This is a genomic window from Pseudomonas sp. ES4 (assembly GCF_050586665.1).
Taxonomy (GTDB): domain Bacteria; phylum Pseudomonadota; class Gammaproteobacteria; order Pseudomonadales; family Pseudomonadaceae; genus Aquipseudomonas; species Aquipseudomonas frederiksbergensis.
The window spans coordinates 1-230,686 of record NZ_JBOBDO010000004.1; the positions used below are offsets into that span (position 1 = coordinate 1).

Below are 230,686 nucleotides of genomic sequence, written 5' to 3' on the forward strand. Positions count from 1 at the left end.
GGGTCGCGGTGTCACCGGCTTGGTACTGGGTACCACCGACGGTGAAATTGAGCACGCTGACCGGGCCATCAACGCTCGAGGTACCGGTAAGCACGCTGCCGGTCACCGGGGCATCTTCCAGACCGGAGACCGTTTCGCTGGCATCGGTGAAACTGTCATCGACCGGGGTGACGCTGATGTTCAGGGTCGAGGTGACGTCAGTGCCGGAACCGTCGGTGACGGTGTAGCTGACCGTCGGTACTGGGCCGTTGTAGTTGGCTGCCGGAGTAAAGGTGTAAGCGCCATTGGCGGCAAGCACCAGGGTGCCGACGTTAGTGATGGTCGCGGTGTCACCGGCCTGGTACTGGGTACCGCCAACCGTGAAGTTGACCACGCTGACGTCGCCATCGACGCTGCTGGTGCCGGTGAGGACGCTGCCGGTCACCGGGGCGTCTTCGCTGGTGGTCACGGTTTCGCTGATGTCGGTGAAGCTGTCGTCGACCGGGGTGACGCTGATGTTCAGGGTCGAGGTGACGTCAGTGCCGGAACCGTCGGTGACGGTGTAGCTGACCGTCGGCACCGTGCCGTTGTAATTGGCGGCCGGGGTGAAGGTATAAGCCCCGTTCGTTCCGATGACCAGGGTGCCGACGTTGGCGATAGTCGCGGTGTCACCGGCCTGGTACTGGGTACCGCCAACCGTGAAGTTGACCACGCTGACCGGGCCATCAACGCTCGAGGTAGCGGTAAGCAGGCTGCCGGTCACCGGAACGTCTTCGGAGGTGGTCACGGTTTCGCTGATGTCGGTGAAGCTGTCGTCGACCGGGGTCACGCTGATGTTCAGGGTCGAGGTAACGTCAGAACCGGAGCCGTCGGTGACGGTGTAGCTCACGCTAGGCACCGCGCCGTTGTAATTGGCGGCCGGGGTGAAGGTGTAAGCGCCGTTCGTTCCGATGACCAGGGTGCCGACGTTGGTGATAGTCGCGGTGTCACCGGCCTGGTACTGGGTACCGCCAACCGTGAAGTTGACCACGCTGACCGGGCCATCAACGCTCGAGGTACCGGTAAGCACGCTGCCGGTCACCGGAACGTCTTCGGAGGTGGTCACGGTTTCGCTGATGTCGGTGAAGCTGTCGTCGACCGGGGTGACGCTGATGTTCAGGGTCGAGGTGACGTCAGTGCCGGAACCGTCAGTGACGGTGTAGCTGACCGTCGGTACTGGGCCGTTGTAGTTGGCCGCCGGGGTGAAGGTGTAAGCGCCGTTCGTTCCGATGACCAGGGTGCCGACGTTGGCGATAGTCGCGGTGTCACCGGCCTGGTACTGGGTACCGCCGACCGTGAAATTAACTACGCTGACCGGGCCATCAACGCTCGACGTATCGGTAAGCACGCTGCCGACCACTGGGGCGTCTTCGCTGGTGGTCACGGTTTCGCTGGCGTCGATGAAGCTGTCATCGACCGGGGTCACGCTGATGTTCAGGGTCGACGTGACGTCAGTACCGGAGCCGTCGGTGACGGTATAGCTGACCGTCGGCACCGTGCCGTTGTAGTTGGCCGCCGGGGTGAAGGTGTAGGCGCCGTTGGCGGCGAGCACCAGGGTGCCGACATTGGCGATGGTCGCGGTGCTGCCGGCGGCGTAAGTGGTCTCACCAACCGTGAAATTGACCACGCTGACCGGACCGTCGACGCTGGAAGTACCCGCCAGCACACTGCCACTGACTGGAGCGTCTTCGGACGTGGTCACCGTTTCGCTGACGTCGATGAAGCTGTCATCAACCGGGGTCACATCAATGTCCAAGGTCGACGAGACCCCAGAACCAGAGCCGTCAATGACGGTATAGCTGACCGTCGGCACCGTGCCGTTGTAGTTGGCCACCGGGGTAAAGGTGTAGGCGCCATCGGCCGCAATGACCAGGGTGCCAACGTTGGCAATGGAGGCGGTCTGGCCAGCTGTGAAAGTGCCATTGACACCGGCGATGCTGAAGGTGGACACGCTCAGGACGTTGTCGATGTCGCTGTCGTTACTCAGCACATTACCGATCGCAGGGGTGTCTTCTGCGATGGTTTGGGTGTCTGCAGTCAAAACGCTCGGATCATCGACCGCTGTCACGGTGAGATCCAGCGTGCTGGTCAAGCCGGTGTTGGTGGTGTACGTGACTTGCGGTACGGCGCCGTTGTAGTTGGCGTCTGGAGTAAAGGTGTAGTTGCCATTGGTGCCGATGGTCAATGTGCCGACGCCGACGATGGTCGCCGTCTGGCCTGCGGTGAAACTGCCGGCCATGCCGGCGACGGTGAAGCTGGAGACGCTGAGAGGCGTATCGGCATCGCTATCGTTGGTCAGGACATTGCCGGTCGCGACGCTGTCTTCGGCCTGTGTGCCAGTATCAGCGGTCAGTACGCTCGGAGCGTTGGTGGCCGTGGTGTTCTGATTGCCGATATCGAGCGTGGTGGCTGCGGCAGTGGTGTCAGGGCCGTCGGTTGGGAAACCAATGGTCGGGTCGACCCGGCCAGCGGTTGCATCCAGCATCACGAAGCTGTGGCCGCCACCTGCTGCGCCGCCTGTGCCTGCAGCTGTCGGGCCGGCTGCGGTGGCTTCAAGATCGGTGGTCGGGTCGGCGCCGGCAACGATGGCTTGCTGCAGCTCTTCAACCGATGGCGCAGCTTGTGCAGTGGCTTGGGCAAGGTCAGCGCTGGAATCCGGCGCGCTGCCGCTCCACTGAGTGTCGCGGCCCAGGTCCAGGGTCCGGCCGTCAGCCAGCTCAAGCGTAACGGCGCCCGCTGCGCCGGTGTCTACCTGATCGCCGACAAACAACCGATCGCCTTCAACGAGTAAGCGGCGCACGCCCTCTGGGGACACCGCGAAAACCTGACCGACAATGCTTTTGACGATGGCCACAACACTGCTCATAAGACTCTCCGGGTGTCGCATTCAGTTGACTTCCATGAATCTGGCGGCGTGTTTGCCAAACAGTCTGGACGTTCATTCAAGATATAAGAGGCACAACTTTGACGCGGGTATTAGTCAATAAATTGGCTATATTTTTTCGATATAAACTTTATGCCAAACTATTGACCTCTTGCCCGCCATCCTAAACACTCGCTTCCGTAATGTCACATTGATATTTAAGTGCTGGCACGTGCCAGAGAGTGTGATGCAGTTCCAAAATGCAACTTTCCGACATACGGTCATTCCGGATGTCATCATCCGATGCAGCGGCACGATCTGCAGTGACTCAAGACAAGTAAATCCTGGAAATTCCAACCATGCGTTTGCACCTGCTCAAGGCTTTACCCTTCGCCCTTGCCGCCAGTTTCGTTCAGGCGCAGTCCCTACCGGAAGCCATGCAACAGGCATTGGATGTCCATCCGGAGATCCAGGCAGGCGTTAACAGTCGATTGGCCGCGGATTATCAATTAAAGGCAGCAAAAGGGGGATACCTCCCAAAGGTCGATCTGCTTGGCGGATATGGTCGCGAAGGCACTGACAACGTCACCACCCGTGGCGCCGGCAACAACAATCACTGGGAAACCCTGACTCGCAGTGAATCGAGCGTGCGGTTGTCGCAAATGGTTTTTGACGGTTTTGCGACGTCGAGTGAAGTGGGGCGTCAACAAGCCACCGTTAATTCCCGCGCTTACTCCTTGCTGGGCACCTCCGAACGCACCGCGCTCACCGTCGCCCAGGTGTATCTCGACGTGCTGACCCGCCGTGAGTTCGTGCGTCTGGCGACCGACAACCTGAAGAACCACGAACGGACTTTCGACCAGATCAAGTTGCGCACCCAGCGTGGCGTGGGCAGTGGCGCCGACCTCGATCAAGCCGAAGCGCGTATGGCCCAGGCTCGCAACAACCTGATCACCGAACAGACCAACCTGGCTGACGCCGAGACCAACTTCCTCAGCGCCGTCGGCCAGATGCCCGATCAGCTGGAGCGTCCTTCCGATTTCATGGCGCTGTTGCCGGCCAACCTGAATGAAGCCCGGGCGCAGATGCTGGAAAACAGCCCTATCCTGCGTTCCGCCGAGTCGGACATCGCCGCTGCCGAGAAGCAGTACGCAGCCGCCAAGTCGACCTTCTACCCGCGTTTCGATGCTGAATTGGGTCGCTCTGCCGACAACGATATCGACGGCCAGAACGGTCACAGCAATGAATGGCAGGCCATGTTGCGCATGCGCTTCAACCTGTATTCCGGCGGCAGCAACAAGGCTGATCTGGAAGCCAAGTCTTACCTGTCCAACCAGGCACTGGACATTCGCAACAACGCCCTGCGTGTGTTGAACGAAGAACTGGGCCTGGCCTGGAATGCCTTGAACAACGCTAACGCCCAAGTACCGATCGCTCAGCAATATGTCGATCGCAGCACCAGCGTGCGTACCGCCTATCAGAAGCAGTTCAGTCTGGGTGAACGCACCTTGCTCGACCTGCTCGACAGTGAAAACGAGCTATTCTCGGCTTCTCGCCGTCTGGCGGAGATCAAGAACATTCAGTTATTTACTCAGTACCGAATCAAGGCGACCATGGGCGAGTTGCTCAAAAGCCAGGGAGTGGTGGCACCGTTGGCATCCGTTGTGCAGAACGACGTGAAGCCCAAGGTTCAACTGCCCGGTATGAACTGAGCAGAACCTTCATTGTTCAATTGTTAGCCAAGAGTGCCGAGCGTGGAATCAGAAGTCAGTCGAGTTCAACTCATTCATGATCCACGCGCGCTGCACGACGATCCATTACTGGACGGCTTGCTGGCTCTTTGCGTCCTGCATCAGAAACCGGCCAGCGCCGCGATGTTGACCACCGGCCTGCCGTTGCCCAAGCAGCGCCTGAGTGTTGAGCTGCTGCCCCGCGCGGCCGCTCGCGCCGGCCTGCAAGGGCGGGTGCTGGTGCGCAAACTGGAGCAGATCCCGGCGATTGCCATGCCGGCGCTGTTGCTGCTCAAGGACGGTCGCAGTGCCGTCCTGCTTGGTTGGCACGGTGACGACCAGGCGCGCCTGCTGCTCAGCGAAAGCGATGGCGGCGAAAGTGTCGTCAGCCGCGAACTGCTGGCCGATGACTACATCGGCAAAGTGTTCTTTGCTCAACCCCAGCACAAATTCGACGTCAATCACGGCACGCTGATCCCGCGCGCGCGCTCGTGGTTCCGCGACACCCTCAAGCGTTCGCGCTGGCTGTACGCCGACGCCATCGCCGCCAGTTTCCTGATCAACATCATTGCCATGGCCGCGCCGCTGTTCGTGATGAACGTCTACGACCGCGTCGTGCCGAACCAGGCCGAATCGACCCTGTGGGTGTTGGCCATCGGCATCACCGGGGCGTATCTGTTCGACCTGATCCTCAAAAGCCTGCGCAGCCTCTGCCTCGACCTGGCCGGGAAGAAAACCGACCTGATCATCTCGGCCACGTTGTTCGAGCGCATCGTCGGCATGGCCATGAAGTACCGCCCGGCGCGGGTCGGCAGCTTTGCCCAGAACATCCATGAGTTTCAGAGCCTGCGCGACTTCCTCGCCTCGCTGACCCTCACCAGCCTGATCGACCTGCCGTTTACATTGCTGATCTTCATGGTCATCGCCATTCTCGGCGGGCATCTGGTGTGGATTCCGGTGCTGGCGTTCCCGATTGCCCTGCTGATCGGCTATGCCTTGCAGAAGCCGCTGGTGGCGACCATGGAGCGAACCATGGCGCTGGGCGCCGAGCGGCAGTCGAGCCTGATCGAAACCCTCGCCGGCCTGGACGCTGTGAAGGTCAACAACGCCGAAAGCGAACGTCAATATCAGTGGGAGCAAACCATCGGCACCCTCAGCCGACTCGAGCTGCGGGTGAAAATGCTTTCCGGTCTGGCGATGAACATCACCTTGCTGATCCAGCAACTGGCCGGGGTGATCATGATCGTCTTCGGCGTGTACCAGATCATCGACGGTCACCTGAGCATGGGCGGTTTGATCGCTTGCTACATGCTCAGCGGCCGCGCGCTCAGCCCGCTGGCCTCGTTGTCCGGCCTGTTGACGCGTTACCAGCAAGCGCGGGTGACCATGGTCTCGGTCGATCAGATGATGGAGCTGCCGCAAGAGCGCAACTTCGATGAACGTCCATTGAGCCGCAATGTGCTGCAAGGCGCCATCGAATGCCGGCAGATGAACTTCACCTACCCGAACCAACAGAACGCGGCGCTGAAGAACATCAACCTGACCATCAAGCCTGGCGAGAAAATCGGCATCATCGGGCGCAGCGGCTCGGGGAAAAGTTCCCTGGCCAAACTGCTCGTAGGCCTCTACCAGCCGGACGATGGCGCCCTGTTGGTGGATGGCGTCGATATCCGTCAGATCGACGTCAGCGAATTGCGCCACAACATTGGCTACGTGGCCCAGGACATCCAGCTACTGGCCGGCACCCTGCGCGACAACCTGGTGTCGGGCGCGCGCTATGTCGAAGACGAAATGGTGCTGCAAGCGGCCGAACTGGCCGGCGTCCACGAATTCGCCCGCCTGCACCCACAGGGTTATGAGCTGCAAGTGGGCGAGCGTGGGCAGAACCTGTCTGGCGGTCAGCGCCAGAACGTCGCCCTGGCCCGTGCGCTACTGCTCAACCCGCCGATCCTGCTGCTCGACGAGCCGACCAGCGCCATGGACAACACCGGCGAAGAACGCCTCAAGCAACGCCTCGCGGTGGTGGTTGAAAACAAAACCGTGGTGCTGGTAACGCACCGGGCTTCGCTGTTGTCGCTGGTGGATCGTCTGATCGTCATCGACCGCGGGCAAATTCTCGCCGACGGCCCGAAAGCCGCGGTGATGGAAGCGTTGAAGAAGGGGCAGATCAGTGTTGCTTAAGTCGGGTTTAAAGAATTCGATCGGCCGTTATTTCAAAGGCTCCGATTCGCTGCATGGCCAGCCACTTCCCGAGGTCAACAAAGCGCTGATCGAAGACGCCCCGCGTGTAGTGCGGCTGACCATCTGGGCGATCATTGGCTTCTTCGTGTTCCTGTTGCTCTGGGCCAACTTCGCCGTGGTCGACGAAGTCACCAAGGGCGATGGCAAGGCGATTCCCTCGTCCAAGATCCAGAAAATCCAGAACCTGGAGGGCGGTATCGTCTCCGAGTTGTTCGTGACCGAAGGGCAGATCGTTGAAGCCGGCGCGCCGCTGATTCGCCTGGACGACACGCGATTCGCCTCCAACGTCGGCGAAACCGAGGCCGATCGATTGTCCATGCTGCTGCGAGTCGAACGCTTGAGCGCGGAAGTCGATGACCGCCCGCTGAACTTCCCGGCGGATGTACTCAAGGCCGTCCCCGGTCAGGCAGCCAGCGAGGAGTCGCTGTACATCAGTCGCCGCCAGCAGTTGCACGATGAAATTGGCGGTTTGGAGGAGCAGTTGATCCAGCGTCAGCAAGAGCTGCGCGAGTTCACTTCCAAGCAGTCGCAGTACCGCAACGGTCTTGCGCTGCAGCGTCAGGAAATCAACATGTCCGAGCCGTTGGTGGCCCAGGGCGCGGTATCGCCGGTTGAAGTGCTGCGACTCAAGCGCGCCGAGGTTGAAACCCGCGGGCAACTCGACGCGACCACCCTGGCCATTCCTCGTGCCCAATCGGCGATCAAGGAAGTGCAGCGCAAAATCGACGAGACTCGTGGCAAATTCCGCAGCGAAGCACTGACTCAACTCAATGAAGCACGCACGGATCTGAACAAGGCCCAAGCCACCGGCAAGGCGCTGGAAGACCGGGTCAGCCGGACGCTGGTCACCTCGCCGGTGCGCGGCATCGTCAACAAATTGCTGGTCAACACCATCGGCGGCGTGATCCAGCCGGGCAGCGACCTGGTGGAAATCGTGCCGCTGGACGACACCTTGCTGGTGGAAGCGAAAGTACGTCCGCAAGACATCGCCTTCCTGCATCCGGGGCAGGAAGCGACGGTGAAGTTCACGGCGTATGACTACACCATTTACGGTGGGCTGAAGGCCAGGCTTGAGCAGATCGGTGCTGACACCATCACCGACGAAGACAAGAAAAACACCTACTACATCATCAAGCTGCGCACTGACCGCAGCCATTTGGGCACGGATGAAAAGCCGCTGCTGATCATCCCGGGGATGGTGGCTTCGGTGGACATCATTACTGGCAAGAAGACTGTGCTCAGCTACCTGCTCAAGCCGATCATTCGCGCGCGGGCCGAAGCGTTGCACGAGCGTTAGATGTCGGCTGGGGCTGATGGCCCTCATCGCGAGCAGGCTCGCTCCCACATTGGTTCTGTGTCGATCACATAACCCCTGTGGGAGCGAGCCTGCTCGCGATGAGGGCCTCAAGAACAACACATCCAAAAAACATATCGTTATTCGCTAACGGTATTTAAATTTCAGTTCTTATATCTATAAAGTCATTCTCCTGCGTACCTTCCGACCAATCGGCGCGCCGCACGACACGAACCAACACGGGCCCTCCGTGAGTTTCTTGATCGACGCGCGCGCCCTTGAGCGTGCCGTGCGTGGGAGTGATTTATGTCTGCAGCAACGGCTTTCCCAAGCGCCGCGAACATCGCGCCGCAAACCTTCGACATCCGCCCGTTCAGTGGCGCCGTCGGTGCCGAAATCATCGGCCTCGACCTGTCCCGCCCGATCAATGATCAGGACTTCGCCCGCATCCACCGCGCGCACCTGGATCATCACGTCGTGGTGTTCCGCGACCAGCGCATTACCCCCGAGCAACACATTGCCTTTAGCCGCCGTTTCGGTGTGTTGCAGATCCACGTGCTCAAGCAATTCCTGCTGGCCGGGCACCCGGAAATCCTCATCGTTTCCAACATCATCGAGAACGGCCAATCCATCGGCCTCGGTGACGCCGGCAAGTTCTGGCATTCCGACCTGTCCTATAAAGAACTGCCAAGCCTGGGTTCGATGCTGCATGCCCAGGAGCTGCCGTCCGAGGGCGGCGACACGCTGTTCGCCGACATGCACAAAGCCTGGGACAACCTGCCCGAAGCGTTGCGCAAAGCTGTCGAAGGTCGCTCGGCCGCGCACTCCTACACGGCGCGTTACAGCGAGACCAAATTCGAAGGCAACTGGCGCCCGACGCTGACGCCCGAGCAACTGGCTCAGGTGGCTGAAGTGGTCCACCCGATTGTTCGCACTCACCCGGAAAACGGTCGCAAGGCGTTGTTCGTCAGCGAGGGTTTCACCACGCGCATCGTTGGTTTGCCGGAAGACGAGAGCAAGCAATTGCTTGATGAGCTCTACGCCCACAGCGTGCTGCCGCAAAACATCTACCGCCATCAATGGCAGGCCCACGACCTGGTGTTCTGGGACAACCGTTCGCTGATTCATCTCGCCGCCGGATGCCCAAGCTACCTGCGCCGCAAGTTGTATCGCACCACCATCCAGGGCGACGCGCCTTTCTGATTTGTCGGAGAAACTCTCATGTCCAAACGTCTTCCATTTGCACCGTTGGCTGCGGCCATCGGCCTGGGTTTCAGCCTGATCACCGGCAGCCTGGTGGCGCCGACCGTGGCCCATGCTGAAGGTGAAATCCGCATCGCCGAGCAGTTCGGCATTGTTTATCTGTTGCTCAATGTGGTGCGCGACCAGAACCTGATCGAGAAGTACGGGAAGCAGGAAGGCATCGACATCAAGGTCGACTGGACCCAACTCTCCGGCGGTGCGGCGGTCAACGATGCGTTGCTCTCCGGTTCCATTGATATCGCCGGTGCGGGCGTCGGTCCGCTGCTGACCATCTGGGACCGCACCCACGGCAAGCAAAACGTCAAAGCCGTCGCCTCCCTCGGCAACTTCCCGTACTACCTGGTGAGCAACAACCCCAAGGTCAAAACCATCGCTGACTTCACCGAGAAGGACCGCATCGCGGTGCCGGCGGTCGGCGTGTCGGTGCAGTCGCGCATCCTGCAATACGCGGCCGCCAAGCAGTGGGGCGACAAGGAATTCAATCGCCTCGACAAGTACACCATCGCCGTTCCGCACCCCGACGCCACGGCGGCGCTGATTGCCGGCGGCACCGAGTTGACCGGGCACTTTTCCAACCCGCCGTTCCAGGATCAAGAGCTGGCCAACCCTAACGTCCACGTTGTGCTGAATTCCAATGACGTGCTCGGCCCGAACTCGCCGACGGTGCTGTTCGCTACCGAGAAATTCCGCGACGAGAACCCGAAAACCTATAAGGCGTTCGTCCAGGCACTGACCGAGGCGGCCGAGTTCGCCCAGAACGATAAAGGCGCGGCGGCGGACACGTACATCCGCGTCACCAAGGCGAAAATCGACCGCGCTGCGCTGCTGAAAATCATCGATAACCCGCAGTTCGAATTCAGCGTCACGCCGAAAAATACTTACCCGCTGGCCGAATTCCTCTACCGCGTTGGCGCGATCAAAAACAAACCGGATTCGTGGAAGGACTACTTCTTCCAGGACGCCAAACCGCTGCAAGGGAGCTGACCGAGATGAACGCCCCTTTGCAAGGCCACACGGTCAGCAAACCGATCGCGCCAGCCCAAGCGCTGCTGTCGGTCGACAACGTCAGCCTCGAATACCGCACGCCTCAGCGGGTGGTTCGTGCGACCCATCAGGTCAGCTTTGAAATCGATCCGGCGGACCGCTTTGTGCTGCTCGGTCCGTCCGGTTGCGGCAAATCAACGTTGCTCAAGGCAGTCGCCGGGTTCATCCAGCCGTGTGAAGGCGAGATTCGTCTTCAGGGGCAAACCGTTCATGCCCCGGGGCCGGACCGGATCGTGGTGTTCCAGGAGTTCGATCAACTGCCGCCGTGGAAAACCGTCAAACAGAACGTGATGTTTCCGCTGCTTGCCTCGAAAACCCTCAAGCGCAAAGAGGCCGAGGAGCGGGCGCTGCACTATCTGGACAAGGTCGGTCTGGCGGCGTTTGCCGATGCCTATCCGCATACCTTGTCCGGCGGCATGAAAGCGCGGGTGGCGATTGCTCGTGCACTGGCCATGCAGCCGAAAATCCTCTTGATGGACGAACCCTTTGCCGCCCTCGATGCACTGACCCGCCGCAAGATGCAGGAAGAATTGCTGCTGCTCTGGGAAGAAGTGCGCTTCACGCTGCTGTTCGTCACGCACTCCATCGAAGAAGCGTTGGTGGTGGGCAATCGAATCCTGCTGCTGTCGCCGCATCCGGGGCGGGTGCGGGCGGAAGTCCACAGCCATCAATACGACTTGCACAGCCTTGGCGGCGTGGCCTTTCAGGAGTCGGCGCGACGTATTCATCGGTTGTTGTTCGATGAAGGTCAGTCCCCGCAAACCGAGCGTGAGCTGGATTTCTCCGACATCCGCATCGCTTATTGAGCCATTGAGAGGAGTGCCCGATGAGCCTTTTATCATCCCCGCGTGAAGAATTTGAAACGGTGTTGCAGCCGCTGACGAGCGTGCCGCTGGAGCGTGAATTGCCGCTCGCTCAGCGTCTGTGGCAACAAGGCTGGTTACGCAAAAGCCTGATCCTGATTTTGCTCGCGGTCCTGTGGGAGGTGGTTGCCCGCGTTCAGGACAACGACCTGCTGCTGCCAAGTTTTCTGCAAACCGCGAGCGCGCTGTACGACGGTTTGCTCAGCGGCGAGTTGCTGGGCAAGGTGTGGATTTCGCTGGTGGTGTTGCTCAAGGGTTACCTGATCGGCATTGTCCTGGCATTTGCCCTGACTACCCTGGCGGTGTCGACGCAGTTCGGCCGCGACCTGTTGAGTACGTTGACCTCGATGTTCAACCCGCTGCCGGCGATTGCTCTGTTGCCGCTGGCGTTGCTGTGGTTCGGCCTGGGGCAGAACAGTCTGATTTTTGTGTTGGTGCATTCGGTGCTCTGGGCGCTGGCGTTGAACACTTATGCCGGGTTCCTCGGTGTCTCGGAAACCCTGCGCATGGCCGGACGCAATTACGGCCTCAAAGGCATGCGTTTCGTGCTGTTCATCCTGATCCCGGCAGCGTTGCCATCGATTCTAGCCGGGCTGAAGATCGGCTGGGCCTTCGCCTGGCGTACGCTGATCGCCGCTGAATTGGTGTTCGGCGCCACCAGCGGCAAGGGCGGCTTGGGCTGGTACATCTTCCAGAACCGTAATGAGCTGTACACCGACAAGGTGTTTGCCGGGTTGGCGGTGGTGATCCTGATCGGCTTGTTGGTGGAAAATCTGGTGTTCAGCACTCTGGAACGGGTGACGGTGAAGCGGTGGGGGATGCAGCGGTAAGATTTGTGGTGACAGGTCTGACGCCATCGCGAGCAGGCTCACTCCCACAGTGATCTTCAGTGGATGCAGACCCTGTATTCGACACATAACCCTGTGGGAGTGAGCCTGCTCGCGATGGGGCCAGGCCAGCTAACACATCAGCCGGGGGATGTTTGCTAGCATTGCGTCTGGATCAATCCAGATCAGCCATGAGTGCTCAGCATGCAACTCCCGGACATGAATTTGTTGGTCGCCCTCGACGCCTTGCTCGACGAGGGCAGTGTGGTAGGCGCCGCGCGGCGGATGAACCTCAGCCCGGCGGCGATGAGCCGGACGCTGACGCGGATTCGCGAGGCCATCGGCGATCCGATCCTGGTGCGCGCCGGGCGTGGCCTGGTGCCAACGCCCAAGGCGCTGGCGTTGCGCGAGCAGGTGCGTGACGTGGTGGAGCAGGCCGCGCTGTTGTTTCGCTCGGCCGATGCGGTGGAGCTGGGCACGTTGCGCCGTCGGTTCAACATTCGCGCCAACGACTTTTTCGTCGGCGTTTACGGTGGAAAACTCTTCGACACCCTGGATCGCCAGGCGCCGCACTGCGAGCTGCGTTTTGTGCCGGAAGGCGATGGCGATGACGAAGCGTTGCGCGAAGGGCGGATCGACCTGAGCATCAGCAATACCCGACCGCTGACTCCGGAAGTGAAGATTCAGAACCTGTTCTCTACTCATTTCGTCGGCCTGGTTCGCGAAGACCACCCGCTGTTCGATGAGGAGATCACCGCCGAGCGTTACGCCGGGTTTTCCCATATCAGCATGTCCCGTCGCGGCATCGCCCGAGGCCCGATCGATACCGCGCTCAATGCCTTGGGGCTGGAACGGCGGGTGGCGGTGATTGCGCCGAGTTTCCATGCGGCGATGTTTGCCTTGCCTGATTCCGATTTGATTCTGCCGGTGCCCAAGGAGGCATTGCTGAGCGTCCAGCGCCTGGGCCTGAAGCTGCGCTCGTTTACCCTGCCGATTCCCTTGCCCACCCTAATGCTGACCCAAGCCTGGCACCCGCGTTTCGACAAGGATCCGGCCCATCGCTGGCTGCGCGAAACCCTGAAAGCCTGTTGCGACGAAACGTGGCTGGCGGCACAACCCATTTGAAATTGAACGCTGTCCCCCTGTGGGAGTGAGCCTGCTCGCGATAGCGTTGGATCAGTCAGCATAAATGTTGAATGTTATGGCCCTGTCGCGAGCAGGCTCGCTCCCACAGGGGTTGACTGATCGTTCCCACGCTCTGCGTGGGAATGCTTCTAGGGACGCTCCGCGTTCCAGCTCGCGAAAGGGACGCGGAGCGTCCCGGGCTGCATTCCCACGCAGAGCGTGAGGAACGATCAAATTGCTGCATGAGGCGCACTTATAAACTGCCAATAAGTCAATTTTCGTAAGGTCTCGCGCTTCTTAAAATGCTTCGGTATTCAAACCCCGGAGCTTGCAGTCATGACTTCCCTCACGGTCACGGCACCTCTCGCCGCGGCCAGCCCGGCTGCCGTCACGCCACCGGTTTTTGGTCCGCGGATCATCATCGGCCTGGTGGGCGTGTTGTTGGCGGTGCTGGTGTCGGGCCTGAACGAGGTGGTGACCAAGGTTGCCCTCGCCGACATCCGCGGCGCATTGGCCATCGGCTACGACGAAGGCACCTGGCTGGTCGCCAGTTACACCGCGACCTCGGTGGCCGCCATGGCCTTCGCACCTTGGTGCTCGGTGACGTTTTCGCTGCGGCGGTTCACCCTCTGCGCCATCAGCGCATTCACCCTGTTGGGCGTGTTGTGCCCGTTCGCTCCGAACTATGAAAGCCTGCTGGTCATGCGCACCTTGCAAGGCCTGGCAGGCGGTGCATTGCCGCCGATGCTGATGACCGTCGCCCTGCGCTTCTTGCCGGCCAACGTGAAGCTCTACGGCCTGGCCGGTTACGCCCTGACCGCGACGTTCGGCCCGGGGCTTGGCACTCCGCTGGCCGGGTTGTGGACCGAACACGTCGGATGGCAATGGACCTTCTGGCAAATCATCGCACCGTGTCTGATCGCCATGGTCGCGGTGGCGTATGGCTTGCCCCAGGACCCGTTGCGCCTGGAGCGCTTCAAACAATTCAACTGGCGCGGCGTGCTGCTGGGTTTTCCGGCGATCTGCATGCTGGTGATCGGCATTTTGCAAGGCAATCGACTGGACTGGTTCGAGTCGAGCCTGATCTGCGGATTGCTCGGCGGTGGGTTGCTGCTGCTGGTGCTGTTTCTGGTCAACGAATGGTCGCAACCGCTGCCGTTTTTCAAGCTGCAGATGCTCGGCATCCGCAACCTGTCGTTCGCCTTGCTGACCTTGGCCGGGGTGTTGGTGGTGCTGCTGGCGGTGATCATCATTCCGTCCAGTTACCTGGCGCAAGTACAGGGTTATCGCCCGGTTCAGACCGCACCCATCATGTTGCTGGCAGCGCTGCCGCAGTTGATTGCGCTGCCGTTGGTGGCGGCGTTATGCAACCTGCGCTGGGTCGATTGCCGCTGGGTGCTGGGGATCGGCCTGAGCATGCTGGCGCTGTCCTGCATCGGTGGGTCGCAGTTGACGTCGGTGTGGATTCGCGACGACTTCTATGCGCTGCAACTGCTGCAAATCTTCGGTCAGCCGATGGCGGTGCTGCCGCTGTTGATGCTCTCCACCGGCAGCATCAGCCCGATGGAAGGCCCGTTCGCTTCGGCCTGGTTCAACACCGTAAAAGGCCTGGCGGCGGTGATCGCCACCGGCGTGCTGGAGGCATTGACCACCTCAAGGCTGCATTGGCACTCGATGATGCTGGTGGACAGCCTCGGCAACTCACCCCTGGTCGACAGCGACAGCGCGGGCCTTGCCCATCGGCTGCATGAGCAGGCCGTGGTGCTGACGGCCTCGGATCTTTATCTGTGCATGGCCGGCGTCGCACTGGCGCTGATCCTGCTGATTTTCTGGCTGCCGACGCGGATCTATCCGCCGCGCGCGCCGACTTGAATGCTTCACTGAAACAGAAGGTTTTCATGACGACTCAATCAAAGCAAAAAGTGGCCGTTGGCATCGCCGCGGTAATGGTGCTCGGGGTGCTGGTGTATTGGCTGGCGCCCGGCCTGTTCGGCAAACGCACGCAACAGAACACCAATGACGCCTTTGTCTCGGCGGACTTCACCCTGGTGGTGCCGCGCGTGGCCGGGTTCATCAAGGAAGTGCTGGTGGAGGACAATCAGCAGGTCAAGGCCGGGCAGTTGCTGGCGTTGATTGATGACCGGGATTTGCGTGCCGCCGCTCAAGCGGCAGACGCCGAAACCCTGGTGGCCAGGGCGCAACTGCAAAATGCCCGTGCGACCCTTGAACGCCAGGCTTCGGTGATCGCCCAGGCCCAGGCCTCCGTTGTGTCGGCCAAGGCAGAAATGGCCTTCGCCGAGCATGAATTGAACCGCTACAACCATCTCGCCGGGGTGGGCGCCGGTACGGTGCAGAACGCCCAACAAGCGCGGACCCGCATCGATCAGGCCACCGCGCGGCTGGCTAACGTGACGGCGGTGCTGGCGGCGGAACGCAAACAGGTGGAGATCCTCACCGCCCAGCGTGACGCGGCGGAAGGTGGGCTGAAACGGGCGCAAGCGGCGCTGGAAATGGCCAGCTACGAGCTGTCCTACACACGCATCGTTGCACCTCAGGACGGTATGGTCGGCGAGCGCGCCGTTCGGGTCGGCGCCTATGTCACGCCGGGGAGCAAAATCCTCGCGGTGGTGCCGCTTGCGCAGGCCTATGTGGTCGCCAATTTTCAGGAGACTCAACTGACCGACGTGCAGCCGGGGCAGGACGTGCAAGTGCGTGTCGACAGCCTCGGCGGCCAGGCCCTGAGCGGTCGCGTCGAGAGCATCGCACCGGCCACGGGTGTGACGTTCGCCTCGGTCAAGCCGGACAACGCCACCGGCAATTTCACCAAGGTGGTGCAGCGGATTCCGGTGAAAATCGTCCTTGATCCGGGTCAGCCATTGGCGGAGCGGTTGCGGGTCGGGATGTCGGTGGAGGCGAGGATTGATACTGCCAGTGCCGATAAGCGTGAGGTTGTTCAACGGTGATTATTTTCGGTAGACATCCATCCCTGTGGCGAGGGGGCTTGCCCCCGTTGGGCCGCGAAGCGGCCCCAAAAGCTGCGAGCGCTTCGCACTCGAACGGGGGCAAGCCCCCTCGCCACAAGAGCCGCTTTCCTTCAGTAGCTATTGTGTTGAGTCTGTTTTCACTGAACGCCTGCACCGTCGGCCCGGACTTTCAAAAGCCTCAACCCCAGCAAATCACCGAGTGGTCGAAACCGTCAAAGTCCGCCCCCAGCCAAGCCATCGCCGACACCATGGACGAACGCTGGTGGGACGTCTTCCACGATCCAAAACTCTCGGCCCTGACCCAACGTGCCCTGACCGACAACCTCGACCTGAAACTCGCCAGCAGCCGCTTGCAGCAAAGCCGCGCTGTGCGTCAGGTGATTACCGCCAACCGTTACCCGAACACCGCCGCCACTGGCAGCTACGGGCGTAAACGCAACAGCGGCGAAGGCTTGAGCGATCCGTCGGGACACAACGGCGACTCGGCGTATAACTTGTGGGATGGAGGTTTCTCCGCGTCCTGGGAACTGGATTTCTGGGGTCGTGTGCGCCGCGAAACCGAAGCGGCTGACGCGACCCTGGAAGTCGCAGAAAACGACCGGCGCGGCGTGCTGTTGTCGGTGCTCGCAGAAACCGTCCAGGACTACATTCAGCTGCGTGGTGTGCAAAGTACCCGCGCCGTCACTGAGGAGAACCTCGACGTCGCCCGCCACAGCCTGAAACTCTCGCAGCTACGCCTGGCCGACGGTGTCGCCACCGACCTGGATGTCGCCGAAGCCGCCGCCCAGGTAGCGGCCATCGAATCGCGCCTGCCCGCGCTGGAACAGCGCCAGTCGCAACTGATCAACGCCTTGAGCCTGTTGATGGGCGAGCCGCCGCAAGCGCTGTCTGCCGAGTTATCCACAGACGCCCCGGTGCCGCAAACCCCGCGTCAGGTCGCTATCGGTCTGCCGTCGCAACTGGCCGAGCGCCGCCCCGACATCCGCCAGGCCGAAGCCCGCCTGCATGCCGCGACCGCGAACATCGGTGTGGCCAAGGGTGATTTCTATCCGCGGATCACCCTGTCGGGCAACCTCGGTTCGCAAGCTATGCAACTCAGCGATTTCGGCTCCTGGGGCTCGCGCTCTTTCGGTATCGGCCCGCAATTCAGCTTGCCGTTGTTTGACGGCGGTCGCCTGCGCGGCGTGCTGCACTTGCGCGAAGCCCAACAACAGGAAGCCGCCATCGCCTACCAGCAAACCGTGCTGCGCGCCTGGCATGAAATCGATGATCAACTGACCGCCTACAACGCCAGCCAACTGCGCCGCGACAGCCTTGCCGAAGCCGTGCGCCAGAACCAGATCGCCCTGCGCACCGCGCAACAGCAATATGTGGAAGGGGTGGTGGATTTCGTTAACGTGCTGACGGTGCAAGGCGCGCTGTTGGCGACTCAGGAGCAGTTTGTGGAGAGCTCGACCGGGGTGTCGCTGGCGATGGTCGGGTTGTACAAGGCGTTGGGTGGGGGATGGGAGTCGGTGTATCCGTTGGCGGATATTGTTACCAATAATCCGGTTTGATCGCCGGAGTCTTACGGGTAGGTACCTTGTCTGGAAACTGGTGTGACCGCAGCTCTTCTGCCGAGATGACTCTGCGCATCCAGTGGGAATGTTCTTTTAGCGAGCCTGGTGGGGTTCGTTTGAACCCTGTTCTGTAAGGAAGAACGACACCCACTGTCATTTGGGGAAAGTCTTCTCGGATAGCTCTCAGCGCGGGGGCCATGTCTGTATCCCCGGAAACTAAAACCAGTTGTTGGATGCCTTCAGCACCATTGACCTTGGCTTGTCTGGCTGCTGCGCGATACATGCTTATTGCAATATGGACGTCGGTTTCCTTTTCCTCGAGCTTCCATATGGCAGTTGTATCTTGGCGTGAGGCGCCGATCTTCTTGTTGATAAATCGGGGTGCGCGCGCAGGTTCAAGTTGGTGGCGACCATAATGAACGGCAACATTGTGAGCCCTCAGGGCACGGACGTAAGTGTCTTGTGCCTCTTTGGAAACGATGCCGCGAGTAGCCAGCTCTGGTTTAACCGAGGATGTGAAGTAGTCAATTGAGGCTAGCGAGCTCTGAGGATTTTCAATATGGGCGATATGCGCCAGTAACTGCGGCAGATTTAGCCATTTGTAAGGTGTGTCTGCCAGCAACCCGTAGAACACGTTGTAACCATCAACAAAGAATGCAGTGCGCACAAATCCAATCCTCAGAAACGAAAAAACCGGCCGAAGCCGGTTTTTTCACCCCAACTGCCAGAGAACTGAATCTCTGCGTACGGGGTTGAGTAGTGCGCTGATCCTAAATTGAGTGCATTACGCACGTCAACCATCGAGTCATCAAGGCTCCGCTCAACTGGATCTTTTCCAGCTCCGGCGAGCCAGTTTTGTGCAGTTGCCGGGGCGAGGGTCAAGGCGTGAATTGCCTCATCTGTTAATGATTGTTACGACAGAAGGTAAGACGTGATGCAGGGCTAGCAACAGCGCAAAACGTCTATCACTCTCTTCAATTTTGACTGAGCGATGGTTCCCAATTTCGTGTGGGATTTGGTACCCAGCCCTCATGGCGGAAAGATTAATTTCAGCACTCTGAAAATTTTGTCCTTTTTGAAACATTACATTTCTATCCAATGACGCCCATCCGCTTGACGCCCACCCACGCTGTCATAGACTCCGCTCATCCGTCAGGGAGTTACGGTTATGCGGCGTGTTCGTGTGTGGGTTATTGGATTGACCTTGGTAACGTGCGCAGTCCAGGCGCAAACGCCTGCGCCCGACGATCCGCTGCTGGACAGCAGCGCCAGTGCAAACGTCAGCAGTGAGGCCCGTGGCGTGCTGCGTGCCCGGGATCAGGCGGTGCTCGCCAGTGAGTTGTCCGGACGTATTGTCGAGTTGCCGTTCAGTGAGGGCGAGTCGTTCAAGAAGGGCGACACCCTGGCGCGTTTCGATTGTTCGGCTTATCAAGCCCAACTCAATGCGGCCCAGGCTGCCAGCCGTGGCGCCGGTGAAGAGCTGTCCCACAACAAGCAGTTGGCGGCGTTGAATTCGGTCGGGCGTTTTGAAGTGGCGCGGGCCGCGGCCAAGGTCAGTGAGACTCAGGCGCAATCCCAGGTTTATCAGGTTCAGGTCAAACGCTGCAGCGTGCTGGCGCCGTTCGATGGCCAGGTTGTCGAGCGCAAGGTCAAGCGTTATGAAAGCGTCGCTGCCGGCACGCCGTTACTGGACGTGGTCGACAACCGTACCCTGGAAATTCATCTGCTGGTGCCGTCGCGCTGGATGTCCCGGCTCAAGCCTGGCCAGACCTTCAGCTTTGTTCCCGATGAAACCGGTCAGCCACTGAATGCCACGGTTAAACGCCTCGGCGCGCGGATTGACGAAGGCAGTCAGACTTTGCTGTTGGTGGCGACGCTTCCCAGCGCCAACGGTTTGCTGGCCGGCATGAGTGGCACCGCACGTTTCGCGGAGCTTAAATGAACGCGCCCGTTGCGGGCGGCCCAGAGCAAGTATTCGCAAGGTTTCTGGATCTTGAACGCCTGACTCGCGCCGCTCGCACGCCTGCGCAATTGGCCTACAGCCTGGTCAATGACGGTCAGGCGCTGTTCGGCTTTCGTCACGCGGCGCTGGTGATTGCCGGCAAGGTGCAGGCTGTGACGGGCGTCAGTGCGGTGGAGCCGAATGCGCCATTCGTGGCGTTTGTCGAGCAGGCCGTGGCGCAGTTGTTCAAGCGCGAGATGCTGAAACAGGCGCGGGTGATTCCGCCGAATGTTCTGGGCGAATCTATTCAGGCGGATTGGCAAAGTCTTTCGGCGGCACAGGTGTTCTGGCTGCCACTGATCGATCACCAAGGTGAGGTGTTTGGCGGTCTGTGGTTGGCGCGGGATCTGCCGTGGAATCCTTCCGAACAAGTGTTGCTGTCGCAATTGGGTGACACCCACAGCCATGCCTGGCTGGCATTGCAACCGCGCAAACCGTGGCGACTGCGCTGGACGCGAAAACGTCAGGTAGCGCTGGTCGCGGTGGTGTTGCTCGGGCTGCTGATTCCGGTGCGGCAATCGGTGCTGGCGCCGGCCGAAGTTGTTCCGCTGGGCGGCCGAGTCGTTGCCGCGCCGCTGGACGGGGTGATCGCCGAATTCCTGGTCAAACCCAATCAGACGGTGAAAGCCGGCGACCTGTTGTTGCGCTTTGAAAGCACCACGCTCAGGGCCCAGGCCGATGTGGCCGCGCGCGCCTTGGGCGTTGCTGAAGCTGAGTTGAAGGCCAATTCCCAACGCTCGTTCGCCGATGCTGAATCGAGCTCGAAAATCGATCTGCTGGCCGCACGCGTCGAGCAAAAACGTGCTGAACGGGATTACGCCCGTGAACTGCTCAAACGCAGCGAAGTGCGCGCCGAACGGGCCGGTATTGCGGTGTTCGCCGACGCGGAACGCTGGACCGGTAAACCGGTGCAGACCGGCGAGCGGCTGATGGAAATCGCCGACCCGACCCAGGCTGAGTTGCGCATCGAACTGGCGGTGGGCGATGCGATTTCGCTGGAGCCAGGCGCGCAAGTTGCGCTGTTTCTCGACAGTGACCCATTGCAACGGCATTTGGCCCGACTTGAACGCGCAGCTTACGAAGCACAACCCACGGCCGGCGGGCAGCTGGCTTATCGTCTCGACGCCAGTTTCCAGCAGACGCCACCGCGTATCGGGCTGCGCGGCACGGCGAAAGTCTTCGGTGACCGTGCGCCGCTGGCGCTGTACCTGTTACGTAAACCCCTGGCCGGTTTGCGCCAGAGCGTAGGGCTTTAGATGAGCCTGCCGAACCTGCGCGCAGATTTGCAGCTGACGCCTGCATCACCAGCGCTCGATGGCTCGCCACGCTGGACCCTGGCCGATCCGGTGCGCGGTCGCTATTTCAAACTCGGCGTGGCGGCGATGCGCCTGCTGCGCCATTGGTCCTTGGGTGATCCCGAGCAAGTACTGCGTGCCGCCAACCGTGAGCCAGGCTTGCCGCTGGATAGCGCGGAGCTAGAGCAATTGCTGGCCTTTTTGCGCAGCCACGACCTGATCACCGCCCTGGATCCGCAACAGCGCGCCAGTTACAGCCTCAAAGCGGCCGCTCAACGCCAGTCGCTGTGGCAGATCTTGCTGCACCAATACCTGTTTTTCCGTATTCCGCTGTGGCGCCCGGACGCTTTTCTCAATCGCGCCTGGCCATGGCTGCAGCGCTTCGGTCCGCGCGCGTTGCGCTACGGCTTGCCAGTGACGCTGGGGCTCGGCGTGTTTCTGGTGTCCCGGGACTGGCAGCGCTTTATCGCGACCTTCCCACATCTATTCAGCCTCGGCGGCGCGCTGGCGTTCGGCGTGGCGTTGTTCTTTGCCAAGCTCTGCCACGAGTTCGGTCACGCCTTCATGGCCAAGCGCGCCGGTTGTCGGGTGCAGAGCATGGGCGTGGCGTTCATGGTGTTGTTGCCGATGTTTTACACCGATGTCAGCGATGCCTGGCGGGTCAATGATCGTCGTGCGCGGCTGCTGATTGGCGCCGGTGGCGTGCTGGCGGAATTGCTGTTGGCGAGCCTTGCGCTGCTCGCCTGGTCGCTGCTGCCAGACGGTCCCGGACGCACGGCGGCGTTCATGCTCGCCAGCGCTACCTGGATGACCACGCTGGTGATCAACCTCAACCCGTTCATGCGCTTTGATGGCTATTTTTTGCTCAGTGACTATTGGCAAGTCGACAACCTTCAAGCGCGAGCCTTTGCCCTTTGTCGTTGGCGCTTGCGCGAGTTTTTATTCGGTTACGGCGCGCCGGCACCAGAGCCTTGGTCGCCGAAGATGCAACGGCGTTTGCTGATCTGGGGTTACGGCGCGTGGCTGTGGCGTGCGGCGTTGTTTTTCGGGATTGCGCTGGCGGTCTATCACTTGTTCTTCAAGGTATTGGGGATTTTCCTGATGCTGGTGGAACTGGTGTGGTTCATCTTCCTGCCGATCATGAGTGAGTGGCGGCAATGGTGGGCTCGTCGCGAACAGGCGTATGCGCCTCGGGTGCTGCTCACTGGCCTGGCCCTGTTTGGGCTGTTGCTGATGCTGGTCGTGCCGTGGCGCAGCGCCGTGGAGTTGCCGACGATGCTGGAGGCTGGCCGCGCCAGTGCCTTGCACGCGCCCGTCGCGGCGCGGGTCAAAACGGTAAATGTTCACGATGGTGAAGCGGTTGTCCAAGGCCAGGTGTTGATTGAGCTGGAATCCCCGGATCTGGATTCGCGCCAGGCCATCGTCCGTCGTGAAATCCAGATCCAGCAGTTGCAGATGCGCCGTCAGGCCAGCCGCAGTGAAACCGCCGCCGACGCCGGTATCGTCGAACAGCGCCTGGCCGAAGCGGTCGCCGAATACCGAGGCCTGGCCGCCCAGCGTGAGCGCCTGCTGCTGCGGGCGCCCCATGCCGGCAAGGTGCGTGATCTGTTGCCGCAGTTGGCGGTCGGTCGCTGGTTGTCGAGCAAAGATCCGCTGGCGCGGGTGGTCGAAGACGGCGCGCGGTTACGCGGGTATCTGGCCGAAGTCGAGCTCTGGCGTGTCGCCACGGGCGCCAGCGGGCGCTTCATCGCCGACGATCCGATGCACCCGGCGATTGCCGTGCAATTGAGTGAAATCGACACCAACGGCGCGGAATTTGTCGATCAGGAAGCGTTGACCTCTGATCACCATGGACCGATTGCCGTGCGCCGGGATCAGCATCAAAGAGCGGAGCCGGTACAGGCGCAATATGGGGCGCGGTTGAGCGTCCTCAAGAACGTACCGACCCCGATGCAACCCTTGCGCGGCATTGTGGTGTTGCAGGGGCGCGGCGAGTCGTTGCTGGGTGTCGCCTGGCGGCGGTTGGCGGCGCTGGGCGTAAGGGAAAGCGGTTTTTAGGGAGCGCAACGAAACCGTGTTACCCGCAGGCTGGCAGTGTTGCATTGAACCTGTAACCAAAATCGCGTTTTTCAGACGATTTAGCTTCGATTTGATATCAAAACACCATTACCCGTAAGGCTGTTCATGGTCTACGCTCCCTCATACATAAAGGACTGACCAGGGTGAAGGGATTGCCACAGTTCCATTTTATTTCCGGCTTGCCGCGCTCAGGCTCGACCCTGCTTTCTGCGATCCTTTTGCAGAACCCGCGTTTTCATGCCGGCATGACCAGCCCCGTTGGCGCCCTGTTTTCCGGGGTTCTGGAACAGTGCAGCGCCGGCAGCGAGTTCGGTGCGGTGATCGATACCGATTTGCGCCGCCGTTTGCTTCGCGGTCTGTTCGACTCCTTCTACGCCGACAAGGCCGACAAACCGGTGGTGTTCGACACCAATCGGTTATGGAGCTCGCGCCTGCCGGCCATCCGCGATCTGTTCCCGCAAGCCAAGGTCATTGCCTGCGTGCGCAATGTCGCCTGGGTCATGGACAGCATCGAGCGTTTGTATCGCGCCAACCCCTATGAAAACACCAAGCTGTTCGGCGATGCGATCGAGCGCAACACGGTCTACAGCCGTTGCGAAACCCTGGCGCAGCGCAATCGTCTGGTGGGGTTTGCCTGGGCAGCGCTCAAGGAAGCCTATTACGGCGAACAGGCCGACTCATTGCTGATTGTCGATTACGACCTGTTGAGCCAGGCACCGGAACGGGTGATGCGGCTGGTCTACGACTTTATCGGCGAACCCTGGTTCGAACATGATTTCGACCATTTGGCCTACGACGCACCGGAGTTCGACCAGGCCCTTGGCCTCTCAGGGCTGCATAAGGTGAAGGCCAAGGTCCAATTGCAATCCAGGCGAACGATCCTGCCGCCGGATTTGTTCAAACAGTACGCCGAGTTGTCTTTTTGGCTTGATGGCTCAGCCAGCGCCGCCAATGTCATTCGTATGAAGGCCGACGCCGCGATCAGTTGATCGCGGCGTTTTCATTGATGCCTCAGAAAGTTCGAGTCCGGGTGAGCAGCATGTGGTGGAGCAACGGCAAGTCGCGAGTTACCGAAGGCGCACGGGCGCTGGCCTCACCCATGATCATGTCCCTGGAGCCGCGCATGCTGTTCGACGGCGCGGTGGCGGCCACGGTGGCCGATACCGCTCAGGCAGACAGCCAAAGCACGGCTGATGCCGCCAAGGCACCAACGACCGATCAACCGGCTGCCAGCCAGGACACCCCCGACCAGACCGATGCCACACCTGCACCCGTGGCCGTTGCCGTGCCGGGCCAGACCGTGGTGTTCGTCGATTCGCGGGTCAAGGACGCTGGCAGTCTTCTTCAGGGTATCGCTCCCGGTACCCAGGTGGTTCAGCTGGATGCCAGCCAGGATGGCCTGCAGCAAATCGCCGATTATCTGGACGGCCATCAGGGCATCAGTTCGGTACAGATCATTGCCCATGGCAACGCGGGCGATCTGTGGCTGGGCAATAGCTACTTGTCTGCCGACAACGTCGCGGCCCGCAGCGCGGTACTGACGGAAATCGGCAAGGACATGAACGTTGGCGGCGACATCCTGATCTACGGCTGCTACACCGCCGAAGGTGAGCGCGGCTTGAGTTTTGTCGACTCGCTGGCGCAACTGACCGGCCGTGATGTGGCCGCCTCCAGCGATCGCACCGGGCTCGCTGGCGACTGGGATCTGGAAATTGCCACGGGCACCATCGAAAGCGCCAACGTCCTCTCGGCCACGGCCATGAGCGACTATCAATGGGGCCTGGCGACCTGGACGGCCACCAACAATGCCAATACCGGCGTCGGTTCGTTGCGTGCGGCGATCGCCTCGGCGCAGAACGGCGATATCGTTACCTTCAACGGCAACATGACGGTACAGCTGACGTCCGAGCTGCTGATCAACAAAAACATTACCGTTGATGGCGACTTGAACAACGACGGCGCGGCTGACGTGATTCTCGATGGTCAGTACAGGACCCGAGTGATTGAAGTGTCGTCTGGCAGCATCGTGACGCTCGATGGCCTGGTGATCACCCGCGGCCTGGTGTCGGGCACGGGCGGCAACGGTGGCTACGGTGCCGCGGGCGCGATGGCCGGGGGTGTTTTCAACGCAGGGATTCTGACCCTGAATAACGTCAGCGTAACCTCCAACGGCGCTTCCGGTGGCGGTGGCGGCGGCGGTGTGACGGGCGCTTTTTACGGCGGTGGCGGTGGCGGTGGCGGCGGTTTGGGCGGCCAGGGCGGCGGGCATGGCGGTTCGGCAGGGCCGGGCACCGGCACATTGGGCGGCCAGGCGGGCGGCGGTGGTGTCGGCGGTTACGGCGGCGGTTATGACGCCACCCACATGGGCGGTCGCGGCGGTACCACCACTGGCGGGGCTGGCGGCGTAGGCGTTTCCTATTACAGCAACGGCGGTAACGGTGCGACGGCCACCAATGGCACGATTTCCATTGGCGGCGGTGGCGGCGGGGCCGGTTGGGACAAGGTCGGTGGCGCCGGCGGCAACGCGGTGGGCGGGATCTACAACGCCAGCAGCGGCACCCTGACCATCGTCGGCACCTCGACCATCAGCAACAACATCGGTGCTGGTGGCGGTGGCGGCGGTGGTGGTGGCCAAGGCAGTAATGCCAGCAATGGCGGCATTGGTGGCCGGGGCGTCGGTGCGATCTGGAACAAAGGCACGCTGCTGATGACGGCCGCCAACTTCGCCGCCCTGGCCGGTAATGCCGCGGCCAGTGGTGCAGGCGGTACCGCGCAGGGCGGTGGCAGCACCGGCACCTCACCAACCGCAGTCGCGACAATCTATAACGACGGCGGCCTACTCAACACCGCGTATTCGCCACCGCCGACCGCGACCATTGTGGTCGCTGACACCACGCTGAGCATCGGCGAAACGTCCCTGGTGACCATTACCTTCTCCGAGGTGGTGACTGGTCTCACCAATGCGGACCTGACCATCGCCAACGGCACCTTGACCGCGGTAAGCAGCGGCGATGGGGGCCTTACGTGGACCGCAACGTTCACGCCGTCCGCCAGCATTTCCGATACGAGCAATGTCATCACTCTGGACAATACCGGTGTGATCAACATCCTGGGCACCGCTGGCGTCGGCACCACCAATTCCAATAACTACACGGTCGACACCGTACGCCCGACTGCCCTCATCGCGTTTACCGACACGGCCCTCAAGGTCGGCGAAACCTCCTTGGTGACTATCACCTTCAACGAAGCGGTCACCGGTCTCACCAATGCTGACCTGACGATTGCCAACGGCACCCTGACCGCGGTGAGCAGCGGCGATGGCGGGCTCACCTGGACGGGGACCTTCACGCCGAGCGCGAGCATCACCGACACAAGCAACCTGATCACCCTGGACAACACCGGCGTCAGCGACCTGGCGGGCAACGCCGGCAGCGGCACCACCGATTCCAACAACTACGCCATCGACACCGTGCGGCCAACAGCGACCATCGTGGTGACGGACACCGCGCTGAGAATCGGTGAAACCTCACTGGTGACGATCACCTTCAGCGAAGCCGTCAGCGGTTTCACCAACGCCGACCTGACCCTCGCCAACGGCGTGTTGACGGCGGTGAGCAGCAGCGACGGCGGCATCACCTGGACCGCCACGTTCACCCCGAACGCGAGCGTCAACGACACGACCAACCTGATCACCCTGAACAACACCGGCATCGCGGATCTGGCGGGCAACACCGGCAGCGGCACCACTGATTCGAACAACTATGCGATCGATACGCTTCGTCCAACCGCAACCATTGTGGTGGCGGACAATGCGCTGAGAATCGGCGAAACCTCGCTGGTGACCATCACCTTCAATGAAGCCGTCAGCGGTTTCACCAACGCCGACCTGACCATCGCCAATGGCACCTTGAGCGCGGTGAGCAGCAGCGATGGCGGTATCACCTGGACGGCGACGTTTACCCCGACCGCCAGCATCACCGACACGACCAACCTGATCACCCTGGACAACACCGGCGTGGCGGATCTGGAGGGCAACGCCGGCAGCGGCACTACCGATTCCAACAACTTTGCGGTCGATACGGTGCGCCCGACGGCCACCATCGTGGTGACGGACACGGCGCTGAGAATCGGCGAAACCTCACTGGTGACCATCACCTTCAGTGAGGCGGTCAGCGGTTTCACCAACGCCGACCTGACCATTACCAACGGCACGTTGACCGCGGTGAGCAGCAGCGATGGCGGTATCACCTGGACCGCGACCTTCACGCCTTCCGCGAGTATCAACGACAGCACCAACCTGATCACCCTGAACAACACCGGCATCGCGGATCTGTCGGGCAACACCGGCAGCGGCACTACCGATTCCAACAACTACGCCATCGACACCGTGCGTCCGACCGCCACGATTGTGCTGGCCGATCCCACACTGATCGCGGGCGAAACCTCGCTGGTGACCATCACCTTCAGCGAAGCGGTCAGTGGTTTCACCAACGCCGACCTGACCATCGCCAACGGCACCCTGACCGCCGTGAGCAGCAGCGACGGCGGCATTACCTGGACCGCGACCTTCACACCAACCGTCGGCATAAGTGACCCGAGCAACGTCATCACCCTGAACAATACCGGTGTGGCCGACATTTCCGGCAACACCGGCAGCGGCACCACCAACTCCGGCAACTACACCATCGATACGGTGCTGCCGACCGCCACTATCGTTGTTGCCGACAACGCGCTGAGAATCGGCGAAACCTCACTGGTGACCATCACCTTCAACCAGGCCGTGACCGGTTTCACCAACGCCGATTTGACCCTCGCCAACGGCACGTTGACCGCGGTGAGCAGCAGCGACGGCGGCATCACCTGGACCGCGACTCTCACGCCGAGCGCGAGCATCACCGACACGACCAACCTGATCACCCTCGACAACACCGGCGTGCAGGCTGTCGGCACCGGTAATGTGGGCAGCGGCACCACCGACTCCAATAACTATGCTGTCGATACGGTGCGGCCAACGGCAACCATCGTGGTGACGGACACGGCGCTGAGAATCGGCGAAACCTCGCTGGTGACCATCACCTTCAGTGAGGCAGTCAGCGGTTTCACCAACGCGGGCCTGACCATTACCAACGGCACCTTGAGCGCGGTGAGCAGCAGCGACGGCGGTATCACCTGGACCGCGACCTTCACGCCGAGCGCGAGCATCAACGACACCACCAACCTGATCACCTTGAACAACACCGGCATCGCGGATCTGGCGGGCAACACTGGCAGCGGCACCACCGATTCCAATAACTATGCGATCGACACGGTTCGCCCTACGGCGACCATCGTTCTGGCTGACCCGACCCTGAGTGCCGGGGAAACCTCCCTGGTGACCATCACCTTCAGCGAATCGGTCAGCGGGTTCACCAACGCTGACCTGTCCATCGCCAACGGTACATTGACGGCGGTGAGCAGCAGCGACGGCGGCATCACCTGGACCGCGACCTTCACACCAACCGTCGGCATAAGTGACCCGAGCAACGTCATCACCCTGAACAATACCGGTGTGGCCGACATTTCCGGCAACACCGGCAGCGGCACCACCAACTCCGGCAACTACACCATCGACACGGTGCTGCCGACCGCCACCATCGTCGTGGCCGACAATGCGCTGAGCGTCGGTGAAACGTCGCTGGTCACCATCACGTTCAGCGAAGCCGTCAGCGGTTTCAGCAACGCCGACCTGACCATCGCCAATGGCACGTTGACCGCGGTGAGCAGCAGCGATGGCGGCATCACCTGGACCGCGACGTTCACGCCGACGGCCAGCATTACCGACGCGACCAACCTGATCAGCCTGAACAACAGCGGTGTACAAAATGCCTCGGGCAACGCAGGCAGCGGCACCACCGATTCCAACAACTACGCCATCGACACCGTGCGGCCAACCGCGACCATCGTCGTGGCGGATACCGCATTGGCGCTGGGTCAAACCACGGTGGTCACCATCACCTTCTCCGAGGCGGTGACCGGTTTCACCACCGCCGACCTCACGGCCGCCAACGGCACCCTGAGCGGCCTGAGCACCAGCGATAACATCACCTACACCGCGACCTTCACGCCGAGTGTGAGCATCAACGATGCAACCAATATCATCACGCTGAACAACACCGGCATTGTGGACGGAGCCGGCAACACTGGCGTGGGGACTACCGATTCCAACAACTACGCGATCGACAGTCTGCGTCCGACCGCCACGATTGTGTTGGCCGATACGACACTGGCAGCGGGCGAAACCTCGCTGGTGACCATCACCTTCAGCGAAGCGGTCAGCGGTTTCACCAACGCCGACCTGACGATTGCCAACGGCACCCTGACGGCGGTGAGCAGCAGCGACGGCGGCATCACCTGGACTGCGACCTTCACGCCAACCGTCGGCGTGAGTGACCCGAGCAACGTCATCACCCTGAACAATACCGGTGTGACCGACATCGCCGGCAACACCGGCAGCGGCACCACCAGTTCCGGCAACTACACCATCGATACGGTCCTGCCGACCGCCACCATCGTGCTCGCCGATAACGCGCTGAAAATCGGCGAAACATCGCTGGTGACCATTACGTTCTCGGAAGCGGTGAGCGGTTTCAGCAATGCCGACCTGACGATTGCCAACGGCACGTTGACGGCGGTGAGTAGCAGCGATGGCGGCGTCACCTGGACGGCAACATTCACCCCGACCGGCGCGATCACCGACACCAGCAACCTGATCACCCTGGACAACACGGGCGTGCAAAACGTCTCGGGCAACACCGGCAGCGGCACGACCGACTCCAACAATTACGCCATCGACACCCAGCGCCCGACGGCCACTATCGTGGTCGCTGATGCAGCGCTGGCGGTGGGTCAAACCTCGGTGGTGACCATCACCTTCTCCGAGGCGGTAACCGGTTTTACTACAGCCGACCTGACGGTGAGCAACGGTACCCTGAGCAATCTGAGCACCAGCGATAACATCACCTGGACCGCCACCCTGACGCCGACCGCGAGCGTCACCGATTCGACCAACCTGATTACCCTGGACAACACCGGAGTGATCGATGGGGCGGGTAACACCGGCAGCGGCACAACGGACTCCAACAATTACGCCATCGACAGCCAGCGCCCGACCGCGACCATTGTGTTGAGCGATACAACCCTGAAACCGGGAGAAACTGCGCTGGTGACCATCACCTTCAGCGAAGCGGTGAGCGGTTTCGACAACAGCGATTTGAGCGTCGCCAACGGCACGTTGAGCAATGTCAGCAGCAGCGACGGCGGCATCACCTGGACCGCAACGTTCACGCCTGCCATCGGCGTGACTGACACCAGCAACCTCATCACCCTGAACAATACCGGCGTCACGGACCAGGCCGGCAACGCGGGCTCGGGCACGACCAACTCCGCCAACTATGTGGTGGAAACCCAGGTGCCGACCGCCACCATCGTGGTGGCCGACAACGCCCTCAAGGCGGGTGAAACCTCAGGGGTGACCATCACCTTCAGCGAAGCGGTCAGCGGTTTCACCAACGCGGACCTGAGCATTGCCAACGGCACGCTGAGCAACGTGTCGTCCAGCGATGGCGGTGTTACCTGGACCGCGACGTTCACGCCGACCGTCGATGTGACGGACACCACCAACCTGATCAGCCTCGACAACAGCGGTGTAATCAACGCGTCGGGCAACAGTGGCGTGGGCGTGACCGATTCCAACAACTACGCCATCGACACGGCGCGGCCGACGGCAACCATCGTGGTGGCGGATAACCGCTTGGGCATCGGCGAGACGACCACGGTCACCATCACCTTCACCGAGACTGTTTCAGGTTTCGACCTGTCGGACCTCAGCGTCGCCAATGGCACCTTGTCCAACCTGCTCAGCAGCGATGGCGGCAAGACCTGGACCGCCACCCTGACCCCGACCGCCAGCATCAGCGACACCACCAACCTGATCCTGCTCGACAGCAGCCTTGTGGCAGACGCCGCGGGCAACGCCGGTGCCGGGATCGCGATCTCCAACAACTACGCGCTCGATGCCACCCGGCCGACGGCAACCATCGTGGTCGCCAACCCGAACCTGGGCGTCGGTCAAACCACGCTGGTGACCATCACCTTCAGCGAAGTGGTGAGCGATTTCGACCTGTCGGACCTCAGCGTCACCAACGGCGAGCTCACCAACCTGGCCAGCAGCGACGGCGGCAAGACCTGGACCGCGACCTTCACGCCGACGGCGAGCATCACTGACCCGAGCAACTTCATTGCGCTGGACAGCAGCAACGTCAGCGACGGTTCGGGCAATACCGGCACGGGTGTGGCGGTGTCCAACAACTACACCATCGACACCGTGCCGGTGCAGACGCCTGCCGTGGTCGTGACGCCTGACCCGCTGGCCCGGATCCCACCGCCGGTCACCGTTGCCGATCAGCCCAACGTGCCACTGCAACCGATCATTTTCACGCCCCCGACCGGCGATCTCGGCTCACCGCTGACCTTTACCCCGTTGTTCGAAAGCCGCGTGATCGGCAATGGCATCCGGCCGCTGGGCGACATCTTCATGAACCACGGTGCGCTGGCCCCCAGCTTCATCGCCCAGGTGTTCAGCAGCAGTGACAGCGGCGGCGATGGCTCGGGCAATGGCTTCCTCGGCTTCGGCGGTGGCGATGGCGGGGTGTTCGGCACCAGCACGCTGTCGAGCCTGTTCAATCAGGACGCCGGCAGCGAACGAGACTCGCTGAACTCATTCGGCAGCCAGTCGATCAAGGCCGGGGATGTTTCACAGGGGCTGCGCGGCGTGTTTGGTGCGCCGAGTCTCGTCCAGCAATTGCAACAGCTCAAAGACACCGAGCAACGGCAGGTCGACAGCCTGGCCGCGGCTTTGCGACAGGTCGGCGTCAGCGAAATGCAGGCCTGAAAAAACACCTAAAAACAATGCTGTGTCCAGGGGCAGTCAAGGATGAATAGAAGTTCTAAGTTGTTTGGTGCCAGCCTGCTGGCGCTTGCAGTCAGCGGATGTGCAGTCACCAGTGAACCGATCGAACGCAGCGTCAGCCAACAGCGCGCCAGGAGCGACCTGCAAAACATGTACAAGGATCAGGAACCCCTCAGCGGTCCGCTGACCCTGCATCAAGCCATGGCCCGCGCAGTGAAGTACAACCTCGAAGGCCGGCTCAAAATCATGGAAGAGGCCCTGGCCAAGCGCCAACTCGACCTCGCCAGTTTCGACATGCTGCCGCGCATGGCGCTGGACGCCGGGTACGTCGGCCGCAACAACGTCAACGCCTCCAGCAGCCAGAGCGTACGGACCGGCACCCAGTCTCTGGAGCCATCGACCTCGCAAGACCGCGACCGTGAAGTCGCCGACCTGACCATGGTCTGGAACGTGCTCGATTTTGGCGTCAGCTACATCAGCGCCAAGCAACAGGGCGACCAGCGACTGATCGTTCAGGAGCGCCGGCGCAAGGTGATCAACACCATCGTTCAGGACGTGCGTTCGGCCTACTGGCGAGCCATGGCCGCCGAGCGCTTGCTCAAGCAGATCGACAGCCTCATGGCCCGGGTCGACACCGCGCGCGGCAACAGCCAAAGCATGAGCCAGCAGCGAATCGGCGATCCGATTCAGGCCCTGGGGTATCAACGCTCGCTGATCGAAGCCACCCGCCAACTGGAAGAACAGCGGCGTGCGCTGTCGCTGGCGAAAACCGAACTGGCGACCCTGATCAATCTGCCGCTGGGCACCGACCTGACCCTGGCGACCCAGGACGACTATGTCATTCCGGAGTTGAAAGTTGACCTCGCCAGCCTGGAACAGGAAGCCCTGACCAGTCGTCCCGAGCTGCGTGAGCAGGATTACCAAAGCCGCATCAGCGCGGCGGAAACCCGCAAAGCCATGTTGCGGCTGCTGCCGGGGCTGGAGTTCTCGGCGGGCGGGCATTACGACAGCAACTCGTTCCTGGTGGAGCAGGGCTGGGCCGACTACGGCGTGAAAGTGACCTGGAACCTGTTCAACGTGATCTCCGCTCCGGCGGCGATCAACGTCGCCAAGGCCGGCGAAGAAGTCGCTGCGGCGCGCCGCCAGGCCATGTCGATTGCGGTGCTGGCGCAGCTTTATGTGGCCAACGCCAACTACCGCGAGGCGTTGCGGCAGTTCAAGACCAATCAGCAACTGTCGGACATCGACGGGCAGATCGTTGGCCAGCTGCGCAACCGTCATCAGGCGGCCGGTCTGGGTGAACTGGACTTGATCCAGGGCGAATTGAACACTTTGCAGGCCGATTTGCGTCGCGACCTGTCGTACGCCGATCTGCGTAACGCTTACGGCCAGATCTTTGCCAGTGCGGGGCTCGATCCGCTGCCGGATCAGGTGCAATCCACCCAAGTGCAATCCATTGCCAGCGCGCTGGCCAACCGCGAAGCGGCGTGGGCGGACGGGAACATCACGACACCGGTGGCCCATGCCCCGGTCCAATAATCTGCTGGCGCCGACGGCGAGCATCAGCCGCGCACAACGGGAGGCGCGCAACGGCCATCGCGGCACGGCGATTTTACTCACCGGTTTGCCAGCGGCAGGCAAATCGACCCTGGCCCAGGCGCTGCACGCCGAGCTGTTCGGGCGCGGTGTGCAGAGCATCGTGCTCGATGGCGACGGGCTGCGGGTCGGGCTCAATCGGGATCTGGGTTTTACCGACAATGACCGTCTGCAGAACATCCGCCGCGCCAGCGAAGTCGCGGCGCTGCTGGTGGAGAACGGGCAAATCGTCATCCTGGCGATGATCGCGCCGTTGAAGGAATTGCGTGAGGTGTTCGCCCGGCGACTGGGCGAGGATTACCGCGAAGTCTGGTGCAGCGCTTCCCTCGCCGTGTGCGAGCAGCGCGACCCGAAAGGGCATTACGCCCGTGCACGACGGGGGGATTTGCCTGGGTTTACCGGCGTGTCTGCGCCCTATGAACCGCCGCGGTCCGCTTCCTTGGTGCTTGATACGGGCGTGCAATCGGTTGAGGCCTGTCTCGATCACTTGCTGACCTGGCTTGGCGGTGAGGTGTTGGGCTAGGTGCCGAGTCATGTATTGACGGCACTGAAGCAATCGCGAGCAGGCTCACTCCCACAGTGGATCTTCGGTGAACACAAGATATGTGTACGACTGAGATTCAATGTAGGAGTGAGCCTGCTCCGGGCGGCGTTCCGACGATAGCGGTGGTCAATTCACCATAAATCTACCGGCTAAACCTTGACCCGAGCCTGCATGACCTCCGACTCATCCCAATGATCCTGCACTCGCTCTACGAGCAACTGCACGCCATCGGCCATGCGGCTGAGCGCCAGGGCTACGGAGCGCCGTGTCCCGTCCACTTCGTCTGCCAGATTGGCCGCGATGGCGCTGATGGACAGCAGGTCTTCGGCGGCGTTGGCCAGCAGGGTTTCGGTGTTGACCTCGGGGGCGACGGTGAAGAGGTGGCCTTTGCGGTGCCTGGGCGGCTTTTCGGTGGTCGGGGGGAAGTAGTGGGCGAAGGCGCGGTCGGCGGCTTCTTTGAGTTTTTCGGCTTCGAGTGGATCTTCGGAGGGGGTGCCAGAGTTGTCTGGCGGATTTGGCGATACCTTGAACATATAAAACTCCCTAAACAGTAAGTTGGAACCGCCACCGTTCGTTTGCACGCGAATGGGGTGGCGGCTGAGCGCAGGTGTGCAAGACCGGGACTGTTTAGGACACCCAGCAGATCCGAGGATCTCCTGCGCGCAGCCGCCATAAAACAGCGAGCTTATAAAGGCTCATTGAGATATATGGCAATTGCGACCTAAACAGTTTCGTCGGACTTGCACGTCCGTGTCACCGTTTATTCAGTGACAAAGCCAGACTAGACCCGGCTTCGGACCGGAACAAGTTCACCAACGCCGCTACAACTTGAAGGAAATCTCCGACGCGGTTACCGGACGTTGGCGCCTGTAGGAAAGGTCAGGATTTGGACGACAAATCCGCCATGCCCTTGAGCAACTCGATCGGCAGCGGAAAGACAATCGTCGAACTCTTGTCCCCGGCAATCGAACTCAACGTCTGCATGTACCGCAGCTGCATGGCCCCCGGCTGGCGCCCGAGCATTTCGGCGGCCTGCATGAGTTTTTCCGAGGCCTGCAATTCGCCTTCGGCGTGGATCACCTTGGCCCGGCGTTCCCGTTCGGCTTCGGCCTGTTTGGCGATGGCGCGGATCATCGATTCGTTGAGGTCCACGTGCTTGATCTCGACGTTGGCAACCTTGATGCCCCACGCATCGGTCTGGGCGTCGAGCACTTGCTGGATGTCGATGTTCAACCGCTCACGCTCGGCCAGCAGCTCATCGAGTTCATGTTTACCGAGCACTGCCCGCAACGTGGTCTGGGCCAATTGGCTGGTGGCCATGAGAAAGTCTTCGACCTGAATAATCGCCTTCTGCGGATCGAGGACGCGGAAATACAACACTGCGTTGACCTTGACCGAGACGTTGTCGCGGGTGATCACGTCTTGTGGCGGCACGTCGAGGACCACCGTGCGCAAGTCGACGCGAACCATTTGCTGCACCACCGGAATCAGCAGGATCAAGCCAGGGCCTTTGACCTGCCAGAAGCGCCCGAGCTGGAAGACCACCCCGCGTTCGTATTCGCGCAGGATGCGGAAGGTCGACCCCGCCAGTGCAATCACCAATAACAGCAGCGCGACAAAACCCAGTTGCAAACCCATGGTTATTCTCCAGCCGGCGCCGCGTCAGCCGCGGCCACTTCCAGCAGTAATCCCTTGCGTGCCACCACCCGGACTTTCTGCCCCGGTTGCAGCGGCGTGGCGCTGAGCACTTGCCACTTTTCTCCTTGCAGGTGCACCCAGCCGTTATAGGCATTGCCGGCCAGCGACATCACTTGTGTCACGCTGCCCACCAGCCCTGCATCGCCACTGACGTTTTCCCGCGGTCGTGTCTTGAGGGCGCGGATCAGCAGGAAAATCAACAGCAGCGCGCTGATCAGTCCCAAACCGATCATCAACGGAACCGGCACCTCGGTGTTGGTCAGAATCACTGCCCCGATCACGAACATCACAATGCCGCCCAGGCCGATCACGCCGTAATTGGGCAGGGCCGCCTCGGCGATCAGAAACGCGATGCCGAACGTGATCAGCCAGATCCCGATGGGATTGGGTACCAGCACGACGACGGTGTCCGCTGCGAAAGCCGATCCGCATAGAGCCCACAGCAGCGCAACCGTAAAACAACGAGTGTTCACGTGACCCTCCGGGAGAGTCATTGATGGTTCTTTATACAGTCTAGCTGAGCGCTCAATTGTACGAATTTTGATCAATTGTTGACCGTGTTCCGGCGGGCAGATTTCCCGCGCGCTGGCGTCAGCGGGCCTAGACTTTTAGTGGTGAGAAAGGTTTAACCATCGTCCGCGAAACGTTGTTGCGGACACCGAGGTGCATCATGCGTATGGCAAGAACAGTGCAGGACAGCCTGGACAAGGCTCAATGCGAATTTGACGTCGTCACCCATCCGCACTCGGCCAGCAGCCTTGAAACGGCGCGGGTCGCAGGCATTCCTGCCGAGCGGGTGGCCAAATCGGTGATCCTCGACGACCACCACGGCCATTACCTGATGGCTGTGCTGCCAGCGAGCCGTCACCTGGACCTGAGCAAAGTACGCGGCAGTGGCGAATGGCAGATCACCCGGGAAAGCACCCTGGCGCATCTGTTCCAGGATTGCGAACGCGGCGCCGTGCCGGCGTTGGGCGAATCCTATGGCCTGGACATGGTCATCGACCCACTGCTGACCCGGCAAAAAGACATCTACCTGGAGGCGGGTAACCACAACAACCTGGTGCACATGAGCGTGCCGGAATTCCTGAAAATGGTGCCGCATGCTGAAGTGTGTGAGTTGAGTCAGTAGTTTTTGCGGCGTCAGTGATGACGCCTTCGCGGGCAAGCCACGCTCCCACAGGGTTCTCGCCGTTCCTGTGGGAGCGTGGCTTGCCCGCGATTGACTGCGCAGCAGTCACCCAATCATTTGCCATGAAAAAGGAGCCCACCATGGAATCCCCAATCCACAGCCTTCCCAACCTGTTCAAACAACTCGGCCTGCCCGACGACGCCGAAAGCATCGACAAATTCATCGCCACCCATTCCCCGCTCAAACCCGAATTGCACCTGGCGGATGCGTTTTTCTGGACTCAGAGCCAGGCGGAATTCCTGCGCGACGACATTCTGGATGACGCCGATTGGGCGGAGGTGGTGGATCAATTGGATGTGCTGCTGAGGAAGGGGCGGGGGGTGTAAAAACGGGTGAGCGGTAAATAATTCGAATGCAAATACAGTTTTAGAGTTTCTTCCAGGTTGCTCATAAAGCATGAATGGACCAGAATCGTGACCTGAATTGAGGTCTTAATTATGCAATATGTTCTGGCCGACCTGGCTGTCAGTGTGTCTGAGTTGAAGAAAAACCCATCTGCGGTTTTCAGCGGCGCCCATGGTGGGCCCGTTGCAGTGCTGAATCACAATCGAGTAATGGGCTACATGGTCCCGGCCGATGTTTTCGAGGCCATGATGGAACGCCTCGATGACCTTGAATTGGCAGAAATCGTTCGCTCGCGCAGGCATGAAACGCCGATCCCGGTAAATCTGGATGACCTATAAGCTCGAATTCCTGCCGTCTGCACGCAAGGAGTGGGACAAACTGGGTCATACATTGCGCGAGCAATTCAAAAAGAAACTGGCAGAGTGACTTGAACTCCCGCGAGTGCCCTCAGATTCACTCCATGGAATGCCTGACTGCTACAAAATCAAGCTGCGGTCATCGGGGTACAGGTTGGTGTATGAGGTTATTGATGAGCGTGTAGTCGTTTCCGTGGTGGCGGTAGGTAAGCGTGAGCGCAGCGCTGTTTATGATCGAGCCAAGAAACGTGGCAGCTGGGAAAGCGGACGAACGCAAGGCCCGAACGAGGGCAAACCCTGAGGCCGTTGCTATGCTTTGACTTGATGAGGTTGCGCGTTGACCTCATCAATCAAGGCTCGTGTTGGTCATGGGGATTCCAATAATGAAAAACCCTTATGCTCCCGGCTTCTGGTGCGCTATAGCGGCATTGGTGTTGCTGTCGGCCACCTATTTCTACGGCATCATGCTGGCTCACCAGATCGACACGGCGCTGGTGTTCCTCGACAGCGCCGCGGCATTGATTGCCGTGATGGCAATCGTGGTGGTGGCCTGGGCGTCGGTCCAGGGTCAGCGCATCAAGAAAAGACAGCTCGAACAAGGCAAGACCCTGGTGCTGATCTGGGACACCAAGGTTGCGCTGCGCCGTGTTGAAACGGTGTTCGATCGGTATTTCTGGGGCAGTTACTGGCAACCGGGCCGTACGTTCCAGGAAGTCATGGGCGAACTGACCGGCACACCGCTGGAAAAAAGCCTCGAAAACCTGAAAAAACAATGCCAGGCGCTGGACAAGCAAGTGGCCGAGGAGGGCTGGCACTGGCTCAATAACGCCCGTGAACTCTCCGATGTCGCCACCGCCATGGCCCGCGAACGCTATCAACTGGACTTCTGCGACCCGCGCTCGGAATCCCCCAGCGGCACGGCGGTGATCAATCGCGACTTCGAAGTGCTGGTCTATACATGGACCGCACGGCTCAAGAGTTTTGATCATCAGCTTGATGAGATTGAAACGCAGTATTCCTGATCGGTGTTGGCAGGACTGGCGCCATCGCGAGCAGGCTCGCTCCCACATGGGTTATGTGTCGATCACGACACCCTGTAGGCGCGAGCCTGCTCGCGATGGCGATTTCATATCCGCCGAAACTCTCAACCCCTGTGTACGGTCCATAGACACTCTTTCACCTTTAATCATTGGGTCGCCCGGTGCGCCTGATGCTAATCTGCACCGCACTTTTACGCAGTCGTGACCGTAACCCGTCAGGGTTCAGGGAAGACGACCACACCTCCAAACAACGGACATTGATCGGGTCATTCATGAATAAATCAGCAGGCGTGCTTCTTGGAATCGTCGTTGCCATCGGCGCAATCAGCGCCGGCGGTGCCTGGTACACCGGCACCAAACTCGAAGGTGTGCTGAACACCTCCATCGCCGACGCCAACAAAGAGCTGCAAGCTGCGCTGGTCGGTTCCAACGGCACGGCGTCGCTGGAGCTGGTGTCGCTGGAGCGCCATGTGTTCAGCAGCACCGCGCATTACCGCCTCAAGGGCGAAGGCGAGATGTTCGGTGAAGCACCGGTGGAGTTGCTGTTCGTCGATCGCATCGAACACGGCCCGCTGCCGTTTTCGCGCCTGGTGTCGCTGAAGTGGCTGCCGGTCCTGGCCACCAGTCACTACGAACTGGAAAGAACTCCGACCACCGAGAAGTGGTTCGTCGCCGCCAAGGACAAATCGCCACTCACGGGCGTGGTCAACATCGGTTACGACAATGCCACCAACGGCACCCTGCAATTGCTGCCGCTGGACGTGGCGCTTGACGACAAGTCCAACCTGAAGTTCTCCGGGCTGAACCTCGATGTCGCCGCCAGCGCTCAAGCGCAGAAGGTCAAGGCCAACGGTTACATGGACAGCCTGACACTGAGCACGGTGGCTGAAGATCAGACGCCGGTGAAGGTCGAACTGCATGGTCTGACCGTGGCCAGCAACCTGACAAAAAGCACCTACGGCTACTACACCGGCGAAAACACCGTCGAGCTGACCGACAGCAAGACCACCTTCGGCGCCAAGCAGTCGGTCTTGGGCTTCAAGAAATTTGAAATGAAAAACCAGACCGAGGAATCCGGCACCAGCGCTTCGGGCCGTGCCGATTACAAGGTCGGTGAGGTGTCCCTGAACGGCAAGGTTGTCGGGTCTGCGCAGATGGCCATGAGCCTGAAGAACCTCGACATCCCGGCAACCATGTCGCTGATGCAGATTTACCAGACCAAACTGCAACCGTACGAGAGGGCCGCCGCCGAGGCCGTGGCTGCGGGTGAACCGGCGCCAGAGCTGGTCCTGACCCCGGCCGAAGAGGCGCAGGTCAAAACCGACCTGGAGAAACTGCTGGCCGCCGGTCCGCAGGTCGCCCTGGAGAATCTGTCGTTCAACACTGCCAATGGCGAAAGCCGCGCCAATCTGGTGCTCAACCTGACCAAGCCACAATCCATGGACCTGCCGCCGGACCAGTTGACCCAACAACTGATCGCGCTGCTGGACGTCAACGTGAAAGTGTCCAAGCCAATGCTCGTTGACCTGCTGAGCGTGCAGTCACAAATCGACGGTCAGACCGACGCCAAGCTCATCGCCGATCAGGCCACCGCCACCGCCGACATGTTTGGCAGCATGGCCGTCGGTACGCAGTTGGCAAAACTGGATGGCAACAACATCGTTTCCACACTGCATTACGCCAATAATCAGGTGGAATTCAACGGCCAGAAGATGACCGTCGAAGAGTTTGTCGGGTTTGTCATGAGCAAATTCGGCGGGAATGTCGCCGTCGAGTAAACCCAGGGCTTACACACCGACGCCCGGCCTCTGCGCAACGCAGAGCCGGGCGTTTTGCTGTCTGGCTTGTGGCGAGGGAGCTTGCTCCGCTGGAGGCCGAAGGACTCCCACATCCCGTTAATTCAAGTCCCGAACCAACCGCCACGCCTCATCCACCGACAACGGCTGTTTCATCCGTTCGGCGAGCAGCGCTATTGCGCGTTCTTCATCGCATGCCACTGCGGCGACCACCAATCCGTCCTTGCCGAACAGACCGATAAAAGGGGGATGGTCAGGGTCGCCTTTGAACTCGACCTCGTCCCAGGTCGCGGCGTGCCCAAGGTAGTCGTAGTTTTTACCGAAGTGCCAGGTCCAGAAATAGGGCACGTCGAGGTAATGCTCGTCGCCGCCGAGCATGTTCATCGCCGCGATCCGTGCCTGTTGCTGTGCCAGGCGCCAATGTTCGATCCGTTGGGGCTGGCCGTTGAGCGGGAAGGTGGCGATATCGCCGGCGGCCCAAAGCCCATCGGTCACGCGCATCCCGCCGTCGACCTTCAGCGACTGGTCTTTTTCCAGAGGAAGGCCGGTAAATGCAGCGGTTGCCGGGCTGACGCCAATGCCGACCAACACCAGATCCGCCGGTAAACGTTGACCGTTGTCCAGGCGCACCGCTTCGACCCTGGCGGTGCCTTCGATGTGCGTTGCATTGCCATCCGTATGAAACACCACGCCATTGGCTTCGTGCAGGGCACGAATCGCCTTGCCGACGGCCTCGCCAAACTGTTTGGCAAAAGGCACGGCGTGGCGGGCCAGAACGGTGACGTCCAGGCCGAGTTGACGCAAGGAGGACGCGGATTCCATGGCGATGAAACTGTCGCCGATGATCACCGCTCGTTGGCCTGGTTTTGCCGAACCCAGAATCCGCTGCGCCTGATCCTTCGAACGCAGCACGAACACCTGCGGCAGCTCGGCGCCAGGCAGCGTAAGCGGGTTGGGTGTGCCACCGGTGGCGAGCAGGGCCGCGTCGTAGCTCAGGGATTGACCATCAGCCAGGCGCAACGTTTTGTTCGCCGCGTCCAGGCTCGCCACTTCGGCGTTTATTCGTTCAATACGCTGTTCGCGGTAAAAGTCTTCATCACGCAACGGCGGGACTTCTTCTGGCGGCATCTGCCCGGCAATCACGAATTTGCTCAAGACCGTACGGTCGTAACCGGCGCCGGTTTCACGGTCGATCAACAGCACCCGGCCACCGAAGCCCTTTTCGCGCAACGCCGCCGCGCACGCCGTGCCTGCTGCGCCGGCACCGATGATCACAAACGTTCGCTCGTCGTCCGCCGGAGGGGTATGAGCGTCGGACATGGGTTGATCGTCGACCCAGACCTCGTCATCGAGTATTTCCAGCCGATAGCGCTTGAGGCTGTCCAGAGACGGCGGTTCGCACAGCGCACCGTCCTCGATCCGATACGCAGCCTTGTGCCACGGGCAGATCAACCGTCCGTGGCACAGAGCGCCTTCGGCCAGCGGTGCCCCGGCATGGGGGCATTCGCCCTGAAAGGCGCGCAGATGATCGCCCACCCGCAGCAGGACAATTTTCGTGTCCGCGCTCTGGACTTCAAGGCCCCGGTTTTCGGGCACATCGGCGAAACGGGCGACGCGGTGCAGTGCCATGATCGCTCTCCAGGCAAGCGTTTCACTTAAGAGTTTGGCGCTTATCTTGAGGTTCAGCCAATTGCCGCTGCCACCGAATGAACGGTCCGGCTATAGTTTGCCCGCCGACGACGGCCCCACCCGCACAAGGTGCTCCGGTATGACCCGATTGACCTCTCTGAACCCTTGGCTGGCGGCCATTGCAGTCGCCCTTTGCGTGCAGTTTCCGGCGCAGGCCCAGGAACGTTTTACCCTGAACATCCCAGGTGTTTCCGATGACCGACTGTTCACTGTCGCCGCCGCCAGCGATGCCCCGGGTTGTGGCGGGCACAACGCGTCACCGGCACTGAATTGGAACGCCGGGCCGGCGGGCACGTTGAGTTATGCCATCGTCATGCACGATCCTGACGGCCAAAAAGGCCAAGGCGTCGATCACTGGGTGCATTACGGTATCAAAGCCACGACTCATCAGATTGTCGCTGGTGTTGGCGCAAAATCCGCCCTTGAAGGCGTCGGTGGTACCAACAGCAAAGGCACCACCGGTTATGTCGGCCCTTGCCCGCCGGTCGGCGACAGCGCGCACCACTACATCATCCAGCTCTACGCCCTGGACCTGGCGCCGCAAGCCCTGCCCGCCGGCCTGACGCGCGCGCAGCTACTGGAAAAAATCAAAGGCCATGTGCTGAAAAACAGCAGTGTGGTGCGGCGTTATCACCGCTGAAATTAATTTTCGGCCGGTTTAACCCGAACCTGAAAAGGGGCTCGTCTCAGAGGATGAATGGATCAATTTCCACCTGAGGTCAGCCCCCATGTCCCTCCCTCTGCATTTCCTCCGACCCGCCGCCCAGGGTTTCGCCGCCGGGTTGCTGCTGGCCATCGCCGGTTGCGGCGTTTCATCCAAGCCTGATTCCGCCTCGGCTGCGCCGCCGGCTAAGGGCGCGCTATCGGCTGAAACACTGGTGCGCAGCGAGGCTGTCATGGCCGACACCTCGATGGCCAAACGCAGCGTTCGCCCGGCACCAAGCTATGCGCCGCTGCCCGCGAGCGAGGCGTATCCGCAGGGCTATCAGGATGAGCAGCGGGAGCAGTATCAAACGCTGGCGGATAACCCGATTCACAGCGTGGCCGAAGCGCCCGTCTCGACCTTCAGCGCCGACGTCGACACTGGCGCCTACGCCAACGTCCGCCGCTTGCTCAATCAGGGGCGCCTGCCACCGGAGGGTGCGGTGCGACTGGAGGAGATGGTCAATTACTTTCCCTACGATTACGCATTGCCCAGCGATGGCTCGCCCTTCGGCGTGACCACAGAGCTGGCGCCGTCACGGTGGAACCCGCATACCCGATTGCTGCGCATCGGCATCAAGGCCTCGGACCGTGCGGTTGCGCAACTGGTCCCGGCGAACCTGGTGTTTCTGGTGGACGTGTCCGGCTCGATGGACCGACGCGAGGGTTTACCGCTGGTCAAAAGCACCCTGAAATTGCTGGTCGATCAATTGCGCGAGCAGGACCGGGTTTCATTGGTCGTCTATGCCGGCGATTCGCGTGTAGTGCTGGAGCCAACGTCTGGACGCGAAAAAGCGAAAATTCGTACAGCCATCGAGCAATTAACCGCGGGTGGATCAACTGCCGGGGCGTCAGGCATCGAACTGGCCTATCAGATGGCGCAGCAGGCGTTTATTCCCAAGGGCATCAACCGCATCCTGCTGGCCACTGACGGTGACTTTAACGTCGGCATCAGCGACTTCGACAGCCTCAAGCAAATGGCTGTGGATAAACGCAAGACCGGCGTTTCCCTGACCACATTGGGTTTTGGTGTGGATAACTACAATGAACACCTGATGGAGCAGTTGGCCGATGCCGGCGACGGTAACTATGCCTACATCGACAACCTGCGCGAGGCACGCAAGGTGCTGGTGGATCAACTCGGCTCGACCCTCGCGGTCGTGGCGAAAAACGTGAAGCTGCAAGTGGAGTTCAACCCGGCGCAGGTCAGTGAATATCGGCTGTTGGGGTATGAGAATCGCGCATTGAAGCGTGAGGATTTCAGCAACGACAAGGTCGATGCCGGTGAAATCGGCGCAGGACATACGGTGACCGCGTTGTATGAAATTGTGCCCAAGGGCGAGAAGGGCTGGCTGGAGCCGCTGCGCTATGGCAAGCCTGGGGCCGCTGTTTCTGAAACGACTGGGGAATTGGCGATGTTGCGCGTGCGATATCAGTTGCCCGAAGGTGGGAACAGTCGCTTGATCGAGCGGCCGATCACTGACAGTGCTGCGCCAACCAGTGAGGACCTGCGATTTGCCGCGGCCGTGGCGGCGTTTTCCCAGCAGCTCAAGGACGGGCGTTATACCGGTGATTTCAGCCTGAAGGACACCGAGGCGTTGGCGCGTGGTGCGCGGGGCGAGGATCGATTCGGTCTGCGCGCTGAGTTCGTGCAATTGGTGGAGTTGGCGCAAAGTCTGCGAACCACGACCGCATCGAACAGTGAGCCGCTTAAAGGAGGCTACAACTGAAATGTCAGCGCCTGAATCGAGCGACGAATCGCTGCTGGCCCGCTATCGCGCAGGCGACGGGCCGGCGTTCGAGATTTTGTACGCCCGCCACCGCCAAGGACTCTACCGATTCCTGCTCGGCCTGAGCGGCAAGTCCGAACTGGCGGAAGAGGTTTACCAGGACACCTGGCTTAGCCTGATCCGCAGCACCAGTCAGCCACAAGGCCGGGCGAATTTTCGTACCTGGCTTTACCAGATTGCCCGCAATCGACTGATCGATCACTGGCGCAAACACGGAATCCACAACCCCTTGCACGACAGCTATGACGAACAGATCCACGCCCTGAGCGATGACGCTGCCGATCCCGAACAACTGCTGAGCCTGAGCCGCGACAGCCAGCGCCTCGAAGCGGCCCTGCAAAACCTGCCCGCTGACCAGCGCGAAGTGTTCCTGCTGCGCGCCCACGGCGATCTCGACCTGCCGCAGATCGCGACCCTCACCGAAACACCGCTGGAAACCGTCAAAAGCCGCTTGCGCTACGCCCAGCAAAAACTGCGTCGGCTGCTGGCCGAGGAGGTACTGACATGACTGACGCCCGTCCTACGCCAGAAGATCAAGTGTTGAAGCACTATCGTGAACACACGACCGGCGAACCGCCGGCCCATCTCGACGCGTTCCTCCTGGCTACCGCACAGCGCGAAGTCCCGGTGCAGAAACCAGGCCTGTGGAAACGCTGGGTCCAGGCCTGCCAGAAACCCCGTTGGCAAGTTGCATTTGCCAGCCTTGTCGGTGTGGCCCTGATGCTTGCACTGGTGCAACGCACGGAGGAGCAACTGCCGAGTTACGACTTCGCGCCTGCACCTAAGGCGCCTGCACCGGCCGCCAAAAAAGAAGCATCGTCATCGGTTGCGCGTTCCATGGCTGCCCCGACCGGCGCCTTGTCCGCCCCCGCGCCTGCGGCGCCAATGGCCGATCTTGCCGCCCCAGCGCAGAGCGAATCGATCAACGCTGAAATGGCCGATGAAGCGAAGGTCAGCAAACGCTCGGCGATAGCTCCGGCCACGTTTATCGACGATCAATTAAGGGAAGTGATCCGCCTGCAAAAGGCTGGTCAGGCTCAAGCGGCCGCTGACCTGATGGCGACCTTGCACAAACGCTTTCCCAAGGAAAATCTCACCGCCAGACTCAAGGAATTGCAGAAGGAATGAGGGGAACAGCGGTCGGCAAATTTGGCATCGACACCCGAAAGCGCGCACTATCGGCCCATAGCCGATGCGTTGGAGGAAGCCATGGCAAAAAAAATCGACCGCATCGCCCAAATGCTCAACTGCCCGGAGAAGGGTGAGGAATTACGGCGCGCGGTGACTGAGAGTCGTAAGGAGTTTCTGCTGGCGAAGCAGGCAGAAGAAGCGTTTGAGGAAGACGTTCTTGATGATGAAGTGGTCGAGGATGAAGAAGACGATGATGAGTACGACGAGTTCGACTGGACGACTGAATGAAAAAACCGCTTCGGCGGTTTTTTTCAGACGCAGTTGTTCGGTTAAACCGAACAACTGCATCCAGCGCCCGTCCAGAGGCTTTAACGACGCCCACAAAAAAGCCCCAGACCCTGCGGTCTGAGGCTTTCTCGTTTCTACGTATGGTGCACCAGGCGGGATTCGAACCCACGACCACTGCCTTCGGAGGGCAGTACTCTATCCAGCTGAGCTACTGGTGCAATGCGGGCGCCATGATACTCATATGCACTGCGGGCGTCCATGCTGCTGAATCGCCTGCGGTTTTCCAAAGCGTAACCTGTGTTTGCTACGTTGATCAGAAAAATTAGGCAAATGCGGCGTTTTCGTTCTTTTTTTCGAACGCCCTATTGTCCTTTCCCAGCATTGATCCTAGGATTCGTTCGAGATATCAAACGCTCTTGTCTGGGTGCTGAACCGCACGAGTTTCAATCAGTGCGCTATTTATGTGCTTCAGCCCGGTGAATGATTTCCCTGACGGCAGCCTTTAAGGCGCCTTTCTACAATCATAATTCGCTCCGCGCTTGCCGCGGTGCTGTTAAGGAAAGCCGACATGCAGCTTAAAGACACCCAGTTGTTCCGCCAGCAAGCCTTTATCGATGGCGCTTGGGTTGATGCGGACAATGGTCAGACGATCAAGGTCAACAACCCGGCAACGGGCGAAATTCTGGGCACCGTGCCGAAAATGGGCGCTGCCGAAACCCGCCGTGCAATCGAAGCCGCTGACAAAGCGCTGCCGGCCTGGCGTGCACTGACCGCCAAGGACCGCGCCAACAAGCTGCGTCGCTGGTTCGAACTGATCATCGAGAACCAGGACGACCTGGCTCGCCTGATGACCCATGAACAAGGCAAGCCATTGGCCGAAGCCAAGGGCGAAATCGTTTACGCCGCTTCCTTTATCGAGTGGTTCGCCGAAGAAGCCAAGCGCATCTACGGGGATGTGATTCCGGGTCACCAGCCTGACAAGCGCCTGATCGTGATCAAGCAGCCAATCGGCGTGACCGCTGCAATCACCCCGTGGAACTTCCCCGCCGCGATGATCACCCGTAAAGCCGGCCCGGCCCTGGCCGCCGGTTGCACCATGGTGCTCAAACCTGCTTCGCAAACCCCGTTTTCCGCATTCGCCCTGGCCGAACTGGCCCAACGTGCCGGCATTCCTGCCGGTGTGTTCAGCGTGGTGACTGGCAGTGCCGGCGACATCGGCAGCGAGCTGACCAGCAACCCGATCGTGCGCAAACTGTCCTTCACCGGCTCGACCGAAATCGGTCGTCAGCTGATGGCTGAATGCGCCAAGGACATCAAGAAAGTGTCCCTGGAACTGGGCGGCAATGCGCCGTTCATCGTGTTCGACGACGCAGACCTGGATAAGGCCGTCGAAGGCGCGATCATTTCCAAGTACCGCAACAACGGCCAGACCTGCGTCTGCGCCAACCGTCTGTACATTCAGGATTCGGTCTACGACGCGTTCGCCGAAAAACTGAAAGTGGCCGTGGCCAAACTCAAGATCGGTAACGGTCTGGATGACGGCACCACCACTGGCCCGCTGATCGACGGAAAAGCCGTGGCCAAGGTTCAAGAGCACATTGCTGACGCGATCAGCAAAGGCGCAACCGTTCTGGCCGGTGGCAAGGTCATGGAAGGCAACTTCTTCGAGCCGACCATCCTGACCAACGTGCCGAACAACGCTGCCGTGGCCAAGGAAGAAACCTTCGGTCCATTGGCGCCACTGTTCCGCTTCAAAGACGAAGCCGACGTGATCGCGATGTCCAACGATACCGAGTTCGGTCTGGCTTCGTACTTCTATGCTCGCGACCTGGGTCGTGTGTTCCGTGTGGCTGAAGCCCTGGAATACGGCATGGTCGGCGTCAACACCGGGTTGATCTCCAACGAAGTCGCGCCGTTCGGCGGCATCAAGGCGTCGGGCCTGGGTCGTGAAGGCTCCAAGTACGGCATCGAAGATTACCTGGAAATCAAATACCTCTGCCTGGGCATCTAAGCTCGAAGGGATAAGCCCGGCAAGGCATTGCTTCAAACGCAAAGGGCACGAGAGCGCTGTCCCTTTGCGTGCTTCAAACGGAATTTTCTCTGTGGTGGGGAAAGCTGTGGCAGTCGATCATCGCATGCTGCCGTAGTTGCCTCCCCGCCGCATTTTCCTTGAACCACGCCGCCCGATGAGCGGTGAATGAGGACTTTATGAGCAAGACTAACGCATCCCTGATGAAACGCCGCGAAGCCGCTGTACCACGCGGTGTTGGCCAGATTCACCCGATCTTCGCCGACCATGCGAAGAACGCCACCGTGACCGACGTTGAAGGTCGCGAGTTCATCGACTTCGCCGGCGGTATCGCTGTGCTGAACACCGGTCACGTGCACCCGAAAATCATCGCCGCCGTGACCGAACAGCTGAACAAGCTGACCCACACCTGCTTCCAGGTACTGGCCTACGAGCCGTACGTGGAAGTGTGCGAAAAGATCAACGCCAAGGTGCCGGGTGATTTCGCCAAGAAAACCCTGCTGGTGACCACCGGCTCCGAAGCCGTGGAAAACTCCATCAAGATCGCCCGCGCCGCCACTGGCCGTGCCGGTGTGATTGCGTTCACCGGCGCTTACCACGGTCGCACCATGATGACCTTGGGCCTGACCGGTAAAGTCGTGCCTTACTCGGCCGGCATGGGCCTGATGCCAGGCGGCATCTTCCGCGCGCTGTACCCGAACGAATTGCACGGTGTGAGCATCGACGATTCGATCGCCAGCATCGAACGCATCTTCAAGAACGACGCCGAGCCGCGTGACATCGCTGCAATCATCATCGAGCCGGTTCAGGGCGAAGGCGGTTTCTACGTCGCGCCTAAAGAGTTCATGAAGCGTCTGCGCGCGCTGTGCGACCAGCACGGCATCCTGCTGATCGCTGATGAAGTACAAACCGGCGCTGGTCGTACCGGCACGTTCTTCGCCATGGAGCAGATGGGCGTTGCTGCCGACCTGACCACCTTCGCCAAGTCCATCGCTGGCGGCTTCCCGTTGGCCGGTGTTTGCGGCAAGGCCGAATACATGGACGCCATTGCTCCAGGCGGCCTGGGCGGCACTTACGCCGGTAGCCCGATCGCTTGCGCCGCGGCCCTGGCCGTGATGGAAGTGTTCGAAGAAGAGCACCTGCTGGATCGCTGCAAAGCTGTCGGCGAGCGTCTGGTGACTGGCCTGAAAGCCATTCAGGCCAAGTACCCGGTGATCGGCGAAGTCCGTGCCCTGGGCGCGATGATCGCGGTCGAGCTGTTCGTTGATGGCGACAGCCACAAGCCGAACGCTGCTGCTGTGGCATCGGTTGTGGCCAAGGCGCGTGACAAGGGTCTGATCCTGCTGTCCTGCGGCACTTACGGCAACGTTCTGCGCGTGCTGGTACCACTGACTTCGCCGGACGAGCAACTGGACAAAGGTCTGGCAATCATCGAAGAGTGCTTCTCTGAGCTTTGATTTAAAGTGCTCCGATGAATGTGTGAACTGATCGACAAAAAAACCCGCTTCGGCGGGTTTTTTTGTGTCCATGGAGCCCATTGATGGCAAATGCGCTGTATCGAATGGCCATCATTGACTAAGGTGCAAGCACGACTTTGGAGTGTGTAAATGACTGCTGTGGTGTTACCCGCTGCGCCGCGTGTGCTGATTGCCGAGGCCGATCCCTGGTCCCGCGATCTGCTCAAGCAGGTTTTGTTGAATGTGCGCTGTGACGCGCGGCTGGATCTGTGTGCCGATGGTCAGGAAGCGCTGCACCTGTTGGCGGAAAATCCTTACGACCTGGTGATCGTCGATTGGGAGCTGCCCGGCGTCGATGGTTTGAATATCTTGCGCAATGTCCGTCAGCGCAAACGCAACCCGCCGCTGCCGTTCATTCTAATGAGCAACCGTAACGACAGCGCCAGCGTTCGCGAAGCTCTGCCGCTGGCGCCTGCGGCGTACCTGACCAAACCCCTGAACATGGAAAGCCTGACCCAGCGCCTGCAGGATTTGCTGTTGAATGCCGGTGAAGAGGTGTCTTGCGAAACGCCTTCGCTGTCGCCAGGCATGACGTTGGCGGTTTACCTGGAGCGTCGTCGTGAGCTGGCCGACGGTGCGCCGCTGATGACTGACGTGCAGTTGGCGGTCAAGCGCAGCCTCAATCCCAATGGCCTCGACCTGACACTGCTGCATGACGAGATTCGTACCGATCCGCAAGTGACCGCTGTGCTGATCGCCGCTGCCAACAGCGCGGCCCAGCACCATGGCGCCGCCGTACAAACCCTGTCCCAGGCGCTGCACCGCCTCGGCACCGGGCAAAGCATGAACCTGATTCTGGGGCTGGCCCTCAAGCGCAGTGCCCGACTCAGCGATCCGTTTCTGGCCGACTATGCCGAGCGCTATTGGGAGCTGTCGCTGCGCACTGCCGAGTATGGCCGGACCCTGGCGCGCTTGCTGGATCTGGATCAGGAGCGCTGCTATTGCGCCGGCATGCTGCATCGCCTCGGCGACCTTGCGCTGTTGCGGTGTTTGCAGGAGTGGAAGCAGGCCGGGGGCGAGCTGGATGAATGGGAGGAGGTTGGCGAGGCGCTGGCTGAGTTCGGCGCGGCTTATGGTTCGGCGCTTCGCACTCGCTGGCGTCTGCCGCTGGAGCTGCGAGAGCTGATTGCGGCGGTCTACCAGTTCGGTGGCGGGGTTTACTCCCGCGAAGCGCTGGTGATGAACATGGCTGCGCAACTGGCGCGCCTGACCGAGCATGAGGGCATTGAAGACCTGGCGAAGAGCCGGACGGCGCGGTTGCTCAAGATCGGATTGCCGGAGCTGATGCGCTTACGCAAGAAATAACGCAGGGAGATCGTTCCCACGCTCTGCGTGGGAATGCCGCCCCGGACGCTCCGCGTCCCTTCGCAAGTCGCGACGCAGAGCGTCACAGGATGCATTCCCACGCAGAGCGTGGGAACGATCATGGGCTCAGGATGAGACGATGCGGTTCTTGCCCTGGTGTTTGGCTTGATACATTGCCGCATCTGCGCGGGCAAACAGGTTGTCCACGCTTTCGTCCTCGGCGGTGAGGCTGGTCAGGCCCTGGCTGACGGTGATGCCGAACGTCTGGTCGCCATGGCTGAAACGCAATCGCTGAATCTCCCGTTGCAGGCGCTCGGCCACTTGCATGGCCATGTCTGGCGCACAGCCGGGAAACACCGCGGCGAATTCCTCGCCACCAATTCGCCCGAACACATCACCTCGCCGCAACGTCGCGCGACCGCACTCGGCGATTCGTTGCAGCACGTTGTCGCCTTCCTGGTGGCCGTAGGTATCGTTGATCACTTTGAAGTCATCGATGTCCAGCAGCAGGAAGGCCAGCGGCGTGCGTTGGTGCAGTGCCTGTTCGAATTCACGGTGGGCGCAGTCGAAGAAGTGTCGGCGGTTGCTGCTTTGGGTCAGCACGTCGGTGGTGGCCAGGCGTTGCAGCTCGGTTTCCATCTGCTTCTTGTCAGTAATGTCTTCGGCAATGCCGACAATGATCACCGGTTGCCCTGGTTCGGCCTGGCGGTTGATGAAGCACTTGTCACTGAGCCAGCGGACCTGGCCGTCGGCGGTAATGATTCGGTACTCACGGTCTTCAACGGCGCCTTTGACCAATACTTCGGCCAGGCTGCGTTCGGCATAGTCCAGATCGTCGGGGTAAATGCTGTCGCGCCATTGGTTGTAGTCGGACAGTAACAAGCCTGCGGAGCGGCCGAAAATCCGTTCATACGCCGGGCTGACATAGAGCACGCGACGAGATTCCCAGTCGAAAGCCCAAAGCACCGCGTTGACGCTCACCAGCAGAGTGCTGAACAGTTGTTCTCGTTCACTCAGGCGTGCCACTTCACCTTGTGCATGCATCAGCGCCAGCAGGGTTTGCGCAGCCTCGGGCCACTGCGGGAGGGATGAGTCTTGTAGGCTTTTATTGACCATAGACACAAAATCTCAAAGGGCGTGTGCCGCTCGAGGGTCGAAAGCGGCCAATACCAGAGCCCGCCTGAATGGCGAAGTGTCTTTGAGATAGGGGATTTTGAGCGAAGTTCCCGCCTTATGTGGTGAGGGAGCTTGCTCCCGCCGGGCGGTACTGGCGACGCGTTTTTCAATGAAAGAACGCCTCGCCAGGTTTTGCGACTGCTGCGCAGTTACGCGGGAGCAAGCTCCCTCGCCACAGTCAGACTGTAGCGGCAGGGCGCAGGGAGTAGGTTTTCAACTGATCGGCGAAGTCGCGCAGGGATTGAATCCCGCTGGCTTCGGCTTCGTGTACCCAGTCCTTGATGGCGGCCAGCATGTCGTGACCATTTGAGCTGGTCTTGACCCAGATCTGCTGCAAGGCCAGGCGTTTCTCGTAAATTACCTTCAGCGCCTGACTGTGCTCGAGCATGGTCTGAATGCGAACGTGATGTTTGTCATCCAGCAGGCTGGTTTCCCGCGAGAGCAGGCGCTTGGCGCGGTGGAACTGGTGGCGGACCGAGTGATCGACTTTTTCCAGCTCTTGCTTGACCAGCGGTGCGATTACCAATTTGCGGTACTGGGCCATGATCTGGAAGCGGTTGTTGAGGATCGCCATGGCGGTGTCCATGTCCAGGTTGCCTTTGCCTTCGACCCGATGGGCGATGGGTGCAACACGCTGAACCTTGGCCAGGCGCAGGAAGCTGAAGACCTGGATCCAGGCCCAGCCGAGATCGAATTCCCACTTCTTCACCGACAGTTTTGCCGAAGTAGGGTAGGTGTGATGGTTGTTATGCAGTTCTTCGCCGCCGATCAGGATGCCCCACGGCACCAGATTGGTCGCCGCATCGCGGCATTCGAAGTTGCGGTAGCCGATGGCATGGCCCAGGCCATTGACCACGCCGGCGGCCCAGACCGGGATCCACATCATCTGGATTGCCCAGATGGTGATGCCGATGGTGCCGAACAGCAGCAGGTCGATGACGCCCATGATCGCCACGCCCAGCAGCGGGAAACGGCTGTACAGGTTGCGTTCGATCCAGTCTTCGGGACAGTTCTTGCCGTAGATGCGCAGGGTCTCGGGGTTTTCCGCCTCGGCGCGGTACAGCTCGGCGCCTTTGCGCAGAACGGTGGACAGGCCCTTGATGACCGGGCTGTGCGGGTCATCGACGGTTTCGCATTTGGCGTGGTGCTTGCGATGGATAGCGGTCCACTCGCGGGTGTTCTGTGCCGTGGTCAGCCACAGCCAGAAGCGGAAGAAATGTTTCAGGCCAGCATTGAGCTCAAGCGAGCGATGGGCTGAATAACGATGCAGATAGACCGTGACGCCGATGATCGTCACGTGGGTCATCAGCAGGGTGACTGCCACCAGTGACCAGGGCGACAAGCCGAGAAAACCTTCGTACCACATAGGCTATTGGGCCCTCGATAAAGAAAAAAACAGCCGTTGCATTATCACTGAGCCCACAGATAAAACCAGTCGCCCTTTCAGATAAGAGTGGCCGGATGTTTCTTTAAACTATAATTCCATCCACTTTTAAGGGACATGGACGACCTAATGGCTGCTACCTACCGCGATGCTCTGCGTGCAGCGCTGCTTTATCTTCTGGTTTCTGTCGGTTGGCTGCAGTTCAGTGGCCATTTATTGAACAGTTTCTTCGATAGCTCTGCCGAGCTAATGCGTTGGCAACTGATCAACGGTTATGCCTGGGTGGTGTTCAGTGCCGGTTTGATTTTTCTCGCTCGGGCGCGATTGTTCCGTTGCCTGGGAATCGGCGCCAAGTTGCGTGAGCGCACTGAAGACCGTGAGCGCTTGCGTCAGGCAGCGGCGGTCTTCGATTGCACCCGTGAAGGGGTGCTGGTCACTGATAGTCAGGGCCTGATCGTTCATGTGAACCGGGCCTTCATGCAAATCACCGGTTATCAGAGTGAGGAAGTGCTGGGTCATCGACCCAGTCTGTTCAAGTCCGGCCATCACCCGCCGGCTTTCTATCAAGCGATGTTCGCGACACTCAACAGCACGGGCGAGTGGAGCGGAGAAATCTGGAACCGCCGCAAAAGCGGCGAGATTTACCCGCAATGGCAGACTATCCGCATCATTCACGATGACCGACGGCGGCCTAGTCATTACGTTGCAGTGTTTTCCGACATCAGCGCCATCAAGAACTCCGAACATGAACTGACACGTCTGGCTCACTACGATCCGCTGACCGATCTCCCCAACCGCTTGCTGTTTACCGACCGCACCGAGCAGGCCCTGGCTTCGGCGCAGACCCACAAGCGCGGCTGCGCGTTGCTGATGATCGATCTTGATCACTTCAAGATGATCAACGACAGCCTCGGGCATAGCATTGGGGACCAGCTGCTCAAGGGCGTGGCCGAGCGTTTGAGCGCGATGGTCGGTCCGGGAATCACCCTGGCGCGCCTTGGCGGTGACGAGTTCGCCGTGCTGGCTGAAAGCTGTCCGCAAATGGTGCAGGCGGCGGCGCTGGCTCAGCGGATCATCGATGGTCTCAGAGAGCCGTTCCAGATCGACGGGCATCAGTTGTTCGTCAATATCAGCGTCGGCATCAGCCTGTTCCCCGGTGACGCCCTGAGTGCCGAGCAGTTGTTGCGCAACTCAGACTCGGCGCTGTTCAAGGCCAAGAGTGCCGGCCGCAACGGCTACGCCCTCTATACCGAAGAATTGACCGCCCATGCCCAGCAACGGGTCGAGACAGCATTCCAATTGCGCCGTGCGCTGGAACAGCAGGAGTTGCGGGTTTATTACCAGCCGGTTCACGACCTCAAGACCAGCCGCCTGATCGGCGTCGAGGCATTGGTGCGCTGGGAGCATCCGCAGCGAGGGTTGGTGTCGCCGGCAGAATTCATTCCCATTGCCGAGCGCACTGGTCTGATCGCCGAAATTGATGCCTGGGTGATGCGCCAGGCGTGTGAGCAGATGTGCCGGTGGCAGCAGGCCGGGGTGGTGGTGTCGTTTGTCGCGGTGAATGTTTCTTCCCGGCTGTTCGCCCGCCGAGAGCTGTTTGGGCAGGTGGCGAAGGTGCTGCACGAAACCGGGCTGGACCCTGCCTGTCTGGAGCTGGAAGTCACTGAGAGCGCTGTGATGGATGATCCGGAAGTCGCGCTGGAGCAGATGCACAGGTTGCGTGAACTAGGCGTTCGGCTGGCCATCGATGACTTTGGTACAGGCTATTCCTCATTGCTGCGCCTCAAGCGGATGCCGGTTCAGAAACTCAAGATCGATCAGGGCTTCGTGGCGGGGCTGCCGTGGGATGAGGATGACGCGGCGATTGTGCGGGTGATCATTGCGCTGGCCCAGAGCATGGGGATGCAGGTTCATGCCGAGGGGATCGAGCAGGTCGAGCAGGCGAGCTTTTTGCTCGAACACGGCTGCGACCTGGGGCAGGGGTACTGGTTTGGGCGGCCGGTGCCGGCCGGGCAGCTGGATTGGTACCTGACTCCACAGATTCTGCAGCACTGATCGCGCGTTCCTTCTCAAGCCTGACGCAGAGCGTCACAGGATGCATTCCCACGCAGAGCGTGGGAACGATCAGTCTTCGGGCATTCTTTTGGTTATATTAAAATTCTTAAATAGTCTTTTTAAGAATATCTGCGCTTATCTACTATTGGCCTCACGCCGCAAGCAGTCCCGCCACTGCCAGGCAACCTCTAGTTGAAGGAGCAGCACCATGAGCGCATCCCTACGCAGCGTTGACGGCCAGGACGAAGCAACCATTTTGCGTGAGATCCAGAGCGCCTTGCGCGATCTGCGTTTTGGCGCAGTGGAAATCACCGTGCATAACGCCCAAGTGGTCCAGATCGAACGCAAAGAGAAATTCCGGTTGCAGAACCCGGGCAACAAACCGAGTTAAAAACCGGCAAGCCGATACCAGCACACCATAAGAAAAAGCCAACACAATCAGAATTCCAGGAGCTTTCACCATGTCGTCGATTCGTCATTTCGCTTTGGCCGCCCTGGCCAGTGCCCTCTTTGCTGGTTCGGCGGTTGCCAAGGATTACGAACTGCTCAACGTGTCGTACGACCCGACTCGCGAGCTGTATCAAGACTACAACGCCGAATTCGTCAAGTTCTGGCAGAAAGAACACGCCGGCGACAAGGTGAAAATCCAGCAGTCCCACGGTGGTTCGGGCAAGCAGGGGCGAGCTGTGATCGACGGTCTGCGTGCCGACGTGGTGACCCTGGCCCTGGCCGGTGACATCGATGAAATCGCCAAGCTCGGCAAAACCTTGCCGGCGGATTGGCAGCAGCGCCTGCCGCAAGCGAGCACGCCTTACACCTCGACCATCGTGTTCCTGGTGCGCAAGGGCAACCCCAAGGGCATCAAGGATTGGGGCGACCTGATCAAGAACGGCGTGGAAGTCATCACCCCGAACCCGAAAACCTCCGGTGGCGCACGCTGGAACTTCCTCGCGGCGTGGGCCTATGGCCTGAAAGCCAATGGCGGTGACGAAGCGAAAGCCAAGGAATACGTGCAAGCCCTGTTCAAACACGTTCCTGTGCTGGACACCGGTGCTCGCGGTTCGACCATTACCTTCGTCAACAACGGTCAGGGAGACGTGTTGCTGGCCTGGGAAAACGAAGCCTTCCTGGCGCTGAAAGAAGACGGCGGCGCCGACAAGTTCGACATTGTCGTGCCTTCGTTGTCGATCCTCGCCGAACCTCCGGTCGCCGTGGTCGACAAGAATGCCGAGAAAAAGGGCAACACCGAGATCGCCGAAGCGTACCTCAAGCACCTTTACAGCCCGGCCGGCCAGGAAATTGCGGCAAAAAACTTCTATCGTCCACGTGACAAGGATGTCGCCGCCAAGTACGCCAAACAGTTCCCGACACTGGACCTGGTGACCATCGACAAGGACTTCGGCGGCTGGAAAACCGCACAGCCGAAATTCTTTAACGACGGTGGTGTGTTCGACCAGATTTACCAGGCGCAATAACCTGTAAATAGATCTGCCAACGGTAAGTCAGGGGTGGGCAACTTGTGGGAGCGAGCCTGCTCGCGATGACGGCGGTACATTCAACATCAATGTTGGCTGACCAGGCGCTATCGCGAGCAGGCTCGCTCCCACAGGGATTGCAGTGTTCAGTCCTTGACTGCCGGGCATTGGCTAAACAGGCCCCGATTTCACCGTCGGGGCTTAGCGCGTTATCAACCAAGGACTTTTATGTCGCGTCGTATCTCCCCCGTCATACCCGGCTTCGGGCTGACGCTGGGTTACACCTTGGTGTACCTCAGCCTGATTGTGCTCATTCCACTGGCGGCGATGTTCGTGCATGCCGCTCAACTCACCTGGGACCAGTTCTGGGCAATTATCTCGGCGCCACGGGTGCTGGCGGCGTTGAAGCTCAGCTTCGGCACCGCGCTCTATGCCGCGATCATCAACGGCATCATCGGCACGCTGCTGGCCTGGGTGCTGGTGCGCTATACCTTCCCTGGACGCAAAGTCATCGATGCGATGATCGACTTACCCTTCGCATTGCCCACCGCCGTGGCCGGTATCGCGCTGACTGCGCTCTACGCGCCCAATGGTTGGGTGGGTCAGTTTGCAGCGGATCTGGGTTTCAAGATCGCCTATACCCCCCTCGGCATCACCCTTGCCCTCACTTTTGTGACACTTCCATTCGTAGTACGTACCGTACAGCCAGTATTGGCCGATATCCCTCGTGAGGTGGAAGAAGCGGCGGCGTGCCTGGGTGCAAAACCACTACAGGTTTTCCGCCATATTCTGGTACCTGCACTGTTGCCAGCCTGGCTGACCGGTTTCGCGCTGGCCTTTGCCCGCGGGGTCGGCGAGTACGGTTCAGTGATTTTCATTGCCGGTAACATGCCGATGAAAACCGAGATCCTGCCGCTGCTGATCATGGTCAAGCTCGACCAGTACGATTACACCGGCGCCACGTCCATTGGTGTACTGATGCTGGTGGTTTCCTTCGTCCTGTTGCTGCTGATCAACTTGCTGCAGCGGCGCATCGAAACCCCATAAGGAGGCGCAGAAATGTCCCAATCGTCTATTGCTGCTGCTTCCTCGAACGCCGCCCGCCGTGGCAGTGCTTCATCGCGGCGAATCTTGATCGGCCTCGGCTGGCTGGTGTTCGCCCTGTTCCTGTTACTGCCGCTGGTGATCGTGGTGTCTCAGGGCCTGAAGCTCGGAATCGGTGCGTTCTTCACCGCGATCTTCGAGCCCGACGCGTTGTCGGCCCTGAAACTCACGGTGATCGCCGTGCTGATTTCGGTGCCGCTGAACCTGGTGTTCGGCGTCAGCGCTGCATGGTGCGTGAGCAAGTACTCGTTCCGTGGCAAAAGTATGCTGGTCACGCTGATCGACCTGCCGTTCTCGGTGTCGCCGGTCATCGCCGGCCTGGTCTACGTGCTGATGTTCGGCGCCCAAGGCCTGTTCGGGCCGTGGCTGCAGGACCACGATATCCAGATCGTCTTTGCCTTGCCGGGCATCGTGCTGGCGACGATCTTCGTCACCGTGCCGTTCGTGGCGCGCGAGCTGATCCCGCTGATGCAGGAACAAGGCACGCAGGAAGAAGAGGCCGCGCGCCTGCTCGGCGCCAATGGCTGGCAGATGTTCTGGCACGTTACCGTTCCCAACATCAAATGGGGCCTGATCTACGGCGTGGTGCTATGTACGGCGCGGGCGATGGGTGAGTTCGGTGCGGTGTCGGTGGTTTCCGGGCACATTCGCGGGGTGACCAACACCCTGCCGCTGCACGTCGAGATCCTCTACAACGAATACAACCACGTGGCCGCGTTCGCCGTGGCGAGCCTGTTGCTGATCCTGGCGCTCTTCATCCTGCTGCTCAAGCAGTGGAGCGAAAACCGTATTAACCGCCTGCGCGCCAGCGCCGCGGAGGAATAAGTCATGTCGATCGAAGTGCGTAACGTCAGCAAGAACTTTCACGCGTTCAAGGCGCTGGACAACATCAGCCTGGACATTCAAAGCGGCGAACTCGTGGCGCTGCTGGGCCCCTCGGGTTGCGGTAAAACCACATTGCTGCGGATCATCGCCGGTCTGGAAACCCCGGATCAGGGCAACATCGTGTTCCACGGAGAAGACGTCTCCGGCCACGATGTGCGTGATCGCAACGTCGGTTTCGTGTTCCAGCATTACGCGCTGTTCCGCCACATGACCGTGTTCGACAACGTCGCGTTCGGCCTGCGCATGAAGCCGAAAAACCAACGCCCGAGCGAAAGCCAGATCGCGGTGAAAGTCCACGAGCTGCTGAACATGGTGCAACTGGATTGGCTGTCGGATCGCTACCCGGAACAACTTTCCGGCGGTCAGCGTCAACGTATTGCCTTGGCTCGCGCCTTGGCGGTGGAGCCGAAGGTCCTGCTGCTCGACGAACCCTTCGGCGCCCTCGATGCCAAGGTCCGTAAAGAACTGCGTCGCTGGTTGGCGCGGCTACACGAAGACATCAACCTGACCTCGGTGTTCGTGACTCACGACCAGGAAGAAGCGATGGAAGTCGCCGACCGCATCGTGGTGATGAACAAGGGCGTGATCGAGCAGATCGGCTCACCGGGCGACGTCTACGAAAACCCGGCCAGCGATTTCGTTTATCACTTCCTGGGTGACTCGAACCGGCTGCATCTGGGTGATGACAACCATGTGCTGTTCCGTCCACACGAAGTGTCGCTGTCGCGTCACGAGCTGGAGGATCACCACGCGGCCGAGGTGCGGGATATTCGTCCGTTGGGCGCGACGACACGGGTGACACTGAAGGTCGAAGGCCAGAGCGAATTGATCGAAGCGGAAGTGGTGAAAGATCACGACAGCCTGATCGGGCTGGCGAAGGGCGAGACGCTGTTCTTCAAGCCAAAGGTCTGGCAGAAACTCGCCAACATCTAAAGCAAAAAGCATCGCCAGCAGGCTGGCTCCCACATTGGATCTGTGATCGACACAAATACCCTGTGGGAGCCAGCCTGCTGGCGATTGCGGTCTAAACCGCCGCGCGATTCGGATTGACCCGCACGCCCCCAACCCGCGCCTCGATCTGCTCTTTGAGCTCCCGCCGCAACCCCAGCAAAAACGCCAGCTCAACCACTACAAACAACGGCCCGACAATCAACCCTGTCACATCATCGACAAACGCCGGTTTGCGTCCTTCGTAGTGATGACCGACAAACTGAATCGCCCACCCCAGCACAAACATCCCGATGCCGCTCGCCAGCCAGACCAGCGTGCTGTGCTGCGCAAGAACCTGACCCGCCCAAATGCACAGGCCGAGTAATACGGTCATCAACAGCCCGAGACGAATCTCCAGGCGCAGGTAAAACCACGCCGATGCCATCGCGACCAGCACCGCCGGCGAAACCCAGCCTGCGCCCCATTGCGGCCGAGACAGCAATACCGCGACCGCCACTACAATCAGCGGAATCCCGATAAAGTGGCTGGCAATATTGCGTGGGTCACGGTGGTAGGCGGCGTATTGACTGAGGTGGTCAACGAGGCTTTTCATTGTTATTCCTCCTGTAGGGTGATGGATGATGCCCCGGGTTTCATCTTTCGCTCTGTCAGCCAGACGACAATTTCCAGGAGTTTTCATGGGCATGCAGGTTTGGCGTTCGCGCCTGGAGACGGGGCAGTGGTTCAGCCATTTACCTGTTCCCTTAAAGGATAGTCTGCTGGCTGTGGCCCGGGTTCGGCGCCTGGCGTCGGGGCAATTGCTCTTCAAACGCGGTGATCCGCCGTGCGGGCTGTATGCAGTCCTTGAAGGGGCGGTACGCATTGGCGCGGTGAGCGAGCAGGGCAAGGAGGCGTTGCTGAGCCTGGTGGAGTCGCCGCACTGGTTCGGCGAAATCTGCCTGTTCGATGGCCAGCCGCGAACCCACGATGCTTATGCCGTTGGCCAGTGCAGCCTGTTGCACATCCCGCAGGCGACGCTGCTGAAGTTGCTCGACCAACAACCGGTTTACTGGCGGCAACTGGCGTTGCTGATGAGCCACAAACTGCGCCTGACCTTCATCAACCTCGAACAGCTCAGCCTGATGCCAGCCCAAGCGCGCCTGGCTCATCGCTTGCTGATGATCGCCGAGGGTTACGGCGAAATAGATCCGCCGCGCCGTGTTCTGCAATTGCCTCAGGAGCAACTGGCGTCGATGTTGTCGTTGTCGCGCCAGACCACCAACCAGCTCCTCAAGGATTTGCAGGGGCAAGGAATACTGAATCTCAAGTACGGCGAGATCGAGATTCTGGATGCGCAACGATTGCGAATGTTGGCGATTATCTGAAACCAGTGGTGGGCTTTGGACGCGAAGGCGCCTAGCCTGTGATGACGACAATCGAGGTGTGCCATGCGTGTGCTGTTAGTGGAAGACGAACCGGAGACCGCCAAACTCCTGGCTAAAGGTCTGAACGAGGCAAGTTACTCAGTCGATGTGGCCGTCAACGGCATGGACGGCCGTCGTTTCATCGAGTCTGGCGAATACGAGCTGATCATCCTCGACGTGATGCTGCCCGGGCTCAATGGCTGGCAGCTGCTGCAGCAGATCCGCAAGCTCGGTGATACCCCGGTGCTGCTCCTCACCACCAAGGACGGCATCGAAGACCGGCTGCGCGGGCTGGAGTTGCATGAAGATGATTACCTGCTCAAGCCGTTTGCCGTGAGTGAGCTGGTGAAGCGGGTGCGCAAGTTGTTGCGGCGGGATCGGGGGCGCTGAGACCGGGCCCGATCAATCCATGAGCTAGACTTCGACTTGTTTATGCATTAAATACAATGCATATAGATTATTTCAGTGAATATGCACTGTATACGATGCAGGTGAGCGGGATGGAAAACCTCGGTGAATTGATCAGGTTGCTGCGCAAAGAACGAAAGTTGTCTCAACAAGACCTGGCCAAGCAGTACGGCATGAGCCGTTCCACGATTTCGGGTATCGAGAACAACACCATTTCCGAAATTGGCCTGCGCAAGGTTGAAGCGATCCTCAATGGCTTCGGGTACGAACTGACGGCCGTGCCGCGGCGGTCGACGCGTCCTACACTGGACACCCTCAAAAAGGTGAACTTCCATGGGTGAGCAGCAGGCAAAGGACAGGCTGCACATCAGTGTTTCCGGCACAACGGTCGGAACCCTGGGCCGTGGTCAGTCTCGCATTGATTCAGTGTTTGCCTACGCCGAAGACGCGCTGGAAGAAAACGCGGTCTCGTTGACCATGCCCGCTCGCCTCGAGAGCTACACGTGGGAGCGAGGTGTACCGCCGGTTTTTGAAATGAATCTACCGGAAGGTTCTCTGCGCGATGAATTGACTCGTCGCTTCAGCAAAGCGATTCGAGGGTTTGACGATTTCGCGATGCTGGCGATCGTTGGCCCGCACCAGCTTGGGCGAGTGGGGATTAAAAACGCGCAAGAGGCAAGTGACCGGCTACCTGAAACCAGTCTCGCCGATCTGCTGGTTCATGACGGTGCGCAAGGTTTGTTCGAAGATTTGCTGCACACCTATGGCCAGTATTCGGGCGTTTCCGGTGTGCAGCCGAAGGTGCTTATCCGTGACAGTGCAACCACTGTCGACCGATTGACCCATCGAGGGGCAACGCATCTGGTCAAATCGTTTCGGCCAGAGGAGTACCCAGAGCTCGCTGCCAACGAATACTTCTGCATGAGGGCTGCACTGCATTCGGGTCTTGAAGTGCCGGTTTTCGAACTGAGCGATCACGGTAAGTTTCTGGTCGTCGAACGTTTCGATCTGAATGAAAGAGGTTATCTGGGCTTTGAGGATTTCTGCGTGCTCAATGCCTGGCCTTCGAAGGCTAAATACGATGGTTCGTACGAAGGTGCTGCGAGGCAGATCAAGGAGTTTGTCTCCCCGCCATTGCTCAATGACGCCCTGGAGTCTTTTTTCAAAATAGTGGCGTTGTCGTCCGCTCTGAAGAATGGCGATGCTCACCTCAAGAACTTCGGTGTGCTGTACGAACATTGCGGGGCTGATGCGCAAATCAGACTGGCTCCGGCCTATGACATCGTCACGACTTCGGTCTACATCAAGGCAGACAGTATGGCGTTGCTGTTAGGCGGTTCAAAGGCGTGGCCCAAATACAAAATGTTGATGCGTTTTGGTCGGTCGGCTTGCAACCTGACCGAGGGACGGTGCAATGAACTGCTGCAGCAAGTCGCTCATGGAATTGATGTCGCGAAGGCGGAAATGGTTGATTACATCAGGGGAAATGGCGCCTTTGCCATGGTTGGCGAAGCGATGATCGAGCAGTGGGAATCAGGTGTAGTCCGCAGCTTGGTCAAAAGCTGATCACCGCAACCCATCCCGAAACTGCCCCGGTGTCATCCCGGTCCAGCGCTTGAATGCGCGGCTGAAGCTGCTCGTGTCGGCAAATCCCAGCAGATAGCTGATCTCGCTCAATGAGCATTGCGGGTCGCGCAGATGCAGCAGCGCCAGGTTCTCGCGACTCTCGTTGAGCAGCGTATCGAACCGACAACCCTCGTCCGCCAGATGCCGTTGCAGGCTGCGCAAACTCAGGTGCAAAGCCTGGGCGATGTGTTCGGCGCTGGGCTCGCCTTCCGGCAATTGCTCCTCGATGGCGTCGCGAACCTTGCGTTCCCAGGTCAGGGGTTTGAGTTGCGCGAGGGTGCGTTTGAGCACCGTTTCGTTGTGCTCGGCCAGTTCCGGGTTGGCGTCGTCCAGGTGGCTGTCGAAATCCAGCAGAGCGAACTCCAATCGATCTTCATCGGCGGCGAAGTACACCGGCGAGCGGAAGACTTTGTGCCATTGATGCGGGTCCGCCGGCTCCGGGCGACGCAGGTACACCGCCAACGGGGCGTAATCGCGGCCCAGGCGATTGCGGCAGGTGCGTACATAAATCGCCGTGAAGGCGTCGATGGCTTCGAAGGCCGGAGCCGGATTACCTGGCGGGATTTTCAGGCGGAAGCGGTAGCGGTCCTCGGTGCGAGTCAGTTCCAGGTCCAGGGCATCGCTGACCACCTGGTGATAACGCACGATGCGCTCGAACACTTCTCGCAGGCTGCCGCTGGCCACCAGCGCATAGCCGAGTGCGTGAAACGTGGTGGGGCTGACGAAGCGCGATACCCGCAAACCAATCGCCGGGTCGCCGCTGACCTGCACTGCGATTTCCCACAGCCGCGTGGTGCCCGACAACGGGTAACGGGCGTTCGGGTCGTCCATCAGTTGCGGGTCGAGCCCCGCCTGTTGGCACAGGGCGGTGCTGTCGAGGCCCAACGCATCGAGTTGCTTGCGCAGGGCGCGGGTCCAGCTGGCGAGGGAGGTCGGTTCAGTCATGCTGATTGGCGCTTCCGGTCAACAGGTTGGCGTCCACGGCTACCGCTTTGCGAGGGTTCACAAGGCAGGATGCGAACATCAATAACCAGAGGATGGAAGCATGGACGGTACTTCTGCAAGTCCCCAGCGACTGAATGCAGCGCAGCGATCAGCGCATATTCGCCAAGTGGTGCTGGCCAAGGGGTTCGAACTGCGTCAGCGCTACCCGATTCTCAATCATCAGGACGCTATCGGCGCGACTATTCTGACGTTAGCCCTGGCCGGCATGATCGGCTCGGCGACGCTCTACATGACCGGGCAGATGGCGTGGTGGGCGTGCCTGTTGCTCAACGCGTTTTTTGCGTCGCTGACTCACGAGCTGGAACACGACCTGATTCATAGCATGTACTTTCGCAAACAGCGCGTACCGCACAACCTGATGATGGGCCTGGTGTGGCTGGCGCGGCCGAGCACGATCAATCCGTGGATTCGCCGGCATCTGCACCTCAATCACCATAAGGTCTCCGGCACCGAAGCCGACATGGAAGAACGGGCGATCACCAACGGCGAACCCTGGGGGTTTGCGCGGCTGTTGATGGTTGGCGACAACGTGATGTCGGCCTTCATCCGTATGCTGCGGGCCAGGACCTGGGCGCATAAATTCAGCATCATCAAACGCTTTCTGAAGGTTTACGCACCGCTGGCGTTGGCGCATTGGGGAGCCTGGTACGTGTTCCTCGGTTTTCACACCGCCAACGGCATTGCGCATCTGCTCGGGGCGCCCATCGAATGGTCGGCGACTACTTTGGCGGTGATGCAGGTGATCGACATTGCGGCCGTGGTGATCATCGGCCCGAATGTGTTGCGTACCTTTTGCCTGCATTTCGTCAGCTCGAACATGCACTACTACGGTGACGTGGAGCCGGGCAATGTCATCCAGCAGACCCAGGTGCTGAACCCTTGGTGGATGTGGCCGTTGCAGGCGTTCTGCTTCAACTTCGGCAGCAGCCACGGGATTCATCATTTTGTGGTGAAGGAACCGTTTTACATCCGTCAGATGACGGTGCCGGTGGCGCATGAAGTGATGCGTGAGATGGGTGTGCGGTTCAATGATTTCGGGACGTTTGGGCGGGCGAACCGATTTGTACGCAAGCAAGCAGCAGAGGCACAGGAGGTGCGTGCCGCTCAGGCTTGATCGATGTGTCCGGAAACTCAAAACGGCAAAGGCGTCCGTCATCAATCTGACCCAAAAGGGCGATAGGTTATGACGCAAGCAGGGTTGTTTGGTGCTGATGGGTATATGTGTTTTGGATCTAACAAAGGAATTAAATATTCCTTTATCGGATAAGCCTTTCGGGCCAATCATCGCGCTATCAAATGTTGAGTTTCCGGGGCCGTCTCCTTGGCAGGGTGCGGTCCTTTTTTTTGCCCTCAGTAAAGTGATCGTTCCCACGCTCCTGCGTGGGAATGCAACCCGGGACGCTCTGCGTCCCATCAAGAGCCGAACGCGGAGCGTCCGTTGAGGCATTCCCACGCGGAGCATGGGAACGATCAGTGGAGAGTTAATATTCCATATGGATCTTAATAAATAGCTTCTTATTCCTTAACGAAAATAACTCGCCTCCCTATACTCGCTCAGGAACAGACACGCAGCAGGAGAGTTCCCCCATGCGCAACGAATCAATTCGCTACCTGATTGTGCCGGGCTGGCAAGGATCGCCAGAAGATCATTGGCAAAGCCATTGGCAGAACAGCCTGCCGAACAGCGCGCGGGTGGAACAGGCCAATTGGCTGACACCGCGCCGTGAAGACTGGGTCGCGGCATTGGCTGAGGCGATTGCCGCCGACAGCACGCCGGTAATCCTGATCGCCCATAGCCTGGGTTGCATCACTGTCGCGCATTGGGCGGCCACGGCGCCCGCGCAGTTTTTGCGTCAGGTACGCGGCGCCTTGCTGGTCGCCCCGGCGGACGTCGAGCGTCCGGCCTGCGCACCGGCTCTGCGCAATTTCGCACCGATTCCAACCCACCTTCTGCCATTCCCGAGCCAGGTTGTCAGCTCCGACAACGACAGCGCCGTCAGCGCGCCGCGTGCGATGGAACTGGCGCGCAACTGGGGTGCCGAAGCGGGGATTTTGTCGGGTGCCGGGCACATCAACGTGAAGTCCGGTCACCAACGCTGGGAGCAGGGTTTTGCTTATCTCTACCGCCTGCAAAACCGAATGGAACACCACGCCCTGCGCCGCGCTTGAACCTTTTCTTTTTTGCTTTTGTTTTTTAAACAACGCCCCCGTCTCCCGGCGGTTTTGGGCGGGAGTCTGCCATGAGTTTTGAAGCCTTCGGTCAGCCGCTGCTGACCTTCCCCGATGCAGAAAAAAGCCCCCTGAGCATTCGTGCCAAGGCGCTGGTGTTTGTCGATCCGCGTTCGCGTCAGTTACGCCAGGAGCTGGAGCTGTTGGCGCCGCGCTCGATTTCGGTGTTGATCCGTGGCGAAACCGGCAGCGGCAAGGAGTTGCTTGCGCGGCACATCCATCGTGCGAGTGATCGTGGTGGCTTGTTTGTTTCGGTCAACTGCGGCGCGATCAGCCCGACTTACGCCGATGCGGAATTGTTCGGGTATGCCGCTGGCAGTTACAGCGGTTCGGCCAGCAGCCGCGCCGGCTGGTTCGGTTCTGCCAATGGCGGGACGCTCTATCTGGATGAGATCGGCGACTTGCCCCTACCGATCCAGACAAAATTGCTCGCGGCGCTGGAAAACCACGAAGTCACCCGTGTCGGCGCTCACCAACCAAGCCCGGTGGACGTGCGTCTGGTCGCCGCGACCAGCATCGACCTGGCCCAAGCGGTGGCCGCCGGCAAATTTCATGAGCGGCTCTACCACTACCTCAGCGAGGGCCAGCTCGAACTGCCGGCCTTGCGGGAACGGGTGGGGGATATTCTTTCGCTGTCCGAATATTTCCTCGGCATCTATAGCCAGCGTCTGGGCCTGCCGGTGCCGCTGATCAGCGAAGCCGCGCAGCATTTGTTAGAGCAACACAGTTGGCCGGGTAATACCCGGGAGTTGGAAAACGTCATTCACTTTGCGTTGCTGGTCAGCACCGGCGATGAGATTTTGCCGGAGCATTTGAATTTGCCTGAGGCGCCGGCGTCATTGGTACAGATTGAGCAACAAGCGGCTCAGCTGATTAAAAACGGCACGGCCTCAGAGCGATCTGCACTCAAGCATTTGCTTGAAAGCCTGACGCAGACTCTGTAGCAGCTGCCGAAGGCTGCGTCCGACGCGAAGCGGTCGCACCCAAACAACGCGGTCCTCAAAAGAAACCCGTTAAGCCATTTTGCGGCTGCTGCGCAGCCGAACGCAGCCTTCGGCAGCTGCTACAAAGCTATCGGCAGCTGTATGAACAAAATGGAATATGAAAGTGAATAAAAGATATTGTTCGGGAATAAAAAATCCCGGTATTGTCCGCGTCACGCCAGCGATAGCACTTCACTGGCACCTGTACTAAACAAGCTATCGTCGATGACGACCGTGATTTTCGATAAGGACACTGCATGAAAAAGGTTCTGTTGTTCACCGCATTGGCGGCTGCCCTGACCGCGGGCCTGGCCCAGGCTGGCGAGAAACTGGTGGTGGCGGCGACCCCGGTTCCACACGCCGAGATTCTAGAGCTGATCAAGCCAACCCTCGCCAAAGAAGGCGTGGACCTGGAAATCAAAGTCTTCACCGACTACGTTCAGCCGAACGTACAGGTCGACCAGAAGCGTCTGGACGCCAACTACTTCCAGACCTTGCCGTACCTGAAAAGCTTCAACGAAGGCAAAGGCACTAACCTGGTGACCGTGATCGGCGTTCACGTCGAACCCTTCGGCGGCTACTCGAAGAAAGTCAAAACCCTGGCTGAGCTGAAAGACGGCGCAACCATCGCAATCCCGAACGAAGGCAGCAACAGCGGCCGTGCTCTGATCCTGCTGCAGAAGGCTGGCCTGATCGAGTTGAAAGACCCGAAAAACGCTCTGGCCACCCCGAAAGACATCGCCAAGAACCCGCACAATTTCAAGTTCAAGGAACTGGAGTCGGCCATGCTGCCGCGTGTTCTGGACCAGGTCGATCTGGACATGATCAATACCAACTACGCGCTGGAAGCAGGTCTGAACCCGGCTAAAGACGCGCTGATAATCGAAGGCGCAGATTCGCCTTACGTGAACTTCCTGGTGGCTCGTCCGGACAACAAGGACAGCGTAGCCATCCAGAAACTGGCCAAGGCGTTGACCAGTCCTGAAGTGAAAGCATTCATCGAGAAGAAGTACAGCGGCGCGGTATTGCCGGCGTTCTGATTCGCGAGGCAAACCCCTTCAAGGTTTCAAACGCCGACGGCTGATACAGCGTCGGCGTGATCGTTCCCACGCAGAGCATGGGAACATCGTCTTAGGCCTCCCGCGCCTTCAACGCCCTGCGCAACGCCATCAACAACTTCACGATGTCCTGCGGATCCAGCCGCTGTGGCACTTTCACGTCAGCCATTTTCTCTTCCTTGTGATGGTTCGGCCAGGGAGTCTGACCAAAAGCTGTGCATCCTTGGAGGGGGACTCTGAAAAAAAGACCCTTCCTACAGCGCAAAGAAAAATAGTCGTCTTCCGTTGCCCCGGCAAATGCGCAGGACAGTTTTTTGGCCGAGACAACCCGGTCAACTGTGGAAGCGTGTCAGACGCTGATCATGATCGTTCCCACGCTCCGCGTGGGAATGCCTCTAGGGACGCTCCGCGTCCAGTGACGCGGAGCGTCACGGGCTGCATTACCACGCAGAGCGTGGGAACGATCTGCGTACCTCAGTCCGCCCAATACCACACCGGCTCATCCAGCATCCGCTGCCCGACAATCCCGGTCTGGCCCAGGTTCTTCTCCAGCACAATGCAATTGCATTCCGGGTCCTCCTGCAACGCCGAAATCAACCGCCGTGCATGAGAAACCACCCACACCTGACACTGCTCGGACGCGCGAATAATCAACCGCGCCAACGCTGGCAACAGGTCGGGATGCAAACTGGTCTCCGGCTCGTTCAGCACCATCAGCGTCGGCGGCCGAGGCGTCAGCAGCGCCGCCACCAGCAGCAAATAGCGGAGAGTCCCGTCCGACAACTCGGCCGCGGACAAGGGCCTCAACAAGCCTTCCTGATAAAACTCGATGGCAAAGCGTCCACCCTGAAGCGTCGCGATGTTCAATCGCGCGCCAGGGAAGGCGTCACTGACGGCAGCCTGCAAGGCTTCGGGATCGCCGATTTCGCGGATTGTCTGCAACGCAGCCGCCAGATCTCGACCGTCGTGATGCAGCACCGGTGTGCGGGTGCCCAATTGCGGTTGACGCACCGGCGCGTCGGCGTCGCTGCGAAAGTGATCATAGAATCGCCAGCGGCGGATGAATTCACGCAACTGCATGACTTCCGGCGACGTGCGAAAGCTGCCGACCTGATCGAACAGGCTGTCGAAATTCGGCGTGTGTTGGGCCAGCACCTCCCAGCCGCGACCGGTCCGGGCTCGGATCATTGGGCCGTTGCGATCCACCAGCAGGCTGGCCGGGCGGTAAAACGGGCCGGACCAGATGCATTCCTTCTTGATTTCCGGGTCCAGAGAAAACGCGGAAAGGCTCGGCTCCGGCAGACCCAGCGCGATCGAGTAGCTGAAATCTTCCCCGGCAAACCCCAGGCGCAGGCGTTTGGCGCCGTGCCGTACGCTCGCCTCGATCGGAACGTCGCCATTACGCATCCGTCGGCTGATGTTTTCCGGGCCGGCCCAGAATGTCGAATCCAGCCCACCCTCGCGGGCCAACGCATTGACCACGCCGCCCTGAGCGGTTTCCGCCAGCAGGCGCAACGCGCGGTAGAGGTTGGATTTGCCGCTGCCATTCGGACCGGTGATCAGGTTCAACCGACCCAGAGGAATCACCAATTTATTGATCGAGCGGTAATTGGCCACCGCTAGGGTTTTGAGCATGGGAAGCTTCCTGCTGCGTGGTGCGCGATTCTGCCTTATTGTCGACGTCATCGTGCGCCAGGCTTTATTTCAAACCGTGAGGCGCACCCTTGGAACCCTGTTCTAAGCTCACAGTCGTATCGCCATCTGCACGTTCGTACAACGCAAAGGAGTCTGCATAGTGGGTCCCGGATTGAAAACAGTGGTTGGCCTGAGCCTCCTTGTTCTGCTGAGCGCCTGTGGCGATGAAAAACCGGTCGAAAAGGACCGTCCGCGGGTATTCGTTCAAGAAGTAAAACCTGCGGATTACGCAGCGACAGTGACCCTGACCGGTGATGTTCAGGCGCGGGTCCAGACCGATCTGTCGTTCCGCGTGGGCGGCAAGATCATCCAGCGTACAGTCGATGTCGGTGACCGGGTTTCGGCCAAACAGGTTCTGGCCAGGCTCGATCCCAAGGACCTGCAAACCAGCGTCGACTCGGCCCAGGCGCAAGTTGTTGCCGAGCAGGCCCGAGTCAAACAGACCGCCGCCGCCTTCGTTCGCCAGCAAAAACTCCTGCCCAAGGGCTATACCAGCCAAAGTGAATACGATTCCGCCCAAGCCGCCTTGCGCAGCAGCCAAAGCGCCTTGACGGCGGCCCAGGCGCAACTGGCCAACGCCCGGGAACAACTGGGCTACACCGCGTTGGTCGCCGACGCGCCGGGGGTGATTACCGCGCGGCAGGCCGAAGTCGGCCAAGTGGTGCAGGCCACCGTGCCGATTTTCAGCCTGGCCAGGGACGGTGAGCGCGACGCCGTGTTCAACGTCTACGAATCGCTGCTGACAGAGCCACCAGAGGGGAAAACGGTGGTCGTCAGCCTGATCGACAAACCTGAGGTGAAAACCACCGGCACTGTTCGGGAAATCACCCCGGCCGTCTCTGCGCAGACTGGCACGGTGCAGGTCAAAGTCACGCTCAAAGGACTACCGGAAGGCATGCAGCTCGGTTCGGTGGTGAGTGCCACGGCCCAGACGCCAGGCAAGTCGGCGGTCGAACTGCCCTGGTCGGCACTGACCAAAAATCTCAGCGAGCCGGCGGTGTGGCTGGTGGACGGCGAGGGCAAGGCACAGCTGCACAACGTCACGGTCGGCCGCTACTTGACGGGCAAAGTGATCATCAGCGCCGGCCTGAAGGGCGGTGAAAAAGTGGTCATTGCCGGCGGCCAGTTGCTGCACCCTGGCGTGAAGGTGGAAATCGCCGAAGACACCTCTAAGGATTTAGCCGCAGGAGCCCAGCCATGAAGCGTCTGTTACTGGTATGCGCCGGTGTGATGCTGGTGGCCTGCTCGGAAAAGGAATCGCCGCCGGAGCCTGTGCGTCCGGTGCTGTCCATCAAGGTCCAGTCTCTGGACGAAGAAAGCCTGGGCCGCTTCGCCGGCAGCATCCAGGCCCGGTATGAAAGCAATGTCGGCTTCCGGGTGTCAGGGCGTATCGCCAGCCGTCATGTGGATGTCGGTGCCGAAGTCGATCAGGGGGCGTTACTCGCAACCCTCGACCCCACCGATCAGCAGAACCAGTTGCGCTCCGCCCAGGGTGATCTGGCCAATGTCCAGGCGCAACTCATCAACGCCCAGGCCAACGCCCGGCGTCAGCAAGAGTTGTTCGATCGCGGCGTAGGCGCCCAGGCGCAACTCGACATCGCACAGACCGACCTCAAAACCACCCAGGCCTCCCTCGATCAAGCGAAGGCTGCGGTCGATCAGGCCAAGGACCAGCTCAACTACGTCGAACTGCGCGCCGATCACCAAGCCATCGTCACCGCGTGGAACGCCGAAGCCGGGCAAGTCGTCAGCGCCGGCCAGCAAGTGGTGACCCTGGCGCAGCCGAACATCAAGGAAGCGGTGATCGACTTGCCGGACACCCTGGTCGACCAGTTGCCGAATGACGTGGTGTTTCAGGTGGCCGCCCAACTTGACCCGAGCATCACCAGCACCGCGATCATTCGCGAAATCGAACCCCAGGCGCAAAGCGCGACTCGCACCCGTCGCGCCCGCCTGACATTGACCGACACCCCACCGGGTTTTCGCCTGGGCACAGCCATCAGCGTGACCCTCAGCTCCGCGATCAAACCGCGTATCGAACTGCCCCTGACCGCGCTCCAGGAAGTCGATGGAAAACCGCGGATCTGGGTCGTCGACCCGCAGACCCAAACTGTTTCCCCGCGAGACGTCAGCCTGATCAGCCGCACTGGCTCAACGATGGTGCTGGCCAACGGCGTGAAGTCCGGCGAGCGAGTGGTCAGTGCCGGCGTGAACAGCCTGAAACCGGGGCAGAAAGTAAAAATCGATGAGGACAGCCCGCAATGAAAGGGAGTTTCAACTTATCCGAATGGGCCCTCAAGCATCAGTCGTTTGTCTGGTATTTGATGTTCGTCGCGCTGCTGATGGGCGTGTTCTCGTACCTGAACCTCGGACGCGAGGAAGACCCGTCATTCACCATCAAAACCATGGTGATCCAGACTCGCTGGCCGGGCGCGACCCAGGAAGAAACCCTCAAGCAGGTCACTGACCGGATCGAGAAAAAACTCGAAGAGCTCGACTCGCTCGACTACGTGAAAAGCTACACCCGCCCCGGCGAGTCGACGGTCTTCGTTAATTTGCGTGATACCACCAGCGCCAAGGACATCCCGGAAATCTGGTACCAGGTGCGCAAGAAGATCAATGACATTCGCGGTGACTTCCCCCAAGGCCTGCAAGGGCCGGGATTCAACGATGAATTCGGTGACGTGTTCGGCTCGGTGTACGCCTTTACCGCCGACGGCTTGTCGATGCGCCAATTGCGCGATTACGTCGAGCAGGTCCGCGCCGAGATCCGCGAAGTACCGGGGCTGGGCAAGGTCGAGATGGTCGGCGAGCAGGATGAAGTCCTCTATCTGAACTTCTCCACCCGCAAACTGGCGGCTTTGGGTATCGATCAGCGTCAGGTGGTGCAGAGCCTGCAATCGCAAAACGCGGTGACCCCGGCGGGTGTGATCGAGGCCGGTCCCGAGCGGATTTCCGTGCGCACGACCGGGCAGTTCGCCTCCGAGAAAGACCTGGAAAACGTCAACCTGCGGCTCAACGATCGTTTCTACCGCTTGGCCGACATCGCCGAGATCAGCCGTGGTTACGTCGATCCGTCAACGCCGGAATTCCGCTTCAACGGCCACCCTGCCATCGGCCTCGCCATTGCGATGAAGAAGGGCGGCAACATCCAGGTGTTCGGCAGCGCGCTGCACCAGCGCATGAACGACCTGACCGCCGACCTGCCGGTGGGCGTCGGCGTGCACAACGTTTCCGACCAGGCCGAAGTGGTGGAAAAAGCCGTCGGCGGCTTTACCAGCGCGTTGTTCGAAGCGGTGGTGATCGTGCTGATCGTCAGCTTCATCAGCCTCGGCGTCCGCGCCGGGCTGGTGGTGGCGTGCTCGATTCCGCTGGTGCTGGCGATGGTCTTCGTCTTCATGGAGTACAGCGGCATCACCATGCAGCGGATTTCCCTCGGCGCGTTGATCATCGCCCTCGGCCTGCTGGTGGATGACGCGATGATCACCGTCGAGATGATGGTCACGCGCCTGGAAATGGGCGATACCAAGGAGCAGGCCGCTACGTTCGCCTACACCTCGACCGCGTTCCCGATGCTCACCGGTACGTTGGTGACGGTGGCCGGTTTCGTGCCCATCGGCTTGAACGCCAGCTCGGCCGGCGAGTACACCTTCACCCTGTTCGCGGTGATCGCGGTGGCCATGATCGTGTCGTGGGTTGTCGCGGTGCTGTTCGCCCCGGTGATCGGCGTGCACATCCTCAGCGCCAATGTGAAACCTCACGACGCGGAACCGGGGCGCATCGGTCGGGCGTTCAATTACGGCATGCTCTGGGCCATGCGCAATCGTTGGTGGGCGATCGGCATCACCGTTGCACTGTTTGTGGCGTCGGTGTTTTCCATGCAGTTCGTGCAGAACCAGTTCTTCCCGTCCTCGGATCGCCCGGAAATCCTCGTCGACCTGAACCTGCCGCAAAACGCCTCGATTGCCGAAACCCGCAAGGCTGTGGACAAACTCGAAGCGACGCTCAAGGACGACCCGGACATCGTGCGCTGGAGCACCTACATCGGCGAAGGTGCGATCCGTTTTTACCTGCCCCTTGACCAGCAATTGCAGAACCCGTACTACGCGCAATTGGTGATCGTCAGCAAAGGGCTGGAATCGCGTAACGCGCTGAGCCAACGCTTGCGCGAGCGCCTGCGCAAGGATTTTGTCGGTGTCGGCAGCTACGTCCAGGCGCTGGAAATGGGCCCGCCGGTAGGTCGGCCGATTCAGTACCGGGTCAGCGGCAAGGACATCGATCAGGTGCGCAAACACGCCATCGCCCTGGCCACCGAGCTGGATAAAAACACCCACATCGGCGAGATCATTTACGACTGGAACGAACCGGGCAAAGTCCTGCGCATCGACATCGCGCAGGACAAGGCGCGGCAATTGGGGCTGTCGTCGGAAGACGTGGCCAACCTGATGAACAGCATTGTGGTCGGTGCGCCGGTGACTCAGGTCGATGACGATATCTACCTGATCAACGTGGTGGGGCGTGCGGTAGACGCCGAGCGCGGCACTCCGGAAACCCTGCAGAACCTGCAGATCGTCACGCCGGGCGGCACGTCGATTCCGCTGCTGGCGTTCGCTTCCGTGCGTTATGAACTCGAGCAGCCGCTGGTCTGGCGCCGCGACCGCAAACCGACCATCACCATCAAGGCGGCGGTGCGCGACGAAATTCAGCCGACCGACCTGGTGAAACAACTCCAACCCGACATCGATAAATTCGCCGCCAGTTTGCCGGTGGGCTACAAGGTCGCCACGGGCGGCACCGTCGAGGAAAGCGCCAAGGCCCAGGGCCCGATTGCCAAGGTCGTGCCGTTGATGCTGTTTTTGATGGCGACCTTCCTGATGATCCAGTTGCACAGCGTGCAGAAGTTGTTCCTGGTGGCCAGCGTCGCACCACTCGGCTTGATTGGCGTGGTGCTGGCGCTGATCCCGACGGGCACGCCGATGGGCTTTGTGGCGATCCTGGGGATTCTGGCGCTGATCGGCATCATCATCCGCAACTCGGTGATTCTGGTGACGCAGATCGAAGCCCTGGAGAAGGAAGGCCATGCACCGTGGGATGCGGTGGTGCAAGCCACGGAGCATCGTCGCCGGCCGATTCTATTGACGGCAGCGGCGGCGAGCCTGGGGATGATTCCGATCGCCCGGGAAGTGTTCTGGGGGCCGATGGCCTACGCGATGATTGGCGGGATTGTTATTGCGACGCTGCTGACATTGCTGTTTTTGCCGGCGCTGTATGTGGCCTGGTACAAAATCCGCGAACCGAAAAAGCAAGCGCAGTAATTGGTGGGTTGATCGTTCCCGAGTGACGTTTGGGAACGGTCCTACTTACATGGCCGGTGCGTTGCTGTACGGTCCCTTTCCTGATGGAGGAGGGATTTCGATGTCACCGATGACTCATTGTCTGCGCTATGTGCTGTTGCTCGGCGCTCTGTTGTGTTCACCCCCGACGCTGGCTGGCAATGTGCTGGAAAATTCGCAGTGGCGCGTCGAACTCGATCCCGCCACGCTGGCGATCCTTGTCACTCCCGCACAACATTTGCCAGTGCAAGCCTCGTCGGGCGTTACCGGGTATAAGGTCAGCAACCTCAAGCAAAGCGCCAATCGCATGGACTGGCAGTGGGATGGCGGCGCCTGGACGCTCAGTGCCGCCCTCGATCAGCGTGACCTGTCCCTGTCCATCACGGCCCGTGATCCCGGTGAACTGAGCTTTCTGAAACAGCCTGGCAGTTCCATGGGAAAAGGGCTGATCTGGCCGCTGGCCGAGGGGCGTTACGTGCCTGCCGGTGATCCGCTGTGGCAAACCTTTCTGCTCGATCAGGGGGCGTTCAATACCACCCAAGACCTGAGTCTGCCGCTGTGGGGCGTTGATCACGGTGGCTTCACGCTGAACTGGCTGATGACCAACCCTTACAACAATCGCCTGATCTTCAGCGCCGAAAACAACAACACCCTTGCTCTGACTGTTCATCATCAATTCACCTCCCTCGAGCCCAATGCACCGCTGACTTTCAAGCTGTCGTTGGGTGATGTCGATCTGTTGGCGGGTGCCAGGCGCTATCGGAAATGGTTGATCGACAGCGGGCAATACGAAACCTTGAGCGACAAACTGCTGAAGACTCCCGAAGCCAAAAAGCTCCTGGGCGCCAGTCATGCTTATCTGTGGGGTAATGACCTGCTCGGACCGGAGGATGTTCGAAGCTGGCCAGCCTTGCTGAAAAGGTTGCGCGGTAATGGGCTGCTGGCCAGCGAGTTACGTTCCAGTTTTGACACTGAAAGCTCGCAGTTACTGGCCCGGGCTGAGCCACCGCTTGATCGTTACCAGCAAGCCACGTTGCTACGCAGCCTCAATGCTGCACTCAACAAGAAGGCACGCAGCGGCTGGCAGTCTGTGGTCGAACCGGACATGCAAAAACTGGCTGACGGCTACGGCGTGTTACGTGCTGAGCTGGCAGTGGCGTTTTCCGATGCTTTGACGGCAACCCCGGAACGCTGGGGCAATACCTTGTCACCCACCACAATCGAACAACTGAAAGCTGCAGGCCTGACGCGATTATGGCTTGGCCTTGGCGAGGGTTGGGAAGGGGGGCTCTGGCATCCTGAAACGGTGCGCCAAGGCGTTGCCGCAGGTTATCTGGTGGCGCCTTATGATTCCTATGAAACGGCGCTGACCATCACTGAAAACCCGGACTGGACCACCGCGCATCTGGGCTCCAGAGCCAACCAGGAATGTGCGGTCGTGCTGGAAACCGGGACGTTCAAAAGCGGGTTTCAGCAATCGGGGCATTACACCGATCCGCGTTGTGTTCGGCCATTGCTTGAAGCGCGCATCAGGGCTGTGCTTGGCAAGGCCGGATTCAATAGCTGGTTTCTGGACGCCTACGCCACTGGCATGCTGTTCGACAGCTACCGTGTGGGAGCGACCATGACTCAGGTGCAAAATGCCGAAGGCAACATCGATGCTTCGCGTTGGGTCAACGAGACATTGAAGCTACCGACCGGCTCCGAGGATGGCAACGCCACCACGGCCCAAGGTGTGTTGTTTGCCCATGGGATGCAGACACCGGTGATCGGCTGGGGGGATTCGGATATGAGCAAGAATCCGAAGTCGCCCTATTACCTGGGCCGCTGGTTTCCTGATGAACAGCCGCAGGTTTTCTTCAAGCCCGTGCCGCTCAAGGAACCCTATCGCACGGTTCACTTTGCGCCGCAAACGCGCTTGCCGCTTTATCAGGCGGTGTTCCATGGCTCGGTGATCACCACCCATCATTGGTTGTTCGACAGCCTTAAGTTGAGCAATGTGCGCGCCGATAATGAGCTGACGCAATTGCTCTACAACGTGCCGCCGCTGTATCACCTGAGTGCGGCGACGCTGAAGCAGCGGTTACCGGTGATTGCGCGTCAGGATGTGTTCTTCCGCCCGCTGCATGAGCGTCTGGCGACTCAGGCAATGACAGGTTTCCGTTGGCTGACTGAAGACCGTCAGGTACAGCAGACAACGTTCGCCGATGGCACCAGGCTGGTGGCGAACTTTGATGTACGCGAACGTGAGATGGATGGGCGACCGCTGGCCGATCGAAGCATTACCGCGTTTGACGCGAGCGGGGGAGTGACGACCTATCAAGTCGCTGTGCAACGTTAGAAAACCGTCGCGAACCTGATCGCGATTTGCGTCCTGACAGGCTACGCCGGTTTACGCCAGACACTCGCCAGCCAAGGCTGCTGCTCCCGCGGCAGCCCTGCCGGCCGGTAGTAATGCTCCAGCTCCACAAACCCCGCCGCCGTCAGCAATTGCTGCCACGTCTCAAGATCGTGGTACGCCCCATAACGCGGCCCGTTCCAGCCTTCCTGATTCTCGCCACGCGGGTTGGAACTGAACAGCACGCCACCCGGCTTCAAGGCCCCGCGCAACTCCTTCAATACCCGAGGCAGTTCCTGGCGCGGAATATGAAACAGCACCGCATTGGCGAAGATCCCGTCAAAACGTTCGGCCGGTAAATCCAGCTTCAGGAAATCCTGCTGCCAGACTTCACAACCGCTGTCCTGTCGGGCCATCTGCGCAAACTTCTCCGAACCATCAAGCCCTACGGCGGTGTGGCCCATGCGCGTGAAGGTTTGCAAATCACGACCCGGCCCGCAGCCAAAATCGAGGATGTCGAACGGCGCCTCACCCTGAATATGCCGCAACAGCGCATCGATGTTCTGGCTGACATCATGATCGCGCGTCCCTTCGCGAAAACTTTCAGCCACCGAGTTGTAATGGCCCAGGGTGGTGGAGGTGATCTGCTCGAGGTCGGTGGGGGTCTGTTTCATGGTCGGCTGCGCAGGCAATTGGGATTTGCCGAATATACGCCATCAAACCAGTGGCTGCTTCGCAGCCAATCGCGAGCAGGCTCGCTCCCACAGTTGATCGCGTCCGTCTGGACATCTCGGTCGAATGTGGGAGCGAGCCTGCTCGCGAAAGCGGTATCACTGACAACCAATAACTTCAGCCAGACTCAGCGCTTGTTGAGCCCCCGAGCCAACCGATCCCCGCCCAACTGAATCACCGCCACCAACACCACCAGCAACACAATCACCGTCAACATGATCTGGCTATCAAAGCGTTGATACCCGTATCGATAGGCGATATCGCCCAACCCACCGGCACCAATCGCCCCGGCCATGGCCGACGAGTTGATCATCGTCACCAGCGTAATCGTGAAACCGCCGACAATTCCCGGCAGCGCCTCGGGCAACAACACATGCCAAACGATATGCCCGCGTCGGCAACCCATCGCCTGCGCCGCCTCGATCAACCCGTGATCCACCTCACGCAAACTGACTTCGGCAATGCGCGCAAAGAACGGCGTGGCGGCAATGGTCAGCGGCACCACGGCGGCCCAAACGCCGTACGTGGTGCCGACGATCAACCGGGTAAACGGAATCAGCGCCACCATCAAAATCAGAAACGGAATCGAGCGGAACAGGTTCACGAACGCGCCCAACGCGCGGTTCAGCGCCGGTGCTTCATAGATTCCGCCCTTGGAACTGGTGACCAGAATCACCGCCAGCGGAATGCCCGCCAGCAGTGCGATCAATGACGACACGCCGACCATCAGGAAGGTGTCGATGAAGCCTTGCAGCAAGCGATCAAACCACATAACCCAGCACCTCCACCTGTTGTGCCCAGTTGCCGGCGCGTTGACGCAATTCCTCTGCGCTGAGAGACGAACCGGTCACCGCCAGCAGCAGTTGCCCGAGGGCATGGCCCTGAATCCGTTCCACGCCACCTTGCAGCAAGCGCACGCGACCGCCGAGGGCACTGAACAACGCGGCCAGGTCGGGCTCGTCGCTGGCGCTGCCGGTGAACTGCAAACGCAGCACAACAGCAGCGTCCGAGGACTGTGGCTGTGCCTGCAAGCGGCTTTGCAGTTCTTCCGGCAAACCGTGCTGTAACGGTGCCAGCAAGGTTTTGCTGACCTCGTGCTGCGGGTTGCCGAAGACTTCCCAGACCGGCCCTTGTTCGACGATTCGTCCGTGTTCCAGCACCACGACCCGATCACAGATATCGCGGATCACCGCCATCTCGTGGGTGATCAGCACGATGGTCAGGCCCAGGCGCTGGTTGATCTCGCGCAGCAGGCCGAGGATCGATTGCGTGGTTTCCGGGTCCAGCGCCGAAGTGGCTTCGTCGCACAGCAGAATCGCCGGGTCATGCACCAGGGCGCGGGCGATGCCGACGCGTTGTTTCTGCCCGCCGGACAGCTGCGCCGGGTAGGCCTTGTGTTTCTCTTGCAGGCCCACCAGTTCCAGCAATTGGCGGACTTTCTGCTGGCGTTTTTCCTTCGGCACCCCGGCGACTTTCAGCGGCAATTCGACGTTCTGCCAAACCGTCTTGGCCGACATCAGGTTGAAGTGCTGGAAGATCATGCCGATGCGCCGACGCAGCGCCACCAGGCGGTCTTCATCGAACTCGCCGATGTCGATCTGATCGATCAGCACGCGCCCCGTACTCGGTTGTTCCAGGCGGTTGATGGTGCGGATCAGCGACGACTTGCCGGCGCCGCTGCGGCCGATGATGCCAAACACCTCACCGCGCTGGATCGCCAGGTCGATGCCGTGCAGCGCGGCGACCGGTCCTTGCTGACCGTTGTAGGTTTTGCCCAGGCCGATGAAGCGCACATGAGCACGGTTCAGGTTCGGGTGCAGTTCCGTTTGTTCAGCGTTTTTGAGCTCTGGAATCTCCAGTCGCAGTTGCGTGGCTGCCGTCATATTCAGCTTTCCCACCCGGCTTGATAGAGCTTGCCGTGGGCTTTATCCAACGCTGCACGCACGGCCGGCGAATGCTGGTAGATGTCTACGAATTTGATCAGGCGCGGGTCGGTTTTGCTTTTCGGCTGGATCACGAACTGAATCACGTATTCCTTGTGGTCGAGGCCGTCGAACAGCAGGGCGGAGCCGGCATCGAAGGTCTTCGACAAGCGGATGTAGGCCGGGTAGCCCTGAACCAGATCGGCGTCGTCATAGGCGCGTACCAGTTGCACGGCTTCGACCTGAAGGATTTTGATCTTCTTCGGATTGGCGATGATGTCTTCTTCGGTGGCCTTGTAGCCGACACCCGGTTTTAGGGTGATCAGCCCGGCCTTGGCCAACAGTTGCAAGCCACGACCGCTGTTGATCGGGTCGTTGGCGATCGCCACGCTGGCGCCTTCCGGCAGTTCGTCGAAGCTTTTGTATTGCTTCGAGTAGAGGCCGACGTTGTTGATGATCCCCGGTGCGAACGGCACCAGGTCAAAACCGGCGGCGGCCTTGGCGTTTTCCAGGAACGGGACGTGCTGGAAGTAGTTCACGTCGATGTCGCCGGCCGCGAGGCTGACGTTGGGCGCGATCCAGTCGCTGAATTCCACCAGGTCGACTTGCAGGCCTTGTTTCCTGGCTTCTTCGACGGCGGCTTCCAGGGGAATGGCGAAGGCGGCGGTGGTGCCGACCTTCAGCGGCGCGTCGGCGGCGAAGGTGATGGAGCTGAAAAGGCCGAGGGCCAAGGCCAGTGCTTTGACTGGGTGGCTGAATAGTTTTTTGGTCATGATGATTTTCCAGTCAGTGCATTGGATTGGCGATCGTTCCCACGCTCCGCGTGGGAATGCAGCCAGTGACGCTCTGCGTCACCGCCGCAGGGACGCGGAGCGTCCCGGGAGGCATTACCACGCAGAGCGTGGGAACGATCAGTTACAGGGGTTAGTGTCGGTAATGGGATCCGGTATGTTGCTCAGGCAAATGCGCCTCTGCGTGAAACAGTTTTTCCCGCAGGCTGCCGCTGTCATAAGCGGTCTTGTACGACCCGCGCCGTTGCAACTCCGGAATCACCAGGTCGATGAAATCCACATAACTCTCCGGCGTGACGATTCGCGTCAGGTTGAAGCCATCCAGCCCGGTTTCGGCGATCCACGATTCCAGCTCATCCGCCACCTGCTGCGGCGAACCCACCACGGTGATGTAGCGACCACCGAGGGCGTGTTGCTCGAGTAATTTGCGGCGGGTCCAGTCGTTGTTTTGCAGGTTTTTGGTAGCGGACTGGATCGCGTTGCTCTTCACGTACTGGATCGGTTCGTCGATGTCGTACTCGGAAAAATCGATCCCGGTGGAAGCCGAGAAATGCGCCACGCCGGCCTCGGCACTGGCGTAGCTCAAGTACTCGGCGTGCTTGGCCCAGGCTGCCTCTTCGGTTTCGCCGACAATCACGTTCAACCCCATGAACACCTTGATGTCCTCGGGGTTGCGCCCGGCCTCGACGGCGCTGGCGCGCACCTTGTCCACTTGAACCTTGGTCGACGGTTTGTTCTGGCCGCTGATGAACACACACTCGGCATGCCGCCCGGCGAACAGCAAACCGCGATCCGAACTGCCGGCCTGGAACAGCACCGGTGTGCGCTGCGGCGAGGGTTCGCAGAGGTGATAACCCTCGACCTGATAGAACTCGCCCTTGTGCTCGACCTTGTGCACTTTCTCGGGCTGCGCGTAGATCCGCTGTTGCGGATCGTTAAGCACCGCGCCGTTTTCCCAGCTGCCTTCCCAGAGTTTGTAGAGCACTTGCAGGTATTCGTCGGCCTGGTCGTAACGACGGTCGTGTTCGACCTGTTCGCTCAGCCCCATGGCTTTGGCGGCGCTGTCGAGGTAGCCGGTGACGATGTTCCAGCCGACCCGGCCACGGCTCAGGTGATCGAGCGTGGACATGCGTCGGGCGAACAGATACGGCGGTTCGTACGTCAGGTTGGCGGTGAGGCCGAAGCCAAGGTTTTTGGTGACCGCAGCCATGGCCGAGACCAGCAGCAGCGGGTCGTTGACCGGAAGTTGGATCGACTCTTTGAGCGGGACGTCCACCGAGTTTTGGTAGACGTCGTAAACCCCGACGATGTCGGCGATGAACAAGCCGTCGAACAGGCCACGCTCTAGCAATTGCGCCAGTTCGGTCCAGTATTCGATGGTTTTGTACTGGGTTGACGTGTCCCGTGGGTGCGTCCACAGACCATGATTGATGTGCCCGATGCAGTTCATGTTGAACGCGTTAAGCAAAATCTTTTTCTTCGCCATCAGATGGTCCCCCGCAGTGGCGGGTTTTCATCGTTGAGGTAGTAGTTGCCCACCGCGTGGTACTTCCAGCGCACCGGGTCGTGCAGTGTGTGCACCCGAGCGTTGCGCCAGTGACGATCCAGGCCGTGTTCAATCAAGGTTGCCTGGCTGCCGGCCAGTTCAAACAGCGTGCTGCCAGCGGCGAGGGAAATCTCGGTGCTGATGGCGCGGGCTTCGGCGACCGCAATCGACGCGGCGGCGACGGTCTCGGCGTTGGTGTCGGCCTGGGCCTTGTCGAGGAATTCGCCGGAGCGTTCCAGCAAGGCTTCGGCGGCGTGCAGGCGAATGCTCAAGTGGCCAAAGCTCTTGATGGTCAGCGGGTCCTCGATAGCTTTTCCGTTGCCGGAATCGATCCACGGCCGGGTTTTGGTGCGCACGAAATGCAGCGCATCTTCATAGGCGGCGCGAGCAATGCCGGTGTCGATGGCGGCGTGAAGAATCTGCGCCAACGGGCCGGCGGTGGTCGGGCGCTCGAACGCACTTTGAAACGGAATCACGTCTTCGGCGGCGACGTAAACATCTTCAAACACCACCGAACCGCTGCCGGTGGTGCGCTGGCCGAAGCCGCTCCAGTCGTCGATGACCGTCAGGCCCTTGGCATGACGAGGGACGAAAGCGAGTTGCTGAACGCCGTTTTCGTCCACGACCGAGGTCGGAATGCGCTGGGCATAAATCGCGCCCGTGGCGTAAAACTTGCGGCCGTTGATGCGGTAGCCGTCGCCGTCGCGAGTCAGGCTGGTAACGCGGTCATGGGCGGTTTTGGTGCCCAGTTCCGCGAGGGCATTGCCGAAGCGTTGCCCTGCCAGCACTTCGGCGTAGAGGCGTTTTTTCTGCTCTTCGCTGCCATTCACCCGCAGCACTTCGAGCGCGTAGAAATGGTTCTGCGGGATCTGGCCGAGGGAACCGTCAGCCTGGGCGATCAGCGCGATCACCTTGGCCAGGGTGACGTTGGAAACCCCGGCGCCGCCGTATTCTTTTGGCACGCTGATGCCCCAAAGGCCCGAGCGGGAAAACACTTCCAGTTCCGGGTGTGGCAAACGGCGTTCGCGGTCGCGCAGGGCGCTGTCGCGTTTGAAATCTTCGGCCAGGTCACTGGCGACGATCAGGGCTTGCTCATCGCTGGTGATGACCGCGACGTGGTGAGAAAGGGTCATGTGTTTCTCCAGAGATCTGGTCAAAAGTGTTCTGGTCGTTAGATCCAGGAGTGGCGAGCGGGCAGCGTGCCGTTCAGGTGATAGGTGCCGACGGCGTGATATTTCCAGCGCACCGGGTCGTGCAACGTGTGCACGCGGGCGTTGCGCCAATGGCGGTCGAGGTTGAATTCGGCGAGGGTGGCGCGGCTGCCGGCCAGTTCGAAAAGCTTTTCGCTGGCCAGCAGCGAGATCTCGGTGGTCAGCACTTTGGCTTCGGCCACGGCAATCGAGGCGCGGGCGGCGGACTCGGCGGTGAGCGGCGCAGCGTTGACCTGATCGAGCACTTGCCCGGCCTTGCGCAACAACGCTTCGGCGGCGTGCAGTTCGATTTTCAGTTTGCCGATGTCGGCGATCACATAAAGGTCGTCGCTGGCCCGTTCGACCTTGGCGTCGATCCACGGCCGTGCACGGGTTTTCACGAACTCGATGGCGTCGTCGATGGCGCCCCGGGCGATGCCGGCGTCAATGGCGGCTTGAATCAGCTGCGACACGGCACCCTGAATGTTCGGGCTGTCGTTGATCTTCCAGTTATCCACCACCAGCTCGGCGTCGACCTGCACGTTGTTGAGCAAAATAGTGCCGCTGGCGGTGGTGCGTTGGCCGAAGCCCGACCAGTCATCAACGATGCGCAGCCCGGGAGTGCCGCGACGGACGAAGGCCAGAACCTGCTTGCCATCGTCGTTCAGCGCCTTGATGGCGACCCAGTGGGCGAACAGGGCGCCGGTGGAATAGAACTTCTGCCCGTTGAGGACGAAGCCGTCGCCGCTGGCGGTGATTCGCGCCTTGAGTTCAAGGGTGTTTTTGGTGCCGCGCTCAGGTCCCCCGTTACCGATCCGCCAGCCGCCGAGCACGCTTTTGAACAGCTGCTTTTTTTGCGATTCAGTGGCGCTGCCGAGTAACAGGTTGAGAATGCCGAACTGGTTTTGCGGGATCTGTCCCAGTGCCGGGTCGGCCGCGGAAATGATCGCGAAGACTTCGGCCAGCGTGACGAACGAAACCTGCGGGCCACCGTACTCACGCGGGATAGAAATGCTGCCCAGGCCGCTGCGGGTGAACTGTTCGATTTCCGACCACGGCAGCTTGCGCTGCTGGTCGCGTTTGGCTGCTTGCAGACGGGCGACTTGCGCCAGCTCATGGGCGGCCTTGATGGCTTGTGCGTCGTTACGCAAGACCTGCGCGGGCAACAACAACGGGGCGATGTCCAGATCACTCTGGACGATTGCATCTGCCAGACTGGACATCAGTGCCGCTCCTTGGCTGCACGCAATGCCCTGGCGATCTGCACTGGGGTGATTGTGTTCCGGACCATACCTACCTCACATCTCATGGAAACGCCGCGATGGTTGCGACGAACGAAAACAAGAATGTCCGGTGGTCCGGTGCATATACCCTAAGCGTGTATAAAAAATTAATAAACTAACTTTTAGGAATATGCATAGAAGGCGGTGCCACAGATTCATGTAGCAGCTGGCGAAGCCTGCGTTCGGCTGCGCAGCAGTCGTTAAAACAGGCGCCGCGGTTATTCAGGTTAATCGCGGATTCAGGATTTACGACTGCTGCGCAGCCGAACGCAGGCTTCGCCAGCTGCTACAAGGGATCTCAGTTTTTGCGGGGTTCGGCGGCCATGAGCATTTCTTTCGGCCGGGCCTTCAAGTACGGATTGGCGCAACCGATCTTCAGCCAGCGCGGCGGTGCCCAACGGGAGTTGTTGCCCGCCCGGTCGAGGATGCAATAAGTCACTTCCAGCCGCAGGTCTTCGCCGGCTTCGAGAATGATCGCCGGCGGCACCCAGACCTGAATCGGTTGACCGACATCGCAAGCCTTGAGCTTGGGCAGGTCCATGCGCACATCGCCCCAGCGCAAGGTGATTTCGTCGTCGGCGGCCATGTTCAGGTAAGGCTCGATGGTCAACGGAACACCGCGCTTGATCTGGTTCGGATTGACGCCCTGGCGGCGAATGGTCTCGGGAATGTTCACCGGCTCCAGACTCTGGTTTTCATCGCCGCACAGCGCTGACGGTTGGCCGCCGGGGCAGTCGAGTTTGATCTGCACCCGTCTGGTGGCTGAAAGGGTGGGGCCTTGCCCGATCTGCATGATCCGGTAGTGCACACGCGAGGTGCCATTGGCGATGAAGCTCTCGGGCACACGCAATTGGACCGGTTGGCCGACATCGTCAGCCGTCAGTACTCTGGAGGCCACGTAGCAGTTATCCCAGAACAGTTCGATCAGGTCGCCTTCGTCCATGCCGGAGTAGGGCGCCACATCGATCAGCAGGTGCGCCGCCGAGGTGATGTTGATGCAGGTCTTGTGAGATTGCGCCAGAGTTGGGGCCGCAAGTTCGGGTTTGTTCGAAGTGCTTGTCATGGGATTCTCCTTGAAGCCTTGCAGCGAAAGTCCGTTTCTGAAAGTTCGAAAGGCGTGAATTACCGGGCAACAAAACTGTTCACTGTGTGTGAAATTAAATAGTGAATGAGTGCGAGGTTAATTGCCTGTTGGAGACTAGATAAGAGTGCGCTTGTATAAGTGTCAATAGAGTTTGTTAGTTAAGTATTGGATCGTGTGTTATTCAGAAAGATCCTACGCAGTGGAGTTAATAAACTGCACCGCTCTGTCGAACTTGACCTTGTTCTATGGGCTTTTGGCGGCGGTGTCGACGGCGAAGCCCGGCACGGCGAGGGTGCGGGTCTTGGCTGGATTTTAAGCGAGGTTATTCTGTTGCAGGAGATATATATGTACCGCCTGCGGCTATAAGAATTTATCTATTGTTCAAAGAGGTGAACAAGCGAAGAGCCTATATCGAGGGTTTTGTTGGTGGGAGTGGTTGTCACTTCCATCCATGGAAGTTAACAAGTAGTGAGGCGATGTTTCAGTGCTGGGTGTTAGTCAGGAACTTGCTGAGAAACTGCTTCGTCCGTTCTTCTTTTGGATTGGCAAACAGGGCCTTGGCTTCGCCTTGTTCGACGATCACACCTTTGTCGAAAAACACCACGCGGTTCGCCACGTCCCGGGCAAAGCCCATTTCGTGGGTGACAATGACCATGGTGCGCCGCTCTTCGGCGAGGCTGCGGATGGTCGCCAGCACTTCACCTACCAGCTCCGGGTCGAGGGCTGAGGTCGGTTCGTCGAACAGAATCACTTCCGGCTCCATCGCCAGCGCGCGGGCAATCGCCACACGCTGTTGCTGACCACCGGAAAGGCGACGCGGGTACGCATCTTCCTTGCCCGCCAGGCCGACCCGGGCCATCAGCTTTTTACCCAGGGCAACGGCTTCGGCGTGCGGGATCTTCTTTACGATGATCGGGCCTTCGATAACGTTTTCCAGGGCAGTGCGATGAGGGAACAGGTTGAAGTTCTGGAACACGAAACCCACGTGCTGGCGCAAGCGTCGCACCAGGCCTTGCTGCTGGTTCAGCGGACGGCTGCCATCGATCTCGATGTCACCGACCTTGATCCGGCCGCTGGTGGGTTCTTCAAGAAAATTCAGGCAACGCAGGAACGTGGTTTTACCCGAGCCGCTAGGCCCGATGATCGCCACCACCTCACCTTCCTTCACTTGCAGATCGATGCCGTTGAGCACCACTTGACCCTTGAACTGCTTTGTCAGTTTTTCCACGACAATCATTGGGTCAGGACTCCAGATCGTGCCGATTGACCCGTGCTTCCAACTGGTTCTGCAGGTGCGAAAGCACCGTGGCCAGAACCCAGTAGATCAGCGCGGCGGCAAGGTACATGGTGAAAATTTCAAAGGTACGGGCGGTAATCAGCTGCGCCTGACGGAACAGTTCCGGCACCTGGATCGTGGCTGCCAGCGCGGTGTCCTTCACCAGCGAAATGAAGCTGTTGCCCAATGGTGGCAGGGCCGTGCGCATCGCTTGCGGCAGGATGGCCCGGCGCAGGGTCTGCGCGCGGGTCATGCCGATACTCGCGGCGGCTTCCCACTGGCCGCGCTCGATGGAGCTGATCGCGGCACGGAGGATTTCGCAGGCATAGGCCGCCATGTTCAGCGAGAAGCCGATCAGGGCCGCCGGCAGCGGATCAAGTTCGATGCCCAATTGCGGCAAGCCGTAATAGATCACGAACAGTTGCACCAGCAACGGCGTGCCGCGAAAGAACGACACGTAGATGCGGGCGATCCAGCTCACCAGTTTGAAGCGCGACAGGCGCATCAATGCCAGGCCGAAGCCCATCACCAGGCCGAAGAACATCCCGCCTAGGCTCAAGATCACCGTGTAGTACGCGCCCTTCAGCAGGAAAGGCGCGGAATCCAGCGCAAGTTGGAAAGCTTCTCCCATTATTGAGTGACGTCAGCGCTGAAGTATTTTTCCGACAGCTTTTTCAACGTACCGTCGGCACGCAGCTTGTCGATGGCTTTGTTCACTGCAGCAAGCAACTCAGGCTCGCCTTTGCGCAGGGCAATACCGGCTTCCTGGCGGGAGAACGCTTCGCCGGCGGCGGAAGTGTCCTTGGCCTTCCTGGCGTATTCCAGGGCGGCGAGGCGGTCGATCAGAATGGCGTCGATGCGGCCAACGCGCAGGTCCTGGAACTTGGTCGGATCATCTTCGTAGGTGCGGATGTCAGCCTTGGGCACATTCTCTTTCACCCATTGCTCGTAGTTGGTGCCCAGGCCTACGCCGACTTTCTTGCCGGCCAGATCGGCGGCGGTCTTGATGGTGTCTTTGTTTTTGGTCAGGGTCAGCGCCTGAATCCCGGAAACGGTGTACGGCGTGGAGAAGTCGTACTTCTTCTTGCGTTCTTCGGTGATGGTCACCTGGTTGATCACCGCGTCCAGACGCTTGGATTCCAACGCAGCGAGGATGCCTTCCCATTTGGTCGGCTGCAATTTGACTTTCACGCCCAGCTCTTTGGCCAGGGCTTCGGAAAACTCGACTTCGAAGCCGGCCAGTTTGCCGTCGGCGTCGACGAAACTGAACGGTGGGTAAGTGCCTTCCAGACCCACGTTGATCACGCCGGCGTCTTTGATTTTTTGCAGTTGCTCACCGGCAACCGCTTGCCCCAGCAGACCGGCGCTCAGCGCCAGGCCCAGCGAACCCACCAGCAGGTTTCGACGTAGTGCGGAAAAATTCATGACAAGCCCCTGTGTTTTCTTATGAAGACGCTTTTAGGAATGTTGGCAAAATCGGGATTTGGACGACTGCGATATCCTGCCCTAAAGCAGCGTATGCGTCTCGCTGCAAATTCGCCTGCGGCGTGACTATATGATGGCGGCTTTAGATTCGAAAATAATTAATAATAAGTTTGTTATTCACTATTGGAATATACAGTTGACGCGATCCATTGTGGCGAGGGGGCTTGTCGGAACGCCGCATCGCCCCGTTCGGCTGCGAAGCAGTCGCAATGACTGCTGACTCGGTATGACTGCCGAACACAAGGGCCGCTACGCGACCCAACGGGGGCAAGCCCCCTCGCCACAGGCTACCGCCTACAGGAAGTCTTTGTAGGCAAACAATGCCGGCGCCCCGCCGGTGTGCAGGAAGATGATCGGACCGTCATCGAAGCGCTGGCGCCCGATGCCATCGAGCAAACCCGCCATGGCCTTGCCGGTGTAAACCGGGTCCAGCAGCAAGCCTTCCTGACCCGCCACCAGCTTCACGGCGGCCAACGTCCCGGCATTCGGTTCGCCGTAGCGCGGGCCGAAATATTCGTCCCACAATTCCACCTTGAAACTCGCCGGCAGGCTCACGCCCAGCAGCTCGGCAGTGCGTTCGGCGAGGCCCTGGACTTTCGGGCGCTGGTCTTCGTCGCTGCGGGAAACCGTGACACCAATCACTGGCAAATCCGGCAGTGCTTCACTCAACGCCAGCGCCAGACCGCTATGGGTCCCGGCGCTGCCCGAAGCCAGCACCACGGCCGCGAATGTCAGCCCGGTGTCCTTGATCTGCTCGGCCAATTCCAGCCCGGCACGCACATAACCCAAAGCGCCCAATGCGTTGGAGCCACCAATCGGCACCAGATACGGCTTCTTGCCGTTGTTGCGCAGGCGATCGGCCAGGGCCTGCAATTGTTCGTCGGCATTGTCGAGGTTTTCCACCAGCTCGACCTTGGCGTCGAACAGGTCCAGCAACAGTCGATTGCCGTTACCGACATAGTTGGCGTCGTCGGTACCGAGAGGGTTTTCCAGCAGGGCCACGCAGCCCAGGCCAAGCTTGGCCGCAATGGCGGCGGTCTGGCGCACGTGGTTGGACTGAAGCGCACCAGCGGTGATCAAGGTGTCGGCGCCTTGTGCCAGTGCATCGGCCGCCAGGTATTCGAGCTTGCGCAGCTTGTTGCCGCCCATCGCCAGCGGCGTCAGGTCATCACGCTTGACGTACACATCGCGGCCCAGCCAGGCCGACAGGCGTTCGAGTTTTTCCAGGGCGGTAGGATGACCGAGCAAGTCGAGACGGTTAAAGCGGGCAAGCTGTTGTTTGATCATGGGGTCCGTACTGGGGGAGGGAGATGACAGGACTATAGGCACGCCTATTTAGCGGGGCAACTGCCAATCGGCCTTATGCCAAAAAGTGCTGAGCACAGCACAATCGGTTCTTAATTCGGCTTCCAGGCCATGCCGTAAAGTAATCGCGGTTAACGCGGCCAGACAGTCCGGCCGCCCGTGAGGAGTTTTTACCGTGAGCGAGCGTTCCAGTCATTGGCAACTGCAGACCATCGTCAGTCAACTGCGCACGGCGCGTGACCAGTGGCGGCTACAAAATGGCCGCGCCAGCACCGAACAGGGCGGTCGCGAGTTGCCTTCCCGAGCGGCCATGGCAGAGATTCTCGAAGCCCTCTGCGGCGCGTTGTTCCCGATGCGCCTGGGACCGGTGGATTTGCGCGAGGAGAGTGAAGACTTCTACGTCGGCCACACGCTGGACGTTGCGTTGAACGCGTTGCTGGCTCAGGCGCGACTCGAACTGCGCTACGCCGCTCGCCACAGTGCCCAGGCCGACACCGAAGTCGAGGCCAAGACGATTCAGATCATTCAGGACTTCGCCCTCGCATTGCCGGGGCTGCGCAGTCTGCTCGACACCGACGTGCTGGCGGCCTATCACGGCGATCCGGCGGCTCGCAGCGTCGATGAAGTGTTGCTGTGCTATCCGGGGATTCTGGCGGTGATTCACCATCGCCTGGCCCATCATTTGTACCGCGCCGGATTGCCGCTGCTGGCACGGATCAGCGCGGAAATCGCCCACTCGGCCACCGGCATCGACATTCACCCTGGCGCGCAGATTGGTCGCAGCTTCTTCATCGATCACGGGACGGGTGTGGTGATCGGCGAGACCGCCATCATCGGCGAGCGTGTGCGGATTTATCAGGCCGTGACGTTGGGCGCCAAGCGTTTCCCGGCAGATGAAGACGGTCAGTTGCAGAAGGGGCAGCCGCGACATCCGATTGTCGAGGATGACGTGGTGATCTATGCCGGTGCGACGATTCTGGGGCGGATCACCATCGGCAAGGGCTCGACCATTGGCGGCAATGTCTGGCTGACCCGCAGCGTGCCGGCGGGTAGCAACCTGACTCAGGCGAATCTGCAGCATGATGACGGGACGCAGAAGTAAGCCCGTAAATCTTCGCTGACTGACCCGGCCTCTTCGCGAGCAGGCTCGCTCCCACAGTGGATTGATGTTGGACACGGATCTGTGAACGACACTTCTCCCTGTGGGAGTGAGCCTGCTCGCGATTGGATTTCAAACCGAACCCGGATAATGGCATTTAGCTAATTCTCGACTGAACGAATCCTCTAAATCCCCCGTCATACCCATCCTTGAGCTAGCGTCAGATACTTACCGCCGAGCCTTGCGATTAGTCCTTAGCACCCTATTCATGTTTAACTTGAACGCTCATTCAAGTTAAACCGCCGGTTTGCTGCCCGCTCACAACAGGAGGCTTGCCTTTGCCGAGTCCGTTATTGATTGCCCTGTTTCACCCCCTTGAGGTGCACCTTTCATGAGTGCATCGCCCACCCCCGCCAGCGGTCAGGTCCGCATGAATCCGCCGGTTTTTTATTTCGCGGCGACCTTTATCTTGTTGTTCGCCGTGGTGGTCATGGCGATACCCGAACAGGCCGGTGCCTGGCTTCTGGAAGCGCAAAACTGGGCGGCCAACACGGTCGGCTGGTACTACATGCTCGCGATGACCCTGTATCTGGTCTTCGTGGTGGTCACCGCCTTGTCCGGCTACGGCAAGATCAAGCTCGGTGCCGACCACGACGAACCCGAATTCAGTTACCTGTCCTGGGCCGGCATGCTGTTCGCCGCCGGGATCAGCATCACGCTGTTCTTCTTTTGCGTATCTGAACCGCTGACCCATTTGGCGCAACCGCCGCAAGGCGAGGCCGGCACGGCGGATGCGGCGCGTCAGGCGATGCAGATTCTGTTCCTGCACTGGGGCCTGCATGGCTGGGGCGTGTTTGCCTTTGTCGGCATGGCGCTGGCGTACTTTGCGTATCGCCATAATCTGCCGCTGGCCCTGCGTTCGGCGCTTTATCCGCTGATCGGCAAGCGCATCAATGGCCCGATCGGTTACGCGGTGGACGGCTTCGGCATCATTGCCACGGTGTTCGGCCTTGGTGCCGACATGGGCTTTGGCGTGTTGCACCTCAACTCAGGTCTGGACTACCTGTTCGGCATCGCTCACACCCAGTGGATTCAGGTCGGCCTGATCACGCTGATGATGGGCGCGGCGATCATCGTCGCGGTGTCTGGCGTCGATAAAGGCGTGCGCGTGATGTCCGACATCAACATGCTGCTGGCCTGTGCGCTGCTGCTGTTCGTGTTGTTCGCCGGCCCGACCCAGCATTTGCTCAACACCTTGATCCAGAACATCGGCGACTACCTCGGCGCCTTGCCGATGAAGAGTTTCGACCTCTACGCCTACGACAAACCCAGTGACTGGCTGGGCGGCTGGACGGTGTTCTACTGGGCCTGGTGGATCGCATGGTCGCCGTTCGTGGGCCTGTTCATCGCACGGATTTCCCGTGGCCGGACCATCCGCGAATTCGTCTTCGGTGTGCTGCTGATTCCGCTCGGCTTCACCCTGGCGTGGATGTCGATCTTCGGCAACAGCGCCATCGATCAAGTCCTCAACCACGGCATGAGCGCGCTTGGCATGTCGGCCATCGATAACCCGTCGATGACCCTCTACCTGCTGCTGGAAACCTACCCGTGGAGCAAAACCGTGATCGCGGTCACGGTGTTCATCAGCTTCGTGTTCTTCGTCACCTCTGCCGATTCCGGCACCGTCGTGCTGTCGACACTGTCCGCCAAGGGCGGCAATCCCGACGAAGACGGGCCGAAATGGCTGCGAGTGTTCTGGGGCGCGATGACCGCGTTGGTGACCAGTGCGCTGCTGTTCTCCGGCAGTATCGATGCGCTGAAGTCAGCGGTGGTGCTGACTTCATTGCCGTTCTCGATGATCTTGCTGCTGATGATGTGGGGGCTGCACAAGGCGTTCTACCTGGAGTCGCAGAAGCAGATCGCGCAACTGCATTCGCTGGCGCCGGTGTCCGGATCGCGGCGAGGCGGCTGGCGTCAACGCCTGAGTCAGGCGGTGCATTTCCCGTCACGGGATGAGGTCTATCGCTTCCTCGATACGGCGGTGCGCCCGGCGATTGAAGAAGTCTCGGCAGTGTTCGTCGAAAAGGGTTTGAAGGTGGTCACACAACCGGACCCGACCAACGACAACGTCAGCCTGGAAATCGGTCACGGCGAGGAGCGTCCGTTCATTTATCAGGTGCAGATGCGCGGCTACTTCACGCCGTCCTTCGCCCGTGGCGGCATGGGTTCCAAGGAACTCAACAACCGTCGTTACTACCGGGCCGAAGTGCATTTGAGCGAGGGCAGTCAGGATTACGATCTGGTGGGTTACACCAAGGAGCAGATCATCAACGACATCCTCGATCAGTACGAACGACATCTGCAATTCCTGCATCTGGTGCGTTGATCGAGAACCGGTGGCGCCGAGCCTTTTTCAGGTCTCGGCGCTCAACACCATGAACAGCACCAGCGCCGCCACCGGCACACTGAACACCACCGTGCCGATCATCAGTTCCGTACTCAATGACTGGCCGGCGGTGACCATGCCAACGGCACCATTGATCAACGTCAACGCCAGCCACAGGACCACGAAGCTGTAGGTCAATGTCTGTTGGCTGAAGCCGATTTTCTCGCCGATGAACAGCATCAGCGCCAGCAGGATCAGGCCGAAAGTGATGATGATCGTGGTGTGCATGGTGGGTTCCGCCCTTCAGATGTGTGTCGCTTTTGCGGCCGCCTTCGCAAGCAGGCTCGCTCCCACAGGATTGCGACGACCTTGTGGGTGCGAGCCTGCTCGCGATAGGGGCGCTGCGGTGTCAAGTGAGCATAGTTAAACCAGCCCACCGTTGACGCGCAGGATTTGCCCGTTGACCCACGCCGAGTCCGGGCCGACCAGAAAAGACACAACGCGAGCGATGTCTTCTGGCTGAGCCAGACGTTCCAGCGGGGCCATCTTGGCGAAAGTCTGGATCTGCTCTTCGCTCTTGCCGTGCAGGAACAGGTCGGTCGCCACCGGACCGGGGGCCACGGCGTTGACGGTGATATTGCGACCGCGCATTTCCTTGGCGAACACCTGGGTCAGGGATTCCACTGCCGCTTTGCTCGCGATGTACACCGCGTAGCCCGGCAGGTTCAGGCCGACGGTGCTGCTGGAGAAGTTGATGATCCGCCCCCCAGCGTTCAGGCGGGTGGCGGCTTCACGCAGGGTGTTGAACGTGCCGCGAGCGTGGATGTTGAAGGTCTGGTCGAACAGTTCGTCAGTGTGTTGCGCCAGCGGCAGCACTTTGAGAATGCCGGCGTTGTTGACCAGCACATCGACCTTGCCCAGTTGCATTTCGGTCTCGTCGAACAGCCGGCGTACGTCGTCGGCGTTCGCTACATCCGCCTTGATCGCTATGGCCTGATGCCCGGCCTGACGCAATTCCACCACCAGTCTTGAAGCTTCGGTGGCACTGCTGGCGTAGTTGATGGCGACGGCGAAACCTTGTTTGGCCAGATGTTTGGCGATCACCGCGCCGATGCCACGGGAGGCGCCGGTCACGATGGCAACTTTCGAAGTTTGGTTTGTCATGGCGGTGATTCCTTTGAAGTTGATGGCTTGGGGTGAAGCCAGATTCACATGTTTACTCAGGCCAATAAATGCACGAGAGTTGCCTTCACTGTTCAATAATCGCCAACAATCAATCGCCAGGAGACTCGCGTGGATCAAGTCAAAGCGATGAAGGTTTTCGTACGGATCTACGAGCGCAGCAGCTTCACGCTGGCTGCCGACGACCTGAACCTGCCGCGGGCGACGCTGACCCACACGCTGAATCAATTCGAAGCCTGGATCGGTACGCGTTTATTGGAGCGAAGCACCCGCAAGGTACGTCCTACACTGGATGGCGAGGCGTACTACCTGCGTTGCGTGCAGCTGCTGGCGGAGCTGGAAGAAGCCGAACTGGCATTCCGAAGCGTCGCCCCGAAGGGCCGATTGCGCGTGGATTTGCATGGCACGCTGGCCAGGCACTTCGTCATCCCGGCGTTGCCGCAGTTCATGGCGCGCTACCCGGACATCGAACTGTCCATCAGCGAGGCCGACCGCTTTGTCGACCTGATCGCTGAAGGCGTCGACTGCGTGCTGCGCGCCGGCACCTTGGGCGACTCCGCGCTGATCGGCCGCCGCGTTGCCAACCTGCGCCAAATCACCTGCGCCAGCCCCGCGTATTTGCGCAAATACGGCGAACCGACAAGCCTCGACGACCTGAAGCATCATCGTGCCGTGAACTACGTCTCGCGCACGACTGCCAAGTTATTTCCCTTCGAATTCATGGTTGACGGCGAGCTGAAGGAAGTCGCCATCGATGGCGCGCTTTCCGTGTTCGGCGCAGAAATTTATGCGGCGTCGGCGATCGCCGGGCTAGGCCTGATCCAGTGCCCGCATTACCGAATGGAGACGCAGATTTCCCAGGGTCTGGTGCAGGAAGTCCTGATCGACACGCCACCACCGCCGATGCCGGTTTCGGTGTTGTATCCGCACAACCGACACATGTCGCCACGGGTTCGGGTGTTTGTGGATTGGTTGGGGGAAGTGTTTGCGGGGGCTGTTTGACCTTGCTCGCTGCTCTTGATCGTTCCCACAGAGCGTGGGAACGATCATATGAAACGTTTCAGCATTTTCTCGAGTCCGAGGTTTATCGGCGTTTGTCTGGGCGTATGCTGGGCAACTTGCGAAGCAGTCGATACCAACTTCAAGACAGACAAGAGAGGATTCGATGACCTACACCGCTGCCGAAAACCGCTACGACTCCATCCCTTACCGCCGCGTGGGGCGCAGCGGGCTGGTGCTGCCGGCACTGTCTCTGGGCCTGTGGCACAACTTCGGCGACAGCACGCCGATCGACACCCAGCGATCGTTGCTGCGTACTGCGTTTGATTTGGGCATCAACCATTTCGACCTGGCCAACAACTACGGCCCGCCATATGGCAGTGCCGAGATCAATTTCGGTCGTTTGCTGCGTGAAGACTTCAAGCAGTATCGCGACGAGCTGATCATCTCCAGCAAGGCCGGTTGGGACATGTGGGCCGGCCCTTATGGTCAGGGCGGCGGTTCGCGCAAATACGTGCTGGCCAGCCTTGATCAGAGCCTGCAGCGCCTGGGCCTGGACTACGTGGACATCTTCTATTCCCACCGCTTCGACCCGGACACGCCGCTGGAAGAAACCGCCAGCGCACTGGCCACCGCGGTGCAACAGGGCAAGGCGTTGTACATCGGTATCTCCTCGTACTCGGGGGTTAAAACCCGTGAAATGGCCGCACTGCTGAAAGAGTGGAAAGTCCCGTTGCTGATTCATCAGCCGGCTTACAACCTGCTCAACCGTTGGGTGGAAAAAGACCTGCTGGATACGACGGACGAACTCGGTACCGGCGTGATTGCGTTTACGCCGTTGGCTCAGGGGTTGTTGACCGACAAGTACCTCAACGGTGTGCCAGCGGACGCGCGGGTCAATCGTCCCGGAGGTGGTTCGTTGCAGGCGGCGCACCTGTCCGAAGCCAACATCGCCCATGTGCGTGCACTGAATGAGATCGCCAAGCGCCGCGGTCAGAGCCTGGCGCAGCTGGCATTGGCCTGGACGTTACGCGATCCGCGCGTGACGTCGGCGTTGATCGGTGCGAGTCGGCCGGAGCAGATTATCGAGAACGTCGGGGCGTTGAAGAATCTGAGTTTTAGCGCAGAGGAATTGGCGGAGATTGACCGGTTTGCCCAAGAGGGCGGGGTCAATCTTTGGGAGAAGCCTTCGACGGCTGAATGACCTCTAACTGATCGTTCCCACGCTCTGCGTGGGAATGCCTCAACGGACGCTCCGCGTTCGGCTCTTGATGGGACGCGGAGCGTCCCGGGCTGCATTCCCACGCGGAGCGTGGGAACGATCGGGTGATCGGATTACCGGAAAAACGGCACATCCCCCAACACCGTCGCCCGTTGCATCACCCGCCGCGCCGGCCGGTAGTCATCCACGGCGTAATGCTGTGTCACGCGGTTATCCCAGAACGCCACGTCGTCCTTCTGCCAACGCCAGCGGATGGTAAATTCCGGCCGTGTCGCGTGGGCAAACAGGAACTTCAGCATCACCTCGCTTTCGGTTTCCGACAGCTCATTGATCTTCGACGTGAAGCCTTCATTGACGAACAACGACCGGCGTCCGCTCACCGGATGAGTGCGAATCACCGGGTGGGACAGCGGCGGGTTTTTCCTGCGCGCTTCTTCCCACTGGGCCAAGGCTTCGGGTGTGGTGCCATAGCGCTCCAGCGGGAACGAACGAGTGAAATCGTGGGTGGCCGTCAGCCCTTCGAGCAGGGTTTTCATCGGCGCCGAAAGCGCTTCATACGCCGCGATACCGCTGGCCCACAACGTGTCGCCACCAAACTCCGGCAGCAACTTGGCACTGAGTACCGCGCCCAGGGCCGGGGTCGGCAGGAAGGTGACGTCGGTGTGCCAGATCGCGTTGTCGCGCACGTCAGTGACGGCGGTATCGAGGATCAGCACTTCGGGCTGTTCCGGCACATTCGGGTAGATCGGGTGAATGTGCAGGTCGCCGAAATTGGCGGCGAAACGCGCCTGTTGCTGGGGCGTGATCGGCTGATCGCGGAAGAACAACACTTGATGTTCGAGCAGCGCCTGCTCGATCGCGTCGCGCTGTTCCAGGTTCAGCGGTTGGCTGATGTCGACGCCACTGATGTGTGCGCCGAGGGCATAGCTTAAGGGGACGATGGTCAGGTGGCTCATGGTCTTTCTCTTCAATTCGGGGCGCCGGGCTTTTGTAGGAGTGAGCCTGCTCGCGATAGCGCAGTGTCAGGCGACATGCCTGTGTCCGATACACCGCCATCGCGAGCAGGCTCACTCCCACAGGGTTATTCACATGATGATTTTTCAGTGAGCCTGGCCATGCCAAGGCACCAGTTTGCGTTGCAGGGCGCGCAAGCCCATTTCCATGGCGAAGGCGATCAGCGCGATCACCAGAATCCCCAGCACCACCACATCGGTGACCAGGAACTGCGCGGCCGACTGCACCATGAAACCCAGACCGCTGGTGGCGGCGATCAATTCGGCGGCGACCAGCGTCGACCAACCCACACCCAAGCCAATCCGCACACCGGTCAAAATATCCGGCAGCGCACTCGGCAGAATCACATGGCGAATCAACTGCGCCCGGGTCGCGCCCAACGACTGCGCGGCGCGCAATTTTGCCGGGTCGACGGTACGCACGCCGGTCGCCGTAGCGATGGCGATCGGGGCGAAGATCGCGAGGTAGATCAGCAAGACTTTCGACAGCTCACCGATGCCGCACCAGATCACGATCAGCGGCAGATAAGCCAGCGGTGGAATAGGGCGGTAGAACTCGATCAGCGGATCGAGAATGCCGCGAGCAATGCGGTTGTGGCCGATGGCGATTCCAACGGGCACGGCGGTCAGCACCGCGAAGCCCAGGCCCAGACCGATTCGGCTGAGGCTCGCGCCAAGGTGCTGCCACAACGTTGAATCCATGTAGCCGGTGGTCACCAGCAGCCAGCCTTTTTGCAGCACCGCGGACGGTGGCGGCAGGAACAGCGGCTCGATCATTCCAGTGGCGGTGACGGCCCACCAAATGGCAACGAGAGCGACCAGTGTCAGCATGCTGATCCAGCGCGTGTTCAAACTGCGACGCAGCGGGATTACCATCGAGCCCGGTTTCACCGTCGCGGCGGGAATTTCATAGCTGCTCATGCGCGCTCCTGCCGCTGGGCGGCGCTGCGTTGGGAGAACACTTTGGCGAGCACGTGTTCGCGGGTTTCGATAAAGCGCGGGTCGGACTTGATTGCCCGAGCGGACTCACCGGCGGCGTAACGCTGACCGAAATCCAGGCTCAGGCGTTCGACGATTTGCCCTGGATTCGGCGCCAGCAGAATCAGGTCCGTGGCGAGAAACACCGCTTCTTCGATGTCGTGAGTAATCAGAAAAACCGGTTTTGTGGTGCGCTGCCAGACTTGCAGCAACAGCTCCTGCATCTGTTCGCGGGTGAAGGCATCGAGGGCGCCGAAGGGTTCGTCCATCAGCAAAACCCGCGGATCAGCCGCCAGGGCACGGGCCAGGCCGACACGTTGCTTCTGCCCGCCTGAAAGCTGCCAGATCCGGCGGTTTTCGAAGCCGGAAAGGTCCACCAACGCGAGCATTTCCCGGGCGCGGAATTCACGTTTGTCTCGGGAAATGCCGGCCAGTTCCAGACCGAAACCGACGTTGGCCAGCACGTCCTGCCAGGGCAGCAGGGCATCGTCCTGGAACACCACGCCGCGTTCGGCGCTCGGGCCTTTGACCGGCACGCCATCGAGGGTGATGCGCCCGGCGCTGGGCTCGACGAAACCGGCAATCAGGTTCAACAGCGAAGTCTTGCCACTGCCGGACGGGCCGAGGGCGACCAGCAATTGCCGGGGCCCAAGGCTCAGGGAAATATCCGCCAGTACCGGTTCGGCGGCGCCGGGGTACTGTGCGCTGATGCGCTCCAGCTGAAGCAAAGCCATCGCGGTTAACTCCGATCAGTGGGTGATGTATTTGGCGCTGACGTATGGCGCGTAGTCCGGCAGCACGGCTTCAACCTTGCCTTGTTCTTTCAGGAACGCGGCGGTGTCAGTGATGGCCTTGGTGGTCGGCGCGCCGAGGGTGATCACCTGATCAGCCGCCAGCGGGAAGACGTTGCCTTGCAGCAGCAGTGGAATGTCGCTGGCCTTGGCGCCGGAGAGTTTCACCAGCTTGTCGACGTTGGATTGATTGGCGAGCCAGGCTCCTGGATCTTTGCGGTAGTCGGCGTAGGCATCGAGGGTCACTTTGGCGAACGCGGTGACGATTTCCGGGTGCTTCTCGGCGAAGTCTTTACGCACGATCCACGCATCGAAGGTCGGCGCGCCGAACTTGGCCAGTTCGCCGGAGGTGATCAGCACTTTGCCGTTTTCCTTGGCCACTCCGAGGGCTGGGTCCCACACGTAAGTGGCGTCGATGTCACCGCGTTTCCACGCGGCAATGATGGCTGGCGGGGCAAGGTTGAGGACGGTGACCTTCGAGGGGTCGATGTTCCAGTGCTTCAGTGCGGCCAACAGGCTGTAGTGGCCGGTGGAAACGAACGGCACAGCGATTTTCTTGCCGATCAGGTCCTGCGGGGTTTTGATCCCGGAACCGTCGCGGGCCACCAGGGCTTCAGCTGCGCCGATCTGCGTGGCGATGAGGAAGGTTTCTACCGGGACTTTGCGAGTGATTGCCGCCGTCAGGGGGCTGGAGCCGAGGTAGCCGATCTGCACGTCGCCGGAAGCGATGGCGGCGATGATGTCGGCGCCGTTGTCGAATTTGCGCCAGTCGATTTTGGCGTTGGTGGCTTTCTCGTACGCGCCGTCGGCCTGGGCGACTTTCGCCGGGTCTACGGTGGTCTGGTAGGCGACGGTGACGTCAGCCGCCTGGGCAAAGAAACTCACCGCAGCCAGAGACGCGGCGGCCAGGAGGCGAAGGGGGAAAGTCAGTTTCATTGAGAAGCTCCTTTTCAGACGACCGAGAGGCGGCGTGAAAAGAAGACTAAATGATCTAAGAATCCGAAAATAAATAACTTTTTCGAATGAGCTTATGAGCGGAAAATTCTAAGCAGGTACCCTGTGGCGAGGGGGCTTGCCCCCGTTGGACTGCGTAGCAGTCCCAAAACCGACACCCCCAATATTTCGGAAAAACCGAGTCGCCTGCATTACGACTGCTTCGCAGCCGGACGGGGGCAAGCCCCCTCGCCACAGGGGACTTGCACTGGGAGATTAGTTGCTGATCGCCAGAATGCTCGCCTGATACGACCCGACAAACACATCGAAATCGCCGACTTCGTTCTGCTCCAGCTCAATCTGCTCGGCCAGCGACGAACGCGCCCGCTCTTCAAATTTCGCCTGGTCCTCGCTTGAAAGCGGCTCGCTGCGGAAAAACTCCGCATGCACCTGGCTCTGACGCAGGGAGAACTGAGCAAAGCTCTCCTTGTGCTCAGCCATCGCCGCCAGCACCTGGGCCGATGGCGTCAGCGATGGATCCCTGACCTTGGCCAGTTGGGCATCCAGCGCCTTGCTATGCGCGTCGCCGCCATGACTCTGATCCAGCATCGCCGCCAGGGGTGCAATCTTCTCCAGCAACTCGCTGGCCCATTCTTTCAGGTCCACCGGGTGGCCGTCGCGTTGCAGTTGCAGGCCCGGACGGCGACCTTCCTTGACCACGCTGAGGAAGTTCGAGGTTGCGTTGCTGCACGAGGTATTGGTCAGCAGCGGGCTGTCGTTCAGCGCGCAATACAGCAGGAATGCGTCGAGGAACCGCGCCTCCGGCAGGTCGATGCCCATCGGCAGGAACGGGTTGATGTCCAGGCAACGCACTTCGACGTACTGAATGCCGCGAGCCACCAGCGCCTGGATCGGCCGTTCGCCGGTGTAAGTCACGCGTTTCGGGCGGATGTTGGAGTAGTACTCGTTTTCGATCTGCAGGATGTTGGTGTTGAGCTGAACCCACTCACCGTCCTGGTGCGTGCCGATTTCGACGTACGGCGCGTAAGGCGTGGCGACCGCTTTGCGCAGGCTGTCGGTGTAGCTCGCCAGATCGTTGTAGCAAGGGGTCAAGCCGGCCTGGGCGTTGCTCTGGTAACCCAGGTCACTCATGCGCAGGCTGGTGGCGTACGGCAGGTACAAAGTGTCCGGGTCCAGTTGTTCCAACTGGTGCGAACGACCACGCAGAAAACCGGCGTCCAGCGCAGGCGAAGCACCGAACAGGTACATCAACAGCCAGCTGTAGCGGCGGAAGTTGCGGATCAGCGCGATGTAGGCCGACGACTGATAGTCGCGGTCGGTGCCGACAAAACCTTCAGCCTCTTTAAGCAGCGGCCAGAGCTTTTCCGGCAAGGAAAAGTTGTAGTGAATCCCGGCAATGCACTGCATGGTCTTGCCGTAGCGCAGGGCCAGGCCCTTGCGGTAGACGTACTTGAGCTGACCGATGTTGGAGGTGCCGTAATAGGCAATCGGGATGTCTTCCTCGGCCGGCAATGGGCACGGCATCGATGGACTCCACAGGTACTCGTTGCCGAGCTTGCTGTAGGCAAAACGGTGAATGCTGTCGAGGCTCGCCAGGGTGTCCGCCGGGTCGGGCAGGGCGGGCGTGATGAACTCCAGCAGCGACTCGGAATAGTCGGTGGTGATTTGTTCATTGGTCAGCGCGGAACCCAATGCTTCCGGGTGCGGCGTTTGCGCCAGGCGACCTTCACTGGTCACGCGCAGGCATTCACGTTCGATGCCGTGAAGGCACTGTTCGAGCAGAGAGAGGTTAGCGCGCTCGCCGAGCAGAGCCAGGCGGCGGTTGAGAAGTTCGCTCAAGTTGGATTCCTTCACGCGTCAGTCGCCCCAATATGGGGGTGGGCAAGACGGTCTACAAGGGTGAAGTTGAAACTGGCGTTTTCGCCTGGTTTTTGAGCAGCACAGACCTCATGCCATTCGGTAAGAACCGCGCAATTCCCTGTGGAAGCGACTTGTGGCGAGGGGGCTTGCCCCCGTTTGAGTGCGCAGCACTCACAAAATCTTGAAAATCCAGAGATTTTGGGTCTGCTTCGCAGCCCAACGGGGGCAAGCCCCCTCGCCACAGGATTCATTGCGCCGAAATTAACTCAAATTGATGGCATTCATCTACAGGACAGCGAACGTGCCTTGTGCTTTTGCGACGAGTTTGTCGCCTTGCATCACATCGGCTTCGACCACCAGCGTGCGGCGGCCCGGGTGGATCACCCGCGCCGTGCACATCACTTCACCGTCGGCGACGGCGCGAATGTAGTTGATCTTGCACTCGATGGTCGCGCTCTGCTGGTCAAAACCATGGGTGCTGGAACAGGCCAGCCCCATGGCAATGTCCACCAGGCTGAACAAGGCCCCGCCGTGCAGTTTGCCGCCGCGATTGCGCAGTTCTGGCGCAAGCCCCAGGGCGACTTGCGCCACCCCGGTTTCCAGGCTGTGCAAGCGACATCCCAGCAACTTGAAAAAAGCGCTTTCGGTCAGCCCGGCCGGGATCTCCATCAGCGTTTCTTCAACTGCTTGGCGTTGGCGAACAGCGAAGCCATGGCGTTGTTGGCCGGGGCCGCCGCCGTGGTTTCTTTACGCGGCGCGGTGTTCTGGGACTGGCGTGGCGCCGAACCCGGACGTGCACCACGGGCACCGTCGATTTTCTCGCCCGGTGTGTCGCTCATGCGCATCGACAGGCCAACGCGTTTGCGCGGGATGTCGACTTCCATGACCTTCACTTTCACCACGTCGCCGGCCTTCACCGCTTCACGCGGATCCTTGATGAACTTCTCCGAAAGCGCAGAGATATGCACCAAACCGTCCTGATGCACGCCGATGTCGACGAAAGCACCGAAGTTGGTCACGTTGGTCACCACGCCTTCGAGGATCATCCCCAGCTCCAGGTCCTTGAGGTCTTCGACGCCTTCCTGGAACTCGGCGGTCTTGAACTCGGGACGCGGGTCGCGGCCAGGTTTTTCCAGCTCTTGCAGGATGTCGGTGACCGTTGGCAGACCGAAGGTTTCGTCGGTGTACTTTTTCGGATCAAGACGCTTGAGGAAGCTGGCGTCGCCGATCAGCGAGCGAATATCGCGGTCGGTCTCAGCGGCGATGCGCTGGACCAGCGGATAGGCTTCCGGGTGAACCGCAGACGAATCCAGCGGGTTGTCACCGTTCATGACGCGCAGGAAGCCAGCGGCCTGTTCGAAGGTTTTCTCGCCCAGACGCGCGACTTTCTTCAACGCCGCACGGGTTTTGAACGCGCCGTGTTCGTCGCGGTGGCTGACAATGTTCTGCGCCAGAGTCGCGTTGAGGCCGGAGATACGGGCCAGCAGCGCCACGGAGGCAGTGTTGACGTCGACGCCCACGGCGTTTACGCAGTCTTCGACCACCGCGTCCAGGCCGCGTGCCAGTTTCAGCTGCGACACGTCGTGCTGGTACTGGCCGACGCCGATGGATTTCGGATCGATCTTCACCAGCTCAGCCAGTGGATCCTGCAGGCGACGGGCAATCGACACCGCGCCACGGATCGACACGTCGAGGTCCGGGAATTCCTTGGAGGCCAGTTCCGACGCCGAGTAAACCGATGCGCCGGCTTCGGAGACCATGACTTTGGTCATCTTCATGGCGGGGTATTTTTTGATCAGCTCAGCGGCCAGCTTGTCGGTTTCACGGCTGGCGGTGCCGTTGCCGATGGCGATCAGGTCCACGGCATGCTTGGCGCACAGGGCCGCCAGAATCGCGATGGTCTGGTCCCACTTGTTGTGCGGCACGTGCGGGTAAACCGTGGCGTGATCCAGCAGCTTGCCGGTGGAATCGACCACGGCCACCTTGCAACCGGTACGCAGGCCCGGGTCGAGACCCAATGTGGCGCGAGGACCCGCCGGCGCCGACAGCAGCAAGTCGTGCAGGTTATGGGCGAACACGTTGATCGCTTCGGTTTCTGCGCCGTCGCGCAGTTCGCCCAGCAGGTCGGTTTCGAGGTGGGTGTAGAGCTTGACCTTCCAGGTCCAGCGCACCACTTCGCCCAGCCATTTGTCGGCGGCGCGGTTCTGGTTCTGGATGCCGAATTGCTGGCCGATCATGCCTTCGCACGGGTGCATGGCGCCCGGCAGTTCGTCGCCGACTTTCAGCGCCGAACTCAGAATGCCTTCGTTGCGGCCACGGAAAATCGCCAGCGCGCGGTGCGACGGCATGCTTTTGAGCGGTTCATCGTGTTCGAAGTAGTCGCGGAACTTGGCGCCTTCCTCTTCTTTGCCGGCGATGACGCGGGCGCTGAGGATGGCTTCCTGCTTGAGGTAGCTGCGCAGCTTGTCCAGCAGGCCGGCGTCTTCGGCGAAGCGTTCCATCAGGATGTACTTGGCGCCTTCGAGGGCGGCCTTGACATCGGCGACGCCTTTTTCGGCATCGACGAAGCGCGCGGCTTCGGCGTCTGGCGTCAGGGTCGGGTCGTTGAACAGGCCGTCGGCCAGCTCGCCGAGGCCGGCTTCCAGGGCGATCTGGCCCTTGGTGCGGCGCTTCTGCTTGTACGGCAGGTACAAGTCTTCGAGGCGGGTCTTGGTGTCGGCGAGTTTGATGTCGCGTTCGAGTTGCGGGGTCAGTTTGCCCTGCTCTTGAATGCTGGCGAGGATGCTGATGCGCCGTTCGTCGAGTTCTCGCAGGTAGCGCAGACGCTCTTCCAGATGACGCAACTGAATGTCATCGAGGCTGCCGGTCACTTCTTTCCGGTAGCGGGCGATGAAAGGCACCGTGGAGCCTTCATCGAGTAGCGCGACGGCCGCTTCGACCTGTTGTGGGCGGACGCCGAGTTCCTCGGCGATGCGGCTGTTGATGCTGTCCATAAAACCACCTGACAAATTGTGAAAGCAGGCTCGCAGGCGCAGAGATAAGGCCTCGGCGAGTCTGGTTGAGCGGCCTGGCCTGCGCCGCTACCTGGATCAACAGGCATCCCGTTGACCCGTGAAATCGAACAATTACTGCCTGCGCCATGAGAATAAAAAACGGCCACCTACAGTAATGATCAGACGTTGCCTGACACAAAAGGCCGCGCATTATAACCAGCGTTCTGTCATTCGGGGGCATCGCAGGCTGTAGGCATAAGGGCCGGATTTGTGGCGATGAAGGAAAAATCTGCTAACAATGCACACGGTGCGTATAACGGCAGCTACGCCATAATGCGCGCCGAGATCAAAGGAGCATCTAATGAGCAGCACTGCAAACATTGCTGAAGGCGAAAAAATTCTTATTGTTGACGACGATCCTGGGCTGAGCAGCCTGCTGGAACGTTTTTTCGTCAGCAAGGGCTACCGCGCCCGCGCCGTCCCGAACACGGAACAAATGGATCGCCTGCTGGCGCGTGAAGTGTTCAACCTGGTCGTCCTCGACCTGATGCTGCCCGGCGAAGACGGCTTGACCGCTTGCCGCCGCCTGCGCACCGCGAACAATCAGATTCCGATCATCATGCTGACCGCCAAGGGCGATGAGCTGAGCCGCATCAAGGGCCTGGAACTGGGCGCTGACGATTACCTGGCCAAGCCGTTCAACCCGGACGAGCTGATGGCTCGCGTCAAAGCGGTCCTGCGTCGCCAGTCGGCTCCGGTACCGGGCGCTCCGGGCAGCGAAGACGAAAGCGTGACCTTCGGTGACTACGAACTGTCCCTGGCGACCCGCGAGCTCAAGCGCGGCGACGAAGTGCACATGCTCACCACCGGTGAATTTGCGGTGCTCAAGGCGTTGGTCATGAACGCCCGTCAGCCACTGACCCGCGACAAGCTGATGAACCTGGCCCGTGGCCGCGAGTGGGACGCCCTGGAGCGCTCCATCGACGTACAGATTTCCCGCCTGCGCCGGATGATCGAGCCCGATCCGTCCAAGCCGCGTTACATCCAGACAGTCTGGGGCGTGGGTTACGTGTTCGTTCCGGATGGCGCCGCCACCAAGTGATCGGCGATTTGTAGGAGCGGGTCTTGCGGGCAACGGGTCAGATGACTTTGCTCGCAGACTCGCGATCCGCAATATGCGAGCATCGCTCGCTCCTGCAAGTGTGTAGCGGTTATCCATGAAAACCCCCGTTTGGTTCCCCCAGAGTTTCTTCTCCCGCACCCTTTGGCTGGTGCTGATCGTCGTGCTGTTCTCCAAGGCGCTGACCCTGGTTTATCTGTTGATGAACGAAGACGTGCTGGTGGACCGCCAATACAGCCACGGCGTCGCCCTGACGCTACGCGCCTATTGGGCGGCCGATGAAGAAAACCGCACGAAGATTGCCGATGCCGCGACCCTGATCCGGGTAGTCGGTGCTGGCGTGCCGGAAGGTGAGCAACACTGGCCTTACAGCGAGATCTATCAGCGGCAGATGCAGGCAGAGCTCGGTGCCGACACTGAAGTCCGATTGCGCATGCATTCGCCGCCGGCCCTGTGGGTTCGGGCGCCAAGCCTGGGTGATGGCTGGTTGAAAGTGCCGCTTTATCCGCATCCGTTGCGCGGCCAGAAAATCTGGAACGTACTCGGCTGGTTCCTCGCTATCGGCCTGCTGTCCACTGCCTCGGCGTGGATCTTCGTCAGCCAGCTCAATCAACCTTTGAAACGTCTGGTCTATGCCGCGAGGCAACTCGGCCAGGGCCGCAGTGTGCGTCTGCCGATCAGCGACACGCCAAGTGAAATGACCGAGGTTTACCGCGCCTTCAACCAGATGGCGGAAGACGTCGAGCAGGCCGGCCGCGAGCGCGAACTGATGCTCGCCGGGGTGTCGCACGACTTGCGCACGCCACTGACCCGTTTGCGGCTGTCCCTGGAGCTGATGGGCGACCACAGCGACCTGACGGACGACATGATCCGCGACATCGAAGACATGGACGCGATTCTCGACCAGTTCCTGGCGTTCATTCGCGATGGTCGTGACGAGTCGGTGGAAGAGGTGGACCTGAGTGATCTGGTGCGCGAAGTCGCGGCGCCATACAACCAGAACGAAGAGAAAGTGCGCCTGCGCCTGGAGCCGATCCAGCCGTTTCCATTGCGTCGGGTATCAATGAAGCGGCTGCTGAACAACCTGATTGGCAACGCCTTGCATCACGCGGGCAGCGGGGTTGAGGTGGCGGCTTATGTGTCCGGGGACACCAGCGCGCCGTATGTGGTGCTGAGTGTCATGGACCGTGGGGCGGGGATTGATCCGTCGGAGCTGGAGGCAATCTTCAACCCGTTTACGCGAGGTGATCGAGCCCGTGGCGGAAAGGGAACCGGGTTGGGGCTGGCGATCGTGAAGCGGATTGCTTCGATGCATGGCGGGAATGTTGAGTTGCGCAATCGGTCCGGTGGCGGGCTTGAAGCGCGGGTGCGGTTGCCGCTTGGGTTGATGCTGCCGCGGGATGCCGTCTAACCCGATCGTTCCCACGCTCTGCGTGGGAATGCCTCTTCGGACGCTCCGCGTTCGGCTCTGGAGGGGACGCGGAGCGTCCCGGGCTGCATTCCCACGCAGAGCGTGGGAACGATCACCGAATCAGCTTCAGCCCTTGCCTTTGGTGCGCGTCATATTCGGCCCACCATTCTTCTCAAGATGCTCAATGATGATCCCCGCCACGTTCTTGCTGGTGGTGGTTTCAATCCCTTCAAGCCCCGGCGACGAATTCACTTCCATCACCAGCGGCCCGTGATTGGAACGCAGGATATCCACACCCGCCACCGCCAACCCCATGACCTTCGCCGCGCGCAACGCCGTCATGCGTTCTTCCGGTGTGATCTTGATCAGGCTGGCACTGCCGCCGCGATGCAGGTTGGAGCGAAACTCCCCGGGCTTGGCCTGGCGTTTCATCGCCGCGATCACCTTGTCGCCCACCACGAAGCAGCGAATGTCCGCGCCGCCGGCTTCCTTGATGTATTCCTGAACCATGATGTTCTGCTTCAGGCCCATGAAGGCCTCGATCACCGACTCCGCCGCCGTGGCCGTTTCACACAGCACCACGCCGATGCCCTGGGTGCCTTCCAGCACCTTGATCACCAGCGGCGCGCCGTTAACCATCTCGATCAAGTCGGGAATGTCATCCGGGGAGTGCGCAAAACCGGTGACCGGCAAACCGATCCCCCGGCGCGACAGCAATTGCAGGGACCGCAGTTTGTCCCGCGAACGGGCGATGGCCACCGATTCATTGAGTGGAAACACGCCCATCATTTCGAACTGACGCAACACCGCGCAGCCATAAAACGTCACCGACGCGCCGATCCGCGGGATCACCGCATCGAAACCCTCCAGCGGTTTGCCGCGGTAGTGGATCTGCGGCTTGTGGCTGGCGATGTTCATGTAGGCGCGCAAGGTGTCGATCACCACCATTTCATGGCCACGCTCGGTACCGGCTTCGACCAGACGACGGGTGGAATACAGACGCGGGTTCCGCGACAGCACAGCGATCTTCATGCAACACCTGTGGAGAAGGTAGATACCGGGAACACCGGCTTGTCTTGTACGTACTTGATGCCCGGATTGACCACCAACTGGCCGTCGATCAAGGCTTTGGAACCGAGTAACAGGCGATAACGCATGGACTTGCGGCAGGCGAGCGTGAATTCGACCCGCCAGACCCGATCACCGAGGGCCAGGGTAGTGCTGACCACGTAACGCATCTGCGCGTGGCCGTTGGAGCTTTTGATGGTTTTCATCGTCACCAGGGGGGCTTCGCAGCGCCGATGACGCAGTTGCACCACCGTGCCCAAGTGAGCAGTAAAGCGCACCCACTGTTCCCCGTCGCGCTCGAACGGTTCGATATCAGTGGCATGCAGGCTGGAGGTGCTGGCGCCGGTGTCGATTTTTGCGCGCAGGCCCGCGACTCCCAAGTCTGGGAGCGCCACCCACTCGCGCAGACCGACAACGGTCAAATGGTCAAATGTCTTCAAAGGTGCTCAACCGGTAGAAACCGCTCAGGCCGCACGCGGCCGAATTCGCGGTATTCACGCAGAATAATGGGTAAAAGGCGACAGATATCTACGGCCCGGATTTCCAGCCCTCAAGGGAGGCGCTGGAACGTGTGCATTGTAATCCGAGCCGGCGTAATTCATGGCACGACAGAAACGGTAGTACAGTTCAGCAATATTTCAGAATGAGGAAATTCCATGGCACAAAAAAGCGAAGAGGACGACAAAGTCCGTCTCGATAAATGGTTGTGGGCCGCGCGTTTTTATAAAACACGCGCCTTGGCCAAGGCGGCGATTGAAAGCGGCAAGGTGCATTGCCGGGGCGAGCGCTGCAAACCGGGCAAGGAACCGCGAATCGGCGACGAGTTTCAGATTCGTACCGGATTCGAAGAGCGCACGGTGGTGGTTCAGGCGCTGTCGATCGTACGCCGTGGCGCGCCAGAGGCTCAGGCGCTCTATGCCGAAACCGACGCCAGCATCGCCAAGCGCGAGGCGGCTGCGGCCATGCGCAAGTCCGGTGCGCTGGGCGTGAGCACTGATGGCAAACCGAGCAAGAAGCAGCGACGGGACTTGTTCAAGTTTCGTGGAAGCAGTAACGACGAGTAAGTCAGTTAACTTCTGTATTGCCTGTGAAGCAGCCTTCGTCGGATCGCCGCCCGGAGCCAGTTCGCTCCCACAAGTACGCGCAGTCCTGGGAGCGAGACTTGCAATTGCCCAACCGTGTAGCCATATCGGGTTAATCGCCGGCAGCGCGTTGGATGGGTGAAAGTGCCATTCGTCGAAAACCACCCACAGCTTCTGAGCCGTAGGCCATAACCAGAAAGCCAGCAGCGCCAGAAGCAAGAAATTGCATAAGCGCCCGGCATGCGTTCCACCTTGCTTGGAACAAACCCGGATTGTTCTTAAAATGCCGCTCACGGCTGAACATCGCGCACCAAAACGGTGCTGCAGAGACGCAATTTCTCGCTGTCAGAAATCATTTTGTCATTACCTCAGATACCCAGACCTATGACCGATCTACCGGATACCGACTACACCCAACGCTTCATCTTCGATGACAGCGACACCCGCGGCGAGCTGGTGGCGTTGGAGCGTAGCTACGCCGAAGTCCTCGCTAAACACCCGTACCCGGAGCCGGTTGCACAACTGCTCGGCGAACTGATGGCAGCAGCGTCGTTGTTGGTCGGCACCTTGAAGTTCGATGGCTTGCTGATTCTCCAGGCCCGTTCCGATGGCCCGATCCCGCTGCTGATGATCGAATGCTCCAGCGAGCGCGAAATCCGTGGCCTGGCCCGATACGAAGCCGACCAGATCGCCCCCGACGCGACCCTCTCCGACCTGATGCCCAACGGCGTATTGGCGCTGACCGTCGACCCGACCCAAGGCAAGCGTTATCAGGGCATCGTCGACCTCGACGGCGCAACCCTGTCGGAGTGCTTCACCAACTACTTCGTGATGTCGCAACAAGTCGGCACGCGTTTCTGGTTGTACGCCGATGGTCGTCGCGCCCGTGGCCTGCTGCTGCAGCAACTGCCTGCTGATCGGTTGAAAGATGAAGAAGAACGCGCCGCCAGCTGGCAGCACCTCACCGCGCTGGCCAGCACCCTGACCGCCGATGAATTGCTGAGCCTGGACAACGAAACCATCCTCCATCGTCTCTACCACGAAGAGCAGGTTCGTCTGTTCGATGTGCAGAAATTGCGCTTCCGTTGCAGCTGCTCGCGCGAACGTTCTGCCAATGCGCTGGTCAGTTTGGGTCTGGAAGATGCCCAGTCGCTCGTGATCGAACATGGCGGCAACATTGAGATCGACTGTCAGTTTTGCAACGAGCGCTACCTGTTCGACGCCGCCGATATCGCTCAATTATTCGCTGGAGCGGGTGTGGATACACCGTCAGATACCCGGCACTAAAACGGTTCAGCGCAGGTAAATTCACTGGTTTGTGCCGGAATAACGCCGTTCTGACGGGAGGGCCCTACTATTTTTGGGCTTTTCTGGCATAATCCGGCCCACTTTTTGTCGCGGTAGTAGTGCACGACTTTCTACTACAAAACGTTTGGAGCACACTCGGCCAATGGCCGACGGGGAATCTCATGACGCAAGCCAATAACGCCGTGTACACCGATCTGAGTGTTGATGATCTGGTAAAAGAAGCTCTGAGTCGCGGTGAGGGCGAGCTTGCCGATACCGGCGCGCTGGTTGTTCGCACCGGTCACCGCACCGGCCGCTCGCCAGTCGATCGTTTCATCGTTGACGAACCGTCCACCTCGGCTTCCATCGCCTGGGGCCCGATCAACCGCAAGTTCCCGGCCGACAAGTTCGATGCCCTGTGGGACCGCGTCGAAGCGTTCAACAACGCGCAAGATCATTTCGTTTCCCATGTGCATGTAGGTGCGTCCGAAGACCACTACCTGGCCGTGAAGATGACCACCCAGACTGCCTGGCAGAACCTGTTCGGCCGTTGCCTGTTCATCAACCCGCAAAAGTACAACCCGGCTGGCCGTGATGAGTGGCAAGTGCTCAACGTTGCCAACTTCGAGTGCGTGCCAGAGCGTGACGGCACCAACTCCGACGGTTGCGTGATCCTCAACTTCGCTCAGAAGAAAGTGCTGATCGCCGGCATGCGTTACGCCGGTGAAATGAAGAAAGCCATGTTCTCGGTGCAGAACTACCTGCTGCCGGCTGCCGACGTACTGCCAATGCACTGCGCCGCCAACATCGGCGAAGCGGGCGACGTGACCCTGTTCTTCGGTCTGTCCGGCACCGGTAAAACCACCCTGTCCGCCGATGAAAGCCGTTACCTGATCGGTGACGACGAGCACGGCTGGGGTGAAGGCGTTGTTTTCAACATCGAAGGCGGCTGCTACGCCAAATGCATCGACTTGTCCGAGAAGAACGAGCCGGTCATCTGGAAAGCCATCAAGCACGGCGCAGTCCTGGAAAACGTCGTTATCGACGACGCCAAGCACGCCGATTACACCGATGTCAGCCTGACCCAGAACAGCCGCGCCGCCTACCCGCTGGAGCACGTTGCCAAGCGCTCCGAGAAAAACCTCGGTGGCGAGCCGAACGCGGTGATCTTCCTGACCTGCGACCTGACCGGCGTGCTGCCGCCAGTGTCGATCCTCAGCGAAGAACAAGCGGCCTACCACTTCCTGTCCGGCTACACCGCACTGGTGGGCTCGACCGAAATGGGTTCCGGCAGCGGCATCAAGTCGACCTTCTCCACCTGCTTCGGCGCACCGTTCTTCCCGCGTCCGGCTGGCGAATACGCAGAACTGCTGATCAAGCGCATCCGCGGCTTCGGCTCCAAGGTCTACCTGGTCAACACCGGCTGGACCGGCGGTGGCTACGGCGTCGGCAAACGCTTCAACATCCCGACCACTCGCGGCGTGATCGCAGCGATCCAGAGCGGCGCGTTGATCGGCGTTGAAACCGAGCACCTCGACACCATCAACCTCGACGTGCCACTGGCCGTACCGGGCGTTGAAACCGGCCTGTTGAACCCACGTAACACCTGGGCTGACAAGGCTGCTTACGATGAAGCGGCTAAAGCACTGGCTGGGTTGTTTGTTGAGAACTTCAAGAAGTTTGAAGTGAGCGACGCGATCAAGGCTGCTGGGCCTAAGTTGTAAGGCTTGGATTTAGCGAATGAAAAAGCCGCCCTTCGGGGCGGCTTTTTTATGAGGTGTATGTTTGTAGCTCCATTCGAATTGATCTTGCCAATCCTGCAAGGTCACCATATATCGATTTTGAGTTGATGCTCATTTTCCTTAATAATGCATAACAGTTCTTGTATAGACTTTTGTCTATTGTAATTTTATGCATAGCGCAATTTTCATAAATGCTTGAATTTATTATTGAGTCGATAGTTTTTTCACGATTCCCAGAAAGTAGGAATGTGCCGGATTGTCTGTCGATTCTGGCATTTAGCTCTAATGGCTCTGTAACCCAAAGAATATCGTATGCAAAGCGATCCACGACTTCTTCAAATATTTTGTCAGGATCGTTTGAAATACTCGATCGAGTCTCTAAAAATCCAGAGTCTTTGGTTTTAATATGCCTGATAGACTGCTCCATAATTGAGCTGTAGTCTAGTGCGAATATGGAAAAGTCTGCGTTGTTAAGTGGTGAGTAGGTTTCTAGTGCAAAATATAACGCTATATAAGGACTTTCGCTGAAATCAATTAATCGTGTTGGTGTTCCGTAATGTTGCATAACTGATAGCCAACATAGTTTTGACGTAGGTGTATGCTCTACTCCATTATATATGTGGTACTTTGATATGAATGTGCTTAGCGACCTATCCTCGAACTTTCTAGCATTTTCGGCGCTCCATTTTGAGCCTAGCACTCGCTCTAACGTAGAGTCTAGTTGCCAGTTCGAATCGGAGTGTCCTCGATAAACGAAGTTGTTTGGGAATTCGTTAAGTCGTCTAATCAATTGCTCGATCGTATTTATATGTTCTTCTACTATCATATTCTGATCTCGTTGTAAGCTTGCCTGATCTCTTTGAAAGCCTCAAGATCAGTTGCCGTATCCTCGACGGAAACCCTTACAGCATCACCCTTTAGAGAAATGGCTATTGATTTTTTTTGGTCAGCTTTTTTTATTCGTGCTGATGCGGTGTTTCCAGTGGCGGCAGTGGATTTAGTAACAGCTTCAACAACATCTTCATTCAATGATTTCCCGAAAACTTCAACACTTCCGTTTTCTCCACCCAAAGCGTTGCAGTACACGGATATAGGCTTCTGAAAAAGCTCATCGGCATCAATAGGGTTTGGACCGGTAAAGTTTGCTTTGAATTTAGTAATCGCATAGGCAGATTTTATTTTTTCTAGGAAGTTTTCTGGGTCGGGGATCGAGTCCACACGAACCTCAACACCTGTTTCTATGGTTACTCTTGTTTTTTCGAAAAGCCCTTTTATTCTTCTAGATATTGACTTTACATCAGGCGCCACTCGGGATTTTTTGGCGATGCCCAATAGACCAATATCTGCATAGAAAAAAACTTGCGTGTAAGGTCCAGAATCATCCGTCTGCTTTAGAAAGTCACCGGACGTCTGGTCAAATTTTTCAACTGTCATTTTTGTAGTTCTACCGACCGCAAACTTTCCGCCTGTATCGCCGAGAGTTTCAATATTGCCGATGTGCCAAACGTTATCTTCTCGAAGCTCCATTGAGGGTTTCTCTTCAAGAGCTGCTCTGAAAATATCTGCTGCACTCATATCGTTACCAAACAAACTAAATTGGGACGGTTTGATGAATTTTATTCGATAAAGATGAAACTCTAGTAAGGCCAATTTATACCTCGATATTTTCTGGGCTTTTATTAGCGGTAATTACTGCTGATTTGTGATGCTGAGTGCCGGACGTGCCGGGTTTGGAGAATATTCTTCTGTGCGTTATAGCTGTTGCAAAAGTTAAATAAATTGTAAATTTATGAAGCAGCACTAATTGAAATGTTGTGCCTTGTACTCTGCTGTGGGTGGTGCTCAGAGCCGATTTTTTTGAACCGATGAATTCTATGTGCCCGAAGACGACTCTTAGACCGGTAGGAAAATAATAATGGAAGAGGCTTTTCAGCGATTTGCATTTCATAGCGTCTACTGTTTCATTCCTTGTAAACAGAATCCGGAACGAAAGGGCCGCGTCGTTCCTTCACTCAAGACTAAACTGAAATGACATCATTTTGCCAGCAGTTGTATGTGGGATAGCTAGCTACTTTGGTATTGGATTCGCCAATATGATCCGCATGCACGATATTGGCGACAACCTGGCTTGCAGTAGTGGGAGGGATGGGGCTGTCTATCAGCGAGTTTGAAGACGATAAACACCAGCAAAGTCAGCATGGCTACGCATTGTGACCAGGTAAATGGCTGATGAAGGGGGGCCGATTCTCTTTCAGTACACCTAGACTAATTTCCCGCTAGCCGAAACGCGGGGGCCATATTGTCTTGTTCTCGCTTCGACAGCCCCGCTGCGCTGGCCACTTTTGCCCACTGACCCACGACCTCTTGGAAGTTCTCAATTATTTCTTCCGCATCATCACGGCCTACCCGAAAGTACCCAGCCACTTCGCGAGCAAGTTCGAGATCCAGCGCGTTGTCGGCATCCGTAATGTTGAGCTTCAACCCATCGGCGTGTGATACCGGGTTCATGTCGTAGGCATCAGACAGGCGCCACCCCCGGCCGGGGTCAAGGAGAAAACCATGGTTGCGCAGGTGGTCGTCGGTATTAGAGACGAGGATGTTGAACACGATGCGTGACCATAACTCGCGGAGATCTTTGTCGGGTTCTGAGCCATGCTCCATGAGTACTTCTGCCAGCTCTAGGTAGCTCGCGCCCATCGATGCATCGTCACCGTCCACGCGGTCAGTCATGGTCATGGCTGAGGCGAAATGTAGTCGCCCACCCGTTTCGGTACGGTCGAAGCGTTTGACCATGAAGCAGTGATGGTCGCTCGCATAGCGTTGCGCAATACCCTCTGGCACTCGCAGGCCGCATTGATTCGCCAGAACACTCACCACGAATTCCCATCCGCCGACGTCATAGTCGTCCCGAGTGCTCGGGAACTTGGCGATCCACAGATGACCATTCTTGTCAGCAACACTGGCCTTGGGCCTGGCACCGCCCAATGAACCACCGGGTGCGATCAACATTCTCAGCCACTCGCGCCCATCGAGTGATGTGTTGTCTGGATCGTTTTCCAACGCTCGACTTGCCTGCTCCAGCGCACGTAACTCGACAAAAGGAGGCGCCGCCAATCCATCTCGATCATCCAGGAAATTGCCTTCGTCATTGAGCTTGTAGCGAATAGCCCCGACTCGATAGAGGTCATGAACACCTAACAGGAAATCTGACTCATAGAGCTTGGTACCCTTCGGGACCAAGCCGTCGCGGATGTCCCGTTCCAGTCGGCGTTTCATCAGCAATTGACCCCATCGATCCGGGCTTGAGTCGGCAAAAACGCCAAAGCGGGTCTGGTGTTGTCCTGGGAACTGTCGCCCTTCGAAGAGCTTGATGCGGGGATCCAGCGTCGTGAAATTCAACTCGGGATCGGCCAAAGCAGCAGTGTCGTACTCAAACTCGAACACGTTAGTGGAGCGAGCCTTTCCGGCATGAAGAAACCCAAGACGCCTTGGTCTTTGCAGGGTTTCCCAATCGGCATACACCGCGATCAGTGTCATTTTTAATCCGTCTCAGGTTTAGATTTTTTCTTGGTAAACAAATTGGAAAAAGAGTGGGTGTTCAATGGGAAATCAACCTCAAGATCCGAATCGGAGATGGGGCTTTCCAGTGCTTCCGTAGCCCTGTCGCGAATGGGTGACGATGCTTTTGTTGAAGCAACGTTGCGAACTCGTTGGCGTTTGCTGGCTGCGGAGCTCGCTCGTGGGGTTAATTGCGCGTCTTGCAGTTGGCGCCCCAACTCATCCGTTGCTGCGAGCTTGCTCAAGTCTTTTTCCAAGCCCAGAACCTGCATCACTGACATATAGGCTCCGATCGTCACGCCTGAGCCGCCGGACTCCAATGAGCGCAGCGTTGTCAGCGACATGCCAGCTCTCTCAGCCACTTGCTTGGCTGTCAGCTTGCGACGTAGCCGAGCGAGTTTGAGTCGTTCGCCAAACTCGGCGAGCAATCTGGATGCAGCCGGCAGCAGGGGCGCTGTTTTTTTAGCCATGTGCCATTATTCCTTCGTTTTTAGGCTTTAACTGCCAGAATAATAGCACTTATGTGATGATTTGCTGGGCTGCCCCAACGTGTAGCAAGTCTCTCTCTGCCAGTACGGCCGCTCCAGATGGACGTCGGAGGCGGGATTATTGAAACTGCCATTATTCCAACCTAAATCGCTAAAAACAGCCAGAATATTGCCACTTAAGTGTGGCTAGATCCCTTCCAGAGCTTTTGTATCCCACCGTTGCAACTTGACCGCTTGGTAAAGCATGCCAATGGTCAGTGGGGCTTTGTCGCCACGACCTTTGGCTCGGCGTTTGAGGAACACATCGAATCCTTCCGGCTGGAAGTAGCGATAGGCGTCGTAGTCCACGAAGTCGATCCCAAACTGTTCTTCCAGCGCTTCCATCAAATGCCGCGCATCGGCACCGTCGCAGCCCAGATCAAAGTTGATCGAGGTGGTGAGGCTGATGGTTTTGCGTTCGGGCAGACCGAGTTCTTCGTGCAGCAACTGCATGAGCAGGTGCATGGCGTGGTCGTCGGGGAAGTTGGGCGCGAGGTTCATGGGGCGTCTTCCGTTTAGGGCCATTTCGTGAGGCGGATTAAGCCTGATCTTGCGATGCGTTGGATGTCGATCAGAGCTGCGAACATGGAATTCGCGGGAAGGCTGGCGCTCACCCCGTACGATCTCGTTCATCTGTTGCACGCTTTCCATCAGCTCATCAAAAAACTTGCTCAAGGTTATCCCCGGGTTTTGATCGTTCCCACGCTCTGCGTGGGAATGCGGCCCGGGACGCTCTGCGGCCCTTTCGGAAGCTGGAACGCGGAGCGTCCCTTGAGGCATTCCCACGCAGAGCGTGGGAACGATCCTGGCTCGGCGTCAGGTGGGTGCTTTCCAGCCCATCATGCGTTGTTGGGCGACTTTCAGCAGGTCGCAGCCGTCCTGGGTCAACAGGTAGACGGCGTGGGTGATGTGCGGGATGTCTTCCACGTCACCGTTTTTGAAGCATTGGCAATGTAGGGTTTTGAGCAGGTCGCTGGAGGCTCGGATGCGCTGGAGGGCGGCTTCGAGGATGTCTTGCGGGTCGGCTTCTGTGTCGATGATCAGGGGCGGGGAATCGGTGAGGTTTGTTTCGAGTGGGCGGTAGCGATCGGGGAACGGGTTCAACGTTTTCATTGTTTATAGCCTCAAATGCATCAGCAATACCCGCGCTATCGTGACCAAGCGATAGGAGGCGGACTGTGTTCGGGTTGGTCAACCGATGAGGCTCACATCCCGGCACGCCCGAGGGCGTCCCAAACACAGCCACCATATAGCGTGCAGGCATTTGAAGTGCCGGCAGCATACAACGGACGCGTCGATATGAGCTATTCGGGTGACCAAGCCCGAGTCGCTGATTTGGCAGCGACAGCCCGACTATAGGTGTCAGCCGCCGGGCAGCGATAGACGATAAAGAGTCCCCGCTTGTAGGATCGGGCCGAACCTCGACTAGGCCCTTTCTATAGGAATTTTCGCGAAGAATGTTCTCGCGCTTTCCACCCTCCCGCGCCCATCACCTCAACGAATATGCTGATACGAAGCCACATCCAGAAGGTTGGTGCTCAGCCCGGTCGCCGGCGCATAGATCGTGCCTTTCACTGCCGAGAACCTGACCCCATTACTGCCCAGCGAAACGTAGCGCTCGCCCTGGTCCAGCTCGGTGAAGTAGGTGTACGAGCACTTTTCCATCGCTTTGTATTTCGCGGCGGCGCTGGCCATGGTGTTGTGGTGTTTCTGCAGGTCGGCCGCGCTCAGGTTGAGGATTTTGTTCAGCGGCACGCCCCAGCGCTTCAGGCACACTTCGGCAAAGTGGCGGACGATCAGGCCGGGTTCGGCCAGCACTTTAGGGCCGCTGACACCGTCTGCGGCGGCGTTGCCAACCAGCGTGCCATGGCGGCCGGGCATCGGGTAAATGTGGGTTCGGGTGCCGGTGGCCGTTTGCGGGATGACGCAGCTGAAGCCTTTGGAGCGCTCGTCTCGGGCGTAGAAGCCGACGTATTCTTTTACGTTGGCATTCAGTTTTACTTTGTCTTCCTGAAAGTTACCGATGCCCGGTACCGGATCAATCGCAAAGATATTGACCGGGATGTTCTTCAGTGCGCTGTCCTTGAACATGGCATTGGCCAGCATATGGCAACTAATACCGCCGCGGCTCCAGCCTACCAAGTTGACCTGGGTTGGAATAACGCCGTCCTTGCGAAACGTTTTAATGATTTGTTCTTGCAGCTTCTGCTGGGTCACGCTGCGGTCGCCATAGTTATATTTACGCCACAGCCAGGAACCTTCGACGATCACGTCTTCGATTGGAATGCCTGCAGCCTTCAGGCGGTTGTATTCGGTCTCGGTCAGTTTTTCGCGTTGCCAGTCACACTGGCCTTTGATGATGTTGATGGCGTGTTTGACGTTCTCCTCCCAGCCCTTGCCGAACAGCGTGCCGCTCAGGCCATAGTCCTTGGATTGAGTGAACAGTTCATCAGCTTGCAGGTTGCTGGTGCCGGGACCGTCGATCACGATCCATTCGGCAAACTCTCGGCCAGCATGATGGGAGGCGAGTGCCGAAACCAGTTCACCATTCCAGTAAGTTGGGTTCTGATTGTCGAATTTGGTCGAGCCGGTACCGCAAAAGAAAATAGTTAATGTAGTCATTGTTGTGCTCTTGTTTGGTTTAAGAGCGTACAGGCTAGTTTGAGTTATTTAGATAATGAAGTGGTTAGTTGTTACCGGGGTTGTAGTGTGTTAGAGGTTTTAGTGCCCTATTCTTTGTTTGGCAACTTCCAGTAGTTCGCAACCATCCTGCGTTAATAAATAAAGAGCATTCACGATATGAGGAATGTCTTTAACGTCGGCTTGTTTGAAGCACAGACAATAAAGCGTTTCGAGCAAATCGCTGGCCGCGCGCAGACGTTGGTGCGCAGCGTCGAGGACGGCGCCGGTGCTGGCCGTGGTGTCGATGACGAGGACGGGCGTTTCGCTGTAGCTGGTTTTGAGGGGACGATAGCGGTCTTGCATTTAGGTCAGTCCTATAGGAATTCGGGCAATCTCGCCGGCAGGCCGACACCCTGATTTCAGCCGCGCCGCAGACTATAGAAGGGCACGGCGCCGCGCGGCAATACGGCTTCGATGGACAGGTTTTGTAGGGGTTTTATCTGCCTTTTCGGACCGAACCTACGTGTTTTCCGAGGTTTTTTATGCCCAAACCCTTAGACGGCAGATTTCCTACGGGGTTGTCAGGCGCAACCCATCAAACCTCTGTAGGGTGCGCGCCAGAATCAGTAGGACGTTTCCAAATGTCCGCCCAACGCTTATCACGAATTAGGTATGCAATGGCCTCGATTTTGTTGTTGTGGGCCGGGGCATGTGGTGCGGTGGATGCTGTAGATGTCACCGGCGAAATCAGCCCGGCCCATGCCATTTTGGCGAGCAAGAGCCAGGTTTTTCACGAGAAGGTGCTTAAAAGAGCAGCTATGGGTGACGGTGTTGGTGCCCTAGATGGGGGACGACAAATCTGATTGCCCTGTTGCACCGATCTCGGATTCCGGGATTGGGCGCGAGGCTGCGTCCAGGTCCATCAATCCTTGGCCGTAGGCTTCACTGTTTGCATAGATGCCGGTCCGGTTCGCGGTCGCCAGCAGGCGTTCGCGCACTTGCTGCGCGGTGAGCTCAGGATAGCGACTATGCAGTGCTGCCAGGGCACCGCTGACCAGCGCGACCGCAGGAGAGGTGCCGGCAGTTTGGGCGTATTGGCCATCCTTGTGGGTGGTCAGCAGACCTTGGTCGGCGCCCGAATCGCCGCCCGGTACGGCGATGCACCAGGCCGCAGCCACACCGCAGTAGTTGGATTTTGCATTGATGGCGCTGCCGTCGTTCTTCAGCGCAACCACCGCGATCCAGCCCATTTCCAGTTCAGGTATGGCGATCGGCAAACCGGGCTCGACCAGCGGCTCTCGTTTCAGTTCGTTACCGGTCGGGAACACAAATACCGCGCCGCCCCGGACCAGTTTTCGGGCGGTCACCAGCGACTCAGGCATGACCTGCTTATAACGGGCCTCATTGATCTCGGTCGCGGGAATGGCGTTGGCCCACGAATTATTGAAGATGCGCGTGCCCTTGTCGAAACCGGACTGCCAGGATTGCGCAATCTCACGGTCGAAGAAAAATGGCTCGTTGTCGTCACCGAAACGAAAGGGGATCAGTTGTGCATTGAACGCAACGCCATGCATGCCCTGACCATCCTTGTTGGCCGCCAGAATGCCAGCCATCTGGGTGCCGTGACCGATTCTGTCAACGGTACCGACCTGGTTCTCGACATGGTCAAAGCCCGGATCGCGGATTCTTCCCTGGAATTCCGCCAAGTTGCTATTCAGGCCTGAATCGACCAGTGCCACGGCCACGCCTTGACCGGTGCCACCGCGGGCGTAAAGGGTTGAAGCGTGAACGATCGCCAAACCCTTTTGGGCTCGATACTCCAGTGTTTCGAACGGGGCCGGATCGATGGGGGGCTGCGTGGGGGTTGTCAGGCATCCACTTAAGAGGAATGGCAACAAAAGCGCGAAGATAATTGAAAAACTGGGTATTTGAAGCATGGTCGTTCCTTCATGAGTATCCGCGTCCACCAGGCTTCCTGCCGTGATGAGCATTTTCGCGGATAGTGATTTTTCTCGAAGTTGAACCTTACCAGTGGAATGGAGCGGGGAATCAGCGGCAAAGTGCCTTGTATGTTTCAGCCTGTGGCGAAGGTTCGTCCCGATAGACGCTGTATCATCCCGTATCGTTTTGGTCCCCGACCTTTTCTCGACTCGCTGCGTTTGCCGGCTAGGCTTTGGGCTTCGCAGCGGTCAACGGAGTGACAGCTTATGCACAACACCCTGGAACAGGTTTTCGGTTATCCACAGTTTCGGCCCGGCCAGGAAGCGGCGATCAGCGCGGTGTTGGCCGGGCGTTCGGCGGCGGCGATTTTCCCCACCGGCTCGGGCAAGTCCCTGTGTTACCAATTGCCGGCCTTGCTGCTGCCGCACCTGACGCTGGTGGTCTCGCCGCTGTTGGCGTTGATGCAGGATCAACTGGCGTTTCTGCAGCGCCACGGCATTGCGGCGGGCAGTATCGATTCGGCCCAGAGCCGCGATGATGCCAGCGACGTCATGGCTCGGGCCAAGTCTGGCGAGCTGAAGATTTTGATGATCTCCGTGGAGCGCCTGAAGAACGAGCGTTTCCGCAATTTCCTGCAGCAAGTGCCCATCTCGTTGCTGGTGGTGGATGAGGCGCACTGCATCTCGGAATGGGGCCACAATTTCCGCCCCGATTACCTCAAGCTTCCCGACTATCAGTGCCAGTTCAACATCCCTCAAGCATTGTTACTGACCGCCACCGCGACACCCAAAGTGATCGCCGACATGGAGGCCAAGTTCGCCATTGCCCCCGAAGACGTAGTAACCACTGGGTTCTATCGGCCGAACCTCAATCTGTTAGTGGAACCGGTGCGCGGTCAGGACAAACGCCGACGCCTTGTCGAATGGATGAGCGAACGTCCAGGCCAGCCGAGCATCGTTTACGTCACCTTGCAGAAAACCGCTGAGCACATCGCTGAACACCTGGGCCGCAACGGCATACAGGCGGAGGCGTATCACGCCGGTTTGCCCCACGAACAACGGGAAGCCATTCAAAAGCGCTTTATGGGCGGGCAGTCCAATTGCATCGTCGCCACCATCGCGTTCGGCATGGGCATCGACAAGAGCGACATCCGCAACGTGGTGCATTTCGACCTGCCCAAATCGATCGAAAATTACAGTCAGGAAATCGGCCGCGCCGGGCGTGACGGGCAGCCGTCCGACTGCCTGGTATTGGCCAACCGTGACAGCCTCAATGTGCTGGAAAACTTCGTCTACGGCGATACGCCTGAGCTCGATGGCATCCGCCATGTGCTCGACGAGTTGCAAGCCGCCGCGCCCGAGGGGCAGTGGGAGTTTCTGTTGGGGCCGTTGGCGGACCACAGCAACATCCGCCAATTGCCGCTCAAGACCTTGCTGGTGCAGTTGGAACTGCGCGCAATCATTGCACCGCGTTACGCCTATTACGCCGAATACCGCTTCAAATACTTGCAGGAACCAGAGGCTTTGCTGGCCCGCTTCGAGGGTGAGCGCAAGGATTTCGTCGCGGCGATCATCCAGACCTCGAGCCGCGCACGGACCTGGGCCACAGTGAATTTCGATGCGCTTTATGAACAGCATCAGGCCGAGCGTAATCGGGTGGTGAAGGCGCTGGATTATTTCCAGGAAAAGGGCTGGGTCGAGCTCGAAAGCAAGCAGATGACCGAGGTCTACAGCCTGCTGCAAACGGACTTTGATGCCCAAGCCTTGAGCGAAGAGTTGCACGCCTACTTCACCCGCCATGAACAAACCGAGATCGCACGGATTCACGCCATGCTGGATCTGTTCGCCACGGACCATTGCCTGGGCTATCGCCTGGCCGAGTACTTCGGCGATGAAAATGCGCCGCAGCAGTGCGGGCATTGTTCGGTGTGTCACGGGGATGTGGCGCGGTTGCCGACGCCACCGGAATTACCGGTGCTTGTGGATAAAAACTTCGAGGCGTTGTGCGGTGATTTTATCCACAGGCATGAACAGCACACCGGCAACGTTCCGTCTGCGGAGCGCGTGACGCGGTTTTTATGTGGCATCGGCGTGCCGCTGTTCACCAAGCTCAAGGCTCGCTCGATTCCCGGGTTTGCGGCGCTGGAAGATTATCCGTATGCCGAAGTCCGGACGTGGGCCGAGGCGTATTTGCCACGCTAGATCGTTCCCACGCTCTGCGTGGGAATGCAGCCCGGGACGCTCCGCGTCCCTTTCACAGCCGAACGCGGAGCGTGGGAACGATCAGGTGGGCGGTCATCCATCCGCTGAATGTCGCTCATCACAGGAATAAATTTCAAAAAGGCGCGGTGGCTGACTATGGTGAAGGCTGTCTTTGGATCGCCAACAAGAGAACAACCATGAGCCAGACACCGTTCACTATTCAGCGCGCTGCCGTCATTGGCGCAGGCACCATGGGCCGTGGCATTGTCATGTGCCTGGCCAACGCCGGCGTCCCGGTGCAGTGGGTCGATAACAATCCACAGATGCTTGAACAGGCGCTGGCCACCGTAGCGGACACCTACGCCCACAACGTGGCTCAGGGACGGATCGATCAGGCCGAGGCGGACGCTCGCATTGCACGAGTAACGGCGGCTGCTGACTACGCGGCGGTCCGCGATGTCGATCTGGTGATCGAAGCGGTGTACGAAAACCTCGAACTCAAGCAGAAAATCTTCCGTGAACTGGACGGTCTGCTCAAACCCGAAGCCATTCTGGCCAGCAATACCTCGGCGCTGGATATCGATGCCATCGCTGCGGCTACTCGTCGTCCGCAACAGGTGTTGGGCCTGCACTTCTTCAGCCCGGCGCACATCATGAAACTGCTGGAAATCGTTCGCGGTGCACAGACTTCACCGGCGGTGCTTGAGGCCGCCCTGGCACTGGGCAAACGCATGGGCAAGGTCAGCGTGGTGTCGGGCAACTGCCATGGTTTCATCGGCAACCGCATGCTGCATCCGTATGTGCTCGAAGCGCGCAAGATGTTGCTCGAAGGCGCTTATCCACATCAGGTCGATGCGGTGCTGCAAGGTTTTGGTTTCGCCATGGGGCCGTTCCGCATGTACGACGTGGTCGGCATCGATCTGGAGTGGCGCGCTCGGCAGTTGGCGGGTGAAGGGCAGGATGCGCCTGAGGTTCAGGTGGACAATCGTCTGTGCGAATTGGGTCGTTTCGGCCAGAAGAGTGGCAATGGCTATTACCACTATGAGCCGGGCAGTCGCCAGGCTGAGCACGATGTTGAAGTCGATGCGCTGGTGTTGCAGGTCAGCGAAGAACTAGGGTTCCAGCGCCGCGAGATAAGCCCCGAAGAGATCCTGGAGCGCTGCTTGCTGGCACTGGTCAATGAAGGGGCGAAGATCCTCCAGGAAGGGATTGCCGAATCGGCGCACGACATCGATCTGGTGTACCTCAATGGCTACGGTTTCCCGGCGGACAAGGGCGGGCCGATGGCGTGGGCGGATCAACAAGGGCTGGCGGATATTCACCAACGGTTGCTGGCACTTGAAACGAGGCAGGGCGATCAATGGAACCCGGCGCGGTTGATCGGGGAATTGGCGGCGGAGGGTAAAGGGTTTTCGGATCGGTAGACTCCACTACGGCTGATCGTCGTTCCCATGTTCTGCGTGGGAACGTCTCCATGGACGCTCTGCGTCCGCTCCTGAATGTGACGCAGAGCGTCACGGGCTGCATTCCCACGCAGAGCGTGGGAACGATCCTCAAGGCGAGAACCCATGACTCAACGCGCCACCTACCCGTACTTCCAGCCCATCACCACCCGCTGGCATGACAACGACGCCTATGGTCACGTCAACAACGTCACTTACTACAGCTTCTTCGACACAGCAGTGAACACCTACCTGATCGAAGTCGGCGGTCTGGATATCCATGACGGCGAAGTGGTGGGCTTTGTGGTGAGTTCGGCCTGCGATTACTTCGCGTCTATTGCCTTCCCTGACCGAATCGAAATCGGTTTGCGGGTGGGCAAGTTGGGCAACAGTTCGGTGCAATACGAATTGGCGGTGTTCAAGGCCGGGGAAGACGAAGCCTGCGCGGCGGGGCGCTTCGTGCATGTGTTTGTGGATCGGGCCTCTAATCAGCCGGTGGCGATTCCTGCCGGCTTGCGCGAGGCACTGCAGCGGTTGGTGGTTTGACGGGCAAAAAAAATCGCAGCCTTTGGGCTGCGATTTTTTTGATCTACCGGTAAACGAGGTGATTCAACCTCAGTCGCGATAGCGATGTTTGTGCTTGCGATGACCATAGGCGTGACCGCGCCCCGGATGGCCGTCGCGGTAGTAGCGACGATCACCATGGCCACCACGATAGGAACGACGATCATCATCATCGTCATCGCTCTTGTTGCCCATGTAGTTACCCAGCGCGCCACCGGCACCGCCGCCTGCTGCGGAGCCGATCAGGCTGCCGGTGGTGCCGCCCACGCTGCGGCCGACCACGTTACCGCCTGCTGCGCCCAACGCACCGCCAATAGCGGCTTCGCCACGGCTGCGTTTGTCTGCGCCAACAGCACTACCACCCGCGCCGCCCAGGGCCGCGCCAATGGTGGAACCTGTATTGCCGCCTAATGACTGACCGACGACCGAGCCAAGAACCCCGCCCAATGCGCCGCCCACACCTGCTTCGGTGGTGCCGCCGGCAGAAGCGAAGCCACTGACCAGGCCAAGGGACAACAAGAGAATCGAGGAGAACTTCATAGAGGAACCTCAAGGGGATGACGGCGCGATCCTGAGGCCGTGTCATGGTCGTGACAATCGAAATCCGACGAGTAACACGACTTGAGCACATTTCTATAAGTTACTGTTTTTTAGTCGGAACTTAAGCGTTTTTCGCCGGTCTTTAACTACTTCGGACAGGCCGTTTTCATGCAAAACGGCCTTTTTTGTGGGCGTTTGGAAAGTGACTGATCTGGAATATTCGATTGATCGTTCCCACGCTCTGCGTGGGAATGCAGCCCGGGACGCTCCGCGTCCCAAAGCGGACGCAGAGCGTCCATCGAGGCATTCCCACGCAGAGCGTGGGAACGATCAGGGTCAGGCCGACTTGGCCATGATGAGTCCAGTCTCACTCGCCGCTTCCAACCGGATCGCCACAAACTTCGACGTTGGCGTATGGCTGCCATCCCCAATGCTCTCCAGCGGCACCAGCGGATTCACTTCCGGGTAATAAGCCGCGGCTTGCCCGGCAGGGATATCAAACGCCAGCAGCGTAAAGCCCTTCACCCGACGCACGCGGCCATCGTCCCAGATCGAAACGATGTCAGCCTTCTGCCCTGGCTTGAACCCCAGCCGAATGATGTCGGCTTCGTTGACGAACAACACATCACGCTGACCTTTCACGCCGCGATAGCGGTCATCAAGCCCATAAATCGTGGTGTTGTACTGATCGTGAGAACGCATCGACTGCATGATCAGGTCCGGCAATACGCCGGTAGCGCGAGTGCGTTCGTGCACCAGGTCTTTGGGCAGGACGTTCGCACGGAAATTGGCGCGCCCCGACGCGGTGTTCCAGCGGCGAGCACCGGCGCTGTTGCCGAGGTAGAACCCGCCCGGGTTCTGGATCTTTTCGTTGAAGTCCTTGAAGCCCACCACGGTGTCGGCAATCAGGTCGCGGATGCGCCGGTAATCGGCCACCAGCCAGTTCCAGTCCACCGGTTGGCTGCCCAGGGTCGCGGCAGCGATGCCGGCAATGATCGCCGGCTCCGAACGCATCTGGTTCGACAGCGGCTGCAACTGGCCGTTGGAAGCATGAACCATGCTGAACGAGTCTTCGACGGTCACCGCTTGCGGGCCTTCGGTCTGGATATCGATGTCGGTGCGGCCCAGGCACGGCAGGATCAGCGCCTCTTTACCGTGGGCCAGATGGCTGCGGTTGAGCTTGGTGCTGATTTGCACGGTCAGGTCGCAGTTGCTCAGCGCCTGGAAGGTCCGTGAGCTGTCCGGGGTGGCTTGGGCGAAGTTGCCGCCCAGGCCGATAAAGATTTTCGCGCGGCCATCGGCCATGGCATGGATCGCCTCGACCACGTTGTGACCGTTTTCACGCGGCACCTTGAACTTGAAGCGACGCTCCAGTGAGTCGAGGAACGCCACCGGCGGACGCTCGTTGATGCCCATGGTCCGGTCGCCCTGCACGTTGCTGTGGCCGCGCACCGGGCACAGACCGGCGCCGGGCCGGCCGATATTGCCGCGCAACAACATCAGGTTGGCGATTTCCTGGATGGTCGCCACCGAATGACGATGCTGGGTGATGCCCATCGCCCAGCACATGATCACGTTCTTGCCTTTGGCGTACATCCGCGCCGCTTGCTCGATTTCAACCAGCGTCAGTCCGGATTGCTGGACGATCTGCTCCCACGAGGTGTCGTCGACGATGCCCAGGTATTCCAGCACGTTGACACTGTGTTCATTGAGGAAGTCGTGGTCGAAAACGGCAGGCTCACCCGCCTTCTGTGCGTCACGCTCCCACTGCAACAGAAACTTGGCCATGCCGCGCATGATCGCCATGTCGCCGCCCAATGCCGGACGGAAGTACGCGGTGTTGGTCGGCTTGTCGCCGTTGGTGAGCATTTCGATCGCGTGTTGCGGGTGCTGGAAACGTTCCAGGCCGCGCTCTTTCAACGGGTTGATGCAGACCACTTGAGCGCCGCGTTTCACCGCTTCGCGCAGCGGTTCGAGCATCCGTGGGTGGTTGGTACCAGGGTTCTGACCCCAGACAAAAATCGCGTCGGCGTGTTCGAAGTCGTCGAAGGTGACGGTGCCTTTGCCGACGCCGACACTTTGCGCCATGGCCACACCGCTGGCCTCGTGGCACATGTTCGAGCAATCGGGGAAGTTATTGGTGCCATAGGCACGCACGAACAATTGATACAGGTACGCCGCTTCGTTGCTGGCGCGGCCGGAGGTGTAGAACTCGGCCTGATCCGGGCTCGACAGGCCCTGCAAATGCTTGGCGATCAAGGAGAACGCGGCTTCCCAGCTGATCGGCTTGTAGCGATCGGTTGCGGCGTCATAGCTTAATGGCTCGGTCAGACGGCCCTGATATTCCAGCCAGTAGTCGCTCTGTTCCAGCAATGAACTGACGCTGTGTTTGGCAAAGAACGCACCGTCGACACGGCGCTTGGTCGCTTCCCAGTTCACCGCTTTGGCGCCGTTCTCGCAGAACGCCACCATGCCGGCTTCCTTGGAATCGCCCCAGGCACAACCGGGGCAGTCGAACCCGCCGTTCTTGTTGGTTTTGAGCATCATGCGCAGGTTTTTCAGCGCGTTGTCGCTGGTCAACCAGGCGCGGGCAACGCTGGCCAGCGCGCCCCAGCCACCGGCTGGACCTTTGTAGGGCTTGTAACGCGGAACGGGTTTCTGGTCGGCTTGTTGATGTTGACTCACGCTGGGTTCTCCGTCGCGGGGCTGTAGACCCGCGGCGCATTTTTCTGCGGCAGGTGGATGAGATTGAGGTTGTGGCGGCGGGCCCATTGCACGGCAAGGCCCGTGGGCGACGACAGGCTGACCAGGGTCTGGATACCTGCGCGCAACACTTTCTGGATCAATTCGAGGCTGCAACGGCTGGTGACAATCACCAGCCCGCCGGTGATCGGGATCTTCTGCCGGATCAGTCCGCCAATCAGCTTATCGAGGGCGTTGTGTCGGCCGATGTCTTCGCGACCCAGCAGCAATTGGCCCTGACTGTCCATGAACACGGCGGCGTGTACCGCGCCGGAATACTGGCCAAGAGGCTGGAACGCCCCGATGCGCTGACGCAAGCCATCGAGCCATTCGGCGGGTGGCAAGGGTGCGCCGGGCAACACCTTGAGATCGGGCAATGCCTGTTCCACCGCTTCCACGCCGCAAAGGCCGCAACCGCTGGTGCCAGCCATTTGCCGACGCTGTTGCTTGAGGTTCCAGAAGGCGCGGTTGGCGATGGTCACTTGCGCGTATTGCGCTGACCCCGAGCCGCTGAGTTGCAGGTCATAGATGTCGCAGGCGTCTTCGATGATGCCGCTGCCGAGGCTGAAGCCGACGATGAAGTCTTCAAGGTCCGTCGGCGTCACCAGCATGACCGCCTGACTGATGCCGTTATAAGCGATCGCCAACGCGACTTCTTCGGCCAGCGCGGTGCTGGCCGATTCCGTGTCTTGAAGGTCGCAGTAACTGTAGGTCTGGCTTGCGGCGGGCGCTGGCGTTTCGAGGGCTGGCGCCGCGCAGGCAGGGCGCTTGGCGTTCATGAGGTATCACCGAAGGGTTAGGCTGCCTTAAGCCTAGGCGCGTCAACTTGTCGCGTCTAATCGCTAATACTGATCTACCGATAGATGACGTCGATCAAGAGCTAGGCAGCGATTGCTGAAGTATCGCGAAACAGGCTTCCGCGAGCGCCGACCGCGGGGCGCTGCGACGCATGATCAGCCCCAGCCGGGCGAGGGTTTGCGCATTTTCGATGGGGTGCAGACGCAAATGATCGGTGAGTTTTTCCAGGCCGCCGTCCATTGGCATCACGGCGCAGCAGAATCCACCGTGCACCGCTTGTAACAATTGGTGGACGGCATCGGTTTGCAGCAACAGTTGCGGGGAGAGGCCGCGACTGTGGAAGTTGTGGTCGATGGACTGGCGAAAATGCATGCCGCTGGAAAGCATGCCCAGCGGCAGTTCGATCAGCGATTCCCAGCTCAGCGGCGCCTCGCCGAAACTGAAGAAACGCTGATCGTAGAGCAGGCCCATGCGGGTTTCGTTGAATGCCAGGGAATCGAAGCGTTCGCCATCCAGTCGCTCCAGGTACGAAACGCCCAGATCCAGGCGATTGTTTGCCAGTTGTTCGAGGATCTGCTCGGAACTCAGTGCCGAGAGTTCGAAGCGCAGGTTCGGGTGTTCGGCGTGCAGGCGTTGCATCAGCGGCAGCGGATCAAAGCTCGACAGCGGCACCACGCCCAGACGCAACGTACCGACCAGATTGCCGCGACAGGCAGCCGCTTCGGCCTGCAAGCCGTCGTAGGCCGCCAACACCGTGCGCGCCCACGCCAGCACCCGTTCACCCGGTGCGGTAAAACCTTCGAAGCGCTGACCGCGATTGACCAGCGGCAACTCGAGTTCTTCTTCGAGGCTGCGCAGGCGCATGGACAGGGTCGGCTGGGTGATGTGACAACGCGCGGCGGCCTGGCCGAAATGCCGGGTTTCGTCGAGGGCGATGAGGAATTTAAGTTGCTTGATGTCCATCTTCGCTCCAGGGCGCGGGAAGGCTTGGATTCTAGCGCTTGCGGGGAAGCGGCGTCATTGGTCGGGTTGGAACCGCAAGTGACGGCCTTGGGCTAGGCTTTTGCGTCTGGAACCCAAAACCCAAGGAGAGCGCACCATGAGTATTTTTAGCTTTGTGAAAGAAGCAGGCGAAAAACTTATCGATCTGCTGACGCCAGGCAACGCCAATGCCAGCGAGCAATTGAAGGAACACATCAGCAAAGTCGGCCTGGGTAACCCGAATGTGCAGGCGACGGTGGAGGGCGACAAAGTCACCTTGACCGGCGAAGTCGCCAGTCAGGAAGAGAAGGAAAAAATCCTGCTGGCGGTGGGCAATATTGCCGGTGTCGCTAGTGTGGATGACCAGATCACCGTAAAGGGCCCGGTTGCTCAGGCGGCGCGGTTCGTCACTGTGAAAAAGGGCGACACCCTCAGCGCGATTGCCAAGGCTGAGTACGGCGACGCCAACAAGTACAACAAAATCTTCGAGGCCAACAAGCCGATGCTGTCTCACCCGGACAAGATCTATCCGGGGCAGTCGTTGCGTATTCCTGAGTAACGCTAAGACCGTGTGATGGCCTTCGCGGGCAAGCCACGCTCCCACAGGATCTGTGTCGTTCGATGGATGCGAACGACACAGATCCTGTGGGAGCGTGGCTTGCCCGCGATGCAGGCGACGCGGTCTCAGAGCCCGGCAATCAACTCCCGATAATCCCCCACCGCCGCAAACTCGGCCGTATCCTTCGGCCCTTTGCGGCTGTCCGGCTCGCTCACGGCCAACAAATGCGCCACCCCAAAATTCCGCGCACTGCGCAGGATCGGCAAGGTGTCGTCGATAAACAGGCTGCGCGCCGGATCAAAGCCGATGTCCGCCTGCAAGGCATCCCAGAATTGCGGGTTCTCCTTGGCAAAACCGTAATCGTGCGAGCTGATCAACCGCTCGAAATACGGCGCCAGTTCGATTCTTTCCAGTTTCAATGACAGCGAATCGCGATGCGCATTGGTGATCAGCACCACGCGTTTACCCGCCTGTTTGATGGCGGCCAGAAAGGTGTCCGCATCCGGACGAAGGGCAATCAAATGCGCGGTTTCCAGTTTCAGTTCGCGCACCGACAACTTGAGCTCGGCGCTCCAGAAATCCAGGCAATACCACTGCAACTGGCCGGCGTTGCGTTCGAACAACGGCTGCAATTCCATCTCGGCCATGGCCCGGCTCACCCCGTGCAATTCGGCGTAACGCTGGGGCAGGTGTTCCATCCAGAAATGGTTGTCGTAGTGCAGGTCCAGCAGCGTGCCGTCCATGTCCAGCAGAACGGTGTCGATGTCGCGCCAGGGCAGCAGGGACATAAAAAACTTCTCCAGCGGTAAAAAAGATATCCGACGTAAACAATCAGGATAGGCCGGGTATAGTAACGCGCTATCGCCAAGGAGCCGCTCATGCGCCAGAAACCCACCATCCTCGCCCGCGAGATCGTCGCCACCAGCCGTTTGTTTTGCGTCGAAGAGCTGAAGTTGCGCTTTTCCAATGGCGTAGAGCGCACGTATGAGCGACTGGTCGGCAAGGGCGCCGGTTATGGCGCGGTGATGATCGTGGCGATGCTGGATGCGGACCACGCCGTGCTGGTTGAAGAGTATTGCGGCGGCACCGATGAATACGAGCTGTCCTTGCCCAAAGGCTTGATCGAGCCGGGCGAGGACGTGCTGGCGGCGGCCGAGCGGGAGCTCAAGGAAGAGGCCGGGTACGGCGCGCGGCAATTGGAGCATTTGACTGAATTGTCGCTGTCGCCCGGTTACATGAGCCAGAAGATCCAGGTGGTGTTGGCCACTGATCTGTACGAAGAAAGCCTGGAAGGCGATGAGCCTGAGCCGATGGGCGTGGACAAAATCAACCTGCGTGAGTTGTCGGCCCTGGCCCAGAACCCGCGATTCACTGAGGGCCGTGCATTGGCAGCGCTGTATTTGGCCCGTGATCTACTGACTCAGCGTGGAGCATTCCAGCCATGATTTTCCCTCATCCGTTGATGGCGCCTGTTGTTGAACTGGCGCTGAAGGCCGGTGAAGCGATACTGCCGTTCTGGCGCATCGGTACGGCTGTAACCGCCAAGGCTGACGATTCCCCGGTCACGGCCGCCGACATGGCCGCTCATCATGTGATCCTGGCCGGGCTGACGGCGCTGGACCCGAGCATCCCGGTGCTGTCCGAAGAAGACGCCAACATTCCCCAGAGCGTGCGCGCCGGGTGGCAGCGTTGGTGGCTGGTGGACCCGCTGGACGGGACCAAGGAGTTCATCTCCGGCAGCGAAGAATTTACCGTCAACATCGCGCTGATCGAGCAGGGGCGAGTGGTGTTTGGCGTGGTGTCGATGCCGACCAACGGGCGCTTCTACGTCGGTGGTGCGGGTCTGGGCGCGTGGCGTGGCGACAAAGACGCGGCGCCTTCGCCGATTCAGGTTCGCGAGGTTCCTGCTGAAGGTGAAGCCTTTACGGTGGTCGCCAGTCGTCGGCATTCCAGCCCTGAACAAGAGCGCCTGCTGGCCGGGTTGAGCGACAGTCTGGGTGAACTGCAATTGGCTAATATCGGCAGTTCATTGAAGTTCTGTTTGTTGGCGGAGGGGGCGGCGGATTGTTATCCGCGGTTGGCGCCGACTTCGCAGTGGGACACGGCGGCGGCGCAAGGCGTGCTGGAAGGCGCGGGCGGTGAGGTGCTGGATTTGAGCGGTGCGCCGTTCAGTTATCCGGCGCGGGAATCGTTGTTGAATGAGTTTTTCCTGGCGCTGCCGGCCAAGGCTGCGTGGCGCGAAAAACTGCTGGAACTCGCCCGCCGTTAAGATCGTTCCCACGCTCCGCGTGGGAATGCAGCCCGTGACGCTCCGCGTCACTGGACGCGGAGCGTCCCTAGAGGCATTCCCACGCAGAGCGTGGGAACGATCACCGACGATCACCGGTGCAGCACGTACTGCCCCGTAAACTTCACCGCATCGTCATCACTGTCGGCATTGACGATCCGCGATTGCAGCGTCAACCGCGCCCGTCCATACCGCCGATACATCGCCAAAAACTTCTTCCACACCGCCGCACTCGGCGCATGGCAAATCGCTGTCGCGTCCATGGTCACCGGCAGCGGATAGCTGATCTGTCCTTCCTGAATCACGATGTGCCCGCCTTCAACCCCCTCTTCATGCAAACGCAAATGCAGCCAACCCCAACCGGCCAGCACTGCACCGCAATACAGGCTGCCGCCGAACATGGTGCTTTTGTGATTGACGTTGGCCTCCAGCGGCAAGTGCAGGCGCAGTTGCTGGTCGTGCCAATCGAGCACTTTGAGGCCCATCTCCCGCGTCAGGGGAATGTCGCGATGGAGGACGGATTCCAGATGACGGCTGTCGCGGCTCATGCACGGTTCTCTTGTCTGAAGATGATGATTTGACGGTAGCTCAATCGGGTTCGTCGGTGTGGTTGCTGCCACCGTCGGCGAAGTTCAGCCCGTGCTTGCGCAGTTTGTCGTGCAAGGTCTTGCGTGGGATGCCGAGGGCTTCGGCGAGGCTGCGCACCGAGCTGTGAGAGCGCGCCAGTTCGGCGGCGATCAAGCTCTTCTCGAAGTTTTCCACTTGTTCGCTGAGACCGCCGCTGACCAGCTCGACCGTCATGCCGGCAGCGCCATCGGCGGCGCTATTGTCCAGGGCCAGTTCCAGGCCCAGGGCAAAGCGTTCGGCCGCGTTCTGCAGTTCCCGCACGTTGCCCGGCCAGGTGTGGCGCAGCAGCAGGGCGCGTTGTCCCGGTTGCAATTCGTGGGGCGGCAGACCGTGGCGAGCGCTCGCTTCATCGGCGAAATACTGAAACAGCATCAACGCATCTTCGCCGCGCTCGCGCAGCGGCGGAATACGCAGCGGCGCAACGTTCAGGCGGTAATACAAGTCGGCACGGAAGCGGCCCTGATCGGCGGATTGACGCAGGTCTTCCTTGGTCGCCGCGATGATGCGGATGTCCAGCGGGATCAGCTGATTACCGCCCAAGCGCTCGACGACCCGCTCTTGCAGCAAACGCAGCAATTTCACCTGCACATCCAGGCTCATGCTTTCGATTTCATCGAGGAACAACGTGCCGCCATTGGCGAATTCGAACTTGCCGATGCGGCGCTTTTGCGCGCCGGTAAAGGCGCCTGGCTCATGACCGAACAGCTCGCTTTCTACCACCGACTCGGCCAGGGCGCCGGCATTGATCGCCACGAACGGACCGTTGCGACGGCTCGACAGATCGTGCAAGGCGCGGGCGACAACTTCTTTGCCGGCGCCGGTTTCGCCAAGGATCAGCACATCGGCCTTGGTCGCCGCCAATGCACCGATCTGCTCGCGCAGGCGCAGCATCGGCGCCGATTGCCCGACCAGTCGGGCGCTCAGCGCATTGCGATCGCTCAGGGCCAGACGCAGGCTGCGGTTGTCCAGCACCAGACGGCGCAGGTCCAGGGCGCGGCGCACGCTGTCGAGCAGGGCGTCGCTGGCAAAGGGTTTTTCCAGAAAGTCATAAGCCCCGGCGCGCATGGCCTGCACCGCCAGCGGCACATCGCCGTGGCCGGTAATCAGCAGCACCGGCAGTTCCGGGTCCTGGGCATGCAGTTCAGTCAGCAGTTCAAGACCGTCCATGCCCGGCATGCGGATGTCACTGACCACCACGCCGGGCCAGTCGCGTTCCAGTTGCGCGGCCAGGCCCTTGGCTTCAGCGAGCGGCAGGATTTTCAGGCCGGCGAGGTCCAGGGTCTGGCTCAGGGCCTGGCGCAGGTGCGGATCGTCGTCGATCAGCACGACCTGGATGCGGTTGTCGATGGTCATGCACTTCGGTCCTCGGACGGTTGCAGGTTCACACCCGGTGCGCCTGCACGCAACTTCAGGGTAATCAGGGCGCCGCCTTCCTTGTGGTTGGCGAACGACAGTTCACCGCCGAAGGCGCGCATCAGGGTTTCGCAAATCGCCAGCCCTAGCCCGAGCCCCTGGGTGCGGGTCTTGGTGGTGTAGAAAGGCTCGCTGGCGCGGCCAAGTGCCTCCAGGCAGAACCCCGGGCCATTGTCGCGAATGTACAGGTTGACGCCGTCGGCAGTGGATTGGGCACTCAACCAGAGCTTACGCGGCGGGCCTTTTTCCGTCAGGGCGTCTAAGGCGTTGGCCAGCAGATTGCCGAGCACCTGACGCAGACGGGTTTCCCCGGCCTCGACCCACAGGGTGGCGGCCGGCAAGTCGCGGATCAGCTCGACTTCCATGCTGCGTCGACGCTTGGCCAGCAGCGCCAGTGCATCGTCCAGCGCCGGTTGCAGGGCGACGCTTTCCGGGGCGTGGCGATCGCGTCGGGCGAAGGCGCGCAAGTGGGCGATGATCGACGCCATGCGCCCGGTCAGGTCGCTGATCAGCTTGAGGTTGCCCCGCGCTTCGTCGGTGCGCTGATGATCGAGCAGCACCTCGGCGTTTTCTGCGTAGCTGCGGATCGCCGCCAGCGGTTGATTCAATTCGTGGCTGATGCTCGCCGACATGGTGCCAAGGGCCGACAGTTTGCCGGCCTGCACCAGATCATCCTGAGCGCGAACCAGTTCTTGCTGGGCGTGTTCGCGTTCCAGCACTTCCTGTTTCAGTCGACGGTTGAGGCCTTCGAGGTCGCTGGTCCGCTCGGCTACCCGGCCTTCCAGCTCGCGACGGGCCTTGGCTTCGAAAGCGATTCGATCAAGGTAATGACGACGGCGCTGCATCATCAGCCCCAGCAGCAACATCAACACCAACAACGCCGCGCCGCCGATGGCGACGACCGTGCGTACCGGGCGATCGATCAAGGTGCGTGGGGCCAGGATGCTGACGTTCCAACCGGTTTCTGCGATGGGCTGGGTTTGCGTCAGCCAGGCGTTGGGGTTGAGCCGCAATGGTTTGGGATCACGGGTGGGATAAGGTTGAATCGCCGTAATCGCCTTGCGTTCTTCTTCGCCCAAGGGGCGGGTCGAGCGGAATCGCCACTCGGGCCGCGACGTGAGAATGACCACGCCGTTATGGTCGGTCACCAGCAGTTGTTCCGGGGTTTTGCCCCAGAGGCTTTCGGTGTGGTCCAGGTCGACCTTGACCACCAGCACGCCGATGATCTTTTCGCCACTACGCACGGCGGCGGCGAAGAAATAGCCGCGTTTGGCCGATGTTGTGCCCAAACCGAAAAAACGCCCGAGCCGCCCGGCCATGGCTTCGCTGAAGTACGGCCGAAAGGAAAAATTACGCCCGACGAAACTGTCGTGTTTGTCCCAGTTGGACGCGGCCAGGGTCTTGCCCGTGGTGTCCATCAGGTACATGACTTCGGCGCCGGTCTGGGCGCTGATGTTTTTCAGCAAGCGATTGGCGTTGCCTTGGGTGACGCCATCGTCGGGCGCACCGAGGACCGCTCGCAGGGCCGGCAGATCGCCGAGGATCTGCGGCAGCACTTCATAGCGGTGCAGGGTGCCCAGCAGGTTGGCGACGTAAAGGTCGAGGGTCTGACGGTTCTGCCCGGCCAGTTCGCTGCGGTAGTAACGCTCGGCCAGATGTTCCAGCGGCCACAGCAATGGCGCCAGACACAGCGCGAGCAGGGCCAGGCTGCGCCAGCGGGGTCTGCGGGGGAGGGTCGGAGTCATGAGCATCGAGCGCCTGTGGGTACAGGCGCATTATGCCTAGGCTTGCGGGCGCAGTCTGCGCGCCGTGTCGGGCACGCCTGTGCGGCGAAGATTCAGACGGTGTTTCAGGAAAAAACGTCAGCGTCCTTGAAGAACGCGGCGGCCTGATCTTTGCCAGACAGTTGTGGTGCTTCGTCCAGTTGCCAATCGATGGCCAGGTCCGGATCGTCCCAGCGAATGCAGCGCTCGGCGGATGGGGTGTAATAGTCGGTGGTTTTGTAGAGGAATTCGGCGAACTCGCTCAGCACCACAAAACCATGGGCGAAGCCTTCCGGGACCCACATTTGACGATGGTTCGTGGCAGACAGACGCACGGCCACCCATTTGCCGAAATGTGGCGAGCTGCGGCGAATGTCCACCGCCACGTCGAGGACTTCGCCCGTTGTGACGCGAACCAGTTTGCCCTGGGTGTTTTCCAGTTGGTAATGCAGACCGCGCAATACGCCTTTTTGCGAGCGGGAATGGTTGTCCTGAACGAAATTCGTCTCCAGGCCAGTCGCCTCTTTGAAAGCCCTGGCATTGAAGCTTTCATAGAAGAAACCGCGTTCGTCACCAAATACCTTGGGTTCGATGATCAGAACGCCAGGCAGGTCGGTGGTGACTACATTCATGGGGTTTCTCCAGCAATAGGCGTTAATGGGCGACATTCTTGCGCAAAGTGGCGGCCGGTGCGAGGGGGGGTGATTTCTTTGCTGATTCATCCACTGATCCGAGCCTCAGGAAGGGGGCAGGCTGGCGAGGGGGGTTGCGTATCACCCAAAGCAGTGGCGATATAGGCGCCTAATAAAATTTCAGGGGTCTTTGTATGCCACTTGCCACGTTGATTCATCGCGCCAGTTTGCCCAGCCCGCAAGTGACTGCGGAGCAAGCGCTTGAGCTGCTGAAGGAACATTTCGGCCTGAGTGGAAGGTTACAGGCCCTCGGCAGCCAGCAGGATCTTAACTATCGGGTCGACAGCGACCAGGGGCGTTTTGTCCTGAAAATCTGCCGTGGCGATTACTCGGCGCAGGAGCTGCACGCCCAGCACGCAGGGCTCAAGCATTTGGCGGAACACCCAGATGTGCACGTACCACGAGTGATTCCCGCCAAAAACGGTGAAGACCTTCTCACCCTGGACGTCGGCGGCCAAGCGGTGCATGTGCGTCTGCTCGATTACATCGAAGGCCAGTCGCTCACGCACCTGGATCATCTGCCCGGTCCAGTGGTGGCCGGTTTTGGTCGGCTCTGCGGTGAAATGGACCTGGCGCTGGCCGGTTTCGACCATCCGGGCCTTGAGCGCACGCTTCAATGGGACGCCCGCCACGCCAGCGCGCTGATCGCGCATTTGCTGCCGGTCATCAACGACGACCAGCAACGCGGGTTGATCGCCGATGTGGCCGAACAGGCCGAGCGTCATTTGCAGCCGCTTGTGGATAAGTTGCCGGTGCAGGCCATTCACATGGATATCACCGACGACAACGTGGTGTGGCAGCGAGATTCGCAACGCCAGTGGCAACTGCAGGGGGTGATCGATTTCGGCGACCTGGTTCGTACCTGGCGTATCACTGATCTGTCGGTAACCTGCGCGGCGCTGCTGCACCACGCTGATGGTGATCCGTTTTACATTTTGCCGGCGGTTCAGGCCTATCACGCGGTCAATCCGCTCACCCATGAAGAGCTCCTGGCGCTCTGGCCGCTGATCGTCGCCCGCGCGGCGGTGTTGGTGCTCAGCGGCGAACAGCAGGTCAGCATCGATCCGGGCAACGAATACAGCCGCGACAACCTCAGCCACGAATGGGAAATTTTCCGCGTTGCCACCTCGGTGCCGTTGGCGTTGATGGAAGCGGCGATCCTCACTGCCGTCGGCCAGAACCTGCCGAGCATCGGCAGCGAAGGTTTCGCGCCGCTGCTGCCGAGCCTGGTGGGGCGTGAGTTTGCGTTGATCGATTTGGGCGTGCTCAGTCCGCATTTCGAGGCCGGCAACTGGGAGCAGGAGGGGATCGATCAGCGTCTGCTGACCGAAGCTGCCGTGGCTCATGGTCTGGCGGCCAGTCGTTACGGGCAATATCGCTTGTCCCGCACCCGCCCGGACTGCGCCACTGAACCCGACACGTGTCCATTGCACGTCGAATTGCGCGTGCCCCACGGCACGGCGGTCGAATCGCCGTTCGCCGGGGTGGTGCATCAGCCTGCGGCGGGTGTGCTGCAACTGGACGGTCCGCAGTTGAGCGTGCGTCTATGGGGCGTAACGCCGTCGCTGCATACGGGCGCTGCGCTGGTCAAAGGCCAGGTGCTGGGTTCGGTCAGCGGGCCGTTGATCGTGCAGTTGTGCCGCGGCGCTTCGTTCACGGCGCCGTTGTTTTGCACGCCGTCCCGCGCCGCGGCCTGGCAAGCGTTGTGCCCGTCACCGGCGATGCTGCTGGGGCTGGCCTGTGACGCCGAAGAGGAGCTCGATTCGCAGACCTTGCTGGCGCGCCGTGACGCCAGTTTCGCCCGCACGCAGAAACACTATTACGTCGACCCGCCGCGCATCGAGCGCGGCTGGCGCAATCACCTGATCGACATGCAAGGCCGTTCCTACCTCGACATGCTCAACAACGTCGCGGTGCTTGGCCACGGTCATCCGCGCATGGCCGCGGTCGCCAGTCGTCAGTGGTCGCTGCTCAATACCAACTCGCGGTTCAACTACGCGGCGGTGGCCGAGTTCTCCGAACGTTTGCTGAAACTGTCGCCGGATTCCATGGACCGGGTGTTCCTGGTCAACAGCGGCAGCGAGGCCAATGACCTGGCAATCCGCCTGGCCTGGGCCTACAGCGGTGGTCGCGACATGCTCAGCGTGCTGGAGGCCTATCACGGCTGGACAGTGGGCGCGGACGCGGTCTCGACCTCGATCGCCGACAACCCGAAGGCTTTGAGCAGCCGTCCGGACTGGGTGCATCCGGTCACCGCGCCGAACACCTATCGCGGCGAGTTCCGTGGCCCGGATTGCGCCCCGGACTACGTGCGCAGCGTCGAACACAACCTGGCGAAAATTGCCGAGCAGAAGCGCCAACTGGCCGGTTTCATCTGCGAACCGGTGTACGGCAATGCCGGCGGTATCTCGTTGCCGCCAGGGTATTTGAAGCAGGTTTATGCGCTGGTTCGTGCTCAGGGCGGCGTTTGTATCGCCGACGAAGTGCAGGTCGGTTATGGCCGCATGGGCAACTTTTTCTGGGGGTTCGAAGAGCAGGGCGTGGTGCCGGACATCATCACCATGGCCAAAGGCATGGGTAACGGCCAGCCGCTGGGCGCAGTGATCACCCGTCGGGAAATCGCCGAAGCGCTGGAGGCCGAGGGTTACTTCTTCTCGTCGGCCGGCGGCAGCCCGGTCAGTTGCCAGATCGGCATGGCGGTGCTGGATGTGATGGAGCAAGAAAAGCTCTGGGAAAACGCTCAGGTCGTGGGCGGGTATTTCAAGGAACGGCTTGAAGCGCTGATCGATAGTCATCCGCTGGTGGGCGCGGTGCATGGTTCCGGCTTCTATCTGGGCGTCGAGTTGATCCGCAATTGCGAAACCCTGGAACCGGCGACCGAAGAAACCACCGCGCTGTGTGATCGATTGCGCGAGCTGGGGATTTTCATGCAACCGACGGGCGATTACCTGAACGTCCTCAAGATCAAACCGCCGATGGTGACCTCGCGCCGGAGCGTGGACTTCTTCGTGGACATGCTCTCCAAAGTCCTGGACGAGGGGCTCTAGACTCTGATCGTTCCCACGCTGGGAATGATCAGTAAGGGTCTCGCTGAGGGTCTGTAAACACACATCCCTGTGGGAGTGAGCCTGCTCGCGATTGGGCAGGATCAGTCGACATCCATGTTGAATGTTCGACCGCAATCGCGAGCAGGCTCACTCCCACATTGGTACGGTGAAAACTCGATAGATATCGGCCTATCTGCAAAAAAATATGACAAAAGGTTTGTTGGTGGCTTTAAAAGCCGATTTTTATCGGTTATAAAGTCACCGCTGCTCCGGTGTGGCCTCACCACGCCCGGTGCTTCCCATTTCTGTCATCGGTCGATTGCCACACTCGACCCTCAAGCATTGCCCCGGAGATGATTCATGAGCCGTATCGTTACCGTTGCTGCCACCCAGATGGCCTGTTCCTGGGACCTTGAAGCCAACATCGAGACCGCTGAGCGGCTGGTCCGTGAGGCCGCGGCGCAAGGCGCGCAGATCATCCTGATCCAGGAGCTGTTCGAGGCTCCGTACTTTTGCCAGAAGCCGAACCCGGATTACCTGCAGTTGGCCACGACCGTTGAAGAGAACGTCGCCATCAAGCACTTCCAGAAAGTTGCCAAAGAACTGCAAGTGGTTCTGCCGATCAGCTTCTACGAACGGGCGGGCCGTGCGCGTTTCAACAGCATCGCGATCATCGATGCCGACGGCAGCAACCTCGGGATTTATCGTAAAAGCCATATCCCGGACGGCCCTGGCTACCACGAAAAGTACTACTTCAACCCGGGTGATACCGGCTTCAAAGTCTGGAACACCCGTTACGCGAAAATCGGCGTGGGCATCTGCTGGGACCAGTGGTTCCCGGAATGCGCCCGCAGCATGGCGTTGCTCGGCGCGGAAATTCTGTTCTACCCGACCGCGATCGGCAGCGAGCCACACGACAAGAGCATTTCGTCCCGCGATCACTGGCAGCGCGTGCAACAAGGTCATGCCGGCGCCAACCTGATGCCGCTGATCGCCAGCAACCGCATCGGCAACGAAGAGCAGGACGGCTACGACATTACCTTCTACGGTTCGTCGTTCATCGCCAACCAGTTCGGCGAGAAGGTTCAAGAACTCAACGAAACCGAGGAAGGCGTACTGGTTCAGAGCTTCGACCTGGACGAACTGGAACACATCCGCAGCGCTTGGGGCTCGTTCCGTGATCGTCGCCCGAACCTGTATGGCACACTGAAAACCCTCGACGGTTCCCTGGAGTCCTGATTGTCATGACCACTTTGCACAGCACGCCTCGCGCCGATGGCTTTTACATGCCCGCCGAATGGGCGCCGCAAACCCAGACCTGGATGATCTGGCCCGAGCGCCCGGACAACTGGCGCCTGGGTGGCAAACCGGCGCAAGCCGCGCACGTCGCGGTGGCCAAAGCCATTGCGCGTTTCGAACCGGTGACCGTGGCGGTTTCCGCCGGTCAATACGAAAACGCCCGTGCCCGCCTGGACGTGCCGAATATTCGTGTAGTGGAAATGTCCAGCGACGACGCCTGGGTTCGCGACACGGGCCCGACGTTTGTCATCAATAACAGTGGCGAAGTCCGTGGTGTGAACTGGGACTTCAATTCGTGGGGCGGTTTCGACGGTGGGTTGTACTCGCCGTGGAATCGCGATTCCCAGGTCGGCGGCAAAATCCTCGAGATCGAGCGCAGCCAGCGCTACCGCACTGAGGGCTTTGTGCTTGAAGGCGGTTCGATCCACGTCGATGGCGAAGGCACGCTGATCACCACCGAAGAATGCCTGCTTAACCGCAATCGCAACCCGCACATGAACCGTGCAGAAATCGAAGCGGTGCTCAGCGCGAATCTGGCTGTGGATAAAATCATCTGGCTGCCGGACGGTTTGTTCAACGACGAAACCGACGGTCATGTGGATAACTTCTGCTGCTACGTGCGCCCGGGCGAAGTGTTGCTGGCCTGGACCGATGACCCGCAGGATCCGAACTACCCGCGCTGCCAGGCGGCAATGAAAGTGCTGGAGAGCAGCACCGACGCCAAGGGTCGCCCATTCACGGTGCACAAAATGCCGATTCCGGGGCCGCTGTATGCGACCGAAGAAGAGTGCGCCGGTGTGGATCCGGTTGACGGGACTCAGGAACGTAATCCGACCGTGCGTCTGGCCGGTTCCTACGTAAACTTTCTGATCGTGAACGGCGGCATCATCGCGCCGAGCTTTGATGATCCGTTGGATGGCCCGGCAAAAGAGATTTTGCAGAATCTATTCCCGCAGCACGAAGTGGTGATGGTGCCTGGCCGCGAACTGTTACTGGGAGGCGGTAACATCCACTGCCTTACCCAACAACAGCCAGCCCCCCACAAAGAGTGAGTGCGGTTGTAACAGCTTGAGTTGATTGCAAAATAATCCAGGCAAACGTTTTCGCTCACGGTTTGGCACAAAGCCCGCAGCCCTACAGGACTGCGGGCTTTTTTGTATCCGCTCGTCGACAGTTATGAAACTTTGGCACAGCTCTTGTATCGCTCAGGGGGTAAACAGGGAGGGGGAGAACTGCGATGTTCTGTCATAAACCTTGGATAAGTTAGCCGCTCACAATCCAGGAGAGAGCGCGGAAATGAACGCCGAAATGAATGTGGTGAGCGAGCGGGCGTTGCATCCCCTGGCAGTAAACAGCGAATCGCTCCAGATCCTGGCGCACTGGTTGAAGTCCAATGGAACGCGTCAGATCAGAGAACCTGATCCGCGCCGGACGATGATCGAACGCTACCCCGCTGGGTTATTCAGCGAAGCGGAGCTGGAAGCGTTGTGGGATGTGATGGAAGGATAAGAAGAAAAACAACGGATTGGTAAAAGCGCTGCCGGGATGGCGGCGCTTTTTTTATGGGCGAAGGTTTTTTCGTGATCACTGGAGATGATCGTGCTGATTTGATCGTTCCCACGCTCCGCGTGGGAATGCAGCCCGGGACGCTCCGCGTCCCAAGAGCGGACGCAGAGCGTCCGGTGAGGCATTCCCACGCGGAGCGTGGGAACGATCAAGTCGGGGGTGTTTTTTAGAAGCTGTAGGTCCCGGTCACGACCACACTGCGCGGTTCGCCCGGTTGAATCTGCGCCGCACTGGTGGCCGACGAGTAATAGGTCTTGTCGCTGATGTTGTTCAGCGCCGCGCGCAGGTCCCAATCCTTCTGCCGGAACCCGGCCAAGGCATCCCAGCGGCCATAACCCGGCAGCACGGTGGTGTTGAGGTTGTCGGCGTAACGTTGGCCCACCAGGGTCAGACCGGTTTCGGCGTACCAGCCCATTTCCGGTTTCCAGGTCAGGAACAGGCTGCCGTTGTGCTTGGCCACGTTGCTGATGCGTTTGCCTTCAAAGCCGTTGTTGTCCTTCTCGACCGTCGCGTCCTGCACACCCACGCCACCGCGCATGTACCAATTGCCGGCGATTTTGCCGGTACCCGTCAGCTCGATCCCGCGGGAACGTTGCAGGCCGGTCATCAAGGTGACGGTCGGATTATCGGGATCGCTGGTACGACGGTTATAGAGTTCCAGTTCGTAGATCGCCAACGTGGTGCTCAGGCGATCATCGAGCCAGTCGCTCTTCACGCCGATTTCCTTTTGCTTGGTCAGCTCGGGGCTCAGGTCGTTGCTGTTGCCGGCGGCGCCTGGGGTGATACCGATCAAACCACCGCCGACCGGGGAAAACGTCTTGCTCCAGGAGGCGTAGAAGGAATGATTCTGCAGCGGCGTCCATACCAGTCCTACACGTGGGCTGGTGCTATGGCTGTCGCGATCTTCGGAAATGTCCCGCAGCTTGTTGGTCGACTCGATATCGAAAGTGTCGTAACGCAAACCCGCCAGCAGTTGCCATTGATCGTTCAGGCGCAGTTGATCCTGCACGTACACCGCACGGCTTTCGACTTCGGTGTGAGAGCTGCTGGACATTTGCATCCGCCCGGTATGGCGCAAATTGCGGTCGGGGTTGTACAGGTCCAGCGCCGGCACTGGCTGAGTCCCGCGCCCGGTGGCCGCGTTGTACAGCGTAGGGTCGCGCCGCTGGCTACCGATTTCGATACCGGTCAGCAAGCGATGCTCAAGGCCGAACGTGTCGAAACCGCCTTCCAGCTCGACGTTGTTGTAGACGTTGCGGGTGCTCAGGTCCTGTTGCCAGTGCTGGCGCGTGACCTTGTTGGTCGCCGGGGTGTAACCGGTCAGGTAGGTGTTGTCGAAATCGCTGTTGAGCTTGAACACGCCCAGGGTGTGGCGCAGTTGCCAGTTGTCGCTGAGCTCATAACTGAGCTTCGAGCGCAGGGATTGCGACTTGTCGTCGATGAAATCGTGCTCGCTGCCGTAGGTCGTATCCCGTCCTACGTCCGCCGGGCGTCCGTTTACCCCGGGGATTCCGCGATCCGGCGTACGGTTGTAGCGGCTGTATTCGTACTGCACCAGCCAGTTCAGGTCCGGCGTCAGTTGCCAGCTCATCGACGAAGCGAACAGTTGGCGATTGCCGCTCACGCCATCGCGGAAGCTGTTTTGATCCATGTTGCCCATGTTCAGGCGCAGGCTGATGTTCTCGCTCGGGTCGGTGCTGAGGTCGGCGTAGAGGCTGCGCAAATCGTCGCTGCCGCCCTGGGCCTCGAGGGTCGAACGGCGACCGAACTCGGGCAGTTTGCTGACCCGATTGACGATCCCGCCCTGACTGCCACGGCCATACAAAACTGCGGCCGGGCCTTTGAGCACTTCGATGCGTTCGATGTTGTGCAAATCGCGCACGTATTGGCTGTCGTCGCGGATGCCGTCGAGGTAGAAGTCGTTGCTGGCGTCGAAACCGCGGATGCGCAGGCTGTCGAAGCGAGTGTCGGCGCCGCTGCTGACGTTGGGGATGCCGCTCAACGCGGTGCCCAGGTCGTTGGTGCCGTAATCCACGACGTTCGCGGTTTTAATCGAGTCGATGGCTTGTGGAACGTAGCGCACCGGCGTGGCGGTGCGGGTCGCGGTGCTGGTTTCTTTCACGCGCGGGTCATCGGCTTCGGCTTCGGCGCTGATCGACGTCTCGGGTAAAACAGTGGGGGCGGCGCAGGCAAAACCGGCCGAGAGAAATGCAGAAAGCCCAAGGGTGACGGGTGTGAGGCGAAAGGGGGCAGGCATCTGAAGCGCATCCGAAAGGGTAGAGAAATTCGAGGGCGCGAATGGTAATGCTTGTTATTTGCTTCCGTTAATTATTCTTGAAAGGTTCCGCTGTTTGATTATTTCTAATTGTGTCGAGATGGCTACAGTGGGGCCGTGAGGCCATTCGACCGATTCATGAAACAGACTGAAAGCCATTCCAGCGTTTTTCAGAAACGGGTGGAGGACTAATCTGCCGGCATCTCGTTTTCCTACGCTTTTGCCGGAGCCTTCCCATGATCCTTCACTACATTTACGACCCGTTATGCGGCTGGTGCTATGGCGCAAAACCGCTGGTGCAAGCCGCCCAAGCGGTGTTGCCCGTGATCGCCCACGGCGGCGGCATGATGACCGGCGCCAACCGCCAGACCGTCTCGCCACAACTGCGCAACTACGTGATGCCCCACGACCGACGTATCGCCGAGTACACCGGCCAGCCGTTCGGCGAGGCGTATTTCCAGGGATTGCTGCGCGATGAGACGGCGGTGTTCGATTCCGCACCGCCGATTGCCGCAGTGCTGGCAGCCGAGCAGAGCGCCGGCCGAGGGCTCGAATTGCTGGGGCGATTGCAGAGTGCTCACTACGAGGACGGTCGGCGCATTGCCGATGAAGCGGTGTTGTTAGAACTCGCGAAAGACCTCGGTCTGGAACCTCAAGCGTTCCAGGCTGCTTTCAAGGAAGCTGAAACCGATCGCCACATCAAGGACAGTCGAGCGTTGCTGGCCGAAGTCGGCGGCCAGGGTTTCCCTACCTTCGCCCTGGAACGCAACGGCCAATTTACCCTGATCGATATCGGCCCGTGGCTCGGCAAGCCGCAAGCCTTCGCGGCATGGCTGAGTCAGTCGCTTCCCGCACAAACGTCATCATCGGAGCTTCAAGCCTGTGGTCTGAACGGCTGCGCCGATTGACGTTTACAAGTGATTTCTTAGACGTTTTTCGCCTATTCACAGACGATTCATGAAATTGACACACCATTAAGGGCGCGGCTAGGATTCGCCCCACGCCTGTGGCCAACCGCCACGACTCATAAAAATAACAAAAAGGCCCGCCACGATTTCTTCGTGCGCGGGCCTTTTTGTTTGGGGTGAAAAAAGAGTGCGATAGCGCCGTTTCAGCCGTTCGACACAGTGCGTATCAACCGATCATAAGGAAAAGAACAAAATGTTGAACAAGCGAATCAGCCTGATCGCTCTGGGGATGTTGAGTGCTACACAGGCCATGGCTAACGACCAGGCCGAATCCAAGGGTTTTGTTGAAGACAGCAGCCTCAAAGTGCTGCTGCGCAATGCCTACATCAATCGCGACAAAAAAGACGGCAACGCCGACCAGCGTGAATGGGGTCAGGCTGCCATCGGCACCTACACCTCGGGCTTCACCCAAGGTACCGTCGGCGTGGGCGTTGATGCCTTCGGTCTGTACGGCTTGCGTCTGGACCGTGGTAGCCACAGCGGCGGCCAAGGCATCGACTTCTTCAAGGAGGGCGACAGCGGTAACCCGGCCGGTGACCTGGCCAAAGCCGGCGGCGCAGTAAAATTCCGCGTATCCAGCACCGTTCTGACTTACGGCGACCAGATGCCAGTGCTGCCGGTGTTGAGCTACGACAACGGTCGCCTGCTGCCGGAAAGCTACACCGGCACGCTGATCACCTCCAAGGAGATCGACGGCCTGGAACTGAACGCCGGCCGCTTCACCGCCGAATCGCGCAAAAGCGCTGAAGGCCATGACAGCGGCGGCCTGAAGTCGATCAACGTGTTGGGCGGCAGTTACCAGTTCACCGAACAGTTCAAGGCTGCGCTGTACGCCTCCGACGTCGAAGACGTGCTGAAGAAGCAATACGTGAACGCCAACTACGTGTTCCCGATCGACAAGGATCAGTCCCTGACCCTGGACTTCAACGGCTACCGCACCAAGCTGGACAGTTCCTACGTCCGCGAAAACACCGTGCCGGGCCAAAGCATCGTCACCGGCGACGACAACAAGATCTGGAGCCTGGCCGCCACCTTCGCCACCGGCGCGCACTCGTTCACGCTCGCCCACCAGCGCAGCACCGGCGACAGCAACCTGGGCTATGCCTACGGCGGCTACCAGAAGGATCAAGGTCGCGTCGGCGACGGCGGCAACACCATCTACCTGGCGAACTCCTACTGGTCCGACTTCAACGCCGAAGACGAACGCAGTTGGCAGCTGGGCTATGGCCTGGACTTCAGCACCTTCGGCATTCCAGGCCTGAGCTACAACTTCGCCTACGTGCGCGGCGACAACATCACCACCTCCACCAGCGAAGGCGGCACCGAGCGCGAAATCTTCAACCAGTTCAAGTACGTCGTGCAAAGCGGCCCGGCCAAAGACCTGAGCGTGAAACTGCGCAGCTCGATCCTGCGTGTGTCGCAGAAATCGAGTGAGTACAACTCCAGCGGTAACGAAGTGCGTGTGTTCGTGGATTACCCGATCAACATTTTCTGATGATCGGTTGCGTTATCGAGGCCTGATGCAAGGCTGAGAAAGAAGAAGCCCCGACTGGTTCGGGGCTTTTTTGTGGGCGCGATTTAGAGCTCAACGCTCTCACGAGCCTTAGATAATCCGCAAACGAACAAAAATTTAAAACATGTTCGGATCTGTACTACTCTGAAGGCACAACCCTTTGCCCGAAGAAGTCCTTCCGATGGCCACTTCATCCCCCATCCGCACAGCTCCCCAAGAACTCGACACGCCGGAAGCCGGCCGTGTGGCGCTCAAGTTCTTCTTCAACCTGATGGAGCGTTGGGGCTGCACCGCCGAAGAACAGCGCACGCTGCTGGGCAAGGTCGGCAACACCACCTTCTATAAATACAAACACCTGCCGCCCAATGTGCGTCTCCCTCACGACACCCTGGAGCGCATCTCCTACCTGATGGGCATCCATAAAGCCCTGAGCATCATCTTCAGCAACAACCGCGACCGTGCCTACAAATGGGTCAGCAGTCCGAACACCGCCGCGCCGTTCAATGGTCAATCCGCGTTGAGTTATATGTTGGCCGGCCGGGTGGTGGACATCGCTGACGTGCGTCGCTACCTCGATGGCGTTCGCGGCTGATGGCCCCGCCAGTAGCGCTCCCCGAGTGGAGCCGTGCTTACCGGATGATCAACAGCGCGTTTCCCCCGATCACCCTGTTCGAAGACGTGCTCGACCCCGAAGACCTGCAAACCGCCTACGCCCTGGAAGCCCTGACCAACGACCGGTTGGTGCAAGAAGCCGGCGTGCTCTCCCGCGTGCTGCCCGAAGACCGAATCTCCGGCCCCGGCTCATCACCGGTCATGGCCGCGTTCACCCACATCGGCAAAACCAGCCGCTTCACCGACGGCACCTACGGCGTCTACTACGCCGCCAGCAGCCAGGCCGCCGCCATCGCCGAAACGAGCTACCACCAGGAACGCTTCCTCGCCGCGACCAACGAGCCCGACATCGAGTTGACCCTGCGCACCTACGTCAACAAAGTCGTCAAACCGATGCATGACATCCGCCAAAACTACCCCGAACTGCACAACCCGGATCCCGACGCTTACGGGCCTTCACAGGCGTTTGCCCGGCAACTGCGTGAAACCTTGTCGTGGGGGCTGCTTTACAACAGCGTTCGATTATCCGGCCATGAATGTGTCGCTGCGTTTCGTCCGCCGGCCGTGTCTATTCCGAAGCAAGGCAAGCACATTCGATATGTGTGGAGTGCGAGCAGTCGCAAGATTTCGTTTGTGTTTGAAGTCAGCGAGGTGTGAGCCGGAACTAAAAAGCCCATTGATTAGGGAATTAACGAGGTCATGTCGCGAAAATTCAATTTCGGTAACACGTGTCGCCAACATGTCGTCCGCGGCGACATGTTTCTCAGACGTGTCGCAAAAAGTGAAAAATTGCGACACGTTATGGCCTCATGTCTACACTGGCGACATGAGTAAAGCCTCTCTCTGCTCAAAAAACATACAAGATGATCAGGATCGCATTCATGACCGAACCGTTGCTGCCATGGCAGGCTGACAGGCCATACAACCAACTGCCGCTGCTACCACCTGGAATCGAGCTGGAAACACGTGCAGTCCTCAAAAAATGTATTGAGGCACGTACCGCGTTGGCCGAGTTGAAACAGGCCGCAGAGTTGATTCCGAATCAGACGGTCCTGATCAATACAATTCCGTTGCTGGAAGCAAAAGACAGTTCGGAAATAGAAAGCATCGTCACCACCACGGACTTATTGTTCCAGCATGCTCAAGACACTGAAAACCATGCGGATCCAGCGACCAAGGAAGCGTTACGTTATCGAACAGCACTGAATCAAGGCTTTCAATCCCTGACGGAGCGGCCGCTGTCCACCAACACTGCTGTAGAAATTTGCCGCACGCTAAAAGGCGTTAAGTTGGACATCCGCCGCACGCCAGGCACACAGCTCGCGAATGACCGTACCGGCGAAGTCATCTACACCCCGCCCGAAGGTGAGGAACACTTGCGTAACCTCCTCGCCAATTGGGAACGCTTTCTGCACAACGAAACCGATCTCGATCCCCTCGTTCGTATGGCAGTCGGGCATTATCAGTTTGAGGCAATCCATCCATTTATCGATGGTAACGGCCGCACCGGACGGATCATAAATACTTTGTTTTTGATCCAGGAAGGCCTGTTGAACCTGCCTATCCTCTACCTCAGCCGCTACATCATTGCCTACCGGGCCGATTACTACCGACACTTACTGGAAGTCACGACTAAACAGGCTTGGGAACCATGGTTGTTGTTCATGCTAAGCGCTGTAGAAGCAACCGCTCGCTGGACGACGGCCAAGATTGCGGCCATTCGTGCATTGTCCGAACACACCACTCAGTTTGTTCGTGAACAACTGCCGAAGACCTATACGCGTGAACTGGTCGATGTCATTTTTGAGCAGCCTTACTGTCGTATCAGCAACGTCGTCGAGAAGAAAATTGCTCAGCGCCAGGCTGCGTCTCGTCACCTGAAAGAGCTGGTGATGATTGGAGTATTGGAAGAGGTTCAGGTGGGTAAGGAGAAGCTTTTTATTCATCCGAAACTGATGCAATTACTCATTCGCGACAGCAACGAATTCAAGCATTACGCAGGCTAATGTGTGTGAGTCGAAACGCAAAAAGCCCCGATTGATCGGGGCTTTTTCTTGTGTACGATTTGTTTATGACGCGACGTTACTGGCTTTGTTGTTACCCGGTGCATCGAGCACCTTCGCTACGTCATCGATGATCGCCTTACTCATCTCCTGCAAAAAATGCGACGCCCAGGCATGCCGGTCGGTGTCACGAACCATGGCGGCGTCAGATGCGAGAAGTTTGGCGATGTGGAGCAGATCTGAGGCGTGGGAGAGGGCCTGGATGATCGGGACTCCGCCGTTGATGCGGAACAGCGGTTGGTTGCCGTGGAAGGAGAAAGGGGTGAGGCCGATGGTTTTCAAGTCTTGGGGGTTGGTCATTGGGCACCTCCGGTTTTTGGGCGGTGGTGGGTGATGACCAGTGAAGCGGGAACGCAAATTTTGAATAGATTGCGGGCAGGCATAAGGAGAACTCCGGTGGTTCCTACATCGAATTCGAGTTCTCAGGCCCGGTCGCTGAATTGGCAGCGACGGTCTGAAGGTAGCTTGCGGGCGGAGGATGCGCAATCGTGGCTAGGTGGTGGCGTGGGTTGAAGGTTTTAGTGTTTTTTATGGCTGGGCAATAATTATTGGGCAGCCATAATTTTCATAATTTGAAGAAGGCATGCTGATGGCCTTGCCGACTTGCTGAAGGAGATATCAGGAATGGACATTGAAATGGATCAGTTTCAAAAGGATTTGCTGGAGTCTGTACGCGAAATGAATGAGAGCCGCGCAGCTCAAGTCTCCGAGACCAGGCCGTTGCGAATACAAGATTGCATTGACACTTATGTGTCGTCCTCAGCGACACATCCCAACAACGTGTCGCCGAACCAGGAAAATAGCGACACGTAACAAAGTGGCCTACGGCAGAAGTGGTTGAGTCCTACAGATTGTTCATCGTCCGAGAGGGGGCATCAGGGCTATAACTCCGTTCGCGCTCATTACACCACGTAACTAATGATGTTCCCGCCCCCACCTTTATCCCCTCCAACCAACCCCATACATTGAACTCCAACGCCGACCCATTCATTCCGAAGGGAAGGTCACTTGGAGATTCCTCATGCCTTTCGTAAGCGTACGCATCACCCGCGATGGCGTTACCTCTGAGCAGAAAGCTCAGGTGATCGCCGAAATCACTGAAACCCTGCAACGCGTCCTCAACAAGGATCCGCACCTGACCCACATCGTGATCGAAGAAGTCGACACCGATAACTGGGGCTACGCCGGCATCACCACCACCCAGTACCGCAAGCAGCTGGCTGAGGGGGAGGGGCAGTCATGACCGCGACCGTCTCCATCGATTTCATCTCCGACGTGGTGTGCCCGTGGTGTGCGTTGGGCGCAACGGCGCTGGAGCAGGCGATCGAGAACGTGGCCGGTGAGGTTTCGGTGGAGCTGACCTACAAGCCCTTCGAGTTGAACCCGGACATGCCGGCAGTCGGCGAGAAAGCGGTTGAGCATTTGATGCGCAAATATGGACGAACCGCCGAAGACGTCGCCGCCGGCAAAGCGATGCAGATCGCTCGCGGTGAGGCCATCGGCTTCAAGTTTGATCTGGAGAAGCGCAGCCACTTCTACAACACGTTTGATGCTCACCGGTTGTTGATGTGGGCGTTACAGGAAGGGCGGCAGGTCGCACTGAAGAAGATCCTGCTGCGCGCTTACTTCACCGACGGCCGGAACCCGAGCGATCGCGAGACGCTGGTGGGTCTGGCTGCTGAAGCGGGACTGGATGCGGCGGCTGCTCAAGAGGTGTTGGCGTCCGGCGCGTTCGCCAAAGAAGTGCGTGAGCTTGAAGGGTTTTACCGCCAGCGCGGCATCAATTCGGTTCCGGCCATGGTGTTGAACGGCCGTCACTTGGTGTCCGGTTCGCAGTCAGTCGAGTACTACGAACAAATGTTGAGACAAATGGCGAAGGCCCCCGCCGAAGCCTGATTACTTACTTTTCAAACCATCATTTATTAGTTGAGGTTCATCATGAGCAACTCGAAAAAAGTCATCGTCATTACTGGCGCCTCCCAAGGTCTCGGCGCAGGCATGGTCAAAGCTTTCCGTGACCTGGATTACAACGTTGTCGCCACTTCGCGTTCGATCAAACCGTCCACAGATCCAGACATCCTCACCGTGGCCGGCGACATCGGCAACCCGGAAGTCGCCCAGCAAGTCATCCGTGAAGCCATCGCACGTTTCGGCCGCATCGACACCCTGGTCAACAACGCCGGGATCTTTGTTGCCAAGCCGTTCACTGCTTACACCGCGGAAGACTACGCCAATGTGCTGTCGGTGAACCTGAACGGCTTCTTCTACATCACCCAACTCGCGATCAACGAGATGGAAAAACAAGGCAAAGGCCACGTCGTCAACATCACCACCAGCCTGGTGGACCACGCCATCGACGGCGTGCCGTCGGTACTGGCTTCGCTGACTAAAGGTGGATTGAACGCGGCAACCAAGTCCCTGGCCATTGAATACGCCAAGCGCGGGATTCGGGTGAATGCGGTTTCCCCGGGCATCATCAAGACGCCGATGCATGGTGAAGAAACTCATGAAGCGTTGGGGAATCTGCACCCGGTCGGGCATATGGGCGAGATCAGTGATATTGCGCAGGCTGTTGTTTATCTGGACAGCGCGAACTTTGTTACTGGCGAGATTTTGCATGTGGATGGTGGGCAGAGTGCGGGTCACTAAGACCGCTTTTCCAAACCCCGGAAACAACAAAGCCCTCGTATTTCTACGAGGGCTTTGTTTTGTATGGTGCGGCACCAGGAGTCGAAAATCTTATTAGCCATATGATTTATAGATACTTTTCTTGATGATGTACAACCAACTACCTCTAAAAATATCCTTTGACGTGCCCGTTCTTTCATCGACGCAAGAAAAGCCAAATTAGGAGCGATTACTCGGTGAGATTGATCGAGCAACGGGTCGGTTTCAACGAGGCGTTGGTGTATTTCCCGGACTCGATGATTCAGTTCATTTCGCGACGCCTGAAGAACTCGCCAGATGAGCTGGGAACCACCGTTCCCTATCGAACGCCGGGCTCAGGCCAGATCGCGTTGTACAAGCATACTTGCGATATCAGTTTTGAGCTTTTGAGCGCTAGCTGCTCACCCTCTGTTAGATGCCGGGGGAGCGGTTAGTAACGGGGCTTCGACCACCCAGGATAGCCATCGAGCTCCTCCAGCAAACCACCGTTGTCATCGGCGGCACGATAGCCTGCTGAAGCCGGGCGCTGTTCAAGCTCATCGAAAATGATGATGGACTGGGTCTGTTTGGTCGGTGCGTAATAAGTTGCTTGCTCATAGCAGGCGAACCGCCTAGCGTCATCACTATTACTCCAATCCAGACCTTCCGTATCTGCTTCATGAAGCCCGCTGACACCCGACTTCAATGCCTCGGCGGCAGCGGAGTTTTTAGGAAGGACGACGTTTTTGCTGATCCATACTCTTGATGCCTTGAGTGCCTTAGAAACGATGGAGTATTTGATGATGCCGTCTTCGGTCACCACGAATGCCAAGTGATCATTGGAAGCTTGGGCAAATCTGGAGGCAATGCAGGAGCGGGAAGCCTGGAACTGCTCAGCCAGTTCGGTCAGATGCTCCAGCGTAAAGTCCTTCTGTTCCGCGAGCGGTTGGATCAATTGCCATGGCACCAAGCATTCTGCAGCAAAGATGTCGCACAGAATTTCCTCGGGAGGGCGCCCGGTGAAGCGCTCTAGTTCGTCAGAAGGCACCTTCTCATGTTTGGACGGTTGATCGAGCACATGGTGTGCAATCTCATGGAGAATTGTGAAGCGTTGCCTCACTACGCTGTCCTGCTGGTTTACGCAAATGTACTTCTTCTCGCGCCGTATGAGCGTGAAGCCTGCCTCACCCTCATCGAGCTCTTTCCGGGAGATTTGGAAGCCCAATGACTGCGCCAATGCCTCAACATCAACTGGCGCCGTTGTGACGTTGGCGTCTTTCAGCAGCTTGCGGGCCAATAAAACCGCAGTGGTTTCGTCCATGAAAATCTCCGTTCCTACATCTGTTGAATGAGCTCGATCCGCTTTATCCAGGCTTCTTTGGTATTTGGGCGTTCGCCCCGGAAGCTCATGGTGGCCACATCCTCGAAGTCTTCCCAAGGGATGTCCTTGCGCTCGAGCATTAGGAGATACAGCGCGTTCTCTACCGTCACGGACTTGGCCAGTAACCGAAACACGTCACTCTCTCGGTTGTCGAGCTCGAGTGCATGGCTCAGGCGGACGACGACATCCTCTGACGGAGCCGCCCGATCTCCCTTCTCCAGCCTCCAGATGTAGGCGTGATCAAGATCACCTGCCCGCTTCTCCAAGTCACGGAAACTCAGCTCTTTTCGTTCACGCATGCTCGCGATGAACCCGGCCAAATCCATTATTTTCTCCAACCTATTGCAATGCCCATTGGGGCGGGAGTAGGCTGTTGTCTAGCTAGGCAACAGCTCGCGATTCATGATCCATGATAAGCGGGTTTTTTTTGAAGTCTACTGTTGTCTGGCTAGGCAACGACCTTCGGGGTCGTTTTTTAGAGCCATAGTGTTGTCTGGCTAGGCAACGGCTCATCTGGTTCAAATGCGAGGATTTATCCATGACACAGTTGAACGACTTAGAGATTGAAGACGTTGCCGCCGCCCTCGCCGCAGGTCGCCAGGTACGTGACCATGGCCCCTACAAAATTCAGATTGGGAACGAAAATCTGGAGTACCGGCCTCTCGTAATTACTGACCCCGTTCCAACCGGGCGGCAGGTGCTGGAGGAGGCCGGCTTCCGTCCGGTCGACGAATACCTGCTATATCAACTTCTCACCAACGGCCATCTAGATCTGCTCAGCCCGGGAGGCACGACAGATCTGCGTCTGGCTGGTATTGAGAAATTTTTAGCTTTCAAAAGCGACCGCTCCTACCGCTTCTTCATCGATGGCCAAGCTCAGGACTGGGGGGCTCAGCGGATCTCCGGGCGCACTCTCAAGCAACTCGCCGGCGTTGACGCGCAGAAGTACGACATTTTCCTGGTGGTGCCGGCCGATGACGATGAGCTGATCGAGGATCGTGACCTGTTCGATCTGGCCCGCCCGGGTGTGGAGCACTTTGCTGCGGTTGAAATCAACATCAAGGTCTTCGTCAATACGCAGCCAGTGTTTGTTCACTCCCACACTCTGTCGTACTGGGAGGTAGTGCACTTGGCCTACCCGGATGCGCAGCCGGCCCCCAATGCCCACTTCACCGTGACCTACGCCAAAGGCCACGAAGGCAACTCGCTCACTAACCTGGTTGATGGCCAGCACGTCCGTATCAAGAAGGGGATGCACTTCAATGTCACACCAACTGATAAGTCGTAGTCCTCATCTCCTGAGCCTGCGCAACGAAGGGTACAACCTAGACACCAAGGAAGGTTATCTCCTGGTTCGGGACGTCCCCTACGTGAACGCTGAGCGTCAGGTGTGCAAAGGCGTGTTGGTTATGGCGCTCAACCTGGTGGCTGATGTTGCGGGAAAACCGAGCGACCATACAGCACATTTCATTGGTGACCGCCCTTGCAATTCGCAAGGGCGTCCCCTCGATGAAATCATCAACAACAGCAACGCGGCTACGCTGCTGCCGGACTTGGTGGTGAACCACTATTTCTCGGCCAAGCTTCGGGGTAGCGACTACGCCGATTACTACCAGAAAGTCTCGATCTACGTATCAATGTTGACCGGCCAAGCCCAGGCAATAGACCCTAGCGTAACTGCTAAAACCTTCGCTCCCATTCGGTCGGAGACGGAAGACACTGTGTTCGCCTACACGGACACGGCGTCACCACGCGCAGGTATCGCGATGCCCACACAGAATTTCAAGGGGCTGAAAATTGCGATTGTAGGGTTGGGCGGCACCGGTGCTTACATCCTGGATCAGATCGCGAAAACGCCAGTGGCAGAGATTCACCTCTACGATGGCGATCTGCTCCAGCAGCACAACGCATTCCGCTATCCAGGTGCTGTACCGTTTGCCACATTGGAGCGAGGACTGAAAAAGGTGGAGTATCTCCACGAGGTATACAGCCAGATGCATCGTGGAATCACTCAGCACCCGTCGATGATCACCGCAGAGAACGTGGGTGAGCTCCGACAATTTGATTACGTGTTTCTTTGTGTAGACAACACCCCAGCGCGAGCTCTGGTCGTCCGGGAACTCAATGGAACTCGTACGTCACTGCTTGATGTGGGCATGGGAGTACATCTGGTCAATGATACTCAGCAGGTCTGGGGCACCTGCCGGGTGACGGCTCTGACACTGACTCACCATGACCACGCCGCCCGTACGATGCCGTTGACCGACAATGAGGCAGAGGATGCTTACCGCTCGAACATTCAGATCGCTGATCTGAATGCACTCAACGCGGTTCTCGCAGTGGGCATGTGGAAGCGGCTTTGTGGCTTCTACGTCGATCAATGTAAAGCGGGCCACGTCACTTACTCGACCAACCTCAACGAGATGGGCAACAGCGAGGACGAGTCATGAAGGTAAAGCATTTGGCACCGCAGTTTGTCGAAAGCTTCCCAGGCAAGCTGGAGCCAGGAGAGCTCTATCTCGCCATGGAGTTCGCCACCGCCGCTCACCTGTGCGCCTGTGGTTGCGGAACCAAGGTGATCACACCTTTTTCCCCAACCGATTGGCAAATGTCATTCGATGGGGAAAACGTTTCTCTCAAGCCCTCTGTGGGCAACTGGACGTTTCCTTGTCGCTCGCACTATTGGGTACGCTCGGGTCGTATCGAGTGGGCTGGGGACATGTCTCAGGAAGCGATCAACGCCGGGCGTAAGCGAGACGCGGAAGCGAAGGCGCGCCTTCAGGTTGCCAAGCCAAGCGGCGAGACTCATCAACCTGTGCCGACATTACAGTCAGAGCTCTCACTGTTCGAAAAATTGAGGAAATGGCTGGGGTTGTAATGGCCAGCTTGGCCTCTCACGTTCCACTGTATGTAGAGAAAGAGGAAGGGCCCGTGCTAGGAAGGGCCCTAATTCTGCGATTGAAGCGACCTCCCCTCGACTGAATCTCCCGTCTTTTTGCACCGTTAGGGTGCTCAAATTTGTCGAAAATTACACTTTAAGTGTACGACGGCCATATGCCATACTGGATCCATCCAATGCCTCCTGCCCTCGTTAGGGCACTTCCGTGTGTGGAGGTTTCGGCATTTCTGTGCCGTAGGGTAAGGCGGGCCAACCAAGATCTGCGTGAGCGGATCACCCTCTTGGGTACTGCTCGTTGCCAGCTCTGGAGCTGTTTTTCATGAACCTTGGAGCTTTTGCTCGGTCTGAACTACAGTCTTATTGCCGCTTGTCGGCTGGTGAGATGGTTGCTTGTAGTGAGAGATGGCGAGGATTGATAATCCGCGCCTCCTTGGTGAGCGTCTCGAGTACCACGCTAGCTTCGATTTTTCGAAGTCTGTGGTCGCGCATTGGGTACTACTTGTTGTAAGTGGAACCTGTATTTTAGAGGATAGAGCGATGACTCTTGAGCGTCTGATTGAAGAAGCCCGCACTCGCAATGGCACGCATGCAGAGAGCCTACGGGCTGCGCGTGAGCGTATGGTTAACACCAATAAGCGTCTGGCTTCTCATTTCACGGCTCAAGAAGTGACTCCGGCTCTGTTGGCCAAGACCTGCAGCCTCTGAAAAATCTCTTCATATAAAAGCAGCCTGATGGGCTGCTTTTTTTTGCGCGATCACAATGACCCCATACCTCATTACCAGCTTCGAGGAAGCGACGCTGGCAGCGTTGATCCATGAGCCGTTTGCCTACGACCACGCTGACATCTTCGAAAAGCGCCAGATCAAGTACATCTACAACTACCTCAAGTCGTTCATGCCGGAGCTACCGGAAGATAAGAAGACTGTCGGTAGCATTCTGCTCGAGCATCAGTACATCGACCGAGACTTCCTAGAAGATTACTCGCGTTTCTACCTGGGGCGTTTCGGCAACGATGGCTATAAGTGCGCTCGGTTGCATTTCTTCAACTGCGACCTCACGCACAAGCAGCTCGACGCGCTGCTGGTGGGGGACTCGGATGTGGTTTTTGCAGACAAGCCAGAACTGAAGCTGACTCTGGAGTCGCTGCAGGAACATTACCTCGGTTTCATGGTGATCAAGCCACTGACCCGAACGTTCGTGGGTAAAACCTGCCTGCGGGTAAGTGGTGACAGAGGGCCGGGCAAGAAGAAAATCGACAGGCGCTACGAGGTGAACCTCTTCGGCCTGAAGCTCACCGTCGACTCAATCGCCTTCCAAGAACAGGACAAGGTTGTTGCTGCATGCGCTACCACCGCGATCTGGACGGCCCTTCATGGCCTGCCAGGCCGAGGGGTTAAAGACATCAAGTCCTGCAGTGAGATCACCACCGCGGCTTTGAATTTTGTGGACGGATCAAGCAACGGTTTCCCAAACAAAGAGCTTAGCAATAAGCAGATTCAGCGAACGTTGGATGTCGAAGGTTTGCGTTACCACAACAGCAACCTGGAAAAATCCAGCCAGGAATTCTTCCAGGAATACTTGGCCGCGCACATCGACAGCGACTTGCCTGTAATTTTGACTGGTACTGTGTTTGGCCTGACACCTGACGAATCCGGAGAGTTTGTCAAAGCTGGGCACGCCATCACCGCCCTCGGTTACGATTTCCGAGATGGCAATAAATGGGTCTATGTCCATGACGACCGCCTTGGGCCATACGCTCGTGCTCAAATGGTCATGCTTAAAGACATCCTCAAAAAGAACACGCCTGAGGGGATGGAGACGCGCTGGGGCTTGGCGATGTCGATTCGAGAGCCTGATGCCTCGACATGGGTCGAGCCGCACGAAGTGATCGTGCCTGACATCTCCATCGTTCCAGCCGATAGAAAGACTCGGTTGCCTTTCATCTATGCCCATGGCACGGCAATTCGGATCGCCGAGCAGATCGACGGCTTCCTGGTATCAGAGGTATGCCCTCTGATTAAGGTCAAGGTGCCGAAGGTTAGCTTCCACATAAAACTGGCCTCGATTGCCGAAGCCCGTGATGATGTGCGAACACATGTGACTCATCGCAAGCCGGGCGATCGCTTGGGCGAATGGGAGTTAGATGAGTCCTTGATCGTTCGCTGGAGAGAAGACAAGCTCGCTTTCTTGAACGGCCACCTTGCCCGCCTGCAATGGCAGATCGACTTTTTCTGGGATGGCGAGCCTGCGTTTCGTATATTGCTTGACGCTACGGATATTCCATTGGGCAACGCCGTTTCGGGCATTTATATACACGATCCGATCTACGCTGATGCCATGCTTGGAGGATTCAAGGGTCTAGAGCTGAAGGTTGGGGGGCTCGACGATCAACACTTTTTCTCTGCCTTCACTCGAGCGCTCAAGCGTCGCCGGGATGACTACGAAAGCCACCTCAACAGCATGTATGGAACGTTGAGAGCGCCCAACCATATCAAAGATAACGAAGTTTCACGGGACGGCAAGGGTACCAATCCGACCGCGAAGCGATTCTGGGATCCTCAACAAATACCCCTCAGTGAAATTCATGAGGCGTACAAAGAGGTGGCTGAAGACCCAAGCTTCACGCGAAAGCTTATTTGGGCGATTGGTAAGGATGGTGTGCTATTCCTCGCCGAAGACATTCCTAAGCCGGCTGAGCTAGGGCACCCGAGCATGACGGGGATGCAGGCTGCACGAATTGCAGGAGAGATACGTCGCACCAAAGACGGCTGGGTCGTCAATTTCTTCTCTGGCCGATACAGCAGTGACTACTCTGCGGCTGAGAAGACCCTGTATCTTGCGAATGCCCTGCTGAAGATCCGATCACTGTTTCCTCGCGATACGTTTGAAGCGTTTTACCCGGACGCTCCCGCTCCCAAGGCGGAGTGATGGTTTCATTAGGGGAGGGCTATGTCCTTCCCCCTAATGACACCGAGGCGGCATGCTTCCGTAGTCTAGGCTGGCAAGGCACTCCACTCGCGAGAAGCCAGAGAAGCCACAGTCACCTTACGATCAGCACCGACACATCCTTCTGGACGACTCCTACGGAACCGCACGCCGGCTCCAGGATTTTGTTCTCCGCCAGCAAGACAGCGATCGTACCCGTTCGACATTGGTCAGCATTGGGGTAGCTTCGACAGCTACCATCGCCAAATCTATTTGGAGCTCAGAGCGTGGGTGTGGGAGCACGGCCTGGATTCAACGTTCAATGAGGTAGCCGAGATCATCATCGCCAGGCGGCGAGAGGCTGCCCAAGCGGCGGCGGTGTCATGCGAGAGCACCTTCGCCGCTCTGATCAAGCCCGGGCACTACTGGACGCACTGGTCTTATGATGCATAAGACATGCATGGTATATCCCAAGATGAGCTGCATCGAGATGGTGTAGCCCCGCACGTCTTGGTGTGCGCACGATGGCCGCTTATGGCCCAGAGTGTGTAAAAACGCTTCGCCAAAATTGAGGTGCGCGCGTCTACGTTAAATCTGAAATTTATCGGCACGTCAGCAGATGTGGATTTTGCGTAGAAGCGCGATTTCCAGTCCGGTTTTGAGTACCTGTCGCGCTGAAAAATGTTTTTACACAGCCTCGGCCGATTGCTGTCGGCCGTGACTATCAAGACCAGGTCCGACTCAGAGATTGAAAATCCATGATGTTTCTAGGCGTCGAGCGAGCAGCCGGATCGTCAGCAGGTAGTAATACCGCGCCGCCTCACTGCGCTGGCTCATGCGATGTTCGAGAAACCAAGCCACATGCTTTCTCTGCCAAGCCCAAGGCGTCTCTCGCTGCCAACGCTTTGCAATTTCCGTTTGGATTAGCTTCGCCTGACGTAAATGACGTTGCCGGGTCGCATGCGATCCGGTCAGCACGCCAGCCAAGAACAGTTCCATATCGAATGACTTACTCATGTGTGCCTCCCAATGTAGGCGCCGACCACATCGATCCGACCGTGCCCGAGCTCATAGCTGATTTGCCTCCGTGCCTCACGATCAAGGCACCGATCTACCTGGCTACATTTACCTCCGTTGATAGGTGCGCGATGCTGGGTGATCTGCTCATAGCGTTCGCATGCGTACGCCGCCCGGAGCTCATGAAAGCCTTTGAGGTTGGATGCATGAAGAATGTCCCGTGCAGGGCGGACGACTTCCTGCAGAACATTCAAATAACTTTCGCTTGGCGCAATCAGGTTGCGACTACCTGCAGGCGATACCTGCTGTGCAAACTCAAGCGCGCCTCGAATGCGCTCGTCCACCGTAATCCAACGGGGTGCTGATGCACCGGCGCGGCCGCCTTTGGTGCCGTCCTGAATGTTGATCTTGTCTAAGTCTTTGGCTTGACGACTTAGTCGTGGCAGGTCAGCCAAGATGGCCTCACGCAAGCGCATGCCGGTGGATCGTGCCAATAGAATGATCGCTGCTGACCGTAGCTGATGATGTCTGCAAAGCGCATCGACAATCTGCTTAACCTGTTCGCGGTCTTGGCCCTGCGGCACCGAGTGACGAATCCCAGTGCGCTGCATACCTAATGTCTTGCTCGGACTTGGCAATTTCACATACTGATCACCACGAAGCGCTGCCATGGTCGTGTTAACGCTGGATAGCCGGTTTTGTGCAGTGCTGATAGCTATGTCGCCGTGCTCCACCAGGCCGCGAAGGTATGAGGCATAGTCCGACAATACCTCGCGATCAATCTGCCGCGCATCATTGACCCCGGGACCTGCTTCAGACCGACACCACTTCACGAATGCCAACCACCGATCACAGTGCGCCTTGACCGTGCCGTAGTGGCCGCCGCCGAACATGTCTTTCAGCGCCTGCGGCCCCGCATAACTCAACTGCCTGCCGTACCCAAAGTTACGGCCATCCCGTTTTCCCACCAATGCCATATCGACTACCTCCTACTTGTACCTCCCGATCCCGCCCCACGTCATCCCGCCAAGAATGTTGAGTGTTATCAGGGATCAAGGCCCCTGCGACCTATGGGGATGTCCACTAACGCGTGACTGACGGCTCCTTACTACCGGGAGCATGGGCATCTCATGATCTGGCCTCCTGAGCACCGTTACCGGAGGGCGGGTGGAGGCTGCATTGGCTGACGAAACCAGCGACGCGAGATCCTGAGTCGGGTGAAGGCAGCGATGCGATGACAGGGGCATGCCTGACTGTCAGTCAGGTGCAGTCCATTCCCTGGGCTGCGGCACCATCATCTGCATTGCTGTTGCCGGTGACTTCGGTGTTTGTCACGCCGATTGTCACGAGGGGGAATGCCGCAAAGCCTTGTACGAGTTGGGCTGCAGCAGTGGTAGAAGCGCCCGTCTCTTTCCGGAAGAAAGAGACGGGCGCAGGTTGGCGCAATGAAATGGCCAAGCGGATAGGTTGCTGCAGGGCAGCTATGAAGGGGGATGAGTTGCCGCAGTGGCACTCTGGTAGAAGTAGGCATCCATCACATCGCTGTGACCGTGCGAGCTGCCGGACGCTAATCGCACTTTGGGAGAACCACCACGGTGTGGCGTAGCCTTAAAGGTTCTGGCTACCTGGGTTGCTGTCAACGACAGCGCTTTGCCCGATCTTTTCTACGCCTGTGGATAATTCGGGTCAAGGCTCGAATTTTCGGGAGTTGTGCGGCTGTGGATGAAATTATCCACCGGTGGAAATCCGTGGTTTTCCACAGACAGGTGCGTGAGCTTTAGATTTTTTAAGTGAGGTCCATCCAAACAGGGCGGCTTTGCAGCCCTGTTTGGATGGACCCGCGTGGATAAGCGGATCACTTAGATATAAAGACCGAGCGCTTACTCAGTTGCGCCACGTTTTGCTTTTAAGCGAGTGACGTTTGATCCGGTCTGGTTCGCGAATTCGTGGGGGGTGACATGCTCCTGTCGATTCGTCTCAAGGTACCGGCTCCACCAGTTCATGATCAATCTGCGCTCCTCAATGAATTCGGCCTTGTGGATGTAAGCGGCGCGGACGTTGTTGCGTTCTTTGTGGCTCATCTGTCTTTCAATGGCGGTCTCGGACCACAGTCCTGACTCAATCAGTGCGCTACATGCCATTGAGCGGAAGCCATGGCCACAGATTTCGGTTTTGGTGTCGTAACCCATATTTCGAAGCGCGCTGTTCACCGTGTTCTCAGAAATCGGTTTCGACGGGTTGGCATCGCCCGCAAATACCAGGTCGAATTCGCCGGTGAGGGTGCGGATCTGTTCAAGCAGGGTCACGGCTTGCGGCGATAAGGGTACAAGGTGGATGTCCCCGGCCATCTTCGTACCTCTTGTTGAAAAGGGTACTCCGTACAGCGCGGGTCGAGTGTCCGGTATCTCCCAGGTGCCGCGCTTGAGGTCGAACTCGCTCCAGCGGGCGAAGCGTAGTTCGCTCGAGCGGACAAACACATGTAGAGAGAGCATGACTGTCAGCCGAGTCAGCGTTCGTCCTTTGTAGTTGTCGATGCGCTCCTGCAATTCAGGCAGGCGCGATAAGGGTAAAGCTGGGCGGTGCACTACCCTCGGGGCTTTGATCAAACCTTCAAGGTCGGAGGCAGGGTTTGCTGCGATCTGTCGAGCACGTTTCGCCTCGCGCATGATGCTTTGCAGGTAGTTTTGTACCCTTAACGCGACGTCAATCGTGCCACGCTTTTGGATTGCTTCCAGAGGTTGCATCAAGTCGTGAGTGTCTAGGTCGACAATAGCGCGATCACCGATTAGAGGAAAAACATGGGTTTTGAGGCGGCTCAGGACCGTCTTGGCATGGCCCGGAGCCCATTTGGCAGACATCGCTTTGTGCCAGTCCAAGGCGGCGCCCTCAAAGGTTCGGCCTCGGATTGTGGCTTGCGTTTTGGCTTGATGTTTGGACTCGACCGGGTCGATGCCATCCACCAGCATCCGCTTGACCTCCAGCCGCTTCTTGCGCGCATCGGCGAGGCCGACCACGGGGTAGTTGCCAAACGAGGTCAGTCCTTCACGACCATCAGGTTTTACATACCTGAAACGCCAGCCTTTGCGGCCATTGGGTTGGACTAAAAGGTAGAGGCCGTCGCCGTCGAAAAGCTTGTAGGCGCGGTCGGTGGGCTTGGCTGAACGGCAAGCCGAATCAGAGAGCGGGGCAGTGGTGCGCGACATAAGGGTACTCCTCCCTTTATCGAATGACCTTACCCCTATCTTTATCCTTAAAACGGCTGGTATCCATAAGATTTTGGCGGAATCCGACGGAACGCCAAAACGAAAAAACCCGCCAGAAGGCGGGTTTTTCGGGGGTTCCAGAGATTTTGAAAGCCTTCTCTGGAACCTTGTATGGTGCCGGCACCAGGAGTCGAACCCGGGACCTACTGATTACAAGTCAGTTGCTCTACCAACTGAGCTATACCGGCGTGTTGGGCGACGATTATAGCGATTGGGTTGGTTCTGTAAACCCCTGAATTCAGACTATTTTTGCGCAGGCGTCAGGCCCGCCCCGCGGACGCTTCTGCGGGGCCGGCCAATGCGATTGCTTTAAAGCGTTACACGCCGTTTTTAACCGCGTTGATCAAGTCCTGGCTCAGCACCTGCGCGGGCGCCACTTGCACGCTTTGCGTGTAGAACGGCGGTAGGTTCTGGGCCAGTGTCGACAAGGCTTGCGGGGTGGTGTTGCCCGGCAGCAACACGTATTGGAGGTTGGACGGATAGCTTTGCGGTACGGGGCCTTCCATGGTCGAGCCGTACGCGCCGAAGGTCATTACGGCTTGCGGGGTGGTGGGGTCGGGGGCGTAGAGGAAGACGAAGGTGCCGTATTTCGGATGGGTCAAGTATTGGCCGGCCTCGGCACGCACGACGGGGTCGGGGTCGTTCATCAGGGTCCAGCGCATGACCGCGTAGTTGCGGGTGGTTTCCATGAACGCTGTCCGAATCGGCGACTGGTTCTCGACGCCGCCCAGACACACCAGCAGGTTGCCGAACGGATCGATGAGGGCTACCGAGTTGAACACTGTGCTTTGTTGCGCAGTCTTCAATAGCGGCGGAGCGAGTTCTGCGCCGGGGTCACGCGGGTTGGCCGATTGCACAGTCAATGCAAACGGGCTGAGCGCAGTCAGTGCCTGGCGGACTTTGCTGGTGGCCGGGAGGTTTGCCGGGTTTTGCAGTTGATCCGGCGGCAGACCGCTGTTGTTGCTGGCCTCGCGGACGGTGTTGACGCTGGCGGAGAAGATCGAACTGGTGAGGAAGTAAGCCGCCGAGTCGATGGTCTGGCCAGCAAACACCGGACTGGTCGAGCCCTGATAGGCCCGGCTGACCGGCGCCGCGATCGCGTAATAACCCCAGGTGTCTTGCGCCTGTTGGCGGATCTGCGGCGGCAGCGATGGAAAGGTGAACTGGCTGTTGTAGTTGATGCCTGCGTAGTCATCGATCGCACTGACGGCGACGTTAAATCCTGCAGTCAGCAGCGAACCGGCGCACATGGCGCACGGGTCTAGCGTGGTGACGACGGTCAACTGATTGGGCGGTGGCAGGTTCAATGGCGCGGCGTTTTCGTAGTACCAGTCCACCAATTGCCGTTCGCCGTGGGCGGTCGGGTCATGAGGTAGAAAGTACGTGGTGCCACCGCCGGGGATAGGCATCAGCACGTTGTTGTGCAGCGCGGCGATGACCTCGCCCGTTGCGTTGTTGATGATGGCGCCGCCCACCGCGAAGGTTTGCTGCAGCGCAGCTTCAATGGCTTGGTTGGCGACGGTATCGACGGCTTCCTGTGCACTGTTCAATGTGCTCATGATCTTCCCAGCTCCTTGCTGTTTAAGCGCCAGGAAAATCTGGCGTTTGGCAACGATAGTTGAGGTTTCGCCGGTCGTTATGTTGTTTTGTCTTAATGCTTATGCACAACGGGATCTGTACCGCACCTGTTTAGAGGCAAATTTGCGGACCCGTTCTCATTTGCTCGCAAATACCTGTTTTCCCGCTTTTTTTACAGGTGTACGAAAATTGTACAGTTGTGTTTCTGCCCCGAAACAGCCGGATATATTGGATCCACGATAATTTCATCCCCAGAGTTATCCACAGGCTGGAGCGTTTTAGGGGCGCTCAGCCAGGATCAGGAAATTACGCGGTGTAAGCGGGGTTTCGCAGAAGGTGCCGAGGCGGACCGCATACCCCTGCTCGGAGAGGAAAAGGGCACGATCGAGTACCAGCCAAAGCTCCAATGGGCGTCGGAAAAGTCCGCGCAGCAGCTCGAGATTGCGCACTTCAGCCAGTCGCTGCCAACCGGTGGCTTCGAGCGCTGGCCAATCGTGCGCTCCGATTGTGGATAACTCCTTGAGCGCGGCTAAATGATGGCAGTAATCGGCAAAGGATCTATCCAGCCAGGCACTGGGCAGCGACGGGGTGGGCAGGTATTCGTCAACGCCGCGAAGTTGCCGTTGCAGCAGGTCGAAACCCAGGCGCCGGGCCATGGAGGTGTCGCGCTGGCGTCGGACGCGAGCGCCGGCGGTGACGGTTTCGTTCATCGGCAGCGAGAGATCTTCGAGCGACAGTTGTAGGTCGGATCGCATACCCGCAGAGGAAAGCGCCTGATATTCACTCACACTGATCCGGTTGTAGCAGCAAGGGGCGATGGCCAACTGCTTGCAACCGGTGGCGCTCGCGAGTTGCATCAGCCGCACGTGAAGATCACCGCAGGCGTGCAGCGCTACCGGCGTGTGGCCGGCCTTCAGTAAAGAGGCAGCCCCCGGCGCGAGCACGTCTTGCTCGACGTGAAGCGCATGCAAATGATGACGCTGACTGAGTGCCTGGCCACTGGCGACCAACGTCGGGTCATATTCCAGGCAAGTGAGCTGCTGACCGGTTTGTAACAGGCGTCGCCCCAGATGTCCTTTGCCCGAACACCAATCCAGCCAATGCTTCGGCGCCTCGGAAAATTCCAGCCGACTGGCAAACGCCTCGATCTGCTGCCACTTGCGCCCCGGCACATCGACATTCAGCCGATGGCCAGCTGATTCGAGTGCGTGAGGCGGCAATTCAGCTACAGCGCTCAGTTCGAGGGACAACGCCGCCAGTGAAGCGAATGGCTCCGGCGCCTCCAGAAGAGCAGGTTGGTTATGAGCATTTTCCGCATCGTCCAATGACCTGCCGCGTAGCCATGCAGACAACTCGGGGTAGGACGCTTCCCACGGAAGCCGCAGGTGAGTAAATGGACGAGGTTTCCACAGCGCCTGATGCTTTGTCAGAAAAGCATCCAGCGCCGTGAAGCGGGCGAGTAGGGCCTCGCCCGTCAGCACGTAAGAATCAACGCCCTTGGCAGGCATCGACGCGCAGCCAGCGCTCCAACTGACGGAACGCCTGCACCAGTACAAACGACATCAATAGATAGAACACACCGGCAGTAAAGAACATGTCCACCGTCAGGTAGTTGCGGGCAATGATGGTGCGCGCCATGCCGGTGAGTTCCAGCAGGGTGACGGTGCTCGCCAGAGAACTGGCCTTGAGCATCAGGATCACTTCGTTGCTGTAGGCAGGCAGGCCGATCCGTGCCGCTCGCGGCAGGATGATGAAAAACAGCGCCTTGGCCTTGGACATGCCCAATGCGCGTGCCGCTTCGATCTCACCGGGCGGAATCGCCTGGATCGCTCCGCGCAGGATCTCCGCAATGTAAGCCGCCGTGTGCAACGTCATGGTGGCCGTGGCGCACCAGAACGGACTTCGCAGGTAAGGCCACAGGACGCTGTCGCGCACCGCGTCGAACTGCGCCAGGCCGTAATAGACCAGGAACAACTGAACCAACAGTGGTGTGCCGCGAAAGAAAAAGATGTAAGCGTAGGGAAACGCGCGAACGTACCAAAGCTTGGACGAGCGCGCGATGCCCAATGGGATGGCCAGCAGCAGGCCGAGAATCACGGCGATGCCCACCAGCTCCAATGTCAGGGTGGCGCCCTGGATGAACTTCGGCAGCCATTTGTAGATGACTTCCCATTCCATTACGTCGTCCTCACAAAGCCGCGGGCGGCGCGTTTTTCCAGAAAATGCATGCCAACCATGGCCAGTATTGTCAGGCCCAGATACATGAAGGCCGCGACCATGAAGAACGTAAATGGATGCTTGGCGAAGGTCACGGCGTTCTGTGCATGACGCATGATTTCTTCCAGGCCGATGACGGACACCAGTGCCGTGTCCTTCATCAGGACCATGAACAGGTTGCCCAGCCCCGGCAGGGCGATGCGCCACATCTGCGGCATGATCAGTCGGGTGAAGATGCGAAATTTCGACAGCCCCAACGCCACACCCGCTTCGCGGTGACCTTTGGGGATAGCCAGAATCGCACCACGAAACACTTCCGTGGCGTAGGCGCCGAAGCACAGCCCCAGTGCAATTACGCCGGCGGCGAAGGCATTGAGTTCGAGGTCGGGCTTGCCGAAGAACTCGCCCAGGGCACGCATCAGGTTGACCGTGCCGAAATAGATCAACAGCACCCAGAGCAATTCAGGGATGCCGCGAACCAGGGTTGAATAAGTGCCGCCAAGCCATTGCAGCGGCTTGTACGGGGAAGTCTTGGCCAAGGCGCCGAGCAGACCGAGCACCAGCCCCAGGCACAAGGCCGAGAGTGCCAGTTTCACAGTCATCAGCGCGCCAGCGGCGAGCGCCGGGCCGAATCCGTAGAGATCGATAGTCATGGATTTCTTTTCAAATCGCGCAGGCAATGCCAGGGACTGGCGCCGTCAGATAACGGCGCCGGCCCGACAGGTCAGAATCAATAGATGCTGAACGGGAAGTACTTGTCGTTGATTTTTTTATAGGTGCCATCAGCGACGATTTCTTTCAGTGCGGTGTTCAGCTTCGTACGAATCTCATCGCCTTTACGTACAGCGATACCGATCTTGTCGCTTTCTTCCACCGGGTCGCCTTTGAACTCATAAGAACGGCCGGCGTCGCTTTTCAGCCACTCGTAGTTGACGTACTTGTCCGCCAGGATGGCGTCCAGACGACCGGAGGTCAGGTCGAGGTAGGCGTTTTCCTGGGTGTCATAAAGTTTGATTTCGACGCCTTCCATGTTGTCTTCCAGCCAGGTGCCAGCGAGGGTCGCACGTTGTGCGCCGATCACTTTGCCTTGCAGGGAAGCCTTGTCGGTTTTGAAGTCGACGTCTTTCTTGGCGATGAATTGCAGCTTGTTGGAGTAGTACGGGTCGGTGAAGTCCACCGCTTGCTTGCGCTCGTCGGTGATCGACATCGAGGAGATCAGGAAGTCGAACTTCTTGGCGTTCAAGGCTGGAATGATGCCGTCCCAGTCGGACGTGACCACGGTGCATTCGACTTTCATCTTGGCGCACAGGGCGTCGCCGATTTCTTTGTCGAAGCCGACGACATTGCCACTGGCATCTTTGTTGTTGAACGGCGGGTAGGCCGCTTCGATGCCCATCTTCAAGGTCTCGGCGGCGGCACCGGCGCTGAAGGCCAGGGTGACGGCAGCCGCCAGGAAGATTTTTTTGTAGTTCTGCATGCGGGTAGCTCCGTTAGCGGTTGCTGGACATGAATTGTTTGCAGCGCGCCGAAAGCGGGTTTTCGAACACCTGCTGTGGCGATCCTTGCTCTTCTACCAGGCCCTGGTGGAGGAACACCACCTCGCTGGACACCTGACGGGCGAAACCCATTTCATGGGTGACCAACAGCATGGTGCGGCCTTCTTCGGCCAATGCGCGGATGACATTAAGTACTTCCTGGACCATTTCCGGGTCAAGGGCGGAGGTAGGCTCGTCGAACAGGATCACCTTGGGCTGCATTGCCAACGTGCGGGCAATGGCCGCGCGTTGTTGTTGGCCGCCGGAGAGTTGCGCCGGGTAGGCGTGGCGTTTGTCCGCGATGCCGACCTTGGCCAGCAAGGCTTCGGCGACTTCGATGGCCTCGGCCTTGCTCTGGCCGAGTACGCGGCGCGGCGCTTCGATGATGTTGTCGAGCACGCTCATGTGCGGCCAGAGATTAAAGTTTTGAAATACAAAACCGATCTCGCTGCGCAGGCGATTGATCTGCTTGCCATCGGCAGCAACCAGTTCGCCGTTCTTGGCGGCTTTGAGCTTGAGTTCTTCGCCGGCCACCAGGATTTGTCCCTGGTGCGGGTTTTCCAACAGGTTGATGCAACGAAGGAAGGTGGACTTGCCGGAACCGGAAGAACCCAGGATCGAGATCACGTCGCCGTCGCGGGCGGTCAGCGAGATGCCTTTGAGCACCTCGAGCTGTCCGTAGCGTTTGTGCAAGTTGCGGATTTCAAGCGCGGGCGTGGCCTCAGCCATGTGCGTTCCTCATAAGTATTTCGCTCCTGCTATTGGCGGCCTTCCTGGCGAGGCGGCCAAGCTAGCATAGCGTCTGAATGACAGCCAACAGCGCTACGGACGCTAAACAGCTGGCGTGTGGCAGGTTGTCGCATCGGTACAGCAGACTGTCGCGCTGCTATCAACCGAACAGCCGTTTGAACCCTGCCTGTCGATAAAAAGGCTGGGGCTGTTCCAAAAAAGGGCGCGATGTTGCCAGCTTTGACGGGGGGTTGGAAGTGCTAACCGGCCAAACGTTCCTGATCCGCACTTTTATTGTGCATCGCGTTATTTTTGGGTGTGTTTCTGGTGCGCCACTTCGTTCCTGAAAGTGGGTCGCAGGGTAACGCTCTGGCGAATTGCCATTAATCTCAATGACTTGCGATGACTGTCCGGTCCGGCGGAGAGCCCCATGTTTGGGTGCTTTGTAATATTTTGGCGCAATTATTGCGTGCAGAATACGGAACGCCCTGTTGGTTTCTTTTTACGAGAAGGAACGCCACGCCGGGTGGACGTCATCGCTTTTCCTTACAAAAGGTAGTTTCAATGAGCAGTACCCCAAGCTCCAATGGCCTCGAACAGGGGCTCAAACCGCGTCATGTGACCATGCTGTCGATCGCCGGGGTTATCGGTGCCGGCCTGTTCGTCGGCTCGGGCCACGCCATCGCTGCTGCAGGCCCGGCTGTGCTGTTGGCCTACGCTGCCGCCGGTATGCTGGTGGTGCTGGTGATGCGCATGCTTGGCGAAATGGCCGTGGCTTCGCCGGACACCGGCTCCTTCTCGACGTACGCCGATCGCGCGATCGGTCACTGGGCCGGTTTCACCATCGGCTGGCTCTACTGGTGGTTCTGGGTGTTGGTGATTCCGCTGGAAGCCAACGCCGCCGCGACCATCCTGCACGCCTGGTTCCCGAATGTGGCGATCTGGGCCTTCACCTTGGTCATCACCTTGCTGCTGACGGTGACGAACCTGTTCAGCGTGAAGAACTACGGTGAATTCGAATTCTGGTTCGCCCTGGTCAAAGTCATCGCGATCGTCGGCTTCATCGGCCTCGGCGTTCTGGCGATTTTCGGCTTCCTGCCGACCAGCCAGGTCAGCGGCGTTTCCCACCTGTTCGACACCCAGGGCTTCTTGCCAAACGGCATGGGTGCAGTGTTGGGCGCGATCCTGACTACCATGTTTTCCTTCATGGGCACCGAAATCGTGACCATTGCGGCCGCGGAATCGAAGAACCCTGGCCAGCAAATCTCCAAGGCCACCAACTCGGTGATCTGGCGGATTGGCTTGTTCTACCTCGTGTCGATCTTCATCGTTGTGGCCCTGGTGCCGTGGAACGATCCGGTACTGGCAGCCGTCGGCTCCTACCAGACCGTGCTTGAGCGCATGGGCATCCCGAATGCCAAGCTGATCGTCGACATCGTGGTGCTGGTTGCTGTGACCAGTTGCCTGAACTCGGCGCTGTACACCGCTTCGCGCATGATGTTCTCTCTGGGCAAGCGCGGTGATGCACCGGCCGTTTCCCAGCGCACCAACAAGAGCGGCACGCCGTACTGGGCCGTCATGTTGTCCACCGGCGCTGCGTTCATTGCGGTTTTCGCCAACTACGTGGCCCCGGCCGCCGTGTTCGAATTCCTGCTGGCCAGCTCCGGCGCTATCGCGCTGTTGGTGTATCTGGTGATCGCGATTTCGCAACTGCGTATGCGCAAGCAGCGCATGGCACGTGGCGAGAAAATCGCCTTCAGCATGTGGCTGTTCCCGGCCCTGACCTACGCGGTGATCGTATTCATCGTGGCGGCCCTGACCATCATGCTGTTCCAGGAAGCGCATCGCGTGGAGATTCTCTCGACCGGTCTGCTGAGTTTGTTGGTGGTGGCTGCCGGTTTGTTTGTGGCTCGCCGTCGCAAGCTGCAGAAGATGGGTGCGGTGGTGCTGAATTGATTCGCACCGCATAACGCAAAACGGCCGCTGTCAGTGATGACAAGCGGCCGTTTTTGTTTCTTCCTGGCAGCGCACACCTTGTAGCAGCTGGCGAAGCCTGCGTTCGGCTGCGAAGCAGTCGTAAAACCGTTACATGCGGTGTATCTGATACACATCGGCGGTAGATTTTGGGGCGGCTTCGCCACCCAACGGGGCGATGCGGCGTTCCGACAAGCCCCCTCGCCACAGTTCGCCAGCTGCTACAGGTCGCGTTATGGCTTGACCGGTGTTTACTCGGCCTTTACTTCCTGAGCATCCAGCGACTCGCGATAGCTGTCGAGCGCCGCGCCGAAGTCAGTGATGAACTGCGGATCCGTCAGCCAGGCCTGGGCGGTGTCGCGGTCCATGCCGTCGGCCCACATGCGGTAATCGATCAGCATGTCGGCGGCCAGGTGAGTGGCGGCCATGGCTTCGTTGTCGGCGTTTTCCATGTCCAGCAGTTCTGGATGGTCGCTGATGATTTCGGCGAGGTCTGACAGTAGGGTCAGCAGCATGTCGTTGCGGCTGGTGGCCTCTGCATCGCGCATTTTGCTGAACATCGCCAGGGTGTATTCCGGGATCGGCTCGCCGATTTCGCCGAGGTCATCGTCCAGTGCGGCGGGTTTTCTGCCGTGGATATTGATTTGCTTCGCTTTGATCTTGGCGCGTTTGGCGCGTTTCTGTTGCTTGTTCAGGGAGGCCATGGGAACTCAGTTCGGTTTCTGTTGGTTTTGGGCCGCGATAGCTTCGGAAGCTGCCACGTAATCAGTTTGGAAGGCCGGGGACTCAATCCAGGCCAGGGCACTGGCTTCGTCCGTTTCGGTGGACCATTGGCGGTACTCGATCAGCGCAGCGATGATGAAATCTGTCGCTGTTTCTTCGCCCTCCTGCTCCAGCACCAGCGCGAGCAGCGGGTGTTCAAGGAATGCCTTGCACATGGCTTGCTGACTGATCTTTTGCGCGTCGATCATTTCTTTGAACAGGTCGGTCAGGTCCACCGATTCAAAGTCGATGCGGTCGTCGTTCGGGTCCAACTCGACCGGCGCGGCGGCCCGTTGGGTGCGGTTCTGCTTGGCCTTGGCTTTGGCGCGGGTGGCGCGTTTGTTCTGCTTGTTGGCGGATGCCATGGGCTCGTTCCGTATTCCGATGAGTGGGAGCATCAGTCAGTTGCGTGGCACTAGCCGCCCGGGTGTGTCGGGGGCCAGTTTGCCGGTCTGCAACCAGGACAATGCAATGGGCCATAGTGTGGCTTGGTATGGGCTACGAAAAAAGGCGAAATGTCCGACTTCTTGTTCGCCGATGTCTTCGGGGGCGATTCGCAAGTGGGCATTCGTGCTGTTGGTGAAGTAACCCAGCAGCCGTTCAATGGCTGGAATCGTACCGTAAGGATCGTCGCTGATGCTGATGGCCAGGGTGTGTGCGGTGACGGATGAGAAGGGCAGGCGCCCGGTCTTTGCGTGAAGAACGCGACCGCTGGGGCGTTTCTCGTAGTGCGCGGTGGGCATGCTCCAGTCGCGAACCACGCCAGCGGGGGTGTCCTCTAGCCAGCCGAGACGTTTGCCGGGGAAGTAGCCGCAAAGCAATGTCATCAACGGCATCGCCAGATGCCACTTGCCGAACATCCGCCAGCGATGGGCGGGTGCGTAATCGCGCCAGTAAGCAAATTGCGCACCGACGGTCAGCAGACGTCGAATCAAATGCCCGGAAGCTCCCAGGCCCGCTGCACAGCCTCCAAAGCTGTGGCCTACAACATCGATGGGTTGCCCGGGGAATTCACGCTGAGCGCGCTTGAGCATCGCCTCAAAGTCCAGCGCGCCCCAATCTGACCATGAAGCCCGTAACCCTTTCAGCGATGCGGGTCGCGATTCGCCGATGCCACGGTAGTCGTAAGTGATCACGTCGAAACCGTTGGCGAACAGGTAATCGGCGAATCGCGAGTAGTGGCGGCAGCGGACGGAGGTGGCGGCGTTGATGATGACCACCGAGCGGGTAGCGTCGTGACGGGGGGGCCGCCAGGTAAAGCCGCCGAGGCTGTAGCCATCTGCGGCGGGCTCCTTGAACGGTTCGCCTGCCGTAGATATGCGCGGTGGCAACTCGGCTTGAGTGGGTGCCAGTGAGGTCATGTCCTGCAAATTCATCGGCGTCGGACCTTTGCGGGTAGCTGCCAACGATAGTCTTCGCGCAGCGCATGAACAATCCACCCGTGCTTATCGGAGCCTGTGCTTGAGTATTCGCTCCTCAAGCACCGCCCATTCCCGATCCAGCTCCGCGCGAAGTTCCTCCTCGCTCGGCAGTACCAGTCTGTAGGTACTGGCGAACAGTTGTTCGTTGCCTTGCAGCACTGAATAGCGCACCACCGATTCATCTTTTTGCGCGCAGAGAATGAGGCCGACAGTGGGACCATCCTCCGGTCCGCGCTTGAGGTCGTCGTACATGCGCACGTACATGTCCATCTGGCCGACATCTTGGTGGGTCAGTACGCCGCGCTTGAGGTCGAAGATGACGAAGCACTTGAGCAGGTAGTTGTAGAACACCAGGTCGATGTAGAAGTCTTTGCTCTCGGTACTGATGCGTTGCTGGCGAGCGATGAAGGCGAAGCCTTTGCCCAGTTCGAGCAGGAAGCCCTGTAGTTGATTGATCAAGGCTTGTTCAAGTTCGCTTTCCTGGACCAAGCCCGCATTGGGCAGGCCGAGAAACTCCAGTAGCACGGGGTCGCGGATGAAATCCCGAGGGCTGGCGTTCATCTGCTCGATATGGGTGGCGGCTTCCTGTTTGACGGCCGGCCGGTCGCGACTCGCCAGCAAGCGTTCGTAATAGAGGGTATTGATCTGGCGCTCGAGGGCGCGACTTGACCAGTTCTGCATCGCTGATTCGTTCATGTACCAATGGCGAGCGTGATCGTTCTCGACTCGTAGCAATCTGCGGTAGTGGGTCCAGCTCAATTCATGACGCAGTGCGTCACGAATTGGGAATGCTTGATAGAACAGGCGCATGTAGCGAAGGTTGGAGATGTCAAAGCCTTTGCCAAACTCTGTTGTCAGACTCTTCGCCAGCGTCGCCAGCAACTGCTTCCCATATCCCGCCCGCCGGGCCCCCTCCTGCTCGAACTCCACAATATACCGTCCGATCTGCCAACAGGTTTGCACCTGGACGGTATCGACCGCTCGCAACACTTTCTGGCGGGCTTCACGGATCAACTCGCCAAGATTTCCGAGCAGTGAAATGATCTGTGAATCTTGAGTGTTATCGGGTTTGAGAGGACTCATGACATTTTCCGCGGCTGAAGGAAACAGGCGGAAAAGGATGGCAAAAGAGTGGTAGTCCGCGATGCCGGGCGTTGCTGGTAAATCGGAAGGAAAGGCGAGTTTGCTTTGCAGGACCAGGCCGACGATAGCCCGTGTAAGAGGAGTACATCTCGTAGTCCGATTCGCAGTGAGCTCAAGTGCTAATCGATCTAAAACTTGAACATTCGGTAACAAATCTAAAAAGGAGTAACGATTGGGTTCCAAGCAACCCGGGAGTCGCCATCATGAAGAACGTCCATTCATTCATGCTGCCTATCGCCGCCGTCGGCGTACTGATGTTGCCTGCCGTGCTTAACGCCGCCAGTCTTGAACCGATCGACAGCACAGGTGTGCAAGTGCAACAGCAACAGCAAAACGGGATTACTTACCTGTCTGGCGGTATCGGAGAGGATGAGGCTAAAGCTATCCAGCAAGCGCAGGGCTATAACCTGCACATGACTTTCTCCATCGGGGCGGAGGGCAAATATGTTCCGGATGTAAATCTGGTCATTCAGAAAGATCCGGGGCAACCCGTGCTGACGCTGAGCGAGGTTGGCCCGTTGGTTTACGTACAGCTGCCACCAGGCAAGTACACCGTCGTCGCGACACGCAATGGTGAGGAACGGCGTGATACGGCGGAGGTAGGAAGTGGTGCCGCTCGCAATCTGGTTTTCCACTGGAATACTGAAAACTAGCCGAAGAGAGACGCTTGCACGATACCTGATCAAATCGCGAGCATAAAAAAACCCTGAATCTTGCGATTCAGGGTTTTCGGTATTTGGTGCCCAGAGACGGAATCGAACCGCCGACACGGGGATTTTCAATCCCCTGCTCTACCGACTGAGCTATCTGGGCAACGGGGCGCATTAAACTGGTTTTTCAGGGGGTCGTCAAGAAAGTTTTCAAAAAAATTTTAATTATTACCGTCGCTTACGTTCCGACCCTCGAAAAAGCGGGATTATTCTGCCGGCGGAACGTAGCCGTCAGCCTTGGCGTATTCCTCGCCGGAAAAGAACTTGTCCATCTCGCCCTGAAGATATTTGCGGTCTTCGGCGTTCATCATGTTCAGGCGTTTTTCGTTGATCAGCAGGGTCTGGTGCTTTTGCCAGTCGGCCCAGGCCTTGGCCGAGACGTGGTCAAAAATGTCCTGACCTTTTGCGCCAGGAAATGGAGCGCGCTCCAGGGCGGGCAGTTCTTCTTTGTACTTGCGGCACATGATGGTGCGGGTCATGACGACTCTCCTGCGTTCAATACGGCAGCCGCGCGTTCGAGCAAGGTTTTGACCGGGGCGGCAAGGCCCAGGCGCGGCGGGGTGGCGAGGTTATACCAGAGCCAGTCGGCCTCGGCCACGTGATGGCCGGCCTCCTGGACCTGAACCAGCCAGGGTTCGATGGACAACTGAAAATGGCTGAAGGTGTGTACCAGGCTCGGCAGCGCCTGTTGGCTGCCAAGCTCCAGCGAATGCTGCGAAGCCAGATGTTGCAGGTCGTCGAGGTCGTCGAGTTCCGGCAGGCTCCATAGGCCGCCCCACAAGCCCGTGGAAGGGCGGCGGTAAAGCAGAATCGCGCCGTCACCGTTGGCGAGCATCGGCATCAGCGTTCGCTTCTGTGGCACGGCTTTGCGCGGTTTGGGGATCGGGTAGCGCGTCTCCAGGCCGAGCATGTGCGCTTCGCAGCCTTTTTCGAGCGGGCAGAGCAGGCAGCTCGGCTTGCTACGAGTGCAAAGCGTGGCGCCCAGATCCATCATCGCCTGGGTGTAGGCGTTGACCCGATCATGTGGCGTGAAGTGCTCAGCGTTCGCCCACAGCTGTTTGGCGACCTTGGGCTCGCCCGGATAGCCCTCTTGCGCGGTAAAGCGCGCCAGCACCCGTTTGACGTTGCCGTCGAGGATCGGTGCCCGCAAGCCCATGCTCAGGCTGGCGATGGCGCCGGCCGTGGACAGGCCGATGCCCGGCAGGTCGGTGAGTTTTTCCACATCCCGCGGAAAATCGCCGCCGTACTCGGCGACGACAATCTTCGCGGTCTTCTGCAAATTGCGCGCACGGGTGTAGTAACCGAGGCCGGTCCACAGGTGCAGGACTTCGTCTTCCGGCGCAGCGGCCAAGGCTTCGACCGTCGGCAAAGAGGCCATGAACCGATCGAAGTAGTTCAGCACCGTGCTGACCTGGGTTTGCTGCAGCATGATTTCCGAGACCCACACCCGATACGGGGTGATGCCTTGTTGCCAGGGCAAGTCGTGGCGGCCGTGGCGGTCGTACCAGTCCAGCACCGCCGATGAAAACTGCTCGGCTCTCATTTCTTGAACAGCCCCTTCAACGCGTTTTTCAGCTCAGGGCTGACTTTGTCGCCAAGCTTTTCATCGATTTTTTCGCTGATCCGTTCGCCAGCCAGTTTGCTTGCGACCTGGCCCATGCGGTCGTTATCCAGGCGGCAAGCCTTGGCGCCCAGTTCCAGCGGGCCACGGCAGCGCAGCGGCCACTCGATGCCGACAAACCTCTCGTTGACCTGGCAGGCCGGGTCCGGCATGTCGCTCTTGTCGCCTTCGACGATAACGCCCACGCGGTAATCCATGCCCAGCACCCGCAGATCGACATCGCCGTCGGCGTTGACGGTCATGCCCGGGATGCGCACTTTCAGGTCCGGGTTGCTGGCCACGCCGTTACGGAAGGTCAGGTTGCCCTTGAGTTCCTGGAACGGTGTGTCCTTGCCCCGTGGTTCGCCGCTGAGGGATTTACGGTTCAGGGTGGCGATGCCTTTGCACAGCTGTTGTTCGAGGTTGGCATTGAGCAACACGCCGTTGTTGATGATGAAACTGGCGTTGCCGTTGAGGGTTTCGATCAGCGCTTTCTGGCTGTTGCCGCTGCCGGTCAGGTTGCTGTTGAGCGTCACCAGGCCTTTGACCGGCGGATTTTTACCCTGGCTTTCGAGGATTTTTTCCACGGGTACTTTGGTGATGCTCGTCTGCATGTTCAGCGCGGGCACCTGTTGGCGCACGTCGAGCGTCCCTTTGGCGTCGAAGTTGCCGTCGTACAGGTCGCCGCGAAGGCTTTCCAGGGTCAGCAGGCCGCCCTGGCCTGTGGCCTTGAGCGCAGCGTTCTGGATCGGCAATTTATCGAGGGTCAACTGACCGAAGGTGAGGTCGGCGTCTACGTCGAGTTTGGCCAGGCGCTCCACCGGCAACAGGCGCTCGGTGCTCCATGCCTCTTTGGTCGGTGCTGGCGGCAGCGGTGTGCTGCCAGCGCCCGCCATGGCTTCGGCTTCGGTGTTGGCCACTTCGGCTTTACGCACCTGCGTCGCACTGTTGGCTTCTGCGGATTTTGGTGGCAGATAACGGTCGACGTTAAAGGTGTCGGCCTTGAGGGTCGCCCGCAGCGATTGTTTGGCGAAGTCCTCGACGGCGATGCGACCGCTGAAGGTGCTGTCGTCGACTTTGAGGTTGATGTTGTCCAGGATAACGCTGGTCGGCGTGCCGGCAAGGCGACTGACCAGTTCGACTTTGCTCAGGCTGCCTTCAGCCATCGCTGGAAGCTTCTGGCCGATGCTGTCGATGAATTTCGCCAGATCGAACTGGGCGATGGACAGGCCGCCGCTGATTTGCGGAGTTTTGTCGAGGTCGTTGACCTTCAATTCGCCCAGTGCGCGCAGTTGGTTGGCGGAGATCTTGATGCCGGTCCATTCGGCGACGTTCGCTGCTTTATCCAGCAATAACTGACCTTGTGCGGCGAAGGTCATGGTTTTGCCTTGCAGCGGATCGCCAGCCACTTCGCCGGAGAGTTTCATGTCTTCGAATTTGTAGCGTTGCAGGGCACGCTCGAAACGCAACTCGCCGTTGAGCTCGGTGCGCACACGCAAGACCGGCTGATTGGTGCCCAGGAATGCGGTGAGTTTGACCGGGATATTCGTGGAGTCGTGCACCGGGCCGGTACTCAGCTGGATGCTTTCGGCGCTGAATTGCTTGCCGGTTTTCTCGTCGCTGTATTCAACGCGGGCGTTGTTGACGGTCAGGCTGTCGATGTCCAGGCGGATCGGCTGGGCCGGTTTTTCCGCTTGGGCAGTGGTCTCGGTCGCTGGTTCAGCAGTGGTCGCGGACGGTGTGGTTGGGGTAGCCGGCGCCGGTACCTTGCCGATGTCTTGCCAGTTGCCGTGGCCATCCTTGTCGCGGTTCAGGCGCAGGTTCAGGCCTTCGACGCGCACATCGCTCATCTGCACTTCGCGGCGCAGCAGCGGCAGCACGCGGACCGACAGACCAAGCATCTGCAAATCGGCGAAGGGCTCAGCGGGCTTGGCCAGGGTCGCGACGCTGGCTTCGTGCAATTCCAGGCCCAACCACGGGAACAGGCTCCAGCCGATGTCGCCATTGAGCGTCAGCTCGATGTGGGCCTTGTCGCGGGCTATCTGGCGAATCTCGTCTTTATAGTCGTTGGGATCAAAGAGGTGGGTCAGGGCAAAGCCCAGCGCCACAATGATCAGCAACAGCCCGAGAAGTACCAGACCCAGGATTTTGCCGAACGCTTTCATGGGCGAGTCCTTGTAGTTAATCGAATTCGAAATTTAGCCGGGGAGTATAGCGCCCCGCAGCGGACGATCGGTCAGCGATCACGTCGGCCACTCATCCAGCGGTATTTTCAGTTTGGCCGCCAGCGCTTGTGCCTCCAGATGCCCGGCAGGCGCCAACAAATGCAATGTCGCACCCGCTTGCGACGCCATTTTCTGCGCTTCGTTCACCAGGCGCTCGGCCACGCCACGACGACGGGTAATTTTTCGTACGCATAATTGGGACAAATGCCAGACATCCGAGTGCCGTTGCAGACGTGCCGCGCCCAAAAGTCGATCGTTGAAGCGGCCGGCGATCAGCGAACCGTCCAGCAGACAGCTTTCGATCAGCTGCAATTCCCCGGCAAACGGGGCAAACAGCCAGTCCGGAGCATCGCGGTAGATCTTCTGCAGATCTTGCTGATCCTGATAAGTGGCTTCGTTTAGCGGCTCGACAATGATCGGCATGAGGGCTCCTTCGGTGGTACGAGAACTGATGACATACAAAAGGTGATATCACTTTGATTTTTCTGTCACGTACAGATGGTAACCTTTGCCCGTTCGTCCGTCCTTCTGCGACGTGAAGTCGCACCAAAATGAAGCCTTACCTCAAAAACAGTCATGCGTGCGCATAAAGGCTGGGGGTGAGGAGCGCTGACGAACCATTCTAATAATTGGGGGATACATAATGACCACGAGCATCACGGCGGACGGCCTGAAAGCCGACCAGCCCGCGTTCCTGTCCAAGGAGCGCATCATCGCCAAGCCCGGTTTCAACCGTTGGCTGGTACCACCGGCCGCCCTGGCCATCCACTTGTGCATCGGCATGGCCTACGGCTTTTCGGTGTTCTGGTTGCCACTGTCCAAAGCCCTGGGCGTGACCAAGGCCGTGGCCTGCGCGCCGGAGATGAGCTTCATCTCGCAAGTCTTCTCGTCCGAATGTGACTGGCCGATCTCGATGCTCGGCTGGATCTACACCCTGTTCTTTATCTTCCTCGGTTGCTCGGCAGCCATTTGGGGCGGCTGGCTGGAACACGCCGGGCCTCGCAAGGCTGGCGTTGTATCGGCCCTGTGCTGGTGTGGCGGTCTGCTGATTTCAGCGCTGGGGGTCTATACCCACCAGATCTGGCTGATGTGGATCGGTTCCGGTGTCATAGGCGGTATCGGCCTGGGCCTGGGTTACATCTCGCCGGTCTCGACCCTGATCAAGTGGTTCCCGGACAAGCGCGGCATGGCGACCGGCATGGCGATCATGGGTTTCGGTGGTGGCGCGATGGTCGGTGCTCCGCTGGCTGCAGCCTTGATGGGCCACTTCGCTTCGCCAACCAGCGTCGGCGTATGGCAGAGCTTCCTGGTGATGGCCGCGATCTACTTTGTGTTCATGATCGGTGGCGCACTGTCCTATCGCGTTCCGCCAACCGGCTGGAAGCCTGAAGGCTGGACCGCTCCGGCGAAGAAAGCTTCCAACTCGATGATCACCCACCGTCACGTCCACGTGAACGTGGCGTGGAAAACTCCGCAATTCCGTCTGGTGTGGCTGGTGCTGTGCCTGAACGTTTCGGCAGGTATCGGCATCCTCGGCATGGCTTCGCCGCTGTTGCAGGAAGTGTTTGCCGGCACGTTGTTGGGTAACGGCCTGACATTCGGTCAGTTGGATGCTTCGCAACTGGCCTCGATCGCGGCGATTGCTGCCGGTTTCACTGGTTTGTTGAGTCTGTTCAACATCGGCGGCCGCTTCTTCTGGGCCTCGTTCTCGGACTACCTGGGTCGCAAAAACACCTATTTCGTGTTCTTCGCCCTGGGTTTTGCCCTGTACGCGCTGATCCCGAACCTCGGTCACCTGGGCAACGTTGCGCTGTTCGTGGCGGCCTTCTGCATCATCCTGTCGATGTACGGCGGTGGTTTTGCGACGGTTCCTGCGTATCTCGCGGACCTGTTCGGTACGCAAATGGTCGGCGCGATCCACGGTCGTCTGCTGACGGCCTGGGCGGCGGCGGGCGTGTTGGGTCCGGTGTTGGTGAACTACCTGCGTGAGTATCAGTTGAGCATTGGCGTTGAACGCGCCGCGGCTTACGACATCACCCTATACATTCTCGCGGGCCTGCTGGTGCTGGGTTTCATCTGCAACCTGCTGGTGCGTCCGGTGGCTGACAAGTACTTCATGACCGACGCTGAACTGGCCGCCGAACAGGCGCTGGGCCACGACAAAGGGGCTGACAGCAGCACCGTGTTGGAGTGGAAAGCGGATCCGGGCACCAAGCCTTTGGCAGTGGCTGCGTGGCTGGTGGTGGGGATTCCGTTGGCGTGGGGTGTTTGGGTGACCCTGCAGAAGACTGCAGTTTTGTTCCACTAAGTTAAGTAAGCGCATTACCCCTTGTAGGAGTGAGCCTGCTCGCGATAGCGGTCTGACAGTCGACAGAGATGTTGAATGTGAGGTCCCCATCGCGAGCAGGCTCGCTCCTACAGTTGTTTTTGGAGGGGCCGAAATGAGTTGTATGGACATGTCTATCCCCGACAACAGCGGGTTCAGCCCGTCAGGGATATCACGTCGCGTGTTTCTGTTTCGGCCCCGCGCCCCTATAATGATTGCCTTTTTCGCCCAATGATTTTGCGGAGCTGGTGATGGCCGAACGTAAGGCGTCAGTCGAGCGCGACACTCTGGAAACCCAGATCAAAGCCTCGATCAACCTGGATGGCACCGGAAAGGCCCGATTTGATATCGGTGTTCCTTTTCTTGAGCACATGCTGGACCAGATCGCCCGTCACGGGCTGATCGACCTGGATATTGTCAGCAAGGGCGACCTGCATATCGACGACCACCACACCGTGGAAGACGTCGGTATCACCCTGGGTCAGGCTTTTGCCAAAGCCATCGGCGACAAGAAAGGCATCCGTCGCTACGGCCACGCCTACGTGCCGCTCGATGAAGCGCTGTCGCGCGTGGTGATCGACTTCTCCGGCCGCCCTGGCCTGCAGATGCACGTTCCCTACACCCGCGCCACCGTTGGCGGCTTCGACGTTGACCTGTTCCAGGAATTCTTCCAGGGCTTCGTCAACCACGCACTCGTCAGCCTGCACATCGACAACCTGCGCGGCACCAACACTCACCACCAGATCGAAACCGTGTTCAAGGCTTTCGGCCGCGCCCTGCGCATGGCCGTAGAGCTGGATGACCGCATGGCCGGTCAGATGCCGTCGACCAAAGGCGTTCTGTAATGCAGACGGTCGCGGTTATCGATTACGGCATGGGCAACCTGCACTCGGTGGCCAAGGCCCTCGAGCACGTGGGTGCCGGCAAGGTCTTGATCACCAGCGATGCCGATGTGATTCGCGAAGCCGACCGGGTGGTTTTCCCCGGCGTCGGCGCGATTCGCGACTGCATGGCAGAGATCCGCCGCCTGGGCTTCGATTCGCTGGTGCGCGAAGTCAGCCAGGACCGCCCGTTCCTCGGCATCTGCGTCGGCATGCAAGCCTTGCTCGACAGCAGCGAAGAGAACGACGGCGTCGACTGCATCGGCCTGTTTCCTGGCGCGGTGAAGTTCTTCGGCAAGGATTTGCACGAAGATGGCGAGCATTTGAAAGTCCCGCACATGGGCTGGAACGAAGTGAAGCAGACGGTCACCCATCCGCTGTGGCACAACATTCCGGACCTGGCGCGTTTCTACTTCGTGCACAGCTACTACATCGCTGCCGGCAACCCGCGGCAAGTGGTGGGTGGCGGTCACTACGGTGTTGATTTCGCCGCGGCGCTGGCCGATGGCTCGCGTTTCGCCGTGCAGTTCCACCCGGAGAAGAGCCATACCCATGGCCTGCAATTGCTGCAGAACTTCGCTGCGTGGGATGGTCGCTGGTAAATGGCTGTCAAGAAAAAGCCGCCGATCCTGACCCTCACTCCTGAACAGGAGAACGAGGCTAATCACAAGATCAAACGCTTTATGGAAGATCGCTTCGAACTGGACCTGGGTTCGTTCGAAGCGGCTGAAATCCTTGAGCTGTTTACCCGTGAAATTGCGCCGCACTATTACAACAGGGCGATTTTCGATGTGCAGACGCACCTCAAAGAGAGGTTCGAAAGCATCGAAAGCGACCTGTGGGCGCTCGAGAAAAACTGATTTCCGAGCGAAGCTGAACAATCGAATTTGAAGGTTTGCCAGATGCTGATTATTCCCGCTATCGATCTTAAAGACGGTGCCTGTGTTCGTCTGCGCCAGGGCCGCATGGAAGATTCCACGGTGTTCTCCGATGACCCGGTGAGCATGGCTGCCAAGTGGGTGGAGGGCGGTTGCCGTCGTCTGCATCTGGTCGACCTGAACGGCGCCTTCGAAGGCCAGCCGGTCAACGGCGAAGTGGTCACCGCCATCGCCAAGCGCTACCCGAACCTGCCGATCCAGATCGGCGGCGGTATCCGTTCCCTGGAAACCATCGAACACTACGTCAAAGCGGGCGTGAGCTACGTGATCATCGGCACCAAAGCCGTGAAAGATCCGGCTTTCGTTGCTGAAGCCTGCCGCGCATTCCCGGGCAAAGTGATCGTCGGCCTGGATGCCAAAGACGGTTTTGTCGCCACTGACGGCTGGGCTGAAATCAGCACCATTCAGGTGATCGACCTGGCGAAGCAATTCGAAGCCGACGGCGTGTCCGCGATCGTTTATACCGACATCGCCAAAGACGGCATGATGCAGGGCTGCAACGTTTCGTACACCGCCGCCCTGGCCGCTGCGACGAAGATTCCAGTGATCGCTTCCGGCGGTATCCACAATCTGGGTGACATCAAGTCGCTGCTCGACGCCAAGGCGCCAGGCATCATCGGCGCCATCACCGGTCGGGCGATTTACGAAGGCACCCTCGATGTCGCCGAAGCGCAAGCTTTCTGCGATTCGTACAAAGGCTGAGGACTGACCATGGCGCTGGCCAAACGCATCATCCCTTGCCTGGACGTGGATAACGGCCGGGTGGTCAAGGGCGTCAAGTTCGAGAACATTCGCGACGCCGGCGACCCGGTGGAAATCGCCCGTCGCTACGACGAGCAGGGCGCCGACGAGATTACCTTTCTCGACATCACCGCCAGCGTCGACGGTCGCGACACCACGCTGCATACCGTCGAGCGCATGGCCAGCCAGGTGTTCATCCCGCTGACCGTGGGTGGCGGCGTGCGTACCGTGCAGGACATTCGCAATCTGCTGAATGCCGGCGCGGACAAGGTTTCGATCAACACCGCTGCGGTGTTCAACCCGGAATTCGTCGGCGAAGCGGCTCAGCATTTCGGCTCGCAGTGCATTGTCGTCGCCATCGACGCCAAGAAAGTGTCCGGTCCGGGCGAAACCCCGCGCTGGGAAATCTTCACCCACGGCGGTCGCAAGCCAACCGGTCTCGACGCCGTTGAGTGGGCGAAGAAGATGGAAGGCCTCGGTGCCGGTGAAATCCTGCTGACCAGCATGGACCAGGACGGCATGAAAAACGGCTTCGACCTGGGTGTCACCCGCGCCATCAGCGATGCGCTGGGGATTCCGGTCATCGCGTCGGGCGGTGTCGGCAACCTGCAGCATTTGGCCGACGGCATCCTCGAAGGCCACGCCAGTGCGGTATTGGCGGCGAGTATTTTCCACTTCGGCGAATACACCGTGCAGGAAGCCAAGGCCTACATGGCTCATCGCGGCATCGTGATGCGTTAAACAAACGGTACAGGCCAGTGGACAGCATGGCGGGCTCAAGGCACTCTTGGACACGCCATGGATTCCGGTAGCCCGACATGCTTAAACGTCTTCTTCTTGCCTTCGCCAGCGCTTCTCTGTTGTTCATCAACGGAGTTCACGCCGCAGAAAATCAGGGCACCGGTCTGGTGTTACTGACGGAAAACTTCCCGCCGTACAACATGGCAAAGAACGGCAAGAACTTCGCTCAGGACGAGAACATCGACGGCATTGCCGTGGACATTGTCCGTGAGATGTTCAAGCGCGCCGACATCCCCTACAGCCTGACGCTGCGTTTCCCATGGGAGCGAATCTACAAACTCGCCCTGGAAAAACCCGGTTATGGCGTGTTCGTGATGGCGCGGTTGCCGGACCGCGAGAAACTCTTCAAGTGGGTCGGTCCGATTGGTCCGGATGACTGGATCATGCTGGCCAAGGCCGATAGCAAGATCACCCTCGAGACGCTGGATCAGGCGCGCAAGTACAAGATTGGCGCCTACAAGGGTGATGCAATTGCCGAGACGCTGGCCAAACAAGGACTGAAACCGATCGTTGTGCTGCGCGATCAGGACAACGCAAAAAAACTGGTCAACGGCCAGATCGACCTGTGGGCCACGGGTGATCCGGCAGGCCGCTATCTGGCGCGTCAGGACGGCGTGAACGGGCTCAAGACCGTGCTGCGCTTCAACAGCGCCGAGTTGTACCTGGCGTTGAACAAGGATGTGTCGGATGACGTCGTGGCCAAGTTGCAAGCCGCGCTGGATCAGCTACGCAAGGAAGGCGTGGTCGACGACATCATGGCGCGGTACTTGTAGTGGATGTTGTATTCCGCTCGATTGGAGGAAGGGTGATCACGTCAAAGCGTATCGCGGATAGGTGTGGTTCAGTATCTCGGCGGGCGTAGCTGCAGAGTTTGACAGGTGAGAATGAGTATAAAACTCCGCTGTCGGCTATGGTTTTGTAACGCGGGTCATCATGATTGCCGCATTGTGTGGAGTCGGCCGGGCCTAAGTGAAAAAAGTGGGAGGTGTATTCTGGATATGAATTTTCCCATGTGATGTTGATGTGCCGATTGGAGTTCAGAGTAATATTCGGTACAGGAGCCGGCTCTGCCAGATAGACAGCGTGCGTGAAAGTATTTCGTAGTAATCCACTGGAGAGCTTCTGCTCTTGTGACTCCACACCAATAATGCACAAGACGTGCATGCGAGTCTGAGGGCCAATAGCGCTGTTTATGTGAGGACTTGTCGAACTAATAGCGGCACTGTACCGGTTGGGGTCTTGGCAATTTATGGCGTCGCGTGTGGTTTTGTAGCGATAGTAAGGGCTGTTGATACTGAACTTGTAATCCCATGTCGGTAAAATTTCTTTCCCCGCTGAATTCCAATGAGAGTATGTATGTGTTGTGAAAAGACTCGGTAGGTCGATAGTAATATCAACTTCCCGTAATGTGCAGTTTTCTGAGTTGTTTGTGAAGACTCCATTAATAAAACAGTCGGAGATAAAATTTGCCCCGTAGCTATAGCCTTTTTCTGAGGTAATGCTGATGATCTCGTTTGTACGACGATCCAGCATCGGGCTCCCGGAACTTCCTGGGTGTAAATCAGCACACTGATTCGTTAAGCCCCCGGGGAATCTTGAGATGCTGTCGGACATGGTTCTGGAAACCTCTTGAGTACATGCGCTCAAGCGCAGCCCCTTCTCCACGAATTTTCCAGGTGCGCCCACATTGAGTACGTCATGCCTGTCCAGGGGCGGGAGGGGTGCAAGTTTGAGCGGGACAATTCCGTTTTCAATTAGCAGTGCAAGAGGTTTATCGACTTCAAGTAAAGCCATGTCCGTGCCGACCATGCTGGTCCAATTGGCTGTTCGAACTTTATATGTCTTGTGATTGTCGGGCGTGTCATAGAAATAATTGAAAGTTATGCTCGCATCAAATGTCTGGTTTAACTTGGTCGTTCCGATTTCAGCTGTTACGCAGTGACCGCTGGTGATTAAATAAGCAGGTCCAACAGCTTTGTTCTCAAAATTTCTGGTGTCGATAAGGGTCGCCGTGCAAGCACTGTCTTGAGTGGTCAGGTAGCCGATACCACTCCAGAGCGAATATTGTTGTTCGCTATTTTTCAGTGCTTTCGATATGGAATTATTTCTGAGTCCTTCACCAATATCTCTTGGGGCTGCCTGGGCAGGACTAAGGAAGCTGCTGAATAAACAACCGATTAGTACGGTGCGTGTGTAGTTCATGGCCATTCCTTGGCGATATATTTAATTTGGTTAATTTCGGTGCGTAGTGGGGCGGTCGGTTATATGGATAGCTGAAGCTGTCAGATCGTGTCAAGGCAGTGTCAGCAAGTCGGTGCGTACCGCAGAGGACCGGGAGTCCAGGCTGTTGTTGTAGCTGCACAGTGTTAGAGGAAGCTGCTCGGCAGTAAAAGTCACTGCGTTATTTTCATAAGCATAAATATAATCTTCACGCTTTATGTCGCCGCAGTTTGTTTTGTCTGTCGGGCCGGCGTAGTAGAAGCTATTAAAATACAAAGGTAACGAATGACGCCATGTGACGTTGTAATTCCAGTCGGCTCCCAACGTAATAATGGGTTCTGCCATTCTGACGGGTTCTGCCTCTACGAGTTGTGCTGGAGAAATCCAGACGGTTCTCAGTAGCCCTGCTGTCGGAGTCTGCTCTGCTGATTCAACGCCCAGTACGCAGAGAAAATACATGCCTGCTTTGCGACCTGTAGGAGTATTGATCAAAGCGCCGATGGTGCTTATTACGTCGCTGTAGTAGTGAGGGGACAAACAGTCCCTGGCGTCGCGGACAGTTTTAAAGCGGTAGTAAGGCTTGTCCATCGAAAAATCCAGACCCCATGTAGGCACCGTCGGGTTTCCAGTAGATGGTACGGTGGCGTATCTCAATGGAGCGTAATCGTTCAGTTCTAAATTGAAAGTTGGTTCCAGCGTGCAAGAGCTAGATGTGGTGCTGAAAATTCCTTTTGCAAAACAACTTGGTAAGTAATCGGCCGTGTGGCTGTAATTGGTTTCAGGAGACAATTCGGTTTTTTCATTTTTCACTTCACAAGCGGTGTTGAAACATAATTCATCTAGTGACGATACAAATGTAGAAGCAAATAACACGCCGACAATACTTCCTGTTTCACGATCAAGGGCAGGGCTCCCGGAAGCGCCATGACGAATACCCTTGCACCTGTTTTTCAGGGTGTTCGGAAAGGCCCACCATTTCAACACAAGCGTTGCTTCTGTTGATTCCTGATAGCAAGCAGCTAGGCGCAGACCGGATTCTGGAAGATTATCTGGTGCGCCGACAACGAGTATATCGTTAGCTATCTTGGAGGCTCTGTATGCCAGCTTCAGTGGTGTCACCCCATCTTCAAGTAGCGTAGACAGAGGGGTGTCCAGCTCCAAAATAGCAATGTCGGTGGTGGACATGCTAGCCCAGTTTACTTTATGAATTTTGTAGCTCTTGTATTCATCCGAGGTATCGATGAAGAAGTTAAATGTTACGCTTGCCTCAAAAGGTATATTGGTGACAGGGTGTTCCAGACCTTGGGCTACACAATGTCCTGCCGTGAGCAGATAAGCCGGGCCCAGTGCATTGTTGTCTTCGTCTCGGGTATCTAACAGGCTGGCTGTACACAGTGGTTTGCTGTCTTTGAAAATTTTTCCAACACCATTCCAATGGTTGTATTTAGCATCCTTGTTTTTCAAAAGTATCGGATTTGATTGGTTGGTCAGTCCCTCGCCTAGATCACTTGCGTGCGAGGCTTGGGACAGCAAAAGTATCAAAAAAGTGCAGTATTTAATTAGCGTAAGTTTATTTCTCATGACTGTTCCTCGGGAATTCAGATAAGCACTATCGTGGCATTAGGCTGAGTACCAAGAGACATATATAGTTATCGTGAAATCAGAAGTTCCGATCAATCAGCGGGCAGGAGGGGTGCGGTAAAGCCCATCCTTGCCGTGTGCGGCTGTAGCGCGATTGCCGCGCACACTGACCATCTGTTTGATGTCGATCCAGTCAATGCCCTGAGCCTTGAGCTTGGGCAATTCACGTTCAAGCACCGCTAATGTCTGCGGATACGGATGCCCGATCATCACCGCAGAACCCTGCTTGTGCGCCAGGCTGATAGCCGTCTGTAGCTGAGTGAAAATTGCCGCTTCAGTGGGCTCGTCATCCAGGAACACATCCCGCGAAACACTTGCCAGACCAATCTTCTGCGCCTCGGCGGCGGCCACGGTTTGCGCACTGGTGCGGCTGTCGACGAAGAGCTTGTGCCGACGCTGCAAGTCCGCCATCAACCAGGCCATGGCCGCCGGCTGAGAGGTCATGCGGCTGCCCATGTGGTTGTTGATGCCGGCGGTGTAGGGCACGACCTTGAACGCTGCGTTCAGGCGTTTTTCAAGTTCGTCGATGGGCAGGTCGGGGTGCCAGGCGAACGGGCCGGTGGCCGGGTCCATGGGCATGTGCAGGATGACAATCTTGCCGGCGCGATGGGCCTCGCGGGCAAATTCGCTGGCGTGGGGTGTGTCGGGCATGATTGCTGCGGTGACCGGGCCGGGCAGGGCCAGCACGCGACGATCCCGGGGCAGGTTCTGCCCCAGGTCATCGATGATCAGGCTCAGATAAGCCTTGTGAGGTGTGGCTGCTGTTGTGGCAGGCGCCGCGTGAGCGACACCCACCAGACAGCACAGCAGGCCGAGGAGCAACCGCAAGCTCATCTCAGCGGCCGGAGGTGATGCTCAGTCCTTTGAGCAGGCTCAGGGCCTGGGCCAACTGGTAATCGTCATCCTGCGGCATCGCCTTGGCTTTGCCGCCGGAACCGGTCGGTTTGTCGGCGCCGCCGTTGCCATTGCCCAAGTGACCTTGCAGATCGGCTTCCTTGAAGTACTCGCCGTCCTGCTCGTTGGTGATCTTGGCCCTGCGCACTTCGATGTCCGGGACGATGCCCTGAGCCTGGATCGAGCGACCGTTCGGCGTGTAGTACAGCGCCGTGGTGATCTTCAGTGCGCGGTCGTTGTTCAGCGGCAGCACGGTTTGTACCGAGCCTTTGCCGAAACTGGTGGTGCCCATGACCACCGCGCGTTTCTGATCCTGCAAGGCACCAGCGACAATTTCCGAGGCCGAGGCGCTGCCGCCGTTGATCAGCGCGACCATTGGCACCGCTTCGCTTTCGTCCTTGCCGGTGGCAGAGAAGCGCAGTTCGGAGTTGGCGATACGGCCCTTGGTGTAAACGATCAGGCCCTTGGTGATGAAGTGGTCGACCACTTCCACCGCCGCTTGCAGCACGCCGCCCGGGTTGTTCCGCAGGTCGAGGATGATGCCTTTGAGCTTCTTGCCGTTGTCCTTGCGCAGCTTGGCCAGGGCCTTGGAGACTTCGTCGCCGGTCTTGACCTGGAACTGGGTAATGCGGATGTAGCCGTAGCCGGACTCCAGCAGTTGGCTCTTCACGCTCTTCACTTGAATGATGGCGCGGGTCAGGGTCACGTCGAACGGCGCACCGCCGTCACGCACCAGGGTCAGGGTGATTTTCTGGCCGATCTTGCCGCGCATCTTGTCCACGGCTTCGGTCATGCTCTGGCCGCGGGTCGGCTGGCCGTTGATCTTGACGATGAAGTCGCCGGCCTGAATGCCAGCCTTGGAGGCCGGCGTGTCATCGATCGGTGAAACCACCTTGATGAAACCGTCCTCGGCACCGACTTCGATGCCCAGGCCGCCGAATTCGCCGCTGGTGCTTTCCTGCAATTCAGCGAAGTCTTCCGGGCCCAGGTAGGCGGAGTGCGGGTCGAGGTTGCTGAGCATGCCCTTGATCGCGTTTTCCAGCAGGGTCTTGTCGTCCACCGGCTCGACATACGCGGCTTTGATCCGATCCATGACCTCGGCAAAGGTGCGCAACTCTTCCAGAGGCAACGGCGCCTTGGTGGTCGCAGCAGTGCCCGCAGGCGCGATCACCGGGGCCGGTTGAGCGGCAAACGCCAGAGGCGCGCCGATCACCAGGGCGATCGTCAGGGCCAGCGAGGTAAGGCGGGACAAATGCAGCATGTCTAACGAACTCCTGAATTAGGTCGCGTGCTTATCCTTGCGCGCGACACCATTGCGCTGGATCACTCGGGTGACCCTGCTGACGAATAGCGAAATACAGCGCTGGTGTGTCCTGCCCGCCACTGTTACCCACAGTGGAGATGGACTCACCGGCTTTAACCACGTCACCCGCAGACTTGAGCAGCGTCTGGTTGTGACCATAAAGACTCAAGAAGCCGTTGCCGTGGTCGAGAATCACCAGCAGCCCGGCACCGCGCAACCAGTCGGCGAACACCACGCGACCGCCATGCACGGCGTGCACCTGACTGCCGGCGGAGGCGCTGATCATCACACCGTCCCATTTGGTGCGGGCGTCGTCGCCACGGGATTCGCCAAAGCGTGCCAGCAGTCGACCATCAACAGGCCAGGGAAGTTTTCCCCGACTTGAAGCAAAGGGACCGCCGAAGGTCTCGCCTGAACTTGATACCAGGGCGCCGGGTGTCGATCTAACGGGTTTGCGTGGGGCGTCAGTGGCGTCAGCATCTGCTGCAGCCTGGGCCTCACGTAAACGCTTTTTTTCGGCTTCCTGCTGGGCGATCAGCGCTTTTTGCCGCGCTTCTTCTGCCTCTCGAGCCTGGCGGGCCAGGGTTTCTTCGATGGTTTTAAGGACTTTAGACAGGTCTGCCTGATCCTGCTCGCGGGCCGCCAGCTTCTGATCGCGGGCCTTCACGTCGTCGCTGAGCTTGGCCAGGACTTGCTGGCGCTCCTTGCGGACTTTGTCGAGTTCGTCACGCTGGCTGTCGAGGCTGCTTTTCTGCACCAGCAATTGCGCCTGTTGCATGGCGATGTCTTTTTCGACATTGGCCAGTTGGCGCAGGGTTTCGTTGAAATTCTTCAGCTGCTCCAGGCGGGCCTGGCTCAGGTAGTCGTAATAGGTGAGGGTGCGGGCGAATTTTTCCGGGTTCTGCTGGTTGAGCAGCAGCTTCAAGTACTCCTGACGGCCGTTCTGATAGGCCGCGCGGGCCTGAATGGCGATCAGTCGTTGCTGTTCAATGCGCGCGCTCTGGAGTTTTTTTTTCTCGGCATCGAGTCGCTGCAGCTCGGATTCGCTTTTCTTCAGCTCTTTTTGCAGGGCTTCGACCTGCTTCTCGAGCTTGCCCATCTCGGTTTCGGTGCCCTTGAGTTCTTTCTGCACTCCGGTTTTTTCTTCCTGGAGTTTACCCAACAGTTTTTTCAGCTCGGCAATGTCCTGACGCGTGGCGTCCAACTGTTGTTGGGTTTGCGCGCGCTCGTCAGCAAAGGCCGGTTGGAGCAGGCAAGTCAGGGCAAGGGCTATCAGGACGCGAAGCATAGAGGCGGGCGACACCAGGGAAAGGGACGGCCTAGTATGCCCGCCAAGCGCTGCAAAAAAAACGCCCAATTGGGGCTGTGTGATGACTGGACCGGGTTGCGGAGAAAATTGTTCTATCAAACCACCCAAAACCAATGTGGGAGCGACGGTGCGACGATTCGACCTGCTCGCGATGGCGTCCTAATATTCAACATCGATGTTGGTTATCAGATTGCTATCGCGAGCAGGCTCACTCCCACAAGGTTTTGGCGGTGTTTGATAGGGCGGGTTACACCAGAATCGACGTGCCAGTCATCTCGGCCGGTTTTTCCAGACCCATCAACATCAGCATGGTCGGAGCCACGTCTGCCAGCACGCCGCCGTCGCGAACCTTGAAGTCACGCTTGCCGACATAGATGAACGGCACCGGCTCGGTGGTGTGTGCGGTATGCGCCTGGCCGGTGGTCTCGTCGGACATCTGCTCGACGTTGCCGTGGTCGGCAGTGATCAGGGCTTCGCCGCCGACTTTTTCCAGCGCGTCGACGATGCGACCGACGCACAGGTCCAGGCATTCAACGGCTTTTACCGCGGCGTCGAACACGCCGCTGTGGCCGACCATGTCGCCGTTGGCGTAGTTGACCACGATCACATCGTAACGCTGGTTTTCGATGGCATCGACGATGCGGTCGGTGACTTCCGGGGCGCTCATCTCGGGCTGCAAGTCATAGGTGGCGACTTTTGGCGACGGGATCAGGATGCGTTCTTCACCCGGGAACGGTTCTTCGCGACCGCCGGAGAAGAAGAAGGTCACGTGGGCATACTTCTCGGTTTCGGCAATGCGCAGCTGGGTCTTGCCGTTTTTCGCCAGGTAGTCGCCCAGCACGTTGTCCAGGCTGCCCGCGGCGAAGGCCGATGGCGCAGGAATGCTGGCGGCGTACTGGGTCAGCATGACGAAGCCGGCCAGTTTTGGCTGGCGGGCGCGTTCGAATTCCTTGAAATCGTCTTCAACGAACACGCGGGTCAGTTCGCGGGCACGGTCTGCGCGGAAGTTCATGAACACCACAGCGTCGCCATCTTCGACTTTCACCGGCTCGCCGATGCTGGTGGCTTTGACGAATTCGTCGCTCTCGCCGCGTTCGTACGCGGCTTGCAGGCCTTCCTGAGCGGTGGCGGCGTTGAATTCGCCGTTGCCGTCGACAATCAGGTTGTAAGCCTGGGATACACGGTCCCAACGGTTGTCGCGGTCCATGGCGTAGTAACGGCCAATAATGCTGGCGATCCGGCCTTTGCCGAGAGCCTGGAAGGCCGCATCCAGCAGTTCGATGGACGACTGGGCGCTTTTCGGCGGCGTGTCGCGACCATCAAGGAAGGCGTGCAGATAGATTTTTTCGGCGCCGCGCTTGAAAGCCAGTTCGGCCATGGCCACCAGGTGATCCTGATGGCTGTGAACGCCGCCATCGGACAGCAGGCCCATGAAATGCACGGCTTTGCCGGCAGCGACGGCTTTATCGACAGCGGCGCAAATGGTCGGGTTCTCGAAGAACTCGCCGTCGCGGATCGATTTGGTCACGCGAGTGAAGTCCTGATACACCACGCGGCCGGCACCGAGGTTCATGTGGCCGACCTCGGAGTTGCCCATCTGGCCATCCGGCAGGCCGACGTCCATGCCGCTGCCCGAGATCAGGCCGTTCGGCACGGTGGCCCACAGACGGTCCAGTACGGGCTTCTTCGCCGCAAAGATGGCGTTGGATTCAGGGCTCTCACTGTGACCGAAGCCGTCGAGAATAATCAGGACCAAAGGTTTAGGCGTGGTAGTCATGGATTCCACTCGTGGCTGAGTTAAAAGAGGGCGATGGAAAAGGGAGTGGCAGTTTAAAGCTAAGTTCCGACGGCGTCACCGCCGGACGGGGTTTGGCCCACCATAGTGGCTGTGTATACTGGCCGACATTTTAACGCCCTGGAACCTCCTTCGATGGTTGCTCACCTGATTGAATTTGCCACTAACCACTATCTGCTCGTCGGTATCTTCGTCGTACTGCTGGCGTTGCTGATCGCTTATCAGATGCAAGGCGGCGGCCGCAGCCTGAGCACCGGTGAACTGACCGGGCTGGTCAACAAGGACGCGGGCGTTGTGATCGACATTCGTTCGACCAAGGACTTTGCCGCCGGTCACATTGTTGGCGCAGTGAACATTCCTCACGACAAACTGACCGCTCGCGTCGGCGAACTGGAAAAGCACAAGGCCAAGACCATCATCCTGGTCGATGCCATGGGCCAGACCGCTGGTACTCATGCCCGCGAACTGATGAAGTCCGGCTTTACTGCCGCCAAGCTCTCCGGCGGTATTTCCAGCTGGAAAGGCGATAACCTGCCGCTGGTGAAGTGAAATGAGCAACGTCGTCGTCTATTCCAGCGATTACTGCCCTTACTGTTCGCGAGCCAAGTACCTGCTCGAGAACAAAGGCGTGGCCTTCGAAGAGATCAAGGTCGATGGCAAGCCGCAGGTGCGTGCCGCCATGGCTCAGAAGGCCGGACGTACATCCGTGCCGCAGATCTGGATTGGCAGCACCCACGTGGGTGGTTGTGATGATTTGTTCGCCCTTGAGCGCGCCGGCAAGCTCGACGCCATGCTCAAGGCCTGAATGCCTTCCCTATAAGACCCCAAGATCAGAAAGGATCTGAGATGACTGACCAACAGAACACTGCAGCTAGCGAAGAAGAAACCGCACCGCAATTCTCCTTGCAGCGCATCTACGTACGTGACTTGTCCTTCGAAGCACCGAAAAGCCCGGCAATCTTCCGCCAGCAGTGGGAACCGAGCGTCGGTCTGGATCTGAACACCCGTCAAAAGGCTCTGGAAGGCGACTTCCATGAAGTCGTACTGACGTTGTCCGTTACCGTGAAAAACGGTGAAGAAGTGGCGTTCATTGCTGAAGTGCAACAGGCCGGGATCTTCCTGATCAAGAACCTCGACGACGCTTCGATGAGCCACACCCTCGGCGCGTTCTGCCCGAACATCCTGTTCCCCTACGCTCGCGAAACCCTGGACAGCCTGGTGACCCGCGGTTCGTTCCCGGCCCTGATGCTGGCCCCGGTGAACTTCGACGCGCTGTACGCACAAGAGCTGCAACGCATGCAGGCGGCTGGCGAGACTCCAACCGTTCAGTAAGCGTTCGATGCAGTAACGAAAAAAGCGCCATAACAGGCGCTTTTTTCATGGGCGGAATGATGCTGCTGGGTGCGTTGCGATGATCGTTCCCACGCTCTGCGTGGGAATGCAGCCCGTGACGCTCCGCGTCAACCGGTGCCAGGCTCGACGCCAGTGGTGCTGCTGGAACGCGGAGCGTCCCTAGAGGCATTCCCACGCGGAGCGTGGGAACGATCAGTCACGAGGTTACTTGAACCCGAGCTGGCGCCAGCCTTCGTACACGGCGACCGCCACGGTGTTGGACAGGTTCAGGCTGCGGCAGCCTTCACGCATCGGCAGGCGCAGGCGCTGTTCACTGGGCAGGGCATCGAGTACTTCTGCCGGCAAGCCACGGCTTTCCGGGCCGAACAGGAACGCATCGCCCTCGGCGAAGCTGGCATCGTGGAACGGCCGCGAGCCCTTGGTGGTGAAGGCGAACAACCGAGGATGCCCGAGGCTTTCCAGACAGCTGGCGAGGTCTGCGTGGCGTTGCAGGGTGGCATACTCGTGGTAATCGAGGCCGGCCCGGCGCAGACGCTTGTCGTCCATCTCGAAGCCCAGCGGTTCGATCAAATGCAGGTGGCAGCCACTGTTGGCGCACAGCCTGATAACGTTGCCGGTATTCGGCGGAATTTCTGGTTGGAAAAGGATGACGTGAAACATGCACGGCTCCGAAGGTAAAGATGAGCGGCATTCTACGCCGCCTGTGGACAACCGTTCGAAACTATTCCCGCGGGTGATGGCTTCGCTGGCGATTGTCGGGGTGATGGTGGGGCTGATGATCGGTCGCCTGACCACTCCCGACCCCAGCGAATTGCAGCAGGTCGAGGTGACGAACGATGGGCTGGTGGTGTGGTTCAACAACGAACCCAAGGCTCACGGCGAGTTCGTCGACGGTAGCCTCGCGTTGCTGTTCGAGGCTGAAGGAAAGTCACAGAAAGGTCAGCTCAAAATCAACGACAAGAACGCGAACTGGCGCGTGCGTTTGAGCGATGGGGGGTTGTTGCTGACGGTGGTGGCGGCCCGGCCACTGCAGGGCGAGTGGGCCGGTAGCGAGGTCGATGACCGCTGGCGGCTGGAGATCCATCTCCGGGAGCAATAAAAGAGGGAATCCCCGGCCTGCCTGTACCAAGGTTCCCAAAACGGCAGGGCTCGCGCATTGCGACGTGAGCCCGGTGTAAAGAAGGAACCCCTGACCTGCCTGTATCAAGGGCCCCAAAACTGCTTGGGCTCGTCGCTTGTGCGGTGTGAGCCCGATGTAAAAGAGGGGAATCCCCGGCCTGCCTGTACCAAGGTCCCCGAAACCGGGTAGTGAATCGAATCACTGAATGGACTATTGCAGGGGGCGTGCCAGGTTTTAACAAGTTGAAACAGAATGTCGCGCTGAAACGTCGAAAGCCCCGTATTCCGGGGCTTTCGTGTTTCTGTGATAGGGATTTTCTTGCAGATGAAGGCGGGGTTTTGGATCGGTTGCCATGCGCGATTGCGGTTCACGGTGCATTGCTGCGGTGCACGGAAGAGTGGTGAGGATCGTTCCCATGCTCTGCGTGGGAATGCAGCCCGGGACACTCCGCGTCCCTGCCGAAGCGGACGCAGAGCGTCCATTGAGGCATTCCCACGCAGAGCGTGGGAACGATCAGGTGGGGGGATTAACCCTCATCCCCCTCATCATCATCCCCACCATCAACCTTCATCCCCAATTCCTTGATCTTGCGCGTCAGGGTATTACGCCCCCAGCCCAGCAAAACGGCGGCATCGCGGCGGCGGCCGGCGGTGTGTTTGAGGGCGGTTTCGATCATGATCCGCTCGAATGCCGGTACAGCGCTGTCGAGCAGGCTCGACTGGCCACGAGCCAACGCCTGATCGGCCCACTGGCGCAGCGCTTGCTCCCAGTTGGTCACCGGCGCCGAATCCTGCGGCAGGTTCAGCAGCTCCGGCGGCAGGTCGCTGATGTGCACTTCGCGACCCGAAGCCATCACCGTGATCCAGCGGCAGGTGTTCTCCAGCTGACGCACGTTGCCGCCCCACGGCAGGTTTTTCAGGTATTCCTCGGTTTCGCTTTTCAACAGCTTTGGCTCTACCGCCAGTTCTTGCGCGGCGCGGCTGAGGAAGTGCTTGGCCAGGGTCGGGATGTCTTCGCGACGGTCCGACAGCCGTGGAATGTGGATACGAATCACGTTGAGGCGGTGGAACAAGTCCTCACGGAATTTCCCAGCGTGCACCAGGGTCTCCAGATTCTGGTGCGTCGCGGCGATGATTCGCACATCGACCTTCACCGGCACATGGCCGCCGACGCGGTAGAACTCGCCGTCCGCCAGCACTCGCAGCAAACGAGTCTGGGTGTCTGCCGGCATGTCGCCGATTTCATCGAGGAACAGCGTGCCGCCGTCAGCCTGTTCAAAACGCCCGCGACGCAGGTTGGCCGCGCCGGTGAACGCGCCTTTCTCATGGCCGAACAGCTCGGATTCCATCAGGTCTTTCGGGATCGCCGCCATGTTCAGCGCAATGAACGGCGAAGCCGCACGCGGGCTGTGACGGTGCAGTGCATGTGCCACCAGCTCTTTACCGGTACCGGATTCGCCGTTGATCAGCACAGTGATGTTGGAATGGCTCAAGCGGCCGATGGCGCGAAACACTTCCTGCATCGCCGGCGCTTCGCCAATGATTTCCGGGGTACGTGTCAAGGCGACCGGGACTTCCAGGCCTTGCTGTTCCTGGGCGTGCTGGTTCGCGCGTTTGACCAGCGACACCGCTTCGTCGACGTCGAACGGTTTCGGCAGGTATTCGAACGCGCCGCCCTGATAGGACGCGACAGCGCTGTCCAGATCGGAGTGCGCAGTCATGATGATCACCGGCAGCCGTGGGTGCTGTTCGCGAATCCGCGCCAGAAGGTCCAGACCACTGGCGCCCGGCATGCGAATGTCGGAGATGATCACGTCCGGCTGCTGGCGCGCCAGGCGGCTCATCACGCCATCGGCGCTGTCGAAGCTTTGCGTGGTCATGCCTTCCTGCTGCAAGGCTTTTTCCAGGACCCAACGGATAGAACGGTCGTCATCGACGATCCACACGGTTTCACTACGGCTCATGTCGATGTGGCTCCTTGTTCCAGTGGCAGAAAGATCGAGAAGGTGGTGTGGCCTGGATGGCTGTCACATTCGATCAGGCCCTGGTGCTGGCTGATGATGTTCTGGGTAATGGCCAGGCCCAGCCCGGTACCGTCCGGGCGGCCGCTGACCATGGGAAAGAAGATGGTTTCCTGCAAGTCCGCGGGAATGCCCGGGCCGTTGTCGATGATTTCGATCTTGGTCACCAGGCGATGGCGCACGTGGCCGATGGTGAACTGGCGCATGGCGCGGGTGCGCAGGCTGATGCGGCCAAGGCGCAGCTCGTTCTGGCTGCTGATGGCCTGCATCGCATTGCGCACGATGTTCAGCACGGCCTGAATCATCTGTTCGCGGTCGATCAACACGTCGGGAATGCTTGGGTCGTAGTCGCGCACCAAAGTGATGCAACCCTGGCTTTCGGCTTCCACCAGATGACAAACCCGTTCCAGCACTTCATGGATGTTGCACATCGCCAGTGACGGCAGCTTGTTGGAGCCGAGCATGCGATCGACCAGATTGCGCAGGCGGTCGGCCTCTTCAATGATCACGTTGGTGTAGTCGCGCAGGCTTTCTTCCGGCAGTTCGCGAGCGAGCAATTGCGCCGCGCCGCGAATCCCGCCGAGGGGATTCTTGATCTCGTGAGCGAGGCCGCGCACCAGCATCTTGCTGGTTTCCTGCTTCGACAGCTGCGCCTCTTCCTTGGTGATTCGCAGCAAGCGGTCGCGGGGGTGGACTTCCAGCAGCAGCATGGTGGCGCCGTTGGCCAGGATGGGCGTCACCGCGTAGTCGACGGTCAGCGTCTGGCCGGTGAGGGCGGTGAGCATCGCTTCGCGCTTGGTGAACGGATGGGCTTGCTGGACCGCCTGGCGCAAGGAGTTCAGCGCCTCGGTGGATTCGGTGAACAACTCGCTGATGAACTGCCCATGGCTACGCTGACCGCTGATGGCCAGGAGCATTTCCGCCGCCGGGTTCATGTACTCGAGGCGCAGTTCGGCGTCGAGCAGAATGGTGGCGGTGGTCAGGTTGTCGAGTAGCAATCGATGCAGTGCGTCGCTAATGGTCATCAGGACCTCTTTTGGAGCAGGGCGCGCGCATGAATAAAGCGCTGATGCGAGGAAAATGCAAAAACCAAACCAAGGCTCCGAAAAGAAGCGTTTAAGGCCTGAAACGGGCGTTTGACGCTCGTTTGCGTGGCGTTCTGCCAGCTTTGACGGGTACTTTCGAACCAAAATGGGTTGGTATATGGGTATGGTGCAACCAATTGCACCAATATAGTGCGCAAACCTGAATGGCGTTAGAAGAAGCGCAGGAAGGGATTTTTTTCCTCTGCGGGCTTGTCTTTAAGCGGACATTCCGGCCGTTGGCCGTAATCGGGGAGGGTGCAGGGTCTGACCTGGCGCTTCTGCGCCAGAGAGATGCGCAGCATGTGGAACGGCTGGTTGGCGGTGCGCTCGACCGTGCGGCCCTGCTCGTCGAGGATTTCCACCGAGAGGTTGTGGCTGCCGCGATCGATGTTGCTCAGGGCGAACACCGGGCTCAAGCCGGGATCTGCGGTGGGTTGGCCATCGAGGAGCAATCGGTAGCGATGGCCACGTTGCAGACCGGGTTCGCTGGTGACGCTGACAATAATCTCTCCAGCGCTGCTGCGTACCGTGGCGTCTGGCTCCGGCACCAGTACTCTCAGCATGTCGTAGTGAAACAGTGGTTTTGTTTCGGCCTTCTTTCCAGCTACCGGTACTGCGCCGCCAGGGTTGGCGGACATGCGGTTACTCGGCGCCAGCGGCACACGCTTGGCATTGCCGGAGCCTGGCTGGTCGGTGTAAACCCGATTGCCCTGGGCGTCGATGTAGGTGAATACCTCGGCCGTCACCGGCAGGGCGATCAAGCAGATGATCAGCAGCCACAGCCTCACGGCTTATGCACCCGTTGTACGGTGAACGTCACGGTGGGACTTTGTTGAACGATGGTTTCCCCGTCGATCACCTGCACCGCGAGGCTGTGCGTGCCGCGATCAATATTGACCAGTTGCAGGATTGGCACGTTGCTCGGCTGGCCGTAAGGCTGATCGTCCAGCAACAGCCTGAACAAATGTGGGCCTTGCAGGCGGGGTTTGATCAGTACGTTGACAGTGAAAGTGCCGTTGTTGGCACGCAGCGCTTCGGTGGTGGGCAAGTTGGTCAGTTCCAGCACCTCGTAAGCGCTGCGCGGCTGTTCGCGACTGCTGGCTTCAGCCGGTGGCGCAGGAGGCGCCTGGGGCTCAACCCTGTTCAGCGGTGGCAACTCGACCGGTTGAGCCTTCACGCCATCGGGCGGTTGATTGCTGTAGGCGGTGTTGCCGTCGGCGTCGGTGTACTTGTAGATCTGCGCCATCACAGGGCAAGCGAAAGACAGCAGCAGAAATATCAAAAGTGACCGCATCCAGACTCCCTGTGGGTATCAAGGTTACTCCGACAGTGGAATACCTTGGCTGCCAGCATAGAACACAATGAGTTCTACCGGCTTGTCACCGGTTTTGCCGCGATGGGTGATGTTAACCATTTCAGCCACCGCATCGCCCTGCTTGAAGCGTCGGATCTGGCCGCTGTCCTTGCTCTCGACTGTCAGCTCGCCGGCAAGAATGTACGCGGCATTGGGGATTGGATGGGTGTGCCAGTCGAGTGCAGTGTTCGCAGGTATCTTGAGTTTCAGGAGCGACAGCTCAGGTGCTGCCTTCGGGTAGGCGATGTAAGGCGTGTCGTCCCAGGATGCACTGCTTTGAAGTAGAACTTTACGTTCGATTGCCGCCGTCGATGCTGCTGGGTTGCAGCCCGACAGGGCACCTGCGGTCAAGGTGCCAAGCAGGGTTGTAAGCATGTAGATCTTCATCGTTCCATCCGTTGAGTGCAGGCAAGTCGGTACAGGCTACGAGCAACTCAAATGGATTGATGCCAGACGAAACTGTGAATGTCATGGGAGATGGATCGATTGCTTGTCAGAAATTGCAGAGCGGCTCATCCGGATGCTTCCATGCAAGGCCCGATAACCTTGCGCAACCCGCTGTCGTCTTCTGGCAATACAAACTCTGCAATCAGTGGGGTATCACTCTTGAGCGAAGGCAGTGTCAACGTTACAGGTTGACCACGGGCTGTGTCAGTGAGCCAGTAATGCAACTCGCGCTTGTCGATGCTCGTACCAAACTCGAATACCCAACCGTCTTCTTGCAGGCTCCTTACCGAGCCCGAACCGCTGACCAGAGAGCTGATGGGCGCGCGTGTGCCGGTTGTCAGGCGCAATGGACCGTTTGCCGGCGCGCCCGGGCCTTCATAATCATCGGCATTGAAGCCAAGTCGCTGGGTCGGGATAGTCAGGGACATTCTCATCGGGTTATCAGGATGACAACTTATCGCCAATAGGGCCTCGCCGGTTTTGCCGTCATAGCGTGTATTTCCGCTGAGAAGGGCAATTTGAAACCGGCTGTCATCGGAAGATTTTTCCACCAGCCAGTGTTTGCCCTGACCAGTGGTATGGGAACTATCCGATGCGGCCCAGGCAGGTGTCAGCGCCGCAAGAAACAACGCTAGTGAATAAATAGAGGCCGATGCTGATTTCATCTGATGGTCCTTCCGAAAAGTCCCGGGACAGTAAATGAAAATTGCCTGGAAGTTTCACAGAACTATTTTCAAAAAATGTTTTGCCTGAAAACTTACGCCCACAAAAAAGGCCTCCCGAAGGAGGCCTCATTTGTTACGCCGCGTGTGCTGGCGCTACCGGATCAGCAGCTGTAGTACAGCTCGTATTCCAGTGGGTGTACGAAGGTACGAACCTTGATTTCTTCTTCGCTTTTCAGGGCGATGTAAGCGTCGATGAAGTCGTCGCTGAAAACGCCGCCTTTGGTCAGGAACGCACGACCTTTGTCCAGCTCTTCCAGGGCTTCTTTCAGGCTGCCGCAAACTTGTGGGATCTCTTTCGCCTCTTCAGGCGGCAGGTCGTACAGGTTTTTGTCAGCAGCATCGCCAGGGTGGATCTTGTTCTGGATACCGTCCAGGCCAGCCATCAACAGTGCAGCGAAGCCCAGGTACGGGTTGGCTGCCGGATCCGGGAAGCGAGCTTCGATACGGCGAGCGCGAGGGCTGGACACGTAAGGAATACGGATCGAAGCGGAACGGTTGCGAGCCGAGTAGGCCAGCATTACTGGTGCTTCGAAACCTGGGACCAGACGCTTGTAGGAGTTGGTCGACGGGTTGGTGAAGCCGTTCAGCGCCTTACCGTGCTTGATGATGCCGCCGATGAAGTACAGGGCAGTGTCGGACAGGCCGGCATAGCCTTCGCCAGCGAAGGTGTTCTTGCCATCTTTGGCGATGGACAGGTGAACGTGCATACCCGAACCGTTGTCGCCGTACAGCGGCTTAGGCATGAAGGTCGCGGTGCGGCCGTATGCATCAGCAACGTTGTGTACGCAGTACTTCAGGGTCTGAACTTCGTCAGCCTTGGCGACCAGGGTGTTGAACTTCACACCGATTTCGTTCTGGCCGGCAGTCGCCACTTCGTGGTGGTGAACTTCGATGACCAGGCCCATTTCTTCCATGGCGTTGCACATGGAGGTACGGATTTCGTGGTCGTGGTCGAACGGCGGAACAGGGAAGTAGCCGCCTTTGACGCCTGGACGGTGGCCTTTGTTGCCGCCTTCCACGTCCTGGTCGGACATCCACGAACCTTGTTCGGAGTAGATCTTGAACATCGAGCCGGAGATGTCGGACTTGAACTTCACTTCGTCGAAGATGAAGAACTCAGGCTCTGGACCAACGAATACGGTGTCGCCGATACCGGTCGACTTCAGGTATTCCTCGGCACGCTTGGCGATCGCACGTGGGTCACGGTCGTAGCCTTGCATGGTCGAAGGCTCGATCACGTCGCAAACCAGGATCAGGGTTGGCTCTTCGGTGAACGGGTCGAGAACGGCAGTGCTGTCGTCCGGCATCAGGATCATGTCGGAGGCTTCGATGCCTTTCCAGCCAGCGATGGAGGAACCGTCGAACATTTTGCCTTCTTCGAAGAAAGCTTCATCCAGCGCGTCGCGAGCCGGCATGGTCACGTGATGCTGAGTGCCTTTGGTATCCGTGAAGCGCAGATCAATCCACTTGACGTCATGATCTTTGATGAGTTGAACCGACTTCGACATAGTGTCCTCCGGGTGGCTTCGGGCTTAGTAGTGGATGCCCTTAGAATGTGGGTGATGCCGGCGCGAATACTCTGCCAAGGCAACCTGCCTCACAAGGGAGCAAATTGCATGCCAGTGCCCCACCATGGGTTTTTTGCCCCATTTTCACGCTTATATAGAGGTAAAGCGCAGCAAAGCTGGAAATAGCGCCCTGTAATGTAGCGTCATATTCAACAAATGACCTGTTTTGGTGCGCGCAAAACCTTCTGCACATTAACTGGTTAAACCTTGAGCAATTTCCGCTATAATCCGCGCCCCCCTTTTTCGGCTGGCCCAGCGCGCGCTGTTTTCATGAAACTAATCGTAAAAGTCTTCCCCGAGATCACCATCAAGAGCCGCCCGGTACGGATGCGTTTCATCCGCCAGTTGGCCAAAAACATCCGTACCGTGCTCCGCGACCTGGACCCGGCTGTGGTGGTGAACGGTGTGTGGGACAACCTCGAGTTGGAAACCCGCGTCAGCGAGCCGAAAGCCCTGAAGGAGATGACCGAGCGCCTGAGCTGCATGCCGGGCATCGCGCATTTCCTGCAAGTCGACGAATACCCGCTGGGCGACTTCGACGACATCGTCGCCAAGTGCAAGCAGCACTTCGGTGATGCGTTGGCCGGGAAGATTTTTTCGGTGCGCTGCAAGCGTGCCGGCAAGCATGAATTCAGCTCGATGGATGTCGAGAAATACGTCGGCAGCCAACTGCGTCGTCAGTGCGGCGCCGCCGGAATCTCGCTGAAAGAGCCGGAAATTGAAGTTCGTCTCGAAATTCGCGACAAACGGTTGTTCGTGATCCACAACCAGCACAACAGCATCGGCGGTTATCCGCTGGGGGCCCTGGAACAGACGCTTGTACTGATGTCCGGCGGCTTCGATTCCACTGTAGCTGCCTACCAGATCATGCGCCGCGGGCTGATGAGCCATTTCTGCTTCTTCAATCTGGGCGGACGAGCCCATGAACTGGGCGTTATGGAAGTCGCGCACTTCATCTGGAAGAAGTACGGCAGCTCCCAACGCGTGTTATTTGTCAGTGTGCCTTTCGAGGAAGTACTGGGAGAAATTCTCGGGAAAGTCGATAACAGTCATATGGGCGTAGTTTTGAAGCGTATGATGTTGCGCGCTGCTTCCCGTATTGCCGATCGGCTGGAGATCGAAGCGCTGGTCACCGGCGAAGCGATTTCCCAGGTGTCGAGCCAGACGCTGCCGAACCTGTCCGTGATCGACTGCGTGACCGACAAGCTGGTCTTGCGACCGCTGATCGCCAGTCACAAGCAGGACATCATCGACCTGGCCAACGAAATCGGGACTGCCGATTTCGCCAAGCACATGCCGGAATACTGCGGGGTCATCTCGGTGAACCCCAAGACCCACGCCAAGCGTCCACGCGTGGAGTACGAAGAACAACAGTTCGACATGGCAGTGCTCGAGCGTGCGCTCGAAAACGCCAAACTGGTGCCGATCGATCGCGTAATCGACGAATTGGGCCAGGATTTGCAGATCGAAGAAGTCAGCGAAGCTCTGGCGGGCCAGATCATCATCGACATCCGTCATCCGGATGCCGCTGAAGACGAGCCGCTTGAACTCGCTGGCATTGAGGTGCAGACGATGCCGTTTTATGCATTGAACGCTCGTTTCAAGGAACTGGACCCTACTCGCCAGTACCTGCTGTATTGCGACAAAGGCGTGATGAGTCGCCTGCATGCCCACCATTTGCTCAGTGAGGGGCATGCCAATGTGCGCGTTTATCGACCGAGCTAAGAGCCCGGGGCTGTATGCCTGTGGCCTGCGTCACCGGCCCCCCGACCCTGCCGTCAAGCTGTAACGGCAAGGCCTGACTCTACTGTAAATCGCTGCCAAGACTTGTCAGCACACCGAATCCTCTGATCGAGATACACAAGTGATCGAAAATCTACGCAACATCGCCATCATTGCTCACGTTGACCATGGTAAGACCACCCTGGTAGACAAACTCTTGCGTCAATCCGGCACCCTGGAGCGCAACGAGCTCAACGACGAGCGCGTGATGGACTCCAACGACCAGGAGAAAGAGCGCGGTATTACCATTCTGGCGAAAAACACCGCCATCAACTGGAACGGCTACCACATCAACATCGTGGACACCCCGGGCCACGCCGACTTCGGCGGCGAAGTTGAACGCGTAATGTCGATGGTTGACTCCGTTCTGCTGCTGGTTGACGCTCAAGACGGCCCTATGCCGCAAACCCGTTTCGTGACCAAGAAGGCTTTCGAAGCCGGCCTGCGTCCAATCGTGGTGATCAACAAGGTTGACCGTCCAGGCGCGCGTCCGGACTGGGTTCTGGACCAGATCTTCGACCTGTTCGACAACCTCGGTGCTACCGAAGAACAGCTGGACTTCAAAGTTGTCTACGCCTCGGCCCTGAACGGCATTGCCGGTCTGGAACACACCGACATGGCTGAAGACATGACCCCGCTGTACCAGTCGATCGTCGACAACGTACCTGCGCCGAAAGTCGACCGTGAAGGTCCGTTCCAGATGCAAATCTCCGCTCTGGACTACAACAGCTTCCTGGGTGTTATCGGCGTTGGCCGTATCGCTCGTGGTCGCATCAAGCCGAACACTCCGGTTGTCGCTATCGACGCCGACGGCAAGAAGCGTACCGGTCGTATCCTGAAGCTGATGGGTCACCACGGTCTGCACCGTATCGACGTTGAAGAAGCAGCTGCCGGCGACATCGTCTGCATCAGCGGCTTCGACCAGCTGTTCATCTCCGACACTCTGTGCGACCCACTGAACGTCGAAGCGATGAAGCCGCTGACCGTTGACGAACCAACCGTTTCCATGACCTTCCAGGTAAACGACTCGCCTTTCTGCGGTAAAGAAGGCAAGTTCGTCACCAGCCGTAACATCAAGGAACGTCTGGACAAAGAACTGCTCTACAACGTTGCCCTGCGCGTTGAAGAAGGCGACACCGCCGACAAGTTCAAAGTCTCCGGCCGTGGTGAGCTGCACCTCTCGGTACTGATCGAAACCATGCGTCGCGAAGGCTTCGAAATGGGTGTTGGTCGTCCGGAAGTGATCATCCGCATGGTTGACGGCGTCAAGCACGAACCGTACGAAAACGTGACCATCGACCTGCCGGAAGAATCGCAAGGTTCGATCATGGAACAGATCGGTATCCGTAAGGGCGACCTGACCAACATGGTTCCGGATGGCAAGGGCCGTGTGCGCCTTGAGTACAACATCCCGGCTCGTGGCTTGATCGGTTTCCGTAACGAGTTCCTGACCCTGACCTCCGGTGCAGGCATCCTGACCTCGATCTTCGACCGTTACGACGTGATGAAGTCCGGCGACATGTCCGGCCGTCAGAACGGCGTGCTGGTTTCGGTTGCTACCGGTAAGGCTCTGACTTACTCGCTGGAAACCCTACAAGCTCGCGGCAAACTGTTCCTGGGTCACGGTGAAGACGTGTACGAAGGTCAAATCGTCGGCATCAACAGCCGCGACAACGACCTGGGCGTTAACCCAACCAAAGGCAAGAAGCTCGACAACATGCGTGCCTCGGGTAAAGACGAAACCATCGCTCTGGTTCCGCCTATCCGTTTCACCCTGGAACAAGCTCTTGAGTTCGTGCAAGAAGACGAACTGTGCGAAGTCACTCCTAAGTCCATCCGTCTTCGTAAGAAGATCCTGGGCGAAAGCGAGCGTACCCGCGCTGCCAAGAAAGCCGGTAACTGAGTTTCGACTTAGTTAGCTGCTAAAAAAACGCCCCCGACCGCAAGGTCGGGGGCGTTTTTGTTTGTCTGGGGTTTGAAGATCGTTCCCACGCTCTGCGTGGGAATGCAGCCCGGGACGCTCCGCGTCCCTAAAGCGGACGCGGAGCGTCCGTTGAGGCATTCCCACGCGGAGCGTGGGAACGATCAGGGTTGGGTTAAAACTTTTCGAGGGTGCGACGGCTCTCGCTGGTCTCGCGCGCCACTTCTTTGGGCTTATACGCGCAATACCCCGGCCGCGGCCCGATTTTCGGGTGGTTGCGGCAAGTATCCGGGCGCTTTTCATAAATAGTGCACAGACGGCTCTTACGATCCAGGTACAGGCAATCGTTATTGCTCATGCGCTGAAGGGTGAAGATCTCGGACTTCTGGTTGTAACGCTCGACGATCCCTTCCTTCTGCAGGCGCTTGGCGATGTTCTTTGGCGGCTCGCCGCGCTCGAATTCATCGACGATGCCGATACGGATCAGATCCTTGATCTTGACCTCGACCGGCAGGGTGCAGCAGCTGGAAACACACGAACCACACATCGGGGCGGAGTACTTGGCCCAGGTATCGAGGCGATCGATCTCCGCGGCGGCGATCAGGTTGGACTTCATCATCGGTTGTTACCAGCGTGCATCAGGGCGCGCGATCATACCGGGACTGGTGGATTTTTGAACAACCTTTCGCCAGATTTTTTCGTATTTCGCCCGATAACACCTGTAACCCGGCACGGCCCCTGCATTCTTTCCGGTGCGCGGCAAGGTAATGTCGATCTATCTCACACTAACGGGAAAAACTGCCGAACCAGAGTTCCAACGGCCTGTCAGACCGTCTAGGCTCAACAACTCCACGCTCGCTCGAGGTCCTTTCAATGACTCAAGAACCACTTGTTCGCGAAGCAGAGGTGGCCGCATTTCGCGACGCCGTCTTGACCAAACTCACCTACGCGGTGGGCAAAGACCCGGATCACGCCTTCGACCACGACTGGTTCGAAGCCATTGCCCTGGCGGCGCGCGATCACATGGTCGAGCACTGGATGGATCACACCCGGCAGATTTACCGCAAAGGTCAAAAGCGGGTTTATTACCTTTCCCTCGAATTCCTGATCGGCCGTCTGCTCTACGACAGCCTGAGCAACCTTGGTCTGCTGGACGTCGCCCGCGAGGCCATGACTGAACTCGGCGTCGACCTTGAGCGCATCCGCCTGCTGGAGCCCGACGCAGCGTTGGGCAACGGCGGCCTCGGTCGTCTGGCCGCGTGCTTCATGGAAAGCATGTCGACCCTCGGCATCGCCGGCCACGGTTACGGTATTCGTTACGAACACGGTTTGTTCCGCCAGGCCATCGTCGACGGCTGGCAACAGGAACAGACCGAACACTGGCTGGATTTCGGTAACCCTTGGGAGTTCGAACGGCCAGAGGTCGTTTACCCGATCGGTTTCGGCGGCAGTGTCGAAACCGTCACCGACGAAGCCGGCAAGTCCAAGCAAGTCTGGACGCCAGCGGAAACCGTTCGCGCGATTGCGTATGACACGCCGGTCGTCGGCTGGCGCGGAGCGAGCGTCAACACGTTGCGCCTGTGGCGCGCCCGGGCCATGGAAGATTTGCACCTGGAACGCTTCAACGCCGGCGACCACTTGGGCGCCGTGGCAGAAGTCGCCCGGGCCGAAAGTATTTCCCGGGTGCTCTACCCGGCGGACAGCACCGAAGCCGGCCAGGAACTGCGCCTGCGTCAGGAGTATTTCTTCGTCGCCGCGTCCTTGCAGGACTTGCTGCGCCGCCATCGCAACATGCACACCTCGGTCCTGACCCTGGGCGATCATGCCGCGATCCAGCTCAACGACACGCACCCCTCGATTGCCGTGGCCGAACTGATGCGGCAACTGGTCGATGTCTATGACGTCGCGTGGGATGCGGCATGGCAGGTCACCGTCGACACGCTGTCCTACACCAACCACACGCTGCTGCCGGAAGCGCTGGAAACCTGGCCGGTCGGTTTGATGGAGCGGATGCTGCCACGGCACATGCAGATCATTTACCTGATCAACGCCCAGCACATCGATTCGTTGCGGGCCAAGGGTATCCATGACTTCGAGGTCTTGCGCGCGGTGTCGCTGATCGAAGAAGACAACGGCCGCCGTGTGCGCATGGGCAACCTGGCGTTCCTTGGTTCCCACAGCGTCAACGGCGTGTCCGGGCTGCACACGCAGCTGATGCGCAAAACGGTATTTTCCGAACTGCACAAGCTCTACCCGGACCGGATCAACAACAAGACCAACGGCATCACCTTCCGCCGCTGGCTTTACCAGGCCAACCCTGAGCTGACCTCGATGATGGTCGACGCCCTCGGCCCGGATCTGCTGGACAACGCCGAAGAGCGTCTGCTCGGCCTGGAACCCTTCGCCGAGAAAGCCGCGTTCCGCAAGGCCTTCGCCGAGCAGCGCCTGCACAGCAAGAAAGCCCTGGCGTACATCATTCATGAGCGACTTGGCGTTGCGGTCAACCCGGCCGCGATGTTCGACGTGCAAGTCAAACGGATCCACGAATACAAACGTCAGTTGCTGAACCTTTTGCACACCGTCGCGCTGTATCAGGCGATTCGCGCCGAACCGGAAGTCGATTGGGTGCCCCGGGTGAAGATCTTCGCCGGCAAGGCGGCGGCCAGTTATCACCAGGCCAAGCTGATCATCAAATTGACCAACGACATCGCCCGGGTGGTGAACAACGACCCGACCGTGCGCGGTTTGCTCAAAGTGGTGTTCTTGCCCAACTACAACGTCAGTCTGGCGGAAAGCATCATTCCGGCCGCGGATTTGTCGGAGCAGATTTCCACCGCAGGCTTCGAGGCATCGGGCACCAGCAACATGAAGTTCGGCCTCAACGGCGCGCTGACCATCGGCACCCTGGACGGGGCGAACGTGGAAATGTGCGAACGCATCGGCGTTGAACACATGTTCATCTTCGGCCTCAGCGCCCAGCAGGTTGAAGCGCGCAAGCAGAACCATGAGTTCAACGCGACGCCGGATATTGCGGCCTCCCATCGGCTCAATGATGTGCTGCAAGCGATACGCGGCGGGGTGTTCTCGCCGGATGATCCTTCCCGTTACACAGGATTGATCGATTCGTTGATCGACTACGATCGCTTCCTGGTCTGCGCCGATTTCGACTCTTACTGGGAAGCGCAGATGCGGGTAGAAGCCCATTGGCACGATTCGAAAGAATGGTGGCGTTCGGCGGTGTTGAACACCTCCAGGATGGGCTGGTTCTCGTCCGACCGGACCATTCGCGAGTACGCCACGGATATCTGGAAAGCTTTGGAGTAACTTTTAGCAATAATTGCGAGCAAGGCCCGACGGTTGTTGGGCCTGATCGATATACTAAGCGCCGGTTACACCGGGCGGTATGCATCGCGATCCATTGTGGGAGCGAGCCTGCTCGCGAAAGCGGACTGACATTCAACATCAATGCTGAATGTTAAGGCCTCATCGCGAGCAGGCTCGCTCCCACAGGTTTGTGTGGTTTCACACTAAACTCAGCCAGATGCCGCTTTACCCGGATTCGCCCCGCAGCGGGGCCGCTTAGGGATATCGACCATGCAATGGATGTTCATGCTGATTGGGCTGGTGCTGGGCTGGGTACTCGACGAGTCGTTCAGCGATGCGCTGCTGGGCGCGCTGCTCGGGCTGGGTATTGGCCAGGCCATTCGCATTGGCCGCCTGAGTTCTCAGGCTGCCGAGCAACGCAAGCTACTCGATCAGGCTCAGATTGCGCTGAATGCAGTGCAGCAACGGTTGTCACTGCTGGAAGTGTCAGGCGTCAAGACGCCGGAAACCCACGAGCCCGAGCCGGCTCCTGAATTTACGCTCGACGAAATCCCTGTCGAAGCCCCGGAGCTGATCTGGGAGCTCCCCCCCGAACTCGAACCGATCACCGTGGTCGCCGCTGAAGCGAGCCGCCCAGTGCCCGTCGATGCCTGGAAACCCCAGCCGGTCGCCCGCGAGCCGCAACAACCCGCCATCCCGCGTGGCCCGAACTTCATCGATCGCGCCATCAGTGGCGCCCGCAACTGGCTGTTCGGCGGCAACACGGTGCTGCGGGTCGGTGTGGTGCTGTTGTTTCTCGGCCTGGCCTTCCTGTTGCGTTACGCCACCGAAGGCATGGTGGTGCCGATCGAGTTGCGTTATGCCGGTGTTGCGGCGGCGGCATTGGGGCTTCTGGGGCTGGGCTGGTGGCTTAGAACACGCAACAGCCATTACGCGTTGATGCTGCAAGGCACCGGGATCGCGGTGTTGTACCTGACCGTGTTTGCCGCGATGCGCCTGCATCCACTGCTCGATCCTACGGCGGCGTTGGGTCTGCTGGTCGCGGTGACGGTGTTCTCGGCGATTCTCGCCATCACCCAGGATGCCTTGGGCCTGGCTGCCGCTGCGGCACTCGGGGGTTTTGCGGCGCCGATCCTGACCTCCACCGGTGCCGGCAATCATGTCGCGCTGTTCAGCTACTTCGCCTTGCTCAACGCCGGCATCCTCGCCATCGCCTGGTTCAAGGCCTGGCGGCTGCTCAACCTGATCGGCTTCGTCGGCACCTTCGGCATCGGTTTCGCCTGGGGCCTGCGTTCCTACACGCCGGAACTGTTGTGGAGCACCGAGCCGTTCCTGATTCTGTTCTTCCTGATGTATTTGGCCATCGGTCTGCTGTTCGCCCGGCGCAAGTTGCTGGAGATGAGCGATGCGCCGGAGGATGGCAGTCGTGAAGCGCTTCTGCACTGGTCGGCGCGCAAGGGCGATTACGTCGACGGCACGATGCTGTTCGGCCCGCCGTTGGTGGGTTTCGGTTTGCAGTTCGCGTTGGTCCAGCACCTGGAGTTCGCTGCAGCCTTCAGCGCGTTGGCGTTGGGCATGATTTACATGGGCCTGGCGCGGCTGCTGATGGGCGGACGCGCGTTGCTGCTGGCGGAAACCTGCCTGGCGCTGGGGGTGATCTTCGCCAGCCTGGCGATTCCCTTGGGGCTCGATGCGCGCTGGACCGCTGCTGCCTGGGCCGTCGAAGGCGCCGGCATCTTCTGGCTGGGTCTGCGTCAGCAACGACCGCTGGCCCGAGCCTTTGCCTTGCTGCTGCAACTGGGCTCGGCCCTGGCGTTTATTAGCGAATTGCGAATTGGCGAAAGCAGCCTGCTCGAGGGTGCGCCGCTCGGCGCGTTGATGCTCGGCGTAGCGTTGTTGTTCAGTTTCTACCAGTTGCGCAAAGCCTTGCCCGAGCAGACGTCGGACTGGGAGCGTAAAGGGCTGCCGGTATTGGCCTGCCTCGGTTTGACCTTTCTTTATCTACTGGCGCCGTTGTTTTTCTTCACTCATGGCACGGCGATCAGTTGGGCACTGGCGGGGTTGGCGACGTTGTTCGTTGGCTTGCGTCTGCAATCGCGCACCTTCCTGTTCACCGCATTCGCCGTGCAGTTGCTCGGCGGTGCGTTGTTCCTGCTGCGGCTGCAAGGTTCGAGCGGTGAGTCCGGCGTTGTATTCAACGCGGGTTGGAGCGGTTTGTTGAGTGCGTCGTTGATCGGCCTGGCGCTGATCGCTGGCATGTTGTTGGCGGCGCGCGATGAGATGGTCCGAAGCGACGTGCGCTTGCTGCGCGGCTTGTCGGTGGTGCTGCTGGCCGGTCTGGTGTTGATCAATCTGGCGGTGCTGTTCGTCCTGCCTTGGCAAACAGCGAGTGCGGTATGGGCGGCCAGCGGTTTGTTCATCATCTGGCTCAGCCTGTACCTCAAACAGCGCGTGAGTTTTGTCTTCGGTTTGCTGTTGCAGGTGATCGGTGGCGCGGCGTTCCTGCTGGCCGGGCCGGATTTACTCGGCCCGCTGGCGAGCGAAGGGTTGAAACCTCTGGCTCATAGCGGTTTCTGGACGCCGCTGGTGTTGGGTTTGGCTGCGATGGTGGGCGCCTGGCGCTTGCAGCTCGGCAACCATGCTTCGGCCTTCGATGTGTTGAGCTTGCAGCGTTTGTCCGAAGTGTTGCTGGTGTGGGGCGCGGCTTGGTGGGCGCTGGCGTGGGTCAGTGAGGTGCTGCGCTTCGCACCTTTGAACCTGCAAGCGACGTTGTTGCTGGTGGTTGCGGCAGCGAGTGTGGCGCTGTGGACAGTCTTGGCGTTGCGTTTGAAATGGTCGTCGCTGGGCTTGCTCTGCACCTTGCTGATGCTTGCGTCCGGTTTGGTGTTGCTGGCTGCGTGGCACTCGCGTTATCACCCAGCGGCCAATGTTGGTTGGCTGGTATGGGCGGCCGTGTTCGTCGTGCACTTCATCTCCCTGCGGCGTCTGGCGCCGATGTTGCCGGCGCGCGCGCTCAGTACCGCGCACGTACTCGGCTGCTGGCTGTTGATCGGTGTGTTGGCCCTGGAGCTGCGTTACGGTTTGCTGCTGTTGTCCGAGCAGTACAACGCCTGGCGCTGGTTGGGTTGGGCGATCCTGCCGAGCCTGTATCTGGTACTGATGGCCGCACCCCGTGCCTGGCCATGGCCGGTGTCGGCTTATTCGCGCGAATACCGCGTGTACGCGGCAGCACCGTTGGCGTTGCTGATGCTCGGCTGGTTCTGGCTGGCGAACGTCGTCAGCGACGGCACCGCCGAGCCGTTGCCTTACGTGCCGCTGATCAACCCGCTGGAGTTGGGTCTGCTGTTTGCGCTGTTCGGCGTCTACGTATGGTCCCGCAGCGCCATGACACAACTGGCGATCCGCAAGGACTATGCCGAACACGCCACGCAACTGATCGCTGGCGCCTCGCTGTTTGTGTTCTTCACTGCGCTGGTAATGCGCACGGCGCACCATTGGGGCGGTGTGCCGTTCGAGTTGGATCTATTGCTCGAATCCATGCTGGTGCAGGCCGGTCTGTCCATCGTCTGGACCTTGATGGCCCTGAGTCTGATGATCGGCGGTCATTTGCGTCATCGCCGCGAAGTCTGGCTGATTGGTGCGGCGCTGATTGGTGTGGTGGTGGCCAAACTGTTCTTTGTCGAATTGAGTAACCGCGGCGGACTCGCCCGGATCGTCTCGTTTATCGGCGTTGGCGTATTGCTGTTGGTGGTGGGCTATTTCGCCCCGTTGCCGCCCAAGCGCTTTGATGCTGAGCCGGAGGCTGAAAAACCGGCCCCGCAAACCGAAGGAGTGTCGTCTTGAGTCAGAAGCTGAACCGGGTCTGGTTGGGCGCTGTTGCCCTGGGTGTGGCGCTGTCGGCCAGTGCCCAGGAAAAACTGGCGGACTTCGCCACGCAGGTGCCGTTGTCGGTCAGCGGTGAAGGTCCGTGGTATCGCCTCGAATTGCCGTTGAGCGTGCAATTGAATGCGCGGCAAACCGATCTCAGCGATGTGCGCGTGTTCAATGCCGCCGGTGAGGCCCAGGCGTATTCCTTGGCGCGTGCGCCGGCGCAGACCAGCGACAACCGTACCCTGACGGATGTGAAATGGTTCCCGCTATACAACTCGGCGGACTCCACTGAGCGTGCACCGAGCGTGCGGGTGCAATCGAGCGCCAACGGCACGCTGGTCGAAGTGCAGCCATCCAGTCAACTGGAGGCGGGCGAAGAAGTGCTGCGCGGCTGGTTGCTCGACGCCAGCAGCATCAAAGCACCGTTGCAACAGTTGATCCTCGACTGGACCAGCGAACGCGATGGCTTCCAGCGTTTCACCATCGAAGCGAGCGACGACCTGCAGCACTGGCAATCGTGGGGTGAAGGTCAGGTGGCGCGCCTGACGTTTGCCGACGAACAGGTCGAGCAGCATGAAGTCGCGCTGCCGGGTCAATCGGCCCGTTATCTGCGCTTGCTGTGGAACACGCCGCAATCGGCCCCGACATTGACCTCGGCGCAACTGCAAAGCGCCAAGACCCGCAGCCTGCCGCTACCGCTTGTCTGGTCGCAGCCGCTGGCCGGCAGCAGCGTCAAGGCGGGTGAATACACCTGGCAATTACCGATGGGACTGAATGTCGAGCGCTTGCAGGTCGAATTGAGTCAGCCCAACAGTTTGGCGCCCGTGACCTTGTCCGGTCGTCGGGAAAGCAGCCTGCCGTGGCAGCCGTTGAGCAGCGGTTTGCTGTACCGCCTGACCCAGAATGGCCAGGATGTGGTGCAGAACGAATTGCAGCTGCCGGGGCAAACCGTACAGCAGTTGAAGCTGACGGTGGACGAGCGCGGCGGCGGTCTGGGTGCCGAGGCACCGACTGTGCGATTCGCCGTGCGCTCCATTCATCTGGTGTTCCTGGCGCGCGGGGCAGGGCCTTATACGCTCGCGCTGGGAAGTGCCACGGTGAAGGCGGCGAGCCTGCCGCTGTCGACGTTGATTCCGGATTACAGCGCTGCAAAGTTGGCGACGTTGGGCAAGGCTACGGTGGACGGCGGGCTGGTGGCCACGCCGGCATCGACCGTGACAACGACGGCGACGACGGACACCAACTGGAAGAAGTTCGGGCTGTGGGCGGTGTTGTTGCTCAGTGTTTTGTTTCTGGGCGCGATGGCGTTCAGTCTGTTGCGCAAGCCGCCGGTCAAGCCTTGAAGGCGGGTGCTGCGCACCCAATCGCGAGCAGGCTCGCTCCCACAGTGGAATGCGGACCCTGTGGGAGCGAGCCTGCTCGCGAAGACGGTTTATCGGTCGGAAAAGAACCTGGATTCCAACTACGCTAAACCGGGCGCATGAACTCTATTGGGTGTAACACGTCTGATAGGAGGAAATGCGCCCTGACTCGCGTTAAACTGCGCGGGTTTTTAGCCCCCCATTCCACCGGAGCCTTCCATGTCCCGCGTTACCCTGAGTCGCTATTTGATTGAGCAGACCCGTAGCAATAACACCCCTGCCGATCTGCGTTTCCTGATCGAAGTGGTGGCGCGTGCTTGCAAAGAGATCAACCACGCCGTGTCCAAAGGCGCCCTCGGCGGTGTTCTGGGCAGCATGGGCACTGAAAACGTCCAAGGTGAAGTGCAGAAGAAACTCGACGTGATCTCCAACGAGATCCTGCTCGAAGCCAACGAATGGGGCGGTCACCTGGCCGGCATGGCGTCCGAAGAAATGGACAACGCCTACCAGATTCCGGGCAAATACCCGAAAGGCGCGTACTTGCTGGTTTTCGACCCACTGGACGGCTCGTCGAACATCGATATCAACGCACCGGTCGGTACGATCTTCTCGGTGCTGCGTTGCCCGAACGAATACCTGAGCCAAAACGAGCCCTTGAATGAAAAGGCTTTCCTGCAGCCAGGCACTGAGCAAGTGGCTGCCGGTTACGCGATCTACGGTCCACAGACCATGTTGATCCTGACCTTGGGCGACGGCGTAAAAGGCTTCACCCTGGACCGCGAAATGGGCAGCTTCGTGCTGACCCATGAAGACATCAAGATCCCGGAGTCCACTCAGGAATTCGCGATCAACGCCTCCAACCAGCGTCACTGGGAAGCGCCGGTACAACGCTACGTCAGCGAATTGCTGGCGGGCGAAGAAGGCCCGTTGAAAAAGAACTACAACATGCGTTGGGTCGCCGCGATGGTCGCGGACGTGCACCGCATCCTGACCCGTGGTGGCTTGTTCATGTACCCACGCGACAGCCGCGAGCCATCCAAGCCGGGCAAACTGCGTCTGATGTACGAAGCCAACCCGATGTCGTTCCTGGTTGAACAGGCTGGCGGCGCTTCCACCGATGGCCATCAGCGCATCCTCGACATCAAGCCTGACGGCTTGCACCAGCGTGTCGCCGTGTTCCTCGGCTCGAAAGAAGAAGTCGAGCGCGTCACGGCTTACCACAAGGAATAAACATGACCGCGCCCTGGCAGCCGTTGCTCGAATGGTGGTTTGGATCTTTCGAATCACCCAACGAAATAGCGGCTGAGAAGGGCAAGTTATGGTTTGGCAAGCGTGACAGCCAGGACCTCGAAGCGCGCACGCGTTTCGGGGACCAGGTCGAGCAGGCACTGGCCGGCGGATTGACCGAATGGGCGCAATGCCCTGAAGGTTGGCTGGCCCTGGTGCTGTTGCTCGATCAACTGCCGCGCATGATCTATCGCGACACTCCCAAATCCTTTTCAGGCGATCTCAGGGCCCAGGCACTGGTGGCGCAAGGCATTGCTGCGGATCTCGATCGGCAGTTGCGGCCGATCCAGCGAGTGTTCATCTACCTGGTGTTTGAGCATTGCGAGAATCTGGCGGTGCAGAACGAGGCGGTTTCGCGGTTTATCGATCTGGTTGAACAGCAACCCGAGGCGGATCGGGCGGTGTTTGCGGACAACCTGGATTATGCCGAGCGGCATCAGAAGATCATTGCGCGGTTTGGACGGTTTCCGCATCGCAATGCGGTGTTGGGCCGGGAATCTACGGCTGAGGAGTTGGCGTTTCTTTCGGGGCCTGGTTCTCGCTTTTAGTTTTCTGCTGTAGCTGATGCCGCTATCGCCAGCAGGCTGGCTCCCACATTGATCGTTCCCACGCTCCGCGTGGGAATGCAGCCCGGGCCGCTCCGCGTCCCTTCCAGAGCCGAACGCAGAGCGTCCGTTGAGGCATTCCCACGCAGAGCGTGGGAACGATCAGTGACTGGCAGTTAAATCCTGAAACTACCCACCAACTGCTTCAACCGCGCCGCCTGCTGTTCAAGGTCTGAACAAGCACGCAACGTCGACTGCAAATTCTCCACGCCTTCCTGGTTCAGCGTGTTGATCTCGGTAATGTCGACGTTGATCGACTCCACCACCGCCGTCTGCTCTTCTGTCGCAGTGGCCACCGACTGGTTCATCCCGTCGATCTCACCGATGCGCTGGGTCACGCTACCCAGACGTTCGCCCGCCTGATTGGCGATGCCGACGCTGCTTTCGCTCTGGCGCTGGCTGTCGGTCATGGTGATCACGGCCTCCCGGGCGCCGACTTGCAGTTCCTCGATCATCTTCTGCACTTGCTGCGCCGAATCCTGGGTTCGGTGCGCGAGGTTGCGCACCTCGTCCGCGACCACGGCAAAACCGCGACCGGCTTCACCAGCACGGGCCGCTTCGATGGCGGCGTTGAGTGCCAGCAGGTTGGTTTGCTGGGAGATGCTGGTGATCACTTCCAGAATCTGCCCGATGTTCACGGTATTGCTGTTGAGTGTTTCGATGTTGCCGCACGAATCGCTGATCTTCGCCGAGAGCTGCTGCATCGCCGCGATGGTTTTATCCACGACTTGCTGACCGTCCTCGGCCAAGGCGCGAGCATCGCTCGAATGCTGAGAGGCGAGGGCGGCGTTCTGGGCGATTTCCTGGGCGGCAGCACCCAGTTCGTTGATGGCGGCGGCTACGCTGCTGGTGCGCGAGGCTTGCTGGTCGGAGTTGAACATCGACGAATTCGACGCCGCCACCACACGCAAGGCGACTTCGTTGACCTGGCCGGTGGCCGAGGACACTTCGCGAATCGACGTATGAATCCGCTCCACAAAACGGTTGAACGAGGTGCCCAGCGCACCGAACTCGTCCTGGCCGTGGATGGTCAGGCGTTTGGTCAGGTCACCTTCGCCTTCGGCGATGTCATGCATGGCGCGGCCCATGGTCAGCAGTGGCTGCATCAGGAAGCTGATCAGCATGCCCAGCAACGCGATGATGATCACCACGGCAATGACCATGGCGATGATCGCCGAGGTGCGGAACTCGCTGAGCATCGAGAACGCGGTGTCCTGATCCAGCACCAGCGCCACGTACCAGTCTGCCGAGGGCACACCGTTGACGTGGGTAAAGGAGATGAATTGGGTCTTGCCGTCGATCTCGACTTCTTTCATGCCCGGGCTGACTTTCGGCGCACCGTTCGGGTAGGCGTCGGCCAGGCTCTTGAGCACCAGTTTGCTGTCTGGATGAATCAGGATCTTGCCGTCGGCGCTGACGATGAACGCATGGCCGTGGCCGCCGAAGTTCAGCGAGTTGATGATCGCGCTGACGCTGGACAGGTCGATGTCTGCGCCGGCGACGCCGATCATTTGATTCTGATGTTTCACCGGTGTGGCGACGGTGATCACCAGTTTGCCCGACGAAGCAGCGATATAAGGTTCGGTGACGATGGTCTGTTGCGCAGTGTTCGCCGCCTTGTACCAGCCACGGGCACGGGGATCGTAATCCGCGGCACGATTGCCGGCCGGGACCGAGAACATCACACCGTCAGTGCCACCGAAATAGCTCAGCTGAAAGTTAGTGGTGTAGGCCGGCAAGTCGATGGCGCGCTTGAGGCTGGCCGCAGCGCTACCGTCCACGGCGACCTGCTGGGACAGTGATTGCAGCAATTGAATGCGGCTTTCCAGCCAGGTCTGGATGTTGCTGCTGGTCAGGCTGCCGAGTTCCTGCATCGAGGATTCGGTACTGCTGCGCAGGGTTTGCCGCTGGCGGTAGTCGTTGAAAAGGATGAAACAAGCGAATGCAACGGCCACCACGAGGGCGGCAGCCAACAAGATCTTGTGGCTGAACTTCATGTTTCTGGTCATTAAATGAACTACCGCGGAGGGACTGGTCAACAAAGGGGCGTCAATTTGCCACAGTCGTGGGCGTTGCGCTGCTTTTATGTCGACTGGCCGGCGCCAAAGATTAGGCGGTTTTTGCGAAAACCGACGAAATACCCGATAGCGAAAGTAAAGTTGCAGATTTTCCAAATAAGGCAGACGAACGGCCAAATAAATAGGCGGGAGGCCAGGGAACCAGATTGGGGTTTTCTCTTCTAAGCTTCAGCTTGGCAGCCATGCCATCCCCTTTGCCCCAGGAGCTACACCATGTCGCTGCGCTCTATTGCCCTGCTTTCGTTCTGCGTGTTGTTGGCCGCTTGCAGCAAGGTTAATCAGGAAAACTACTCGAAGCTGTCGTCAGGCATGCCCAAGGCCGAAGTAGAAAACTTGCTGGGCAAACCCGCCGATTGCTCCGGCGCGCTCGGCATGTCCAGTTGCACCTGGGGTGACAAGAACAGCTTTATCAGCGTGCAGTACGCCGGTGACAAAGTGCTGATGTTTTCCGGCCAAGGCCTGAAGTAAACCGGGGTTATACGCCCACGGGAGAAAAACAATGAAGCGGTTACTGATAGTCCTTTTAGCCGGCTTGTTTTTGGCCGGCTGCGCCACCTCTGGCGTAGATCCATTGGCACCGAAAACTGCCAATAGCGTCAATCTCAAGAAGTACCAAGGGACCTGGTACGAGTTGGCTCGTCTGCCGATGTATTTCCAGCGCAACTGCGCGCAATCCGAAGCCCATTACACGCTCAAGCCCGACGGCAAGGTATTGGTGCTCAATCGCTGCCTGACAGCGGACTGGCAATGGGAAGAGGCCAAAGGCGTGGCCTGGCCACAGGAACCGGGCAAGACCGACAAGCTGTGGGTCGAGTTCGATACCTGGTTTTCGCGGCTGATTCCGGGTGTGGCGAAGGGCGAGTACTGGGTGTTGTACGTCAGCGATGACTACAAGACCGCCATTGTTGGCGACCCGAGCCGCAAGTATCTGTGGCTGCTGTCACGGACCCCGACGGTCAATGGCGTGGTGCGTGAGGAACTGCTGAGCAAGGCGCGTCAGCAAGGTTACGACACCACACGGCTGATCTGGCGCGCGACAGATACGCAGATGGCCAAGACGTCGAACTGATCACTGCGCTACTGATCGTTCCCACGCTCCGCGTGGGAATGCCTCAATGGACGCTCTGCGTCTGCTGTTGGGACGCGGAGCGTCCCGGGCTGCATTCCCACGCAGAGCGTGGGAACGATCGGCGGGGGGGTTAACCCAACAAATCGCGCAGGACTTGGGTGAAGGCGCGGTTACTTTCTTCTTCGCCAGCATGCCGCCCATCGCGCACAACCCACTGGCCATTGACCAGCACATCCCGCACCTGGCGATCGCCACCGGCGAACAACCAACGATTGAGAATCCCGTCGCCGCTGGCCGTCGCCAGGTACGGATCGTTGCCGTCCAGCACCAGCCAATCCGCACGTTTGCCAACTTCGAGCGCACCAATCGGCTGACCCAGCGCCTGAGCGCCGCCATCCAGTGCCGCGTCGTACAGCGTGCGGCCAACCATCGGCTGATCCGCGCCATACAAACGGTTACGTCGTTGGTCGCGCAGACGCTGGCCGTATTCCAGCCAACGCAATTCTTCCACCACGCTCAATGACACATGGCTGTCGGAACCGATGCCCATGCGCCCGCCCTGAGCGAGGAAATCCACCGCCGGGAAAATCCCGTCGCCGAGGTTGGCTTCGGTCGTCAGGCACAAGCCGGCGATGGCGCGACTCTTGGCCATCAGCGTGACTTCTTCCGGGTTGGCGTGGGTGGCGTGAACCAGGCACCAGCGCTGATCGACTTCAGTGTTTTCGTACAGCCATTGCAGCGGACGGCGGCCGCTCCAGCTCAGGCAGTCATCGACTTCCTTCTGCTGTTCGGCAATGTGAATGTGTACCGGGCACTGCTTGTCGCTGGCCGCCAATACTTCGCTGATCTGCTGCGGTGTTACCGCGCGCAACGAGTGGAAACACAAACCCAGAGACTGCGCCGGTTGCTGCGCCAGGATCGGCTGCAAGCGCGACTGAAGCTTGAGGTAGTTTTCGGTGCTGTTGATAAAGCGGCGCTGACCTTCGTTCGGGGCCTGGCCGCCGAAACCGGAATGGCTGTAGAGCACCGGCAGCAGAGTAAGCCCGATCCCGGCGGAGCTGGCGGCATGGCTGATGCGCAGCGCCAGTTCGGCCGGGTCCGCGTAAGGCTGGCCGTTGGTGTCGTGGTGTACGTAATGAAATTCCGCGACCGAGGTGTAACCGGCCTTGAGCATTTCGATGTACAGCTGACGGGCGATGACGCCGAGTTGATCCGGGCTGATTTTTCCGACGAGGCGATACATCAAGTCGCGCCAGGTCCAGAAACTGTCATTCGGATTACCCGCCACTTCCGCCAGCCCGGCCATGGCGCGCTGGAAGGCGTGGGAGTGTAGATTCGGCATACCCGGCAGCAGCGGACCGCTAAGCCGTTCGGCGCCATCTGCGTTGGAATCGGCCTGGATATGGGTCAACACGCCATCGGCGCTGACCTCAAGACGTACATTGTTGGCCCATCCACTAGGCAGCAGCGCGCGTTCGGCAAAGAAGGCGGACATGGTTCAGCACCCCATCGTGTGTTATTTGTATATACATATACAGACGTTTGCCTGCTCGGTAAACTCCGGCAAGCTAGCAACCTTTACTAAACGAACAAGGATTAACCGTGCCGACTCCCTCTGCCACATTGCCGCCGAATGCCAATCTGAGCGCCAATCTGGGCGACAGTCCGGCGCCCTTGTACGCCCGCGTCAAACAGATGATCACCCAGCAGATCGACAGTGGAAACTGGCCGCCGCACTACCGCGTTCCGTCGGAAAGCGAGCTGGTCAGCCAGCTGGGTTTCAGCCGTATGACCATCAACCGCGCCCTGCGCGAGATGACCGCCGATGGTCTGCTGGTGCGCATGCAGGGTGTCGGCACGTTCGTCGCCGAACCGAAAAGCCAGTCCGCCCTGTTTGAAGTCCACAACATCGCCGACGAAATCGCCTCCCGTGGCCATCGCCACACCTGCAAGGTCATCACCCTCGAGGAAGAGGCCGCCGGTTCCGAGCGCGCACTGGCCCTGGACATGCGTGAAGGGCAGAAAGTCTTTCACTCGCTGATCGTGCATTTCGAAAACGATATCCCGGTGCAAATCGAAGACCGTTTCGTCAACGCACTGGTGGCGCCGGAGTACCTCAAGCAAGACTTCACCCTGCAAACGCCTTACGCCTATCTGAACCAGGTCGCGCCGCTGACCGAAGGCGAGCATGTGGTCGAAGCGATTCTCGCCGAGCCGTCCGAATGCAAGTTGCTGCAGATTGAAAAGGGCGAGCCGTGCCTGCTGATTCGTCGCCGCACCTGGTCCGGCCGTCAGCCAGTGACCGCCGCCCGATTGATCCACCCTGGTTCCCGTCATCGTCTGGAAGGTCGGTTTCATAAATGAATCAAGTAAAGGTTCTACGCGCAAAAGATTACCCGCGCATGCCGTGGAAAAACGGCGGCGGCAGCACTGAAGAAATCACCCGTGATGGAGGTGCCGGCCTTGAGGGTTTCGGCTGGCGCCTGTCGATTGCCGACATCGGCGAGTCGGGCGGCTTCTCGACATTCGCCGGCTATGAGCGAGTGATCACCGTATTGCAAGGCGACGGCATGACCTTGCGGATTGATGGTCAGGACACTCGGCCATTGTTACCGCTGGACCCGTTTGCTTTCAGCGGCGAGAGCCAGGTTTCCTGCACATTGCTTGGTGGGCCGATCCGCGACTTCAACCTGATTTATGCACCGCAGCGTTATAGCGCACGGTTGCAGTGGCTGGACGGCGAGCAGCGGTTTTTCAGTTCGGCCGGCACCGTGCTTGTGTTCAGTATCACCGATGAGCTTGAAGTGAAGGTCGGTAACAGTGCCTCGCAGTTGGGTCGCCATGATTGCCTGCAACTCGTCGGTAATGTCGGACTGCTGGAAGTCTCCGGTAATGGCCTGTGCTGCGTGATCGAACTGACCGCACGCTGATCCAATTGTTTACAAAATCTCTGTGGCGAGGGGGCTTGCCCCCGTTGGGTGGCGAAGCCGCCCCCGATTTTCACATCCAATTTTGCGACTGCTGCGCAGCCGAACGGGGGTAAACCCCCTCGCCACAAAAGCAATCCACATCCTGTTTCCCATCGCGCACCACTTTGTTACTGAACGCCCCAGCGTGGCGCAAAACCGCGCTCAAGTAACAGCTGCCTCTCCTCCGAAAAATCCCCCGCGAAAAATTTCATCTTTGTCTAAACCCTTGATCCAAGGGCCTTCCAGCGTTCCAAAAACTTTTCTTGAACACTCATCCAGCAAGTTGGCCGCTTGATTGCATATGCTTGTATGTACAAGTAAAGACGTATGCGTATGAGTCGATCGAGGCTCCTCGCAACGTCCACTGATTCGCTTGTGTCGCGTTGACGCGCACAGGCTGGCTTACCCACCGCCAGGGTTGGTTTGGATTGATCGCTGAGGAGTCTTTTTCGTGACTGACAATACCCAGAAACCTACGAAGTATCGTGACGTTGAAATCCGTGCCGCACGCGGTAACAAGCTGACCGCCAAAAGCTGGCTGACTGAAGCGCCGCTGCGCATGCTGATGAACAACCTCGACCCGGAAGTCGCCGAGAACCCTAAAGAACTGGTGGTTTACGGCGGCATCGGTCGTGCGGCGCGTAACTGGGAATGCTATGACAAGATCGTCGAAAGCCTGACCAACCTGAACGACGACGAGACCCTGCTGGTGCAATCCGGCAAGCCGGTCGGCGTGTTCAAGACCCACAGCAACGCCCCGCGCGTACTGATCGCCAACTCCAACCTGGTGCCACACTGGGCGAGCTGGGAACACTTCAACGAACTCGACGCCAAAGGCCTGGCCATGTACGGCCAGATGACTGCCGGCAGCTGGATCTACATCGGCAGCCAGGGCATCGTCCAGGGCACTTACGAAACCTTCGTCGAAGCCGGTCGCCAACACTACAACGATGACCTCAAAGGTCGTTGGGTCCTGACCGCAGGCCTCGGCGGCATGGGCGGCGCTCAGCCATTGGCCGCGACCCTGGCCGGCGCTTGCTCGCTGAACATCGAATGCCAGCAGGTCAGCATCGATTTCCGCCTGAACAGCCGCTATGTCGATGAGCAAGCCACCGACCTCGACGACGCGCTGGCCCGCATCGCCAAATACACCAAGGAAGGCAAAGCGATTTCCATCGCCCTGCTGGGCAACGCGGCGGAAATCCTGCCGGAACTGGTCAAGCGTGGCGTGCGCCCGGACATGGTCACCGACCAGACCAGCGCCCACGACCCGCTCAACGGTTACCTGCCCGCCGGCTGGACCTGGGAAGAGTACCGCGCTCGCGCCAAGACCGAGCCGGCTGCCGTGGTCAAAGCCGCCAAGCAGTCCATGGCCGTGCACGTTAAAGCGATGCTCGAATTCCAGAAAATGGGTATTCCGACCTTCGACTACGGCAACAACATCCGTCAGATGGCCCAGGAAGAAGGCGTCGAGAACGCATTCGACTTCCCGGGTTTCGTACCGGCTTACATCCGTCCGCTGTTCTGCCGCGGTATCGGTCCGTTCCGCTGGGCTGCGCTGTCGGGCAATGCCGAAGACATCTACAAAACCGACGCCAAGGTCAAAGAACTGATCCCGGACGACGCCCACCTGCACAACTGGCTGGACATGGCGCGCGAGCGCATCAGCTTCCAGGGTCTGCCGGCACGCATCTGCTGGGTTGGCCTGGGCCTGCGCGCCAAGCTCGGTCTGGCGTTCAACGAAATGGTTCGCAGCGGTGAATTGTCGGCGCCAATCGTGATCGGTCGCGACCACCTGGACTCCGGCTCTGTTGCCAGCCCGAACCGCGAAACCGAATCGATGCAGGACGGTTCTGACGCCGTGTCCGACTGGCCACTGCTTAACGCTCTGCTCAACACCGCGAGCGGCGCGACCTGGGTTTCCCTGCACCACGGCGGCGGCGTCGGCATGGGCTTCTCCCAGCACTCGGGCATGGTGATTGTCTGCGACGGTACTGACGAAGCGGCCGAGCGTATCGCTCGCGTGCTGCACAACGACCCGGCCACCGGTGTCATGCGTCACGCCGATGCGGGTTACCAGATCGCAATCGACTGTGCCAAGGAGCAGGGTCTGAACCTGCCGATGATTACCGGCAAATAACGCAAATCCCTGTGGGAGCTGGCTTGCCAGCGATAGCGGCGGCAATGCTGGAATTGATGTTGAAGGTGCCGACGTCATCGCGGGCAAGCCCGCTCCCACAGGGTCCAGGTAAACCGGATAGAACAATTAAAACAATCCACAGAGGTTGAATCATGGCTGTTAACAGCGATCGTGCAGGCAGTAAACCGTTGATCGAGAAACGTTCGATCGACTACATCCCGGAAGCGGAGAGACACGGTCGTCTGTTGAGCCAGTTCACCCTGTGGATGGGTGCCAACCTGCAAATCACCGCAATTGTCACCGGGGCCCTGGCCGTGGTGCTGGGCGGTGATGTGTTCTGGTCGTTGATCGGTTTGTTGATCGGTCAAGTGCTCGGCGGTGGCGTAATGGCGCTGCATGCGGCACAAGGGCCCAAGCTTGGCCTGCCGCAGATGATCTCCAGCCGGGTGCAATTCGGCGTGTATGGCGCGGCCATCCCGATCGTGCTGGTGTGTCTGATGTACCTGGGTTTCACCGCAACGGGCACCGTGCTTTCCGGCCAGGCGCTGGGCCAGTTGTTTGGCGTCAGCGACAGCGTCGGGATCCTCATCTTCGCCAGTGTCATCGTGCTGGTCACGGTGCTTGGTTATCGGGTGATCCATTTCATCGGCCGAGTCGCCAGCGTCATTGGTGTGATTGCCTTCGTTTACCTGTTCAGTCGTCTGATGAGCCAGACGGACGTTGGCGCACTCCTGCAAATCCGCCATTTCAGCTGGACCAGCTTCCTGCTCGCGGTGTCGCTCGCGGCGTCCTGGCAGATCGCCTTCGGTCCTTACGTAGCGGACTATTCACGCTACCTGCCGAGCAGCACGTCTTCGGTGAAAACCTTTTTCGCCGCTGGCGCGGGTTCGGTTATCGGTGCACAGGTGGCGATGATCCTCGGTGTGTTTGCCGCGGCCATGGCCAACGGACAATTCGCCGGTCACGAAGTGGCCTACATCGTTGGTTTGAGCGGTAGTGGTGCCACCGCTGCGCTGCTGTATTTCAGCATCGCGTTCGGCAAGGTCACCATCTCCACGCTGAACTCCTACGG

General features: G+C 59.1%; 198 protein-coding genes, 3 tRNA genes and 2 pseudogenes (1 of these 203 cut by a window edge). 108 read left to right on the forward strand and 95 right to left on the reverse strand.

Going from position 1 to position 230,686, the window contains the following annotated elements; genetic code table 11:
* Positions 1-2,884 (reverse strand): retention module-containing protein (locus ACQ4OB_RS05925; protein WP_430955279.1); only part of this gene is annotated, 2,884 nt, incomplete at its 3' end.
* A 356-nt stretch (positions 2,885-3,240) separates the two neighbouring features.
* On the opposite strand from ACQ4OB_RS05925, the gene ACQ4OB_RS05930 reads away from it, so the two are divergent.
* The 11 genes from ACQ4OB_RS05930 to ACQ4OB_RS05980 all read left to right on the forward strand — a co-directional run bounded on the left by ACQ4OB_RS05930 (position 3,241) and on the right by ACQ4OB_RS05980 (position 17,808).
* Positions 3,241-4,593 (forward strand): TolC family outer membrane protein, encoded by a 1,353-nt coding sequence (locus ACQ4OB_RS05930; RefSeq protein WP_074872416.1) that lies wholly within the window; start codon positions 3,241-3,243, stop codon positions 4,591-4,593.
* 42 nt (positions 4,594-4,635) lie between these two features.
* Positions 4,636-6,792 (forward strand): type I secretion system permease/ATPase, encoded by a 2,157-nt coding sequence (locus ACQ4OB_RS05935; protein ID WP_074872418.1) that lies wholly within the window; start codon positions 4,636-4,638, stop codon positions 6,790-6,792.
* A complete protein-coding gene (locus ACQ4OB_RS05940) occupies positions 6,782-8,149 on the forward strand; it encodes an HlyD family type I secretion periplasmic adaptor subunit (protein ID WP_074872420.1) in 1,368 nt (455 codons plus the stop codon). The genes ACQ4OB_RS05935 and ACQ4OB_RS05940 overlap by 11 nt, the downstream gene beginning before the upstream one ends.
* Before the next feature lie 303 nt (positions 8,150-8,452).
* Complete coding sequence (locus ACQ4OB_RS05945; RefSeq protein ID WP_074872423.1) at positions 8,453-9,349, forward strand: TauD/TfdA dioxygenase family protein; 897 nt, start codon at positions 8,453-8,455, stop codon at positions 9,347-9,349.
* An 18-nt stretch (positions 9,350-9,367) separates the two neighbouring features.
* On the forward strand, positions 9,368-10,393 hold the full coding sequence (locus tag ACQ4OB_RS05950; protein WP_074872425.1) for an ABC transporter substrate-binding protein: 1,026 nt from the start codon (positions 9,368-9,370) through the stop codon (positions 10,391-10,393).
* Between the two features lie 5 nt (positions 10,394-10,398).
* Complete coding sequence (locus ACQ4OB_RS05955) at positions 10,399-11,259, forward strand: ABC transporter ATP-binding protein (protein WP_102616647.1); 861 nt, start codon at positions 10,399-10,401, stop codon at positions 11,257-11,259.
* 20 nt (positions 11,260-11,279) lie between these two features.
* Positions 11,280-12,146, forward strand: coding sequence for an ABC transporter permease (locus ACQ4OB_RS05960; RefSeq protein WP_430955280.1), 867 nt, complete (start codon positions 11,280-11,282; stop codon positions 12,144-12,146).
* A 201-nt stretch (positions 12,147-12,347) separates the two neighbouring features.
* Complete coding sequence (locus ACQ4OB_RS05965) at positions 12,348-13,268, forward strand: LysR family transcriptional regulator (protein ID WP_102616649.1); 921 nt, start codon at positions 12,348-12,350, stop codon at positions 13,266-13,268.
* 336 nt (positions 13,269-13,604) lie between these two features.
* Complete coding sequence (locus tag ACQ4OB_RS05970; protein ID WP_430955281.1) at positions 13,605-15,140, forward strand: MFS transporter; 1,536 nt, start codon at positions 13,605-13,607, stop codon at positions 15,138-15,140.
* 26 nt (positions 15,141-15,166) lie between these two features.
* Positions 15,167-16,231: an HlyD family secretion protein gene (locus ACQ4OB_RS05975; RefSeq protein WP_102616651.1), complete on the forward strand. Its 1,065-nt coding sequence runs from the start codon at positions 15,167-15,169 to the stop codon at positions 16,229-16,231.
* Positions 16,232-16,374: 143 nt separating this feature from the next.
* The gene (locus tag ACQ4OB_RS05980) at positions 16,375-17,808 is read left to right on the forward strand and encodes an efflux transporter outer membrane subunit (RefSeq protein ID WP_102616652.1); all 1,434 of its coding nucleotides are present in this window, start codon (positions 16,375-16,377) and stop codon (positions 17,806-17,808) included.
* On the opposite strand, the gene ACQ4OB_RS05985 is transcribed toward ACQ4OB_RS05980, so the two are convergent.
* Positions 17,789-18,478: an NYN domain-containing protein gene (locus ACQ4OB_RS05985; RefSeq protein WP_074872434.1), complete on the reverse strand. Its 690-nt coding sequence runs from the start codon at positions 18,476-18,478 to the stop codon at positions 17,789-17,791. The genes ACQ4OB_RS05980 and ACQ4OB_RS05985 overlap by 20 nt on opposite strands.
* Positions 18,479-18,979: 501 nt before the next feature.
* On the opposite strand from ACQ4OB_RS05985, the gene ACQ4OB_RS05990 reads away from it, so the two are divergent.
* The 7 genes from ACQ4OB_RS05990 to cysC all read left to right on the forward strand — a co-directional run bounded on the left by ACQ4OB_RS05990 (position 18,980) and on the right by cysC (position 34,253).
* Complete coding sequence (locus ACQ4OB_RS05990; protein WP_074872436.1) at positions 18,980-19,753, forward strand: efflux RND transporter periplasmic adaptor subunit; 774 nt, start codon at positions 18,980-18,982, stop codon at positions 19,751-19,753.
* Entirely contained in the window at positions 19,750-21,069 is a 1,320-nt protein-coding gene (locus ACQ4OB_RS05995; RefSeq protein ID WP_430955282.1) for an efflux RND transporter periplasmic adaptor subunit, read from the forward strand. Before ACQ4OB_RS05990 ends, ACQ4OB_RS05995 begins: the two co-directional genes overlap by 4 nt.
* Positions 21,070-23,166, forward strand: coding sequence for a biotin/lipoyl-binding protein (locus ACQ4OB_RS06000; RefSeq protein ID WP_430955283.1), 2,097 nt, complete (start codon positions 21,070-21,072; stop codon positions 23,164-23,166).
* Between the two features lie 164 nt (positions 23,167-23,330).
* Positions 23,331-24,176 (forward strand): sulfotransferase family protein, encoded by an 846-nt coding sequence (locus tag ACQ4OB_RS06005; protein ID WP_430955284.1) that lies wholly within the window; start codon positions 23,331-23,333, stop codon positions 24,174-24,176.
* Between the two features lie 50 nt (positions 24,177-24,226).
* Positions 24,227-32,116: an Ig-like domain-containing protein gene (locus tag ACQ4OB_RS06010; protein ID WP_430955374.1), complete on the forward strand. Its 7,890-nt coding sequence runs from the start codon at positions 24,227-24,229 to the stop codon at positions 32,114-32,116.
* A 42-nt stretch (positions 32,117-32,158) separates the two neighbouring features.
* Positions 32,159-33,673: a TolC family protein gene (locus ACQ4OB_RS06015; RefSeq protein WP_430955285.1), complete on the forward strand. Its 1,515-nt coding sequence runs from the start codon at positions 32,159-32,161 to the stop codon at positions 33,671-33,673.
* A complete protein-coding gene (gene cysC / locus ACQ4OB_RS06020) occupies positions 33,657-34,253 on the forward strand; it encodes an adenylyl-sulfate kinase (protein ID WP_430955286.1) in 597 nt (198 codons plus the stop codon). Before ACQ4OB_RS06015 ends, cysC begins: the two co-directional genes overlap by 17 nt.
* Before the next feature lie 170 nt (positions 34,254-34,423).
* Here the strand turns inward: cysC and ACQ4OB_RS06025 are convergent, their stop codons facing one another.
* The 3 genes from ACQ4OB_RS06025 to ACQ4OB_RS06035 all read right to left on the reverse strand — a co-directional run bounded on the left by ACQ4OB_RS06025 (position 34,424) and on the right by ACQ4OB_RS06035 (position 36,445).
* Positions 34,424-34,807, reverse strand: coding sequence for a DUF6124 family protein (locus ACQ4OB_RS06025; RefSeq protein WP_102616237.1), 384 nt, complete (start codon positions 34,805-34,807; stop codon positions 34,424-34,426).
* Positions 34,808-35,153: 346 nt separating this feature from the next.
* Complete coding sequence (locus tag ACQ4OB_RS06030; RefSeq protein ID WP_430955287.1) at positions 35,154-35,912, reverse strand: slipin family protein; 759 nt, start codon at positions 35,910-35,912, stop codon at positions 35,154-35,156.
* Between the two features lie 2 nt (positions 35,913-35,914).
* Positions 35,915-36,445 carry an NfeD family protein gene (locus ACQ4OB_RS06035; RefSeq protein ID WP_074880437.1) on the reverse strand — a complete coding sequence of 177 codons (531 nt, stop codon included), beginning with the start codon at positions 36,443-36,445 and terminating at the stop codon, positions 35,915-35,917.
* Positions 36,446-36,642: 197 nt separating this feature from the next.
* Here ACQ4OB_RS06035 and ACQ4OB_RS06040 point away from each other — a divergent pair, with 197 nt between their 5' ends.
* The 6 genes and pseudogenes from ACQ4OB_RS06040 (at position 36,643) to ACQ4OB_RS06065 (ending at position 40,683) form a co-directional block, all read left to right on the forward strand.
* The gene (locus ACQ4OB_RS06040) at positions 36,643-37,104 is read left to right on the forward strand and encodes an aminoacyl-tRNA deacylase (RefSeq protein ID WP_008148137.1); all 462 of its coding nucleotides are present in this window, start codon (positions 36,643-36,645) and stop codon (positions 37,102-37,104) included.
* 140 nt (positions 37,105-37,244) lie between these two features.
* Positions 37,245-37,490, forward strand: a complete 246-nt coding sequence (locus tag ACQ4OB_RS06045) for a DUF2789 domain-containing protein (RefSeq protein ID WP_074872451.1) — start codon at positions 37,245-37,247, stop codon at positions 37,488-37,490.
* Between the two features lie 111 nt (positions 37,491-37,601).
* Entirely contained in the window at positions 37,602-37,847 is a 246-nt protein-coding gene (locus tag ACQ4OB_RS06050; protein WP_074872453.1) for a type II toxin-antitoxin system Phd/YefM family antitoxin, read from the forward strand.
* Positions 37,837-38,166: pseudogene (locus tag ACQ4OB_RS06055) on the forward strand (type II toxin-antitoxin system RelE family toxin). Before ACQ4OB_RS06050 ends, ACQ4OB_RS06055 begins: the two are co-directional and overlap by 11 nt.
* A gap of 82 nt (positions 38,167-38,248) precedes the next feature.
* Positions 38,249-38,887, forward strand: a complete 639-nt coding sequence (locus tag ACQ4OB_RS06060; protein WP_074872455.1) for an NADH:ubiquinone oxidoreductase subunit N — start codon at positions 38,249-38,251, stop codon at positions 38,885-38,887.
* Positions 38,888-39,177: 290 nt separating this feature from the next.
* Positions 39,178-40,683: a YdgA family protein gene (locus ACQ4OB_RS06065; protein ID WP_430955288.1), complete on the forward strand. Its 1,506-nt coding sequence runs from the start codon at positions 39,178-39,180 to the stop codon at positions 40,681-40,683.
* 117 nt (positions 40,684-40,800) lie between these two features.
* On the opposite strand, the gene ACQ4OB_RS06070 is transcribed toward ACQ4OB_RS06065, so the two are convergent.
* A complete protein-coding gene (locus ACQ4OB_RS06070; RefSeq protein ID WP_074872460.1) occupies positions 40,801-42,330 on the reverse strand; it encodes an apoptosis inducing factor family protein in 1,530 nt (509 codons plus the stop codon).
* Between the two features lie 139 nt (positions 42,331-42,469).
* Between ACQ4OB_RS06070 and ACQ4OB_RS06075 the strand changes: the two genes are divergently transcribed.
* The 5 genes from ACQ4OB_RS06075 (at position 42,470) to ACQ4OB_RS06095 (ending at position 46,301) form a co-directional block, all read left to right on the forward strand.
* Positions 42,470-43,030, forward strand: coding sequence for a YbhB/YbcL family Raf kinase inhibitor-like protein (locus tag ACQ4OB_RS06075; RefSeq protein WP_102616234.1), 561 nt, complete (start codon positions 42,470-42,472; stop codon positions 43,028-43,030).
* 88 nt (positions 43,031-43,118) lie between these two features.
* On the forward strand, positions 43,119-44,822 hold the full coding sequence (locus tag ACQ4OB_RS06080; RefSeq protein ID WP_430955289.1) for a vWA domain-containing protein: 1,704 nt from the start codon (positions 43,119-43,121) through the stop codon (positions 44,820-44,822).
* 1 nt (position 44,823) lies between these two features.
* Positions 44,824-45,390 carry an RNA polymerase sigma factor gene (locus ACQ4OB_RS06085; protein WP_074872463.1) on the forward strand — a complete coding sequence of 189 codons (567 nt, stop codon included), beginning with the start codon at positions 44,824-44,826 and terminating at the stop codon, positions 45,388-45,390.
* Positions 45,387-46,010, forward strand: a complete 624-nt coding sequence (locus ACQ4OB_RS06090; RefSeq protein ID WP_430955290.1) for a hypothetical protein — start codon at positions 45,387-45,389, stop codon at positions 46,008-46,010. The genes ACQ4OB_RS06085 and ACQ4OB_RS06090 overlap by 4 nt, the downstream gene beginning before the upstream one ends.
* Positions 46,011-46,031: 21 nt before the next feature.
* Complete coding sequence (locus ACQ4OB_RS06095; protein ID WP_232252221.1) at positions 46,032-46,301, forward strand: hypothetical protein; 270 nt, start codon at positions 46,032-46,034, stop codon at positions 46,299-46,301.
* A gap of 141 nt (positions 46,302-46,442) precedes the next feature.
* On the opposite strand, the gene ACQ4OB_RS06100 is transcribed toward ACQ4OB_RS06095, so the two are convergent.
* Positions 46,443-46,519: transfer RNA gene (locus ACQ4OB_RS06100), tRNA-Arg, on the reverse strand.
* A 350-nt stretch (positions 46,520-46,869) separates the two neighbouring features.
* Between ACQ4OB_RS06100 and gabD the strand changes: the two genes are divergently transcribed.
* The 3 genes from gabD to ACQ4OB_RS06115 all read left to right on the forward strand — a co-directional run bounded on the left by gabD (position 46,870) and on the right by ACQ4OB_RS06115 (position 51,152).
* Positions 46,870-48,312 (forward strand): NADP-dependent succinate-semialdehyde dehydrogenase, encoded by a 1,443-nt coding sequence (gabD, locus tag ACQ4OB_RS06105; RefSeq protein WP_430955291.1) that lies wholly within the window; start codon positions 46,870-46,872, stop codon positions 48,310-48,312.
* Between the two features lie 197 nt (positions 48,313-48,509).
* A complete protein-coding gene (gene gabT, locus ACQ4OB_RS06110; protein ID WP_074872471.1) occupies positions 48,510-49,787 on the forward strand; it encodes a 4-aminobutyrate--2-oxoglutarate transaminase in 1,278 nt (425 codons plus the stop codon).
* A gap of 150 nt (positions 49,788-49,937) precedes the next feature.
* Positions 49,938-51,152 (forward strand): response regulator, encoded by a 1,215-nt coding sequence (locus ACQ4OB_RS06115; RefSeq protein ID WP_074872473.1) that lies wholly within the window; start codon positions 49,938-49,940, stop codon positions 51,150-51,152.
* Positions 51,153-51,278: 126 nt separating this feature from the next.
* Here ACQ4OB_RS06115 and ACQ4OB_RS06120 read toward each other — a convergent pair whose 3' ends face one another.
* Entirely contained in the window at positions 51,279-52,268 is a 990-nt protein-coding gene (locus ACQ4OB_RS06120) for a GGDEF domain-containing protein (RefSeq protein WP_074872475.1), read from the reverse strand.
* A 238-nt stretch (positions 52,269-52,506) separates the two neighbouring features.
* Positions 52,507-53,694, reverse strand: a complete 1,188-nt coding sequence (gene desA / locus ACQ4OB_RS06125) for a delta-9 fatty acid desaturase DesA (protein ID WP_430955292.1) — start codon at positions 53,692-53,694, stop codon at positions 52,507-52,509.
* A 147-nt stretch (positions 53,695-53,841) separates the two neighbouring features.
* On the opposite strand from desA, the gene dibA reads away from it, so the two are divergent.
* The 6 genes from dibA (at position 53,842) to ACQ4OB_RS06155 (ending at position 60,164) form a co-directional block, all read left to right on the forward strand.
* Positions 53,842-55,767: a phosphodiesterase DibA gene (gene dibA / locus ACQ4OB_RS06130; RefSeq protein ID WP_074872479.1), complete on the forward strand. Its 1,926-nt coding sequence runs from the start codon at positions 53,842-53,844 to the stop codon at positions 55,765-55,767.
* Positions 55,768-55,975: 208 nt separating this feature from the next.
* Positions 55,976-56,158, forward strand: coding sequence for a sulfur starvation response protein OscA (gene oscA / locus ACQ4OB_RS06135; protein ID WP_007941032.1), 183 nt, complete (start codon positions 55,976-55,978; stop codon positions 56,156-56,158).
* A gap of 70 nt (positions 56,159-56,228) precedes the next feature.
* Positions 56,229-57,242 (forward strand): sulfate ABC transporter substrate-binding protein, encoded by a 1,014-nt coding sequence (locus ACQ4OB_RS06140; RefSeq protein WP_430955293.1) that lies wholly within the window; start codon positions 56,229-56,231, stop codon positions 57,240-57,242.
* Between the two features lie 228 nt (positions 57,243-57,470).
* Positions 57,471-58,289 (forward strand): sulfate ABC transporter permease subunit CysT, encoded by an 819-nt coding sequence (cysT, locus tag ACQ4OB_RS06145; RefSeq protein WP_007899634.1) that lies wholly within the window; start codon positions 57,471-57,473, stop codon positions 58,287-58,289.
* A gap of 12 nt (positions 58,290-58,301) precedes the next feature.
* Positions 58,302-59,171: a sulfate ABC transporter permease subunit CysW gene (gene cysW / locus ACQ4OB_RS06150; protein WP_007899636.1), complete on the forward strand. Its 870-nt coding sequence runs from the start codon at positions 58,302-58,304 to the stop codon at positions 59,169-59,171.
* A gap of 3 nt (positions 59,172-59,174) precedes the next feature.
* Positions 59,175-60,164, forward strand: a complete 990-nt coding sequence (locus tag ACQ4OB_RS06155; RefSeq protein ID WP_076029070.1) for a sulfate/molybdate ABC transporter ATP-binding protein — start codon at positions 59,175-59,177, stop codon at positions 60,162-60,164.
* A gap of 91 nt (positions 60,165-60,255) precedes the next feature.
* Here ACQ4OB_RS06155 and ACQ4OB_RS06160 read toward each other — a convergent pair whose 3' ends face one another.
* Entirely contained in the window at positions 60,256-60,774 is a 519-nt protein-coding gene (locus tag ACQ4OB_RS06160; protein WP_430955294.1) for a DUF962 domain-containing protein, read from the reverse strand.
* Positions 60,775-60,859: 85 nt separating this feature from the next.
* Between ACQ4OB_RS06160 and ACQ4OB_RS06165 the strand changes: the two genes are divergently transcribed.
* From ACQ4OB_RS06165 to ACQ4OB_RS06180, 4 genes are all read left to right on the forward strand, one after another.
* Positions 60,860-61,546 (forward strand): Crp/Fnr family transcriptional regulator, encoded by a 687-nt coding sequence (locus ACQ4OB_RS06165; protein WP_102616210.1) that lies wholly within the window; start codon positions 60,860-60,862, stop codon positions 61,544-61,546.
* A 63-nt stretch (positions 61,547-61,609) separates the two neighbouring features.
* Complete coding sequence (locus ACQ4OB_RS06170) at positions 61,610-61,975, forward strand: response regulator (RefSeq protein ID WP_074872488.1); 366 nt, start codon at positions 61,610-61,612, stop codon at positions 61,973-61,975.
* Positions 61,976-62,085: 110 nt separating this feature from the next.
* Positions 62,086-62,334, forward strand: a complete 249-nt coding sequence (locus ACQ4OB_RS06175; protein ID WP_074872489.1) for a helix-turn-helix domain-containing protein — start codon at positions 62,086-62,088, stop codon at positions 62,332-62,334.
* The gene (locus tag ACQ4OB_RS06180) at positions 62,327-63,559 is read left to right on the forward strand and encodes a type II toxin-antitoxin system HipA family toxin (RefSeq protein ID WP_074872490.1); all 1,233 of its coding nucleotides are present in this window, start codon (positions 62,327-62,329) and stop codon (positions 63,557-63,559) included. Before ACQ4OB_RS06175 ends, ACQ4OB_RS06180 begins: the two co-directional genes overlap by 8 nt.
* Here the strand turns inward: ACQ4OB_RS06180 and ACQ4OB_RS06185 are convergent, their stop codons facing one another.
* Positions 63,560-64,564 carry an AraC family transcriptional regulator gene (locus tag ACQ4OB_RS06185; RefSeq protein ID WP_430955295.1) on the reverse strand — a complete coding sequence of 335 codons (1,005 nt, stop codon included), beginning with the start codon at positions 64,562-64,564 and terminating at the stop codon, positions 63,560-63,562. It lies immediately after the preceding gene.
* 100 nt (positions 64,565-64,664) lie between these two features.
* Here ACQ4OB_RS06185 and ACQ4OB_RS06190 point away from each other — a divergent pair, with 100 nt between their 5' ends.
* From ACQ4OB_RS06190 to ACQ4OB_RS06205, 4 genes are all read left to right on the forward strand, one after another.
* Complete coding sequence (locus ACQ4OB_RS06190) at positions 64,665-65,738, forward strand: fatty acid desaturase (RefSeq protein ID WP_430955296.1); 1,074 nt, start codon at positions 64,665-64,667, stop codon at positions 65,736-65,738.
* A gap of 473 nt (positions 65,739-66,211) precedes the next feature.
* Positions 66,212-66,793, forward strand: a complete 582-nt coding sequence (locus tag ACQ4OB_RS06195; protein WP_102615013.1) for an alpha/beta hydrolase — start codon at positions 66,212-66,214, stop codon at positions 66,791-66,793.
* Positions 66,794-66,864: 71 nt separating this feature from the next.
* Complete coding sequence (locus ACQ4OB_RS06200; RefSeq protein WP_430955297.1) at positions 66,865-67,797, forward strand: sigma 54-interacting transcriptional regulator; 933 nt, start codon at positions 66,865-66,867, stop codon at positions 67,795-67,797.
* Positions 67,798-68,093: 296 nt separating this feature from the next.
* Positions 68,094-68,876, forward strand: a complete 783-nt coding sequence (locus tag ACQ4OB_RS06205) for a MetQ/NlpA family ABC transporter substrate-binding protein (protein ID WP_074872503.1) — start codon at positions 68,094-68,096, stop codon at positions 68,874-68,876.
* 492 nt (positions 68,877-69,368) lie between these two features.
* Here the strand turns inward: ACQ4OB_RS06205 and ACQ4OB_RS06210 are convergent, their stop codons facing one another.
* Entirely contained in the window at positions 69,369-70,529 is a 1,161-nt protein-coding gene (locus tag ACQ4OB_RS06210; RefSeq protein ID WP_430955298.1) for an AAA family ATPase, read from the reverse strand.
* Positions 70,530-70,686: 157 nt separating this feature from the next.
* Here ACQ4OB_RS06210 and ACQ4OB_RS06215 point away from each other — a divergent pair, with 157 nt between their 5' ends.
* From ACQ4OB_RS06215 to ACQ4OB_RS06230, 4 genes are all read left to right on the forward strand, one after another.
* Positions 70,687-71,790 carry an efflux RND transporter periplasmic adaptor subunit gene (locus ACQ4OB_RS06215; RefSeq protein WP_430955375.1) on the forward strand — a complete coding sequence of 368 codons (1,104 nt, stop codon included), beginning with the start codon at positions 70,687-70,689 and terminating at the stop codon, positions 71,788-71,790.
* Complete coding sequence (locus ACQ4OB_RS06220) at positions 71,787-72,854, forward strand: efflux RND transporter periplasmic adaptor subunit (protein ID WP_074872509.1); 1,068 nt, start codon at positions 71,787-71,789, stop codon at positions 72,852-72,854. Before ACQ4OB_RS06215 ends, ACQ4OB_RS06220 begins: the two co-directional genes overlap by 4 nt.
* Positions 72,851-75,904, forward strand: a complete 3,054-nt coding sequence (locus ACQ4OB_RS06225; protein WP_430955299.1) for an efflux RND transporter permease subunit — start codon at positions 72,851-72,853, stop codon at positions 75,902-75,904. Before ACQ4OB_RS06220 ends, ACQ4OB_RS06225 begins: the two co-directional genes overlap by 4 nt.
* A 100-nt stretch (positions 75,905-76,004) precedes the next feature.
* On the forward strand, positions 76,005-78,263 hold the full coding sequence (locus ACQ4OB_RS06230; protein WP_430955300.1) for a glycoside hydrolase: 2,259 nt from the start codon (positions 76,005-76,007) through the stop codon (positions 78,261-78,263).
* Positions 78,264-78,304: 41 nt separating this feature from the next.
* Here ACQ4OB_RS06230 and ACQ4OB_RS06235 read toward each other — a convergent pair whose 3' ends face one another.
* From ACQ4OB_RS06235 to ACQ4OB_RS06290, 12 genes are all read right to left on the reverse strand, one after another.
* Positions 78,305-78,934, reverse strand: coding sequence for a class I SAM-dependent methyltransferase (locus ACQ4OB_RS06235; RefSeq protein WP_074872516.1), 630 nt, complete (start codon positions 78,932-78,934; stop codon positions 78,305-78,307).
* 185 nt (positions 78,935-79,119) lie between these two features.
* On the reverse strand, positions 79,120-79,764 hold the full coding sequence (locus ACQ4OB_RS06240; protein ID WP_095054448.1) for a methionine ABC transporter permease: 645 nt from the start codon (positions 79,762-79,764) through the stop codon (positions 79,120-79,122).
* Entirely contained in the window at positions 79,754-80,875 is a 1,122-nt protein-coding gene (locus ACQ4OB_RS06245; protein WP_430955301.1) for a methionine ABC transporter ATP-binding protein, read from the reverse strand. Before ACQ4OB_RS06245 ends, ACQ4OB_RS06240 begins: the two co-directional genes overlap by 11 nt.
* A 2-nt stretch (positions 80,876-80,877) precedes the next feature.
* Positions 80,878-81,687, reverse strand: a complete 810-nt coding sequence (locus ACQ4OB_RS06250; protein ID WP_430955302.1) for a MetQ/NlpA family ABC transporter substrate-binding protein — start codon at positions 81,685-81,687, stop codon at positions 80,878-80,880.
* Positions 81,688-81,838: 151 nt separating this feature from the next.
* Positions 81,839-83,191 carry an LLM class flavin-dependent oxidoreductase gene (locus ACQ4OB_RS06255; protein WP_074872521.1) on the reverse strand — a complete coding sequence of 451 codons (1,353 nt, stop codon included), beginning with the start codon at positions 83,189-83,191 and terminating at the stop codon, positions 81,839-81,841.
* Complete coding sequence (locus tag ACQ4OB_RS06260; protein ID WP_430955303.1) at positions 83,191-84,384, reverse strand: SfnB family sulfur acquisition oxidoreductase; 1,194 nt, start codon at positions 84,382-84,384, stop codon at positions 83,191-83,193. The genes ACQ4OB_RS06255 and ACQ4OB_RS06260 overlap by 1 nt, the downstream gene beginning before the upstream one ends.
* Before the next feature lie 38 nt (positions 84,385-84,422).
* Positions 84,423-85,664 carry an SfnB family sulfur acquisition oxidoreductase gene (locus tag ACQ4OB_RS06265; protein ID WP_074872524.1) on the reverse strand — a complete coding sequence of 414 codons (1,242 nt, stop codon included), beginning with the start codon at positions 85,662-85,664 and terminating at the stop codon, positions 84,423-84,425.
* 358 nt (positions 85,665-86,022) lie between these two features.
* Positions 86,023-86,787 carry a hypothetical protein gene (locus ACQ4OB_RS06270; RefSeq protein ID WP_102615003.1) on the reverse strand — a complete coding sequence of 255 codons (765 nt, stop codon included), beginning with the start codon at positions 86,785-86,787 and terminating at the stop codon, positions 86,023-86,025.
* A gap of 502 nt (positions 86,788-87,289) precedes the next feature.
* The gene (tcyN, locus tag ACQ4OB_RS06275) at positions 87,290-88,045 is read right to left on the reverse strand and encodes an L-cystine ABC transporter ATP-binding protein TcyN (protein ID WP_430955304.1); all 756 of its coding nucleotides are present in this window, start codon (positions 88,043-88,045) and stop codon (positions 87,290-87,292) included.
* Between the two features lie 4 nt (positions 88,046-88,049).
* Entirely contained in the window at positions 88,050-88,715 is a 666-nt protein-coding gene (gene tcyL, locus ACQ4OB_RS06280; protein WP_074872530.1) for a cystine ABC transporter permease, read from the reverse strand.
* Positions 88,715-89,509 carry a cystine ABC transporter substrate-binding protein gene (tcyJ, locus tag ACQ4OB_RS06285; protein ID WP_074872532.1) on the reverse strand — a complete coding sequence of 265 codons (795 nt, stop codon included), beginning with the start codon at positions 89,507-89,509 and terminating at the stop codon, positions 88,715-88,717. Before tcyJ ends, tcyL begins: the two co-directional genes overlap by 1 nt.
* Positions 89,510-89,863: 354 nt before the next feature.
* Positions 89,864-90,856, reverse strand: coding sequence for a D-cysteine desulfhydrase (locus ACQ4OB_RS06290; RefSeq protein WP_430955305.1), 993 nt, complete (start codon positions 90,854-90,856; stop codon positions 89,864-89,866).
* 193 nt (positions 90,857-91,049) lie between these two features.
* Between ACQ4OB_RS06290 and epsC the strand changes: the two genes are divergently transcribed.
* Both epsC and betT read left to right on the forward strand, forming a co-directional pair.
* On the forward strand, positions 91,050-91,976 hold the full coding sequence (gene epsC / locus ACQ4OB_RS06295) for a serine O-acetyltransferase EpsC (RefSeq protein ID WP_033058482.1): 927 nt from the start codon (positions 91,050-91,052) through the stop codon (positions 91,974-91,976).
* Positions 91,977-92,403: 427 nt separating this feature from the next.
* Positions 92,404-94,359 carry a choline BCCT transporter BetT gene (gene betT / locus ACQ4OB_RS06300; protein ID WP_198044978.1) on the forward strand — a complete coding sequence of 652 codons (1,956 nt, stop codon included), beginning with the start codon at positions 92,404-92,406 and terminating at the stop codon, positions 94,357-94,359.
* A 27-nt stretch (positions 94,360-94,386) separates the two neighbouring features.
* Here the strand turns inward: betT and ACQ4OB_RS06305 are convergent, their stop codons facing one another.
* Together ACQ4OB_RS06305 and ACQ4OB_RS06310 are read right to left on the reverse strand one after the other, a co-directional pair.
* The gene (locus ACQ4OB_RS06305) at positions 94,387-94,647 is read right to left on the reverse strand and encodes a hypothetical protein (RefSeq protein ID WP_074872538.1); all 261 of its coding nucleotides are present in this window, start codon (positions 94,645-94,647) and stop codon (positions 94,387-94,389) included.
* A 135-nt stretch (positions 94,648-94,782) separates the two neighbouring features.
* Entirely contained in the window at positions 94,783-95,523 is a 741-nt protein-coding gene (locus tag ACQ4OB_RS06310; RefSeq protein ID WP_102614999.1) for an SDR family oxidoreductase, read from the reverse strand.
* A 129-nt stretch (positions 95,524-95,652) separates the two neighbouring features.
* Here ACQ4OB_RS06310 and ACQ4OB_RS06315 point away from each other — a divergent pair, with 129 nt between their 5' ends.
* Both ACQ4OB_RS06315 and mgrA read left to right on the forward strand, forming a co-directional pair.
* Positions 95,653-96,543, forward strand: coding sequence for a LysR family transcriptional regulator (locus ACQ4OB_RS06315; RefSeq protein ID WP_430955306.1), 891 nt, complete (start codon positions 95,653-95,655; stop codon positions 96,541-96,543).
* 163 nt (positions 96,544-96,706) lie between these two features.
* Entirely contained in the window at positions 96,707-97,744 is a 1,038-nt protein-coding gene (mgrA, locus tag ACQ4OB_RS06320; RefSeq protein WP_282483092.1) for an L-glyceraldehyde 3-phosphate reductase, read from the forward strand.
* Positions 97,745-97,875: 131 nt separating this feature from the next.
* Here the strand turns inward: mgrA and tauD are convergent, their stop codons facing one another.
* The 7 genes from tauD to ACQ4OB_RS06355 form a co-directional block, all read right to left on the reverse strand.
* Positions 97,876-98,718, reverse strand: coding sequence for a taurine dioxygenase (gene tauD, locus ACQ4OB_RS06325; protein WP_430955307.1), 843 nt, complete (start codon positions 98,716-98,718; stop codon positions 97,876-97,878).
* Between the two features lie 144 nt (positions 98,719-98,862).
* Positions 98,863-99,696 (reverse strand): taurine ABC transporter permease TauC, encoded by an 834-nt coding sequence (tauC, locus tag ACQ4OB_RS06330; RefSeq protein ID WP_430955308.1) that lies wholly within the window; start codon positions 99,694-99,696, stop codon positions 98,863-98,865.
* Positions 99,693-100,487 carry a taurine ABC transporter ATP-binding subunit gene (gene tauB / locus ACQ4OB_RS06335; protein ID WP_074872547.1) on the reverse strand — a complete coding sequence of 265 codons (795 nt, stop codon included), beginning with the start codon at positions 100,485-100,487 and terminating at the stop codon, positions 99,693-99,695. Before tauB ends, tauC begins: the two co-directional genes overlap by 4 nt.
* A 15-nt stretch (positions 100,488-100,502) precedes the next feature.
* On the reverse strand, positions 100,503-101,480 hold the full coding sequence (gene tauA, locus ACQ4OB_RS06340; protein ID WP_430955309.1) for a taurine ABC transporter substrate-binding protein: 978 nt from the start codon (positions 101,478-101,480) through the stop codon (positions 100,503-100,505).
* A gap of 273 nt (positions 101,481-101,753) precedes the next feature.
* Positions 101,754-103,337 carry a glutamate--cysteine ligase gene (gene gshA / locus ACQ4OB_RS06345; RefSeq protein WP_430955310.1) on the reverse strand — a complete coding sequence of 528 codons (1,584 nt, stop codon included), beginning with the start codon at positions 103,335-103,337 and terminating at the stop codon, positions 101,754-101,756.
* A gap of 306 nt (positions 103,338-103,643) precedes the next feature.
* On the reverse strand, positions 103,644-104,027 hold the full coding sequence (locus ACQ4OB_RS06350; RefSeq protein ID WP_007903088.1) for a PaaI family thioesterase: 384 nt from the start codon (positions 104,025-104,027) through the stop codon (positions 103,644-103,646).
* Positions 104,027-106,351 (reverse strand): Tex family protein, encoded by a 2,325-nt coding sequence (locus ACQ4OB_RS06355; RefSeq protein ID WP_074872553.1) that lies wholly within the window; start codon positions 106,349-106,351, stop codon positions 104,027-104,029. Before ACQ4OB_RS06355 ends, ACQ4OB_RS06350 begins: the two co-directional genes overlap by 1 nt.
* Positions 106,352-106,712: 361 nt before the next feature.
* On the opposite strand from ACQ4OB_RS06355, the gene ompR reads away from it, so the two are divergent.
* Together ompR and ACQ4OB_RS06365 are read left to right on the forward strand one after the other, a co-directional pair.
* A complete protein-coding gene (ompR, locus tag ACQ4OB_RS06360; protein WP_008149284.1) occupies positions 106,713-107,453 on the forward strand; it encodes an osmolarity response regulator transcription factor OmpR in 741 nt (246 codons plus the stop codon).
* A gap of 115 nt (positions 107,454-107,568) precedes the next feature.
* The gene (locus ACQ4OB_RS06365) at positions 107,569-108,882 is read left to right on the forward strand and encodes an ATP-binding protein (protein ID WP_074872555.1); all 1,314 of its coding nucleotides are present in this window, start codon (positions 107,569-107,571) and stop codon (positions 108,880-108,882) included.
* A 126-nt stretch (positions 108,883-109,008) separates the two neighbouring features.
* On the opposite strand, the gene rimK is transcribed toward ACQ4OB_RS06365, so the two are convergent.
* Positions 109,009-109,914 carry a 30S ribosomal protein S6--L-glutamate ligase gene (gene rimK / locus ACQ4OB_RS06370; RefSeq protein WP_008149287.1) on the reverse strand — a complete coding sequence of 302 codons (906 nt, stop codon included), beginning with the start codon at positions 109,912-109,914 and terminating at the stop codon, positions 109,009-109,011.
* Entirely contained in the window at positions 109,911-110,372 is a 462-nt protein-coding gene (locus ACQ4OB_RS06375) for an ATP-dependent zinc protease family protein (RefSeq protein ID WP_173860444.1), read from the reverse strand. The genes rimK and ACQ4OB_RS06375 overlap by 4 nt, the downstream gene beginning before the upstream one ends.
* Positions 110,373-110,606: 234 nt before the next feature.
* Between ACQ4OB_RS06375 and ACQ4OB_RS06380 the strand changes: the two genes are divergently transcribed.
* Positions 110,607-111,014: an RNA-binding S4 domain-containing protein gene (locus ACQ4OB_RS06380; RefSeq protein ID WP_074872559.1), complete on the forward strand. Its 408-nt coding sequence runs from the start codon at positions 110,607-110,609 to the stop codon at positions 111,012-111,014.
* An 87-nt stretch (positions 111,015-111,101) separates the two neighbouring features.
* On the opposite strand, the pseudogene ACQ4OB_RS06385 reads toward ACQ4OB_RS06380, so the two are convergent.
* Positions 111,102-111,336: pseudogene (locus ACQ4OB_RS06385) on the reverse strand (hypothetical protein); the annotation flags it as partial.
* A gap of 80 nt (positions 111,337-111,416) precedes the next feature.
* Between ACQ4OB_RS06385 and hslO the strand changes: the two are divergent.
* Both hslO and ACQ4OB_RS06395 read left to right on the forward strand, forming a co-directional pair.
* Entirely contained in the window at positions 111,417-112,319 is a 903-nt protein-coding gene (gene hslO / locus ACQ4OB_RS06390; RefSeq protein WP_430955311.1) for an Hsp33 family molecular chaperone HslO, read from the forward strand.
* 182 nt (positions 112,320-112,501) lie between these two features.
* Complete coding sequence (locus tag ACQ4OB_RS06395) at positions 112,502-114,043, forward strand: phosphoenolpyruvate carboxykinase (protein WP_074872562.1); 1,542 nt, start codon at positions 112,502-112,504, stop codon at positions 114,041-114,043.
* Positions 114,044-114,089: 46 nt separating this feature from the next.
* On the opposite strand, the gene ACQ4OB_RS06400 is transcribed toward ACQ4OB_RS06395, so the two are convergent.
* The 8 genes from ACQ4OB_RS06400 to ACQ4OB_RS06435 form a co-directional block, all read right to left on the reverse strand.
* Positions 114,090-114,887: an FRG domain-containing protein gene (locus ACQ4OB_RS06400; RefSeq protein WP_430955312.1), complete on the reverse strand. Its 798-nt coding sequence runs from the start codon at positions 114,885-114,887 to the stop codon at positions 114,090-114,092.
* Complete coding sequence (locus ACQ4OB_RS06405; RefSeq protein ID WP_430955313.1) at positions 114,884-115,636, reverse strand: hypothetical protein; 753 nt, start codon at positions 115,634-115,636, stop codon at positions 114,884-114,886. Before ACQ4OB_RS06405 ends, ACQ4OB_RS06400 begins: the two co-directional genes overlap by 4 nt.
* A 690-nt stretch (positions 115,637-116,326) precedes the next feature.
* A complete protein-coding gene (locus ACQ4OB_RS06410) occupies positions 116,327-117,598 on the reverse strand; it encodes a type II toxin-antitoxin system HipA family toxin (RefSeq protein WP_430955314.1) in 1,272 nt (423 codons plus the stop codon).
* A 2-nt stretch (positions 117,599-117,600) separates the two neighbouring features.
* Positions 117,601-118,089 carry a helix-turn-helix domain-containing protein gene (locus tag ACQ4OB_RS06415; RefSeq protein WP_430955315.1) on the reverse strand — a complete coding sequence of 163 codons (489 nt, stop codon included), beginning with the start codon at positions 118,087-118,089 and terminating at the stop codon, positions 117,601-117,603.
* 204 nt (positions 118,090-118,293) lie between these two features.
* Complete coding sequence (locus ACQ4OB_RS06420; RefSeq protein WP_430955316.1) at positions 118,294-118,647, reverse strand: DUF1493 family protein; 354 nt, start codon at positions 118,645-118,647, stop codon at positions 118,294-118,296.
* Between the two features lie 315 nt (positions 118,648-118,962).
* A complete protein-coding gene (locus ACQ4OB_RS06425; protein ID WP_430955317.1) occupies positions 118,963-119,259 on the reverse strand; it encodes a hypothetical protein in 297 nt (98 codons plus the stop codon).
* 381 nt (positions 119,260-119,640) lie between these two features.
* Positions 119,641-120,768 carry a hypothetical protein gene (locus ACQ4OB_RS06430; RefSeq protein ID WP_430955318.1) on the reverse strand — a complete coding sequence of 376 codons (1,128 nt, stop codon included), beginning with the start codon at positions 120,766-120,768 and terminating at the stop codon, positions 119,641-119,643.
* Positions 120,769-120,867: 99 nt separating this feature from the next.
* Complete coding sequence (locus ACQ4OB_RS06435) at positions 120,868-121,131, reverse strand: hypothetical protein (RefSeq protein WP_074872576.1); 264 nt, start codon at positions 121,129-121,131, stop codon at positions 120,868-120,870.
* Between the two features lie 278 nt (positions 121,132-121,409).
* Here ACQ4OB_RS06435 and ACQ4OB_RS06440 point away from each other — a divergent pair, with 278 nt between their 5' ends.
* Positions 121,410-121,631, forward strand: coding sequence for a hypothetical protein (locus ACQ4OB_RS06440; protein ID WP_259331735.1), 222 nt, complete (start codon positions 121,410-121,412; stop codon positions 121,629-121,631).
* On the opposite strand, the gene ACQ4OB_RS06445 is transcribed toward ACQ4OB_RS06440, so the two are convergent.
* A complete protein-coding gene (locus ACQ4OB_RS06445) occupies positions 121,608-122,705 on the reverse strand; it encodes a S8 family peptidase (RefSeq protein ID WP_102614990.1) in 1,098 nt (365 codons plus the stop codon). The genes ACQ4OB_RS06440 and ACQ4OB_RS06445 overlap by 24 nt on opposite strands.
* A 270-nt stretch (positions 122,706-122,975) precedes the next feature.
* Between ACQ4OB_RS06445 and ACQ4OB_RS06450 the strand changes: the two genes are divergently transcribed.
* The 3 genes from ACQ4OB_RS06450 to ACQ4OB_RS06460 all read left to right on the forward strand — a co-directional run bounded on the left by ACQ4OB_RS06450 (position 122,976) and on the right by ACQ4OB_RS06460 (position 126,898).
* The gene (locus ACQ4OB_RS06450) at positions 122,976-124,910 is read left to right on the forward strand and encodes a RecQ family ATP-dependent DNA helicase (RefSeq protein ID WP_430955319.1); all 1,935 of its coding nucleotides are present in this window, start codon (positions 122,976-122,978) and stop codon (positions 124,908-124,910) included.
* 197 nt (positions 124,911-125,107) lie between these two features.
* Positions 125,108-126,334, forward strand: a complete 1,227-nt coding sequence (locus ACQ4OB_RS06455; RefSeq protein ID WP_430955320.1) for a 3-hydroxyacyl-CoA dehydrogenase NAD-binding domain-containing protein — start codon at positions 125,108-125,110, stop codon at positions 126,332-126,334.
* Positions 126,335-126,478: 144 nt separating this feature from the next.
* Positions 126,479-126,898, forward strand: a complete 420-nt coding sequence (locus ACQ4OB_RS06460; protein WP_430955321.1) for an acyl-CoA thioesterase — start codon at positions 126,479-126,481, stop codon at positions 126,896-126,898.
* A 69-nt stretch (positions 126,899-126,967) separates the two neighbouring features.
* Here the strand turns inward: ACQ4OB_RS06460 and ACQ4OB_RS06465 are convergent, their stop codons facing one another.
* From ACQ4OB_RS06465 to ACQ4OB_RS06480, 4 genes are all read right to left on the reverse strand, one after another.
* The gene (locus tag ACQ4OB_RS06465; protein WP_074872587.1) at positions 126,968-127,456 is read right to left on the reverse strand and encodes a glycine zipper domain-containing protein; all 489 of its coding nucleotides are present in this window, start codon (positions 127,454-127,456) and stop codon (positions 126,968-126,970) included.
* A 336-nt stretch (positions 127,457-127,792) separates the two neighbouring features.
* Positions 127,793-130,141 (reverse strand): FdhF/YdeP family oxidoreductase, encoded by a 2,349-nt coding sequence (locus ACQ4OB_RS06470; protein WP_430955322.1) that lies wholly within the window; start codon positions 130,139-130,141, stop codon positions 127,793-127,795.
* Positions 130,138-130,977: a formate dehydrogenase accessory sulfurtransferase FdhD gene (fdhD, locus tag ACQ4OB_RS06475; protein ID WP_074872591.1), complete on the reverse strand. Its 840-nt coding sequence runs from the start codon at positions 130,975-130,977 to the stop codon at positions 130,138-130,140. The genes ACQ4OB_RS06470 and fdhD overlap by 4 nt, the downstream gene beginning before the upstream one ends.
* Positions 130,978-131,071: 94 nt before the next feature.
* Positions 131,072-131,959 (reverse strand): LysR family transcriptional regulator, encoded by an 888-nt coding sequence (locus tag ACQ4OB_RS06480; protein WP_430955323.1) that lies wholly within the window; start codon positions 131,957-131,959, stop codon positions 131,072-131,074.
* 136 nt (positions 131,960-132,095) lie between these two features.
* Here ACQ4OB_RS06480 and lysM point away from each other — a divergent pair, with 136 nt between their 5' ends.
* Positions 132,096-132,536, forward strand: coding sequence for a peptidoglycan-binding protein LysM (gene lysM, locus ACQ4OB_RS06485; RefSeq protein WP_074872594.1), 441 nt, complete (start codon positions 132,096-132,098; stop codon positions 132,534-132,536).
* A gap of 125 nt (positions 132,537-132,661) precedes the next feature.
* Here the strand turns inward: lysM and yrfG are convergent, their stop codons facing one another.
* A complete protein-coding gene (gene yrfG, locus ACQ4OB_RS06490; RefSeq protein ID WP_074872596.1) occupies positions 132,662-133,324 on the reverse strand; it encodes a GMP/IMP nucleotidase in 663 nt (220 codons plus the stop codon).
* Positions 133,325-133,414: 90 nt separating this feature from the next.
* Here yrfG and nudE point away from each other — a divergent pair, with 90 nt between their 5' ends.
* Together nudE and cysQ are read left to right on the forward strand one after the other, a co-directional pair.
* A complete protein-coding gene (nudE, locus tag ACQ4OB_RS06495; RefSeq protein ID WP_008149334.1) occupies positions 133,415-133,981 on the forward strand; it encodes an ADP compounds hydrolase NudE in 567 nt (188 codons plus the stop codon).
* Positions 133,978-134,805: a 3'(2'),5'-bisphosphate nucleotidase CysQ gene (gene cysQ / locus ACQ4OB_RS06500; RefSeq protein WP_074872599.1), complete on the forward strand. Its 828-nt coding sequence runs from the start codon at positions 133,978-133,980 to the stop codon at positions 134,803-134,805. Before nudE ends, cysQ begins: the two co-directional genes overlap by 4 nt.
* 110 nt (positions 134,806-134,915) lie before the next feature.
* Here the strand turns inward: cysQ and ACQ4OB_RS06505 are convergent, their stop codons facing one another.
* The 4 genes from ACQ4OB_RS06505 to rfbC all read right to left on the reverse strand — a co-directional run bounded on the left by ACQ4OB_RS06505 (position 134,916) and on the right by rfbC (position 139,258).
* Entirely contained in the window at positions 134,916-135,371 is a 456-nt protein-coding gene (locus tag ACQ4OB_RS06505; RefSeq protein WP_430955324.1) for a YiiD C-terminal domain-containing protein, read from the reverse strand.
* A gap of 40 nt (positions 135,372-135,411) precedes the next feature.
* On the reverse strand, positions 135,412-136,803 hold the full coding sequence (locus tag ACQ4OB_RS06510) for a sigma-54-dependent transcriptional regulator (RefSeq protein ID WP_430955325.1): 1,392 nt from the start codon (positions 136,801-136,803) through the stop codon (positions 135,412-135,414).
* Positions 136,800-138,608, reverse strand: coding sequence for a sensor histidine kinase (locus ACQ4OB_RS06515; protein WP_074880443.1), 1,809 nt, complete (start codon positions 138,606-138,608; stop codon positions 136,800-136,802). Before ACQ4OB_RS06515 ends, ACQ4OB_RS06510 begins: the two co-directional genes overlap by 4 nt.
* 104 nt (positions 138,609-138,712) lie before the next feature.
* Entirely contained in the window at positions 138,713-139,258 is a 546-nt protein-coding gene (gene rfbC / locus ACQ4OB_RS06520) for a dTDP-4-dehydrorhamnose 3,5-epimerase (RefSeq protein WP_102614986.1), read from the reverse strand.
* Between the two features lie 194 nt (positions 139,259-139,452).
* Here rfbC and ACQ4OB_RS06525 point away from each other — a divergent pair, with 194 nt between their 5' ends.
* The 4 genes from ACQ4OB_RS06525 to ACQ4OB_RS06540 all read left to right on the forward strand — a co-directional run bounded on the left by ACQ4OB_RS06525 (position 139,453) and on the right by ACQ4OB_RS06540 (position 145,173).
* Positions 139,453-142,365, forward strand: a complete 2,913-nt coding sequence (locus ACQ4OB_RS06525; protein ID WP_430955326.1) for an aminotransferase — start codon at positions 139,453-139,455, stop codon at positions 142,363-142,365.
* Between the two features lie 360 nt (positions 142,366-142,725).
* A complete protein-coding gene (aguB, locus tag ACQ4OB_RS06530; protein WP_074872608.1) occupies positions 142,726-143,604 on the forward strand; it encodes an N-carbamoylputrescine amidase in 879 nt (292 codons plus the stop codon).
* Between the two features lie 5 nt (positions 143,605-143,609).
* Positions 143,610-144,716 (forward strand): agmatine deiminase, encoded by a 1,107-nt coding sequence (gene aguA, locus ACQ4OB_RS06535; protein ID WP_102614983.1) that lies wholly within the window; start codon positions 143,610-143,612, stop codon positions 144,714-144,716.
* A gap of 244 nt (positions 144,717-144,960) precedes the next feature.
* Positions 144,961-145,173, forward strand: a complete 213-nt coding sequence (locus ACQ4OB_RS06540; protein WP_074872612.1) for a hypothetical protein — start codon at positions 144,961-144,963, stop codon at positions 145,171-145,173.
* A gap of 223 nt (positions 145,174-145,396) precedes the next feature.
* On the opposite strand, the gene ACQ4OB_RS06545 is transcribed toward ACQ4OB_RS06540, so the two are convergent.
* Positions 145,397-147,487, reverse strand: coding sequence for a TonB-dependent receptor (locus ACQ4OB_RS06545; RefSeq protein ID WP_430955327.1), 2,091 nt, complete (start codon positions 147,485-147,487; stop codon positions 145,397-145,399).
* 254 nt (positions 147,488-147,741) lie between these two features.
* Between ACQ4OB_RS06545 and ACQ4OB_RS06550 the strand changes: the two genes are divergently transcribed.
* The 5 genes from ACQ4OB_RS06550 to fic all read left to right on the forward strand — a co-directional run bounded on the left by ACQ4OB_RS06550 (position 147,742) and on the right by fic (position 152,604).
* Entirely contained in the window at positions 147,742-148,413 is a 672-nt protein-coding gene (locus ACQ4OB_RS06550; RefSeq protein WP_430955328.1) for a DsbA family protein, read from the forward strand.
* A 253-nt stretch (positions 148,414-148,666) separates the two neighbouring features.
* Positions 148,667-149,968, forward strand: coding sequence for an OprD family porin (locus ACQ4OB_RS06555; protein WP_102614982.1), 1,302 nt, complete (start codon positions 148,667-148,669; stop codon positions 149,966-149,968).
* A gap of 199 nt (positions 149,969-150,167) precedes the next feature.
* Positions 150,168-150,578 (forward strand): MbcA/ParS/Xre antitoxin family protein, encoded by a 411-nt coding sequence (locus ACQ4OB_RS06560; RefSeq protein ID WP_102614981.1) that lies wholly within the window; start codon positions 150,168-150,170, stop codon positions 150,576-150,578.
* Entirely contained in the window at positions 150,578-151,255 is a 678-nt protein-coding gene (locus ACQ4OB_RS06565; protein ID WP_102614980.1) for an RES family NAD+ phosphorylase, read from the forward strand. Before ACQ4OB_RS06560 ends, ACQ4OB_RS06565 begins: the two co-directional genes overlap by 1 nt.
* 224 nt (positions 151,256-151,479) lie before the next feature.
* The gene (fic, locus tag ACQ4OB_RS06570; RefSeq protein WP_430955329.1) at positions 151,480-152,604 is read left to right on the forward strand and encodes a protein adenylyltransferase Fic; all 1,125 of its coding nucleotides are present in this window, start codon (positions 151,480-151,482) and stop codon (positions 152,602-152,604) included.
* A 63-nt stretch (positions 152,605-152,667) separates the two neighbouring features.
* On the opposite strand, the gene ACQ4OB_RS06575 is transcribed toward fic, so the two are convergent.
* Entirely contained in the window at positions 152,668-152,961 is a 294-nt protein-coding gene (locus ACQ4OB_RS06575; protein WP_430955330.1) for a DUF3077 domain-containing protein, read from the reverse strand.
* A 721-nt stretch (positions 152,962-153,682) separates the two neighbouring features.
* On the opposite strand from ACQ4OB_RS06575, the gene ACQ4OB_RS06580 reads away from it, so the two are divergent.
* From ACQ4OB_RS06580 to ACQ4OB_RS06590, 3 genes are read left to right on the forward strand one after another with little or no spacing between them, the layout of a single operon-like run.
* A complete protein-coding gene (locus ACQ4OB_RS06580; protein ID WP_074872632.1) occupies positions 153,683-153,904 on the forward strand; it encodes a tautomerase family protein in 222 nt (73 codons plus the stop codon).
* Positions 153,901-154,557, forward strand: coding sequence for a DsbA family oxidoreductase (locus ACQ4OB_RS06585; RefSeq protein WP_430955331.1), 657 nt, complete (start codon positions 153,901-153,903; stop codon positions 154,555-154,557). The genes ACQ4OB_RS06580 and ACQ4OB_RS06585 overlap by 4 nt, the downstream gene beginning before the upstream one ends.
* Before the next feature lie 42 nt (positions 154,558-154,599).
* Positions 154,600-155,310, forward strand: coding sequence for an SDR family NAD(P)-dependent oxidoreductase (locus ACQ4OB_RS06590; RefSeq protein WP_430955332.1), 711 nt, complete (start codon positions 154,600-154,602; stop codon positions 155,308-155,310).
* A gap of 448 nt (positions 155,311-155,758) precedes the next feature.
* Here the strand turns inward: ACQ4OB_RS06590 and ACQ4OB_RS06595 are convergent, their stop codons facing one another.
* Positions 155,759-156,628, reverse strand: coding sequence for an ImmA/IrrE family metallo-endopeptidase (locus ACQ4OB_RS06595; protein ID WP_092201216.1), 870 nt, complete (start codon positions 156,626-156,628; stop codon positions 155,759-155,761).
* 14 nt (positions 156,629-156,642) lie between these two features.
* On the reverse strand, positions 156,643-157,014 hold the full coding sequence (locus ACQ4OB_RS06600; RefSeq protein WP_236188764.1) for a helix-turn-helix domain-containing protein: 372 nt from the start codon (positions 157,012-157,014) through the stop codon (positions 156,643-156,645).
* A 212-nt stretch (positions 157,015-157,226) separates the two neighbouring features.
* Here ACQ4OB_RS06600 and ACQ4OB_RS06605 point away from each other — a divergent pair, with 212 nt between their 5' ends.
* The 4 genes from ACQ4OB_RS06605 to ACQ4OB_RS06620 all read left to right on the forward strand — a co-directional run bounded on the left by ACQ4OB_RS06605 (position 157,227) and on the right by ACQ4OB_RS06620 (position 162,516).
* A complete protein-coding gene (locus ACQ4OB_RS06605) occupies positions 157,227-157,976 on the forward strand; it encodes a multiubiquitin domain-containing protein (protein WP_430955333.1) in 750 nt (249 codons plus the stop codon).
* The gene (locus tag ACQ4OB_RS06610) at positions 157,951-159,138 is read left to right on the forward strand and encodes a ThiF family adenylyltransferase (RefSeq protein ID WP_430955334.1); all 1,188 of its coding nucleotides are present in this window, start codon (positions 157,951-157,953) and stop codon (positions 159,136-159,138) included. Before ACQ4OB_RS06605 ends, ACQ4OB_RS06610 begins: the two co-directional genes overlap by 26 nt.
* Positions 159,135-159,566, forward strand: coding sequence for a DUF6527 family protein (locus tag ACQ4OB_RS06615; protein ID WP_236188760.1), 432 nt, complete (start codon positions 159,135-159,137; stop codon positions 159,564-159,566). Before ACQ4OB_RS06610 ends, ACQ4OB_RS06615 begins: the two co-directional genes overlap by 4 nt.
* A gap of 781 nt (positions 159,567-160,347) precedes the next feature.
* Positions 160,348-162,516, forward strand: a complete 2,169-nt coding sequence (locus ACQ4OB_RS06620) for a C39 family peptidase (protein ID WP_236188759.1) — start codon at positions 160,348-160,350, stop codon at positions 162,514-162,516.
* A gap of 738 nt (positions 162,517-163,254) precedes the next feature.
* Here the strand turns inward: ACQ4OB_RS06620 and ACQ4OB_RS06625 are convergent.
* The 10 genes from ACQ4OB_RS06625 to ACQ4OB_RS06670 all read right to left on the reverse strand — a co-directional run bounded on the left by ACQ4OB_RS06625 (position 163,255) and on the right by ACQ4OB_RS06670 (position 172,852).
* A complete protein-coding gene (locus ACQ4OB_RS06625) occupies positions 163,255-163,530 on the reverse strand; it encodes a hypothetical protein (protein WP_010567876.1) in 276 nt (91 codons plus the stop codon).
* A complete protein-coding gene (locus ACQ4OB_RS06630; protein WP_430955335.1) occupies positions 163,527-164,507 on the reverse strand; it encodes an integrase domain-containing protein in 981 nt (326 codons plus the stop codon). The genes ACQ4OB_RS06625 and ACQ4OB_RS06630 overlap by 4 nt, the downstream gene beginning before the upstream one ends.
* A 903-nt stretch (positions 164,508-165,410) precedes the next feature.
* A complete protein-coding gene (locus tag ACQ4OB_RS06635; protein ID WP_430955336.1) occupies positions 165,411-166,733 on the reverse strand; it encodes a tyrosine-type recombinase/integrase in 1,323 nt (440 codons plus the stop codon).
* A gap of 172 nt (positions 166,734-166,905) precedes the next feature.
* Positions 166,906-166,981, reverse strand: a tRNA-Thr gene (locus ACQ4OB_RS06640).
* 129 nt (positions 166,982-167,110) lie between these two features.
* The gene (locus tag ACQ4OB_RS06645) at positions 167,111-168,352 is read right to left on the reverse strand and encodes a nucleoside deaminase (protein ID WP_430955337.1); all 1,242 of its coding nucleotides are present in this window, start codon (positions 168,350-168,352) and stop codon (positions 167,111-167,113) included.
* A 297-nt stretch (positions 168,353-168,649) separates the two neighbouring features.
* Positions 168,650-169,879 (reverse strand): methyltransferase, encoded by a 1,230-nt coding sequence (locus ACQ4OB_RS06650; RefSeq protein WP_430955338.1) that lies wholly within the window; start codon positions 169,877-169,879, stop codon positions 168,650-168,652.
* A complete protein-coding gene (locus tag ACQ4OB_RS06655; protein WP_074872677.1) occupies positions 169,860-170,549 on the reverse strand; it encodes an ABC transporter permease in 690 nt (229 codons plus the stop codon). The genes ACQ4OB_RS06650 and ACQ4OB_RS06655 overlap by 20 nt, the downstream gene beginning before the upstream one ends.
* Positions 170,549-171,241 (reverse strand): ABC transporter permease, encoded by a 693-nt coding sequence (locus tag ACQ4OB_RS06660; RefSeq protein ID WP_076029000.1) that lies wholly within the window; start codon positions 171,239-171,241, stop codon positions 170,549-170,551. Before ACQ4OB_RS06660 ends, ACQ4OB_RS06655 begins: the two co-directional genes overlap by 1 nt.
* Positions 171,242-171,318: 77 nt before the next feature.
* Positions 171,319-172,065, reverse strand: coding sequence for an ABC transporter substrate-binding protein (locus ACQ4OB_RS06665; protein WP_430955339.1), 747 nt, complete (start codon positions 172,063-172,065; stop codon positions 171,319-171,321).
* 13 nt (positions 172,066-172,078) lie between these two features.
* Entirely contained in the window at positions 172,079-172,852 is a 774-nt protein-coding gene (locus ACQ4OB_RS06670) for an ABC transporter ATP-binding protein (RefSeq protein ID WP_007897462.1), read from the reverse strand.
* Between the two features lie 564 nt (positions 172,853-173,416).
* Between ACQ4OB_RS06670 and gabP the strand changes: the two genes are divergently transcribed.
* Positions 173,417-174,808 carry a GABA permease gene (gene gabP, locus ACQ4OB_RS06675; RefSeq protein ID WP_074872684.1) on the forward strand — a complete coding sequence of 464 codons (1,392 nt, stop codon included), beginning with the start codon at positions 173,417-173,419 and terminating at the stop codon, positions 174,806-174,808.
* 269 nt (positions 174,809-175,077) lie between these two features.
* On the opposite strand, the gene ACQ4OB_RS06680 is transcribed toward gabP, so the two are convergent.
* The 4 genes from ACQ4OB_RS06680 to ACQ4OB_RS06695 form a co-directional block, all read right to left on the reverse strand.
* Positions 175,078-175,530 (reverse strand): hypothetical protein, encoded by a 453-nt coding sequence (locus ACQ4OB_RS06680; RefSeq protein WP_074872687.1) that lies wholly within the window; start codon positions 175,528-175,530, stop codon positions 175,078-175,080.
* A gap of 6 nt (positions 175,531-175,536) precedes the next feature.
* Positions 175,537-175,953, reverse strand: coding sequence for a hypothetical protein (locus tag ACQ4OB_RS06685; protein WP_102614965.1), 417 nt, complete (start codon positions 175,951-175,953; stop codon positions 175,537-175,539).
* Positions 175,954-175,989: 36 nt separating this feature from the next.
* Entirely contained in the window at positions 175,990-176,964 is a 975-nt protein-coding gene (locus ACQ4OB_RS06690; protein ID WP_430955340.1) for an alpha/beta hydrolase family protein, read from the reverse strand.
* A gap of 69 nt (positions 176,965-177,033) precedes the next feature.
* The gene (locus ACQ4OB_RS06695) at positions 177,034-178,092 is read right to left on the reverse strand and encodes a PDDEXK nuclease domain-containing protein (protein WP_430955341.1); all 1,059 of its coding nucleotides are present in this window, start codon (positions 178,090-178,092) and stop codon (positions 177,034-177,036) included.
* A gap of 263 nt (positions 178,093-178,355) precedes the next feature.
* Between ACQ4OB_RS06695 and ACQ4OB_RS06700 the strand changes: the two genes are divergently transcribed.
* Positions 178,356-178,805 carry a carboxypeptidase regulatory-like domain-containing protein gene (locus tag ACQ4OB_RS06700; RefSeq protein ID WP_430955342.1) on the forward strand — a complete coding sequence of 150 codons (450 nt, stop codon included), beginning with the start codon at positions 178,356-178,358 and terminating at the stop codon, positions 178,803-178,805.
* A gap of 84 nt (positions 178,806-178,889) precedes the next feature.
* On the opposite strand, the gene ACQ4OB_RS06705 is transcribed toward ACQ4OB_RS06700, so the two are convergent.
* The 5 genes from ACQ4OB_RS06705 to ACQ4OB_RS06725 all read right to left on the reverse strand — a co-directional run bounded on the left by ACQ4OB_RS06705 (position 178,890) and on the right by ACQ4OB_RS06725 (position 183,110).
* A tRNA-Phe gene (locus ACQ4OB_RS06705) sits at positions 178,890-178,965 on the reverse strand.
* Positions 178,966-179,068: 103 nt separating this feature from the next.
* On the reverse strand, positions 179,069-179,341 hold the full coding sequence (locus tag ACQ4OB_RS06710; RefSeq protein WP_008149405.1) for an oxidative damage protection protein: 273 nt from the start codon (positions 179,339-179,341) through the stop codon (positions 179,069-179,071).
* Positions 179,338-180,405, reverse strand: coding sequence for an A/G-specific adenine glycosylase (mutY, locus tag ACQ4OB_RS06715; RefSeq protein ID WP_430955343.1), 1,068 nt, complete (start codon positions 180,403-180,405; stop codon positions 179,338-179,340). The genes ACQ4OB_RS06710 and mutY overlap by 4 nt, the downstream gene beginning before the upstream one ends.
* The gene (locus tag ACQ4OB_RS06720) at positions 180,402-182,627 is read right to left on the reverse strand and encodes an AsmA family protein (RefSeq protein WP_430955344.1); all 2,226 of its coding nucleotides are present in this window, start codon (positions 182,625-182,627) and stop codon (positions 180,402-180,404) included. Before ACQ4OB_RS06720 ends, mutY begins: the two co-directional genes overlap by 4 nt.
* Positions 182,628-182,705: 78 nt before the next feature.
* Positions 182,706-183,110, reverse strand: coding sequence for an acetyl-CoA sensor PanZ family protein (locus ACQ4OB_RS06725; RefSeq protein ID WP_074872713.1), 405 nt, complete (start codon positions 183,108-183,110; stop codon positions 182,706-182,708).
* 220 nt (positions 183,111-183,330) lie between these two features.
* On the opposite strand from ACQ4OB_RS06725, the gene ACQ4OB_RS06730 reads away from it, so the two are divergent.
* The 7 genes from ACQ4OB_RS06730 (at position 183,331) to ACQ4OB_RS06760 (ending at position 189,147) form a co-directional block, all read left to right on the forward strand.
* Positions 183,331-184,995 carry an OFA family MFS transporter gene (locus tag ACQ4OB_RS06730; protein ID WP_074872715.1) on the forward strand — a complete coding sequence of 555 codons (1,665 nt, stop codon included), beginning with the start codon at positions 183,331-183,333 and terminating at the stop codon, positions 184,993-184,995.
* 269 nt (positions 184,996-185,264) lie between these two features.
* Positions 185,265-185,858 (forward strand): imidazoleglycerol-phosphate dehydratase HisB, encoded by a 594-nt coding sequence (gene hisB / locus ACQ4OB_RS06735; RefSeq protein ID WP_003218037.1) that lies wholly within the window; start codon positions 185,265-185,267, stop codon positions 185,856-185,858.
* The gene (gene hisH, locus ACQ4OB_RS06740) at positions 185,858-186,496 is read left to right on the forward strand and encodes an imidazole glycerol phosphate synthase subunit HisH (RefSeq protein WP_076028989.1); all 639 of its coding nucleotides are present in this window, start codon (positions 185,858-185,860) and stop codon (positions 186,494-186,496) included. The genes hisB and hisH overlap by 1 nt, the downstream gene beginning before the upstream one ends.
* Entirely contained in the window at positions 186,497-186,754 is a 258-nt protein-coding gene (locus tag ACQ4OB_RS06745; protein ID WP_008024930.1) for a DUF2164 domain-containing protein, read from the forward strand. It begins immediately after the preceding gene.
* A gap of 42 nt (positions 186,755-186,796) precedes the next feature.
* A complete protein-coding gene (hisA, locus tag ACQ4OB_RS06750; protein WP_007897434.1) occupies positions 186,797-187,534 on the forward strand; it encodes a 1-(5-phosphoribosyl)-5-[(5-phosphoribosylamino)methylideneamino]imidazole-4-carboxamide isomerase in 738 nt (245 codons plus the stop codon).
* A gap of 9 nt (positions 187,535-187,543) precedes the next feature.
* Positions 187,544-188,314 (forward strand): imidazole glycerol phosphate synthase subunit HisF, encoded by a 771-nt coding sequence (hisF, locus tag ACQ4OB_RS06755; RefSeq protein ID WP_007897430.1) that lies wholly within the window; start codon positions 187,544-187,546, stop codon positions 188,312-188,314.
* Positions 188,315-188,391: 77 nt separating this feature from the next.
* Complete coding sequence (locus tag ACQ4OB_RS06760; RefSeq protein ID WP_074872721.1) at positions 188,392-189,147, forward strand: substrate-binding periplasmic protein; 756 nt, start codon at positions 188,392-188,394, stop codon at positions 189,145-189,147.
* On the opposite strand, the gene ACQ4OB_RS06765 is transcribed toward ACQ4OB_RS06760, so the two are convergent.
* The 6 genes from ACQ4OB_RS06765 to gpmI all read right to left on the reverse strand — a co-directional run bounded on the left by ACQ4OB_RS06765 (position 189,128) and on the right by gpmI (position 197,518).
* Entirely contained in the window at positions 189,128-190,576 is a 1,449-nt protein-coding gene (locus tag ACQ4OB_RS06765; protein ID WP_430955345.1) for a trypsin-like serine peptidase, read from the reverse strand. The two genes, ACQ4OB_RS06760 and ACQ4OB_RS06765, sit on opposite strands and share 20 nt — an antisense overlap.
* 90 nt (positions 190,577-190,666) lie before the next feature.
* On the reverse strand, positions 190,667-192,175 hold the full coding sequence (locus tag ACQ4OB_RS06770; RefSeq protein ID WP_430955346.1) for a trypsin-like serine peptidase: 1,509 nt from the start codon (positions 192,173-192,175) through the stop codon (positions 190,667-190,669).
* 96 nt (positions 192,176-192,271) lie between these two features.
* A complete protein-coding gene (locus tag ACQ4OB_RS06775; RefSeq protein WP_430955347.1) occupies positions 192,272-193,069 on the reverse strand; it encodes a divergent polysaccharide deacetylase family protein in 798 nt (265 codons plus the stop codon).
* Position 193,070: 1 nt separating this feature from the next.
* On the reverse strand, positions 193,071-194,390 hold the full coding sequence (locus ACQ4OB_RS06780) for a S41 family peptidase (RefSeq protein WP_074872730.1): 1,320 nt from the start codon (positions 194,388-194,390) through the stop codon (positions 193,071-193,073).
* A gap of 31 nt (positions 194,391-194,421) precedes the next feature.
* Positions 194,422-195,720 (reverse strand): murein hydrolase activator EnvC family protein, encoded by a 1,299-nt coding sequence (locus ACQ4OB_RS06785; RefSeq protein ID WP_074872733.1) that lies wholly within the window; start codon positions 195,718-195,720, stop codon positions 194,422-194,424.
* A gap of 268 nt (positions 195,721-195,988) precedes the next feature.
* The gene (gene gpmI, locus ACQ4OB_RS06790) at positions 195,989-197,518 is read right to left on the reverse strand and encodes a 2,3-bisphosphoglycerate-independent phosphoglycerate mutase (protein ID WP_074872736.1); all 1,530 of its coding nucleotides are present in this window, start codon (positions 197,516-197,518) and stop codon (positions 195,989-195,991) included.
* 153 nt (positions 197,519-197,671) lie between these two features.
* Here gpmI and ACQ4OB_RS06795 point away from each other — a divergent pair, with 153 nt between their 5' ends.
* From ACQ4OB_RS06795 to secB, 3 genes are read left to right on the forward strand one after another with little or no spacing between them, the layout of a single operon-like run.
* Positions 197,672-198,085: a rhodanese-like domain-containing protein gene (locus ACQ4OB_RS06795; protein WP_008149429.1), complete on the forward strand. Its 414-nt coding sequence runs from the start codon at positions 197,672-197,674 to the stop codon at positions 198,083-198,085.
* A gap of 1 nt (position 198,086) precedes the next feature.
* Positions 198,087-198,341, forward strand: coding sequence for a glutaredoxin 3 (gene grxC / locus ACQ4OB_RS06800; protein WP_008149430.1), 255 nt, complete (start codon positions 198,087-198,089; stop codon positions 198,339-198,341).
* A 41-nt stretch (positions 198,342-198,382) separates the two neighbouring features.
* Positions 198,383-198,868, forward strand: coding sequence for a protein-export chaperone SecB (secB, locus tag ACQ4OB_RS06805; protein ID WP_007897410.1), 486 nt, complete (start codon positions 198,383-198,385; stop codon positions 198,866-198,868).
* A 225-nt stretch (positions 198,869-199,093) separates the two neighbouring features.
* Here secB and ACQ4OB_RS06810 read toward each other — a convergent pair whose 3' ends face one another.
* Positions 199,094-199,549, reverse strand: coding sequence for a tRNA (cytidine(34)-2'-O)-methyltransferase (locus tag ACQ4OB_RS06810; RefSeq protein WP_008068783.1), 456 nt, complete (start codon positions 199,547-199,549; stop codon positions 199,094-199,096).
* Between ACQ4OB_RS06810 and ACQ4OB_RS06815 the strand changes: the two genes are divergently transcribed.
* Positions 199,548-199,988, forward strand: a complete 441-nt coding sequence (locus ACQ4OB_RS06815) for a hypothetical protein (RefSeq protein WP_074872739.1) — start codon at positions 199,548-199,550, stop codon at positions 199,986-199,988. The two genes, ACQ4OB_RS06810 and ACQ4OB_RS06815, sit on opposite strands and share 2 nt — an antisense overlap.
* Positions 199,989-200,535: 547 nt before the next feature.
* On the opposite strand, the gene ntrC is transcribed toward ACQ4OB_RS06815, so the two are convergent.
* From ntrC to glnA, 7 genes are all read right to left on the reverse strand, one after another.
* Positions 200,536-201,972: a nitrogen regulation protein NR(I) gene (gene ntrC, locus ACQ4OB_RS06820; protein ID WP_008149434.1), complete on the reverse strand. Its 1,437-nt coding sequence runs from the start codon at positions 201,970-201,972 to the stop codon at positions 200,536-200,538.
* Positions 201,969-203,054 carry a nitrogen regulation protein NR(II) gene (glnL, locus tag ACQ4OB_RS06825; RefSeq protein ID WP_074872746.1) on the reverse strand — a complete coding sequence of 362 codons (1,086 nt, stop codon included), beginning with the start codon at positions 203,052-203,054 and terminating at the stop codon, positions 201,969-201,971. Before glnL ends, ntrC begins: the two co-directional genes overlap by 4 nt.
* A 230-nt stretch (positions 203,055-203,284) precedes the next feature.
* The gene (locus ACQ4OB_RS06830; RefSeq protein ID WP_430955348.1) at positions 203,285-203,902 is read right to left on the reverse strand and encodes a DUF4124 domain-containing protein; all 618 of its coding nucleotides are present in this window, start codon (positions 203,900-203,902) and stop codon (positions 203,285-203,287) included.
* Positions 203,899-204,408 carry a DUF4124 domain-containing protein gene (locus tag ACQ4OB_RS06835; RefSeq protein WP_074872753.1) on the reverse strand — a complete coding sequence of 170 codons (510 nt, stop codon included), beginning with the start codon at positions 204,406-204,408 and terminating at the stop codon, positions 203,899-203,901. Before ACQ4OB_RS06835 ends, ACQ4OB_RS06830 begins: the two co-directional genes overlap by 4 nt.
* Before the next feature lie 24 nt (positions 204,409-204,432).
* A complete protein-coding gene (locus ACQ4OB_RS06840) occupies positions 204,433-204,855 on the reverse strand; it encodes a cupin domain-containing protein (protein WP_083383345.1) in 423 nt (140 codons plus the stop codon).
* 125 nt (positions 204,856-204,980) lie between these two features.
* Positions 204,981-205,580, reverse strand: coding sequence for a hypothetical protein (locus ACQ4OB_RS06845; RefSeq protein WP_430955349.1), 600 nt, complete (start codon positions 205,578-205,580; stop codon positions 204,981-204,983).
* 161 nt (positions 205,581-205,741) lie between these two features.
* Positions 205,742-207,148, reverse strand: a complete 1,407-nt coding sequence (gene glnA / locus ACQ4OB_RS06850; protein ID WP_010464555.1) for a glutamate--ammonia ligase — start codon at positions 207,146-207,148, stop codon at positions 205,742-205,744.
* Positions 207,149-207,478: 330 nt separating this feature from the next.
* On the opposite strand from glnA, the gene thiI reads away from it, so the two are divergent.
* A complete protein-coding gene (gene thiI / locus ACQ4OB_RS06855) occupies positions 207,479-208,933 on the forward strand; it encodes a tRNA uracil 4-sulfurtransferase ThiI (protein ID WP_076028975.1) in 1,455 nt (484 codons plus the stop codon).
* A 139-nt stretch (positions 208,934-209,072) separates the two neighbouring features.
* Entirely contained in the window at positions 209,073-210,893 is a 1,821-nt protein-coding gene (gene typA, locus ACQ4OB_RS06860; RefSeq protein ID WP_008149445.1) for a translational GTPase TypA, read from the forward strand.
* A gap of 193 nt (positions 210,894-211,086) precedes the next feature.
* On the opposite strand, the gene ACQ4OB_RS06865 is transcribed toward typA, so the two are convergent.
* Positions 211,087-211,530, reverse strand: a complete 444-nt coding sequence (locus tag ACQ4OB_RS06865) for a YkgJ family cysteine cluster protein (RefSeq protein WP_008149447.1) — start codon at positions 211,528-211,530, stop codon at positions 211,087-211,089.
* A 254-nt stretch (positions 211,531-211,784) separates the two neighbouring features.
* On the opposite strand from ACQ4OB_RS06865, the gene ACQ4OB_RS06870 reads away from it, so the two are divergent.
* From ACQ4OB_RS06870 to ACQ4OB_RS06890, 5 genes are all read left to right on the forward strand, one after another.
* On the forward strand, positions 211,785-214,235 hold the full coding sequence (locus tag ACQ4OB_RS06870) for a glycogen/starch/alpha-glucan phosphorylase (RefSeq protein WP_074872762.1): 2,451 nt from the start codon (positions 211,785-211,787) through the stop codon (positions 214,233-214,235).
* Positions 214,236-214,505: 270 nt separating this feature from the next.
* On the forward strand, positions 214,506-218,078 hold the full coding sequence (locus ACQ4OB_RS06875) for a DUF2339 domain-containing protein (RefSeq protein ID WP_430955350.1): 3,573 nt from the start codon (positions 214,506-214,508) through the stop codon (positions 218,076-218,078).
* Positions 218,075-219,448: a DUF3999 domain-containing protein gene (locus ACQ4OB_RS06880; protein ID WP_074872767.1), complete on the forward strand. Its 1,374-nt coding sequence runs from the start codon at positions 218,075-218,077 to the stop codon at positions 219,446-219,448. The genes ACQ4OB_RS06875 and ACQ4OB_RS06880 overlap by 4 nt, the downstream gene beginning before the upstream one ends.
* 237 nt (positions 219,449-219,685) lie before the next feature.
* Positions 219,686-220,696: a class 1 fructose-bisphosphatase gene (locus tag ACQ4OB_RS06885; RefSeq protein WP_074872770.1), complete on the forward strand. Its 1,011-nt coding sequence runs from the start codon at positions 219,686-219,688 to the stop codon at positions 220,694-220,696.
* A 2-nt stretch (positions 220,697-220,698) separates the two neighbouring features.
* Complete coding sequence (locus tag ACQ4OB_RS06890) at positions 220,699-221,301, forward strand: DUF924 family protein (RefSeq protein ID WP_430955351.1); 603 nt, start codon at positions 220,699-220,701, stop codon at positions 221,299-221,301.
* Between the two features lie 173 nt (positions 221,302-221,474).
* Here the strand turns inward: ACQ4OB_RS06890 and ACQ4OB_RS06895 are convergent, their stop codons facing one another.
* The gene (locus ACQ4OB_RS06895; protein ID WP_430955352.1) at positions 221,475-223,367 is read right to left on the reverse strand and encodes a methyl-accepting chemotaxis protein; all 1,893 of its coding nucleotides are present in this window, start codon (positions 223,365-223,367) and stop codon (positions 221,475-221,477) included.
* Positions 223,368-223,467: 100 nt separating this feature from the next.
* Positions 223,468-223,620, reverse strand: a complete 153-nt coding sequence (locus ACQ4OB_RS06900) for a hypothetical protein (protein WP_159439158.1) — start codon at positions 223,618-223,620, stop codon at positions 223,468-223,470.
* A gap of 29 nt (positions 223,621-223,649) precedes the next feature.
* Here ACQ4OB_RS06900 and ACQ4OB_RS06905 point away from each other — a divergent pair, with 29 nt between their 5' ends.
* On the forward strand, positions 223,650-223,904 hold the full coding sequence (locus ACQ4OB_RS06905) for a hypothetical protein (protein WP_074872779.1): 255 nt from the start codon (positions 223,650-223,652) through the stop codon (positions 223,902-223,904).
* 31 nt (positions 223,905-223,935) lie between these two features.
* On the forward strand, positions 223,936-224,505 hold the full coding sequence (locus ACQ4OB_RS06910) for a lipocalin family protein (RefSeq protein ID WP_074872782.1): 570 nt from the start codon (positions 223,936-223,938) through the stop codon (positions 224,503-224,505).
* Between the two features lie 130 nt (positions 224,506-224,635).
* Here ACQ4OB_RS06910 and ACQ4OB_RS06915 read toward each other — a convergent pair whose 3' ends face one another.
* Complete coding sequence (locus ACQ4OB_RS06915; RefSeq protein ID WP_074872786.1) at positions 224,636-226,000, reverse strand: formimidoylglutamate deiminase; 1,365 nt, start codon at positions 225,998-226,000, stop codon at positions 224,636-224,638.
* A gap of 200 nt (positions 226,001-226,200) precedes the next feature.
* Between ACQ4OB_RS06915 and hutC the strand changes: the two genes are divergently transcribed.
* The 4 genes from hutC to ACQ4OB_RS06935 all read left to right on the forward strand — a co-directional run.
* Positions 226,201-226,869, forward strand: a complete 669-nt coding sequence (hutC, locus tag ACQ4OB_RS06920; protein ID WP_232252242.1) for a histidine utilization repressor — start codon at positions 226,201-226,203, stop codon at positions 226,867-226,869.
* Positions 226,866-227,435, forward strand: coding sequence for a HutD/Ves family protein (locus ACQ4OB_RS06925; protein WP_102614926.1), 570 nt, complete (start codon positions 226,866-226,868; stop codon positions 227,433-227,435). The genes hutC and ACQ4OB_RS06925 overlap by 4 nt, the downstream gene beginning before the upstream one ends.
* A gap of 490 nt (positions 227,436-227,925) precedes the next feature.
* Complete coding sequence (gene hutU / locus ACQ4OB_RS06930; protein WP_008149472.1) at positions 227,926-229,614, forward strand: urocanate hydratase; 1,689 nt, start codon at positions 227,926-227,928, stop codon at positions 229,612-229,614.
* A 152-nt stretch (positions 229,615-229,766) separates the two neighbouring features.
* On the forward strand, positions 229,767-230,686 hold the 5' portion of the coding sequence (locus ACQ4OB_RS06935; RefSeq protein ID WP_102614925.1) for a purine-cytosine permease family protein. Its footprint extends 553 nt past the window's final position; the window shows 920 of its 1,473 coding nt (coding positions 1-920); its start codon is at positions 229,767-229,769; its stop codon lies off the right edge, out of view.

Coding starts and splice junctions, on each gene's coding strand:
- ACQ4OB_RS05930 (WP_074872416.1), top strand. CDS start 3,241: ATGCGTTTGCACCTGCTCAAGGCTTTACCCTTCGCCCTTGCCGCCAGT.
- ACQ4OB_RS05945 (WP_074872423.1), top strand. CDS start 8,453: ATGTCTGCAGCAACGGCTTTCCCAAGCGCCGCGAACATCGCGCCGCAA.
- ACQ4OB_RS05950 (WP_074872425.1), top strand. CDS start 9,368: ATGTCCAAACGTCTTCCATTTGCACCGTTGGCTGCGGCCATCGGCCTG.
- ACQ4OB_RS05955 (WP_102616647.1), top strand. CDS start 10,399: ATGAACGCCCCTTTGCAAGGCCACACGGTCAGCAAACCGATCGCGCCA.
- ACQ4OB_RS05960 (WP_430955280.1), top strand. CDS start 11,280: ATGAGCCTTTTATCATCCCCGCGTGAAGAATTTGAAACGGTGTTGCAG.
- ACQ4OB_RS05965 (WP_102616649.1), top strand. CDS start 12,348: ATGCAACTCCCGGACATGAATTTGTTGGTCGCCCTCGACGCCTTGCTC.
- ACQ4OB_RS05970 (WP_430955281.1), top strand. CDS start 13,605: ATGACTTCCCTCACGGTCACGGCACCTCTCGCCGCGGCCAGCCCGGCT.
- ACQ4OB_RS05975 (WP_102616651.1), top strand. CDS start 15,167: ATGACGACTCAATCAAAGCAAAAAGTGGCCGTTGGCATCGCCGCGGTA.
- ACQ4OB_RS05990 (WP_074872436.1), top strand. CDS start 18,980: ATGCGGCGTGTTCGTGTGTGGGTTATTGGATTGACCTTGGTAACGTGC.
- ACQ4OB_RS05995 (WP_430955282.1), top strand. CDS start 19,750: ATGAACGCGCCCGTTGCGGGCGGCCCAGAGCAAGTATTCGCAAGGTTT.
- ACQ4OB_RS06000 (WP_430955283.1), top strand. CDS start 21,070: ATGAGCCTGCCGAACCTGCGCGCAGATTTGCAGCTGACGCCTGCATCA.
- ACQ4OB_RS06010 (WP_430955374.1), top strand. CDS start 24,227: ATGTGGTGGAGCAACGGCAAGTCGCGAGTTACCGAAGGCGCACGGGCG.
- ACQ4OB_RS06015 (WP_430955285.1), top strand. CDS start 32,159: ATGAATAGAAGTTCTAAGTTGTTTGGTGCCAGCCTGCTGGCGCTTGCA.
- cysC (WP_430955286.1), top strand. CDS start 33,657: ATGCCCCGGTCCAATAATCTGCTGGCGCCGACGGCGAGCATCAGCCGC.
- ACQ4OB_RS06025 (WP_102616237.1), bottom strand. CDS start 34,807: ATGTTCAAGGTATCGCCAAATCCGCCAGACAACTCTGGCACCCCCTCC.
- ACQ4OB_RS06030 (WP_430955287.1), bottom strand. CDS start 35,912: ATGGGTTTGCAACTGGGTTTTGTCGCGCTGCTGTTATTGGTGATTGCA.
- ACQ4OB_RS06040 (WP_008148137.1), top strand. CDS start 36,643: ATGCGTATGGCAAGAACAGTGCAGGACAGCCTGGACAAGGCTCAATGC.
- ACQ4OB_RS06045 (WP_074872451.1), top strand. CDS start 37,245: ATGGAATCCCCAATCCACAGCCTTCCCAACCTGTTCAAACAACTCGGC.
- ACQ4OB_RS06050 (WP_074872453.1), top strand. CDS start 37,602: ATGCAATATGTTCTGGCCGACCTGGCTGTCAGTGTGTCTGAGTTGAAG.
- ACQ4OB_RS06060 (WP_074872455.1), top strand. CDS start 38,249: ATGAAAAACCCTTATGCTCCCGGCTTCTGGTGCGCTATAGCGGCATTG.
- ACQ4OB_RS06065 (WP_430955288.1), top strand. CDS start 39,178: ATGAATAAATCAGCAGGCGTGCTTCTTGGAATCGTCGTTGCCATCGGC.
- ACQ4OB_RS06070 (WP_074872460.1), bottom strand. CDS start 42,330: ATGGCACTGCACCGCGTCGCCCGTTTCGCCGATGTGCCCGAAAACCGG.
- ACQ4OB_RS06075 (WP_102616234.1), top strand. CDS start 42,470: ATGACCCGATTGACCTCTCTGAACCCTTGGCTGGCGGCCATTGCAGTC.
- ACQ4OB_RS06080 (WP_430955289.1), top strand. CDS start 43,119: ATGTCCCTCCCTCTGCATTTCCTCCGACCCGCCGCCCAGGGTTTCGCC.
- ACQ4OB_RS06085 (WP_074872463.1), top strand. CDS start 44,824: ATGTCAGCGCCTGAATCGAGCGACGAATCGCTGCTGGCCCGCTATCGC.
- ACQ4OB_RS06090 (WP_430955290.1), top strand. CDS start 45,387: ATGACTGACGCCCGTCCTACGCCAGAAGATCAAGTGTTGAAGCACTAT.
- gabD (WP_430955291.1), top strand. CDS start 46,870: ATGCAGCTTAAAGACACCCAGTTGTTCCGCCAGCAAGCCTTTATCGAT.
- gabT (WP_074872471.1), top strand. CDS start 48,510: ATGAGCAAGACTAACGCATCCCTGATGAAACGCCGCGAAGCCGCTGTA.
- ACQ4OB_RS06115 (WP_074872473.1), top strand. CDS start 49,938: ATGACTGCTGTGGTGTTACCCGCTGCGCCGCGTGTGCTGATTGCCGAG.
- ACQ4OB_RS06120 (WP_074872475.1), bottom strand. CDS start 52,268: ATGGTCAATAAAAGCCTACAAGACTCATCCCTCCCGCAGTGGCCCGAG.
- desA (WP_430955292.1), bottom strand. CDS start 53,694: ATGTGGTACGAAGGTTTTCTCGGCTTGTCGCCCTGGTCACTGGTGGCA.
- dibA (WP_074872479.1), top strand. CDS start 53,842: ATGGCTGCTACCTACCGCGATGCTCTGCGTGCAGCGCTGCTTTATCTT.
- oscA (WP_007941032.1), top strand. CDS start 55,976: ATGAGCGCATCCCTACGCAGCGTTGACGGCCAGGACGAAGCAACCATT.
- ACQ4OB_RS06140 (WP_430955293.1), top strand. CDS start 56,229: ATGTCGTCGATTCGTCATTTCGCTTTGGCCGCCCTGGCCAGTGCCCTC.
- cysT (WP_007899634.1), top strand. CDS start 57,471: ATGTCGCGTCGTATCTCCCCCGTCATACCCGGCTTCGGGCTGACGCTG.
- cysW (WP_007899636.1), top strand. CDS start 58,302: ATGTCCCAATCGTCTATTGCTGCTGCTTCCTCGAACGCCGCCCGCCGT.
- ACQ4OB_RS06155 (WP_076029070.1), top strand. CDS start 59,175: ATGTCGATCGAAGTGCGTAACGTCAGCAAGAACTTTCACGCGTTCAAG.
- ACQ4OB_RS06160 (WP_430955294.1), bottom strand. CDS start 60,774: ATGAAAAGCCTCGTTGACCACCTCAGTCAATACGCCGCCTACCACCGT.
- ACQ4OB_RS06165 (WP_102616210.1), top strand. CDS start 60,860: ATGGGCATGCAGGTTTGGCGTTCGCGCCTGGAGACGGGGCAGTGGTTC.
- ACQ4OB_RS06170 (WP_074872488.1), top strand. CDS start 61,610: ATGCGTGTGCTGTTAGTGGAAGACGAACCGGAGACCGCCAAACTCCTG.
- ACQ4OB_RS06175 (WP_074872489.1), top strand. CDS start 62,086: ATGGAAAACCTCGGTGAATTGATCAGGTTGCTGCGCAAAGAACGAAAG.
- ACQ4OB_RS06180 (WP_074872490.1), top strand. CDS start 62,327: ATGGGTGAGCAGCAGGCAAAGGACAGGCTGCACATCAGTGTTTCCGGC.
- ACQ4OB_RS06185 (WP_430955295.1), bottom strand. CDS start 64,564: ATGACTGAACCGACCTCCCTCGCCAGCTGGACCCGCGCCCTGCGCAAG.
- ACQ4OB_RS06190 (WP_430955296.1), top strand. CDS start 64,665: ATGGACGGTACTTCTGCAAGTCCCCAGCGACTGAATGCAGCGCAGCGA.
- ACQ4OB_RS06195 (WP_102615013.1), top strand. CDS start 66,212: ATGCGCAACGAATCAATTCGCTACCTGATTGTGCCGGGCTGGCAAGGA.
- ACQ4OB_RS06200 (WP_430955297.1), top strand. CDS start 66,865: ATGAGTTTTGAAGCCTTCGGTCAGCCGCTGCTGACCTTCCCCGATGCA.
- ACQ4OB_RS06205 (WP_074872503.1), top strand. CDS start 68,094: ATGAAAAAGGTTCTGTTGTTCACCGCATTGGCGGCTGCCCTGACCGCG.
- ACQ4OB_RS06210 (WP_430955298.1), bottom strand. CDS start 70,529: ATGCTCAAAACCCTAGCGGTGGCCAATTACCGCTCGATCAATAAATTG.
- ACQ4OB_RS06220 (WP_074872509.1), top strand. CDS start 71,787: ATGAAGCGTCTGTTACTGGTATGCGCCGGTGTGATGCTGGTGGCCTGC.
- ACQ4OB_RS06225 (WP_430955299.1), top strand. CDS start 72,851: ATGAAAGGGAGTTTCAACTTATCCGAATGGGCCCTCAAGCATCAGTCG.
- ACQ4OB_RS06230 (WP_430955300.1), top strand. CDS start 76,005: ATGTCACCGATGACTCATTGTCTGCGCTATGTGCTGTTGCTCGGCGCT.
- ACQ4OB_RS06235 (WP_074872516.1), bottom strand. CDS start 78,934: ATGAAACAGACCCCCACCGACCTCGAGCAGATCACCTCCACCACCCTG.
- ACQ4OB_RS06240 (WP_095054448.1), bottom strand. CDS start 79,764: ATGTGGTTTGATCGCTTGCTGCAAGGCTTCATCGACACCTTCCTGATG.
- ACQ4OB_RS06245 (WP_430955301.1), bottom strand. CDS start 80,875: ATGACGGCAGCCACGCAACTGCGACTGGAGATTCCAGAGCTCAAAAAC.
- ACQ4OB_RS06250 (WP_430955302.1), bottom strand. CDS start 81,687: ATGACCAAAAAACTATTCAGCCACCCAGTCAAAGCACTGGCCTTGGCC.
- ACQ4OB_RS06255 (WP_074872521.1), bottom strand. CDS start 83,191: ATGGCGAAGAAAAAGATTTTGCTTAACGCGTTCAACATGAACTGCATC.
- ACQ4OB_RS06260 (WP_430955303.1), bottom strand. CDS start 84,384: ATGACCCTTTCTCACCACGTCGCGGTCATCACCAGCGATGAGCAAGCC.
- ACQ4OB_RS06265 (WP_074872524.1), bottom strand. CDS start 85,664: ATGTCCAGTCTGGCAGATGCAATCGTCCAGAGTGATCTGGACATCGCC.
- ACQ4OB_RS06270 (WP_102615003.1), bottom strand. CDS start 86,787: ATGACAAGCACTTCGAACAAACCCGAACTTGCGGCCCCAACTCTGGCG.
- tcyN (WP_430955304.1), bottom strand. CDS start 88,045: ATGATTGTCGTGGAAAAACTGACAAAGCAGTTCAAGGGTCAAGTGGTG.
- tcyL (WP_074872530.1), bottom strand. CDS start 88,715: ATGGGAGAAGCTTTCCAACTTGCGCTGGATTCCGCGCCTTTCCTGCTG.
- tcyJ (WP_074872532.1), bottom strand. CDS start 89,509: ATGAATTTTTCCGCACTACGTCGAAACCTGCTGGTGGGTTCGCTGGGC.
- ACQ4OB_RS06290 (WP_430955305.1), bottom strand. CDS start 90,856: ATGATCAAACAACAGCTTGCCCGCTTTAACCGTCTCGACTTGCTCGGT.
- betT (WP_198044978.1), top strand. CDS start 92,404: ATGAATCCGCCGGTTTTTTATTTCGCGGCGACCTTTATCTTGTTGTTC.
- ACQ4OB_RS06305 (WP_074872538.1), bottom strand. CDS start 94,647: ATGCACACCACGATCATCATCACTTTCGGCCTGATCCTGCTGGCGCTG.
- ACQ4OB_RS06310 (WP_102614999.1), bottom strand. CDS start 95,523: ATGACAAACCAAACTTCGAAAGTTGCCATCGTGACCGGCGCCTCCCGT.
- mgrA (WP_282483092.1), top strand. CDS start 96,707: ATGACCTACACCGCTGCCGAAAACCGCTACGACTCCATCCCTTACCGC.
- tauD (WP_430955307.1), bottom strand. CDS start 98,718: ATGAGCCACCTGACCATCGTCCCCTTAAGCTATGCCCTCGGCGCACAC.
- tauC (WP_430955308.1), bottom strand. CDS start 99,696: ATGAGCAGCTATGAAATTCCCGCCGCGACGGTGAAACCGGGCTCGATG.
- tauB (WP_074872547.1), bottom strand. CDS start 100,487: ATGGCTTTGCTTCAGCTGGAGCGCATCAGCGCACAGTACCCCGGCGCC.
- tauA (WP_430955309.1), bottom strand. CDS start 101,480: ATGAAACTGACTTTCCCCCTTCGCCTCCTGGCCGCCGCGTCTCTGGCT.
- ACQ4OB_RS06350 (WP_007903088.1), bottom strand. CDS start 104,027: ATGGAGATCCCGGCCGGGCTGACCGAAAGCGCTTTTTTCAAGTTGCTG.
- ACQ4OB_RS06355 (WP_074872553.1), bottom strand. CDS start 106,351: ATGGACAGCATCAACAGCCGCATCGCCGAGGAACTCGGCGTCCGCCCA.
- ompR (WP_008149284.1), top strand. CDS start 106,713: ATGAGCAGCACTGCAAACATTGCTGAAGGCGAAAAAATTCTTATTGTT.
- ACQ4OB_RS06365 (WP_074872555.1), top strand. CDS start 107,569: ATGAAAACCCCCGTTTGGTTCCCCCAGAGTTTCTTCTCCCGCACCCTT.
- rimK (WP_008149287.1), bottom strand. CDS start 109,914: ATGAAGATCGCTGTGCTGTCGCGGAACCCGCGTCTGTATTCCACCCGT.
- ACQ4OB_RS06380 (WP_074872559.1), top strand. CDS start 110,607: ATGGCACAAAAAAGCGAAGAGGACGACAAAGTCCGTCTCGATAAATGG.
- hslO (WP_430955311.1), top strand. CDS start 111,417: ATGACCGATCTACCGGATACCGACTACACCCAACGCTTCATCTTCGAT.
- ACQ4OB_RS06395 (WP_074872562.1), top strand. CDS start 112,502: ATGACGCAAGCCAATAACGCCGTGTACACCGATCTGAGTGTTGATGAT.
- ACQ4OB_RS06400 (WP_430955312.1), bottom strand. CDS start 114,887: ATGATAGTAGAAGAACATATAAATACGATCGAGCAATTGATTAGACGA.
- ACQ4OB_RS06405 (WP_430955313.1), bottom strand. CDS start 115,636: ATGAGTGCAGCAGATATTTTCAGAGCAGCTCTTGAAGAGAAACCCTCA.
- ACQ4OB_RS06410 (WP_430955314.1), bottom strand. CDS start 117,598: ATGACACTGATCGCGGTGTATGCCGATTGGGAAACCCTGCAAAGACCA.
- ACQ4OB_RS06415 (WP_430955315.1), bottom strand. CDS start 118,089: ATGGCTAAAAAAACAGCGCCCCTGCTGCCGGCTGCATCCAGATTGCTC.
- ACQ4OB_RS06420 (WP_430955316.1), bottom strand. CDS start 118,647: ATGAACCTCGCGCCCAACTTCCCCGACGACCACGCCATGCACCTGCTC.
- ACQ4OB_RS06425 (WP_430955317.1), bottom strand. CDS start 119,259: ATGAAAACGTTGAACCCGTTCCCCGATCGCTACCGCCCACTCGAAACA.
- ACQ4OB_RS06430 (WP_430955318.1), bottom strand. CDS start 120,768: ATGACTACATTAACTATTTTCTTTTGCGGTACCGGCTCGACCAAATTC.
- ACQ4OB_RS06435 (WP_074872576.1), bottom strand. CDS start 121,131: ATGCAAGACCGCTATCGTCCCCTCAAAACCAGCTACAGCGAAACGCCC.
- ACQ4OB_RS06440 (WP_259331735.1), top strand. CDS start 121,410: ATGTCCGCCCAACGCTTATCACGAATTAGGTATGCAATGGCCTCGATT.
- ACQ4OB_RS06445 (WP_102614990.1), bottom strand. CDS start 122,705: ATGCTTCAAATACCCAGTTTTTCAATTATCTTCGCGCTTTTGTTGCCA.
- ACQ4OB_RS06450 (WP_430955319.1), top strand. CDS start 122,976: ATGCACAACACCCTGGAACAGGTTTTCGGTTATCCACAGTTTCGGCCC.
- ACQ4OB_RS06455 (WP_430955320.1), top strand. CDS start 125,108: ATGAGCCAGACACCGTTCACTATTCAGCGCGCTGCCGTCATTGGCGCA.
- ACQ4OB_RS06460 (WP_430955321.1), top strand. CDS start 126,479: ATGACTCAACGCGCCACCTACCCGTACTTCCAGCCCATCACCACCCGC.
- ACQ4OB_RS06465 (WP_074872587.1), bottom strand. CDS start 127,456: ATGAAGTTCTCCTCGATTCTCTTGTTGTCCCTTGGCCTGGTCAGTGGC.
- fdhD (WP_074872591.1), bottom strand. CDS start 130,977: ATGAACGCCAAGCGCCCTGCCTGCGCGGCGCCAGCCCTCGAAACGCCA.
- ACQ4OB_RS06480 (WP_430955323.1), bottom strand. CDS start 131,959: ATGGACATCAAGCAACTTAAATTCCTCATCGCCCTCGACGAAACCCGG.
- lysM (WP_074872594.1), top strand. CDS start 132,096: ATGAGTATTTTTAGCTTTGTGAAAGAAGCAGGCGAAAAACTTATCGAT.
- yrfG (WP_074872596.1), bottom strand. CDS start 133,324: ATGTCCCTGCTGCCCTGGCGCGACATCGACACCGTTCTGCTGGACATG.
- nudE (WP_008149334.1), top strand. CDS start 133,415: ATGCGCCAGAAACCCACCATCCTCGCCCGCGAGATCGTCGCCACCAGC.
- cysQ (WP_074872599.1), top strand. CDS start 133,978: ATGATTTTCCCTCATCCGTTGATGGCGCCTGTTGTTGAACTGGCGCTG.
- ACQ4OB_RS06505 (WP_430955324.1), bottom strand. CDS start 135,371: ATGAGCCGCGACAGCCGTCATCTGGAATCCGTCCTCCATCGCGACATT.
- ACQ4OB_RS06510 (WP_430955325.1), bottom strand. CDS start 136,803: ATGACCATCGACAACCGCATCCAGGTCGTGCTGATCGACGACGATCCG.
- ACQ4OB_RS06515 (WP_074880443.1), bottom strand. CDS start 138,608: ATGACTCCGACCCTCCCCCGCAGACCCCGCTGGCGCAGCCTGGCCCTG.
- rfbC (WP_102614986.1), bottom strand. CDS start 139,258: ATGAATGTAGTCACCACCGACCTGCCTGGCGTTCTGATCATCGAACCC.
- ACQ4OB_RS06525 (WP_430955326.1), top strand. CDS start 139,453: ATGCCACTTGCCACGTTGATTCATCGCGCCAGTTTGCCCAGCCCGCAA.
- aguB (WP_074872608.1), top strand. CDS start 142,726: ATGAGCCGTATCGTTACCGTTGCTGCCACCCAGATGGCCTGTTCCTGG.
- aguA (WP_102614983.1), top strand. CDS start 143,610: ATGACCACTTTGCACAGCACGCCTCGCGCCGATGGCTTTTACATGCCC.
- ACQ4OB_RS06540 (WP_074872612.1), top strand. CDS start 144,961: ATGAACGCCGAAATGAATGTGGTGAGCGAGCGGGCGTTGCATCCCCTG.
- ACQ4OB_RS06545 (WP_430955327.1), bottom strand. CDS start 147,487: ATGCCTGCCCCCTTTCGCCTCACACCCGTCACCCTTGGGCTTTCTGCA.
- ACQ4OB_RS06550 (WP_430955328.1), top strand. CDS start 147,742: ATGATCCTTCACTACATTTACGACCCGTTATGCGGCTGGTGCTATGGC.
- ACQ4OB_RS06555 (WP_102614982.1), top strand. CDS start 148,667: ATGTTGAACAAGCGAATCAGCCTGATCGCTCTGGGGATGTTGAGTGCT.
- ACQ4OB_RS06560 (WP_102614981.1), top strand. CDS start 150,168: ATGGCCACTTCATCCCCCATCCGCACAGCTCCCCAAGAACTCGACACG.
- ACQ4OB_RS06565 (WP_102614980.1), top strand. CDS start 150,578: ATGGCCCCGCCAGTAGCGCTCCCCGAGTGGAGCCGTGCTTACCGGATG.
- fic (WP_430955329.1), top strand. CDS start 151,480: ATGACCGAACCGTTGCTGCCATGGCAGGCTGACAGGCCATACAACCAA.
- ACQ4OB_RS06575 (WP_430955330.1), bottom strand. CDS start 152,961: ATGACCAACCCCCAAGACTTGAAAACCATCGGCCTCACCCCTTTCTCC.
- ACQ4OB_RS06580 (WP_074872632.1), top strand. CDS start 153,683: ATGCCTTTCGTAAGCGTACGCATCACCCGCGATGGCGTTACCTCTGAG.
- ACQ4OB_RS06585 (WP_430955331.1), top strand. CDS start 153,901: ATGACCGCGACCGTCTCCATCGATTTCATCTCCGACGTGGTGTGCCCG.
- ACQ4OB_RS06590 (WP_430955332.1), top strand. CDS start 154,600: ATGAGCAACTCGAAAAAAGTCATCGTCATTACTGGCGCCTCCCAAGGT.
- ACQ4OB_RS06595 (WP_092201216.1), bottom strand. CDS start 156,628: ATGGACGAAACCACTGCGGTTTTATTGGCCCGCAAGCTGCTGAAAGAC.
- ACQ4OB_RS06600 (WP_236188764.1), bottom strand. CDS start 157,014: ATGGATTTGGCCGGGTTCATCGCGAGCATGCGTGAACGAAAAGAGCTG.
- ACQ4OB_RS06605 (WP_430955333.1), top strand. CDS start 157,227: ATGACACAGTTGAACGACTTAGAGATTGAAGACGTTGCCGCCGCCCTC.
- ACQ4OB_RS06610 (WP_430955334.1), top strand. CDS start 157,951: ATGTCACACCAACTGATAAGTCGTAGTCCTCATCTCCTGAGCCTGCGC.
- ACQ4OB_RS06615 (WP_236188760.1), top strand. CDS start 159,135: ATGAAGGTAAAGCATTTGGCACCGCAGTTTGTCGAAAGCTTCCCAGGC.
- ACQ4OB_RS06620 (WP_236188759.1), top strand. CDS start 160,348: ATGACCCCATACCTCATTACCAGCTTCGAGGAAGCGACGCTGGCAGCG.
- ACQ4OB_RS06625 (WP_010567876.1), bottom strand. CDS start 163,530: ATGAGTAAGTCATTCGATATGGAACTGTTCTTGGCTGGCGTGCTGACC.
- ACQ4OB_RS06630 (WP_430955335.1), bottom strand. CDS start 164,507: ATGGCATTGGTGGGAAAACGGGATGGCCGTAACTTTGGGTACGGCAGG.
- ACQ4OB_RS06635 (WP_430955336.1), bottom strand. CDS start 166,733: ATGTCGCGCACCACTGCCCCGCTCTCTGATTCGGCTTGCCGTTCAGCC.
- ACQ4OB_RS06645 (WP_430955337.1), bottom strand. CDS start 168,352: ATGAGCACATTGAACAGTGCACAGGAAGCCGTCGATACCGTCGCCAAC.
- ACQ4OB_RS06650 (WP_430955338.1), bottom strand. CDS start 169,879: ATGCCTGCCAAGGGCGTTGATTCTTACGTGCTGACGGGCGAGGCCCTA.
- ACQ4OB_RS06655 (WP_074872677.1), bottom strand. CDS start 170,549: ATGGAATGGGAAGTCATCTACAAATGGCTGCCGAAGTTCATCCAGGGC.
- ACQ4OB_RS06660 (WP_076029000.1), bottom strand. CDS start 171,241: ATGACTATCGATCTCTACGGATTCGGCCCGGCGCTCGCCGCTGGCGCG.
- ACQ4OB_RS06665 (WP_430955339.1), bottom strand. CDS start 172,065: ATGCAGAACTACAAAAAAATCTTCCTGGCGGCTGCCGTCACCCTGGCC.
- ACQ4OB_RS06670 (WP_007897462.1), bottom strand. CDS start 172,852: ATGGCTGAGGCCACGCCCGCGCTTGAAATCCGCAACTTGCACAAACGC.
- gabP (WP_074872684.1), top strand. CDS start 173,417: ATGAGCAGTACCCCAAGCTCCAATGGCCTCGAACAGGGGCTCAAACCG.
- ACQ4OB_RS06680 (WP_074872687.1), bottom strand. CDS start 175,530: ATGGCCTCCCTGAACAAGCAACAGAAACGCGCCAAACGCGCCAAGATC.
- ACQ4OB_RS06685 (WP_102614965.1), bottom strand. CDS start 175,953: ATGGCATCCGCCAACAAGCAGAACAAACGCGCCACCCGCGCCAAAGCC.
- ACQ4OB_RS06690 (WP_430955340.1), bottom strand. CDS start 176,964: ATGAATTTGCAGGACATGACCTCACTGGCACCCACTCAAGCCGAGTTG.
- ACQ4OB_RS06695 (WP_430955341.1), bottom strand. CDS start 178,092: ATGAGTCCTCTCAAACCCGATAACACTCAAGATTCACAGATCATTTCA.
- ACQ4OB_RS06700 (WP_430955342.1), top strand. CDS start 178,356: ATGAAGAACGTCCATTCATTCATGCTGCCTATCGCCGCCGTCGGCGTA.
- ACQ4OB_RS06710 (WP_008149405.1), bottom strand. CDS start 179,341: ATGACCCGCACCATCATGTGCCGCAAGTACAAAGAAGAACTGCCCGCC.
- mutY (WP_430955343.1), bottom strand. CDS start 180,405: ATGAGAGCCGAGCAGTTTTCATCGGCGGTGCTGGACTGGTACGACCGC.
- ACQ4OB_RS06720 (WP_430955344.1), bottom strand. CDS start 182,627: ATGAAAGCGTTCGGCAAAATCCTGGGTCTGGTACTTCTCGGGCTGTTG.
- ACQ4OB_RS06725 (WP_074872713.1), bottom strand. CDS start 183,110: ATGCCGATCATTGTCGAGCCGCTAAACGAAGCCACTTATCAGGATCAG.
- ACQ4OB_RS06730 (WP_074872715.1), top strand. CDS start 183,331: ATGACCACGAGCATCACGGCGGACGGCCTGAAAGCCGACCAGCCCGCG.
- hisB (WP_003218037.1), top strand. CDS start 185,265: ATGGCCGAACGTAAGGCGTCAGTCGAGCGCGACACTCTGGAAACCCAG.
- hisH (WP_076028989.1), top strand. CDS start 185,858: ATGCAGACGGTCGCGGTTATCGATTACGGCATGGGCAACCTGCACTCG.
- ACQ4OB_RS06745 (WP_008024930.1), top strand. CDS start 186,497: ATGGCTGTCAAGAAAAAGCCGCCGATCCTGACCCTCACTCCTGAACAG.
- hisA (WP_007897434.1), top strand. CDS start 186,797: ATGCTGATTATTCCCGCTATCGATCTTAAAGACGGTGCCTGTGTTCGT.
- hisF (WP_007897430.1), top strand. CDS start 187,544: ATGGCGCTGGCCAAACGCATCATCCCTTGCCTGGACGTGGATAACGGC.
- ACQ4OB_RS06760 (WP_074872721.1), top strand. CDS start 188,392: ATGCTTAAACGTCTTCTTCTTGCCTTCGCCAGCGCTTCTCTGTTGTTC.
- ACQ4OB_RS06765 (WP_430955345.1), bottom strand. CDS start 190,576: ATGAACTACACACGCACCGTACTAATCGGTTGTTTATTCAGCAGCTTC.
- ACQ4OB_RS06770 (WP_430955346.1), bottom strand. CDS start 192,175: ATGAGAAATAAACTTACGCTAATTAAATACTGCACTTTTTTGATACTT.
- ACQ4OB_RS06775 (WP_430955347.1), bottom strand. CDS start 193,069: ATGAGCTTGCGGTTGCTCCTCGGCCTGCTGTGCTGTCTGGTGGGTGTC.
- ACQ4OB_RS06780 (WP_074872730.1), bottom strand. CDS start 194,390: ATGCTGCATTTGTCCCGCCTTACCTCGCTGGCCCTGACGATCGCCCTG.
- ACQ4OB_RS06785 (WP_074872733.1), bottom strand. CDS start 195,720: ATGCTTCGCGTCCTGATAGCCCTTGCCCTGACTTGCCTGCTCCAACCG.
- gpmI (WP_074872736.1), bottom strand. CDS start 197,518: ATGACTACCACGCCTAAACCTTTGGTCCTGATTATTCTCGACGGCTTC.
- ACQ4OB_RS06795 (WP_008149429.1), top strand. CDS start 197,672: ATGGTTGCTCACCTGATTGAATTTGCCACTAACCACTATCTGCTCGTC.
- grxC (WP_008149430.1), top strand. CDS start 198,087: ATGAGCAACGTCGTCGTCTATTCCAGCGATTACTGCCCTTACTGTTCG.
- secB (WP_007897410.1), top strand. CDS start 198,383: ATGACTGACCAACAGAACACTGCAGCTAGCGAAGAAGAAACCGCACCG.
- ACQ4OB_RS06815 (WP_074872739.1), top strand. CDS start 199,548: ATGCACGGCTCCGAAGGTAAAGATGAGCGGCATTCTACGCCGCCTGTG.
- ACQ4OB_RS06810 (WP_008068783.1), bottom strand. CDS start 199,549: ATGTTTCACGTCATCCTTTTCCAACCAGAAATTCCGCCGAATACCGGC.
- ntrC (WP_008149434.1), bottom strand. CDS start 201,972: ATGAGCCGTAGTGAAACCGTGTGGATCGTCGATGACGACCGTTCTATC.
- glnL (WP_074872746.1), bottom strand. CDS start 203,054: ATGACCATTAGCGACGCACTGCATCGATTGCTACTCGACAACCTGACC.
- ACQ4OB_RS06835 (WP_074872753.1), bottom strand. CDS start 204,408: ATGCGGTCACTTTTGATATTTCTGCTGCTGTCTTTCGCTTGCCCTGTG.
- ACQ4OB_RS06840 (WP_083383345.1), bottom strand. CDS start 204,855: ATGAAGATCTACATGCTTACAACCCTGCTTGGCACCTTGACCGCAGGT.
- ACQ4OB_RS06845 (WP_430955349.1), bottom strand. CDS start 205,580: ATGAAATCAGCATCGGCCTCTATTTATTCACTAGCGTTGTTTCTTGCG.
- glnA (WP_010464555.1), bottom strand. CDS start 207,148: ATGTCGAAGTCGGTTCAACTCATCAAAGATCATGACGTCAAGTGGATT.
- thiI (WP_076028975.1), top strand. CDS start 207,479: ATGAAACTAATCGTAAAAGTCTTCCCCGAGATCACCATCAAGAGCCGC.
- ACQ4OB_RS06865 (WP_008149447.1), bottom strand. CDS start 211,530: ATGATGAAGTCCAACCTGATCGCCGCCGCGGAGATCGATCGCCTCGAT.
- ACQ4OB_RS06870 (WP_074872762.1), top strand. CDS start 211,785: ATGACTCAAGAACCACTTGTTCGCGAAGCAGAGGTGGCCGCATTTCGC.
- ACQ4OB_RS06875 (WP_430955350.1), top strand. CDS start 214,506: ATGCAATGGATGTTCATGCTGATTGGGCTGGTGCTGGGCTGGGTACTC.
- ACQ4OB_RS06885 (WP_074872770.1), top strand. CDS start 219,686: ATGTCCCGCGTTACCCTGAGTCGCTATTTGATTGAGCAGACCCGTAGC.
- ACQ4OB_RS06890 (WP_430955351.1), top strand. CDS start 220,699: ATGACCGCGCCCTGGCAGCCGTTGCTCGAATGGTGGTTTGGATCTTTC.
- ACQ4OB_RS06895 (WP_430955352.1), bottom strand. CDS start 223,367: ATGACCAGAAACATGAAGTTCAGCCACAAGATCTTGTTGGCTGCCGCC.
- ACQ4OB_RS06900 (WP_159439158.1), bottom strand. CDS start 223,620: ATGGCTGCCAAGCTGAAGCTTAGAAGAGAAAACCCCAATCTGGTTCCC.
- ACQ4OB_RS06905 (WP_074872779.1), top strand. CDS start 223,650: ATGTCGCTGCGCTCTATTGCCCTGCTTTCGTTCTGCGTGTTGTTGGCC.
- ACQ4OB_RS06910 (WP_074872782.1), top strand. CDS start 223,936: ATGAAGCGGTTACTGATAGTCCTTTTAGCCGGCTTGTTTTTGGCCGGC.
- ACQ4OB_RS06915 (WP_074872786.1), bottom strand. CDS start 226,000: ATGTCCGCCTTCTTTGCCGAACGCGCGCTGCTGCCTAGTGGATGGGCC.
- hutC (WP_232252242.1), top strand. CDS start 226,201: ATGATCACCCAGCAGATCGACAGTGGAAACTGGCCGCCGCACTACCGC.
- ACQ4OB_RS06925 (WP_102614926.1), top strand. CDS start 226,866: ATGAATCAAGTAAAGGTTCTACGCGCAAAAGATTACCCGCGCATGCCG.